Here is a 230,686-nt window from a genome sequence, read left to right as displayed (position 1 = left end):
TTTCGATCCCAAGTTTTTTCGCCTCGGTGCGCGATACGATGACGCCTCGACACGCAACTCGAACACTTTCCGGCGAATGCCGACCCACCCGTAATGTACAGGCCCACAAAGGAAGTGTGCTGTGAACGGAAGCGAAGAGTCAATCGTTGCTTCAGATCGTGGGCATCGGGGAGCCGGTGGGTTCGGTGTCGCCGACCATGAGCGGCGCCTCACCGAACTCGTTCGCGAAGCAGCCGCCCGAGCACACGGAAACCTTCCGGCCGACGCCATCGCGATCGACCGGGCGTTCTGGGACTCGGGTCTCGGATCGATCGCCGGCGTACAGCTGGCCAACCTACTGTCCGACGCGCTCGATTTGCCCATCGAAGCGAGTGTCGTCTTCGAGTACCCGACCCCGCGGGCACTCACCGAATATCTCCGGGGGATCCTGACCGCCACCACGCTCCCGACGCGCCCGACCGCAGCCGCGCCCGATCGCGTCTCGTCCGAGGAACCACTCGCCATCGTCGGGATGAGTTGCCGCCTGCCCGGCGGGGTGGCGTCCGCCGACGATCTGTGGCGCTTGGTCGCCGAAGAGCGCTCGGCCCTGTCCCCGTTCCCCGGCGACCGGGGGTGGGACCTGGACAGCCTCTTCGACCAGGACCCGGATCGCCCGGGTACCTGCTACGTACGCCACGGCGGGTTCCTCGCCGATGCCGACCGGTTCGACGCGGCGTTCTTCGGCATCTCGCCCCGCGAGGCGCTGGCGATGGACCCACAGCAGCGCCTGGTGCTGGAAACGACGTGGGAAGCGATCGAGCACGCCCGGATCGATCCGACCAGCCTGCGTGCGACACAGACCGGCGTATACCTCGGGATGACCACCCACGGGTACGAGAGTCTGTCCCATGAGCCCGGCCAGGACGGCGCGTACCTGGGCGCCGCCGACTCGTTCGCGGTCACCTCGGGACGCGTGGCGTATGCCCTCGGGTTCGAGGGGCCCGCGTTGACGGTGGACACCGCCTGTTCGTCATCCCTGGTGGCACTGCACTTGGCGGGTCAGGCGCTGCGCGCGGGTGACTGTTCGTTGGCCGTGGCGGGCGGTGTGTCGGTGATCTGCACTCCGAAGCCCTTCGTGCAGTTCAGCAAACAACGTGCCCTAGCGCCCGACGCCCGGTGCAAGGCGTTCGCCGCGGCGGCCGACGGAACCGCCTGGGGCGAAGGGGTAGCGGTACTGCTGGTGGAACGACTGGCCGATGCCCGCAGGAATGGCCATCGGGTGCTCGCCGTCATCCGCGGATCGGCGATCAACCAGGACGGCCGCAGCAATGGCCTTACCGCACCGCACGGCCCCGCGCAGCGCCGGGTGATTCGGCAGGCACTGGCCGACGCCGGCCTGGGGCCGCACGATGTCGACACGGTCGAGGCCCACGGCACGGGTACCCAACTGGGCGACCCGATCGAAGCTCGGGCGCTGATGGCGACCTACGGTCACGAGCGGCCGCCCGAGCGACCGCTGTGGCTGGGCTCGGTGAAATCGAACCTCACCCACACCCTTGCCGCTGCCGGGATCGCCGGTGTCATCAAGACCGTGCAGGCCATGCGCCACGGCGTGCTGCCCAGCACGCTGCACGTCGACCGGCCGGCGGAGTTGGACTGGTCGGCCGGTGGGGTATCGCTACTGACCGAGTCACGGCCGTGGCCACGCGTCGAACGCCCACGCCGCGCCGGGGTGTCCTCGTTCGGGATCAGCGGGACGAACGCACACGTGATTCTGGAAGAGGAATCCACGCCCGACGGCCCGGTCCGCTCCGGACCGAGCCCGACCCCCGAGCCCGGAACCGTGCCTTGGGTCGTATCCGGCCGCGGCGGGCCCGCACTGCGCGCGCAGGCAGCCCGGCTCGCCGATCACCTGCGCTCCCACCCGGACCTCCCGATGGTCGATATCGCGTATGCACTGGCCACCACCCGCACGGCGTTCTCGCACCGCGCCGTCGTGCTCGCGGACGACCGGGACGGTTACCTCGGTGGCCTCGAAACGATCGCGGCTGGTCACGGGCAGCCGGGGGTGGTTCAGGGAACGGCGACACCGGACCCCGAGATCGCGTTCATGTTCACCGGCCAAGGGGCCCAGCGTGTGGGCATGGGCCGCGAACTGTACGACCACTCCCCCGTATTCGCGGACGCACTGGACACGACCTGCGCCCATCTGGACCCGCTGTTGGACCGGCCGCTGCTGGAGATCCTCTTCGCCGAACCGGGATCCGCGGACGCCGAACTCCTCGATCGGACCGAGTTCACCCAACCGGCGCTGTTCGCCTGCGAACTGGCACTCGTGCGCCTCCTAGAGGTGGCCGGGGTACGACCGGACGTGCTGTTCGGCCACTCGGTCGGCGAACTCGTCGCCGCACATGTCGCGGGCGTGTTGTCGTTGACGGATGCGTGCACCCTGGTCGCCGCGCGGGGCCGGCTGATGCAGGAGATGCCTCCCGGCGGAGCGATGCTGGCGGTCGCGGCCGGTGAGCGCGAAGCCACCGAGGCACTGGCCGTCCAGCACCTCGACCTAGCCATCGCGGCGGTCAACGGGCCACAGTCCGTCGTGCTCTCGGGCGATGCCACAGCCATAGCCGACCAGGCCGCCTATTGGGAGTCGTCGGGGCGCCGAACCCGGCGACTGCGGATCGGCCATGCCTTCCACTCACCGCGCATGGATGGCATGCTCGAACCGTTTCGGCAGGTGGCCGAGAGTCTCACATTCACCGCACCCCAGATCCCGATCATCTCGGGTGTTACCGGCGCTCCCTTGACGGCCGCGCAGGCATGCTCCCCGGAGTACTGGGTCCGGCAGGCCCGAGACACAGTCCGCTGCTACGACGCACTGCTCGGGATGAACGCCGACGGCGTCACCGGATACCTGGAAATCGGCCCGGACGGAGTGCTCACCGCGCTGGCCCGCGATTGCCTGCCCGAGGCTCAGCAACTCGGCCCGGTCCTGCGTCCCGGCCGGCCCGAGGCCCGCACCACGGCGACAGCTCTGGCCAGAGCCCACGTCCACGGCGTGCCCCTGCACTGGGACACTCTCTTCGCCGCACTTCGACCGAAAAAGGTCGACCTGCCGACCTACGCTTTCCAACGGCAACGCTACTGGCCTGCAGGCCGGGCCAGCACACGGACCGGCACCGACAACCACCCGTGGCTTTCCGCACCCGTCGAGCTTGCCGGCACCGCCAGGCACGTCTTCGACGGCCGGCTTTCCCACCGCAGCGCCGCATGGCTCGACGACCACACCATCCGCGGCAATCGGGTACTCCCCGGAACGGCTCTGATGGAGTTGGCGTTGCACGCCGGTGGCCACCTCGGCTGCGATCGGCTCGACGAGCTGATCCTGCAGGAACCGCTGCTGCTGCCCGACGACACCGACATTCGGCTCCAGGTCGAGGTCGGTGCGTCGGGTCACGACGGTGACCGGCCGGTGACCATCTACGCCCGGCCGGAAACAGGAGTGGATGCCGGCGAGCCCCAACCGTGGACTCGGCATGCGACCGGAGTCCTGCGTTCGGACGCCGGGCCACCGGCCGGCGATGTGCAGTGGCTCCCGCCCGACGCGGTCCCGCTTCCCGTGGACGACCTATATCAGCAACTCGCCGCGCGGGGAATGGTCTATGGTCCCGCATTCCGTGGCCTGCGAGCCGCTTGGCGCTCGGATGCCGACGTATACGTGGAAGCGAGTCTGCCCGAGGGGGTGTCCGTCGGTGGGTTCGGCATCCATCCCGCTCTCCTCGACACCCTTATGCACGCCACGCAATCGCAATTCGCGGTACCGACCGGATTGTGGCTGCCGTTCTCGTGGAGTGGCGTCACTCGGTGCGCCCTGCGGCCCGGCACGCTTCGGGCCCGGATCCGGGTCGATGGGCCCGACGCGAACGATTCGGTGAAGTTGTCGCTCAACGTGACCGACGAGACCGGCCGGCCGGTTCTCGACGTCGCCTCGCTCATGTTGCGGCCCGTGCGGGTGTCCGAGGCCGCGTTTTGCCCCTCGCCGGAGGTCGGCGCCGGTGTGAAGTACCGGCTCTCGGCTGCGCAGTCCACGGCGGAGGCCCTGTTCCGGCTCGACTGGGTCCCTGCCCCGGAACCGGAGGCATCACTGCGTTCCGCGCAACGCAGCATCGCTGTGCTGGGCACCGACCGGATCGGCGTGACCGCCGCTCTCGCAACAAGCGGGCACTCGGTCCTGACCGTGCCCGACTGGAACACACTCGCTCTAGCGGTGTGCGCCGGTGCACCGGCACCAGAGGTGGTGCTTGTCCCCTGCGCCGGCCCGGACGAGCACGGCACAACCGTGATCCAGGCGGGACATGCCGAGACAGCCCGCGTCCTGGATCTGCTTCGTTCCTGGCTCGCCGATGACAGTTTCGCCGACTCGCGTCTGGCGGTGGTAACCCGCGAAGCGGTAGCGGTCACCGTGGGCGATCACGTCGTGGATCTCGCCCGCGCACCGATCTGGGGGCTGGTCCGTGTCGCACAGACCGAAAACCCCGACCGGATCCTGTTGCTGGACGTGGACCGGGGCGCCGACCTGACGGCGGCGCTGAGCGCAGCGCTGGCGTCCGGACAGACGCAGTCGGCGGCGCGGTCCGGCATCCTATACGTGCCACGACTGGTACGCGCGAACACCGGGACCACGGAACTCAGGCCCCCCGCCGACAGCTCATCGTGGCACCTGCACCTCGAGGAGCCTGGCGACCTCGACCGGCTGACTCTCGTATCCCGCCCTCTCGCACCGCTGCCGCCAGGGCACGTGCGGATCGCCGTGCGCGCCGCGGGTATCAACTTCCGCGATGTGCTGGTCGCCTTGGACATCTATCCGGGCGTGTCGAGCATGGGGCGGGAGGCTGCCGGAGTGGTGACAGAGGTGGGCTCGGACGTCACCACCTTCGCCGTCGGCGATCGGGTAATGGGCGTGTTCGACGACGCCTTCGCGACCCAGGCCGACGCCGATCACCGCTGCCTGGTCCACATCCCGACCGGTTGGTCGTTCGCCCAGGCGGCCGGATTCCCCATCGCGTTCCTCACCGCACATCACGCCCTGGTCGATCTGGCGCATCTCACACCGGGCGAGTCGATCCTCATCCATTCGGCCGCGGGAGGTGTCGGCACGGCGGCCGTGCGGTTGGCCCGTCATCTCGGAGCCGAAGCGTTCGCCACCGCGAGCCCAGGCAAATGGGAGGCCCTGCGCCGCCAGGGCCTCGACGATCGGCATATCGCGTCCTCGCGAACGCTCGACTTCGAAGAACTCGTCCGGCAGGCCACGGACGGACGCGGAGTCGACGTGGTGCTCAACGCCTTGTCCCGGGAGTTCACCGACGCATCACTGCGCCTGCTGCCACGGGGCGGACGATTCCTGGAAATGGGCAAGACCGACGTCCGTGACCCTGACACCGTCACCGTCGAGCATCCCGGCGTCACCTACCGGCCGTTCGACCTCGCCGATCTCGAGCTCGACCGAGTCGCCGACCTGTTCCAGGCGCTGCAGGCACTGATCGATAACGGGGCCATCGGCCCACTGCCGGTCCGCGCCTGGGACATCCGGCAGGCCGGAGACGCACTCCGCTACGTCAGCAATGCGCGACACACCGGCAAAGTCGTACTTACCGTGCCGTTCCGGCCGGATCCGGAACGTGCTGTGCTCATCACCGGGGGCACCGGCACTCTCGGCGCCCAGATCGCACGACACCTGGTAACCCGACACGGTGCGCGGCGCCTGGTGCTGGCCGGCCGCAACGCACCGACAGCCGAGTCGGTCTCGGAACTCACGACCGAACTGGCCGCGCGGGGAGCCGATGTTCGCATCGTGTCCTGCGACGTCTCGGTGCGCGAAGAGGTAGCCGCACTGCTGGCCTCGATTCCCTCCCTGGGATCGGTCGTGCACGCGGCAGGCATCGTGGCCGACGGCACCCTCGAATCTCTCGACACCGACCGGCTGGACCGTGTCCTGCGTCCGAAACTGGACGCCGCGGTTCACCTGCACGAACTGACCCGCGATCTCGATCTGGCCGAGTTCGTGCTGTTCTCCTCGGCCGCAGGTGTCTTCGGCCATGCCGGCCAGGCGAATTACGCCGCAGCCAACACATTTCTGGACGCCCTGGCCTACCACCGCCGGGGCGCGGGACTGCCCGCCTGCGCAGTCGCGTGGGGCCTGTGGGCTGCACCGTCGCCGATCAGCCGCGGACTGGACCCGATCGACCACCGACGCGTCACCCGTGGCGGAATGGTCCCGCTGTCCACCGCCGATGGCATCGAGATGTTCGACGTGGCCCGCCGCGGCACCAGAGCGCTGACGATCGCGGCACGGTGGGATCTGCCGATCCTGCGCTCTTCCCGAGCCGAACAGCCGCCGATACTCCGCGACCTCGTTCCCGGGCACGAGAGCAGGACCGGCGCCACCACCGAACCGGCCCGACACGACAAGGGCTCGTGGACCGACAAGCTCGTCGGGGCCACCGAACCGGAGCGGGACCGTCTCGTACTCGAACTGGTTCTCACGCAGGCAGCCGACGTCCTCGGCTACCCCGCCGACCACTCGATCGCCGCAGACGAGACTTTCCGGGACCTCGGATTCGACTCACTCACCACCGTGGAGCTCCGTAACCGGCTGAATCGGCTGACCGGCCTGCATCTGCGCACCGATGCACTCTTCGATAATCCCGATCCCACCGCCCTCGCACGCCGAGTGAGCAAGGAACTCCTGCGAAGCCCGGCTGCCGATTCCCCGCCGTCCGCGGACCGGTGACCGGCCGACTGCGAGCAGCCGACGACGAACACATTTCAGACTCCGCCATCAATTGTCGAAGGGAGTTCAACAGCATGCCGAGCTGGTTGAGCGACAAGCTATGCAATGTCCTCCGAAAAGATCTCGCCCTCGACGTGGAGAACATCGGTCCCGACGATCGCTTGATCGAAGATCTCGGAATGGATTCGGTGGCATTCGCAATCGCGCTGGTCGCCATCGAGGACCATACGGGAGTGCAGCTGTCCGGACAACGACTGATGGAGTGCCACACGATAGGCGAAGTCGACGCTTTGTTTCGGGTCGCGCTTGCGGGCGGTCCGGGCGTGTCGGCGGATGCATAACAGTCTGAGCTTGGACGAGAGAGGAGTGCGATTGTCATGCCCGCCGAGATCGAACTGAGCAGCCTCGACAGTCACCACTTGCGCCTGGATGTTCCCGCGCATCCGATGAATTGGGTTCTTGTGCTCGAATTGTCCCCCGACGGCGAGCCCGTCCGGATCGACGATGTGCGGGCGCGAATCGCACAGCGGGTCAACGAGGTTGATCTGTACCGGTTGGTGCTGCCGACACGTCCTCGACGCAAACCCCGTTTCACCCTCGCAACCTCGATAGACCCGACCAAGCATGCGAAGGAGCATCATGTCGCGGACCGATTCGGGATGCTCCGGCAGGTGGAAGAACTCATGGGTAGTCGGATGCGGCGTGATGCTCCGCCGTGGGACTTCACTCTGGTCCACCAGCAGGACATCGAAGCTCAGACCTTGCTGTTGCGTGTGCATCATGCGCTGTCGGACGGGCTCGGCGCAGCCGGCTTCGTCGCAATGCTCATCGATACCGTCTCCGGAAGCACCGCCGAGTACCGGCGCTTTGTCAGCACGCCGCGATTCAATGTCGGTCCGGTCGATGCGGTCGCGGCCCTGGCGGCCGGGACGCGGAGTTCTCGACTGGTCAGGCGTAAAGGTCGGCGCCGGGGACATGTGCGCCCCGTGGGGGACCGGGCCGTGCGTCGTGTAGCCGAGGTCGCGGTCCCCACCGACACGGTGCGGCAGAACCGGCTGAAGCTGGGCGCCTCGACACAAGAGTACGTGTATGCGGTGGCCGGGCTCGCCTTCGCACGGGCTTTCCCGGAACACGCCGATCGTCCGCTACGCATAATGTTCCCGGTAACGCTGGACCATACGCTGGCGCACACGGGGAATGCCGCGTCGCTGGCGATCCTCGAACTATCTGACGCGGCGGATTCACTGTCGAAGCGAGTCCACGACGTCCAGGCCGCACTGCGCAGATCGGATCCGTTGCGCCAAGCCATGGACGCCCCCAAGACCTCACACGGATTGAGCTACCTGCCATGGCGCGCCCAGGTGTTGATGACCCAGCTGATGGCAGCCGACAGCTGGGACCTGGCGGTAGGCGTCAATCCTGCTTTCAGTCCGGACGACCGGCTGCTGGGTCGAGAGGTGACGAATGTCGTCGGCTTCCACCCGATGCTGGGTCGTGAGCTCGCGGTGACCGCCCTGATACTGCGCGATCAGGTCACGATCGGGATGATGGCGGACCCCACCGCGTTGCCCGATGTCGGTCTGTTCGCCAAGCACCTGCGCGAACTCATGGCGGGACAGGTGTGACGTGGGTGCGGCGCTGACCAGAGATCCAGATCTCGATCTGGTCGAGACGATCGATCGGGCCATGCGATCGGGGCGAGGGCCACTGATGGTGTTGGACCCCGAATCCCAGCAATGGCAGCAGATGCCCTGGACGGATGTACGAGACCTGGGTCTCAGGATCGCCACCCGAGTGCTCGACGCCGGTTCTGGTCCGCGACAACCGATCGGCATCGTGGGCGAAACGACCGTGGAGGTAGTTGCCGCGGTCTTCGGTTGCTGGGCAGCGGGCAGACCGATATCGATCATGCCGATGCCGGTGCGGGGCAGTGATCGAGGGCTATGGTCGGAATCGACGATGCGGCGGTTGCGCGCTCTCGACTGCGGTATGGTCCTCGCCCACGGACCGGTGCTCGAATTGCTCCGCGGTACCGCAGGTCATGTGCCGGTGCACGATCTCGCCCAGGTCGCAGGCTGGCGGTGGGACTCCGAGGCATCCCTGGTTCGGGTCCCGTCGGACAGTCCAGCGGTGTTACAGGGTACGGCCGGCTCCACGGGCGCTCCCAGAACGGCGGTCCTCTCGCATAACGCCGTGCTCAACCACTTCTGGGGCCTGTGTGACCGGACCCGGGGCGGCAGCGATGACGTGTTGTGTTCCTGGCTTCCGATGTCTCACGACATGGGACTGATGCTTGCTGTCTGTGGCATGGCCGCGGGCCTCGCGACGTGGCTCGCACCGACCAGTGCGTTCGCCAGGATCCCCTTCGAGTGGTTGAGCTGGCTCAGTGCGAGCTCGGCGACCGTGACCGCTGCCCCGAACTTCGCGTACAACCTCATCGGAAGATACGCCCGGCGAGTGGACAACGTCGAACTCGGAGCACTGCGCTATGTGATCAACGGTGGTGAGCCGGTCGATTGCGACGGCATGACGCGCTTCGCCGACCGGCTGCAGCGATTCGGGCTGACACCGGATGCGCTGGCTCCCTCCTACGGGTTGGCCGAAGCAACGTGCGCAGTGACGGCACCGGACCCGTGGCTCGGCATCCGCATCGATGAAGCTGTGACGGCCGAGAACGGCGTAACCACGACGATCCGCCGACATGCACTGCTTGGGAGGCCGCTCAACGGCATGGAGGTACGCATTGCCGATCCGCCGATGAAAGTGCCCGTAGTCACCGGTCGCGATATCGGCTTGGTGGAGATACGTGGCCATTCGATGTTCAGTGGGTATGCGGATGATGTTGCTACGGCCGGCGCCGCAGAATGGACCCCGACCGGGGATATCGGCTACTTGTCGGGCGAGGAGCTGGTGGTGTGCGGGCGGTCCAAAGAAGTCATCACCGTCGCGGGGCGAAATGTCTTTCCCCACGACGTCGAGCGGGTCGCTGCGCTGGTCCCGGGCGTCCGACCTGGTGGCGTGGTCGCGACAATGGCCGCACAACGCACCGCGATACGTACCGAACGCCTATTGGTGGTTGCCGAGTGCAGTGGAAAGCGGGCCACCGGCATTGAAGACCGGATCATAGCTGCGGTAACGGCCGAATGCGGTGTTGTTCCTGGGAAAGTCGTGCTGGTAAAACCCGGCGAACTACCTCGCACGACCTCCGGGAAATTGCGGAGGCTGGAGGTGGCGACATGGTTCTCGTGATGTCGACACGAAATACATTGGATTGCACCGGACAAGCACAGGAGGCCTCGTCGTGCCGGATAACGTGGTGCCGAACGGTACTTCGGTCGAAAATTTCTGCGCCGCAGTCGAGGCCGTGCTCGATGACAGATTTCACGAGACGGTGGCGGAGGCAGAGCGGCAGGGCGTTTTTCCACGAGAAGTTCTTGCCCGACTCGGTGCTGCCGGGATCTTCACCGACAAATGGGCGGGAGGGTATCGGTTCCAACTCGCCAAACTCGTCGGGTTGCACACCGCACTCGGCGCGGCATGCTCGGGTGGCGTCGGCGTAGGGGTGACTCTGCACGATTCCGCACTCGCCATGCTTTACCGATTCGCCAGCTCGGATCATCTCCGCTCGCTCTGCGCCGACGCGACGGCAGGCACTGCGGTGCTCTGTATCGGCGCGTCGGAGGAGGCGGGCGGCTCGGACCTGCAAGCTATACGGACAACCGCCGTCCGCGACGGTAGCGGTTATGTCCTGACCGGGGCGAAAGCGTTCGTATCGTTGTCCAGCGTAGCCGACTTCGTGTTGGTGCTCGCGCGATGCGTAGAGAACGGAGTCGACCATCGGCTGGGGAACCTCGGTTTGTTCGCGCTGCCTCTGACGTCGGCGTCGGTGGGTAAACCGTACGACAAGTTGGGGGTGAACTCATTGGACACGGCCCCGATCGAGTTCGACACCTGGTTGCCCGACGAGGCGCTGTTGGGCCGTCCCGGCATCGGGTTGGCCGCGATAACCTGGGGACTGACGCATGAGCGCCTGTCGGTCGCGGCTCAAGTTTCGGGCGCATGCGGCCGAGTTCTCGGCCTCACTGTTGCGCGGATGATGCGGCGTGAGCAGTTCGGCAAACCCCTGTTCGGTCACCAGGCATTGCGCCTGCGAGTGGCCGAACTGCACGCCAGGGTCGACATGCTCCGACTCGCATTGCAGGGAATGGCGGCGACGGAGCAGATCGACGCACGAACGGCTGCGGGCTTGAAAGTCACCGCTGCGCGGCTGGGCCAAGAAGTTGTCGATGAATGCCTGCACATCTTCGGTGGTCTTGGATATCTGACGGAAGAAACCCCGCTCGCCAGATGGTGGCAGGACATGCGGTTGTCCCGAATCGGCAGCGGTACCGACGAAGTGCTATGGGAACTCGTCGCCGCGGGAATGAAGCCAGACTTCAACGCATACGATGCGTTGTTCGGACGAGCCCAGCCCACGAAGGAGTAGCCACCCACGGCTCTCTCCCACCGGCCACACGACCGGCCGAACGCGAACTCGTCGGATCTGGTCGTGCCGGGACGGTTGGGTTGTGGGTCAGATCTATAGCACACCGCGGAGTAGGCGGCGTCGTAGTGAGTGCGGTACGGCCAGCACCCCCCGTGCCTTCGACCGTGGTGTAAGGGCCGAGGCTTTCCAGGGCGCATCCACCTCCGGCAACCCGTCCAGCGCCGCGCACCGCTCGGAGGTGAACTCGTGCGCCAGCCGGTCATAGGTCTCGCACCGAGCCATGCGCAACCCGCTCAACCACCGTCTTGGCGTCCATGGCGCGCTTGTGGGGCACGACGTGCTTGGTGAGCAGATCGAACGCTCTGGACTGCCGGACCGCCGCTCGCCGCTGGACCCGGCCCACGCGGAAAATCCCGCGAGACTGTGACTTTGTCCCCTGTCGTCGCGGTGAACGATCATCGAATGATGGTCGTGCGGTAACCGGTCTTCTCGACGGAGGGAGACTCGCCATGACCACCGCGGAAATCATCATGCGCCCAGGTGTCGAATGCATCGGCGTGCGTGACACTATGGACTTCGCCGCCCAGCGCATGCGCCAGCTCGGTGTAGGCGCACTTCCCGTCTGCGATGGTGAGGGGCATCCAGTCGGTATCGTGACCGACCGCGATATCGCCGTCAAGGTTGTCGGCGTCGGGCTGAATCCTGAAACGACCACCGCGGGTGAACTCACCCAGGGTGCCGAGCAACTGCATACTGTCGACGTCAACGCTGACATCGGCGGCATTCTGGCCACCATGACAGCGTTCCGGGTCCGCCGGCTCCCGGTGACTGCTGAGGGGCTGCTCGTCGGCATCATCACCGAGGCCGACCTTGCGCGCCACCTGCCTGAGCAGCAGGTCGGTGCGTTCGTGGAAGCCGTTTGCGCCTCCCATCTTCCGACGACCGCCGCTGGCTCCGCGTCCTGACCAACCGACCGAGTCCGGCTCGTCGGAGTCCGGTGTAACACCAATCACGGCACAGTCACACCAGCGTGCGGCGCCGCGGGTGCCGTGCTTACCAGTAGGTCGGCCTCTGAGCCGCCTGGATCGGGCACAGCCTGCCTTCATCCGGCGGCGGGATCACACCGGTCATCGACTCGATGCCGAGTTCGCCAAGGTTGGTCACGGTGATGCCGGCGGGGACGGTATCGCAGGACAGTAAGCCCGCCGAGCGGCCTCGGCCGACCGCGCCGCGCAACCGCGCCATCAGCTTGCGCAACCTGGTAGCTGATCGCGACTGACATCCGTCATCATCTGGCGTGTTTGCGCACTGCTTGCTGTGAGCGGACGATGATCATCGGGGCTTCTACTGAGTGCAGCAGGGCATTGCTGGTGGAGCCGAGCAGCATGCTGGCGAAGCCGCCGCGTCCGTGGCTGCCGACGATGACGAGCTGGGTGTTCGCCGATTCATCGAGGAGTGAGCGAACCGGTCGGTCGGCGACTACGATTCGGTGTATCGGAACATCTGGGTAGCGTTCACTCGAGCCCGCGAGGTTCTCGGCGAGGACTGCTTCGGCGGACTGCTGGGCGGCGTCCCAGCCCGCGATTGGTACGTCGAGACCAGTGGTGTCGCTCCAGGCGTGCAGGGCGACCAACCCGACCTTGCGGCGGGAGGCTTCTTCGAACGCGAGCTCGACAGCGGGGACGCTGTTGCTGGTTCCGTCGACACCGACCAGGACCGGTTGTGTGGCCGACACCGCGTCGATCGCGGAGCTGCCGTGGATTACCGCGACCGGGCAGTGCGCGTGATGGGTGGTCGCGGTGCTGACCGAGCCGAGCAGGCCACGCTGGAGCGCACCCATGCCCCGGCTGCCGACCACCAGCATCCGCACCTGTGTCGAGCGTTCGATCAGTGTCGGAATGACCAGCTCGAACGTCACTTCGGTGGTTGTTTCCGGGTCTTCTCCCGGCGCCGCCGTGCGTGCCACGCGAGTGGCTTCGGTGAGAATCCGCTGTCCGTCCCTGCGCATCCACTCGATGTCGGCCTCCCCGAGCATCATTCCTGGTCCGAAACTGGTCTGGACCGCCATCGAGGTGAGGATGTGCAGTGGGCAGCCGTGTAGCGCCGCCTCGACCGCGGCCCAGGCGGCCGCGTGGTAGGAGCTGGCCGAGCCGTCGACGGCAACGAGGATCGGGGAATCGAGTTGCGCTGAGTGCGAAGCACTTTCACCTACCATCGTTTTCTCCTTCGACACGAGTCTTACTGTCGAGCCCACAGCGTCTACCCGATCTCGCCTTCACGATTCCGGAATCGGGACTGGATCGAGCATCTCGCCTCGGGTCTTGTTCGGGCAGAGCAGAAGGTCATCCGCTGATGGGGCCGAGCGGCCTCACGATGCGATCCTCAATGTTGTTGGGCATCAAAACGGTGTGCCGAACACGGTGCCTCACCCCACCAGCCGCCGTTCTGCAGGGCCACACCCACGCAGGTTGAATCGCCGCGGTGGAAAGCTCACCGTTTGGATCAGGGCCCCGCGATGCTCGGCCGGGCTTCGCGAGGCGGTCGTGTTCTACATCGAGGGTGAGGCACCGGCAGGTCCGCGATGACATGTGGGCTTTTCGGCCCGCAAGGCCGGGACCAACGCCAGCAGTCGCCCCGGTATGCGGATTCCTACCGTAGAGATGGCAGTCGATATTCGTGGAGCGACCGGGACTTCGGCGAATTCGCCGGCAAACCCGACCGCGGTATCGACGCCACCGAGTTGGAGAGCGCCGAGTACGCCATCCTCGCCGAGCGTCTGGCCGGTTGGCAGGAGAAGTATCCCGACGTCCACGTCGCCCGCAAGGTGTATCTGGCCGGGCCGACCGGGCTGCTGATGCAGTGGTCGAAGGGGTCCCGGTAGTAACCGCCGAGAAAACAACGGATATGGCTTAGGACCTGGTCAGGGATGATGTTGAGACGGGAACTCAGGCTGGCTACTGGTTCTCTGGACGCTGGAAGACCTGGGCCTGGAGGCGATTGCGCAGGTTGGTTTCCTCGGGTGTGAGGGGGTCGCCAGGACGGCGGATGCGGGCGGGGGTGGGCCGCATCGGCAAGCCGTCGTCTGCGGCGGTGGTCTCGGCTTCTGCGAGCGCCCGGTAGAGGGAGGCGACGGACGGGTGCTTGCCCGCGTTCTTTCCGTTCTTGATGGTGAGCTTCTTCGCGATGTCCGGGACGGGGACGCCATTGTTCTTCAGTGCGAGGGCGAAGGTGAGCATGTCGTCGTCGATGACTTTGGGTCGGCCGCCGTGGTTGCCTTTGGAGGCGGCGATGACCTGGCCCTCGAGGGTTTTTTCCCGGATGTAGTTGCGTTCGATCTGCCCGGCGACGGCCAGGACCGCGAAGAACATCGCGCCCATGCCGTTGGGGTCGTAAATGCCGGTGAGCGGGCCGGTGAGGAGTTCGAGCTGAATGCCGCCGGTCTGGAGCTCGGCGGACAGCGCCATCAGCTCGGCGGCGTTGCGGGCCAGGCGTTTGAGCTCGTGGACGGTGAAGACGACCGGTGTCTCGGGCGCGGCTTCTTTGAATTGGTGGGCCAGCGCGAGCGCCTTCTCCAGTTCGGGCCGGACCCTAACTCGGGTGCTGATCTGCTCGTGAAAGATCTTGTGGCACTGTGCCTGGCGGAGGGCTTCGAGTTGGCTGGCCAGCTCTTGGCGGGCGGTTGATGTCCTGGCGTAGCCGATCCGCACCGGCCGCTGGGTCGCCGGTGCCGGGACCACGGTGAGCGTGGGGCCTTGGGTCCAGGTTCGGCCGGGCCGACGATCGGCGGGGGTCGGTACGCCGAGTTCCTCGCGCAGTGCGGGCACGAGTACGAAGCGTGGGGTGTGGTACTTCGCGGCGGTCTTGCCGCTGCGGGTGCGGCACGCGCTGCCAGCGGGTGCGTCGCAGTTTGGGCAGCGGTGATGTTCTACCGCTGCGGCGGCCTGATCGGGGGTCAGCTCCATGGACGAAGTCTCTCAGAAGTGTCTCGCACAAAGGGCGGGTTTCGAGAGGGGTTTTGCGAATGGTGGCCTGCGGGTTCGGTGATCGATCCGGGGCTGTCGCAGAACTCTCGTATCTGATCATTTGTGAGAATGCGTGTGGCCGCCCTGGCTACGCTGGTGGATCCTGACGTCGACTATCGGTGAATTTTGGCACCAGCCGCATGGGTGCTGACCGAACCGGCCAGCGCGCTGGCGCTGGAAGATCAACGCGCAGAGATCATCTGAGCTCGCCGGTCGCCGCCCCGTGGGCAAACGCCCTGAAATGCCGAGTTCGGGGCGATTGCGGGAGTGTGGACACGATCTCGGTTACACCGATGACTTTCGGGTGAATCTGTCGTCGATACCTCTGGGTATACCGACAGACAGGAGTACAGGCATGACGAGACAGTTTCGATTGGGCATGACCTCGGTGCGGGCGAACGGTGTGGGTCTCGGCATCGAGCGCTTCGGCCGCGAGGACGATCCGCTGGTCCTGCTGGTCGGCGGCACAACGATGTTGTCCTGGCCCGACGCGCTGTGCGAGCGGCTCGCGTCGGGCGGGCGGCGCGTCGTCCGCTACGACCTGCGTGACTCCGGCGCGTCGACGACCCTCGACCCGGAGAACCCGGCGTACGACCTGCGGGATCTCGTCGCCGACGCGGCCACTCTGGTCGAGGCACTCGGTGCCGGGACCGCCCATCTCGGTGGAGTCGGCGTCGGGGGGATGGTCGCTCAGGTCGCCGCGCTGGACCACCCGGACGTGTTCTCCGCACTGACCCTCGTCGGCACTCGGCCGGTGGCGCCGGGCCCGGTCGACGAGGACCTGCCGGACCACGACCCTGCGGTCATGGGCGCGCTGTTCTCCCGCCCGCGTCCGGACTGGACCGACCGGGACGCTGTCGCGGCATTCGCCGCCTCGGGGGCCGAGCCGATGGGCAACGATCCGGAGGACGCGCGGGCGACGGCAGCCCGAATCTGGGACCGGACGCGGTCGAGCGATCCCGCGGTGCACCAGGCGAACCAGCTCGGGATGGTGTTCTCCCGGATCGACTGCGCCCCGCGCTGGCGGGGCCGGCTCGGTGAGCTCGACGTGCCCACACTCGTCGTGCACGGTCGCGCCGACCCGTTCTTCCCCCTCGGCAACGGCGAGGTCCTCGCCGCCGAAATCCCTGGGGCGCGACTGCTCGTCCTCGACGACATGGGTACTGCTCTGCGCCACGCCGTGGCCGACCAGGTCGCTGCCGCCATGCTCACCCTGTAACCGCCCGGGGCTGGGAGGCATCCTGAGCCGGCGGAACGCACCATAATGGCTCCCCTCTCGTGTCAAGGCGCGGGTTGCAGGTCGTGGCTATTCTGGTTGTTGGTAAGTCCGGGTTGTGGCTTGTCCGAAGTGCCGGTATGCGGGGTCAGGCCGGTCGCGCTGGAGTCAGTAGTCGCCCCCGATTGCCCTCCCGGGCTTGCCGTTTCCCGCCGTTGTTGGTCGGCGAGCATGCGTGTATAGACGACATTCGACAGGCGCCGTTTCAATGCCCGCATCGCCTCCATCGACGTCTTGCCCTCGGCTTTGCGGCGGTCGAAGTAGGTGCGACCCGGGCTGGGACGTCGTAGTTGAACGATGGCCATAGTGTGCAAGACCCGGTTGATCTTGCGGTTCCCGGCGCGGGAAAGTCGGTGGCGTTGCTGCTGGCCGGAGGAAGCGTCCAAGGGTGCGGTGCCGTTCCAGGACGCGAACCGGTGCCGATCCCGAAATCGGTGGATGTCACCGACGTCGGCCAGTAGCCGGGCCGCCCCAGCTGGACCGATGCCGTTGAGATCGGTCAAGGTGGACCCGCGCTCGGCAACGAGCTCGCGTAGTTCTTTGTCCGCGGCCTTGGTCTTGCGGTCGATGGTTTCCAGCTCACCGATCAACTCGACGGCCAAACGGCGACGGACCTTGCCCGCGGGGTCGCGGGGTTTGACGGTGGCGACCAGCTTGCGCGCCTGCATTGCTGAGAGGAACTTCTTCGCCCCGCCGGGCAGCAGTTCCAGCAGCAGCCGGTGCAGCCGGTTGACGGTGTCGGTGCGGGCGCGGCCGAGCTCGTCGCGGCGATCGGCGAGCATGCCCAACGCGATCAGCTCCGAATCCGCTTGGACGCGACGCAGATCCGGTGACCGCAACGCCGCCAATGCCACCGAATGCGCATCGACGGGATCAGTTTTGCGGCCGTTGCCGGTCGCGAACACTCGCACCTGCGCTGAGAGTTTCGCCGGCACGTCGATCACGGTTTCACCGTCGTGGACCAGGCGATGCGCGATATGTCGGCCGATGCCGTTGCAGCCCTCGATCGCCCACACCCGATCCGTGTATCGCTGTGCGGTGGTGAGCATTTCGCTGTAGCCGGTGTTGTCGGTGCCGTATCGGCCCGTGACCAGCGCTGTGCCGGTGGAGTCGATGATCTCGATCGTGGCTGAGCGTTTATGCGGATCCATTCCGATGATGACCGCCACCAGTGGTGTCCTTCCCGTGTCGGCGTGTGAGGTCCGTGCGGGAAGGCACCGCTACTTCGAGCTTTGGGCAAACCCCTCTTCAGCCATTCCCGGCACGGTGACCGGTGAGAGGCAAGCCATTATTGAGCCACACCAATGACGCAGGCGGGCAGCCGATTAGGGAGCTTCTCACCGGGCACCTGGACCCGATCCTGGCCGGGATCAAGTCCTACCGCCAGTGTTAAGTAGCCGCATAGCGCGTGGTTCGAAACGGCTACAGCTGGATGTCAAGCAGGACCGTGACGTCAGATATCAGAACAGTGTGTCGCGCATTCGCAGGGGCCGATAGCCGGTCGGCCCGAGCTGGGCCAGCTCGGCGTCGATGTCGACCTCGATCGCGCCGAAGAAGTTGATGTTCTCCGAGTGGGCCGGAGACACGTGGGCCAGCACCTCGCCGTCCACCCGGCGGCCCTCACGCCGCATCTGCTCGACAGTGAGTCCGAAATACTCTGTCGTCCAAGCGATTACCGCATTGGTGGCCAAGGTCAAGCACCACATTTGTTCGGCCTGATCCTCCAGATGCCGCGCCCGGATCATGCTCTCGTGGGCGTAGAGCAGATCGCGTTTGAGCGCGTGGACCGGCTCGCCCCTGTTCAGCTGGCGAGCGATCTTGCGCCGATAATCCGGATCCGACAAATAGCGTGCGGCGTAGATCGTACGACGAAGCGCTCCATACTCTTTCAACGCCGCAGCGAGGGCGTTCTGCCGCCCCGACGCCGACAGCTTCCCGACCAGCAGGGACGCGGTCGCGTGCCCGAACTTCAGCGATCCGGTCAGACGAAGTAGATCGTCGTAGTGCTCGGCGATGAGGTCGAGATTCAGTTTGCGGGTCAACAGCGGTCTGGCGCACGGGAACTGCGACTCGATCTGCGAGCGCGACCCTGGCCGGTACGGGGTGATCTTGCCCAGATCCCGGATTCGGGGCGAGAGTTGCATGCCGAGTAGGTCGAACAATGCGAAGTCGACCAGGTCACCCCGTGGGTGTCGGTCGCGTGCTCGGTGATCGGCAGATCCTTGGCGTTGCCCAGGATCTTGTCCAGCACGTAGTGCGCCTCGCGGCGGGTCGTGACGATCACCTTGGTGCCATAGGTGTTGTGCTGATCGGTGAGCCACGCGTAGGTAGACAAGCCTTGGTCGGCGAAGAAGCGCGGGACCGTGCGGGCAGTGGTCGACTTGCCGCGGGTCGGGAACCGCTGCCCGTCGCTGGACGATAGTGTGCTGCCGCCGAAAGTCGCGGTGAGCGGCAGCCTTTGGTGGTAGTCGATGATCGTCAGGTTCGCCGCACGCAGCGTCTCCTCCCGCACATACCATTCCTCGGTCCACCGCAGAATGTCGTAGGAGATGCCGCACGCGTCGGCCATGCTGCGCAGCCCGAGGTTGGTCGCATTGGCCAGCAGGACCGCGATCAAATTGCGTTTCAGGTCGGAGCTGCGGGCCTGCTTGCCGGTGGCGTGGGTGAAACAGTCCAGGTAACCGGTGCGTTTGTCCAGCTCTATCAGCAGTGACACGATCGGCGCGAACGGCAGCATCTCGGTCAGCTCCGCCTTGGGTTCGGCCGCCTCGGCCGGCACATCCTCGGCGGTCAGCGGTGAGATCACCAGGTCACCGTCGTCATCGAGACGGACCGGGCCATCACCGTCGGCGAGTACCTTCTCCAGCTCACCGACCGAGGCGTGCAGTTTATCGACCGCGTCCGCCAGCGCGCGGGCCGGATCAGCGGATTTGCCGACCAGGCGGCAGAATTCGGCGCGCTGGGGCGCCCACTGCTCCAGGGTGAGCAGATACGCCGCCGGATCGGCGTAGCGGCGCGAACCGGGCACGAACACGTCCCCGGTGCGTAGCCCGTCACGCAAGCCGAGCAGCACGCACAGCTCCCAATAGTGCCGGTAGGCGGTGGGATTGCCGGACTTGCGGGCCTCCTCGAGGTAGCCGCGCCACTTGGTCGGGACGAACCCGGTCGGAGCCTCGTCGAACACCTTGCGGCGGTCGGTGGCGTTCAGGGGTGCCGGTAGCACCGACGAAGTTTCGGTCGGATATAGCCGTGACTTGCGGTGATGTTGATGTGGTTGGTTGAAGGGTTCGCGGCGCCCTGCCGACGAACAGCGCTGGTATAGGGCTGAGACCATGCTTGAAATGCCGCAATGCACTGCGCCTTTGAGCTCGCGGGCGGGTAGTAGGTGTCCGGCTGCGGGGACGGCGGTCATTCGGCAGCGAGTTCGGCCAGTACGGCGCTCAGGCGAGCGTGTTCGGCAGGGTCCGGACCCGGGGCGGTGTGCGCGAGGGCTCCGGGGCCGGTGTACAACACCTCGTTGCCCTCGGAGCGCAGCTCGTCGACCCTGGCGCGCAGGTACGCGGCCGGGTTGTCGTGCGGGTGCTCCTGCACGGCCGCGTGCAGCCACGCGTAGCCGCGGCGAAGGTCCGACTCCGGGAAGATGAGAGCGCCGCGGGCGGCACGAGCCTGCTCCCAGAAGCGGTCCTCCCAGGAGGTCCAGGTCCAGCCGGGCCAGCGGGCGGTGATCTCCTCTGTACTCGGGTGCCAGATCGGCAGCGTCCAGCCCGAGATCCGTCGCTGCACCGTGTCGATGTGTAGGCCGCCCTCGGGAACGACGGGCAGGTGCTGCTCCTCGAGTCTCCGGAAGAGCCGTCCGGTCAGGGCGGGGCCTAGGTCGAGCAGGTGGCAGAGGAAGCCGTGCCGGACGGCGTACGCGGCTACCCCGTTGTCGTCCTCGACAGTGATGATCTTCACGTCCGCGTAGAGATCCTCCAGCGAGTCTATGGGCATGTACTCATCGATGGGTTTGCCGGGGTCAGGGAACACGGACGCGACATGATCGTCGTTGGTGTCCGCTGGCTCCATCGCGGGATCGCCGACATACGCGCGCACCTCGCGCAGCCCACTATCCCACCGCACCTGCCAACCCGGCCACGTCCGCAGCAGCACGCGGAAGAAGCAAGCGCGCTGCACGAAGTCCTGCTCGTACATCGAAGCCTGGAAGAGCAACACCCGCTTGTCGTGGTCGACCAGGGCGACGCCCTCACACCAGACGTCGTCCATCCATCTGTCGCGCCGGACCTGCTCCTCGATGAAGTGCGTCGCGCTCACCGGCCCAGGCGCCAGATCGAGGGCGAGGCCCTCCGCACCCCACTGCGAGTAATACAGCTCCCAGGAGCCGTTACGTACGAGTACGTAGTGTGCTCGAGACCCCATGCACCGCCCCTACCCGTTCACTGACACCCGCCATGCGCACCGGATGAGCGACCCGATATGACGGCTCGGCCGCCATAGTACAATCAGCCAGGTTTCCGCACGTCTTCCAGCAGACGAGAGTGCCGTTGCCAGGTGGTGCCGCCCAGAGCTGCCATGTACTCATGGCGAATGTCTCTGTCGAATCGCCGACCAAGGACTCCTCGACATCCGTACTTCGGCCACCCCGCCCCTCGCAAACACCGCCATTGACGACTTTCGTCACCAGTGCGATACGCGCCTTCCTTCGGATCGACCAACCCGTCTGACGACGCTATTCCGCCGGCATCGGCACCGCTCCGGCTGCGATCTACCGGATAACAGCCCATTATCCCGGGCAAAGAGATCCGCTCGGGCCAAGCTGCCGAACGCGCGATATGCGGTATAAGCGGGTATTCGCCTGGTGCTGAGTTGGTGCGTGTCAGCGCCGTCCCCGGAAGGTTCGGCGTAGGTCACCGGTCCATTGGTCGGGGATTTCCCAGGGAATGAAGTGGCCGCCGTGGTCGTGGACGGTCAGATTGACGTGGTTGTACCACTGGGCGCGGTCGCTGGCGCGAAAGTGTTCGACGCGTTGGGCGGTGCTGATGCCGGGTGGGTTCTCGTAGCCAACGAAGGTGATGCCGGTGGGGGCCTGCACGACCGGGAGACGGTCGTGGGAAGGCGTCCAGGGGTAGCGGTTGTGGTTTGCGTAGAGGCGTATCGAGGTGCCGATGGTGTTGGTGGCCCAGTAGATCGTGGCGTGCGTGAGGAGATCGTCTCTGCTGAACACGGTTTCGATGTCGCCGCCGTTGTCGCTCCATTTGAACCAACGTTCCAGGATCCATGCCAGCATGCCCGCCGGGGAATCGGACAGGGCGTGGGCGAGGGTGCTGGGGGCGAGGAGGTGTGCGGCCAGGTGGACGGCGAAACGCTTGTCCAGCTCCACGATTCGTGCGCGTACCTCGGCGGGCAGGCTGTCGGGAATCGGCAGTCCGCCGCTGAAGTCCCAGGCACGATCGCCGTTGAACAGGGTGAGTTTCAGTCCGGATCCGATGTGGATGGCATACAACTCGTCGGCGTACTTGTGGCCGAGCTGCGCGGTGACCAGCGCGCCCACGTCGCAGCCGGCGGCACCGTATTTCTCGTAGCCCAGAACATCGGTCATGAGCGTGTGCCACAGGTCGGCGACCTTCCAGAAGTTCACATCCGGGCGGTTCGCCAGCGGGCTGGAGAACCCGAAGCCGGGAAACGAAGGCACGATCACATCGAACGCCTCGGCCGGATCACCGCCGTGCGCCCCCGGATCCGCCAGCAAGTCGGCGACCTTGGACCAGTGCCAGAACGTCCAGGGCCAGCCATGTGTCAGAATCAGCGGCGTCGGATCCGGCCCGACGCCGGGCCTGCGCATGAAATGCACTGGCACACGGTCGATTTCGACCTTAAAATGATGATAGGTGTTGATCTCGGCTTCGGCTGCGCGCCAGTCGTATCCGCTGCGCCAGTAGTCCACGAGCTCCTGGAGATAGCCGCGAGGCACGCCGTAATACCAGTCTTCATTGCCGACATCGTCGGGCAGGCGGGTCAGATCCAGACGCTGCCGCAGGTCGGTGAGCACGCTGTCGGGGACGTGAATCTTCTTCGGCGTCAAGGGGAACGGTCGGGCATTGTGGGTTCTGTCGCTCATCTGGCCTCCTGCGCCGTTTGGTGTCCGACTATACATAAGTAGCTTATTTAAGCAATTTTTATAAGTTCCGGATATAGTTGCTCGCGTGGACGACATCGACGATTTCGACGTGGACGCCTTCGCCGCGGCGATAGAGGACTTCAACCGCGTCTACATCCGCATCCCGGTACAGGAGAAGCTGCCGTTCACCACGCTGTCGGTGCTCGACACCCTGGCTCACCGGGGCCCCGCGCGGCTGACCGATCTGACCGAGACCGAGCAGCTGACCCAGCCGGGCATCACTCAACTCATCGCGCGCTTGGAGCGCGACGGGCTGGTGCTGCGCCGCCGCGACCCTGGCGATGGACGGGCCGTGATCGTGCACCTCACCGAGGCAGCCCGGCAGGTGCGGCAAACCCGCCACGAGGACCGGGTCCGGTACCTGGTTCCGATGGTCGCCGAGTTGAGCCCCGCCCACCGTCGGGCACTCGCCGCCGCGCTGCCCGCCCTCACCCGGCTCGCCCAGCTGGAGCGAGAGCGCTGACACGCAGGATCTACCCGGCGACCTACCGCTCGCTCATCGGCTACTTACAGGACGTAGATGAGACGCGGCCGGAGCACTGGGGTCAGGGTCAGAAGAGGGTGTCGCGGACGCGGAGCGGCCGGTACCCGAGCAGGGCGAGCTCGGCGTCGATGTCGACCTCGATCGCGCCGAAGAGGTTGATGTTTTCGCTCTGCGCCGGGGAGATATGTGCCAGCACGTCGTCATCGATGCGGCGGCCCTCGCGGCGCATCTGCTCCACCGGATGTGCGTGCGCGACCCGGCGCACCAGCGTGTCAGGACTGGGCCGGATCACCCGCGCCGAGATCAGGTACTCGCGCGCGAGCCGGAACAGCAGCGTCGGCGAGTCGTGCTCCATCTCCCGCGCCAGCAGGAACTCGTCCAGTTCCTTCAGCTCCCGCAGACACTCCAACTCCTCATCCGCGAACACCAGCGTCGCCACGAACCCCAACCTCCAGCCGTGCCGGTCAACATCATCGGCAGTCAAGCCGAACACTCACCACCCAGATCCGCAGCCCCGACCTCAACAATTAGGGGTTCCGGTAGTAACCGCGTGGAAACAACGACAATGGCTTGACCAGCAGTGATGACGGGTTGCCGGTTCCGAATTGATGGGGGCTACACGCGCGGCGGGGGGCCGCTGATGATGCGGTGGATGGTGGAGCGTCCGACGCTGTACTCGTCGTAGATCTGGTTGCCGAGACCGAACAGCACATCCCGCTCGCGTAGCCCGGTCAGGATCTCCCCGGCTTCGGCCATGTTGCGTGCGAACCGGTCGAACTTCGTCGTGGTCAGCACCACTTGCCGGTCGGTGACAGCGGTGGCCGCGGAGGGGACCGCGGTGAGGGCGTTGTCAAGGCCGGTGCGGTTCATGCGGGTGGTGCCGGAGAATCCTTTGTCGACGAAGATCCGCTCGCGAGGGACGCCGAGGACGATCAGTTGGTCGATTTGGATCTCGACGTCTTGTTCGTCCGTGGAGCAGCGCACGTATCCGACGCGGAAGGGTTCGATCACCCGTTCGATTGTTCCTTATAGCGGGGGTTCACCGGGACGGTGCCCGGAACAGTCTTACGGAACACCCGTGATCAGGGCGGGAGCTGGTCGGGTGGGATGTTCCGTTGGCCGATCGGCTTACGGAACACCTGCTACGACCTATCCGGAGACTTTCTTTCGGTCTCCGTCTGATCCGAGGTGTGGGCGTTCCAGCTGGCGAGCAGGCGGATCGCGTCGTGTTCGGGTGAGCCCGGCTGCGGGGTGAACACGGTCATAACCTGATCCGCCGCGGTGTCGATGGTGAGGTTCTCGAACGGCAGGGTGAGCCTTCCGATCAGGGGATGCTGAAAGGCCTTGGTGCCTGCGCGGTGTGTTTTCACGTCGTTGGCGGCCCAGCGGGTGCGGAATGCGTGGCTGCGGGTGGACAGCTGACCGATGAGGGCGACCAGCTCCGGGTCGTCGGGGTGCCGACCGGCCTCGATGCGCAGGATCGACACTGTGTCAGCGGCGATACGCTCCCACTCGGGAAACAGGCCTCGGGCCGCGTGCTCGTCGAGGAACATGAAGCGCGCTGTGTTCACCGGGCCGTCGGTGTCGAGCAGCGGTGCGTAGAGGGCCCGTCCGAGATCGTTGGCGGCGAGGAGGTCGAGGCGGCTGTTGAACACGACAGCGGGCAGGTGGTTGATCGAGTCCAGCAGTACCCGGATTCCGGGGCTGATCGTGGCGGTGATCGCTGGTTTGCGACGCTTGCGGGCTTCGGGGGTCAGTGCGGTGAGCAGCCGGTCGAGGTGGGCGCGTTCGTCGTCGTCGAGTTGCAGCACCGCGGCGATGGATTCCACGACGCCCGGCGAGGGGCCTGTGGCCCGGCCTCGTTCGAGGCGGATGTAGTACTCGGGGCTGATCCCGGCCAGCAGGGCTACCTCTTCGCGCCGCAGGCCCTTCACACGGCGCCGGGTCCCGGTCGAGGGCAGGCCCGCGTCGCCAGGTGAGACCCGGTCACGGCGGCTGCTGAGGAATTCGCGGACCGCTGTGCGCGCTTCCTCGTTCTCGTCCATGGTGTCGAGCGTAGATGCAGGTAGGCCGGGTAAGAGGGACACCGTGAGCACCCCTCTCGCCAGACCCTGTCTTGTTCCCGGGACACGGTGTTGTCTGAAGTCAGGGAAGCACCGCGGCAGTGATGCCGCGCCCGGCGGGCCGTCCCGGCCATCCCTGTGATCACCATCGACGAACCGACGAAGGAGTTATTCGATGAAGCCTGCTTTTCTCGGTACTCTGGAGGTGTCCCGTATCGGCCTGGGTGCCATGACCATGGCTGGCACCTACACCTCTGGCGGAGGGTTGGACGACGACGAGTCGATCCGCACCATCCACCGTGCGCTGGAGCTGGGTGTCACCCACATCGACACCGCCGAGATCTACGGCCCCTTCCACAGCGAGGAGATCGTCGGCCGCGCGATCGCCGGGCGGCGCGACGAGGTTGTCGTCGCCACGAAGTTCGGCCTGCTCTCGCATCCGGTGGCGGGCACCGGGCCCCGCAGTATCGATAGCAGCGCCGCGAATGTGAAGGCCGCGGTCGAAGGGTCGCTGCGGCGGCTGGGCACGGACCGGATCGACCTCTATTACCAGCATAGAGTCGACCCCGGCACACCGATCGAGGAGACCGTGGGCGCGCTGGCCGAACTGGTCGCCGAAGGCAAGGTCCTGCACATCGGGCTCTCGGAAGCCTCGCCGGAGACCATCCGGCGCGCCCACGCGGTGCACCCGCTGGCGGCGTTGCAGACCGAGTACTCGCTGTGGACCCGAGACCCCGAGGACGAGCTGCTGCCGCTGTTGCGCGGCCTCGGTATCGGGTTCGTGCCCTACTCCCCGCTGGGCCACGGCTTCCTCACCGGTCAGCTCCGCTCGCCTGCCGACATCCCTGACGACGACTGGCGTAAGACCAATCCCCGGTTCATCGGGGAGGCATTCGACGAGAATCTGCGCCTGGTCGACGAGGTTCGGGCAGTCGGAGACGAGGTCGGCGCCACCTCCGCGCAGGTCGCACTCGCCTGGCTGCTGGCCCAGGGCAGCGACATCGCGCCCATCCCCGGCACCCGCCGCGTCGCTCGCGTCGAGGAGAACACCGCCGCCGACGCCGTCGTGCTCACCACCGACCAACTCGCGCGCCTGGACCGGCTCACACCAGCGATCGGGGCCCGCCACGACGAAGCGAACATGGCGAGTATCGACCACTGACCGATCCGGACCTCACCTCGCTGTGATCCCCGGTCGAGAGCCGACCGGGGATCACAGCGACGGGGATGGACTCAGGCCGAACCGGCATGCGTGCGGTCAGAACAAGGTGTCGCGGACGCGCAACGGCCGGTATCCGGTCGGGCCGAGTTGGGCGAGTTCGGCGTCGATGTCGACCTCGATCGCGCTGAAGAAGATGCTCTCGCGGTGCGCGGGCGAGATGTGCGCGAGTACCTCGTCGTCGATTCGCCGCCCGGCCCGGCGCATCTGCTCTACGGCCAGGCCGTAATACTCTGTGGCCCCGGCGATGACCGCGTTGGTGGCCAACGTCAGGCACCAGGCTTGTTCGGTCTGGGCTTTCAGATGGCGGGCCCGGAGGGCTCCCTCGTGGGCGTAGATGAGATCGCGTTTGAGTGCGTGGATGGATTCGCCCTCGTTGAGCTGGCGTGAGATCTTGCGCCGATAGTCCGGGTCGGACAGATAGCGGGCGGCGTAGATGCTTCGGCGCAGCGCCCCGTATTCCTTGAGCGCGGCCGCGAGCGCGTTCTGCCGCCCGGACGCGCACAGCTTGCCGACCAGCAGCGACGCTGTCGCGTGCCCGAACTTCAGCGACCCGGCCAACCTGAGCAGGTTGTCGTAGTGCTCGCGGATCAGATCCAGATTCAGCTTGCGCGTGAACAGTGGCCCAGCATAGCCAGCCTCGTGGTCAGAGGCCACCCGATCCGCAACCTTGCCGAAAATGACGGATAGCTTCCCTTGCAAAAACTAGGAGTACTAGGATAAATACGATCTGCCCTAGTTTAGAGGAGGTCGCGCGGATGATGGTACGAGCCGGGCTGACCGCTGAGCGGATCACGCTGGCCGCGGCAGATCTCGCCGACGAGGTCGGTATCGACAACATCACCATGTCGGCGCTGGCCAGACAGTTCGGCGTCAAGGACGCGAGCCTCTACTCGCACATCAAGAACCTCCAGGAACTGCGGGCCAGAGTGGCCATGACGGCCGCCGCCGAGAAGGCCGACCTGATCGCGGCGGCGGTCGCGGGCCGGGCGGGACGCGACGCGCTCGGCGCGTTCGCGCACGCCTGGCGTGAGTACGCGCTGCGCTATCCCGGCCGATACGCCGCAACGCAGCTGCCGGTCAGCGCCGAAGTGGCCAAGGCTTCGCCCGGCGCGCTGCGCGGCATCGAACTCACCTATGGCATGCTGCGCGCCTACAGCTTGGCCGAACCCGACCTCACCGACGCGGTCCGGTTGCTGCGCAGCACCTTTCACGGCTACGCCACCCTGGAGGCGACCGGCGGCTTCAGCCATTCCCGCGATACCGCCGCCTCCTGGGAACGCATCATCGACGCCCTGCACATCGCACTCGAGCAGTGGCCATCCCGGCACCAGGAGCAGTCATCATGAGATCCGACACCTTGAAAGTCCCCGGGGCCACCCTCTACTTCGAGGTGCGCGGCAGCGGGCCGGTTCTGCTGCTGCTTCCTGGCAGCGGGGGCGACGCGGCCGTTTTCGATCCCATCACCGACCCGCTCGCCGAGCATTTCACCGTCGTCACCCTCGACCCGCGCGGCTACTCCCGTAGCGTGCTCGACCAGGACGCACCAGCCGACATGCAGGTCGAGGTACAAAGCGACGACGCCTTCCGCCTACTCGAACACCTCACGCCCGCAGGCGAAGACGCTTACGTCTTCGGTGGAAGCGGCGGCGCGGTGGTCGCGCTGGATTTGCTCGCACGGCACCCACACCGGTTGCGGTCGGTCGTCGCGCATGAGCCGCCCTGCTTTGCGGTGCTGCCCGACGCCGCCACACACAAAGCGTTCGTCGACGAGGTATACGAACTCTTCATGGCCGAAGGCCTCGCCGCCGCGGGCGCACGCTTCCTCGAGGGCATCGGTGGAGGGATGAACGCCATGCCTGATCCCGCCGAGCTCCCGCAGCGCGCGGCGGAGATGATCGGACGTCTGCACGCCAACGCGCCGCGCACCATGGCACACGAATTGCGCACAGTCACCTCACACCAGCCCGACCTGGCGGCTTTGGCGCCGCTCTCCGACCGCCTTGCCCTCGGAGCGGGCCGGGAAAGCAAAGGCAGACTCCCCTACCGTCCGGCCGAGACGATCGCCGCGCACTTGAACATCCCGCTGACCGAGTTCCCCGGCGGGCACAGTGGATTCACTGACGCACCCACCGAATTCGCCCGCCTCCTGCTCGATTTGCTGCTGGATGTCCGCGTGCGCTGATCACAATGTCGACCGACCAAGCCTTCCGTTTCGTTTGCCGAGCCACATTCGATTCCGCCAGCCGACGGTTGCCAGAGAAGGGGTCGCGGAGTAGATTCGCCCGCTCAGCGCTGAACATCCAGCGGTTTTGAGCTGTAGGTGATTTCATGTCGGCGTGAGTCCCACGTGTCGCGAATGGGAAACCCCGACACGAAACGATTCGTGCCGGGGTCGGAGCGAGCCCAGGCCTGGACTGACAGGTCCCCCTGATGACGGCTGGCAGCGCGAGTTGCTAGCCGCCTGCGTATGGGGCGCGGGCAGCGGAGGATCCTTCGCGGAGGATCTCTCCGGTGAGGTTCCTGTTGGCGTCCGATCCCAGGAACACGATCAGGTTGGCGACGTCATCGGAGTCGGACAGGCGCCGCGTGGGGGTGCCGGCAGCCAACTTGTCGATGACGGCGTCAGGGAAGGTGGCCCTGCTTTCGGTGAGGGTGAATCCGGGTGCGACGACGTTGACGAGGATCCCGTCGCGGCCGCCTTCCCAGGCGAGGCTGCGCGACAGGCCGGACAGGGCGGATTTGGCAGTGCCGTAGGGGCCCGGTCCGGGGATTCCCTCCTCGGCCACGCTGGAGGAGATCAGCACGATCCGCCCCCATCCGTTCCTGCGCATGCCGGGCAGTACCGACCGGATGACCGCCACGGTACCGATCAGGTTGGCGCCGACCATTCTGTTCCAGTGGTCGAGCGGGACGTCTTCGAAGCGAACGCTGGGGTCGGGCGGAGCGTCACCGCCCCAGTCGACCGCGTTGGCGACGAGCACGTCGATATCCCCCCAGCGCTCGGTGACTGCCCTTACCGCTTCGGCCGCGGTGGAGGGATCGCCGAGCCGGAACGGGACGGCGATGGCTTCCCCGCCAACTGCCTCGACTGACGAGGCCACGTTCTCGGCGCCAGCGCGGTCGGTGTGGTAGATGATCGCCACCCGGGCCCGCTCGGCCGCGAACGCGCGGGCGGCGGCAGCACCGATGCCCTTGGAAGCTCCGGTCACCAGGACCACACGGCCCTTCATCCCTGTATCCATGTTTCTCCGATTTCCGTTCTTTTGACTTCCTGCGACGCACCCGCTCGAGAATCGTTGCGGGAGTTGATTCAGGTGGGCTGCTCAACCCGTTGCCCGATCGCCCCGGCGAGCGTTGCGGCAGCTTTGAGCGCGGCCGCGCGCGACGCTTTGTGAGCATCGGTGAACTCGGCAAGAAGCGGGACGTGCGGCGCGTTGGTCAGTTCGGTGTGGATGAAATGCAGATCCGTGAGACCGAGTGTCTCGAAGTAGGCCCGCAGATAGGGCTCCTGGTGGTCGTACGCTTCCCGCGGTTCTCCCGGCGCGTACGAGCCACCTCTGGCGGTGACCACCACCGCGGTCCGTCCGGCCAGCGGCAGCCAGGGGAAGGAGATCTGGTCGATCCACGCTTTGAGCGTCGAGGGGAGCGAGAAGTTGTACATCGGGCTCGCGATCAACAGCACGTCGGCCGCGAGCAGTTCTTCGATGAGCGGCTTGCTCACCGCCCAACTTCTTTCCTGCGCCGATGTGTGCACCACGCTCGACATTCCGGCCAGCTCTCGGATCCCCGCTACTGAGGCCTGGATCGCGATCTCGGTGCGGGCCTCGTCGACCGGCGGTACGGGATCGGCGCCCAAGTCACGGTAGGTGTAGTCCCCGCTGGCGCGCCGGGTGCGCCACTCCGTGGCGAACACCCCGGCGACTTCGCGGGAAAAGGAGTCTCTCCTGGCACTGGAGTCGATATGCAGGAGATGGGCCATGATGCCTCCAGTCAGTCGATTCCATAGCCGACTATACAATAGCCGACTATACAATAGCCGACTATACAATAGCCGACTGTACAATAGTCGGCTATGGAACATTCCGGGCCTCGATCGGGCCGTGAGATCGCTCGCAATGCCGGTCCCGTCGGTTACTCCCTCGCGCACGCCGTACGCGCGCACCGGGCCGATCTGACGCATCGACTCGCACTGCTCGGGCTTCATCCCGGCCAAGAGCTGATCGTTGTCGACCTCCGTGAGAATCCAGGGTCGACGCAGGCCGAGCTGGTAGCGCGTATGGGTATCGAGCAGCCCACGATCGCCAAGGCCGTCAGCCGTATGGAGCGTTCCGGCTTTGTCGAGCGGACCCACGACGATTCCGACCGGCGGGTGATTCGACTGCGCCTGTCCGCGCGGGGAGAAGAAGCGGTCGAGTCGGTGCTGGCCGCGTGGCGCGACGCCGAAGCGGCGGCCACCAGGCGGCTCAGCGCGGTCGAACGCCGCCAACTCGTGAATCTGCTGCAAAGAATCGGCGAAGCGTGATTCCGGTCCCGGGACGCGGGATCTTCCAGCACGGTTTGCAGCAGCAACGTGTTCATGTGGACCAACGAATGCAGCGGATGCATAGACGCCGCGGCGTGCTCGCGATCGGGCCCGCCAGGTCGGAGTCCTTGCCGTAGAAGACGATCCCGTTGTCGGAGTTCCAGTTCTCCACCGCTTGCAACCCTGAGTGGATCCCGCGACACAGTTCCTCCGATGCCAGGAACGCAGACAAAGAGCGTGCGGACCGCCCGCCCCAAAGCCTCGAGAGCCTGGTGGGTGGCGTGTTTCGGGCCGCCTGGAGTAAACGGGGGTCGATACTGGTAGGCACCTGTATTCAAGCGGTCGGAATTCCCTCCCCGATGAACTGTTCAGCGGGTGTGGTCGCCGGGTGCGTAGGTGTTCCAACTCCCTCCGGCGGCCGTCCAGATCCGGTTCATGTGATGGGCCGAGAAGCCGAGGGCGTCGGCGATCACCGGCGCAGGGGCTTGGCGGACGAGCTGGCGCAGCGTCGATGCCCTGGTGGCTCGAGAGGGAAGGTCCAGATCGGCGCGCAGATGTCCCAGCAGGGCGCTGAAGTGCAGGGGTTGCCCTGCCCGGCGGCCGGGGTGCATTCGAAGATGTCGCAGAGCGCGGCCAGGACCGGTAGCGACAGCCATTCCGGCCTTTGGGTCACCGTCCGCCAAACCTGTACCGTGGACAGGTTTGATCCCGCGGCGGTCGTCTTCTCGGCGACCAACTGCCGGGGAACATCCCGAACTCGTCGTCGCCGACGGATCTTCTGCTATTCGTCGGGTGCATCGGGATCGCGCAAGGGCCGCCTACAGTGGCGTCCATGACCCAGATGCACCCGGAACTGGCAGCATGGCTCACCCGCCAGGAGGCGGACTTCCCGTCCTGGGCGGAGGCGACCGGCACGCCGGAGACCTGGGATTTCTCCCCCGCCTCACTCAACGCCCTCGAGGCACTGATCCGTGAACGGTACGCCGACACACGTGCCATCGACGCCGCCCGGCACAGCACGTTCGTCCAGGTCGCCAGCTGGTACGTCGGCGAGATCGCCCGGCGCGTCAACGGGGCCGCCTGGCACTACCTCCCCGCGGATCCCGCGGCTCTCCCCGGGGCCCCCGGGTCGCGGCAGAGTGTCTGGACCAGAACCCCGCGCGTCGCACAGGGCCCCGCGGTCGAGACCCCCCGGGTGTTCCCCCTCAACGCACTCGTCGCCATCCTCGTCGAACCGGACGAGAACGACGACGAGGAGACGGCGTCCGAGTGGGGCGGACCGCTGCGCGATGCGCTGATCCTGGAAGCGTAGGGGCGTGTGGGGTGGGTTTGCCCGCGCGTGCGGCGGGGTCGTCAACCGTTCTTGGGCTGCCAAGCACCCCGGATCTCGGCTCGAGGATTACTCGTTAACGGGCGCGTCAGGGTCGCGCAGCGGCCGGCGCCGCCCGCGCAGGTCGGGCAGCAGGAAGCTGTAGTGCCCCTCGAGACCGAGGTGGGCGCGGATGAATGCCAACAGCCGCGCCACATCAGCGTCGCACAGCGGGTAGCCCGGCTCACGCAGCACGCTCAAGGCGTGGTCGAGGTAGACGGTGTTCCACAACACGACGCAGTTCAAGACAAGTCCGAGCGCCGACAGTTGGTCTTCCATGCCTTCGTAGTAGGCCTGGTACATCTCCCCTTTCCGTGGTAGACGGTGCGGGCCACATTGTGGCGGCCGTCGGTGAGGTTCGACTGGCGCTTGCCTTCGCGCCGGTAGGGCTCGTCGTCGGCCAGCCGCAGGATGGTTGGGTCGGACCGGGACACGGTACTGGCCTTGCAGCCAGCCCGTTTTCCCGGGCCGCCCGCCGCACCCGCCGTGCGCGTCTCCGCGCAACGGGCGCTCCACGCGCCTTTCCCGCTGGTCAGGCACCGATAGCAGTGACTGCCGGTTTCGGGGTCCACGGGGTCGGGATGGTGTTGCCGCGGTAGCGGTAACGAGTCACTTTGACGCTGGATGCGCCGGTGAATACAACCCCGTTGTGGTCGATGATCCAGGTACCCGGTCGGCAGAACCGGCGACGCAACTCGCTCCACTTGAGCCGAGAGTTCTTGTTATGCAGCCACTTTGCGATGCGACGCCACGTTATGTGGTCGATCGCGTGGAACACCTGCTTGGACACCCCGTACCTGAAATGGTTCGCCCAGCCCCGCAACGTCCTGTTCAAACTGTTGACCAGTTCGTCCAGAGTGTGATGTAGGGTCGATCTGTTCGCTTTCTCCCGAACCTTGCCCTTGATCGACTGAACAGCCTCGGCATGATGCCGGTCGCCCGACACCATCAGGACGAAGTCGTCCGCGAAGCGGACAATCCTCCAGTTGCCCAGGCCCTTTCGCTTCCGCGTGGCGCGCCGTCTATTGGTGCCCATCAACTCTCGCCATTGCTGGTCGAAGTGCTCGTCCAGCGCAGCGAGGGCAATGTTCGCCAGCAGCGGGGAGAATCCCACCTTATGAACAGCGCCGGGTTATGTGCACCGCTGGCCGGTATGGCCTGGTGGACAGCGATTTTGGGGTCGATCACTGCGCATAACGCGGATCCTCTGATCAGGAGGCCCGGTATGGTGCCGGGCCGCATGGTCGGAGGTCAGTTGTTATGGCGACTTTGTCTGCGTTGGTGTCGGGCCTGGAGTCGGAGCTACAGCGTCTGGGCTACAAGGAATCGACGCTCGTCTGGTACCGGGGCTGCTGGCGGCGGATGCAGAAGTACTTCGCTGCACGGGGTGTCGAGGAGTTCTGTCTGGATGCGGCGATGGCGTGGGTCGACGACGCGTGTGGCTTCTTCGGCAAGGAGCAGGCCGGAACCCTGAAGCAAACCGATGTGTACTTGTTCAGGGTCGCTCAGATGCTGGAAGATTACGCGGTCCACGGGGCGGTGCTGCGCCGCTACAGCCGGTCGGTGAGCAAGCTGGACGAGGCTGGCGCCGAGACAGTCGCCCGGTTCCAGGATCACCTACGTTCGGCTGGGCGGTCGGTATCGACGGTGCGGACCTACGGGACGCTGGCCGGGGAGTTCGTTGCGTTCACCGGCACCCGTGGAGGGTTGGGCTGCTGCGACGCGGCCGTGATCGGGGCGTTCGTCGCCACGCTGACCGGATACCAGGTCAAGACTGTCGAGCAGAAATTGTGCGCGGTGCGGTCGTTCCTGCGGTTCGCCTGCGCGGCCGGCTTGGTCGGCGGGGCGTGTCTGGAGGCGGTGCCGGCGGCACGCTCGGCTCGCCACGCCAGGATCCCGTCGGTGTGGGGTCCGGGCGAGGTGGCCAGGATCGTGGAAGCGATCGATCGGAACAACCCGTGCGGGAAAAGGGATTACGCGATCATCCTGCTGATCTCCAGGCTCGGGCTGCGCGGGGTCGACATCAAGCGGCTGGAGTTCGCCGACTTCGAATGGCCGGGCGACCGGCTGTTCGTGGTGCAGGCCAAGACCGGTCACCGGGTGGCGCTGCCGCTGCTGAAAGATGTTGGCTGGGCGGTGATCGATTACATCCGCCGTGGCCGGCCGGACTGCGACTGTCCGCAGGTGTTCGTGCGGCACACCGCCCCGATCGGCCCGTTTTCCGACCAGGACCATCTGCATCAGATCTTGGTCAAACATGCTCGGGCGGCGCACGTTCCGGTGAGTGAGAAACGCCGTCATGGCATGCATTCGTTGCGGCATTCGCTGGCGACCCGGCTGATGGAAAGCGGCACGCCGGTCGAGCAGATCGCCGACATCCTCGGCCACCAGGACGTCCGGTCGACCGGTGTCTACCTGAAATCCTCCCTGGGCCTGCTGGCCAAGTGCGCGCTGGACCCGGACTCGCCGACGAACGGAGTGTCGCGATGAGCGCCGCGGTCGCGATGACCGAGGCGATCACCGCCCTGGTCACCGAAAACGCGCCACGGGTTACAAATACCACGCCGAGCAGCGGGTGCTGACCCGGTTCGCCGCGTTCACCGCCAGTGAGTTTCCTGGGCAGCAGGCACCCACCCAGGCTTCGGTCGAGGCATGGATCGCGGCCGCCCGCCGGCGCGGAGTCACCCCGGCGACCCTGCACGGCTTGGCCGCGCCGGTGCGGGAGCTGGCCCGCTGGCTGGGCCGCCGGGGCGTGGCGGCCTACGTCTTGCCCCCCGGGGTATTGCCCCGCCCCGCCCGATACGTCCCGCACATCTACACCGACCAGGAACTGGCGGCCCTGTTCACCCAGACCGACCGCTGCCACTACGACTCGCAGGTCCCGTTCCGGCACCTGGTCATGCCGGTGTTGTTCCGCACGATCTACGCCTGCGGACTACGTGCTTCCGAAGCCCGGCTGCTGCTTTTCGGCGATGTCGACCTCGAGGTCGGGGTCCTGACAATCCGCGACGGCAAGGGCGGCAAAGACCGGCAGGGCCCGGTCAGCGCCGCGCGCGCGACAGGCTGGCCGACTACCACACCCGCGTCGCCGGGCGCACCGGCGGGGACTGGTTGTTCCCCGGCACCACCGGGCGCCCGCTGACGATCGGCAACATCGACAAGAACTTCCGCCGGTTCCTCTGGCAGGCCCGCATCCCCCACGGCGGCCGGGGCCACGGCCCCCGGGTCCACGATCTGCGGCACACCATGGCAGTCAACAATCTTCGGTCGTGGTTCGCCCGCGGCGAGGACGTCGCCGCGTTGCTGCCGGTCCTGCAGGCCTATATGGGGCACGCGTCCATCGGCGACACCGACTACTACCTGAGGCTGACCGCCGAGTCCTACCCGCACATCACCGCCCGCATCCAGCGCGCCTACGGCGACAACGTCCCACCCGTCACCGAAAGCCCCTGCGATGGCAACTGATTTCGCGGTGTTGCTGCACCTCTTCCTCACCTCGCACCTGGCCGGGCTGCGCGGCTGCTCACCCAACACGATCGCCTCCTACCGCGACACCTTCAAGCTGCTGATCGCCTGGTTCCGCGACAGCAGATCCATCCCGCCCGACAAACTCACCCTCGATCGCATCGACGCCGACGCGATCACCGGATTCTTGGACTGGCTGGAAACCGAACGGCACAACAGCATCTCGACCCGCAACCAGCGCCTGGCCGCAGTCAGCTCGTTCTTCCGGTGGCTGCAATCCCAGGAGCCGGCCAGGATGGCCGGCTGCCAGAACATCCTCGCCGTCCCCGCCAAACGCAAGGCCCAACCGAGCATCAATCACCTCACCGTCGCCCAGGCCCGCCGCCTGCTCGCCGGGCCCGACCGGTCCACCCGGCGAGGCCGCCGTGACGCGACCCTGCTGGCCACCCTCTACGACACCGCCGCCAGGGTTTCCGAATTCGCCGACCTGACCGTCCGCGACACCCGCCTGCAACCCCCTGCCCTGGCCGCGCTGACCGGCAAGGGCCGCAAAACCCGCCACGTCCCGCTCGGCGACAACACAGCGGCCCTGCTGAACGCCTACCTGGCCGAACACGGCCTCGACAAGCCCGGCCACGACGACCACCCACTGTTCACCAACCAGCATCACGGCAAACTCAGCCGCGGCGGAATCGCCTGGATCATCAGCAAATACCAGGCCCGCGCCGGCGACCCGGAACTGACGGGAGCAAACCTCAGCCCGCACATCCTGCGCCACAGCAAGGCCATGCACCTCTACGAGGCAGGCGTCCCGCTGCCCTACATCCGCGACATCCTCGGACACGTCGACCTGACCACCACCGAGATCTACGCACGCGCCTCCACCGAGGCCAAACGCAAAGCCCTCGAAGCGGCCTACACCGAAATCGTCACCGACGAGCTACCCGAATGGAACCACGACACCGGACTACTCAACTGGCTCGCCAGCCTCTGAACCCAGCACAGAACACGAAGGTTATGCGCAGTGATCGACCCCAAAATCGCTGTCCACCAGGCCATACCGGCCAGCGCTGCACATAACCCGGCGCTGTTCATAAGGTTCGTTATGCGCAGCTGCGCATAACCCACCCTGGGGCACCCCGGTCCAGGCGTCTTCCGTTTCTCCGAAGGTCGTCATGACTCCGGATTTCAGGAACGCCTTCACCAACGCACACACCCGCTTGTCCTTGACCCGTCACCGCACGCGGCTCATCAGCATCGGCGACTCCTGTGTCATGGGGGCAATTGATCAGCAACATACTTCGACGGGAATCCATCCCAGCCCTGCCTGTCGGGAATCCGACTCACCGCGCTGATCAGAGGGGCCTCCGAAGGCGCAGAGTCCACGTCCCGCCTTGGGGGTTCAGGGGTAGGAAACCCGGAGTATCCGCGACCGCATTCCGGGAGAACGTTCTCTCTGGCTGATCGGCTTGCCCCCGGCAACGTCGACCGGGGAGGTACTCGCCTCCAACGGCACTCACCAACCGATATCACCCAAGTTACCGAGGCATCAAAATCAGCCAATACCAACATCTTCCGCGCCAGTGTGGTGTCAAATTGCCATTGATCGGCCTTGTTCGATGTGCCCAGTCAGGAGTGCCCGCGTGCCACGTGAAATCGATTCGGCTGTCTTCCCCGCATCTGGATGCCGATCTGGCCCGTGTCCGTGACGTTCTCAGCCCCGTGCAGGCCAGAGCTGACCGCACTCACAGACGAAGGACCCGACACCTCCCGCCGCCCGAAAAACGGCAAAGGCTATGGCCAACGCACCGGATAACCGGCGCCTTGGAGGCGTTGGCGGATCGCCACTACATCGACCGCTCTGCATCCAAGTGCCCAGCTGGCCTCCATGACCCTGGCTGGCGGATATGGGCGCGAATCGGATTACCCGCTGTCCGCCTGAAGTCCCGGGACTTGCCGGACAGTCGTAGGGGGTAGGGGTAGGGGCTCATCTGCCAGAAATCCCGGCGGTAGCGCGCTATGGCAGATAGCCGCGCACTATCTGCCATAGGTCGCGGGTCGTTCTGGTCCGACGGAGCCGTCAGTCGAGGTGACTCGGGAAACTAGCTGCCGTACAATGCAATCGGATCACATCCGAAGCGGTACGAACTGCCAGTTGGACGGCGCTCCATGCCGCTACCGCCGGATGGTCAAGTCCAAACGGGTGGTGTATCGGGGTGATTGCCGCGTGACCCTGTTCGGTCAGGCGGTCAGCGCTGGGGTGGGGTCCTCCTGTTCGGTGGGGTCGGCGAGGCCGCGGGAGCGGGCGAGGACGTCGAGTCCGAGGTAGCGGCGGCCCTCGATCCATTCGTCATGTTGCTCGGCCAAGACGGCGCCGACGAGGCGGATGATGGCTTGACGGTCGGGGAAGATGCCGACGACGTCTGTGCGCCTGCGGATTTCCTTGTTCAACCGTTCCTGGGGGTTATTGCTCCAGATCTGGCGCCAGATCTGTTTGGGGAACGCGGTGAACGACAGCAGGTCAGCGCGGGCGGCGTCGAGGTGGGCGGCCACCTTCGGCAGCTTCTCGGTCAGTGCATCGAGCATGCGATCATATTGTGCGGCAACCGATTCGGTGTCTGCCTGGTCGAATACCGAGTGCAGCAGGGTCCGCACCCACGGCCACGACGATTTCGGGGTGACCGACATCAGGTTCACCGTGTAATGCGTACGACACCGCTGCCAGGCAGCTCCGGGCAATGTCGCGCCGATCGCGGCGACCAACCCGGCGTGGGCGTCGGAAGTGACCAGGCTGACTCCGGACAGGCCGCGGGCGACCAGGTCGCGGAAGAACGCCAGCCAGCCCGCACCGTCCTCGCCGCTGGTGACCTGGATGCCGAGGATCTCCCGGTAGCCGTCGGCGTTGACACCGGTCGCGACCAGGGCGTGCACGTTGACCACGCGGCCGCTCTCGCGGACCTTGAGCACCAGCGCGTCCGCGGCGACGAACGTGTACGGGCCTTGGTCGAGTGGGCGGGTACGGAACGCTTCGACCTGGGCGTCGAGCTCGGCGGCCATAATCGACACCTGGGACTTGGAAAGCTTTGTCACACCGAGTGATTCGACGAGTTTCTCCATGCGTCGGGTGGACACGCCGAGCAGGTAGCAGGTCGCCACCACCGAGGTGAGGGCGCGTTCGGCGCGTTTGCGGCGCTCGAGCAGCCAGTCCGGGAAATAGGAGCCCGAGCGCAGCTTCGGGATCGCGATGTCGATCGTGCCGACACGAGTGTCGAAGTCGCGGTGGCGGTACCCGTTTCGTGAATTGACCCGATCGTCGGAGCGTTCGCCGTAGCCGGCGCCGCACATCGTGTCGGCTTCAGCGCTCATCAGTGCCTGGATGAACGTGGACATCATGTCGCGCAGCAGATCCGGGCTCGCGACGGCGAGTTGGTCCGACAGCATCTTGGACGGGTCGATAGGCTGGACAGAGGTCATCGCGTGAAACTTTCTTCCTTCAGTGACTTGGTAGGTCTGTTGAAGGATCACGCGGTGACCACCCTTCACTCGGCTACGACACGCCCAGACTTTGCTGGCGTCCGGCCGTACACCATCCTGCTGGACTCAACCCGCCGGATTTCCGGCAGATGCTCCCTATCCCCCCTGGACCGCCCGTAAATTCTGCCTACGGCATGAGCCGGTAGTCCGCGATCTCGACTCGGCGGGTGCGTCGGTCGTATTCACTGACCAGTCCGGGCCAGTTCGTCGAGATCCGGCCGGTTTCGGAGCGGTACCAGCTCGGACAGGAAGCCCATACCGTCGAGGCGAGCCTGCGCTGCACTTCGGTATCGTAGTGTCGCTCGACGTCGGCGCGAACGTCCAGTGCGGTTCCCGGATGAGTGTCGAGATGCTCGATGAGTTGGCGGATGTAGCGCGCTTGGCGTTCGAGCATGTAGATGATCGACCCGGAGCCGAGATTGGTGTTCGGGCCATACATGATGAACAGATTCGGAAAACCGGGTACCGCGATGCCTAGGTAGGCCCGCGCGCCTGCGGCCCACACATCGTGCAGGTCGCGACCGTTGTGATCTCGGATCTTCATCGGCGCCAACAGTTCCTGCGGCCGGAAGCCCGTTCCGTAGATGATGGCGTCGACGTCGTGCTCGACACCGTCGGCAGTCAGGATTCCTCGGGGGGTGATCTCGGTGATGGCCTCGGTCACCACGTGCACATTGGTTTCGGTGAGCGCGGCATAGAAGTTGTTGCCGAATAGCACACACTTGCACCCGATCGGATAGTCCGGCGTCAGCGCCGCCCGTAGTTTCTCGTCCGGAATTTGTATGCGCAGATTCCATTTCGCGATCCAGCCGACAAAGCGTGCGATGCTTCGATTCCCCCCAAGGCCCAAGGCGGCAAGTTCCCCGCCCGACCAGCACAGCAGCCGCTCCGCGCTTTGCAGCAGTGGCCTCCGCCGAAACGTCAACCGGTGCAGACGACCGTACGCGGTGTCCGGCTTCGGCAGGATGTAAGGAGCCGATCGCTGAAAGACCGTCAGATCGGCCACCACCGGCTGGATCCGCGGCACGAACTGGACGGCGCTCGCACCGGTTCCGATGACCGCCACCCGCTTGCCGGCGAGTTCGTAGTCGTGATTCCACTCCGCGGAATGGAAGCTGACGCCCGCAAATGACTCCCGGCCCGAGATCGCCGGGATTGCCGGTCGGGACAGCTGGCCGGTGGCGGGCACGAACACGTCAGCATCCAAAGTCTCGCCAGTGTTCGTCTCGATTCGCCACCGTCGCGTTGCCGCATCGAAGTCCGCGCCGGTCACCTCTGTGTTGAACCGGATGTGCGGGCGCAGACCGTAGTTGTCCATCAGCCGGTTCAGGTAGGCCTTGATATCGCGCTGCTCCGAATACCGTCTCGGCCAACTGGGATTCGGGGCGAATGAGAACGAGTAGTACGGCGACGGAACGTCGCATGCCGCACCCGGATAGGTGTTCTCCCGCCAGACTCCCCCTGCCTCGGATGCCTTCTCCAGGATGACGAAATCATGGTGACCGGAGCGCACGAGCTCCAACGCCATCGCCACCCCACCGAATCCTGCACCGACGATGACTACAGCCACAGACTCAGCCTAGCGCCGCATCCTCTGAAGAAGCTCCGAACCCACGGCCGGTCGTGCTGAAACCTCGACACGTCGCCCGATGGATCATGGCCGACCCGGCCCGAAACTGCGTGAGGGAGCAATGGATTCCGCTAGTCTCAGGGCGCGTTTTCCCAGCCCCGCGCGGTAGGGCGGGCTGATCGCAGTCTCACCCCAGCTCATCTACGGGCTGGGGCTTTGTTCTCTGGACGTCGGTCGATGTTGGTTGGAGGGCACATGCGCAGTTCATCAGTAGGGGTCACCACCGCGATGTATCGCGGTGGGCGCCATGGTTCGTTGTCGCGGACCGGGCGGTACCGACGATGATCGGGACCGGTATCAAGCTGATTGTCCGCACGGGTGTGGGGCCTGTTCGTCCTGGCCGGATTCGCAAAGTTCTCGACCTCGGTGTCGTGGCGGGTGGAGTGGCTGGACTCCTACCAGCTGCTTCCGCATCCGGTTCTACGTCCGGGCGCGTGACTGCTCCCGGCGACCGAGCTGGTGGTGGGCAGGATGTACGCCCTCGGCGCCTTCGGCAGCGGCGCGGACGCTGCCGCAGTGCTGGCGATGGTGACCGCCGCGGTGGTGATCGCGCTGCTGCGCGGGCAACAGGTCTCGTGTGGATGTCTGGGCAAGGTGTGGGAACGCTGATCTCCTGGCCGGTCGCGGTGCGAAACCTGGTGCTCATCGCCGCAGTGGCCTGGACCGCCGCACGCGGGATGTCCGGCCCAGCCATCACCAGATTCTCCCCGGCGGTCCAGATCACCGTGATCGGTGCTGTCGCGGCCGCGCTGAGCTTGCTGGCCTACCGACGCCGCGCGCCCGAACCGGTGCACGATCCGTCGGCGCACCCGCGGCTCCAGGACCCAGCCGAACCGGCCGATCTGACCTTCCCGCACCCGCCCTCGGCCCAGGAGGCCCACTCGTGACCACGCGCCGCGATCTGCTCCGCCGCCTCGGAGTCACCGCCGTCCTGGCCACCGCCATGTCGCCCTGACCGCGATCTTCCCCGAGATCGCCAACGCCTCCTGCGACTCCAACGGCTGCAAATGCGCAGCAGGGACGAAGGGGGGAGTGTATTGCGGCTGGTGTGGTGCCGTGACAGCTACCGATACCGGCGGCAAATGGTCCGACGTCTACGAGTGCAACGGGTCGAAGTGCTGCCGTTACGGTCCTTACGCCAGCTGCGCCGACTCTTCGAATTATTGGCCGTGCGGCTGATGCCGGGTAGTCCCGCTGATCGCGCTACCGCGTCGGCACTGGGAACCGCATTCCTAGTGTGGAAAGAGGCACGACCGTCACGCCCCCGCATGGCGCCCCAGGCGGCTGCGGGGCTCACCCACACTGCCTGGCGGACATCGCTCGGCCCACACAGGGCCCCGCCACGCGGCGTTGCAGGGGATGTGCCGGTGTCGTAAATCGTTCGGTTCTCGTACACCGATCTGGCCGCCTGGAACCGCACGATGTGACTCGCGGCGGAAAGTGGCGGTGTTTTCGCGGTGCCAAGTGGCGCCGATTACGAGCTGCTGCGGGCGTCCGTGCGGCAGGGGATGGCTCCGGCTACCGAAGCCACGCCGAGTGCGGCATCGCAATCGGCGGCGATATTCGGCGATCCGGTTACCTACCGAAACGTTGCCTGATGCGGCAATCTGCGCGTGCTGGTTCGGCTCAGGTGTGTTGAATCCCCCACTGCACGAGCTTTTCAACGGGTATGTCCCATGCCCGCACCGCGGAGTTGGGAACGAACGTCGTGATTTCGGGAATTCCCTCTAGTTCCGGGACCGTGGCGAGAAAGTGGAGATAGTTGCCGTCTTCGAGCCGGATCGAGAAGGGCTGATCGGGATAGTCGGGTTCGGCGTCGAACGACAACTTGGGCTCGTCGGCGAGCCACGGCTCCAGCCGATCCTCGACTTGCGTGAAAGTGACTCGGGTGAGCCAGTCTCGTTGCGGCTGCGCTGTGGAGTAACCGTCGATCGCGGAGAAGCAGAGATCCGACCAGTCTTCGATGTCGCTTGCCCGGCACTGGTCTGCCAGTCCGACGATGTCGAAATCATGCACTTCGGGATCCGGATCGCCCGCAGCCAAGCTGACATAGCCGGCGTCGATATCCTGGCCTTCGGCACCGAAGCAACTCAAGGCGGAGTCCACCTCGCTGGCGAACCTGTTGTACTCATCAGGCGTGAAGAATGCACACCAGTCGGGGACCGTGCCGCCTGCGCCACCCGTGCCGGGCAGTTCTGCGCGCCCGGCTTCCTCGCAGGCATCCAGCAGCCGGACGGCGGCTTTGCGCAGGATTCCGCGTTCTCGATCCCGGACCAGAAGCTGCAGGCGGAATTCCGGGGCCATAACTACCATGAACCTCGCCGGGGTGTTGGAACGGATGACCGCAGTGCGGTTGTAGGGGTTGCCGTCGTTATCTCCACGATCCTGGTAGCCCCATCGCGCCGGTGCGACACGCAACAGGACTTCACCGATGTATCGCCCCGTGCCGGTGGTGAACTCCGCATTATCCTCGACGTCGATGGCGGCCTGGTCCGGATAGCGCGCGAGCACGATCGGTTCCAGCGCGTCCAGGGAGTCGAGCGTGAAGTCGAAAGGAAAGTCTGCGGGCAGGTAGGAACGGCGCCACTGCTCCAGCGCACTTCCCATGCTGGCCAGCCATCTGTCCAGAAAAACACGCGCCGGCTCGGTCATGTTCTTGCGGTCCTCGGCCATGTACGCCTCGGTTCGGTCACTCTCGTGCACGATGTACATCCTCGCAGTGCTGTCGATGGGTTTCCCAATGTTGAGTAGCACGCCCGACTATCCCGCAGGACTTACGTTGGGCGGCGCAGGAGTGTCCTCGATCTCTCCTCCCGGGTGTCGGTCGATGCGCCGACCGTGCCTGGCGACCGCTCGGGTATCCGGTTCAGCGGTGAAGCGGATCTATCTCATGAGCATCACCGGAACCACCTGCTCGCCTCATGCTCCTGTCTGCAGTAGCCCGCATACCCGCGGGCATCGTGAGTCGGCAACGAAGGTTGGTGAGACACATTGGGGCGCTGCGGATTCTCGTAGGTCGCCTCTCGTTGTTTCTGTAAAGGTTGCCGTGTACGCGGCAATGTCAATGTCGGGGGTTGGCGATACGCTTCGGGCTCATGCGAATCGGCTACGGGCGCGTCTCGACGCGCGATCAGCACCCCGAAGCACAACACGACGCGTTGACCGCGGCCGGGTGCGAGAAGATCTTTGTCGACATGGCTTCAGGCAAGCTCGCGACCCGGCCCGAACTGGACAAGGCGCTGCTGTCGGCCAACCGTGCCGGTGATCAGCTGGTGGTCACCAAGCTGGACCGGCTCGGCCGCTCGCTCGAGCACCTCATCGACCTGTCGAAGACCCTCGAGAGTCGTGGGGTGGATTTGGTGGTGCTCGATCAGAAGATCGACACCTCCACCGCGCTCGGGCGGATGTTCTTCCAGATCCTCGGCGCCATCGCCGAATTCGAGCACGCCCTCACGTCCGAACGCACCCGTGACGGCCTGGCTGCCGCCCGCGCCCGGGGCCGCACCGGCGGCCAGAAACCCAAGCTCGGCCCGCGACAGGTGCAGCTGGCGCGGCAGATGTACGACGAACTCGACGAGGCCGGCAAACGCCGCTACACCGTCGCGCCGATCGCCGCCGAGTTCGGCGTCACCCGTCCGACGATCTACCGGCATCTGTCCCCCGCGGACGCGACAATGTGACCCAGCGCACGCGACGGCGTGTGCGCGTGGAAGCGGCGTGAGCCGTGACGGGTCGCGGGCTGACCGAGGGAATGGCGCTGCGCCGGCCGCGTCCGTCGCTGGCGACGATCACCCGCCGCGCCGCCCGCGCCGCCGCCGAACGGGGATGGGTTCCGTTGTCCTACACCACTGTTCGCGCGATCGTCACTGCTCTCGACCCGGCCATGCTCACCCTCGCCCACGACGGCGCCGTAGCCTTCCGCGACACCTACGAGCTGGTGTATCGCCGCCGCGCCGAGCGCCCGTACGTGATGTGGCAGGCCGATCACACCCAGCTCGACATCCTCATCGTCGAGGCCGGCAAGCACAGGCGCCCCTCGCTGACCGTGGTACTCGACGACCGCTCCCGCGCGGTGCTCGGCAACACCGTGAACCTCGGCGCGCCGTCGGCGCTGAACACGTCACTGGCGTTGCGGCAGGCGATCTGGACCAAACCCGATCCGGCATGGCCGATGTGCGGGATCCCCGAGATCCTCTATGTCGACCACGGCAGCGACTTCATCAGCGACCACCTCGCCCAGGTCGCGGCCGATCTGAAGTTCGCGATCGTGCACTCGACCATCGCCCGGCCCCAGGGCCGCGGGAAAGTGGAAAGGTTGTTCGGCAGTATCAACACCGAACTGCTCACCGAGCTGCCCGGCCACCTCGTCCACGGCAAACCCGTCACCACGCCGGCACTGTCGCTGCGCCAGTTCGACGAGGCGATCGGCCGGTACATCACCACCGTCTACCACCCGCGGGTTCACTCCGAGATCGGCGTCTCGCCCCAGCAGGCATGGGTTGCCGATGGCTGGCTGCCACGCATGCCCGAGAATCTGGAACAGCTCGATCTGCTGCTGGTCACGGTCGCCACACCCCGCGTCGTGCACCGCGACGGAATCCATTTCCAGGGCCTGCGCTACCTGCATCCCACCCTGGCCGCCTACGTCCGCGAACCCGTCACCGTCCACTACGACCCGCGCGACATCACCGAGGTCCACGTCTTCCACAAGAACCGGTTTCTGTGCAAGGCCGTCAGTCCCGACCACATCGGCGAGACCATCGGGCTCGAGGACATCCAGGCCGCCCGCCGCGCCTACTGGCACCGGCTGCGCGAGCAGATCAACGAACGCATCCCCGTGGTGACCGACTACCGCCCCGCACCGGAACCCGCGCCGCCACAACCGGCCCCGGCACCCCCACCAGGGCCGCGGCTGCGCGCCTATCAGGAGGACTGACCATGCCGCCGCCACCGAACTGGCCGTTCATCGCCACCAAGGAACACCGCCGGTTCGTCTAGTTCGCCGACACCGTCGAACGCGCCCGCACCATCGGAATCTGCTACGGCGCAGCCGGAATCGGGAAACCGTGTCTGCGTCGCGCTACGCCCGCTGGGACAAAGCAGGACACCTGCTGCGCACCTGGGGTCCCCGCGAAGACTCCGACAAAGAGGTCTACGCCGCGCTGTCCCGGTCACGCACGGTGTTCTACACACCCACCGTCGCCTCGACCCTGCGGGAACTGCGCGACGATCTCAAGCTGCTCTACGACCGGGTCAACATCTGCATCGACCAGCACGTCCAGGCAGGCACACATCTCCACCGGATGCCCGACTACATCGAACTGCTCGTCATCGACGAATCCGAACGCCTGACCGCCACCGCCATCGAACACCTGCGCGACCAGTACGACCGCGGAGACCACGGCCTGCTGTTCATCGGGATGCCCGGGATCGAGAAAACGTTCTCCCGCTATCCGCAGCTCTACAGCCGCGTCGGCTTCGCCCACCACTACCGGCCGCTGACCGGCGAGGAACTCACCTTTGTCCTGACCCGGCACTGGCACAAACTCGGCCTCGACCTAGACCCCGACGACTTCACCGACACCCAAGCCGTCGCCGCGGTCGCCCGTATCACCGGCGGCAACTCCCGGCTCCTGCAACGCCTGTTCGCCCAGATTCACCGCATCATGAAAATCAACGAACTCCACACCATCACCGCCGACGTCGTCGAAACCGCCCGCAGCACCCTCGTCATCGGCACCACCTGACCGCAGTCACTGATGCGCCACTTGACGACGCGAGAACACCGCCACTTTCCGCCGCGAGTCACATCTCGGCAGCAGAACCATTCATCGGCCAACGGCGCCGGGCCCGCGGACAGACCCATCCAGGTCGAGAAGTCCAGCGGCATGCCGGGCAGCATCAGCGTGAATCGTTGTTGGCGGTAGAAGTCGGCCAGTCCGCGGTTCTTGCTGAGGAACTGGCCGTAGAGGATCTGCGCGCCGCCGAGGTAGGCGGTCGAGAGCGCGGTGCGGATCAGTGCCTGGCGGCGCGCGGTGGATGACGTGCCATTCGGCGAAGGGCCGGATGATTCGCTGCTGGTGAGCAGGCAGCGTCGTGAGGGTGCGTTCGGCCCAAAGTTGGATCTGGGCAAGATTCTCGTCACAAAGCGGAAGGATTCCCGTGGAGACCGGGAGTTTGCGGATGTAGTGGGTGGTGGCGTCCTGCGCTAGTTGATCGAGGCGGTCGTGGGTGATCCGTTGGGAACGAGGCCCCACCGTCGGCGCCAGCAGAACCGACAAGGCCGAAATTGGCAGGTTACGCGCCTGATGGAGCTTGTCCGGTGAGGGTGCGGTACAGCCAGGCCGCTGCATCTGGCTCGGTGTTGAACCGTTCGCGCACCTCGTATTTCCCGCGCTCGCAAGCGCCGACCTCCCAGTCGCCGCGCGCACCTTTCCGGAGGAACCAGAAGTCGGTCGGGAGCGGATCGTGGGTATGGGTGCCGGGGATCTGGAATGATTCCGGGGGTAGTCCGGCCGCGAGCAACGCGGCGTTGAGTTGCTCACGATCCATGTCAGGCAGCCCTTTCTTCGACGAGGTATCCATTCTGCAGTAGCCACGTGACGCTCAGTGCCGATCCGGCCTCGGGGAGGTGCGTGGCCTGTAGGAGGAATTGGGTTCCACCACCGGGTTGCTCGAACCATGCGGCGATCGGACCCGCCTCGACCGTGAACGGTTTGAGTACACAGTAGAGGTGGTAGTTGCTCGGTGGAGTTCCCGTGGGCGTGTTGAGGTTCTGTGGCGGCAGCGCCCGCGCTTCGAAATGGTCATTTGCTGGTGCGAGGAAACGTCCACCCGGGTAACCGAACCGGTCGATCCGCGTGCCGGTCGGCAATTCCTGCGGGTGCCGCACGGCCTGCCCGTCGATCACCTGGAATCCGTCCTCGGGAGGGTAGATCCAGCCGGAGTCGTTGCGGTACTTGGCCACGAAGTCATCCGCGGTGAGTGTGCCAAGCCGCTGGTACCCGATCAGCAGCGGCTGTACCGGCAGTCCCTGTGGGAGCGGATCGGGGCCGAGATACTGCCGATTCGGGTCGTAGAAGCTCGTCGTCGGTGGTGCGTTATCCGGAATTGCTGGGGTGCAAGTCGACTGTGCTGGCCCTGGTTGGGCATGTGCCGTCCACGGTTGGCCGACCAGAAGCAGCAGTGAGGTGAGGATCACGGTGATGAAAGACCGGTAGCGCACGATACCCCCCAAGCAATTGAAAGTAGTTGCGGCTCAGAGGATAAGGCCGATCCGTACCCGCCACATGTGGTTCGAGAGCATCTGGGGTCTTGGACCGGCGCGCCGCTGATGTGTCGACACGGGCCGTGCGAATCGGCCTTCCGGCGACGAGGGCGCGCACACGTCGGTGTAGCGACGCGGGAGCGGTGCGCAAGGATGCTGTAGTGCGATATCGGCGAGCGGTGGCGAAGCCGCGGGGATGGCGCAGGAGTCCGAGTCGATGGAGAACTCGTCGGGTTCGACGTGAAGATGTTACGGCCTTGGCAGAGCGGCGATTCGATGAGTTACCCGCCCTGAACTCGACTGCCGGGGTACCGCGGGAGGTCGCCCAACCGCGCGAGTAGTTCCGGGGTTCCTACGTACTCGTCCGGTCTGAGTTCGTGACACTCGCGGTATCGGCGTGTCCGGTGTTGCCTGCCCTCTTGTGACCGGTGGCGATCGAGATGAAATGGGACGGAAACGGGCGGGTTCGCGGATTCTCGTAACGTCGAATCGAGTAACCCATCCGGTGCTCGTGCGCTGGATCGATGTTGTCGACACGGGTTCTGTGTCGTTCACTGCGAACGTACCCCGACTCAGCGCGCACCGCGAATGGCGCAGGGAAGCAGCGGCATGTGCGGTGTTCTTCGTTCCTCCCGTCACAGTGCCGTCGTGCCGGTGGTCATTGGAGATTCCCTGCCTACAGCCAGTTGCGGTATCTGGCACACCGCCTAACCACACGCTCATGCCGATGTGCGTGTACTCGCTGGTCGGCTGTCGAGGTAGCCGATGCCCCCGCGGAGACGGTGAATCGTGAACATCACGACACCCCTCGTCAGCGGCTCAGAACTGTCGCACGGTGGCGATGATGGCCTGCGTCGCTGCGCGGGCCTCGGGTACGGGCGCCAGGGCATAGACGTGGAAGGCGCCGTCGACCTCGGTGAGACGGATGGCGACGCTGGCTTGTTCGGCCATTTCGCGAAGTCGCCTGGCGTCGGGGTCGAAGACATCGGCGGTACCGATGTACACGTCCAGGGGCGGCAGACCCGCGATCGGTCCGTTGATCGGGCTCAATCGCGGGTCGTGCGGGTCATCGCCGCCTGCCCACGCCCGTCCGGCTTCGATGAGGCCGGCACTGGACAGCCACGGATCGTGTTGTTCGACTTGCCGGATCTGAGGATTCGACATGGTGATGTCCAGCCAGGGGGACAGCAGAATGAGCCGGGCAGGCATGGGCAAACCGGATTCGGGCAGGGTCTGTGTCACCGCGAGCGCGAGTCCCGCGCCGGCCGAATCGCCGGCCCAGATGACCGACTCGGGTGGGTAGTGATCGAGCAGATTCCGGTGGACAGCGGTGACGAGGGGGAACGCCTCGCCGTAGACGTGTTGGGGCGCCAGCCCATAGAGGGGAACCTCGACTCGGCAACCGGCGTCGACCAGGCGGGAGATGAAGCGCCAATGCTGGTGGGTGATCTGGTGGATGTACGCGCCGCCATGTACATAGATCAGCGCTTTGGCCGACTCGGCGGCGGCGGACCGGGAGGCGACGGTGTAGCAGGGAAAGCCCTCGACCGTGCGAACGGTCACCAGGTGCCGCCGTCGCAGCCCCGCGGGCGGGATAGGATCGGGCTTCTGCTTGTTCATGTCGGCACGGGCCCGTTCTGCGGTGGCCATGGCCGGTTTCTCATATTTTGACGCAATGACTACGTCATATTATTATTGTGTGATGTTGTTGCCCACGCCCGCGCTGACCGCCGCCGATAGCCGCGTCCTCGCCGATGTGGACCGGATGCGCGACGAACTACGCCATGAGCTTCAGGCCAAACCCGGCAAATGGGCAGGCGGCCTTCGTAAGTTCCTCACCGCCGACGCCGTCGCCGCATCGAACTCCATCGAGGGGTTCAAAGTCTCCACCGTCGACGTGGAAGATCTAATCGCAGGCGAACGGGACGTCGAGGTCTCCGAGGAGAACAAGGCCGAGACGCTCGCCTACGAGCGGATGATGACCTACATCCAAACGCTGCACGACGTCGACGATTTCACCTACAGCAAGGGATTTCTCAACGCACTGCACTGGATGCTGCAGGGGCATCGGCACACTGAACGTCGCCCGGCTGGACAATGGCGACCCGGTCCCGTGTACGTGACCGACGCCCGTGATCCGAGCATCGCCGCTTACACCGCCCCCGACGCCGATCAAGTGCCGGAGTTGACGAGAGAACTCATCGATTGGCTCAACACCGATGACGGCACGCATCCGCTGGTGCGCGCGGCGATGGCACATCTGCATCTGGTATCCATCCACCCCTGGGCCGACGGCAACGGACGCATATCCCGATCACTACAGACCCTGATGATCGCCCGGGAAGGCGTTCTCGCACCGGAGTTCTCGTCCATCGAAGCGTGGCTCGGCAGGCCCGGTAACACGTGGGAGTACTACCAGGTCCTCGGCCGGCGGGGCAGCACCTACCGGCCGGATCAGGATGTGTCCGAATGGATTCGGTTCAACCTGACCGCCTACCACCAACAGGCCCAAACAGTGCATGCCCGTTGGGTTCGGTCCGGCACGGTGTGGGCGAAGCTCGAGGGCTACGTCGCAGGTATCCGCCTGGACGAACGCGTCATCAGCGCACTGCATGATGTCGCGATGTCCGGCAGGGTCCGGCGAACTCGTTACGAACAATCCGAAGGGCTGAGTCTGCAACAAGCGCAACGCGATCTGCGCGACCTCGTTGCACTCCGGGTGCTCGAACCGGTCGGAAAGACCCGAGCCCGCTTCTACACCGCCGGACCGGCCTACCCGGCAACAGCATTGGAAATCGCTGGCACCCCAACTACCCTCGAAAGCCCCTATGGCCGCAGTTCGGTCGAAGCACGTTGGAGACGCAGCAACGGCCAGGCACTCGTGCCCCAGGATTGGATCACCGAAGAGATCGATGACGACTGACTGTTCCACCGCCCGCCGCAACGAAGTGAGCGCTTGTGCCAGTGGGGCGATCGGTCGCGGTCCGGGTCGGGAGAATCTTGGCTTGGCCGAATCGGGCGCTTGTCGGCTCTGCGCCGGCCTGTCGGCTACGAAGCAGCTGGCCGACGACGATCGCGACGGCCAAGCTCGCCATGAACGCGCGGCTTGCGGGAGTACGTGGTCGACCGATTGGCCGGGGTGATCCGGAATTTGGGCGGGAGGCCGGTATCCGGCCCGCAGACTCGCTGGATTGGCAGTAACTAAGCCCGCCGAGCGGACCGGCGCTGAACCCATGCGTGGAGTCGGAGCAGACATCGCACCGGTTGCGCCTCGATTACCCGGATGATGAGTCGATGCGCATCTCCCATGAGGCGATCGGCGCATCCGGCAATCATCACGGTAGAATCCTTCGCCCATGCCCAACCGCAGGGCAGCCTGGCTGGGGCAGTTCGGGCTTTCCAAGCGTTCGCACAATGTCCGCCGATCACAGGTCGTCGCGCCAGGAGCCGTCGCGTCGTAGCAGTACTGTCCCAGTGGCCTCCTGTGGCAGCCGACTCGTGGCGACGAGAATTTCTGCCGCTGGGCGTAGGCGTAGCGGATGGGATGTACTCAGTTGACCCGGAATCAGCCGGTTTGTCGAGTGTGGTCCGAAATGGTCGATTGGTCGGTATGTGAACCTGGTGAATTACCTTCTCAACCAACGTATTTCCCCGATACTGTGACGATGGAACAGTCGAGTGATTTTTCGTCGAGTAGTGGCTCGGAGCCCGTCTTCGCGGGGCAGACAACGATCGGCGACGCAACGTTCGAAAGGAGGCCGTCGAGCATACTCGTAGTGGGTGCGGGAATCGCGGGATTGACTGCCGCACAAGCACTTCGAAAGCTGGGACATGCCGTGACCGTGCTGGAGGCGCGCAACAGGATCGGCGGCCGGATCTGGACCGACAGCGACGGCGTCGACCTGGGCGCGCACTGGATACACGGTACGGAGGGCAATCCGCTCACCGAATTGGTCGAACAACTCGAAATCCCGCACAGTTATGTCGGCGGCGACAGTTCCTATACCGGCGGATTCGACAGTCTGGCGCTGATCGGACCCGATCGGCAGATCAGCACCGCGACGGTAAAGAACCGAACCCTCGAACTTGCCGACGAGGTACTTCACGAACTCGAGCAGCGCGCCGAAATCGCCCGCCGCCGCGGACATCCGGATGTGCCGCTGGCCGCGGTCGTGGACCAGATCCTCGCTGAAGCGGGCCACAGTCACGACGATGAACAGGCCATCCGCTATCACCTCAATGTGATCCTGCGCGAAGACGTCGGTGAGGATCCCGGTGGACTATCGTTCAAGTTCTGGGAGGACGGCTACCGCGTCTACGGATATGGCGACAGCGTCCTGCACGGCGGCTACCAGGCGGTGGTCGATGCACTCGCCGAGGATCTGACCATCGAACTGGAAACCGTTGTGCGCCGGATCGACACCGGTGACGGCTCGACGCCGGTACGGGTGACGACCGACCTCGGCGTCCACGAAGCCGACAAGGTGCTCGTCACCGTGCCACTCGGCGTTCTCAAATCGAACGAAATCGAGTTCAGCCCGTTGCTGCCGGAAACCAAACGCCGAGCCATCGACCGCGTCGGGTTCGGCACGCTGAACAAGATCGCCCTGCATTACGACCGAATCTTCTGGCCCGCGGAGCAATACGTCTTCGGCTATCTGTGCCGTGAGACCGACAGTTACCCGACCGTGGTCATCAGCATGTGGAAGTCGCACGGCAAGCCGATTCTGGTCCTGCTGCTCGGCGCATCGCTCGGACGCGCCATGGAAACCTGGGCCGATGTCGAGGTCCAGGACTACTCGACCGGCGTCGTGCGGGACATCTTCGGCACGAACACTCCCGCGCCCAAGCATGTTTCCAGAACGGCGTGGTCGACGGACCCCTACGCGCTCGGTTCCTACGCCTGCATCGGTGTCGATGCTTCCCTGCGCGACCTCGACACACTCGCCGAACCCGTCGGCACGCGCCTGTTCTTCGCGGGCGAGGCGACCAACAGTTACCACTGGGGCTGCGTCCACAGTGCCTACGAGTCGGGTCTGCGCGAAGCGGCCCGCATCGCCGGCGACCCGTCGATCTACAGCCCGCCGAGCACCGAGACCTCGCGCCGACAGCGCCGCGATATCGACCGCATGAAACGCTTCGCGCGAATGCGTATGCGGCACCTCAGCTTCGACTGTCTACGAACTCGCGTAGCGTGCCTCACCGATGGCGTCGACCCCTTCGGCGTGCCGTTGTTCGCACCCCTTGTCGACACCGACCTGGAAACCCTTGCCTCCATGTTCGATGAACTCACCTACGCCCCCGGCGACCCCATCTGCCGCGAAGACGACACCGCCCACGGCGTCTACGTCGTCGCCGAGGGTGACGTGGAGGTCGATTTCGGCGGTGTCTACGACCGCGCCGTGCTGACCACAGGCAGTATCCTCGGCGGCCACGACCTGTTCTTCGACGCCAGAACCATTACCGTCACCGCCGTGACAGCGGTCCGCCTCTACTACCTCGACCACTACCGCTACAAGACGTTCCTCTACGCCTTCCCCGACGTCATGATGATGATGCTCGCCGACCTGGTCACCCGCTGGGAGCAACTGGAAGAGGTCCTCGGCGCCGCGGCACTCACGGGAGCACGCCGAATTTTGCAGGCCAGGCACAGCGGCGACATCGCGTCCTGACACACGCACCGCCCGTAGAAGAAACTCTCCGACTCCGCCAGGAACGCCAGACGGCCGCGCAGGACAGCGTGCCGCTCAGCCGTGTCGAGGCAGGTAGAAGAATGGCTCCGGCCACGCAACTTTGCTAAATAATAGCTAAGCGGTAGAACCCCCGGCGTGTCGTCTCGCAGACACGCCGATGGCGCTCAGCTGCTGCGTGCTTGCGTCTCAGGTTCGAAGCAAGATGTAAATCGACCGAGCGCCAGAACTCCGATCACGGCGACTTTCGCCCGGGTTACTGATTCCGGAGCCAATTCGATCCATCTCACCAAAATCTCACACTTTCGATGGGAAATGTCCGAATCCGATGGGACGCCCTGCCAGCGACCCCCTGTGTATGACCACCTCCACGTCTTCCGAATATCTGCTGACAAGGCCAGGATCGCCGACATGGAACGGCTGCGCTTGTCCGTCGGCGACAATTGCGGGTGCGCCGCTTGTCCGGTTTCTCCACTCGCATCCCTCGGGCCCGTTGTAAACAGCACACCAGCGGCAACAGCAGGTGGATGGCGGTCGAGTCGGGGTGCGCGGACCGCAATAACCCGGCGTCTGTGTGACAACCCGAGCTGCGACCAAATGCGCCAATACCCCGGCGCGTCTTGTTCAGTGGCCACAACCTGTCCACGTTCGGCGCCGTGGGCCTGAATCCATCGATGTGCGCTGCGCCGCTCACGTCGAAGGCCGGATTCAACTGTTGTGGATGCTGGGTCAGTGCACAGGTGCGGCCGCAGCGGCCGGTGTGGTTGCGATGGACGCGGTGCGGATGCCGGGCACTGTGCGGGTTAGGGCAATGGCGATGCGCCGTTCGGATTCGTCGGCGAACCGGCCGGAGAGGGTGGCGTCACCTTCGTGGACGGTGACATGCCAGCGCCGTGCACCGGTGTATTGATCAAGGAGGTTCTGCACATCGGCGGCGAGTGCGTCGTCGGGGGTGAGCATGATTCGCAACGCGTCGCCACGGCTGAACATGCCGATCACGCGGCCGTCGGCATCGACGACTGGCAGACTGCGCAGTCCGCGTGTTACCAGCCTGCTCATTACCTCGGCCAGTGCCGCGTTGTCGGGCACCGACACCGCAGGTGTGGTCATCACTTCACTGACCGTGTCGTCGAGTTCGCCGGCCCGCAAGAGATCACCGCTGGTGAGTACCCCGATGAGGCGATCGTCCTGGTCGAGAACAGGCAACGCCGCGTAGCCCAGTTCGGCGAGCATCAGCGCCGCCTCGCGCGCCGTATTGTCGTGCCGCACAGCGGTGATCGGTCTTTGCATGACCTCGTATACCTGCATGTTCCTCACTTCCGTTCAACTCCGTTCAACTTGTTACCGGCTCGGCACGAGAGGGCAGATCTTGCGCCGGCCTGCCCTCGTGTTCTCCGGATGCTGGGTCCGTCCGCCCGTAGGGGACCGCGTGGAGCAGCGTCACTGCCACGGTGGCGACGCTGGGGGCGCGGTAGGTACGGCGTCGCCCGTCGCGCTCCGGCGATTGCGCTGCCTAATGGCGATTGCACGGAATAGACCTCCATCTCGCTGTCTTCGGCCTCGCGTACTGCAAGCAGGAACGTCTCGACCTGTCTGGTGTCGTCGTAGCGGACGGTCACGACCATGCCGGGCTCGGCGATCCCGTCGTCGGGTGGGTTCCGACCGATGAGTGCGTTGCTGAGCAGGTGGTAGATCCGGCGGATGCGTGCTTGGCGCGCGGAATGCAGAGCCTGGTTGCGTGCGTAGTCGCCACTGTCCTCCTCGGGAGATTCGATGTGGCGTCGCGTGAGCAGCTCGTGCAATTCGGTCCGAAGCCGATCGTGGGCGTGTGATGTCATCCAGACGCCTCTGGTGCTGGCCATGTTGTTTGTGTCCTTCCTGGCTGGGCTGGGGAGTGTCGTCAGGGGCGGGCCAAGGCCGCGGTGCCGCCCCTGACAACGCGCAGGCCCTGGTGTCGGGCCGAGTCTGAGTCGCTCGGACCCACGGGTATCGCCGGTCGAATCAGCGCAGCGGATCCGATTCGCGCGGAGCGTCAGGTCCATAGCTGCGTCTTCGGCGATAATGTCGGCTACGGTCGGTTGCCCGTCCCCTCGATACTCAACATTTCGCTCCTCCTGACTGCGGCTTCTGGTCAACCCCATGATGGCGTGAACGTTGAGGCAATCAGTTGCGCTGATCCGACAATCGAGGAGTCGAGATTTGTGGCGATGGCACAGCGCGGGTGTGTCAGGCGTTGTCGGTGACGGCGAGTTCGATCATCATGGCAAGTCGTTTGCGGGGGTTGTCCAAGTCGAGGTTGGTTACCTCTGCCATCTTGCGCAGCCGGTTACGTACAGTGTTCTCGTGCACGCCGAGCTGCGCGCCCGCCCGGGCGGGGTCGCCTTGGGCCTGCAACCAGGCGCGCAGCGTCGCCACATACTCGGTGGAGCTCATGCGGTCGTGGCGTCGCAACTCCGATACCGGCCCCCGTGTGGGGGTGCGTCCGGAAAGCCCTGCGGTGCGCAGCCGTTGTAGCAGGATTTCGTCCCACGACTCGTCATAGGCGGGGGGCGCAGCACCCGCGGAGCGGGCCTCGTGCAGCGCGAGGCATTCCTCGGCCTCTTGGCGCGCCAACGCCAATTCCGTAGAGCGGGCAACACCGCTGATACCGGCCGACACCGTCGTCTCCCGGGGCAGTGCCGCCTGTAGCTCACCTATCCAGCGGCGTGTCGTCGCCGCCTGATCAGCGGGCAGCACCGTGTAGATGGTGTCGCCGACCAAGGCGCTGCGACCCGAACGCGACCAGCCGAATCCGGTTGTTGCTCGCTCGAAGATCAACAGCAGCGCGGCGTGCTGCTCGTCCGCGATCCGAGCCCGCAACGCGATCACCCGCAAACTCTCCGGCGCCAACCCCAGCCTGCTGGCCACCGTCGCCGCGTCCGCGGCGCCCTCCAGCAAACGGATCACCAGTTCGGATTCCACCTGACGTTCCAGGTCCGCGCTGGCCCGCGACCGCAACAGGTGCAGGGCCACCGTGCGCGAACCGTCGGCCAAGGCCATGCGACGAGCCCCATGCAACGGTGCCGGGCACGACACCCATACCGAGCCCAGCAATTGCCGGCCCACGCGTACGGCCACGACCATCCGACCCGTCACACCACGTTCTGCCTGCGCGGGAACGAACAACGGTTCATCCGAGACCGCCAAATGTGCGAAGACACCGCGCGCATCGAACACCGTCCGCAACCACGGCGGCATCTGTCGGCCCAGAATCGTCTCGACCCGTGCAGGGTCGAGGTGGGGCTGCGGCCTGGAATACGCCAGCACCCGAGACCGGCGGTCCTCGATAGTCACCGCACCCCCGACCGCGTCGGCCAGACTGTCGGCCAAGGCGAACAAATCGGTCGGGCCGCGACCGGCCTCGGTCTCGCGTCCTTCCAGCACCAACCCGTAGACAACCGCGGCCACCTCACTCCAGGCCACGGCAGGGTCGACCACCATCACCGCCATACCCTCGATCTCCGGCCCGTCCCCGGTCCCCTGATCCCCACGGATGAGCGCGACAACAGCCCGCGCTGACACCGCCCACTCCACCACCTCCAACATCGAGCGTGCCCCGATCCCCAGCAGCACATCGCCGACTTCCGTGGGGTCCTGCTCGGCCCCATGGATCACCACACTGCGCAATGGGGTGGACCGGGGAACCGAACCCAACCGCAAGCGGATCCCATAGCCACCCAGTACGTTCGCCAACCGGTCCAATGTCACCATGAGCCGCTCCTGTGTATCGACGGTGCAGCGCAATCAGGCGCCCGACGCGACCGGCAGCAGTTCGTGGACGAGGACGTCACCCGGCTCGTGCATCAGGATGAACACCATCAATACCCCGCCCCTCATCAACCAGGTGAGATCCTCAGCGCCGCGCCTCATACAACATGGCCTCGAGCTGTAGACGCGGGCGATGTGCATAACGCGGCTCCGTTTCCGCGGTCCGCGGCCAGCCTGTGTCGCGTCGCGGCTCGTCACTTTCTGGGGGATCTGCTCGTTTGTGCGACGAGATCGGCGAGTACGGCTGCTTCGCTGATGTCGGTGCTCTTGGTGCCGGTGAGCAGTGTGAGTTTGTTTTGGCCTGCCAGTTCGCGCAGGTGTGTGAGCGCTTCGGCGCGGTCGGGCTCGGTCAGTTCGGCGCGGTAGCGGCGGGCGAATTCGTCGAAGAGTTCCGGGTCGTGGCCGTACCATGTGCGCAGTTCTGTGGATGGGGCGATCTGTTTGCACCATTCGTCGAGGTGGGCTCTGATTTTGCTGACGCCGCGGGGCCAGAGCCGATCCACGAGGACACGGGTGCCGTCTTGCGGGGTTGGATCGTCGTAGATTCTGCGGATTTGCACAGTGCGTCGAGTCTTCATCATCGACCTCCGTTTTATCGCCGCTCGAGTTGGCGGGTTTTGGTGTGTAGCGCGGTCAGCACGTCGGCGAAGGAGGTGTGGAAGCTGGCGACTCCTTCGGCTTCGAGGGTGTGGCCGACGTCGTCCATGTCGACTCCGACGGCGGCCAGCTCACGCATGAGGGTGGCGGCAGCGGCGGCGGTGTCGAGGTTGCGGGTAAGCGTGCCGTGGTCCTGGAACGCCGCGATGGTCGTTTCGGTCAGTGTGTTGATGGTGTCGGGGCCGATGAGGCCGTCGACGTATTTCGTGTCGGGGTAGGCGGGATTCTTGGTGGATGTCGAGGCCCACAGCGGCTTCTGCGGGTGCGCGCCGTGGGCGGCGAGGTTGTCCCAGCGTGGGCCGGTGAAACTGTCGCGGAAGATCTGGTAGGCGAGCTGGGCTTGCGCGATCGCCGCACGACCCCGCAGCGCGAGCGGGTCGGCGGTGCCGAGGTGTTCGAGGCGGTGGTCGACTTCGGTGTCTACGCGGCTGACGAAGAACGACGCGACGCTGTGGACGTGGGCGGGGGCGCCGCCGTGTGCGGTGAACGTCTCCAAGCCTTGCAGGTAGGCCTCGATCACCTGCTGGTAGCGGGGCAGGGAGAAGATCAGGGTGATGTTGATGCCGACGCCTTCGGCGATCATCGCCGTGATCGCCGGTATCCCTTCGGTCGTGGCCGGGATTTTCACGAACACGTTCGGGCGGGCGATCCGCTCGTGCAGCCTGCGCGCCGCGGCGATCGTGGCGTCGGTGTCGTAAGCCAGTTCCGGTGCGACCTCGATAGAGACGTTACCGTCGGTGCCGCCGGAGTCGTCGTAGATCGGTCGCAGGACCGTCGCCGCGTGAAGGACGTCGCACACAACGAGATCCCAGTAGGCGTCTTCGACGGTGGAGCCAGCGGAGGTGAGGGTGGCGAACTGGTCGTCGTAGGCGTTGGAGGCTTCGATGGCGCGAGCGAATATCGTCGGGTTGGCCGTCACCCCGCGGATACCGTCGGCCACCATCGCCTCGAGGACACCGTCACGGAGGTAGGGGCGGGTATCCAGCCACGGGCTTTGTCCCTGCTCGGTGCACAGCCGAGCCAACCTGTTCATCGCTGCTGCTCCTGGCCGGGAAACACATCGAGTCCGCGTGGGGGCCGGTCGGGCTGATCGCTGGCGGTGTGGGCGTGGAACCCGCAGCTGAGCACCAACGCTATATGGTAGCGGCTCGATCCCTCGAGTCCGCTGCCGGGCATGGTCCATGGCGGTCGAACGGAGAACCTTCTCATCGCGATCACCTTCCCGCGGTCGATTTCTCACTCACGATGTCTGCGACTGCGGTGACGGGCCGGGGCTGGGTGGGCGACGTCGGTGGCCGCAGTGTTTACGATCTGCCCCGCCTTGCGGTCGGATCCGGTGTGGGCCTCGGCGCGTATGCGCTCGACCATATGGGGGTAGTGCAGTTCGAATGCGGGGCGTTCGGAGCGGATGCGTGGCAGCTCGTAGAAGTTGTGCCGCGGCGGCGGGCAGGAGGTCGCCCATTCGAGGGAGTTGCCGTACCCCCAGGGGTCGTCGACGGTCACAACCTCCCCGTAGCGGTAGCTTATGAACACGTTCCAGACGAACGGCAGCATCGAAGAACCCAGGATGAACGACCCGATCGTGGAAACGGTGTTGAGGGTCGTGAACCCGTCGCCGGGCAGGTAGTCGGCGTAGCGGCGCGGCATTCCTTCGTTGCCGAGCCAATGCTGCACCAGGAAGGTGGTGTGGAATCCGACAAGGGTGGTCCAGAAGTGCCACTTGCCCAGACGCTCGTCCATCATGCGGCCGGTCATCTTCGGGAACCAGAAATAGATACCGGCGAAGGTGGCGAACACGATGGTCCCGAACAGGACGTAGTGGAAATGCGCCACCACGAAATAGGTGTCGGTGACATGGAAATCGATCGGCGGGCTGGCCAACATCACCCCGGTGAGGCCACCGAAAAGAAACGTCACGATGAACCCGACGGCGAACAGCATCGGCGTCTCGAACGTGAGCTGACCGCGCCACATGGTGCCGATCCAGTTGAAGAACTTCACTCCGGTCGGCACGGCGATCAGGTAGCTGGTCAACGCGAAGAACGGCAGCAAAACCGCCCCGGTAGCGAACATGTGATGTGCCCACACCACCGCCGACAAAGCGCCGATACCGATCGAGGCGTAGACCAGCCCGACGTAGCCGAAGCACGGCTTACGGGAAAACACCGGAAGCACTTCGGTGACGATGCCGAAGAACGGAAGCGCCACGATGTACACCTCGGGGTGACCGAAAAACCAGAACAGGTGCTGCCACAGAACTGAACCGCCGGTAGCGGGATCGAAGATGTGCGCACCGAGGTGACGGTCGAGTTCCAACCCCATCAAGGCGGCGGTCAGGATCGGAAACGCCAGCAGCACGAGAACGCTGGTCACCAGAATGTTCCAGGTGAAGATCGGCATCCGGAACATCGTTATACCGGGGGCTCGCAGGCACACCACGGTGGTGATCATATTGACCGCACCCAGGATGGTGCCGACACCGCCAACGGCCAAACCTATCGCCCACAGGTCCGCACCGACACCCGGGGAATGCACAATACTGCTGAGCGGCGTGTAGCCGGTCCAACCGAAATCGGCGGCACCACCCGGAGTGAAAAACCCCGACATTACGATTAGCCCACCGAACAGATACAACCAGTAGGCCAGCGCGTTCAGCCGCGGGAACGCCACATCGGGCGCGCCGACCTGCAAAGGCAGCACATAGTTCGCGAAACCGAACACGATCGGAGTCGCGAACAACAACAGCATGACCGTTCCATGCATGGTGAACAACTGGTTGTACTGCTCGTTGGACAGCAACTGCAACCCGGGGCGCCCAAGTTCCGCACGTAGCAGCAGCGCCATCAACCCGCCGACGAAGAAGAACGAAAACGACGTGAACAGATACATGACTCCCAACTGCTTGGGATCGGTCGTCGTGACGAGCTTGACGATGTAGGAGCCCTTGGGGCCGACCCTGCGCGGATACGGCTTCGTCGCAACCAGATCATCAGGCTCGACGAACGTCATAAGACCTCCAACGGTTGTTCATCTCATCGATTACGCCTGCGGAGTCTCAGCGGGGACAGCCCCGCGACCGGGCCACGCACCTGCTGCCGACAGTCGGCCACTCGGCCGGTCCGGGCCCTTGCCACATACCGGACGGTACGCCTACTACCGACCAACTTTCGCCGTTTGTGTCCGGCCTTCACATGACACCAGATCCGTAATCGCCGTCATTCGCCGTCCACTATCGGGCGTGGTTCTCGGCGCGGGGCAAGCATGGTCAACGAGACGAGAGCTGACCGCCACTGGCAAACGGTCGTATTGCAACCCTGCGGTATTCCGAACGCACCTGACGATGCCCGAGGAGCCTGAGAGCCGGATACGCTCACACGGGTGACCGCAGGATGGACCGGCCGCGCGGCGATCGAGCGTTGGAGCCAGATCCCGCACGATGTGCTCGATGAGATGGAGCCCGCCGGCGACTTCGACAAGCGGCATCTGCTCAACCCCGTTCTGCTCGAGATGCTCGGAGACGTCGCGGGCCGCCGAATCCTCGATGCTGGTTGTGGGCATGGATATTCCAGCCGCATGTTGGCTGCACGTGGCGCCGACGTCACCGCCGTCGAACCGGCAGCCGGATTATTCGCATACGCGCTGCACAAAGAACAGGAACTCCGGCAAGGGATCACCTACGTCGAGGCTGACCTGACTCAGACCCTCGACTTCGGTGCGCCGTTCGACGCCGTCGTGTGCAGCATGGTTCTATCGGCGATTCCCGATTGGCGGTCTACGATGCGGACCTGCGTCCGCTCCGCCCAGCTCGGCGGCATCATCGTCATCGCCATCAATCACCCAGCCTTCGAGCAGCTCCGGGGAACGTGGCGTGAGCACGGCGAGTATCGGGTCCGGCGATACCTCGATGAATACGAGATCGCAGGCCGCTACGCCCCTGACTTCCACCGGCCACTGTCGGCCTACCTCAACGAACTCGCGGCCCCGGGATGCCGACTGCGTGAAGTCGCCGAGCCCGGCCTGAACGTGGCCGTCGCAAGCAAGGCGGCGCTTGCCGCGCCTGGCATCGACGGCTACGTCCATCTGCCGAACTTCTTGGTCATCTCCGCCGAATCACCCGCCATCGCACCTGGCCGGCCAAGTTCCTCGGACAAGGGGGGCCGATAAGGATCGTGTGCCAGCATCTCCTGGAGATGTCGAGGGAATGGATGTCCGTGATCGCGCTCCCTCCGGCTCCGGCTCCGACCTGGCCACCATCTCCCCCTGCATCACCCGCACCATCCGCCGTTTCGGCGATTGGGTGCTCAACTTCACCCACCCGAGACCGTCCCGGTCACCCGGCTCGACCTCGAATCCCGCTCTGTTCCCCACCGGCCCGGCCTGATCAGGGGTCGCAGCGCGGGGCATCCGGATGTTAGGTGTCGTATCCGGTTCGAACGAGGCCGCAAGGAAGACGCGTCCCGAGCCGACCTGTCGGTGTCCTTGACGGTCACGGTCTATCACACCGTTGACCGTGCCGGGCCCGAGGCGAAACCGCGGAACCTGGCGCGTTATCGGCGGAGGTTCAGGCCCGCGCCGAACTCTCGGCTGCCACCTGTTCCGGTATACGGCGGTCGCTGATGGTTTCACTGGATCGGCTTGCACTGGTCTCGGTTTCGGTATGTCCCCCCCACCGGGCGGCGATCCAGCAGTGCAAGGTCAAGACCATCGCACTCCCTGGGCGGCCATCGGCCTGTCGGTGTGCGGCCGGAGTTGGCAGATTGATCGCGGGATCTGTCGATATCAACGAAGATGATAGTTATCATCGGATAATGGCGATGAATCATGGTGATGGGTGTCCGGCCGGGGCGGAGGGCTTGGATCCGGCGGTGGCGTTGTTCCACAGCCTGTCGGATGCGACGCGGTTGGCGATCGTGCACCGGTTGGCGTGTGGGGAGGCGCGGGTGGTGGATCTGATGGCCGGGTTGGGGTTGGCGCAGTCAACGGTGTCGGCGCATGTGGCGTGCCTGCGGGATTGCGGGCTGGTAATGGGGCGTCCGCAGGGGCGTCAGGTGTTCTACAGTCTGGCCCGCCCGGAGTTGATGGACCTGCTGGCTTCGGCGGAAACGCTGCTGGCCGCGACGGGCAACGCGGTGGCGTTGTGCCCGAACTACGGCACCGACTCCACCACGGCCAACGAGGTGTCGACCGAGGTGCGGGCATGAGTGACGCGTGCGGCTGCGGCCACGACGAACCCGCCAGCGGCAACGGTGAGGTCGAGGAGCGGGAGCCGGAGAAGCTGTGGGAGCTCAGTGAGCTGCGAGCGGCCGCGGTGGCGGGTGTGCTGTTGCTCGCGGCGCTGATAACCGGCTGGGCTGGTGGCCCACGGGCGGTGGAGTTGAGCTTGGAAGCCGCTGCTCTGCTGGTCGGCGCCTACACCTTCGTGCCGTCGACCCTGAAGCGGCTGGTCAAGGGCAAGATCGGTGTCGGCACACTGATGACAGTCGCCGCGGTCGGTGCGGTGATCCTCGGCGAGGTCGGCGAAGCCGCGATGCTGGCGTTCCTCTTCTCCATCAGTGAAGGACTCGAAGAGTACGCCGTCGCCCGCACCCGCCGCGGTCTGCGCGTGTTGTTGTCGTTGGTGCCCGAGCAGGCCACAGTGCTGCGCGACGGCGCCGCAACCGTTGTCGCTCCGGCGGAGTTGCGGGTCGGGGATCGGATGCTGGTGCGCCCTGGGGAGCGGGTTGCCACCGACGGTGTGATCGCGCGGGGCCGCAGCAGCATGGATGTTTCGGCGATCACCGGGGAATCGGTGCCGGTGGAAGCCGGTCTCGGTGCGGAGGTGTTCGCCGGGTCGATCAACGGCACCGGCGTCCTCGAGGTCGAGGTCACCACGACCGCCGAAGACAACTCCCTGTCGCGGATCGTGCGGATCGTGGAGGCAGAACAGGCCCGCAAGGGCGAGGCCCAGCGGCTGGCAGACACGATCGCCAAACCCCTCGTTCCGGGAATCATGGTCACGGCAGCGGCGATCGCGGTCATCGGTGCGATCTTCGGGGATCCGGCGACCTGGATCGAACGCGCGTTGGTGGTGCTGGTGGCGGCGTCGCCGTGCGCGCTGGCGATCTCGGTGCCGGTGACCGTGGTCGCCGCGATCGGCGCGGCGAGCAAGCTGGGTGTGCTGGTCAAGGGCGGCGCGGCCCTGGAGGCGTTGGGCAAGGTGCGTGAGGTCGCGCTCGACAAGACCGGCACCCTGACCGCGAATAAACCCGCCGTGGTCGACGTCGCCGCCACCGACGGCGTCGAGCCCAGCCGGGTGCTGGAGGTCGCGGCGGCGCTGGAGTCCCGCAGCGAACACCCTCTCGCCCGCGCCATCCTCGCCGCTACCGGAAGCGTCTCCCCGGCCACCGAGGTCGAAGCCGTCATCGGTGCCGGGTTGACCGGCAGGGTCGACGGCCGCCCGGCCCGTCTGGGTCGTCCGGGCTGGATCGAGGCCGGCGCGCTGGCCGCGGATGTGGAACGTATGCAGCACGCAGGTGCGACGGCGGTGCTGATCGAGGACGACGGCCGCGTGATCGGCGCGGTCGCCGTGCGTGACGAACTGCGTCCCGAGGCCGGTGAGGTCATCGACCGCCTGCACGCGGCTGGGTGCCGGGTTTCGATACTCACCGGCGACAACGCCCGCACCGCCGCCGCACTGGCCGCCGAGGCGGGGATCGACACCGTGCACGCCGACCTGCGTCCGGAGGACAAGGCCCGCATCATCGCCGAACTCCGTAAGGGTCGGTTCACCGCGATGGTCGGCGACGGCGTCAACGACGCTCCCGCGCTCGCGACCGCCGATCTGGGTATCGCGATGGGCGCCATGGGCACCGATGTCGCGATCGAGACTGCCGACGTCGCCCTGATGGGTGAAGACCTGTGGCATTTGCCGCAGGCCCTCGACCACGCCCGCCGCGCCCGAGCGATCATGCTGCAGAACGTCGGGCTGTCCCTCGCTCTGATCACCGTGCTGATCCCGCTGGCGTTGGTTGGGGTGCTGGGGTTGGCGGCGGTGGTGGCCGTGCACGAACTCGCCGAGATCGTCGTCATCGCCAACGGTGTCCGCGCGGGCCGCACCACCCCCCTCGCCCCGGCGCCCGCCACGAACGCGAAGCCCTCGCCCGCGCTGGCGGCCTCGCGATCATGACGACCACACTGCCGCGGCCATCGACCACCGCACCGGATAACGAGGCGGGGTCTCGATGGCGCGGTGGCGTGGTGTTCAGCCCTGGGTTGATGGCGTTCACCGGCCGTATCGGCGACGCGAACGCGCATGCGCATGCCGCCGTGCAGGTCCTGTTCGTCGCCCGCGGCCGGCTCACGCTCACCGACAGCGGCGGTCGCACCACGATCGCCGACACAGCGATCATCCCGCCCGGGGTCGGTCACGAGGTCCACGCCGACGCCGACACGAGCGGATTCGTCGCCTTCCCCGATCCGGACAGCACGACCGCGCACGCCGCGCTCAGCCGACTGGCCGGAATGCCCGCCGATCAGGCCACCAGCTGGGTCACCGCCGCCACCCCACGCCGACCGACACATCCCCTTGGTCCGCTGCCGCCGGGCCAGCACCGTCGCTCCCATCCGGTGGTGGCCGACGCGCTGCGGATCGCGGGCAGCTATCTGGGTGGGCCGCCGACGCTGGTGGAACTCGCTGCCCGCGTGGGGATCTCGGCGAGCCGCCGGTCTCACGTGTTCACTGCGGAGGTCGGATTGCCGTATGCGGGGTGGCGGCGCTGGACTGGTGAAGAAGAGGAACTGCTTCGGGTCCTGCAACGTGAGCAGCCCTCGGATCGTGTCGAGATGCGAAATCCTGGTCACATTCTTGATGCCCTCGCCGCCGGCGGGTCCCGTGCCCGCGATGATCAGCTTGCGAACGAGTTGCGGTTCGTCCTGAGCAATCGCCTGGGCGATCATGCCGCCCATGGAGAAGCCGAGGAGGTCGATCTCGGTAAGACCCAGCGCGCGGATGAAGGTGACGGCATCCTTCGCCATCGCCTGAATGGTGTTCGGCGTCGAGCCGGTGGACGCGCCGACGCCGCGGAGTCTACGCATTCTTCGGCGTCGCCGACTGCTGGCGTGCATCGCCACGCCGACCGCCACCGATGGCTGCGACACACGACAGGTTGCGCGCGCGTCCCGGCGCAACCTCACCGAATAAGCGCTGATCGCAATAGGGGTTGAAGCCGACCGACCGCGTCGATCTTTCCTGTGCTGGCGCCAACTATGAAACGCTGAATTCCATGACACGTACGGCTCCAAAGAACATGGAGTGGATCACCGGCGGGACTTTCTGGATGGGATCCCAAAACTTCTATCCGGAAGAAAGTCCTGTTCATCAGGCCACCGTGGATGGCTTCTGGATGGATACCCATCCGGTAACAGTGGCCGAGTTCCGGCGGTTCATGAAGGACACCGGATATGTCACCACCGCCGAAACACCGCCAGATCCGGCGCAACACCCGGGAGCAGACCCGTCGTTGTTGGTGCCCGGTTCCTTGGTGTTCACCCCCACCCCAGGACCTGTGCCGCTCGATGACTACCGGCGCTGGTGGTCGTTTACTCCGGGTGCGGATTGGCGCCATCCGCAGGGCCCCGGCAGCAATCTCGATGGACGGCAACGCCATCCGGTCACCCAAGTGTCCTGGTTCGACGCCTCGGCCTACGTCCAGTGGGCCGGCAAGGAACTGCCGACCGAAGCAGAGTGGGAATTTGCCGCCCGAGGTGGCCTGGACCGGCAACCGTTCGTGTGGGGCGCAACGCGCGAACCTGGCGGCAGGCGCGCCGCCAACGTCTGGCAGGGCCGGTTTCCCTGGGAGAACCTCGATGGGGACGGCGTCCCGGGCACGTCGCCGGTAGGCCGGTTCCCGCCGAACGGCTACCGACTCAGCGATATGGCGGGCAATGTGTGGGAGTGGACGGTGGACTACTACACCGCCGACCACTCCGAGACGGGGAAAACCATGGCACCGGCAGCTATCTGCTGCATGCCCGCCAACCTACGCAAGGCCGTCGTGCTTACGCCCGAGCCCGGCGAGCCCTACGCACGCCGTGTGATCAAAGGCGGCTCGTACCTGTGTGCGCCGAACTACTGCCTGCGATATCGACCTGCGGCGCGTCAGGGTCAGACCGAGGAGACCTCCACATGTCACATCGGCTTCCGATGCATCATCAGACCGTGATGACCGAAACCTTTCTACACAGGTTCACGCTGGCAGCGGTCATTCGCGGGAGAGCATGGCGACGGCTTCGCGTTCGAGGTCGACGTAGGGTTCGCCGCTGACATCCACGACACCCGCTTCAAAGTGCCACCGGTGAACGCCCAGGGAGCGGATCCGGGGTAGTCGTCGGTGACCGATTCCCCGCTGTCGCGGCCGGCGTGCAGGCCCTCGCCAGCGATACTGAACTTGCCGGCCTGGGTTTTGATCCGTCCCTGACCGACCTTGCGGTCACCGTAGTACGGGCTCATGACGCCGTGCGCGGTGCCGGGCGGATCCTCACCATCCTTCCCGAACGAGGCCGCCAAGATCATGTTCTCCCGGTCGGCAGGTCCTCGGATGCGCTGATCTTCTGCTCCTCGCTGCCGAGGAAGTTGTATACGTAGTGCAGCCGATTGTCCTTGACATAGAGGGCGTGCCCGCCGAACCGGCCGCCATGGGAGAACAGCACCCCGGTCGCGCCCGGTTCGGGGATGTCGACAAGTGCGCCGATCGAGTACGAGCGGTTGCGGATGTTGACCGCGACAGACTCGGGCACCTGGGCTCCACCGGGACGGTAGACGTACCGGTTTCGGGGCGGCGCGAGCTGCGGACGCGGGGTGGTGACGATCTCGAGGGCGGCGCGATCGTCGAGCGGCAACGCCTGGTTCGCACCTGCCTCGTGGAACCATTACCCGACGAGCTCGGCGAGCCGCACGGGCTCCTCGGCGGCGAGATCGCGAAGCTCCGATCGGTCCTCCTGGCAGTGGTAGACCTCCCAGGTGTCCTCCGGGAAGTGGCCCCAACCGCTGATCGCGGGATGGGTGGTGACGGCCTTCCAGCCGTCGTGCCAGATACCGCGGGTGCCGAGCATCGAATAGAACTGGGTGCGCTTGGCGGTGGGGATCGTGGCGGCGTCGAAGCTGTAGCGCATGCTCACACCCTGCAGGGGCACTGGGTGTACCCCTTCACCGTGTCCGGAAGTTCGATGCCGATGCAGTCCAACAATGTCGGGACCACGTCGATAGCGTGGTGGTACTGGTCCCGGGTCGCGCCGCGTGCTTCGATCCCTGCGGGCCATGAGAAGATGCACGCGTCGGAGGCACCACCGTTGAACGAGTAGCGTTTCCACATCTTGAATGGGGTGTTGAAGGCCATCGCCCACCCGTTCGGGTAGTGGTTGTAGGTCTTGGTGCCACCCAGCTCGTCCAGTTTGGTGAGATTTTCGGCCAGATCGTCCGGAACACCGTTGGCGAACTTGTTCTCGTTGACCGACCCGGTGGGACCGCCTTCGCCGCTGGCGCCATTGAGTCCAATGCCGGGAAGGGTTTCCCATCGGGGCCGGTGCGGGTCTCGGGGGTGCCGATCGGGTTCAGCGGCGGCAACTCGGTGTCGGCGGGGATTAGATCCATCTCCTTCTGCCGGGCCAGGATCTGCTCCCGCATCGCCTCGTAGCCGGCGTCGAACCGGCCGCGGTAGCGGTCTGCCCATTCGCGGGGCACCTGGTGCGGGGCGTGAGCGCAGCCCGGCGCGTAGTACAGGAACACCGGCCGATCCGGGGCGATCGCCTTGACGTCTCCGATCTAGTCGAGGGCCTTATCGGTGATGTCGACACTGAAGTGATAGCCCTGGTCCGGGGTGGCTGGCTGCTCCACGGGATGGTTGTCGTGGACCAGGTCGGGGTACCACTGGTTGGTCTCGGCGCCGAGGAAGCCGTAGAAGCGCTCGAATCCGCGGCCGATCGGCCAATTCCTTTTGGTGGACGCCAAGTTCATCTCGTCCTCGGCACAGAGATGCCATTTGCCGACCATCGCGGTGGAAGAGCCTTGCTCGACCAGGACCTCGGCGAGGGTGGCGCATTCCGGCGGGATGTGCCCGTTCGCGCCGGGGAAGCCGATCGCCGCCTCACTGATGCACGCCATGCCGTTGGTGGTGTGGTTGCGGCCGGTCAGCAAGCAGGATCGGGTCGGGGAACACAGCGCCGTGGTGTGCCACTTGCCGTAGCGCAGACCGTTGGCCGCGATCCGGTCGATCGCTGCGGCCGTCGACGAGTTCCACGACGCGGTCGGCGAGCTGGAGGCGGTGTTCGCCCAGGGCGACGGCCCGGTCCGACTGGACGACGACGGAGATCTGGTGATCTCCCCTCTGACCGCAGAGGACGTGTCGGCCGAGGCGACGGCGCTCGAGGCGGAGCTGACGGAGATGCTGCCGTGAGCGCCGATTATGTCGCTGTTGATCGAGCTGGACAAACGCACTGGCTTTCTGGACTGCTTCCCCCACGCATCCGGCAAGCAGACCCGCTCACCGGAGTTGAAACGGAACCTCACCTGCTGGGCCTGCAACTCTCGCCGCGGATCCGGGATCTGGGACGCATCACGCTGTATCGGCCGGGCCCAGAGCGGACGTGGAATCCGGGCCCCGCATGCGGGGCCCGCCGCTGACCCGCAAGCTGAATCTGGGCCTCATCGCGGATCATTACGACGACCTGCTCCGGTTGGCCGGATCGCTGAAGTTCGGGCACGCCACCGCGTCACTGCCGGTCGGCAAGCTTCCGCCTCCAGCCGACAGAACGCCCTCTCCGCCGCGCTGAAGGAATATGGGCTCTCCGCGGAACGATCTACGCCACGAAATATTTGTCCGACCCCGACTATCGCCGTCGCATCGCCCGCCAGCTCAACAAGGGCGAATCCCTGCACGCACTGCGGCGTGACCTGCTCTACGCTCACGAGGGCATGATCCGCGCCCGCCACCTGGAAACCCAGACCGAACAAGCCTGGTGCCTGACATCGGCCGCGAACTCGGTGATCGCCTGGACGACAGAGTATTACGGGCTCGCTGTCGAGCAGATGCGCCGGTCCGGGCGCCGGATCGACGAGGTGCTGGCGCACATCTCTCGGGCGCATCCGATTTGTCGAGAAAGCCGCCACTGCCGCGGAATAGTGGCTTCGGGCCGCTAGAGGTCGCGTCGTCTCAACGCGTCAGCGCCGAGCTGGTGCCGCGGGCGGCGCTCGTCTGGTCCCTCGGGCCGCGCGTCAGATCGAGATGCGGGCTTGGATGCCATCGAGGAGGAATTCGAGGCCAGTCCGGAAGGTTTGGTTGGCGTCCAGGTGGGCGCCATCGCGTATGACCGTGGCCAGCGCGGGGAATCGGCCGGTTGCGAAGGTTCGCTCCAGATAAGGCCCGAAGGCGGCCTGCCACTGCTGCTTGTCCATCCCGGTGGCTCGCTCGGCGCGCTGCTCGGTGATCTCCCGGCGCACCGCGCCGATCACGTACGCATTGACCGCGTCGACCACCGGCATGATGGTGTCCACGTCGACGCCGGCCATTGCGGCCACCACAGCCTCTCCCCTGGCCAGCGCGTGCGGCCCGAGCTGGGGCCGCCCACCGATCAGGTCGGCGAGCCATTCGTGCTGGTGAGCGGCCTTCCGGGTGGTTTCGGCAAGGGACCGTAGTACCTCTCGCCAACCGTCTCCAGCGGGCCGAATCTCGGCGTAGACCGCGTCGACCATCAGGTCGAGCAACTCCTCCTTGGTGGCGATGTAGCCATACAGCCGCATCGGCCCGACGTCCAGGGCGGCGGCGACCTTGCGTAGCGACACCGCCGCTAGGCCGTCCGCGTCGGCCAACCGGATCGCCACTCGTACGATCCGCTCCCGGCTCAGCGGGGCCGGCACCGGTCGATTCGGTGGCTCCGGCCGCTCCCACACCAACATGCCGCTGACGATACATCGGATGGTGCAATACAGTGTATTGGAAGATACTGTGTATCGAAAGGGAACAATGACAATCGCCATTGTCGGAGCCGGATTGGGCGGCCTGGCGCTCGCCCGGGTGCTGCGCGTGAACGGCATCGACGCCATCGTGTACGAACGTGAACCCTCGCGCGGCGCGCGCGGCCAGGGCGGCATGCTCGACATACATTCCGGGCAGCGAGCGCTGCGTGAGGCCGGCCTGATCGACCAGTTCCACGCCATCGCCCGCGGCGAAGGGCAGGACATGCGCCTTCTGGAGCCGGACGGCACCCTGCTGCTCCAGGAGGACACCCCTGAGGACGCCCCGCTCGAGCGACCCGAGGTCGACCGTGCCGATCTGCGCAATCTGCTGCTGGATTCTCTCCCTGAACACGCGGTGCGCTGGGGGCACGCGTTCGAACACGCCGATGACGGTCTGTTGCACTTCGCCGACGGCAGCAGCGCGACGTATGACCTGCTGGTCGGCGCCGACGGTGCGAACTCCCGGGTCCGTGCCCTGCTCACTGACGCCCGCCCGGCGCACACCGGCCAACACGTCGTCGAACTCGGCATTCCCGACATCGACCGCACCTATCCCGACCTCGCGGCGATGGTTGGGCGCGGCAACTACTGGGTGCTCGGCAACGGGCAATCCCTGACGGCGCAGCGCAACGGCGACGGCCGCGTACGCGTCTACACCAGCTTCTACAACACCGCCGAGGACTGGTTCGCGACCAGCGGAATCCCGTTCGGCGACCCAACCGCCGCCAGGGCGCGGCTGATCGAGGAGTTCACCGGCTGGGACTCACGGTTCACCGCGCTGATCGCAGCCTGCGACGACACGATCCTGACATGGTCGATCACCACTCTCCCGGTCGGCCTGACCTGGCCGTCGACACCAGGCGTAACGCTGCTCGGCGACGCCGCGCACCTGATGCCGCCGGTGGGCCAGGGCGCCAACATGGCACTGCTCGACGGCGCTGTGCTCGGCCTCGCACTGGGCACACACCCGAACGACTTTCCGACCGCCGTCAAAGAATACGAACGCGAGATGTTCGAACGCACCAGTGCTGCCGCCCGAATGTCCGCACGCATCTGGGAAATCCTGACGTCGCCGGGCGCCAGCCGGAGAATGCTCGCATTCTTCCAACCTGGCTGAAATGTCACCGAATACGGCTAACTCCCGAAGCGTTCTGAAGTGCGAAGCACGAACGACGTTGCTGGCGTCGTGGTGTTCCGCGAACTGTTCCGATGGGCCCCCGCCATACGGAACGATCGGACGCTGATCGAGCCGTTCCGCGTCGAGTACTGCCGCTGCTCTACCGACGAGCAGGACGTCGAGATCCAGACCGAGCAACTACTGGCGCTCGGCGTGCCGACCGAGCGGATCTTCATCGACCGGGGATCTTCGGCACCACGCGCAAGAAACGGGCCGGACTGGACAACGCGCTCGCCGCGGTCACCTCGGCGGCCGCCGCCGTAGCCGATCGGCAGGTGGTGCTGAGCACGACGAAGTTCGACCGGTTCGCCCGCAACATGGCCGAGGCCGGTGACATCCTCACCGGCCTGCGCAACCGCGATGTGCTGTTCGGGCCCGAAGGCCGGCAACAGGCCCAGCGAGCACGTCCGGTGCTGCTCGCGGCTGCGGGTGTGATCATTTGCCGTGATCCTCATCGTGGATCACGAACTCGGGCGAGGTGCCGCTGAAGGGGACACGGTCATCGCCGAGCTGCACGGCATCGCCGAAGTACCGGATCCGGTAGCTGCCGGGTGTTGAGTCGGCGGGGATGTGCCAGACGATGGTGACTCGCGAGCTCTGGGCGGGGCCACGCGACCAGCTGAAGGTGGTCGTCCAGTCGCCGTCGTCGGCGATCGTTCGCCAGCGTTCCCCGTCGCGCCGCTGCACCATGAGATAAGTCTTGCCGCGATGCAGGTCGTGGTTGGGGTGCGCACCGGCGAACTCGACGCTCACCCGCTCCCCGGCGCGATACGCCGGCGCCGGCTCGGTGAGCACGTCGCCGAAGTGCCGTCCCACCGTCGGAAAGTCCGGCGGCGGTGTTGTTTTCGACGGTCGCTGCAGCTCCGACAGATCGGGCGCCGCGGTACCGGACGCTACCGCGTTGCCGTCGTGCATCGCGGTAGCGAGCTGCGCCGCGACCTGCTGCAGGGCCGGCAGCTCCCATCGACCGAACAAGGTGCTCGCGCCCTCATAGTGCTGTGCGACGTACTCCTCAGGAGTCGTGACGTAATGGATATAGGCGTTGGCGTATCCGGCGACCAGGACGTTGGCCAGCTCGGCGCCGAGGATGGCCGCCACCGTACGCCGCAACCGCAGGCCGGCGGTGATCGTCACCTCGCCCGGAATACCGAGCAGATACAGCTCGCCGATCTGGATGAGTTGCACTGGAACGATCTCTTGCACGTACGGCCTGAACCGATTGAGCAGCCTGCCCGGAGCGACGATTGCCTTGGGCGCCTGTACATCCCGCAGTGCGGGCGCGAACCGATACGCCAACCGCGACAGCAGATCCCAGCCCGGATTACGGCCTTCGTGAAAGGTCTTCCAGTGGGTGGGTCCGTCGAACCCCGCGCCGGCGAAGGCGGCCGCACCTCCGGCAGGTCTGCCGGTGCGGTGCTCGCGCTCGTCTCCGGTGAACTCTGCGGACACGGTCACCGCGGACAGATCGACATACACGAAGCGGCAATCGACGCTGCCGGCCATTCGAGGCATGTACCCTGCGGCGAGTTTCGCCGCGGCCTCGTATTGGCGCAGGCCGAGAATCCGGGTGTTCTCGAACTCGTCATCGGTGGGGCCGTGACCGGGCCTGCCGTCCAGGTTGGGCGACATATCACCGGCGTTGGTCTGTGCGAAGGCCGCGACGAAGTCGGGATCCGGGTCCGCCAGATAGTCCACGCCCTCGACCACGCGCTCCCAGTGATAGGCCGCGTATCCCTTGTTGTCGCCGCTGATCAGCGTGTTTCGGTTGGTCATCGACGTGCCGTGCGAGGCGAACCAGTTGATGGCGCCGACCGGTTCGCCCTCGCGATCGATGCGCAGCAGGGTCGTCTGCGGATCGATGGCGTCGGGGAAGAATTCCTTGTCCTCCTGCGGATTTCGGTCGAATGCCGTACGCGAGCGATTGACGCTGGCCTCGCGAAGCTCGCCGTGTATCAGGCGCAGGGTGGCCGGTGCGAGATCCTCGTGTGCCCGCTCGGCCGCCTCGACGATGCCGTCGACGATCGCCGCGAAGGTCTTGGGGCGGAACCCGATCGAGCTGTTGTACAACCTGTGGTGCGAATAGCCGCCGGGGCCGCAGTGGGTGTGGGTTGCGGTGAGCATCACGTTGGACTCGGTGTAGGTGTCGCCGAAGCGCTGAGCCAGGCGGCGCAGCACCTCCTGGGTGATGCTGGAGAAGATCAGGGGCAGGTCGTTCACGATCAGCAGGACACGCCGATCGAGGATCGGGTCCGCGAAGACGAAAGCGCGGGCGCGCAACCGGATGTGTATTCCGGTGGTCTTCTGATCGGCCTTGCCGTAGCCGAGCATGCCGACCTCGGCCGGTTCTCCGGTGATGTCGGCAATGGCGCGCCCGACCAGATGGCGGTCGGTCGAATAGTTCGTTTCCGGCATCGACCTCTGTCTTCCGTCCTGTTGGAACCGGCCCGCGGCAGCGGCCCGGATTCGTTCTACCGACAAGCTAGCGAGGGCAAAGTCGGGATTGTGTGACCTGCGATTCGCTGGTTCCATACGCCGATGGAGGGTGGTTTCGGGGCAAGCGCGGCGGGACCGTCGACCATGAAGGTTTCTACACGATCTTCGGAGCCTCACCGTGCCTGCTGTGTCATCGTCTCCTATCGCCATGCTTTCGCGCCACCTCGACGCGATCGGCGCAGTTGTGGCGCACTACTTCACAGCGGTCCACAGTTTCGCGAAGTCGGGACAGACCGCCACCGGAACACAACTGACTCTGGCCGCGCATCGGTCTTCCCGACGCGGACAAGCTAGTCGAGCAGCAGCTGACAGCGATGAGGGGGTCGCGACCACTTCGGAGGTGTCATTGCCTGTAGAGGTCTACGGTGGAGTTGTGACCGCCTTGGCGAATCGGCGTGTGCTGGTCGCGCGGGACGGCGACACGGTGCGCATCACCATGAACCGGCCGGAGCGGCGCAATGCTCTGTCGGGCGACCATCTGGCCGAACTGCTCGCCGCATTCCGGGCCGCCGGCGAGACCGACGCCACCGGGATAGTTCTTGGGGCGCATGGTCCGGTGTTCTCCGCAGGACATGATTTCGCCGACGTCGCCGCGCGCGACCTGCTCGGCGTACGAGAACTGCTCACACTGTGCACCGAGCTCATGTCGACCATCGAGTCGGTGCCGCAGGTGGTGATCGCCCGGGTACACGGTCTGGCCACGGCCGCCGGCTGCCAGCTGGTGGCCTCATGCGATCTGGCCGTCGCCGCCGAATCGGCCGGCTTCGCGCTTCCCGGCGGCAAGGGTGGCTGGTTCTGCCACACCCCCGCGGTGCCGGTGGCCCGCGCCGTCGGCCGTAAACGCCTGATGGAACTGGCCCTCACCGGCGACCCGATCGATGCCCACACCGCCGAACAGTGGGGCCTGATCAACCGAGCGGTACCAGACGCCGAGCTGGACACCGCCGTGGGCGAGTTACTCGCCCGCGCTACCCGGGGCAGTCGGGCCAGCAAAGCACTCGGCAAACGCACTCTCTACGGCCAACTCGACCGCCCTGAAGCAGATGCCTACGCTCTCGCCCTGGAAGTCATGGCCGCCGCCGCTCAACTTCCCGGCGCCCGCGAAGGGATGGCGGCCTTCCTAGCAAAGCGCCCACCCATCTGGCGCGATTAGCGCCACCATCCTCACGTACACCCATTGCCCGAACCCCACAACCGGTCCAGGTTTTGTTGGCGCGCGGCATTGCGGTGATCTGCGGCGCCACTTTCAGCTGGACACCCGGCGTCCTTGGTGCCCAAGTGTAGTTGGCGCAAGCGGGCGCGGCTGTGGCGTCGTGCCGGACAGCAGGCCGAGCTCTACCTCGGTTGAGGGGTGAGGATCTTGTCGCCGTAGGGCAGCCACTACTCGAAGGGCGATTTCCAGTTGGAGTTTGCGGTCGCCGATGGGGTGGCCCAGCAGGCCTTCGATTTGTTGCAGGCGGTAGAGGACGGTGTTCTTGTGGATGTCGAGGGCTCCCGCCCGGCCATGCCGACGCCGATTCCGATCAATGCGGTAATGAGCGGAAGCCCTGTCCCGTCGGCTCGCGGTCCACCGTGTGTAGCCGTCCGGTACTGGAAGTCACGGACACTCGATGCGTGGTCAGCCGAAAGATCACAGCAATGAGTACGCCCTGCAGCCAATTTCACCGCTTCCGCAGGTCGATTTCTGTGGTTAGCGCATGTGTCCCCCTCCGGACACAAAAACAGGGCTAATTTACCCAATCCGCGTGTCAGGGCAATGCCCTGACACCACCTCTTCCCATCCTCGCTGACCTGATGTTTTACGGCCTGTCAGCTTCAATGTCGACGGAACCCCGCTGGTCGATGGAGCTGAGTCTGCTTCTCCCACAACTGATTTAGACTGATACCTGGCGGACGGTAGTTATTCGAATGCTGCACTATTCCCCCTCCAGCGTCAGCGCCTGGCTGAGGATACGAGACCCATCCGATGGGGGAAGAGTCCCCAGGATTCCTTCGAAGGGGTCGGCGTTTCGGCGCATCCAGTCGGCAGTACCGCGGCCGGTCCGAACAGCGCGCAACGCGGAGTTACAGGACGTTCGCCGAACGGTCGAGGCGGATCAACGGTAAAGGGTGCCAGCGACTGGCGGAACTTGAGTGTTCGTGAGGCGCAGCAATGGCCGTTACTGATAGAAGTTCGGCTACGACCGGTCGGGGGTAGCCGGACAGATGATCGGCCAGCTACCTATCCACCGATGTGCACGACCAAGGAGTCCGCCGGTGTGCGCCCGAAGTCCGCGGCCAGCTGGGCGACGATGCGGTCGGCGGCGTGGCCGTCCCCGAAAGGGTTGCCCGCAGTCGCCATTCGCGTATAAGCCTCACGATCATCCAGCAGGGCTGCCGCCGCGTCCACAATGGCGGCGGGTGTGGTGCCCACCAACTTCGCCGCGCCCACCTCCACCGCCTCGGGTCGCTCGGTAGTTGTCCGCAAGACCAAAGTTGGCTTGCCGAGGGCCGGTGCCTCTTCCTGAATGCCACCCGAGTCGGTCAACACAAGATCGCAGGCGGCGAGGGTGGCAGCGAAGTCGAGATAGCCCAATGGCTCGACCACCCGAATGTTGGGGTGACCGGTCAGCTCGGGCAGCAATGCCTCCCGGACGGCTGGACTTTTGTGCAGCGGCAGCAGGATCTCGACATCGCCCCGATCGGCGAGCCTCCGCACCGCGCTGCCCATGCTACGCATTGTGTCGCCTTGGTTCTCCCGGCGGTGCAGGGTGAGTAAGACGTGCCGCAGGCCGCTGCTGAATTGGCTGCGCCCCTCACCCCGGGACAAGACCCACAACAGATTGTCGATGACGGTGTTACCGGTGGTGAATACCGTCGACTCCGGTACACCCTCGGCCTTCAGATAGCCGGCGGCGCGGGAGGTGGGGGCGAAGTGCCATCGAGCCATCCGTCCGATGAGTCTGCGGTTGATTTCCTCGGGAAATGGGTTGTCCGCCAAGCCGGTTCGTAGGCCTGCCTCCACATGGGCGACCGGAACGCGCTCGTAGAAGGCGGCCAGGGCGCCGGACAGCGCGGTCGTCGTATCGCCTTGGACGACAACGAAATCGGGCTGCTGCTCCCGGATCACCGCACCGAGACCGTCGACCAACCGGGCGGTCAGGGTGGCCAACTGTTGGCGCTCGCGCATCACATCGAGCTCGATACGGTCGCATACCTGGAACAGGTCCAGCATCTGGTGCAGCATCTCGCGGTGCTGACCGGTGGTCACCACGAGCGGTTCGAAGAGCGCGGAGGCGGTCATGGCGCGGACCACGGGAGCCAGCTTGATCGCTTCGGGCCGTGTGCCGAGAACGAGCATCGCGCGCACCGGGGCATCGATCATGTCGGCGGTCATAGGTCTGCCGCGCTTTCGGCCTTGGCCGAACTGGCATACTCGCCAGCGGTCGAGCTTATGAATGGCGATATGGCCGCATTACGGGAGGTTGCGGCGACGGGGTTTTCTTCGACACGTTCGGTTTTGTTCCAGCCCCTGCGTCGGCTGAGTATGCGCCACACTGCTCGCCAGGCCGCAATGAAGGCGATGTACATCCATATCGGTTGGGCGTGGAGATAGGCGACTGATTTCCCTAACGGCTGATCGCCTGTGCGCCGCCAGTACATCAGAGCCCAGACCAGGAAACACCCAAAAGTCAACGCATACAACCCCATACCACTCAGAACCTGCACCCACACCGGGCCGGTCGCCAGATCGAACAGTCCCGAGTTGGGCCCGCACACCAAGCGAATAAGCAGATACTGCTGGATAACCGACCAGGGCAAGGTGATCAGGTAGGGCATGAATAGATATCCGGTGAGCTCCGCCCGGACCGTGAGCCTGATCCCCGACGCTGACCACAGTTCGGGCAGGCGCACCATGGCACTCATATGGCCCTGAAACCAGCGGGTGCGCTGCCGCAGCAGCCGACGAGCGTCGCTCAGGCCCTGCTGAGATACGAAGGCGCCCATTGTCGAGGTGACCGTCCAGCCCTCGACCGCCAGACTGATGCCCAGATCCAGATCCTCGGTCAGCGAGTCCGACCACGGCCGCTCCCCGACGTCGTCCAATGCGGACAAGCGGGTGAACTGGCCGTTGCCGCCCATACTCACGGCCCCCATTGCGACACGGCCGAACTGGCTGAGCGCACTTAGTGCCCAGAACTCGATGTCCTGGAACCGCAGCGCCACGTTGTCGCGGCCACGAATTCGCACCGCCAACTGAGCACCGCCGACCTCGGCCTGTTCGAACAGCTCGGTAACACAGGCGACCGCACCCGGCGTCATCCGACCGTCGGCGTCTAGTACGCACACCAGCACCCGCCCCGGTTCCAGGCCCTCGTTCTCGACGCGGCTGCGTATATAGCGCAGACCCGCGTTGAGAGCGGCTCCCTTCCCGCGTCGCGCCTCTGGCAGCGTCCGCTGCACAACGGCGATTCGGCCCGCACCTGTGGCTTCGGCGAGGTCAGCTGTGTCGTCATCACTGCCGTCATCGACAACGATGACCCGAACTCCAGGCTGGGAGTTGAGCAGGCAATGCACCGTGTTCGCGATGACCTTCGCTTCATTCAAACACGGGACCAGGACGAACACACTCCATCCCGCAGGCACCACGACAGGCGGCCCGTCTTCCAACGCGAGCTGTTTCCCCAGCGATCCATCGGCGCGGCGCGCGAACAGGACTCCCATGACGACGAGCGGCCCATTATAGGCCATCGTGATCACGAATATGATGAGGGCGACGCTTCGCACAATGGCATCTAACGAGGTCACAACGGAAACCTTTCGTCGCGCATCCAGGTAAATCAACCCGCGCGGGAGAACCGCGCGGTGAAGAACTCCGATCTCGAGTCCGCCCCGAGAGACGGTTGCAGCAGGGCTTCCGGCCCGTGGGCGCCTGCGCTCTTTGGGTCAATTACCGATGAACCATTAGAGCCGTGGAGCACCAGTAGAACGAGAGTGACTCGATAGATGTCATTTGCGGGGGGTGAACAACTACCGCGAGCTCATATTCGCGTACTCGCTGTACCTGCGCAAACATCTTCCACGCGAGTCGTCGAAACGATTCGAAACACCGCTGTGCAGGCAAACGTGCGAATAGCGAGCTTTGGTCAACCATCGAAGCCGGAAGAGATTCAGGTGTGATAGGCCACGTGTGCTCCGGGAGTGACAATTACGAGCACCGTCGAGTGAACGTTCTGCCGATGTCAGTACGTCTTTCCGAAGTGCGATGACATCGACATGACTGAGGTCACCGCCGGTGGCAGAATTCGAGATCCGTTTCCGACCCGGTGTCGAGGGTCTTCCCAGGCAGCCGCTTTTGGTCACTTACAGTTGGTCAAGAGTCAGAGATGTAGAGGCCCTGCCGGGGGCGGTGACATCGGTCATCGCAATGCCACCGCCCCCGGAAAGACGTACCGAAGTCGGCACAGACGATGCTGCGGTCTCGCGGCAGACGAAGCGCGAACCGCCGCAGGGTCTTTGATCATGGTGCCTGGCATTCTGATGTTGGACCGTCGACTGTCCTCTTCTTCCGTATGGCCGCACTGAGGGGGCCAGATAAGTCTGCACGCGGTTCGGGCGGAGCTGGCTCGGCGAGAGCGGCGCGCGCGGCAAGGTAGTCCGACCAGCTGCTTTGAGCGAATTTCGCCCATCTCTCGGCGGTGGCGGGGTGGATCGCGAGCAGGTCGGCGACCACCGTGGGCGGTAGGTCAGCCCCGATGGTGATCATCGCGGTGTTCCGTGCGCTCAGGTTGGGGAGCCCGTTCGCGGTGAGTAGTTGGCGCAGCGAGTGGGGTTGGCGTTGCCGGTTGGCTGGTCTACCGGGGAATAGGTAGATGGACTCGCCGGCGACGGGGATCAGGGGCTTATGTACACGTTGTTCGATCAGTTGCTCGACGAGCCGAGCCAGGCTGGGCGGCAACAGAACTGGATGTTTGTCGATGGTCAGATAAGCGTGGTGGTTGTCGCGGTGGAATCGGTCGACGGTGAGTTCGACGAGGTGGTTGAGCGCAGTGGCGTAGAGCCGGATCAGCGCGCCTGCGAGGCGGACCTCCATTGCCAGGCTGTCATCGGTCAGGCAACGCCGCAGCTGACGTTGGTGTTCTTCGAGCTCCAGGAACGTGTTGGCTCGACCCGAGCGGAAGGCCACGATTTCGATCTCGCCGCCGATTCGGCCGCGTCACGGCCGAACCGCAGATGCCGCAGAAACTGCTCTGCGACACCGACAATCCGCAACTCCTCGTCCAGCACCGTCCAATACCGCTGCCCGGACGGCAAACTCACCGGGGTTGAGCAGTTCGCCCTGTTCATGACGTGGCTGGCTCACGCCCCGGCATCGGCTGATGGCGCCGCGGGCGTGGTGGTCGCGGGTCCGGGTGCGTCGGTGCGGTGCCCGTCGCGGATCAACGGATAAGGGACACGGAGCAATTCATCGCATTGGTCGTGCGCGAGACATGTCTACAGCAAGAGTCCGACACGATCCACGCGGGGCATGGCAAGTGCCGCGACTTCGTCCGGTGTGCTGATGGACGTGTACCCCGACGCGCCGGTGGACGCGCTGATCGACTCGCTGCGCGAGCCGATCACGCAGGTCGCTGGCCGTGGCGCCGTGGACTACGACACCCGCCCCGCGCATCTGACCGTCGGCTATGCGCGCGAGCGTGCCGACAGCGGCGCGGCCACCTCCGCACTGCGTCGCCAGGTCCGCCCCAGCCACGCCCGGCTGACGGTCCGCCCACTGACGCTGGTCGAGGTGTGACAGGACCTGACGCGCTGCCAATACCGATGGCGCACAATACATCGATGGCGCTGGCCTGGCCGATGCCGGTGCCGCCTCCCGTGATGAAGGCGCGGGTCCCTTCGAGCTCCCCGCTCACTTGCTGACCCCGGTCAACTCGATGGAGAGGTCCCACAGCCGACGAGCATTGCCCGGGTCGAGGGCGTAGTCCGCCACGCCTCGGCGGACTCCGGGGATGAACGGTTCGGCCTCCTGACAGTCCTCGAAATAGGTGCCCGTCACGTCCTCGACAAGCGGGGACGCAGCGAGCAAGACCGACGTCGCGGCTCCCTGTGCGATGTTCTTCTCCACCACACCGGTCTTGCCCGAGGGGTCGAAAGTCGGCGGCGGGGCGTCGATGTGGCGGCCCAGGTTGGTCTCCCAGATGCGGCCCGGGTTGAGCGCGTTGACCACAATGCCGTCCGCGGCCCACCTCTTCGACGCCTCAACCGCGAAGAGGATGTGGGCCGTCTTCGACTGTGCGTAAGCGAGCCACGGGTTATAGGGCTCCTTGACGAAGTCGAAGTCGTCGAAGCGAACGGGACCGTTGACGTGCCCGACCGAGCTCAGCACCACCACGCGGGCGTGCCCAGCGGCCTCGAGCGCGTCGTGGAGGCCTACGGTGAGCGCGAAGTGGCCGAGGTGGTTCGTCGCGAACTGGAGTTCACGGCCCTCGGGCGTGTGCTGCTCGGGATTCGCCATGATGCCCGCGTTGTTGACCAAGATGTCCAGCGGACCCGTCCAGCCCTTCACGAACTCGGCAACCGACGAGAGGTCGGCGAGGTCCAGACGCGCCGCGTGAACATTCGGTTTGGAGGTCGTCGCACTGATCTCGTGCGCGGCCTGCGCGGCCGCGTCGAGGTCGCGTGCCGCGATCGTGACATCCGCCCCGGCTGACGCCAGCGCTCGCGTGGTCTCCCGGCCCAGGCCGCCGGCGCCTCCCGTCACGATCGCGCGACGTCCGGTGAGGTCGACGCCCGCGATCACCTCATCGGCGGTCGACTGTGCGCCGAACGGCGTCGTGATGCGTTCTGTCATTGTCCTGCCCTTCTCTCGTCCACCCTGGGAACTTCGCTGTCGGTCTCATGGGGTGCTGAACTAGGATGCAAGTGGAGTCGCATCCGGTTATCGGACCAGCGTAAGCGGATGCGCATCCGCTTGCAAGGAGGAACATGGCACGCTCGCTTCGCGCCGATGCCCAGGCCAACTACGACCGCCTGCTGGAGGTTGCCGCCCACGTGTTCGCACGCGAGGGCGCGGACACCTCACTGAAGGCGATCGCCGCCGAGGCGGGGGTCGGTATCGCCACGCTCTACCGCCGGTTCCCCACTCGGGAGGATCTGATCGAGGCCACCTATCGGAGCACGACCGACCTTCTGTGCGACTCCGCGTCGAGCCTCCTCCATGAACTTGCCCCGGTTGACGCCATGCGCACATGGATGGAGCGGTTCGTCGACTACATGCTCACCAAGCAGGGCATGGCCGACGCGCTGCCGGCGATCCTCGCGACCCGCGAGGGACTTCGCCTGCACAGTCGGGAGGCGCTCGCGGGTGCTGTCACCGAACTACTGGACGCCGGCATTTCCGCAGGGCAATTCCGCGCAGACGTCTCGTCGTCCGATGCGCTGATGGCGCTCGGCGGAGTCACACTCATTAGCGGACACGAGCACCAGCGAGAGCTGGCCACTCGATTGCTTGGCTTACTGCTGGACGGGCTTGCGGCTCGTCCTGGTGCCGTGCCGATGGAGTAGAACCAAACGCTGATGTTCACTGATATGCCAGAGGCCGACGTTCAGCAGTTACCTCGGCCGCGCCAGTGGGCCCGACGATTTCGACGAATACCGGCGCCACACACCGAATGAGGCGCGGTGCCACTCGATTGGGCCCGACATGGCACCGGTCAAGCGCAGCTTTCCGGCTATTGGGCGGTGTAACCGCCTTCGACAGGCAGTGCGACCCCGGTGACGAAGCTGGACTTGTCCGAGCACAGCCACACCACCACGTCGGCGATCTCGGATGGTTCGGCGATGCGGCCGATTGGGTGGGCGGCGTCCAACGTCGTACGCCATTGCGGGTTCTCATCGGCCATGTCGGCGATCAGCGGAGTGTTGACCAGCGCCGGGCAGACCGCGTTCACGCGGATGTTCTGCTTGGCGTAGTCCAGTGCCGCGCTCTTGGTCAGACCGATCTCAGCGAACTTCGACGCGTTGTATCCAATGTATCCAGGTGTGCCGATAAGGCCCGCGCTGGAGGCGATGTTTACGAGTGAGCCGTGCCCGTGGGCGAGCATTTCGGTAACTGTCAAACCGGATGAGACGGTTCAGGCTACGAATTCTGTGGCGATGTTCTCCTTCGCTGGTTCGTTGATCCAGGCTGCTTTCGGCAGCTTGGGTGGTGTCGGTGGATGCCGGAATCGGGCCGGGTTGGCGGTGTAGGCGGCGGTGAGTACCTCTGCTCGCCGGGTGCGGATGGGACCGGCGGTGCCGTCGCGAACCGTTGCGGGAGTGTGTAATCCGATCCCAGAGTGGCGGTGCTGGGTGTTGTAGTAGGTAAAGAACGCCTCGCAGAACCGCCGTGCCTCGCTGATCGAGGCGAACCGTTGCGGGAACGCCGGGCAGTACTTCAGGGTCTTGAAATTCGCTTCGCTGTAGGTTGTCGTTCGATGTCCGCGGCCTCGAGTGCGAACGGGTGCTGCCCAGATCGATCAGCAGCTCCGAGACCGGTTGGCTGGTCATCGGGCCGCCGTTGTCGGCGTGGATGTAGCCGGGCATGATCCCGTCGTTCGCGGCGATCGAGTCGAGTTGGAATTGCTTTGCGATCCACCGGGATTCGCTGGGCACGACCGTCCAGTGCACGGCCTTGCGGGAGAAGATGTCCAGCATCACCAGCAGCGTGTAGTAGATACCCTTGAACGGGCCGGTCAGCTTGGTCGCGTCCCACGACCACACCTGGTTCGGGCCGCGCGCCACCAGTTCGGGTTTCGTCCGTGCCGGATGGGTGGCCTGGCGGCGACGCTCGCGCACCTCATTGTGGGTGCGCAGCAGCCGGTACATCGTCGAGATCGAGCACAGATAGGTGCCCTCGTCGAGCAGGATCGCCCACACCTGCGCCGGTGACTTCTCGACGAAGCGGTCGCTGCGCAACTGCGCCAGCACCGCGGCCTCCTCGGCGGTGGTCAGGGCGGCCGGATGCAGTACCGGCCGCCGCGGACCGTGTTTCGGCGGTGTCGGGTTGCGGTGCCGGTACAGCGTCGCCCGGGATTTGCCGGTCAACCGGCACGCCGCCGTGACCCCGACCAGCGGGTCGAGCTCGTCGACGGCTGCGTCGATCACTTCTCGTGCTTGTTCTCGAAATCCGCGCTGCTGGACAGCATTTCCAGCAGCTCGTGTGCTTTTCCCAGCACGGCGAGGGCCTTGTCCTTGCACGCCAACTCTTCCCGAGTGCGCGCGAGCTCGGCTTCCAACTTCTCCGCCCGTTTATCGGATTCGGTTTTCGTCGGCTTCGGCCCGGTCGGCCTGGCGGACAACGCATTCAACGCGCCCGCGTCCCGGGCACGGCGCCACTCGATCACATGCGAGTGATACAGCCCCTCCCGGCGCAGCAACGCACCCCGAGCTCCCGGCTCGGTCAACAGCTCGTATTCGGCCACGACCGCCAGCTTGTACTCCGGCGTAAACGACCGCCGCTTCGGCCGGCCACCACCACCAGCCCGTCGCCCCTTCTTGCCTGCCACCACACCATCCTCGGCGGGCAGATCAGCCGCACTCAACGTCACCTGCTCGATATCCCTGATCTCGCCCTACTCAACCTCAGCAAACTAACAGACCAACTGGTCTCAACTCAGTCTCACAGGGAGGGTTTGGGCGAGCTCGTGCTTCATCGAATAGAACATGCCGTTCACGTTGGTGGCGATCATGGCGTCGAAGGTGGCGTTGGGGTACTCGACGGTGGGCCACTGCAGGTTCCCGCCGTCGATCCCGGCGCTGTTCACCGCGAAGTCGAGCCGGCCGGTGTCTGCGACGGCAGCGGCCACCGCCGCCCGCACCGCGTCCTCGTCGGCGACATCGCAGATGACGTAGCTGCCCGATCCGCCAGCGGCCGCAATCTGTTCAACAGTCTCCGCCAATGTGGCCTCGGTGCGGCCGGCGACGGTCACGACCGCGCCCTCCGCGGCGAGGGCCAACGCCGTGGCTCGGCCGATACCGGTGCCTCCGCCGGTGACCAGGGCTGTCTTGCCTTCGAACTGTCCAGGCATACGTCTTTCCTCCTGCTCAGGTGTGGCGCGAAGTCAGTCGCGCCCTGATGTGGGTGAGTGATGTGGGTCAGGGGCGGCGGCGCAGTCGTTTGTCGGCGATCGCCGGGATGGCGGAGTCGTAGTTGTCGGCAGGGTTGATGTCGCTGCCGGGCTCGACGATCTCGTCGATGCGGTCCAAGACGTTGCCGTCAAGGGTGATGTCGGCGCTGGCGAGCAGGTCGTCGAGCTGTTCGTGCGTGCGCGGTCCGATCAACACCGCGTTGACCGCCGGGTGAGAGCGGGCGAAGCCCAGGGCCAGGTGGGTCATCGGCAGGCCCGCGCTGTCCGCGAGTTCACGCAGTTGCTGCGCTGCGCGCGCCTTGGCCTGGTTGGCGGGGCTGTCGCGGTCGAAGACGTGCGTCTCCATCTTGGCGCGCTGCCCGCTTGTGGGGTCGGTGCGGCCGGACAGCCAGCCGCTGGCGAGCGGTGCGTAGGTGAGCGCGCCCATCCCGAACTCCTGCAGCGCGGGGAACACGTGCGTCTCCGGCCTGCGGTTGAAGATCGAGTAGCGGGGCTGTTCAGTGACGAAGCGTCGATGCCCGCCCTTCTCGGCAGCCCACTGCGCTGAGACGATCAGCTCGGCCGGGAAGGTCGAAGAGCCGATCGCTCGGATCTTTCCTTCGCGGATCAAGTCGCTTAGCGCGCTCAGTGTCTCGTCCAGACCGTGTACGCGATCTGTAGCCTTGCGTTCGAACACGCCAAACCACGGCAGATATCCGAGTGGTTGCGCGGACATTGGAAGATTGACAACGCGGTCCATTACATGCGCGATGTCACGTTCGACGAGGACCGGTCGACCGTCCGCACCCGCACCGCCCCACAGGTCATGGCGACACTACGGAACACCGCGATCGGGCTGCACCGGCTCCAAGGCGCCGACAACATCGCTGAAGCCTGCCGCGTCACCGCCTTCAGTCCCAACCGAGGAATCCACCTCCTGCATACGCCCCAAAACGGCAGTTCAGCAGCCTGATTCGGGACAACGCCGGAGCCATGTAACTCGGTGTTGCGGTGGCAACTGGCGGCGGTGTGGAACGGTGGCCGTGTTCGCCCTCGGTGCCCGTGTCGGTTACCTGACGGGGTGCCAACGCACCGAGTGGCGGTTGGGTGGCCGCGGTCGACTCCGAGCTGGACATCTTCCCGACCCGGAACCCGACGACACCGAGACGCCGGTCTCGAGAGCGGTGCCGATGGTTGCCCAGCCACCTACGGCACAGCCGTCAGCGCGGTTGGTGGTGGCGGGCGGGTCCGATGTGGCTGGGTTTCGACAAGAACGGTGACCGAGCCTTGCGTCATGCCTTCCTTACTTCGTTGTAGTCTGTTGGTCGAGGAGGGCGAGAAGCTCGTCGGGGTTGCTCGCCGCTTCTACGGCGACGCGGTCACCGCGGGTGTTGGATTCGAGTACTTTCAGAGCTTCGGCCAACGTCGCGCGGATTCGCTCGGCCAAGCGCTCCTTGTCGCCGGCAGACGACATGGTCGCCAATAGCGATCGGAGCGAGGCGATCTGGTCGTCGGCCGGGGAGGTGGTCGGAGGGACATCCAACCGTGAGCGCAAGAATTTCGCCACCGCGGCGGCGGTCGGGTAGTCGAACACCATCGTCGACGGCAGTTTCATGCCTGCTGCCTCGGCCAGGCGGTTGCGCAGCTCGACGCCGCCGAGCGAGTCGAATCCCAGTGCGCTGAAAGGGGTCTCGGGATCTATTGCCGCAGCCGACGGGTAACCCAGGACCGTCGCGGCATGTTCCCGCACGAATCCGAGCACCAGCGCTTCCCGTTGATCCTCCGGCGCGGCCGCGAGCCGCGCAGCCAACTGACCGCCGGTTGCGGCGCCGCTCGTCGTGCGCCGCGCCCGTGCGGGCACCAGGCCACTGAGCACGCCGGGCAACAGGCGGGCTCGAGCCTGCGCCGCCAGGGTCGGCTTGTCGAATTCGACGCAGGCGACCACGGCCTCTTCCGTGGCGACCGCGGCGTCGAGCAGCGCGGTCCCGGCGTCGTCGGCGAGCACCTTCATTCCCATTCTCTCCAGCCGTGCCACCACGGCCCGGTCCATATAGCCGGTCATGCCGGTGTCCTGGTTCCACGGTCCCCACGCCACTGACAACGCGGGCAGTCCCTGGGCGCGGCGGGCGCGCGCGAGCCCATCGAGAAACGAATTCGCTGCCGAGTAGTTGCCTTGCCCCGGCGAGCCGAGCGCTGCCGAAAGCGAGGAGAACACGATGAACGCCGATAGATCGTGAGCTCGGGTGAGTTCATCGAGGTTCAGCGCGCCATCGACTTTGGGTGCGAGCACGCGATCGATCTGCTGCGCGGTCAGCGTTTCGATCGTGGCGTCGTCGAGCACGCCCGCGGAGTGGATCACCGCCGTCAACGGGTGCTCGGTCCCGATCGAATCGAGCACGGCCGCCACCTCGGCCCGGTCACCGACATCACATGCGACGACACGTATTTCGGCTCCCAGGCCGGCCAGCTCCGCGACCAGCTCCGCGACTCCCTGCGCCGCCTCGCCCCGGCGTGACACCAGTAGCAGGTGTTCGACGCCGTGCGCGACGACCAGATGCCTAGCCGTCACCGCGCCCAGTCCACTGGTTCCGCCGGTGATCAACACCGTGCCGTCTCCGAACGCGGCACCCTGGTTGTCGGCCTCGGAAACACCGCTGGCGGTCAGCCGCGGCACGAACATCCTTGCGGCGTCGGCCGCACGGCCCGGAGGCGGTAGCGGAGCGTGACCACGAAGAGCCTGGCCGATACCGCCATCGAACACCACATCGCGTACCGCTACCTGAGCCTGATCGGACTCGATCACGCTCCGCAGGACATCGGCGCGCAGGTCGCCGTCATGGTCCAGCAGCACAAATCGGCCGGGGTGTTCCGATTGGGCGCTGCGGACGAGCCCGACCACCGCGGCCGCGGCCAAGTCCACCGACTCGCCCGGCAGTCCCGCCGCACGGCGGGTCACCACCACCAGCCGGGTTTCCGCCAGCCGCTCGACCAACAGCCAGGAGCGGAGCAGTTCCCAGGCCGTGTGGACGGACTGCCGAATCGCCGCAGCGCGCTCACCGGACGGAGCGTCGCTGCCAGGACCGCCGTCGACCACGGCGGGGTTGTCGGCGAGCGACCAGACGATCACGTCCGGAATATCCTCGGCCGCAACCAGTTCCACTACGTCGGTGTAGTGGCGGTCGATTCCGGGAGACCGCACCGAACCCAACGTCGCCGGCACCCAACCGGACGACAGAGACGATACGGCAGGCAGCGCAGACTCGGTCCATTGCAGGTGCAGCGGCACCGCACGGCGAGCGGTGCTCGCCGCGGCCAGAACATCGGCGTCGACAAGACGCGTGCCGACCGCATCGAGGCTCAATACGACCGAGCCAGCGTTGTCGACAGCGTCGATCCGGACCTGTCCACTCTCGTCCCGGACCACTCTCGCGCGCACCGCCACCGCGCTGGTACGCCACAGCCGCACTCCGGTGAACGAGAAGGGCAGCAGCACCCGCCCCGAAGGAAGATCGCGGATCTGCTCGTCGAGGGCCAGGTGCAGACAGGCGTCCAAGAGTGCGGGATGGATGCCGAATGCCGATGCCGAGTCGCGCACGGATTCGTCGAGGGAGACTTCGGCGAACGTCTGCTCGCCGCGGGTCCACATCGCGGTCACGCTCTGGAAGACCGGACCGTCGTCGAAACCTCGCTCCGCCAAGCGGTCATAGACCGATACGACGTCCGACGGCTGGGCGCCCGACGGCGGCCATGTCGGCTCGCTCCATTCCGGGGCGACCTCATCGAGGGCGGTCAAGATACCGCGTGCGTGCAGCACCCACGTGTCCCCGTCGGCCGAGTCCCCGTCAGCGGTTTCGGCGCGGGAGTAGATCGCGAACGTGCGCCGGGCATCGTCGTCGGGCGCCTCGACACTCAACTGCAAGTCCACCTCGGCGCCGCCGGCAAGCAGGAGCGGGGCTTCCAGCAGCAGCTCCTCGATCATCTCGACGTCGAGTCGCGCGCCTGCGGCCAACGCCAATTCCACGAAGGCTGTCCCGGGCAGCAACACCGAGCCGAACACCGCGTTGTCGGCAAGCCAAGGATGAACCCGCACCGAGCATCGTCCGGTGAACAACCACTCGTCTTTTCCGGCGACCTGCACCGCATTCGTCAACAGCGGATGCCCGAACGAGCCTGCCACGACTTCGGCGCTCGGTTGCGGCCAATACCGCTTGTGCTGGAAGGCATACGTCGGCAGATCCACCCGCGCGGCGGCCGGAGCCAACGCCTGCACCGCTACCTCGACACCGACGCAGTAAGCCTCCGCCAACGCGACAGTGACCTGCTCCCAACCTCCACGGTCACGCTTCAACGTACCCAATACAGCCACGCGATCAGCCGAACCGATCGACTCCGCCGTCCCCTCCACACCCATCGTCAACACCGGATGCGGACTCACCTCGATAAAAGCATTCACCCCCGCACGCTGCAACGTCTCCACCGACTCGGCGAACCGCACCTGCTCACGCAACCCCCGATACCAATACCCCGCATCCAACCCCTCGGTATCGACATAATCCGCCAACACAGTCGAGAAGAACGGCACCGACCCCGACATCGGCACAACCCCATCCAACTCCGCCAACACCCGATCCCGAACCGATTCCACCGCCTCCGAATGCGACGCATAATCCACCGGAATCCGTTTCGCCCACACACCATCGGCTGCGCACCCGGCCAAGAACTCCTCCAGGGCCGACGCCTCCCCCGACACCACCGTCTGACCCGGACCGTTCACCGCCGCCACCGACAGCCGGTCTCCGAAACCCGCCAACCGCTCCGCGAGCGCCTCACCGGCCGAACTCACCGACGCCATACCACCTCCACCGGCCAACTCCTCCGCCACAACCCGGGAACGCACGGCCACCACCCGCGCCCCATCCGACAACGACAAACCACCCGCCACCACAGCCGCCGCGATCTCCCCCTGTGAATGCCCCACCACCACAGCAGGTTCCACCCCACTCGCCCGCCACATCCGCGCCAACGACACCATCACCGCGAACAGCACAGGCTGAACCACATCCACCCGCTCCAACGACACCGCACCCGACTCCCCCCGCAACACAGCGGTCAACGACCAATCCACAAACGGCGCCAACGCCGCCTCGCACTCCCCGATCGACTCCGCGAACACCCCACCCCCAGCCAACAACTCCGTGCCCATCCCCACCCACTGACTCCCCTGCCCCGGAAACACGAACGCCACCCGACGCGACACAACACGACCCGATACAACACGACCCGATACCGGCCCCCCAACCGCCACACTGGCCAACCCCGCTCGAAAATCAGCCAACTCCCGACCCACAACCACCCCACGCCACTCCAACTGCGGACGATGACGCAACAACGAATACGCCACATCCCCCACACTCACATCCGCATGCGCCACCAACCACTCACCCAAACGCCCCGCCTGCGCACGCAAACCCGCTTCCGACTTCGCCGACACCACCAACGGCACCGCAACAGTGCCCGACTCCGCCGACGTGTGTTCGCCGCCTCCGTCAGGCACCGATACGGCTCGTCGAGGCTGCTGACCGGGCGATGGTGTCGGCGGCGCTTCCTCGAGAATCACATGCGCGTTCGTGCCGCCGATCCCGAACGACGACACCCCGGCACGCCGCGCCCGGTCGCCGACCGGCCACGGCTCCGCGTCGGTCAGCACCCGCACCGATCCCGCCGACCAATCCACATGCGGCGACAAGGCATCCACATGCAACGTCCGTGGCAACGTCTCGCGCCGCATCGCCTGCACCATCTTTATCACGCCCCCCACACCGGCGGCCGCCTGAGTGTGGCCGATATTGGATTTGAGCGCACCGATGCGCAGCGGCTCCTGTCGATCCTGTCCGTAGGCGGCGAGCAACGCCTGCGCCTCGATCGGGTCGCCCAAGGCGGTCCCGGTCCCGTGTGTCTCCACCACATCCACATCCACCGGGCGCAGGCCCGCGTCGGCCAACGCCGACGCGATCACCCGCTCCTGCGACGGACCGTTCGGCGCAGTCAGGCCGTTGCTCGCGCCGTCCTGGTTGACGGCGGTGCCGCGCACCACCGCCAACACGTTGTGACCCAAGCGCTGCGCGTCCGACAGCCGCTCCACCACCAGCACGGCCGCGCCCTCCGACCAGGCCACCCCGTCGGCCGCCGCCGAGAACGCCTTGCACCGACCGTCGGGAGCCAAACCGCGCTGCCGGGAGAACTCCACGAACACCAGCGGTGTCGTCATCACCGTCGCGCCGCCCACCAGCGCCAGTGAGCTCTCCCCTTGGCGCAGCGCCCGGCATGCCAGGTGCAATGCCACCAGCGACGACGAGCACGCCGTGTCCACCGTCATCGCGGGCCCCTCCAAGCCCAACGTATATGCCACTCGTCCGGACGCCACGCCTCCCGCGACGCCGGTTCCGACATACCCCTCGACCTCCGGGCCCGCCTTGCGCGTCAGGGCGTCGTAGTCCTGGTACATCATTCCGGTGTAGACGCCGGCGTCGCTGCCCCGCAGCGACACCGGGTCGATCCCCGCGTGCTCCAACGCCTCCCACGACACCTCCAGCAGCAGCCGCTGCTGCGGATCCATCGCCACCGCCTCGCGCGGCCCGATCCCGAAGAATCCCGCGTCGAAATCGGCCGCGCCCGTCAGGAATCCGCCCTCCCGGACGTAGGAGGTACCCGGGTGGTCGGGGTCCGAATGAATCAGGCGATCCAACGCCCAGCCGCGATCTGACGGAAACTCACTGATGGCGTCCGTTTCTGACGACACCAGATCCCAGAGTTCGTCCGCGGACGCGACACCACCGGGATACCGGCAGGCCATCCCGACGATGGCGATCGGCTCGTCGGCTTGCATTCGGCGCGCGGTTTTCTGCGTCCGTCGTGCGGCGTCGGGGATGTCCCCGACCCGGGACAGGATGAACGCCGCAACCGCCCGAGTGGTGGGGTGGTCGAAGACTAGGGTAGTGGGCAGCCGCAAACCTGTGGTTTTGCCGAGACGGTTGCGGAACTCCACCGCACCCAGCGAATCGAAACCCATATCACTGAACGGCCTCTCGACATCGACCAGGTCACCGGAGGCATACCCCAATACCGCCGCAACCTGATCGCGCACGAAACCGAGCACAATCGCGCCGCGTTTGTCCGACCCCGATGCCGACGCCAACAGCCTCGCCAGATCCCCACCACCACTATCGGCGCGACGCGCAGACGGCGCCAACGACTGCAGCAACCCGGGCAACAGGCCCGCACGGGCCTGAACATACAATGCCGCCATATCGAGGTCGACCGCGGCGACGAACGGAGCGCCCGCACCGCCTGCGAGGTCGAGCAGCGCGAGCCCGTCGGCTTCGGATAGCGAGCGCAAGCCCAGGCGCGCCAGCCGATCCGCTGCGGCCGTGTCGAGTTCGGCGGTCATCCCGCTGTCTTGGCTCCACGGACCCCACGCCACAGACACAGCGGGCAGGCCCGCATGGACGCGGCGCCTCGCCAGCGCGTCCAGCACCGAGTTCGCCGCCGCGTAGTTGCCCTGACCCGCCGACCCGAAAACCGCCGCGACCGAGGAGAACAGGACGAACGCCGACAGATCGCGATCCAAGGTCAGTTCGTGCAGATTCAGCGCCGCATCGACTTTCGGCGCGAGCACCCGGTCGATCTGTTCAGGCGTGAGCGTCTCGACAGTGCCGTCGGCCAGCACACCGGCCGCGTGGAAGACGGCGGTCAGCGCGGGGCCGTCGGAGATGTCGTCGAGCATCGCCGCCACGGCAGCGCGATCGCTCACATCGCAGGCCAGCACTCGGGTTCGAGCCCCGAGCTCGGTCAGCTCGGCCACGAGTTCGGCGACGCCGTCGGCCCGCTCGCCGCGCCGGGACACCAACACCAGGTCATTTACCCCATGCGTCCCGGCCAGGTGCCGCGCCACCAGCGCGCCCAGCCCGCTGGTGCCGCCGGTGATCAGCACCGCACCCGGGCCGAGCACGATGCTCGACCCGTCCTCGGGCACACCACGACGGGTCAGCCGCGGCGCCAGCAGCACACCAGCACGCAACGCCAACTGCGCCTCCTCAGCGGCCACCGCCACCGAGATCAGTTCCGGAGTCACCGCGCCATCGCTGTCGCTGTCCAGCAAGATAATCCGACCTGGATGCTCCGATTGCGCGCTGCGCAGCAGACCCAAGGTGGCCGCGGCGGACAGATCGGGATCCTCCCCCGGCAGTCCCGCGCCATTGCGCGTCACCACCACCAGTTGAGCATCAACCGCGGGCAGGCGTAACCACGATCGCACCGTGGCCAGCACCGTGTGCACGCGTCCACACACCGCGTCCGCTGACTGTGACCTGCTACTTTCCTCGAGGAGATCATCAGCGAACCACACCAGCACATCCGGGCCGTCGTCCCCGGTAGTCTCGGCCAGCGCGGCCATATCTGGGTAGCTCTCGTCGAACCTGGACGAGCCTACGACGGCTATCCGCCGGCTATCCGCACTGGAGGATTCGACTGGGCTCCACTGCACATCGTAAAGCCCATGACGAGCAGCCGATCGACCGTCGTGCAGTGCCTGGCTGTTCACTGGACGCGCCCGCAGTGACTCGACGGTCAACACGAGAGCGCCGGTGTCGTCGCCGAGCTCGAGCATGACGCTGTCGGCTCCGTTACGCCGGATTCGCACCTGCACGGCCGTCGCCCCGGGCCGGTACAACCGCACGCCGGTGAACGAGAACGGCAGCGGCACCTGGCCGGGCGACAGGTCGACGGCCAACTCCTCCACGACGGCATGCAGCGCGGCATCCAGCAGCGCGGGATGGATGCCGAACTGGGCGCCTGCCGTCCCTGCCTCGGCAGGTAACCGCACGTCGGCCAGAACATCACCGCCGCCGTCTCGCCACAGCCGACGCACACCCTGAAAAGCGGGCCCGTAACCGAGCCCGCGCGCGGCCAACCCGTCGTATATCGCTTCGCCGGGCGTCGCATCGTCCGGCGGCATGTCGATGTCATACACCGGAGCATCCGTCGCCGAGCCGGAAGCGAGAATTCCGTGCGCATGCGTGATCCCGATCGCGTCCGCAGACTGTTCGTCGACGGTCCGGGACGCCACCACGAACCGCCGCCGCCCCTCGACATCGGGCGCTTCCACCGCGATCTGGACGTCGACCTCGGTCTCGCCGTCCACCCGCAGCGGCACTTCCAGAACCAGTTCCTCGACGCTCTCGACGCCCAATCGAGCACCGACCACCAACGCCAGTTCCACGAAACCCGTTCCTGGAAACAGCACCGCGCCGAATACCGTGTGATCGGCCACCCACGGATGCACTGCCGCCGAGAGTCGGCCGGTCAACAACCACTCGTCCTTACCCGCCAGCGAGATCGCCGCACCCAGCAGGGGGTGGTCGACCGGCATCAGACCGGCACGACTCACATCGCCGACGCCGACGCCTGCCGACACCCAGTATCGTGCGCGTTGGAATGCGTAGGTCGGCAAGTCGATTCGATGCGGCGACCGTCCCGCGTACATGCGGCGCCAGTCGACCTCGAGTCCCGCGGTGTGCGCGGCGGCCAGGAGCGTGGTGAACTGCACGACCTCGTCGGTGCCGCGCCGACCGCCGGCGGCCACCACGGATCGCGTCTCGGCCTCGGGCTCCTCGGCCAGACACTGGCGCGTCATCGCGGCCAGGACCGCATCCGGGCCCACCTCCAGGAACCGCCGAGTTCCGGTCGCGGCCAACGCCCGCACCCCCGGAGCGAACCGCACGGCCGACCGCACCTGACGCACCCAGTACTCCGGATCGGTCAGCTCACCATCCACCACCTCGCCGGTCACGCTCGACACGATCGGAACCGTTGACGCTCGATAGGTCAAACCCACTGCCACCGCAAAGAACTCGTCGAGCATCGGCTCCACCAACTCCGAATGGAACGCATGACCGACCCGCAACCGGTTCGTCTTCACTCCCGTGGCAGCAAGTTGCCGCTCAACCTCCTCGACGGCGTCCGTGTCGCCGGACAGCACCACCGATGACGGACCGTTCACCGCGGCCACCGACAGCCGGCCCAGGAACTCGGCCGCCACCGCGGCCGCTCGGTCCTCGGACACCGCCACCGCCATCATCGCCCCGCCCTCGGGCAGCGCCCCCATCAACCGGCCCCGCGCCGCCACGAGCTCACACGCATCCGCAAGCGGCCACACCCCTGCCACATACGCGGCGACAAGCTCTCCGATCGAATGCCCGATCAACACATCCGGGGTGATCCCGAACGACTCCAGCAACCGGAACATCGCCACCTCGAACGCGAACAACGCCGGCTGCGTCCACTCCGTCCGATCCAACACCCCGTCGACATCGGTGAACATCACCTCCCGCAATGCCCCACCGAGGTGCCGATCGAACTCGGCGCACACCTCGTCCAACGCCGCCGCGAACACCGGAAACGCCTCGTACAGGCCCGCACCCATCCCCACCCGCTGCGCACCCTGACCAGTGAACAGATATGCCGTCTTTCCCGACCCCGCAACGCCGTCGACCACGCCCGGCAGCACCGAGCCCGACGCCAGAGCGGCCAGACCGGCCAGCAACTCCTCCCGATCACGCCCGACAACGACCCCGCGCCGATCCAACAACGACCGCGAGTCCAGCAACGACCGCGCCACCGCCCAGAAATCCACATCCGGACGGTCGACCAACCACGCCCGCAACCGGTCCGCCTGCCCCCGCAATCCCTCCTCCGACTTCGCCGACACCACCAACGGCACCACCGCGATATCAGCGATGTCAGCGATGTCAGCGATGTCAGCGTCCGACCCGGCAGACGCAGGTCCGACACGGGACACCGGCATCCTCGGCGGTTCCTCGAGAATCACGTGCGCGTTCGTGCCGCTGATCCCGAACGACGACACCCCCGCACGCCGCACCCGACCACCCACCGGCCACGGCTCCGCCTCGGTCAACAACCGCACCGACCCCGCCGACCAATCCACATGCGGCGACGGCGCATCCACGTGCAACGTCCGCGGCAACGTCTCATGCCGCAACGCCTGCACCATCTTGATCACCCCACCCACACCCGAAGCCGCCTGCGAATGCCCGATATTCGACTTCAACGCACCAACACGCAGCGGCTCCGAGCGATCCTGGCCATACGCGGCGAGCAACGCCTGCGCCTCGATCGGATCACCCAACGCCGTCCCCGTCCCGTGCGCCTCCACCACATCCACATCCACCGGGCGCAGGCCCGCGTCGGCCAACGCCGACGCGATCACCCGCTCCTGCGACGGACCGTTCGGCGCTGTCAAACCATTGCTCGCACCATCCTGATTGACCGCACTGCCACGCACCACCGCCAACACGTTGTGGCCCAGCCGCTGCGCGTCCGACAGCCGCTCCACCACCAGCACCGCCGCGCCCTCCGACCAAGCCACCCCGTCGGCCGCCGCCGAGAACGCCTTGCACCGACCGTCGGGAGCCAAACCGCGCTGCCGGGAGAACTCCACGAACACCGTCGGCGTCGCCATCACCGTGGCACCGCCCACCAACGCGAGTGAACTCTCCCCCTGACGCAGCGCCCGGCATGCCAGGTGCAATGCCACCAGCGACGACGAGCACGCGGTATCCACCGTCATCGCGGGCCCCTCCAAACCCAACGCATAGGCCACTCGTCCGGACACCACGCTGCCCGCCGCGCCCGTGGCGACGTACCCCTCGACCTCGGGCCCAGCCTTGCGCGTCAGCGCGTCGTAATCCTGGTACATCACCCCCGTGTAGACACCGGTGTCGCTGCCCCGCAACAACGTCGGAGCGATCCCCGCCTGCTCCAACGCCTCCCACGACACCTCCAACAGCAATCGCTGCTGCGGGTCCATCGCCATCGCCTCACGCGGTCCGATCCCGAAAAAGCCCGCGTCGAAATCGGCCGCATTCGTCAGGAACCCGCCCTCGCGGGTGTAGGACGTGCCCGAGTGGTCAGGGTCCGAATGAATCAGGCGATCCAGATCCCAACCGCGATCGGACGGAAATTCACTGATGGCATCGGTTCCCGAGAACACCAGATCCCACAGTTCGTCCGCAGACTCGACACCACCGGGATACCGGCAGGCCATGCCGACGATGGCGATCGGCTCATCGGCTCGCACTCGGCGCACGGTTTTTGTCGTCCGCCGTTCGGCGTGGGGTACGGCCCCGACCCGGGACACGATGAACGCCGCCACCGCCCGGACGGTGGGGTGGTCGAAGACCAGCGTGGAAGGCAGCCGCAAACCGGTGGTCCCGGCGATCCGGTTGCGGAACTCCATCGCGCCCAGCGAATCGAAACCCATGTCATTGAACGGCTTCTCGACATCGATCTGCTCGCCGGAGGCATGACCCAGTACGGCGGCAACCTGGCCCCGCACGAAATCGAGCACGATTGCGTCGTGTTTGTCCGACCCCGCTGCCGATGCCAGCAGCGTCGCCAGATCCCCACCACCGCTGTCGACGCGGCCCGGCGCGGGCACCAACGACTGCAGCAGCCCAGGCCCGAGGCCCGCACGAGCCTGCACCGACAACACTGCCATGTCGAAATCGACCGCAGCCACACACGGCGCCTCCGCGGCGACAGCGAGGTCGAACAGCGCAAGCCCATCGGCCTGGGCCAGCGGTCGAAAACCCATCCGCGCCAACCGCTCCAGGCCTGCCGCTCCCAATTCGGCCGTCATCCCACCATCGGAGTTCCACGGACCCCACGCCACCGACACCGCGGGCAAACCCGCGTCGGCGCGGCGGCGCGCCAACGCATCCAATACCGAGTTCGCCGCCGCGTAGTTGCCCTGCCCCGCCGACCCGAGCACCGCCGCAACCGAGGAGAACAGGACGAACGCCGACAATGTGCGATCCAGAGTGAGCTCATGCAGATTCAATGCCGCATCGACCTTCGGCGCGAGCACCCGGTCGATCTGCTCGGGCGTCAGCGACTCGACAGTACCGTCGGCCAACACACCCGCCGCGTGAATGACAGCCGTCAACGCGGGACCACCGGAAATATCGTCGAGCATTCTCGCCACAGCAGCGCGATCGCTCACATCACAGGCCAGCACCCGCGTCCGCGCCCCGAGTTCGGTCAGCTCGGCGACGAGTTCCGCGACGCCGTCGGCTCGTTCGCCGCGCCGGGACACCAACACCAGATCACGCGCACCATGCGCCACGGCGAGGTGCCGGGCGACCAGCGCGCCCAACCCGCCAGTGCCGCCGGTAATCAGCACCGCACCCGAGCCGATCGCCATACCCGACCCGGTGGCGGGTGCGTCGCGACGGGTCAGCCGCGGCGCGAGCAACGCACCCGCGCGCACCGCCAACTGCGCCTCCTCGGCGTGCAGTGCCGCCGTGATCAGTTCGTGGGTAGCCGCACCGTCGGCGTCGATGTCCAGCAATACAATCCGGCCGGTATGCTCCGATTGGGCGCTGCGCAGCACACCCCAGGTGGCCGCGGCGGCCAGATCGGGATTCTCGCCAGGCAGACCCGCGCCGTTGCGCGTCACCACAACCAGTCGCGCGTCGAGGCGCAACCACGATCGAACCGTCACAGGCACCGTGTACACGCATCGGCGCACAACGTCTGCCGAGTCCGTCACATCAGAATCCGCGAACCACACCACCACATCCGGGCCGGCATCCCCGGCGGCCCCGACCAGCGCGGCCATGTCCGAGTAGGTTTCTTCGAACCCGGACGCAGTCGTCGAGCCGACCACGGCGATCCGCCGGACGTCCGCACCGACCCGCGGACGGTCGACCGCGATCCAGCTCACGTCGTACAGGCCATGGCGGCCGACGGATCGACCCGCGTTCAAAGCCTGACTGTCCACCGGACGCGCCTGCAGCGATTCGACAGTCAAAACGAGAGCGCCCGCTTCGTCAACGAGTTCGAGCCGCACACCGTCGGCTCCGGCGCGCCGGATTCGCGCCTGCACGGCCGCCGCCCCAGGGCGGAACAGCCGCACCCCGTTGAACGAGAACGGCAGCGGCACGTGATCGTCCGGAATGTCGGCCGCCAACTCCTCCACAGCAGCATGCAAAGCAGCGTCCAAGAGCGCCGGATGCACACCGAACCGAGAAGCTTCCACACCGCCTTCAGCGGCCAACCGCACCTCAGCTACGACGTCACCGCCGTCACGCCACATCCGACGCACACCCTGAAACGCAGGTCCGTAACCGAGGCCGCGCGCGGCCAACCGGTCGTACAGCGTGTCCGCGGGCATCACATCGTCGTCCGACGACGGCCCGCCGGCAGCGCCGGACATCGGAGCGTCGCCTGCCGCGGAATGATCCCGGCCGAAAGCACGCGGGGACAGACTCTGTCCGGAAATCACCGCCCCAGGCACGAGGATGCCACGCGCATGTGTGATTCCGGATCCGCCGTCCGCCAGCTCGCCCATTGTCCCGGACGCCACGACGAACCGTCGCCGCCCGTCGGCATCCGACGCTTCGACAGCGATCTGGATATCGATCTCGAGGCTGTCATCCAACCGCAGCGGTGCTTCCAGCACCAGCTCGTCCACGATCTCGGCGCCCACCCGAGCACCGACCGCCAAAGCCAGCTCGACGAAACCGGTCCCCGGTAACAGCACCCCGCCGAATACCGTGTGATCGGCAATCCACGGATGCGACGCCACCGAAAGCCGGCCGGTGAACAGCCACTCGTCCTTACCAGCCACCGCGATCGAAGCACCCAGCATGGGGTGATCGACCGGCATCAGACCGGCACGACTCACATCGCCGACGCCGCCCCTTGCCGGCAGCCAATACCGTGTGTGCTGGAACGCATAGGTCGGCACAGCGATTCGACGCAGCGGCCGTCCCGCGAACAGCGGACGCCAATCCACCTCCAGACCCGCGGTGTGCGCAGCGGCCAGGAACGCGGTGAACTGCGCAACCTCATTCGCGGCAGCGGAAATAGCGGATCGCGCCGCGCCGCGCCGCGCGGTAGCAGCCACCACGGACCGCGCCTCCACATCGGGTTCCTTGGCCAGACACTGGCCTGTCATCGCCGCCAGCACGGCATCCGGGCCCACCTCCAGAAACCGCCGAACCCCGCTCACCGCCAACGCCCGCACCCCCGGAGCGAACCGCACGGCCGACCGCACCTGACGCACCCAGTACTCCGGATCGGTCAGTTCACCGTCCACCAGCTCACCGGTCACATTCGACACAATCGGAATCGTCGGCGTTCGATAAGTCACACCCGCTGCCACCGCCCGGAATTCGTCGAGCATCGGTTCCATCCGCGCCGAATGGAACGCATGGCTCACCCGCAACCGGTTCGTCTTGCGACCCTGGTCGCCGAGCAAACGCTCGACCTCGTCGACAGCGTCCGCATCGCCGGACAGCACCACCGACGACGGACTGTTCACCGCAGCCACCGACAACCTGCCGGAATACCCGGCCACCAACGCGACCGCCTCATCTTCGGACACCGCCACCGCCACCATCGCCCCACCCTCGGGCAGCACCCCCATCAACCGGCCACGCGCAGCAACGAGACGACAGGCATCCGACAGAGACCACACCCCCGCCACATACGCCGCCACCAACTCACCGATCGAATGCCCGATCAGCATGTTCGCCGCAATGCCGAACGATTCCATCAAGCGGAACAACGCCACTTCGAACGCGAACAACGCCGGCTGCGTGAACTCCGTCCGATCCAGCAGCACCGCATCGTCATCCTGCGCGAACACCACATCCTTCAGCGACCGACCGAGGTGGGGATCGAACCCAGCGCAGACCTCGTCCAACGCCGCCGCAAACACCGGAAACGCCGCATACAGTCCCCGACCCATCCCGCCACGCTGCGCACCCTGCCCGGTGAACAGAAACGCCGTCTTACCCGACCCGACAACTCCCTCGATGACACCGGAAGACACTTGCCCTGCCACCAGATCCGCCAGACCGGACAGCAACTCCTCGCGGTCCGCGCCGACAATCACGCCCCGCCACTCCAGATGAGAGCGGAAATTGGCCAGCGAATACGCGATTTCCCACACGCCCGCGTCCGGATTGTCGATCACCCACTGACGCAAACGATCCGCCTGCGCCCGCAACCCCTCCTCGGATTTGGCCGACACCAGCAGCGGCGCGGGCAGCGCCACCGGTTCACCGGCCGGTGAACCCGGCCGCGCGGCCGGAACCCGCGGCGCGGGTGCTTCTTCGAGGATGGCGTGGGCATTGGTCCCGCTGACACCGAACGACGACACCCCGGCCCGGCGAACACGCCCGTCGGCCGGCCACGGTCGCGCCTCGGTGAGCACCTCGACATCGCCGGACGACCAGTCCACGTGCGGGCTCGGCTCGTCCGCGTGCAGGGTCGGCGGCAGGGTTTCGTGCCGCATCGCCTGCACCATCTTGATCACGCCGCCCACACCGGCCGCGGCCACGGTGTGCCCGATATTCGATTTGAGCGACCCGATCCGCAGCGGACGATCCGCACGATCCTGCCCATAGGCCGCGATCAACGCCTGCGCCTCGATCGGATCCCCCAGGGCGGTCCCGGTGCCGTGCGCTTCCACGGCATCGATATCGCCCGGTGCCAGTCCCGCGTTGGCCAGCGCCGCCGCGATCACCCGCTCCTGCGACGGACCGTTGGGCGCGGTGAGCCCGTTGCTCGCCCCGTCCTGATTGACCGCCGTACCCTTGACAAGGGCCAACACATTGTGACCGAGCCTGCGGGCATCCGACAGCCGCTCCAACACCAACACCCCCACACCCTCAGCGAAAGCGACACCATCGGCCGCAGCCGAGAACGGCTTGCACCGGCCGTCCGGCGACAGGCCGCGCTGCCGGGCGAAATCGACGTAAAGATAGGGGCTGCCAGCGACGGTGACGCCGCTGGCCATCACCAGCGAACTCTCTCCCTGGCGCAGCGCCTGGCAAGCAAGATGCAACGCGACGAGCGACGAGGAGCATGCGGTGTCCACCGTGACCGCGGGCCCCTCGAGGCCGAAGACATACGACACCCGCCCGGACACCACACTGCTGGTGGTGCCGGTGAGCCGATATCCCTCCAGATCACCCACGACGCGGTCGATATAGCCGGAGTAGCCGGCTCCGGCGAAGACCCCGGTATCGCTGCCGCGCAGTGCGGCCGGGTCGATCCCCGCGTCCTCCAACGCCTCCCACGACACCTCCAGCAACAACCGCTGCTGCGGATCCATCGCCGAAGCCTCCCGCGGACCGATCCCGAAAAACCCTGGATCAAAATCACCCGCGTCGTAGAGGAACCCGCCACGGCGCGTGTAGATGGTGCCCGGCTTGTCGGGATCGGAATCGAACAACCGATCCAGATCCCAGCCGCGATCCGCCGGGAAATCACCCGTCGCGTCCCGGCCCGACGACACCAGATCCCACAGGGCCTCCGCCGAATCCACCCCACCCGGGAAACGGCACGCCATACCCACGATCGCGATCGGCTCGTCGGCGCGCACCCGACGCACGACCTTTTTCACCGGTCCACCCGGTTCCGGAGCCACCCGCGCCTGCACCAGTTTCGCCACCGCCACCGGGGTCGGGTGATCGAACACCAATGTCGAGGGCAGGGTGAGGCCCGTCGCCTTGCTCAGCCGGTTGCGGAACTCCACCGCACCCAGCGAATCCAGACCGATCTCATCGAAAGGCTGACCGGGACGGATATCGCCGCCCGAATCGTGCCCGAGCACCGCGGCCACCTGGTCGCGGACCACCTCGAGAACCAGATCGGCCCGCTGCGCCTCGGGCACCTCGGCCAGCCGGGCGCCCAGCGACCCGGCGGCGAGCACGGCCGCGCCGGCGGCTTCGGCCCGGACCGGGCGCGCCACCCGCCGCACGTACCCGCGCAGTACAGCGGGCACCGCCGCCGGATCGGACTCCCGGCGCACACCGGCGGCATCGAACCGGATCGGCACCAGCCGCGCCCGGGATCCGGCCAGTGCTTCGTCGAACAGACGCAGCCCTTCGTCGTCCGCCAGCTGACTCAAGCCCAACCTGCCCCAGCGCGCCACAGCCACCCGGTCCAGGCCGCCGGTCATCCCAGAACCCTGATTCCACGGCCCCCACGCCAACGATGTCGCCACCAACCCCACCGCCCGACGCTGCTGCGCCAACGCGTCCAGGAAACCATTCGCCGCCGCGTAATTACCCTGCCCCGCAGACCCCAACACCCCCGCCACCGACGAGAACACCACAAACGCCGACACCCTCCGGTCCCGCGTCAACTCATCCAGATACCACGCCCCGTCCACCTTCGGCGCCAACACCCGATCCACCTGATCCACGGACAACGACTCGATCGTCCCGTCCGCCAACACACCCGCCGTATGCACCACAGCCAACGGCGAATCCGAATCGATACCCGCCAGCAGATCCCGCACGGCAGCACGGTCCGCGACATCACAGCGCTCGATCCGCACGTGGGCCCCGGCGGCCGCCAGTTCCGCGGCCAGTTCCGGCGCACCCGGCGCGTCGAGACCGCGCCGCGAGATGAGCACGAGCCGCCGCACCCCGCGGGCGACGACGAGATGCCGGGCGAACAGTGCGCCGAGACCGCCCGTACCTCCGGTGATCAAGACCGTCGAATCCGCCAGCCATGGGTCGCCGCCGTCGGAGGACGCGGCGGCGCGCACCAACCGGGGCACCAGAACATCCGCGCCGCGCACCGCGGCCTGCGGCTCACCGCTCCCCAGCACGGTCATGATCCGCTCGGCCTCCACCGGAGCCGCCGGATCCTCGTCCACGAGCACGAAACGCTCCGGGTTCTCCGCCTGCGCGCAGCCGACCAGACCCCACACCGCCGCCGCGACCGGGTCCGGCGTCTCTCCCGGCACACCGGCTCCGCCCGGGGTGACCACCACCACGCGGACCTGCGACAGGCGTTCCTCGGCGAGCAGCGATTTCATTGTGGTCAGCGCATGGTGCACCCCGGTCCGCACACCGTCCGGTACACCGGCGGCCTCGCCGCCCGGCCACGCATCAGCCCGCCACACCAGCACATCCGGAAGGTTCTCCGCGGCCGCGGCCGCGGCCGCGACCTCGGCGACGGACGCGTAGCGCGCCGCGATCCCGGACACTGCCGCATCCCCGAGAACCGCCGCCGAGAGGTCGGACCGGCCGACCACACCGGCAGGCTCCCACCACACCTGGTACAGGCCGGCCGCGGCGCCGCCGAGCGTGCTCCGGAATTCCTGGACGTCGTAGGGCCGCACCACCACCGCGTCCACGGACACGATCGGATTGCCCGCCGGGTCGAGGGTCGCGACCGAGATTGTCTCCGAACCGGTCGCCACCGCGACGACCCGCAGGGACGTGACCTCCGCGGGCCATCGCCCACCCTCGGCCGCCGGCTTGTGGAAACGCGCACCACCCCAACGAAACAGCAGTCGCCCGGTATCCGGGCCGGCGGCGGCGTCACCGCACAGCAGACGGGAGAACCCGGCGTGCATCACCAGATCCAGCAGAGCCGGATGCAGATCGTGGCGTCCTGGTTCCGGCGCCGCGGCGGTATCCAGCACGATCTCCGAGAACACCGTGTCACCGCGTTGCCAGGCACCGCGCACCCCGACGAAAGCCGGACCGTATTCCAGCCCCGTGTCTTGGGCGATCAGTGCCGCGAGCCCCGCGGCGTCCAGGGGTTCGGCGTCGACCGGCGGCCACTGCTCGTCGCGCAGCTGCGCCAGCAGGTCCGGTTCGCCCTCGGGCAGCGCCGCCAGCGCACCGGTCGCGTTGTGCACCCACTCGGCGTCACCGGGGGTCCGGAAGTAGAACTCGAACGGCCGCCGACCCGATTCGTCGGCCGCCTCCACCAGCACCTGCAGTTCGACCTCGTCGTCGCCGGTCGGCAGGATCGGCGCCTGCAATGTGAGCTCCTCGACCACACCGCACCCAATACGGGCGCCTGCGACCAGCAGCATTTCGATCAGCGTCGCGCCCGGCAGGACGACCACGCCGTAGGTCATATGGTCGGCGACCCACGGGTGGGTGCGCAGCGAGAAGCGACCGGTGAACAACCACTCGTCGGTTCCGGCCAGCCCGACCACACCGGTCAGTATCGGATGCTCCAGCGACGACGCCGAGACCTCGCCGGTGGCGGGCAACCAGAACCGCCGCCGCTGAAAGGCATAGGTCGGCAGGGTGATCCGGTGCGGGTCGCGACCGGCGAACCACCTCGCCCAATCCACCTGCGCCCCCGCGACATGGGCCTGCGCCACAGCGGTGACGAACTGCCGTACCTCGGTGTTGTCGGACACCGGCCCGTCCGCCCGGTCCGCGTCCCGGCTCGCGACCGGCCGCCGCGACGCCGCGGCCACCGTGGACACGGCTTCCACCTCCGGGTCCTCGGCCAGGCACTGCCGAGTCATCGCCGCCAACACCGCATCCGGACCCACCTCCACAAACCGCCGCACACCCACCGCGACCGCGGTCGTCACACCCGGCGCGAACCGCACACACCCCCGCACCTGCCGCACCCAATACTCCGGATCGATCACCGCATCACCAGCAAACTCACCGGTCTCGTTCGACACGATCGGAAGTTCCGGCGACCGGTACGCGATACCTTCGGCCACCGCCCGGAACTCCGCCAACATCGGCTCCATCCGCGCCGAATGGAACGCATGACCGACCCGCAACCGACTCGTCTCAACCCCATCCCCGGACAACGCCCGCTCGATCTCCTCGACAGCATCGGCATCCCCCGACAACACCGTCGACGACGGACCGTTCACCGCCGCGATCGACACCCGATCACCCACAGTGCCCGACGATAAAAACGCGGCAACCACATCCCCCGCCCGCTCCTCACCGATCGCCACGGCAAGCATCGCCCCACCAACAGGCAACCCACCCATCAACCGGCCACGCGCCGCCACCAACACACACGCATCCTCCAGCGACCACACACCCGCCACATACGCCGCAGCCAACTCACCGATCGAATGCCCGACCAACACATCCGGTGTCACACCGAACGACTCCAACAACCGGAACAACGCCACCTCGAACGCGAACAACGCAGGCTGGGTGAACTCCGTCCGATCCAACAACCCTTCGGCATCATCGAACATCAATTCCTTCAACCCTCGACCCAGCAGCGGATCGAACTGGGCGCACACCTCATCCAGCGCCGCAGCGAACACCGGAAACGCCCGGTACAAGCCCGCACCCATCCCCACCCGCTGAGCACCCTGACCGGTAAAAAGAAACGCCGTCCTATCAGAACCCGCGCAGCCCTCGATCGCTCTCGGCGACCCCCCTGAAGAATCTGCCACATCGGCCAGACCGGCAAGCAGTTCCTCCCGGTCACGCCCCACCACCACACCGCGCCAGTCCAACAGCGCCCGCGACGTCGCCGAAGAATGCGCCACGTCCCACACGTCCGCGTCTGGAGCGTCGATCAACCACTGCCGCAGTCGATCCGCCTGAGCGCGGAGGGCTTCGTCGGACTTGGCCGATATCAACAGCGGAACGAAATCCGACACGATGGGCTTCGCAGCCGCCACCTGCTCGGCCTCGCCTCCCGACTCGACGGCGACCGGATCGGCGGGCGCTTCCTCGATGATCACGTGGGCGTTGGTACCGCTGACGCCGAACGACGACACACCCGCACGACGCACCCGCTCACCCGCAGGCCACGGCTCAGCCTCGGTCAACAACCGCACCGTGCCCACCGACCAATCCACATGCGGGGTCGGCACATCCACATGCAACGTCTTCGGCAACACACCGTGCCGCATCGCCTGGACCATCTTGATCACACCCGCGACCCCCGCCGCAGCATTGGTGTGACCGATATTCGATTTGAGCGAACCCAAGCGCAGCGGCCCACTCTCACCCCGCGCGCCGTAGACCGCCATCAAGGCACGCGCCTCGATCGGATCCCCCAACGTCGTGCCCGTCCCGTGCGCCTCCACCGCATCCACATCCGACGGCGCCAAACCCGCATTCGCCAACGCCGCCGCGATCACCCGCTCCTGCGACGGACCATTCGGCGCGGTCAAACCCTTGCTCGCGCCGTCCTGGTTCACGGCCGACCCGCGCACCAGGGCGAGAACATTGTGGCCCAGACGCCGGGCATCCGACAGCCGTTCGACGACCAGCATCCCGAGCCCTTCGGAGAAGCCGGTCCCGTCCGCGGCCGCCGCGAACGCCTTGCACCGCGCATCCGGCGACAGCGCACGCTGGCGCGCGAACGCGATCAGGTGGGACGGATCCGACATCACGGTGACACCGCTCACCAGTGCGAGCGATGTTTCGCCCTGCCGCAACGCCTGACATGCCAGATGCAACGCCACCAGCGACGAGGAGCACGCGGTGTCCACCGACAGCGTGGGGCCCTTGAAACCGAATATGTAGGAGACCCGGCCGGACAGCACACAGTTCGCCCCGCCCAGGTAGGCATGGCCTTCCGACTCGGCCGTCAACATAGGGGAGCCGATGCGGGGGCCATAGTCCTGGTGAAAGACTCCAGAGAAGACGCCGGTGTCGCTGCCGCGCAATGTCACCGGGTCGATACCCGCGTCTTCCAGGGCTTCCCAGGACGCCTCGAGAATCAGGCGCTGCTGCGGCTCCAGCATTGCTGCCTCACGGGGGCTGATTCCGAAGAAACCCGCATCGAACTCGGGCGCCGAATGGATGAACCCACCCTCACGCGTATAGATCGTGCCGGGCGCATCCGGATCGGGGTCGTAGAGCTTTTCCAGGTCCCACCCTCGGTCGGTCGGAAAACCGCCGACGGCATCGGTGCCGGTGTCGACCAGATCCCACAGTTGCGCGGGGGAGTCGACGCCACCGGGAAAGCGGCAGCTCATCCCGACGATCGCGATCGGCTCCCGCGCACTCCCCTCCAACTCCTGGATATGCTTATTGGCGGTGCGCAGGTCTACAGCGAGTTTCTGCAGATACCGGGTGAGTTGTTCCTCAGTGCTCATGGTTGACCGAACTCCTCATCAATCAGGTTCAAAAGCTCGCGGCCGGAATGCGCGGCAAAGTCGTGGTATTCGTCGGTCTGCCGGCTGTCGCCGAGGTGGGACCGAAGACGGTCGCTGATGCCGAGCAATGCGGTGACCGTCGCATCGTCGTTACCCGCCACGGCCAGGATCTGTTCGACCATCGCCTCCAGGCGGGCGAGATCGTCGGTCGCGGGCGGTGCCGCGGCCACCGCAAGAGCCATTCGGTCGTGCAGGTACTTGGCCAGATCAACCACCGTCGGGTAGTCGAACACGAGCGTCGAGGTCAACTGGAGGCCGGTAACTTTCGAAAGCCGGTTCCGGAACTCCACTCCACCCAGCGAATCGAATCCGAGCTCGTCGAATCCCTTGTCGGGCCGGATATCCTTGATCGACGCATGGCCCAATGCGGCGGCGGCGTGCTCGCGAACCAGATCGAGTACGGCCTGCTCCCGCTTGGCCGCCGGTACCCGACCCAGCTCGAAGCCGCGCGATTGTCTCTCGCTCCCAGCGCTGCGCTGCGAAGGTCGAACCAGCCCGCGCAATACCGCGGGGATCGTGTCGGCGCGAGCCGCTCGTTGCAAGTCGTTCAGGTCCAGGCGAACCGGCACGAGCGCCGATACTCCTGCCGGGTCCGATCCGATGCCTGCGACGGTGTCGAACAGTCGAAGGCCGTCGGCCTGGCTCAGTGGACGCATACCCAGGCGGGCCAGTCGTGCGACTGCCGCTTGGTCCAGGGTGTCGGCCATGCCGCCCGATCCCGTTCCGGTCTGCTCCCACAGCCCCCAGTCGAGTGCCACAGCGGGCAGCCCGTCGGCGCGACGCCGGGCGGCCAATGCGTCCAGGAAGCTGTTGGCGGCGGCATAATTGGCCTGCCCCGCCGCCCCGAGGACACCGGCAATCGACGAGAACAACACGAATGCCGAGAGGTCCGCGTCCCGCGTCGCCTCGTGCAGATTCCACGCCGCGTCCACCTTCGACGTGAGGACACGATCCAGCTGTTCGGTCGTGAGTGTGCGAATTGTGGCGTCGTCGAGCGTGCCCGCCGCGTGGATCACCGCCGTCAACGGCTGGTCGGACGGGACCGAATCGAGCAGAGCCCGCAATGCGGTCCGGTCCGCGACATCGCAGGCAGCGATGCGCGCGTGCGCGCCGAGTTCACTCAGTTCCGCCGCCATTTTCGCAGCACCCGCGGCCTTTTCGCCGCTGCGGGACACCAGGAGCAACTGCCGGACACCGTGCTCGACGACCAGGTTCCGAGCCAGTATCGCGCCGAGCCCGCCGGTGCCTCCGGTGATCAGCACGACGCCGGAACCGAACGACGGTCTCGCCTCGGCGGTCGCCGCTGAGCGCTTCAGCCGCGGGGCCAGCACAGTACCCCCACGGACGGCCACGTGCGGCTCCTCGGCTGCCAGAACCAACAGTACGGCGTCGATCGAGAGCGGTTCCACGCCGGGCGCGGATTGCCAGTCGAGCAGGACAATCCGACCGGGATATTCGGTCTGCGCACTGCGAACCAACCCCGCCGCCGCGGCGGCGGCGAGATCCGGTGTCTCACCGGGCAGCCCGACCGCATTGTGGGTGACAACGACCAATCGCGACTGCTCCAGCGCATCCTTGTCGAGCCACGCCTGAAGCGTGCGCAACGTCGACCGCGCCTGCTCGTGTGTGGCGGCCGCGGCGTCACCGTTTCGGGGAATCGCGTCCGCGGCGACGGACCACACCACCGTCTCGGGCACCGCCGCCCCGCCGGTCGCCACCACGCTGTCGAGATCTGGATAGTGTTCCCGCACACCGACAACCGAGATCGAGCCCAGTGCGGCAATCCCACCGGAAACCAGGTCGGCGGACGAAGCGCCGACTTCCGTCCAATGCAGTTCGTACGCCCCGGCGTCGCCGCCGGACAGCGAACCACGGAGCTGGGCGACGTCGTAGGACCGCATGACAACCTCGTCGACGGAGAAGACCGGGTTGCCATCACCGTCCACCGCCGCCATGGCGAGGGCGTCCTCGCCCTTCGACACGGCGATGACCCGCAGCAGTCCGGGCCGGACGACGTCGTGGAATCGGGCGCCGCCCCAACGGAACAGCAGCTTGCCGCGGTTCGGGTCATTGCCGAGTTCCGGCCACATCAGACAGGCGAGCCCGGTATGCCCGATAGCGTCCATCAAGCCCGGATGCAGCGCGAAACCCTCCGGGTCCACGGCCGGATCCAAGACAACCTCGGAGAAAACGATGTCGCCGCGCTGCCACGCGCGTTCGGTGCCTCGGAAGGAACGACCGTACTCGAGTCCCGACGCGGCTTCGATGTGCGCGGGAATCCATTCCGGGTCGATCGGGTCGGCGCCGGGCGGTGGCCACGACTCAGCCCGGAGCTGTTCCAGCAGCGGCTCGGCGGCCGGTCGGTCGCCCGCCAGCACACCGCTGGCGTTGCGTACCCACTCGCCGTCGGTGGCGAGGCGGTAGTGGAAGGTGAAGTGCCGCCTCCCTGTGTCGTCCATCTCGTCGACAAGCACTTGCAGGTCGACGGCGCTGCCGTCTTCGGGCGGGAGGATCGGGGCCTCCATGATGAGCTCATCCACACCGACACAGCCGAACCGCTGTCCCGCCGTCAGCAGCATCTCCACCAGCGTCGTACTCGACACGACCATGACGCCGTAGCTTGCGTGGTCCGCAAGCCAGGGATGGGTCCGATGCGAGAGCTGTCCGCTGAGCATCCATTCGTCCTTGCCCGCGACCTGCACCACACCGGTCAACACCGGGTGACCCGACGCCGTCTGCGACGCCCGGACGACCGGCTGCAGCCAATACCGCTGGTGCTGGAATGCATAGGTGGGCAGCGGAACCCGCGACACCGCGCGGCCCTCGAACAGCGCCTTCCAGTCCACACCCACACCCGCCACCTGGGCCTGCGCCAAGGCGGACACGAACTGGGTCGGCTCGTCGATCGAGCGCCGGGCGGCCGCGACCACCGTCGATGTGGCCTCGAGGTCCGGAGTATCGGCAAGAAACTGCCGAGTCATCGCGGACAGCACGGCATCCGGTCCGATCTCCACGAACCGCCGCACTCCGGCTTTGACCAGGGTGTCTATCCCGGGCGCGAAGCGCACGCAACCGCGCACCTGCTCCACCCAGTAACCCGGGTCGGTCAACTCCGCGCCGACGACCGCGCCGCTGACGTTCGACACGATCGGAATGTTCGGCTGCTGGTATGTCACCCCGTCGGCCACCGAACGGAACTCGGCGAGCATCGGCTCCATCAACACCGAATGGAACGCGTGGCTGACCCGTAACCGGTTGGTCTTGTGACCTTCCGCGGCGGCCCTCAGTTCCACCTCGTCGACAGCGTCCGCATCGCCGGACAGCACCACCGACGACGGACTGTTCACCGCAGCCACCGACAACCTGCCGGAATACCCGGCCACCAACGCGACCGCCTCATCTTCGGACACCGCCACCGCCACCATCGCCCCACCCTCGGGCAGCACCCCCATCAACCGGCCACGCGCAGCAACGAGACGACAGGCATCCGACAGAGACCACACCCCCGCCACATACGCCGCCACCAACTCACCGATCGAATGCCCGATCAGCATGTTCGCCGCAATGCCGAACGATTCCATCAAGCGGAACAACGCCACTTCGAACGCGAACAACGCCGGCTGCGTGAACTCCGTCCGATCCAGCAGCACCGCATCGTCATCCTGCGCGAACACCACATCCTTCAGCGACCGACCGAGGTGGGGATCGAACCCAGCGCAGACCTCGTCCAACGCCGCCGCAAACACCGGAAACGCCGCATACAGTCCCCGACCCATCCCGCCACGCTGCGCACCCTGCCCGGTGAACAGAAACGCCGTCTTACCCGACCCGACAACTCCCTCGATGACACCGGAAGACACTTGCCCTGCCACCAGATCCGCCAGACCGGACAGCAACTCCTCGCGGTCCGCGCCGACAATCACGCCCCGCCACTCCAGATGAGAGCGGAAATTGGCCAGCGAATACGCGATTTCCCACACGCCCGCGTCCGGATTGTCGATCACCCACTGACGCAAACGATCCGCCTGCGCCCGCAACCCCTCCTCGGATTTGGCCGACACCAGCAGCGGCGCGGGCAGCGCCACCGGTTCACCGGCCGGTGAACCCGGCCGCGCGGCCGGAACCCGCGGCGCGGGTGCTTCTTCGAGGATGGCGTGGGCATTGGTCCCGCTGACACCGAACGACGACACCCCGGCCCGGCGAACACGCCCGTCGGCCGGCCACGGCTGGGCCTCGGTCAACAGCTGCACATCCCCGGCCGACCACTCCACGTGCGGGCTCGGCGCATCGACATGCAACGTCATCGGCAGGGTTTCGTGCCGCATCGCCTGCACCATCTTGATCACTCCGGCCACGCCCGCCGCGGCCGAGGTGTGGCCGATATTCGACTTAAGCGACCCGATCCGCAAGGGCCGATCCGGTCGACCCTGCCCATAGGCGGCGATCAACGCCTGCGCCTCGATCGGATCACCCAATAGTGTCCCGGTACCGTGTGCCTCGACCGCATCCACATCCGACGGCTGCAACCCGGCATCGGCCAGCGCCGCCGCGATCACCCGCTCCTGCGACGGACCGTTCGGCGCCGTCAAACCATTCGACGCACCATCCTGATTGATCGCCGTCCCCCGCACCACCGCCAACACGTCGTGGCCCAGACGCCGGGCATCTGACAACCGCTCGAGCACCAGCATGCCGACACCCTCGGAGAAAGCGACACCATCGGCCGCGGCGGAAAACGACTTACACCGCCCATCCGGCGACAGACCACGCTGCCGCGCGAACTCGACAGAAAGATAAGGATCGGCAAAAATCGCCACACCGCCCGCCAACGCCAGCGAGCTCTCCCCCTGACGCAGCGCTTGGCACGCCAGATGCAGCGCGACCAGCGACGACGAGCACGCGGTGTCCACGGTGATGGAAGGCCCTTCCACACCGAAGACATACGACAGCCTGCCTGACGTCAGACTGCCCTGGGTTCCGGTGAGCCGATAACCCTCCAACTCGCTGGGCACCCGATCGAAATAACCCGAATAGCACGCTCCGACGAACACCCCGGAATCACTGCCGCGCAACGACACCGGATCGATGCCCGCGTCCTCCAGAGCCTCCCAGGACGCTTCCAGCAGCTGACGCTGCTGTGGATCCATCGCCGACGCCTCCCGCGGACTGATACCGAAGAAGCCGGCATCGAAATCACCGGCATCGTCGAGGAATCCGGCGCGGCGGGCATAAACAGTCCCGGGCTTGTCCGGATCCTCATCGAACAACCGCTCCAGATCCCAACCCCGATCCGACGGGTACTCACCGGTCGCGTCGATTCCGGAGACGAGTAGATCCCACAACTCATCGGGCGACATCACACCCCCGGGGAAGCGGCAGCTCATCCCCACGATCGCGATCGGCTCGCCCGCCCGAACCCGGCGCACCACCTTCTCGACCGGTCGCCCCACCGCCTTCGGCTCGACACGGGACTGCACCAGCTTCGCCACCGCAGCCGCGGTCGTATAATCGAACACCAGAGTCGACGGCAACTGCACACCGGTGGCCTTGACCAGCCTGTTACGGAACTCCACACCACCCAAAGAATCGAAACCGATCTCGTCGAACCGCTGATCGGGCCGGATGTCGGCGGCCGAATCATGCCCCAACACCGCCGCCGCCTGCGCCAACACCACTTCCAACACCACCTCACCGCGCTGAGCCTCCGACACCTGCCCCAACCGGTCGCCCAACGACCCCGCCGCGAAGCCCGCCGCGAACTTTCTCAAAGCCTTCGCCGGACGCGCCGAATGCCGCACGAACCCACGCAACACCGCAGGAACAGCATCGGCGTCGGACTCTCGCCGCAGCACGCTCGCGTCGAACCGGAGTGGAGCCAGGCACCCATCGGCACCGGCGAGGGCATCGTCGAAAAGACGCACACCGTCGACATTCTCGAGCTGACCCAACCCCAACCGACCCAACCGCGCCATCGCCGTACTCCCCAGACCACTGGTCATCCCACTACCGGAGTTCCACGGCCCCCACGCCAGCGACGTCGCAGGCAACCCCGCAGCCCGCCGCCGCTGCGCCAACGCGTCTAGGAATCCGTTCGCTGCGGCGTAGTTGGCTTGCCCGGCCGACCCCAGCACCCCCGCGATCGACGAGAACATCACGAACGCCGACAGATCGCGGTCACGGGTCAGTTCGTCCAGGTACCACGCCCCGTCCACCTTCGGCGCCAACACCCGATCCACCTGCTCACCGGTCAACGACTCGATGGTGCCGTCGTCGAGAACCCCCGCGGAATGCACCACGGCAGTCAACCCACCATCGGAATCAATCGTGTCCAACAGCGCCCGCACCGCGTCACGGTCCGCGATGTCGCAGGCGACCACCCGGGCGTCGGCGCCGGCCTGTGCTAGTTCCGCGACCAGCTCGTCCGCACCGGCCGCCTCGGGTCCCCGCCGCGACGCCAACACCAGCCTGCGCACACTGTGCTCGGCGACGAGATGCCGGGCGAACAACGCCCCGAGTCCACCCGTGCCGCCGGTGATCAGCACCGTCCCGTCACCCAACGACGGCGGTACGGTGTCCTCCGACATGGGTGCGCGCGTCAACCGGGGCACCAGAATCTCCGCACCGCGTACTGCGACCTGCGGCTCATCCGCCCGCAGTACGGCCGCGATCCGATCGACATCCAGCGGCTCGGCCGGATCTTCGTCAAGGAGCACGAACCGCTCCGGATTCTCCGACTGGGCACTGCGGACCAACCCCCACACCGCGGCCGCGGCCAAATCCGGAACCTCCCCGGGCAGCCCGGCGCCACCCGTGGTGACCACCACCATCCGGGCATCGGACAGGCATTCTTCGGCAAGGAAGGATTTCAGCGTGGCCAGCGTGCTGTACACGCTCGCCGGCACCACTCCCGGATCATCAACGGCCTGCTCCGAAATTCGCCATACCACTGCCCCCGGAATCCATTCGGCGGCAACAACATCGGCGACCGACGCGAAGGACGCCTCGATCCCCGACACCGTCGTGTCCCCGAGTATGGCCATCGCAGGCGAGGGCGGGGCGACCGACCTGCCCTCGAGTGCTTTTATCGGGGGCCCTACCACGGTGGACTCCCAATGAATCCGATACAATCCGGTCTCGTCATCGGACAGGCTGCGCCGGAATTCCTCGACGTCATACGAACGCATCAGCACCGCGTCGATAGACACGATCGGATTGCCGTCCGGATCGACGGCCGCGACAGACATGGTATCCGCTCCGGTCTCGACCGCAATCACCCGAAGCGACGTCACCACCGCAGGCCACAGACGCTGCCCGCCGCCCGCCTCGGACTCCGGATTGTGGAAACGCGCACCACCCCACCGGAACAACAACCAGCCGGTCTCCGGATCGGGATCCACCCCACGGAAAATCAGCTGGGAAAGCCCGGCGTGCATCACCAGTTCCAGCAGCGCCGGATGCAGATCGTGGCGCCCCGGCTCGGGCGCCGCGTCGGTGTCCAACACGACCTCCGAGAAAACCGTGTCGCCACGTTGCCACACCGCATGCACACCGACGAACGCCGGACCGTACTCGAGCCCGGTGTCCTGCGTAATCTGCTCCGGAAGCTGTGTGCTGTCAACGAGTTCGGCATCGACCGGCGGCCATTCCTCGTCCCGCAGCCGCGACACCAACGCCGAGTCACCGTCCCACCGCGCCGCAAGCGCACCGGTCGCGTTGGGTGCCCATTCCGCGTCGGGCGACTTCCGGTAAAAGAACTCGAACTGACGCCGCCCGAGCTCATCCGCCGCCCGCACCAACACCTGCAACTCGACCTCGTCGTCACCAGGCCGGATCGGCGACTGCACAATGATTTCCTCGACCACCTCGCAACCGATCCGGCCGCCCGCGGCAAGAAGGAACTCGAGCAACAACACACCCGGCACAACCACCACACCATGGGCCATGTGATCGGCGATCCACGGATGCGTACGCAACGAGAACCGACCGGTGAACAACCACTCATCAGACCCCGCCAACCGGACCACACCCGTCAGAATCGGATGTTCCGTCGATGACTGCGGCACATCATTGTTCGGCGGCAACCAGAACCGCCGACGCTGGAACGCATACGTCGGCAACGGAACCCGACGCACCCCACGACCCGCAAACAACAGCCCCCACTCCACCCGCACACCCGCGACATGGACCTGTGTCAGTGACGTGACGAATTGAGTCACCTCATCCACCGTCCGCCGGGCCGCCGCGGCCACCCACGAGGCCGACTCGACCTCCGGATTCCGCGCCAGGCACTGCCGAGTCATCGCCGCCAACACCGCATCCGGACCCACCTCCACAAACCGCCGCACACCCACCGCGACCGCGGTCGTCACACCCGGCGCGAACCGCACGCACCCCCGCACCTGCCGCACCCAATACTCCGGATCGATCACCGCATCACCAGCAAACTCACCGGTCTCGTTCGACACGATCGGAAGTTCCGGCGACCGGTACGCGATACCTTCGGCCACCGCCAGGAACTCCGCCAACATCGGCTCCATCCGCGCCGAATGGAACGCATGACCGACCCGCAACCGACTCGTCTCAACCCCATCCCCGGACAACGCCCGCTCGATCTCCTCGACAGCATCGGCATCCCCCGACAACACCGTCGACGACGGACCGTTCACCGCCGCGATCGACACCCGATCACCCACAGTGCCCGACGATAAAAACGCGGCAACCACATCCCCCGCCCGCTCCTCACCGATCGCCACGGCAAGCATCGCCCCACCAACAGGCAACCCACCCATCAACCGGCCACGCGCCGCCACCAACACACACGCATCCTCCAGCGACCACACACCCGCCACATACGCCGCAGCCAACTCACCGATCGAATGCCCGACCAACACATCCGGTGTCACACCGAACGACTCCAACAACCGGAACAACGCCACCTCGAACGCGAACAACGCAGGCTGGGTGAACTCCGTCCGATCCAACAATTCTTCGGCATCATCGAACATCAATTCCTTCAACCCTCGACCGAGCAGCGGATCGAACTGAGCGCACACCTCATCCAGCGCCGCAGCGAACACCGGAAACGCCCGGTACAAGCCCGCACCCATCCCCACCCGCTGAGCACCCTGACCGGTAAAAAGAAACGCCGTGCGGCCCGAGCCGATGCTGCCGGTAACGGCACCGCCGCCGCCGGACGCATCATCGGCAAGGGCCGCCAATCCCGCCAGCAGCTCGTTCCGGTCGCGCCCGACGACCGCGCCGCGCCAGTCCAACGCAGCCCGGGACGTCACCAAAGAGTGCGCGATATCCCACACGTCCGCGTCTGGAGCGTCGATCACCCACTGCCGCAACCGATCCGCCTGCGCCCGCACACCCGACTCGGAACTCGCCGACACCAACCACGGCACGGCTGCCCCGATGTGGGGCTCCGCGGGCGCAGGCTGCGACGCCGGAACTCGTCGGTGTCCGATGCGGTCTGTGCGGAGCCCTCCATCGTCACGCTGCGCTACCTGCTCCGGGCTCGACCGCACATACCGGGCAGGCGCTTCTTCCAGGATGGTATGGGCATTGGTGCCGCTGATGCCGAACGACGACACCCCGGCACGACGGACGCGCCCGTTGCGTGGCCAGGGCTGGGCCTCGGTCAGCAGCTCGACGTTGCCCTCCGCCCACTCCACGTGCGGGCTCGGCTCATCCACATGGAGCGTCTTCGGCAGAGTTTCGTGCCGCAGCGCCTGCACCATCTTGATCACGCCACCGACGCCGGCCGCGGCGATCGGATGTCCGATGTTCGACTTGATCGACCCGATCCGCAGTGGTTGTCCCGGGCGGTCGTGCCCGTAGGCGTTGATCAGTGCCTGCGCCTCTATCGGATCGCCCAATGTCGTGCCGGTACCGTGCGCCTCCACCGCATCCACATCCGACGGCGCCAACCCGGCATCGGCCAATGCCGCCGCGATCACCCGCTCCTGCGAGGGACCATTCGGCGCCGACAAACCATTACTCGCACCATCCTGATTCACCGCCGACCCGCGCACGAGGGCCAGGACGTTGTGACCCAGGCGCTCGGCGTCGGAAAGCCGCTCGAGCACCAGCACGCCGACGCCCTCGGAGAAGGCGACGCCGTCGGCCGCGGCGGAGAACGACTTGCAGCGCCCATCGGGAGACAGACCACGCTGCCGCGCGAAATCAACGTAGATGGAGGGACCTGCCGCGACCGTCACGCCACTCGCCAACGCCAGCGAGGTCTCCCCCTGGCGCAGCGCTCGACACGCCTGGTGCAGCGCGACCAGTGAGGACGAGCATGCGGTGTCCATGGTGACGGCGGGCCCTTCGAGGCCTAGAACATATGACACGCGGCCCGAGATCACGCTGTTCGAGGTGCCGGTGAGCCGGTAGCCCTCCAGATCGCCGGTCACCCGATCGGAGTAGCCCGACTGGCACGCTCCAGCGAACACTCCGGTATCGCTGCCGCGCAACGAGATCGGGTCGATGCCCGCCTCCTCCAGCGCCGCCCAGGACGCTTCCAGCAACAGACGTTGCTGCGGGTCCATCGCGGAGGCCTCCCGCGGGCTGATGCCGAAGAAACCGGCATCGAAATCGCCTGCGTCATAGAGGAATCCGCCGCGGCGAGTGTAAGAGGTACCGGACTTGTCCGGATTCTCATCGAACAGCCGCTCCAGATCCCAACCACGATCTGTCGGGAACTCGCCGGTGGCGTCGGTTCCGGAAGCAAGAAGATCCCAGAGATCGTCCGGTGATGCGACACCGCCGGGATACCGGCAGCTCATCCCTACGATGGCGATCGGCTCGTCTGCCCGAACCCGGCGCGGAGCCTTCTTCTCAGCGGGTCCATCCGCGATCGTCGGCGCGACTCGGGAATGCACCAGCTTCGCCATCGCCTCCGCGGTCGGATAGTCGAATACCAGGGTTGACGGCAACTGGAGACCGGTGGCCTTGACCAGCTGGTTGCGGAACTCCATGACGCTGAGCGAATCGAACCCGATATCCTTGAACGGCATATCCGGGGCGATCGACTCGGCGCTCTCGTGACCCAGCACCGCCGCCGCCTGGGCACGGATCACCTCGAGGATGATGCGTTCTTGCTCGGCCACCGACCGGCCGGCCACCTGCGCCGCCAGCGTCGACGACTCGCTTGCCCTGCCACCCACGCGACGGCGGGACGGCCGCAGCAAACCGCGCATGATCGGGCGCAGATCATCCTCGGCCAGTGCGGACCGGTCGACCCGGACAGTCACGGACGCCGCCCGGCCGCCCGCCAGGGCAGCATCGAACAGCGCCATACCGTCCTGGTCGCCGATCGGCAGGAAGCCCTCCCGTCGCAACCGGGCGACGTCGGCCGCGCCGAGGGCACTGGTCATACCGGTGCGCTCGGACCACAGCCCCCACGCCATCGACGTCGCGGGCAGACCGTTCACATGCCGGTGTTGCGCCAACGCATCGAGGAAGACGTTGGCGGCGGCGTAGTTCGCCTGCCCCGGATTGCCGATCACACCCGTGACGGAGGAATACAGCACGAACGCCGACAGATCCAGATCCTTCGTCGCCTCGTGCAGATGCCACGCCGCATCCACCTTGGGCCGCAGCACATCCGCGATCTGCTCCTGCGTCATGGCGGCAAACAGGCCGTCGGCCAACACACCCGCGGCATGCACCACACCGGTCAACGGATGCTCCGACGGTATCCCCGCCAACACCGCATCCAACGCCACCCGATCGGCCGCATCACAGGCGACCACGTCCACATGCGCGCCCAGCTCGGTGAGCTCTGCGGCCAGTTCGGCCGCGCCGGGCGCGGCCGGGCCGCGCCTGCCCGCCAACAACAGCCTCCGGACGCCGTGGGCAGTGATCAGGTGCCGCGCGACCACCGCACCCAATCCCCCGGTACCACCGGTGATCAACACAGTGCCATCGGGCCGCAACGGGGTCGGCACAGTCAGCACGGTCTTGCCGATATGTCGAGCCTGACTGATATACCGGAACGCTTCCGGCGCCTGCCGCACATCCCACGCGGTGATCTGCGAAGGCGCCAACGCCCCGGCGTCGAAAAGCTCGACAACAATCGCCAGAATCTCCCCCAACCGATCCGGCCCCACCTCCATCAGCATGAAATGGTGGTAATCCACCCCATGATGTTCAGCGGCCACCTGCACCGGATCACGCTCGTCGAGGTGGCCCATCTCGATGAACTTGCCGCCGCGCGGCATCAGTCGCAGCGACGCGTCCACGAATTCGCCGGTCAGCGAATTCAATACGATGTCCACGCCGCCACCATCGGTGGCGTCGCGAAACTTCCGCTCGAAATCCAGCGTGCGCGAGTCGCCGATATACGAGTCGTCGAATCCCATGTCGCACAGCACATCCCATTTGGGCCGGCTGGCGGTCACCAACAGACGCAAACCCAGGTGCCGAGCCAACTGTATCGCTGCGATGCCGACACCACCGGTGGCCGCGTGCAGCAGCAGCGTCTCACCGGATTGCGCACCGGCCAAGTCGACGAGACCGTAGTAGGCGGTCGCGTACACCACCGGCACCGCCGCGGCCTGGGCGAAAGACCATCCCTGCGGGATCCGCGCGAGCACTCGCCGATCAGTCACCGACACCGATCCGGCACCGGCGATGAACCCGAAAACCCGGTCACCTGGCGCGAATTCGGTCACATCGGGTGCCACCTCGAGCACGATGCCCGCACCCTCGACACAGATCGCGGCATCCTCTTCCGTCACTATGCCCAAACCAAACCTTATCATGCCCAGAGTGATCAGCACATCACGGAAATTCACGCCTACCGCGCGCACCGCCACCCGGACCTGGCCGGGCTCGAGCGCCCGCAGCTCGGCCGGCGTCGCGGTCAGCGTGAGGTTGTCTCCGGTCAACGTGCCCTTGCCGAGGTAGGTCAAGCCCCACGCCGGCGTCTGCACCAGGTCACTCGCACCCACGTTGTCGCCGACGCCGAAGTTCAGCCGGGGTGCGTACGCCGTCCCGCGCCGTATCGCCAGCTGGCGTTCGTCACCCATCATCACAATCAGGGCCACACCGTGCCGATAATCGGCCCAATCACCGACGTCGACGACGAGAATCCGGTCCAGGTGCTCGCTCTGCGCCGTGCGCAGCAGACCCCACGCCGCCGCACCGGACAGATCCACGGACTCCCCCGGGTGCACCGCCATCGCCTGTCGAGTCACCACCACGATCAGCCCGTCCTGCACCAGCAGCCGCTGCACTCGCACCGCCAGCGCGGTCACCGCATCCCGCACCGCCGCCGGGAGATCGTGGTCGGAAGGAGCTGCGTCGAGCCGCACCACCGTCACGCTCTGTCCCGCGATCGTGACGACTTCCCCGTCGTCTGCGGGACTCCAGGCTTCGGCTTCGGTGAGTTCGTCCTCGGGGGAGGCCAGCGCGACCCAATCCACCCGGTAACCGATACCGTCGCTCCGACAACCGGCAGCACCGAGGAGCGCGTCGGTCGAGAGCGGGCGCATGGTCAGCGCCTCCACCTCGGCCACTGCCACACCCGCCTCGTCGGCGACCGTCACCGCGATCCGCTCACTCCCCGACACCACCGCTCGAACCCGCAGGGAAGTCGCCCCCGTCGCGTGCAGCGCAACGTGCTCCCACGAGAACGGGACGGCCACCTGACCGGCCTGCGGTGCGGCAACCAACTCACCCAGCAGGATCGCGTGCAGCGCAGCATCCAACAGGGCGGGATGCATACCGAACTCCGCAACCTGCGACCGGGCCTGCTCCGGAAGCGCGACCTCCGCGAACACCTCACCATTACGCCGCCACAACGCGGTCAGTCCCCGGAACACCGGCCCGTACTCATAGCCCAACTTCGCCAGATCCGCGTAAACGTCGTCGATCGGCATCGCCGTCACACCGGCCGGCGGCCAGCTCGCCATACTCGGGTCGACCAAGGGCTCGTCCGCCTGGGCAGTGACCGACCCGACCGCGTGGCGCACCCACTCTTCCGATAGGGAACCATCACCGATCTCGGACCGATCGGACTCTTCGTCACCGCGCGCGCGGGAGTACACCGACACCGGCCGTGCGCCCGTCTCATCCGGTCCGCCCGCCATGACTCGCAGCTCGACGGCTCCGGCGGCCGGAACCGGTAGGGGCGCCTCGATCACCAGCTCCGCCAAATGCGGGCACTTCACCATCGATCCCACGTGCAGGGCCAGCTCCACGAGAGCGGCGCCGGGCAACAACGCCACCCCGGCGACGGCATGGTCGGCCAGCCACGGGTGACCGGCTTGCGACAATCTGCCGGTGAACACCACATCCCGGGAGTCCGGCAGCCGCACCATCGCGCCCAACAGCGGATGCCCCGCTTCGTCCAGGCCCGACCGCCACACATTCGGCGCGTCGCCCGGCTGCAACCAATACCGCTTGTGCTGAAACGCATACGTCGGCAGGTCCACCATTGCGGCGGGGCGCGGAGCGAAGCTTGCCGAGCGACCATGGTGAGGTTTGCCGAGCGACCGCGCGGCGGCCGGAGCCAACGCCTGCACCGCTACCTCGACACCGACGCAGTAAGCCTCCGCCAACGCGACAGTGACCTGCTCCCAACCTCCACGGTCACGCTTCAACGTACCCAATACAGCCACGCGATCAGCCGAACCGATCGACTCCGCCGTCCCCTCCACACCCATCGTCAACACCGGATGCGGACTCACCTCGATAAAAGCATTCACCCCCGCACGCTGCAACGTCTCCACCGACTCGGCGAACCGCACCTGCTCACGCAACCCCCGATACCAATACCCCGCATCCAACCCCTCGGTATCGACATAATCCGCCAACACAGTCGAGAAGAACGGCACCGACCCCGACATCGGCACAACCCCATCCAACTCCGCCAACACCCGATCCCGAACCGATTCCACCGCCTCCGAATGCGACGCATAATCCACCGGAATCCGTTTCGCCCACACACCATCGGCTGCGCACCCGGCCAAGAACTCCTCCAGGGCCGACGCCTCCCCCGACACCACCGTCTGACCCGGACCGTTCACCGCCGCCACCGACAGCCGGTCTCCGAAACCCGCCAACCGCTCCGCGAGCGCCTCACCGGCCGAACTCACCGACGCCATACCACCTCCACCGGCCAACTCCTCCGCCACAACCCGGGAACGCACGGCCACCACCCGCGCCCCATCCGACAACGACAAACCACCCGCCACCACAGCCGCCGCGATCTCCCCCTGTGAATGCCCCACCACCACAGCAGGTTCCACCCCACTCGCCCGCCACATCCGCGCCAACGACACCATCACCGCGAACAGCACAGGCTGAACCACATCCACCCGCTCCAACGACACCGCACCCGACTCCCCCCGCAACACAGCGGTCAACGACCAATCCACAAACGGCGCCAACGCCGCCTCGCACTCCCCGATCGACTCCGCGAACACCCCACCCCCAGCCAACAACTCCGTGCCCATCCCCACCCACTGACTCCCCTGCCCCGGAAACACGAACGCCACCCGACGCGACACAACACGACCCGATACAACACGACCCGATACCGGCCCCCCAACCGCCACACTGGCCAACCCCGCTCGAAAATCAGCCAACTCCCGACCCACAACCACCCCACGCCACTCCAACTGCGGACGATGACGCAACAACGAATACGCCACATCCCCCACACTCACATCCGCATGCGCCACCAACCACTCACCCAAACGCCCCGCCTGCGCACGCAAACCCGCTTCCGACTTCGCCGACACCACCAACGGCACACTGTCGCGATGACCCATCGCCACAGTTGATTCACCGCGATGAGTCGTCGCGGCGACCGCGGGCGCCTCCTCCAGAATCAGGTGCGCGTTCGTGCCGCTGATGCCGAACGACGAGACGCCCGCACGCCGCACCCGCACGCCCGCGGACCACGCGTGCGCCTCGGTCAACAACTCGACATCGCCCGCCGACCAATCCACATGTGGGCTCGGCTCGGCCACATGCAATGTCTTCGGCAAGGTTTCATGCCGCAACGCCTGCACCATTTTGATCACACCACCGATGCCCGCAGCGGCGACCGCGTGGCCGATATTGGACTTCACGGACCCGATCCGCAGCGGCTCTTCGCGGTCCCTACCGTAGGCGGCGATCAACGCCTGGGCCTCGATCGGATCACCCAATGCCGTTCCGGTGCCGTGTGCCTCGACCGCATCTACATCCGACGGCCCCAGGCCGGCATTGGCCAACGCCTGCGCGATGACACGCTCCTGTGACGGCCCGTTCGGCGCGGCCAGGCCGTTGCTCGCACCGTCCTGATTGATCGCGCTGCCGCGCACCACCGCAAGAACGTTGTGGCCCAACCGCTGCGCGTCCGACAGGCGCTCGACCACCAGCACGCCGACGCCCTCGGCCCACGTCACACCGTCTGCGGCTGCGGAGAATGCCTTGCACCGTCCATCGGCGGCCAGTCCCCGTTGGCGGGCAAAGTCGACGTACAGCGCGGGGCTCGCCGCAATACTCACGCCGCCCGCGAGGACGAGCGATGCCTCGCCCTGACGCAGCGCCTGGCACGCGAGGTGCAGCGCGACCAGCGACGACGAGCACGCGGTGTCCACCGTGACCGCGGGCCCCTCCAGGCCGAAAACGTAAGAGACGCGGCCGGATATCACGCTATGCGACGTCCCGGTCAACCGGAAGGCTTCGTATTCGCCGGTCACGCCGCGCGAATAACCCGACGAGCAGGCGCCGACGTACACGCCGGTGTCGGTGCCGCGCAGCGAGGCCGGGTCGATCCCGGCCTGCTCCAAGGCTTCCCAGGAGACCTCCAACATCAGCCGCTGCTGCGGATCCATCGCGGCCGCCTCGCGCGGACCGATGCCGAAGAATCCCGCATCGAAACCACCCGCGTCGGACAGGAATCCACCTTCTCGGGTGTATACAGTGCCCGGCTTGTCCGGGTCCGGGTCGAACAGCCGCTCCAGGTCCCAACCCCGGTCGGACGGGAACGGCGTGATCGCATCCCGACCCGCCGCAACGAGATCCCACAGATCCTCGGCCGAGGCGACGCCACCGGGGAAACGGCAGCCGATGCCGATGATCGCGACCGGCTCGTCGGAGTGCGCGCGACGCACCACCCGCCGCACGTCGAGATCCACACCTTCGAGCCGCGAACGCACCAGGCGCGCCACTCCGGTCGGTGTCGGGTGGTCGAATATCAGCGTTGTCGGCAACTCCACACCGGTGGCCGCCACCAGCCGGTGTCGCAGCTGTTGTCCGCTCACCGAATCGAACCCGATCGCGGTAAACGGCAGCTCGGGATGGACGGCCTCGGGCGAATCGTGGCCGAGTACCACCGCGGCCTGCTCGCACACCACCGCAAGCACCAGCGTGTCCCGCTCGCGCTCGGGAACCGCGAACAATCGCGGCGCCAACGGACCCGCTACCACAGCACGCCGCTGTCCAGCCGGAGAAGCAGTACGCGACGCCTGCCCCGGAATGCTTTCATCCGGGGGCGACGGGAGCGAATCCACGCCCTCCAGCGTCCAGCACTGCCGCCGTTGGAACGCATAGGTCGGCAGGTCCACCCGCGCGGCCCGCCCGGACAACACCTCCGGCGGCACGTCGATACCCACGCAGTAGGCACGAGCCAACGCGGCGGCGAACTCTTCCGGACCGCCATGGCCGCGCCGCAATGTGCCGATAACGGCCACCTGATCGACTTTGCCGATCGAGTCCGCGGTCGATTCGATCGCCGTGGACACCACCGGGTGCGGGCTGGTCTCGACGAATGCGGTCGTATCCGACCGCAACAACGCCTCGATCGCCTCGGCGAACCGAACCGGTTCCCGCAGCCCTCGATACCAATATCCGGCATCCAACTCCGCGGTGTCCATGAATTCCGCGGTCACCGTCGAAAAGAATGGAACCGAACCGGATCTCGGCCGAATCGACGCCCACTCGGCCAACAACCGATCCCGAATCCGCTCCACCGCCGGCGAATGCGACGGGTAATCTATCGGAACCTGCTTCGCCCACACACCATCGGCCGCACACCCGGCAAGGAACTCGGCCAACGCGGCCGACTCCCCCGTCACCACCATCTGTCCCGGTGCGTTCACCGCCCCGATCGACAACCGATCGCCGAACACCGCCAAGCGATCGGTCACCGCATCCACCGCCGAACCGACCACCGCCATGCCCCCCGATCCCGCCAACGCCTCCGTGAGAACACGCGACCGCACCGCCACCACCCGCGCCCCATCCGCCAACGACAGACCGCCCGCCACCACCGCCGCCGCGATCTCCCCCTGTGAATGCCCCACCACCGCGGCAGGCTCCACCCCACCAGCCCGCCACAACCACGCCAGCGACACCGAGACCGCGAATATCGCCGGTTGCAGCACATCTTCCCGCTCCAGTGACGGAGCCCCTGGCGTCCCCCGCAACACCTCCGTCAACGACCAGTCCACGAACGGCGCCAACGCCGCCTCGCAGTCTGCGATCGACTCCGCGAACACCCCACCCGCAGCCAACAACTCCGCGCCCATCCCCACCCACTGACTCCCGTGCCCCGGAAACACGAAAACCGCTCGCCGGGACGCGGCTCGACCCGAGACCGCAAGGGCCGCACCCGCAACCGGTTCCGACACCGGATCGACCAACGCGGCCAACCCCGCGCTCATCGCATCGACATCACGCCCGACCACCGCACCCCGCCACTCCAACGGCGTACGCGAACGCAACAGCGAATACGCCACATCGGCGACACCGGCCTCCGGATGACCCGCCAACCACTCGTGCAGCCGAACAGCTTGCCCCCGCAATGCCTCCGGACTCTGCCCGGACAACGCCCACGCCAACGGCAGCGCGGTGTCCGCCGGCGTGGTCGCCTCGCCGACAGGCGCTTGCTCCAGAATCACATGCGCGTTCGTGCCACCCATGCCGAACGACGACACCCCCGCCCGACCGACAGGTGCGGCGGACCAGGTCTCCGCCGCGGTCTGCACCCGCAATCCCAGCTCATCGAGTGGGATCCGCGGATTCGGGGTGCGGAAGTTCAGACTCGGGACCACTTCCCGATACCACAGGCACAACGCGGTCTTGATCAGCCCCGCGATCCCCGCGGCGCCCTCGAGATGTCCGATGTTGGTCTTGACCGAACCGACGGCCAACGGCGCACCCTCGGGGCGGCCCACGCCATAGGTCTCGCCGAGGGCCGTCGCCTCCACCGGATCGCCCGCGGGTGTGCCGGTGCCGTGCAGCTCCACATAGTGCACCGATTCCGGTTCCACGTCCGCGGCCGCGAGCGCGGCCCGGATAACCGCCGTCTGTGCAGCCACGCTGGGCGCGCTCAACACCTGACGCTCATTGCCGTTGTTGACCGCACTACCACGAATTACCGCATAGACCCGGTCGCCGTTAGCGACCGCCCGCGCCAATGGCTCGAGCACCACTATGCCGCCGCCCTCACCACGGACCGTGCCATCCGCACTTTCATCGAAGGTATGGCACTTTCCCGATGGCGAGTGCGCGCCGAACTGTTCGTAGCGTTCGCCACCCAACGGCGACAGAATCAGATTCAGCCCACCCGCCAGCGCCACATCGCATTCACCGCGGCGCAGCGATTCACACGCCAGATGCACCGCGACCAGCGACGAGGACTGGCCGCTGTCGACGACAAGGCTCGGTCCGGTGAACCCGTAGTAATTGGAGATCCGGTTGGCAGCGACTCCCCTACCCACGGCCGACAACGAATACCTGCCGACACTGGTTTTCCCTTGCGACGCCAGCATTTCGGCGAAATCGGTTCCGCTGCTGCCCAGGAACACCCCGGCCCGGGCCCCGTGTCGGTCGCGGTGCCCCGCGTCTTCCAACGCCTCCCAGCTCAGCTCGAGACCGAGCAGCTGCTGCGGATCGATCGAACGCGCCTCATTCGGCGGCACGCCGAAGAAATCGGCGTCGAATTCCGACGCCGAATCCAGGAACCCGGCCGTCTCGTCGATTCCCGGACGGTCGGCGGGCGCAGAGCCGATGGCGTCACGACCGTCGCGCAACAACCGCCAGAAGCTCTCCAGGTCGGCAGCCCCCGGCATCCGGCACGACATTCCGACAATTGCGATCTCATTCGCCGAATCGACCATGGGGTTCCTCTATCTCGCCTTATCGGACACCAAGCATTTGCTATTTCGCGCTCGTGTGCTTCAGCACCGACATCAGCGACCGCCACACCAGGGCGGGCTTGCCGAGCTGGTCATAAAGAATCGCCATCGGCCCTCACCTCTGCCGCGAGCCAGCGCCGTATCTCGTTCGCCGCAACGGCGCTGGCAGCTCCGATGATCGAGAAATGGTCGGCGTCGATCTCGACCGTCTCGCCGGTGTGCAGCCATGCGGGCGCCCGCTCAACCAGATCCATCCCGGGCAACGGCGCCGAGGCCTGCAAGCTCAACATCGGCGCGGCGATGGACGCGGGCTGTCGTTCATCGAATATCTGCATGTACTTCCCCATGGCGACTAAGCCGTGATCATCGATCTCGGTCATTTCGTGTCCGAGGTCGAGCAGCGAGCCCATCGCACTCACGAACACGCGCCTACGTTGCTCTGCATCGTCGGGTGAATACGGGTCGAGCAAAATCACCGCTGCGGGACTCCGTCCGCCCTTCTCGAGGCGATGCGCCAACGCTTGCGCGACCGCGCAACCTGCCGAATAGCCGACAAGAACGATCGGCTGTCGGCTGTCGGTGCCCTCCACAGTCGTCGCCAGGCAATCCAGCAACACATCCCACGACCGGGGCAGGAGTTCCCCGGGCCGGGTTCCCGGCAAGCGCAGTGCAGTGATCGGGTAGTCGGCGCCGAGCTCGCGCGCCAGCCGACCGAACATGTGCGGTCCGGCACCGACCATGAAGGTCGGTACGCAGATCAGCGCGGGGCCGGCTAGCACACGCTCGCTGCGCTCCGTGCCCCTGCTCAGCGGTATCGGCGTCGGCGTGACCAGCTCGGTGCTGATGGCGAAGGTCTCGGCAATCTTGGCGATCTCCACCAACATCGGTATCGCGGTGTCGACCTGGCCCCGCCGGTGCGCGGCCAGGAACAGATCGGTGAGCCGGCCCCGAATCCCGGTTTCCACCATGGTGTGCGCGGTTTCCGTCGCAATCGGCTCGTCGGTACGGATCCGACGAGCCGGCCGGATGGTGGCAGCTTCGCCACTGCCCAGGACACCGACCCGAGACAGCACGAACGCCGCCAATGCGGACGCAGTCGGGTAGTCGAACACCAGCGTCGACGGCAGTTGCACGCCACTGGCTTTGGCAAGCCGATTGCGAAACTCCACCCCGGCCAAGGAATCGAAGCCGAGCTCGGTGAATGGCGCGACGGGATCGATGGCGTCACCGGAGGTGTGCCCCAGCACTACGGCGACATGCTCGCGAACGACCTCGAGCACCAGAGCCTCGTGTTCCTGCGCCGGGGCGGCGATCAGCCGCCGCACCAGCGTCTCGCTGGTATCCGCGGCACGGCGCACGGGCGCCGTGACGATCGAATGCAGCATCCGTGGCAGGGTTCCGCCGCGCGCCTGAACCGACAGTGCCCCGGTGTCGAACTCGGTCCCGACCACCATCGGCGCCGTCGCGACGATCGCACGATCGAACAACGCCAAGCCATCCGCCGTCTCCAGCAGACGTACTCCCAGCCGGCCCATCCGCGCCATCGCCCCGCTCCCCAGACCGCTGGTCATGCCGCTGCCCTGGTTCCACGATCCCCACGCGATCGACACCGCGGGCAGCCCCGCCGCACGGCGACTCGACGCCAGCGCGTCCAGGAACGCATTCGCCGCGGCATAGTTGCCCTGTCCCGGCGAGCCCATCACCCCCGCGACCGATGAAAACAGCACGAACGCCGAGAGATCCCGATCGCCGGTCAACTCGTGCAGATGCCAAGCGGCAGCCGCCTTCGCAGCCAACACCTGGTCAACTTGCTCGGCGGTCAATGTTTCGATGGTGCCGTCGTCGAGCACACCGGCCGAATGGATCACCGCGCTCGGCGCGAACTCGTCGGGCAACCCCGCCAGCAAGGCCGATAATGCCGCACGATCGCTCACGTCACAGGCCGCTACCCGCACCTGCGCACCCGAGGCCGTCAACCCGCCCACCAATTCGGCCACGCCGTCTGCACGCTCTCCCCGCCGTGACACCAGCACCAACCGTCGCACGCCGTGTGCATCGACGAGGTGCCGAGCCACCAGAGCTCCCAAACCGGCGGTGGCGCCGGTGATCAACACTGCACCCGCACCGAACGCCGAACCGTCCGCCACTGCCGAACCGGCCTGCCGCCGCAACCGCGGCGCAAGGAACCCACCATCGCGCACGGCCAGCTGCGGCTCGTCCGAATCCAATGCCGCGGCAATCACATCGACCGGCACGTTCTCCGCTACGCCGGCGTCGAGGAGAACGAACCGACCCGGATGCTCGAATTGCGCACTGCGCACCAGGCCCCACACCGCCGCGCCCGCCGGATCCGGCGCCCGGCCCGACACGCTCACAGCGCCCCGCGTCAGCACCACCAGCCGCGAGCCGCTCAACCGCTCCGCGGCCTGCCACGTCTGCAACAGTTCCAACGTCGACTGCACCCAGGTGCGCGTCCGCGCCACCACATCACCCTCGGCTGCGCCGTCAGGTGACCACACCACGACCTCTGCGAGCGCCTCGTCCTCGAGCAACTCGGCGAGTCCGGCGCCGAGTACCGCCATCGAACCGTGGTTCCTCTCCGAGGGGGCCGGCGTCGACACCCATTCGAGAGCCAACAGCGACGCGCGACGACCGGGCGCAGTGTTCAACGCCTGTGCATCAACGGGCCGGGCGGCGAGCGAATCGAGGCTCAGCACCGGCGCCCCAGCGGCATCGACGGCGACCACCTGCATCTGCCCGACGCCCGACCGAACCAATCGAACCCGGACGGCGTTCGCTCCGGCACGGTACAACCGCACCCCGGCGAAGGAGAACGGCAACGGCAGCCGACCCGACGGCATGTCGTGCGCCTGTTCGGCGACCGCCGCGTGGAAGGCGGCGTCCAACAGCGCGGGATGAATCCCGAACGCCGCTGCCTGATCACCGTATTCGTCCGCGAGAGACACTTCGGCGAGCAGATCGTCGCCGTCGCGCAAGACCGACGTGACCCCCTGGAAGGCGGGGCCGTAGCCGAATCCCAGGTCTGCCAACTGGTCGTACAGCCCGTCGTTCGACACCGGCTCGGCGCCGGCGGGTGGCCAATCCCCGGATAAGGCTTGTCTCAGAGTGTTTTTATCCGGGAGCGCCCCAAGGCAGGCTCCGGTCGCCTGTCCCGACTCGACCCACCAGGGAACGGTGTCACCGATCGGAGCCAACACACCATTTGCATGCGAAATCCACTCGCCCACATCAGAATTCCCGGTGACAATGGCACGAGAGTGGATCATGAATCGGCGTCGACCCACACTGTCGGCAGGTTCGACACCGAGCTGAATGTCGACCGCGGTGTCTGCCTCGAGCAACAGCGGTACTTCGAACAGCAACTCCTCGACGATCTCGGCATCCGTCCGTGCGCCCGCGGTCAGCGCCAGTTCCAGAAAACCAGTCCCGGGAAACAACACCGAGCCGAAAACCGCGTGATCGGCGAGCCACGGATGAGTACGCAACGACACCCGTCCGGTGAACAGCCATTCATCCTTGTCTGCCAACGGCACGACGCCGGTCAGAATCGGATGATCCGATGACCCCGTCGAAGAATTACTGCCGGACTGCTCCAACCAGTATCGTTGACGCTGGAACGCATAGGTGGGCAAGGACACCCGGCGCAGCGACCGGCCCGTAAACAATGGCCGCCAGTCCACCTCGATACCGGCGGTGTGTGCGTGCGCCAGCATCGTCACACACTGCGTCACCTCGTCAACCGAGCGTCGAGACGCGGAGGCCACCACAGAGCCCGCCTCGATGTCCGGGCTTTCGGCCAGGCACTGGCGAGTCATCGACGATAACACCGCATCCGGCCCCACCTCCACGAATCGCCGTATTCCGGCTGTCACGAGAGCGTCCACACCTGGCGCGAATCGCACACATTCGCGCACCTGCTCAACCCAATAGCCAGGCTCACACACCTCATCGCCTGCCTGCGCACCTGACACGTTCGAGAAGATCGGAACAGTCGGCGCTCGATAGGTCAACTTTTCGGCCACAGCACGGAATTCGGCCAGCATGGGGTCCATCTGCGCCGAATGGAACGCGTGGCTCACCCGCAATCGTGACGTCTTGACACCCTCGTCGGACAACCGGTGCTCCGCCTCATCGACGGCGTCCGTGTCACCGGACAGCACCACCGACGACGGACCGTTCACCGCCGCGACCGATAGTCGATCCCCGTTGGCCGCCACGATCTCGACGGCCCGCTCCTCTGTCATGGCGACCGCCAGCATCGCGCCGCCCGCGGGCAGTGCCCCCATCAACCGACCACGCGCCGCCACCAACACACACACATCTGCAAGCGACCACACCCCCGACACATACGCGGCCGCCAACTCCCCGATCGAATGCCCCGCAACCACATCAGGCGTCACACCGAACGACTCCACCAACCGGAACAACGCCACCTCGAACGCGAACAACGCCGGCTGGGTCCACTCCGTCCGATCCAACACCCCCTCCGGATCCGCGAACATCACCTCCTTCAACACCCCACCGAGCAACGGATCGAAACCCGCACACACCTCGTCCAACGCAGCCGCAAACACCGGAAACGCTTCGTACAACTCCGCCCCCATCCCCACCCGCTGCGCACCCTGACCCGTGAACAGAAACGCCGTCCGACCCTCGACCACCGATCCCGACGCCACATCCGCCAACCCCGCCAGCAACTGCGCCCGATCGCGGCCCACCACCACCGCTCGCCGATGCCACTGTGTCCTGGTGTCGATCAACGACGACGCCACGCTCCACACATCCGCATCCGGATGGGCGACCAGCCACTGCCGCACCCGATTCGCCTGGGCGCGCAGCGCAGCACCGGACTTCGCCGACACCAGCAACGGCACCGCGTCCACCATGGCTGTGGGAACCGCGGCAGCCTCAACCGAGGAAACAACGGACGCGGGTGCTTCCTCGAGAATGAGGTGCGCGTTGGTACCACTGATCCCGAACGACGACACCCCCGCCCGACGCACCCGCTCACCCGCAGGCCACGCCTGGGCCTCCGTCAACAACCTTGCCGACCCCGCCGACCAATCCACATGCGGCGACGGCGCATCCACGTGCAACGTCCGCGGCAACGTCTCATGCCGCAACGCCTGCACCATCTTGATCACCCCACCCACACCCGCGGCCGCCTGCGAATGCCCGATATTCGACTTCAACGACCCCACCCGCAACGGCTCGACACGGCCCTGCCCATACGCCGCGATCAACGCCTGCGCCTCGATCGGATCCCCCAACGGCGTACCTGTCCCATGCGCCTCCACCACATCCACATCAGCGGGCTCCAACCCCGCAGCCGCCAACGCCGCCGCGATCACCCGCTCCTGCGACGGACCATTCGGCGCAGTCAAACCATTCGACGCACCATCTTGATTCACCGCCGAACCCCGAACCACGGCAAGAATGTCGTGCCCCAACCGCTGTGCGTCCGACAATCGCTCCAACACCAACACACCGACACCCTCACCCCACCCCACCCCATCCGCCGATGCCGAAAACGCCTTGCACCGCCCATCGGTCGCCAAACCCCGCTGCCGCGAAAACTCCACAAACAAAAACGGCGTCGACATCACTGTCACACCACCCGCCAACACCATTGACGCCTCGCCGCGCCGTAGTGCCTGACAGCCCAGATGGATCGCCACCAGCGACGACGAACACGCCGTGTCCACCGTCAGCGCCGGGCCCTCCAAGCCCAACGTGTACGCCACTCGCCCCGACACAACGCTGCCCGCCGACCCGGTGAGCGCATACCCCTCCGCTGCCCTTGCCGTGTTCTCGTAGCCTGTGTACGCCAACCCGGTGATCACGCCCGTGTCGCTGCCCCGCAACGACGACGGATCAACACCCGCATCCTCCAACGCCTCCCACGACGCTTCCAACAACAACCGCTGCTGCGGATCCATCGCCGCAGCCTCACGCGGACCGATCCCGAAAAACCCCGCATCGAAATCACCGACACCGCGCAGAAAGCCGCCTTCCCGCGTGTACACCTTCCCGAACCGGTCCGGATCGGGATCGAACAACCCCTCCACATCCCAACCCCGATCCACCGGGAACTCGCTCACGGCATCCGAACCGGACGCAACCAGATCCCACAACTGTTCCGGCGACTCGACACCACCCGGATACCGACAACTCATACCGACGATCGCGATCGGCTCGTTGATCCGTTCCCGCAGCTGGGTCAGCTCGTCGCGAGTCTCCATGAGCTCGACCGTGAACTTTTTCAGGTACTCAAACATGCGTTTGGACGAATCATCAGTGCTTGTGTCCACGTGTCACATCCAGGTCCAGCGCATTTCAGAGTCGTCGAAGAAGCCCGATGGCGCGAGCGGGGCCATCGGGCTACCGATATCGTTCGGTCAGGTGTCGATTACGAGGCGACGCCGCTACGAGTCAGCCATCGATCGCCATTCGACCAATAACGTCCTTGGTGAACAGCTACTCGCCCGCGCACTTCGACAGGAACGGGTGGCTCGACAGCTACCCAGATGTACTCCATGCGAACGTTCAGTTCACTGCGGTGAAAGGTGCCGGAAACGTCCTAGCCTTTACGCGACGTGACACCCGCGACCGGTGTCCTTCTTCCCGGAAGACGAAATCAGCGCTCATTCGATCTCTCTCTTCGCCAAGCAAGCAGCAACAGATTCGCCCGAGTTGCCTGCTGGTAAGCCTGCCAGCGGTATCGGGTTCTCGCAACTCGTGCACACGCTCCGGAGCAGACCACGGCGGGTCTGTGAGAACAACGGTGTAACTCTGAACGGAGATGCACCATGACTGATGTGATCGAACACGGGGCCGACAACGACTCGGCGGCAGCAGGTTTGGACGAGCGGCAGCTACGGGCACTGGTGGCGCAGGCACGAGCAGAAGGGCTGCAGCTGACCGGTGAAGGCGGGCTGCTGGGCAAGCTGACCAAGCTGGTGGTCGAGTCGGCACTCGAGGGCGAGATGGACGACCATCTCGACTACGCCAAGTGCACCGAGCAGTCCTTCGACGCTTCCTTCGCGGTACATGCGGATCGCCAGCAGCCCGCCGACCCACACCGCGCGGGTGATGCACAGCAGCAGCACGAACCACATCAGGTAGCCCAGCAATTGAGTGAACGGCGAAAGCACGTGCGCGGGAATTGGTTTGGCGATCACAGCGGACCACCGTGCTGTTGTTGGGTGCGGTAGGCGACCTCGAGCGCGGCCAGGATCGGCCCGCAGGCTTTGGCGGGCTCGGCGTAGGGCAAGGAGTGTCCGGCGTCGGGGAAGCTGTCGTAGTCGCCCCAGATTCGTTCGGCCATATGCTGGGATCTGCTCGGTGCGACGACGGGATCGAGCGGCCCGGTCAGTACCCAGGTGGGCACGCCCCGCAGGATGCTGGCCGCCTCGCCGGTCAGGGCAGCGCCGCTGTAGGCAGCGAGGTCTGCGAGCATCGCGTCGAAGTTCTCGCTCCGTGTCCCGCTGCCGACGGTGTCGAACAGGCGGCGGCGTGGCAATCGGCAACGGACTGGCGGCTCGAACAGGTAGGTGGTCAGTTCCTCGAGGAGCTGACGCCCTGCGCGTCGGGAGCGTCTCCCATCGGCGTGAATGGCGTCAGGGGTTGGGCGCCAGGGGAATTCGGGGCAGCCGTTGAACAGTACGATGCCGGTCAAGGTGCGGGCACGGTGTGGGTACTGCTCGGCCCATGCCTGTACCAGCAGCGATGCCACCGAGTGTGCGACCAGGATGACCGCACCGTGGGCGTGCGTGAGGACCGCGTCCAGGTCATCGACCAGCATCGGCAATGTAGTTCGGACCCCAGGACCTGGGTGCCGGGATGCGCCGTGCGTGCGCTGGTCGTAGACGAGTTGGGCGATGCCGCTATCGAGGCGTTGGTGCAAGTGCTCGGTCAGTGGCCTCCAGTAGGTGGAGTCGGTGAGGATGGTGTGGACGTAGACCACGCTCGCCGGAGGGCGCTTCGGGCCAAGGCGTGCGGCCGAGAGCCGCAGCCCGTCGGGGGCGGTCACGGTGAACGGGCTCGCGTCACGGCGATGGGCCGTGCGGCGTTCGCCGCGGACAGAAATCCGCTGTCGGCACCCCAGGTATCGGGCGTGACGGTGGAGCGTTGGGGATGAATCAAGGAAGTGGCGCATGGGCCGCGGCTTCTGGCATCGCACCACCTTCAGCGCGGGCCCAACAAGGAGTGCCGTCGGCGCAGGGCGCTGCTCGACGGCCGCGCGCAAACCGGCGGAGAGGAAACCGTGCTTGTTCTTGATCGTCTTGGGCCTATTGCCCTTGTCCTGTTCGAGGTAGACGATCCAGGCGGCGTCGGTGTCCTGGGTGCCGGCATCGATCGGCGCGCGCTCACCGAAGAACGGGGTGATCTCGTTGCGAATGTAGGAGTGGTATTTGCGGCGGCCGTCTTCCTGCACACCGGTGAGCCGGTTCGCGTAGCGGGTCAGCCAGTCGGTCAGCAGCACCGCACCGGATCCGGTGTCGCGCTTGGCCTCGATCACCTTGAGCGCCTCGTCGATGCCGACGCGGTCGATCAGGTTGGCCCACCATTGGGCCTCGTCGTACTCGTCGAAGGTCTCCGAGGACTGCCGGCAAATCGACATCTCACGACATTTCAGGTCATTCCGAGACGCTGAGCCGCAGTTCCTGGAGACCGCGACAAGTAGCGATTCCGGTGAGGGTGATCAACGACGTCGACGTGTGGCGGCGGGTACGCACCCGCCGGGCTGACGGCGTCACAGAAGCGCGCAGCAACTGTAGAACCTGGTCGGGTATGCGCTGCAGCTGTGCCGCACAATCAACCGGCGATGGCGCTCTACGACCGCGCCGGCTTCGAGGTCGAAGGCGTGTTGCGGGACGCCGCAACGGCGAGTTGTGGGACGCGGTGGTCATGAGCTGCCACTGGACACCGCAACCTGACCGATGTCGGCCGCGCGCCACCACTTCCGCCAGCAGGGCGGCGGCTGCGGTGTGGCCGAGGCACCGACAGCGATGGACCGCGGCGCATCATTGTGGCCGTTCGTCATGGCAGTCTGAGGTCGTCGGCATCGGCATCGGCATCGGCGCCTGCGTCGAGGAGGGCTTGGCGTTCTATTTCACACAGCATCGGATTATTCGATATTCCAAGATTCTCTGGCGCATCAGCTCATAAAGTTCCGAACCCGGAACCGCAAGGAAGCTATTCATGGCTTCACTCTCCGATCCGAAAGCTTTCACACTCTGGGGTGCCGCCTCATCGCGAGAGGCGATAACGTTGGCTGTGATGTCACGATCCGCTTTTACTAAGAAACCGAGCCTAGCGAGCTCCGAACGAATATAAGCCCACTTCTCAGAGGGCTGTAGATCAGTATAAAGAAACCTACCACCCGGCTTCAACACCCTCTTGACTTCACTCAGAAATTTACCCAGATCTGGATATCCGTGAGACGATTCAATATTGACCACAACATCGTGCACCCCGTCTTCAAATGGCAAATGTTCAGCATCGCCAACGTCAAAGCGCGCCGACGGTGCGTCACAGTTGCTGCGGCAGAACATGACCGCCTCAGGAGATAAATCTATCCCAGCAATCTCCACATCAAACATTTTCGCAATAAGCCCAACTGCCCCCCCACGTCCGCAACCTACGTCCAGGATCCTTCGCCCATCCAGCGCCGTATTTCCGATCAACTCCAAAACTAGCCGTACAGAGTTTCCGTTCAGCGAATGGGCGGGAACATCGACTTGCGATTCGTCGCCATCACCAACGGACACGTAACCATAATTCAAGAAAGTTGCCGCATCTCCTACTCCTGATGCAGCCAAACGTCTCGAGATATCGTCGTACATTCTACGCAAGCTTATCTTATCGACAGGAAACATCACCATATGAACAACCTTTGCACTCGTCGATTAAACATCATCAAGCCAATCTTCTATTATTCGGACTACCGATGGCGCATCGTCCGAGATTACCGAATAGTGATCCGCTTCTACGCTTCTCACTATTTGAGAGGCAGACCATGGCTCAGCAATCATGTACTCTCTTTCTCCAGCCGCCGAGGTTGTATAGAAAAATGGGTTGACACATTTAATAAAGAGAACACTATTTTGCAGAGGAGACCACGCATAGTCGCGAAGAAGGTCGAGCCATCTAATCGATGCCGTAATGTTTGCGCCATTGAAGGTTCCGAACTCGGACTCACGCTCCAACATCGATCCAACCAGCTGATCAATAGGTATGTTCGCCGCCTGCTCCCTCTCGAAGCTATCGATAAGAATTACGCCGGTGAAGCGCGATTCTCCTATCTCTTCCATTCTATTCGCAACTGCGTGCGCGAGGACACCTCCAGAGGAATAGCCGGCCAATACAAACGGTTCGTCACCGGCAGCATCCCTGACAGCTACGACTAGATCGTCTATAGCCGCGGGGAGAGACTCCGGGAGCGGCTCGCCAGATCTGAAACCGGGCAGCGCCATGCTCAGTATGCTTCTCCGGTTTCTGAATGCATTTGCTATCCGTGCGTGCTGATGCACGCCGCCCGTAAAGATGGGCGAAGCGAGGAATACAATTCCTGGCGTCTCGGTTCCCCCGCCGAGTTCGACCCGAGTCCTTACCTGCGAAATGCCAGAAGAGCCGTATGTCGGACGCAACCCGCCTGCCACACGAAGTAGAGCTGTGCCTTCGTTCCATTTTCCGCCGTGGATTGCTTTTTTATACAGCGATACGAGAGATTCTTCGCCCTCGTGCTCTATATCAGCTTCGGACACGCGATCGTTCTCCCGGGAAGCAATTTCTCGAGGACGTTCTCGAAGTTCATGTAGTACGTGATTCGCCAGCTCAGATATCGTCTCATATTCGAAGACCAGCGTCGCCGGTAGCCGTAGACCGGTCGCGGTGTTGAGACGGTTACGTACCTCGACCGCGGTCAACGAATCGAACCCCAGGTCTCGGAAGTTGCGGTCGGCTTCGATGGCGGTGGCGCCGTCGTGACCGAGGACGGCCGCGACCTGACCACGGACCACTTCCAGCACTACCGACAACTGCTCGGACTCCGATAAACCCACCACCCGCTGCCGGAGGTCCGGGGCGATCGTTGTCGCCATTCGGCGGGCGCTGGGCACCAAGCCCAGCAACAGCGGAGAAACAGCGCCGGTGCGGGTTCGCGTCGCCGACGTAGCCATATCCAGTCTCGCGGCAACCACTCCAGCCCGATCTTGCCGCAGCGCCGCGTCGAACAAAGCCAACCCCTGCTCGGCCGACAGACCCAACACACCACCGTGGCTCATACGGGCGGCGTCGACATCTCCGAGCTGCCCGGTCATCCCGGTCTCAGCGGTCCACAGTCCCCACGCGATCGCGGTGGCAGTGTGCCCGGCAACGCGGCGCTGCTCGGCGAGCATGTCGAGGAAGCTGTTGGCGGCGGCGTAGTTTCCCTGTCCGGGCGAGCCGAGCACTCCGGCCGCCGAGGAGTACAGCACAAACATCGCCAAATCCATCTCGCGAGTCAATTCATGCAGATACCAAGCGGCATCGGCCTTAGCCGCCAACACGGTGTCGATTCGCTCGGGTGTCAGTGACGTCACCACACCGTCGTCGAGCACCCCCGCGGTGTGCACCACACCGGTCAACGGCCACTGGGTGGGCACGGTAGTCAGCAATTCGGTCACCGCCGCACGGTCGGACACATCACAAGCGACGATCTGCACGTGCGCGCCCAGTTCGGTCAGTTCAGCGGCCAACAGGTCCGCGCCGGGCGCGGCCGGTCCTCGACGGCTGGTCAGGAGCAGCGACGGCACCCGGTAAGCGGCGACCAGATGCCGGGCCAGCATCGCGCCCAACCCGCCGGTACCGCCGGTGATCAGGACCGTGCCTTCGGCGACGGCCGCCGCGACCGCGGAACCACCGACATCCATTCCATCGGGCACGGACAAGACGACCTTGCCTGTATGACGTGCTTGGCTGATGTATCGGAAGGCTTCCGGAGCGTGGCGGATATCCCATACCTTGATCGGTAGCGGGGTGAGGGCTCCGCTGTCGAACATGGCTCGGAGATCGACCAGCATCTCCTGGATCCGGTCTCCCCCGGCGTCGCGCAGGTCGAAGGCTTGATAAGCGACCGCGGGATAGGTGGTCGAGATCTGCGCTCCGTCGCGTATGTCGGTCTTTCCCATTTCGAGGAATCGCCCGCCGTGCGACATCAACCGCAGCGAGGCGTCCACGAATTCTTCGGCCAGCGAATTCAAGACCACATCGACGCCACGACCAGCTGTGGCAGCAAGGAATTTCTCCTCGAAATGCAGTGTCCGGGAGTCTCCGATGTGATCTTCGTCGAACCCCAGGGTGCGTAAGGTGTCCCATTTGCGGTTGCTCGCGGTGCCGTACACCTCGATGCCCCACAGACGGGCCAGTTGTGTTGCCGCCATTCCCACGCCACCTGCCGCGCTGTGGATCAGCAGCTTCTCACCCGGTTGCATTCGCGCTAGGTCCCGCAGTCCGTAGTAAGCCGTCAGGAATACGGTGGGCACCGCTGCGGCCTGGGTGAACGACCAGCCTTCGGGCATGTGGGTGATGGTCTTGTGGTCTGCCACGGAAAGGGGACCGATACCGCTTTCGACCAACCCCATCACTCTGTCGCCGGGTAGAAACCCTTCGACACCGGGTCCGACTTCGGTGATCACACCGGCCGCTTCGCTGCCGATGAAGGTGTGTTCGGACGGCACCATGCCCAGACAGAGCAGAACGTCGCGGAAGTTGACTCCGCCTGCTCGTACCGAAATTCGGACCTGCCCCGCGGCGAGTGGTTCCTCCCCAGCGTGCGATCGTCGCAGGGCCAAGTCGTCGAGGGTCCGGCCAATACCCGCTTCCAATCGCCACGACTCCGTGTCCGGAACGGCCAGGCTCTGTGGTTCGGGTAGTCGGGTCAGTCGGGCGGCGTGTACGACGCCGGCGCGGAGCAGGATCTGTGGTTCCCCGCTGGCCAGGGCCGTTCCCAACCCGGGCACCAGCACACTATCGGTGTCGGGTGAAGTCTCAGGTCGGGTGTCTGTGTCGATGAGCACGACGCGGCCGGGGTGTTCCGACTGAGCCGAACGCACCAGACCCCCCACCGTCGCAGCGGTCAGGTCGGTGGCGGTCGCGCCGGTGGACGTGACCGCTCCGCGGGTCAGGACCACCAGAGTGCTGGCGTCGAAGCGGGACTGACCCAACCAACGTTGCAGGACCGCCAACACCTGATGGGTCGCGGTGTGAACCCGACCCAACACATCCGACTCATCGGTGTGTTCGAGTTGTCGGAGGTCGTAGACCACGACCGGGGGTATCGGTGAGCCATCCTCGCTCGCCCAGCTCATAAGGCGTTCCGCAGTGGAGAACACCCGTGATTCGGGTTCGGTGGCCGAGATCGGGGACTGCCAGGGAATCCACTGCACCCCACACAACCGGTCACGGGTTCCCGCCCCGGTCAGCGACTCGGTCGACAGTGCCCGGGTGGTGAGAGACCCCGCTGTCAGCACCGGGTGCCCGGCGGTGTCGGTGACGTGAACCGAGACCCCACCATCACCGGTCGGGGAGATTCGTGCCCGCACCGCCGACGCACCACTGGCGTGCAAGGTCACGTTCTGCCACGCGAACGGCAGCACCACACCGGTATCGGCACCGGCGCCGACAACCATGGCGTGCAGGACCGCGTCGAGCAGGGCCGGGTGTAGCCCGAACCGTTCGGCGTCGATGACGGTGTCGGGTAGTTCAGCCTGCACGAACAGGTCCTCGCTGCGACGCCACACCGAACGCAACCCCTGGAACACCGGCCCGTACCCGTAGCCGGTGTCGTTCAATACTTTGTAGAGGTCCTCGACCGCGACCGACGAGGTGTTCTGCGGCGGCCACACCGCCAACGACTCCCCCACCGGCTCGGCAGGATCGGAATGCTCGACCAACACACCCTGGGCGTGCAACATCCATTCGGTGTCGGCGTGCTCGACGCAGGAATACACCGATACCGCGCGGTGCCCGTGTTCGTCGGCCTCGTCGACTACGACCTGAAGCTGCACCCCCGCCTCGTTCGACAACACCAACGCTGCCACCAATGTCAGCTCTTGCAGCGCCGTGCAGCCCACCTCTTCGGCCGCACGCATAGCCAACTCCACGAACCCGGTTCCCGGCAGCAGCACCACACCGTTCACGGCGTGGTCGGCCAGCCACGGCTGGGTGGCCAACGACAACCGGCCCGTCATCACCACACCACCGGTGCGTGGCGACACCACCACCGCGGCCAGCAACGGATGCGCGGCCGTGGCCTGGCCCAACGAGGCCGCGTCGGTGTTTTTGCCGGCCTGCAGCCAGTAGTGACCGCGTTGGAAGGCGTAGGTCGGCAATTCGACGAACCGGCCACCGACACCGAGCAACCTATCCCACACCACACCCACACCCGCCACATCCAACTGCGCGGCGGTGCGGAACGCGGTGTCGGTCTCGCCTCGGTCCTTGCCGAGTACCGGCACCGTGACCAGCGGACCCGATTCGGATCGCTGGTCCTCGACGATCTGGGTGATCAGCGCGGTCAATCCACCGTCGGGGCCGGCCACGACGAACCGGGTCGCCCCGGCCCGCCGCAGAGTGCGCACACCCTCGGCGAACCGGACCGTGGCCCGCACATGATCGACCCAGTAGCGGGCAGAGGCCAGATCGGCGGCGACGAACTCACCGTCGATGTTGGACATGACCGGGATCGTGGGCTCGGCGAACGACAACGCGGCGAGCGCCGCAGCGAACTCGTCGAGCATCGGCTCCATCAACGGGGAGTGGAATGCGTGCGACACCGGCAGCCAACTCACCCGCCGACCCTCGGCCTGCAAACGCTCGACCACCACAGTGATGTCGTCGCGGACTCCGGAGATCACCACCGCCTGCGCGCCGTTGACCGCAGCGATCGCGGTCTGCGCGGTCAGCAGGGGAACGACCTCGGCCTCGGATGCCTGCACCGCGGCCATGGCCCCGCCCTCGGGCAATGCCTGCATCAACCGTCCCCGCGCGGCCACCAACACCACCGCGTCCGCGAGGGACAAGACACCTGCGGCGTGTGCGGCGTTCACCTCTCCGATGGAATGCCCAGCCACGAAATCGGGGCGAACACCCCAGTCCTGCAGCAGTCGGGTCACCCCGACTCCCACTACGAACAACGCCGCCTGCGCGAACTGCGTCTGGTTGAGAACGTGTTGGTCCTCACCCCACATCAGCTCTCGCAATGAGACACCCAACTGGGTGTCCATCGCCTCGAACGCTTCGTCGACAGCCTGCGCGAACACCGGGAACCGGGCATACAGTTGCCGGCCCATGCCCACCCACTGTGCTCCCTGTCCGGGGAACACCAACACCGTCTTGCCGTGGGTGTGGACTGTTCCCGACAGCACACCACTGCCCGATGCTCCCTCGGCCAGCGCGGTCAACCCGGTCATCAGTTCCCGCCGGTCGGCACCCACGATCACCGCGCGGTGATCGAACCGTGACCGCCCCACCAACGTCCGTGCCACATCCCGCGCCGACAGGTCCTGCTGTCGCTGTAGGTGGTCGAGCAGTCGTCGAGCCTGTCCGGTCAGTCCGGACTCGGTCCGCGCCGACACCACCCACGCCGCCGCGGCGGGGGTGTCGGCCTGCTCCTCGATCACCGTGTCGTCGCGTTCGATCATCGTGTCGTCGGGTTCGGTGGACGGCACCGGTTCGACAACACTGTCGGGTGCTTGTTCGAGGATGAGGTGGGCGTTGGTGCCGCTGATCCCGAATGCCGATACCGCCGCGCGGCGGGGGTGGTCGCTGGCGGGCCAGTCGCGGGCCTCGGTGAGCAGTTCCACCCGGCCCGCGGTCCAGTCCACATGGGTCGTCGGGGCGTCCACGTGCAGGGTCTTGGGCAGGATTCCTCGGCGCAGGGCCTGCACCATCTTGATGACACCGGCCACACCGGCCGCGGCTTGGGTGTGTCCGATGTTGGATTTGATCGAGCCCAGCCACAGGGGCCGGTCCTCGGGTCGGTCCTGGCCGTAGGTGGCCAGCAGGGCTTGGGCCTCGATCGGGTCGCCGAGGCGTGTGCCGGTGCCGTGGGCTTCGACCACGTCGACCTCGGTGGGCGCGACTCCCGCGGCGGCGAGCGCGCGTCGGATCACTCGTTGTTGGGAGGGACCGTTGGGGGCGGTCAACCCGTTGGAGGCACCATCCTGGTTGATCGCGCTGCCGCGTATCACCGCCAGCACCTGATGTCCGTTGCGTTGGGCGGCGGACAACCGTTCCAGCACCAGCACACCCGAACCTTCACCCCACCCGGTGCCGTCGGCAGCGTCGGCGAACGGTTTGCAGCGGCCATCGGTGGCCAATCCCCGCTGCCGGGAGAACTCCACGAACCCTGTCGGCGTGGCCATCACCGTCACGCCGCCAGCCAACGCCAGCGAGCATTCCCCCGACCGCAGAGCCGCCACCGCCTGATGCAACGCCACCAGACTCGACGAACACGCCGTATCCACCGACACCGCCGGCCCCTCCAACCCCAACACATACGACACCCGACCCGACACCACACTCGCCGCCGACCCGATCACCCGGTACCCCTCGACCCCGGAATCGTCGCTGCCGTACCCACTGCCCCCCGAACCAACCCCGTAGGACTGATCGATGACGCCGATGAAGACTCCGGTATCAGTGCCGCGCAACGATCCCGGATCGATGCCGGCGTGTTCGAGCGATTCCCACGCGGTTCCCAGCATCAGGCGTTGTTGGGGGTCCATCGCCACCGCTTCCCGCGGGCTGATCCCGAAGAACCCGGCATCGAACTCGCCCGCGTCCTGGACGAACCCACCCTCCCGGGTATAGGACTTGCCTGCCACTCCGGGTTCGGGGTGGTAGAGGGTTTCCACATCCCAACCTCGGTCGGTCGGGAATCCCGACACCCCGTCACGGCCGTCGAAAACCAGACGCCACAGCTCCTCCGGGGAGGACACTCCGCCGGGGAATCGGCATCCGATACCCACGATCGCCACCGGCTCCGACACCGCTACCGGCGCCGGCGGTGCTGCTACCGGGCTTCGTTCTGCCACATCTGACAGTTCTTGGAGGATGTGGGTGGTGACGGCTTCGGGTGTCGGGTAGTCGAAGACCAGGGTTGCTGGTAGCCGTAGACCGGTGGCGGTGTTGAGACGGTTACGTGCTTCGACCGCGGTCAACGAATCGAATCCCAGATCCCGGAAGTTGCGGTCGGCCTCGATGGCGGTGGCGCCGTCGTGACCGAGGACGGCCGCGACCTGACCTCGGACCACGTCGAGCACCACCGTCAACTGTTCGGGCTCGGGCAAGCCCGCCACCCGCTGCCGCAGACCGGCCGAGGTGGTCGCTTCGGCTTGTTCCTGTTCTGCCTGGAGCGCTACTTGTGCTTCGGGTATCTCCTGGATCAGCGGCCGGTGTTTGGACATCGTGTAGAGGGGAGCGAATCGCCTCCAGTCCAGGTCCGCGATCGTCATGGTTGTTTTGTCGCGGCTCACGGCATGACTCAAAGCCTGCAAGGCCAGACTCGGGTCCATCAGCCGTACACCGTTTCGGAGCAGATACTCGGCACTATCGACTGTTGCGAGCATCCCTCCGGCCGACCATCCACCCCACGCCAGCGAGGTAGCGGTTAAGCCGCGTGAGCGACGGTCTTCGGCCAGGCTGTCCAGGTAGGCGTTTCCAGCCGCGTATGCCGCCCCACCTGCGTTGCCCCAGGTGGCAGCACCGGAGGAGAACAAGACGAACGCATCCAGACGACGATCACCGAGCAGTTCGTCCAGGTGCCGTGCGCCTGCAACCTTGGGTTCGACGACCGCCGCCAACGACGACGCAACGATCTCGGTGATCGGGCTCTGCGATCCGATACCCTCAGCGTGGACCACAGCAGTCAAAGGAGCAGCATCGTCGTCGATGGCGGCCAACACCGCCGCCACGTCGTCACGCCGAGTCACATCACAAGTCGCGAAAGTGACCCGGCACCCGAGAGAACGTAGTTCCGTCTCCAGCTCGTCGACGCCCTGCGCCTTGTCCCCGCGGCGGCTGGCCAGCACCACATGATCCGCACCGTTCTCGGCAACCCACCGTGCCAGGTGTCGGCCGATTCCTCCGGTACCGCCGGTGATCAGTACCGTTCTGTGAGGCTTCCACCCTCCATCCATCGAAGATCCGGTCAGCGAGGTCCGCACCATCCGACGGCCGTAGACACCGGATGAACGGACCGCAAGCTGGTCCTCCCCGTCGTCCCGGGACAACGCAACGAGCAGACGCCGCAGGGCTGCTTGGTCTCGTACTTCGGGAAGGTCGATCGAACCACCCCACCATGTGGGGAACTCCAGACCGGCGACCTGGCCCAAGCCCCACATCTGAGCCTGCATCGTGCTGGTGATCCGATCCGGGGGAGTTGCGTTGACCGCCCCGCTCGTCACACACCACAAGCGCGCTTCAGCGCCGATATCACTGAGCGCCTGAAGCAGCAACAGGTTTGCCAGCAATCCTCTTGTCACCGAGGAAGCCTCACTGCTCGGCCGGTCATCGAGAGCAGCAACGGACAGTATCCCGGATACTTCGTTCATCTCGGCCGATGCTCGAAGCAGGGCGACGACGTCTGATCGCGACATGCGCTCGGCATCTATGGCGGCGTAGCGGACTCCCACGCCCGCACCACGGAAAACATCGATCACATCGTCGACGACAACACCACCGCTCGACCCGACAACAAGCCAATCCCCCACCAACCGCACCGGCTGCTCAGCGCCGCTCGACCCGACACCGACAACCCGCACCGGTTCATCGGACAACAGCCGCCACTCGATTCGATAGCACCACGAACCGATCAACGCCTGATCCTGATGACGCTGCCGCCACGACGAGAGCACCGATAATGCCTCACCGAAAGGCTGCTGCGGATCAATCCCCAGCGTCCTCAGGTCACCACGATCGACCGCCTGCCAGAACTCGACATCGGTCGCATCCGAGGTCGTGTCCCCCGTCTCGGTGGGTTCGAGCCAGTATCGGCGCCGCTGGAATGCGTAGGTCGGCAACTCGACACGCTGCCCGCGGCCCTGAAGTATCGCCTCCCAGTCCACACTCACACCCGCCACATCCAACTGTGCGGCGGTGTTCAACGCGGTTTCCGCTTCGTCACGGTCTTTGCCCAGCACGGCCGCCACCACCGGGCCGACTGTTGCGGGCCGCTTATCGAGGCTTTGCTCGTCGAGGCATTGGGTGATCAGCCCGGTCAATCCCCCGTCCGGACCCGCGATAACGAACCGGGTCGCCCCAGCTCGATGAAGAGTACGTACACCCTCGGCGTAACGCACCGTCGCCCGCACATGATCAACCCAGTAACGGGCAGAGGCCAGATCAGCGGCGACGAACTCGCCATCGATATTCGACACAACCGGGATCGTGGGCTCGGCGAACGACAACCCGGCGAGCACCGCAGCGAACTCGTCGAGCATCGGCTCCATCAACGGGGAATGGAACGCATGCGACACCGGCAACCAGTTCACCTTCCGGCCGTCGTTCTGCAGCCGCTCCACCACCACAGCGACTTCCTCCCGTGCACCAGAAACCACCACTGAATTCGGTCCGTTGACCGCCGCGAACGGTGTGCGGCTGATGGAGCGTCGTCGGCGATGCGACCTGCGCCGCTTCATGCTGCTGAGCACCGCCGGTGTGTTCCTGGCAGGCAACACCCTGTCCCTGGTCGGCCCCAGCTACGACTGGATCTTGGCAGGCCGGATCATCGCTGCCCTGGCACACGGCGCATTCTTCGGCATCGCGGCAGTCTTTGCCGCCGAGCTGGTTGCGGCGGCGATGAAAGGCCGTGCAATAGCCACCGTGTTCGCGGGATCAACGGCCGCAACGATTCTCGGTGCTCCCATCGGTGCCACCGTCGGAAAGGCGCTCGGTTGGCGTGCCACCTTCGGCACCCTCGTGGTGTTCGGCACGATCGCTGTAATCGGCCTCCTGCTGCTCCCCCGCGGCCTCGGCCGAGAAAGGGCGCGCGAGGCCGCCAGTGAAACGCACGGCCACACCCATGATCACAGAACCGCCGAGGCTGCTGGGCTGGATGGACACACCCACGATCACACCGCGGCTCATGGCACCACACCGAAAACTCACCGCCACAGCGACAATCACGACGGCTCCGACAACATCGTCACCGCCCACGGACGTGACAATGCCATCGCCGACACGGTCAGTGCTCACACCCACAATCACGATGCCGGAGCCGAGGTCGAACTCGATGCCCACGCGAAGATGCACATGGGCGGTAGCGGTAGCACACCACTTCGAGCACAACTGCGCGCACTGCGGAGGCCCGCGGTCCTGGTCGGATTGCTGACGACACTGCTCGGCTACGGCGGCGTGTTCACCAGCTACGTGTATCTCGCTCCGCAACTGAGCGAGGCAACCGGTCTCGGCTCCGGCTGGGTGACCCCGATGTTTCTACTCTTCGGGGTCGGACTGTTCGCGGGGAATCAGCTCGGCGGCAAGCTCGCCGACCGGAATCTGCCTCTGGCACTGGCTGGTTCGGTCGGGTCCCTTACGGTGATCCTGTTCGCGATGACCCTGCTCATCCACCACCCGATCACCGCCGCCGTCGGCATCCTGGCCTACGGCGTCGCCGCCTTCTCCGTTGTCGCCCCGCTACAGCTGCGAGTAATGCACAAGGCCGGTGACGCACCAGATATCGCGTCGGCGGCCAACATCTCCGCCTTCACCCTCGGCTCGGCCCTGGGCATCTGGCTCGGCGGCGCAGCCATCGACGGCGGATGGGGCATCACCTCGGTCAACTGGGTCGGCGGCCTCATCGCAGGCGCCGGATTCCTCCTGACCCCGGTCTCCCCGTGGCTCGACCGGGTCATCGCTGCTGAACCTTTCGAGAGCGCGCCGGTACAGCTCACCCACCACCACTAGCCGCGGTCGTGCGGACGGACGCCCGGGAAACCGGGCGTCCGTCTCCGTGTGCGCGGCGTGCGCCGCTCTCGAACGTCTCATGCAGCCTCGACGTGACGGTACTATCGCTGCCCCGTCCTGGTGGGCCACGGCTAGGGCGTGTATCGAAGTAGCTGATGGCTTGTTGTGAAAGACGTTGTCCGCGTTGGTGAATTGACGAGGTCTCCGGTAAGTGGGTTGAACGACCAAGCACAACCGGAAACCAACCGGAGACCTCGTGACCACAGCAGCGGTGGCGGGGCGGGCGGATCTGACCGACGCTCAATGGGCGAGGCTGGAACCGCTGCTGTCCCGCGGCAGAAAGACGGGCCGCCCGCCCGTATGGACGAAACGACAGCCCATAGACGGAGTCCGGTGGCGGACCCGCGTCGGCTGCCCGTGGCGTGATATCCCACCACAGTACGGGTCCTGGTCGGCGATCTACGGTCTGTCACGCGGCGGGTGGACAACAAAACTGCATCTGGCATGCGAGGCCGGGTGATGGGAATGCTGCTCACCGCCGGCCAGGCTGGGGGCAGTCCACAATTCTCGGCGGTCCTCGATCGGATCGAGGTGAGCGAACCCGGTGGCGGCAGGGCCCGCCGACGACCGGATCGAGTGCTCCAGTCGCGGCAACCGCACCTGGCTGCGTCGGCGCGGGATCAAGGTTACGATCCAGGTGCCGGCCGACCAAGCCGCCCACCGCAGGGCCCGCGGTTCGTCCGGCGGCCGACCACCAGCATTCGACAAGGTCATCTACCGCGACCGAAACACCGTCGAAGCGTGCGGTTCATGATGCACCTGTAGCCGGAACGGGCTGGAGGGGCTGATGATTGGACGTGAGGGCTTGCTGCGGATGGCTGCGGTGGCCGAGCGGTTGACGCGGCAGGTCGAGGCAACTGCGCGTGTGGAGGCCGACGGTGAGGCCGGAGCCGATCGAGTGGGCGGATCTGCCCTTGCCGAGCCGGGTCACGGCGGTCCGGGTGCTGACGGTGATGGTCCGCAGGCGTCTGACGTACTCGGGTGATGGGGACACCGACGATGAGTGCGCAGATTCCGCAGTGGCCGGGCAAGGTAAGGGCCGAGCACACCGATCGGCTGTTGTTGGGGTTGAAGGCACCATGAGCGAGGTCGAACTGCACCTGATCAAGCAGCGGATGGCGTCGGGTCGGCTGGGCAAGGCCAAACGCGGCGAGCTGTTCTTCGCGGTCCCGACTGGATACGTGCTGCGCCCGTCCGGGGAGGTCGTCAAGGACCCTGACGAGCAGGTCCGCACGGTCATCGAGCTGATCTTCGATTTGTTCGACGAGCTAACAACGGTCAACGCGGTACTGGCGTATCTGGTCGAGCACGGTATCCGGATCGGGGTGCGGTTGCGGGAGGGCGCGGACGCCGGTGAGCTGGAGTGGCGGCGCCCGAGCAGGATGACGGTCAACAACATCTTGCGCCACCCGATCTACGCCGGGATCTACGCGCACGGGCGCCGATCGGTCGATCCGCGGCGGCGGGTCGCCGGGCGGCCGTCGACGGGGAAGGTGAGCGTGCCAACCGAACTCGAACGCCTGCGCCAGCTATGCCGCCTGCCCCGCGGCTACCACGTCCGCCGACGCTGGCACAACGACCCCGCACCCACCGAACCCACCACTCACCCAGCCGAACCACAGTTATGAATGCATTGTGGTTGATACGCTGAACGGGGCATCAATCAGCTCAACAGCATCGGGCCGTCGCCACCAGATATGACAAGCTCGCTGCCCGCTACCTGGCCACCATCCACATTGCCGCCATCAACCAATGGCTACGGCATGAGTGAGGGCGGGCCGTTCGGGCCGCCCTCACCACACTTCGACCCAGACCCTAGGCGCGGTGGAGACCGTTCAGGAGGCAGTGCAGTCCCTGCTCGAATCGCTGCGACGAGTCGGTGTGCGCAAACCGGCCGAGAAACCGCACCGTGGGGGTGACGTCCCGGCCGTCGGCCGAGGTGAGTTGCGAAAGATCCTCGGGTGACCATGAATTCGCCGACTCGCCAACCCGTGCCCACGCCGACTCGGCCAGCGCCGCACCGAGCACATAGTAGTAGTAGCCCGCAGTAGCGGCACCGAGTTCGTCGTCGGAGAAGCCCGCATCGGTCAACACACGCAGGATCGTGGCGAAATGCGCCACTGCCGCAGGGCCCATCGGCGGGTTGTCGCCGACCAATGCGGCCGCCCAGGGATGGCGCATCAATGCCTGGAACGTCCGGCGGCCGATCGCAGTGAGGTCGGCGACCCACTCGCCGCTCGGCTCGGCGTCTTCGAGCGCCTCTGCGAATACCGCGTCCACGGCGAACTCCAGGAGATCGTCCTTGGTAGCGACGTATCCGTACAACGTCATCGGCGCGGCGTCGAGCCGGGCGGCGAGTTTGCGCATAGTCAGCCCGGCCACCGTCTCCTCGTCGAGCAGCGCGACGGCGGCGGCCACGATCTGGTCGCGGTCGAGCGCAGGCTGGCTGCGCGCGTTTTTCGTCGGCCGCAGCCAGACCGAGTTCCTTTCGGGCATTGCTCGATCCTACGCCTTTGGCGTACATTGAACGATTATCCGTACATTGTACGGATCATTCGTACCACGTACGCGCTCAATCGTAGATCGCAATCCGATTGCACTGGAGGCAGGCGATGTCACCGAGGAAGAACCCCAGGGTCGACGTGGTTGTGGTCGGCGCAGGGCTGTCCGGCCTGGCCGCAGCGCGGCGGCTGGTGGACGGCGGGCGGACCGTCGCCGTACTGGAAGCCAAGTCGCGGGTCGGCGGGCGGACCTGCAATAGGAACGCGGGCGGTGCACCTGTCGACGAGGGGGCGACTCTGATATATCCGCAGCACCGAAACGTGATTCGATTGGCCGAGGCGCACGACGTCGAACTGTTCGAGACCAGATTCGACGGTCGGTTCTTGTTCTATTCCGAGGGCACCGCCCACGCCTTCCGGTTCGGCAAGCTGCGCGGTATGAAACTGCTCGGAAACCCCGCGCTGCAACCGCTGTTGCAGGTGGCGCTCGCCCTCACGGCGCGGTTGCGGGAACTTCCGATGCCACCCGAGGCCCTGCTGGAGGTAATCGGAGCGATCAACCGGTTGGATGAGCTGGCCGCGACGGTGCCGGCGCACGCGCCGTGGACCGCCCCCCATGCCGCCGAACTGGACAACCGCACACTAGGTTGCTGGGTGGCCGACGAGGTGGCATCACGACAAGCGCGGCGACTGTTCGAATCGAGCCTCGCCGGATATCTGCCGCCCTCGACCTCGCTGCTGTATGCCCTGCACTTCCTCAATACCTGGGGCGGTGTCGGATCACTGCTGGCCGGGCAGGCGAGAATTTTCCGATTCACCGGCGGCGCCCAGGCGTTGGCTACCGCGCTGGCCGAATCGATCGTCGATCGGGTGATTCTCGCCTGCCCGGTCCGCGAGATCACCTGGCAGCCAGAGGGAGTCGTGGTGCGCGGCGGCGAAACCGAGTTCCAGGCCGAGCATGTGATCGTGGCGGTCACGCCGTCGGGTCTGCGGAACGTGCGCTTCGATCCGGAGTTGCCCGCCGACCGCACAGCGCTGCACGATTCCTGGCAGCCCGTGCACGGCCGCAAGATCAATGTCGTCTACGACGAACCATTCTGGCGGCAAGCAGGACTGTCCGGCTCAGCCCTGGCCGATCTCGGTGCGGTCCCGGGGGTGATCGACGTTTCGCCGCCGAGTGGCGAAGTAGGCATTCTGGCCACCTACGTCACAGTCGATGAGGCAGAGGAGGATCCGGCAGTCCGGCGCCGGGTGGTGTTGGCGGCGTTCGCCGATATGTTCGGCCCCCGAGCACTCGAACCCCGTGCGTACGTGGAGAAGAACTGGGCGGAGGAGCCTTTCACCTATGGATGCGAAGGTGGGCTCACCACCGGCGCCTTGACCACCGCACGGCGATTGATGAAAACACCGGTGGGCCGGGTGCATTGGGCGGGCGTCGAAACCGCCGACGCCTGGATGGGCTTCATGAACGGTGCGGTACAGGCCGGTGAGCGCGCGGCCGACGAAGTCCTCGCCGTCAGCGCCGTCAGCTGATCCGCACCGCTCGCCCGGCGCAATTCACCTACACCCTGCTGATTCTCATCTCCGATACCCATGTGTCCTGTGCGCAGCATCGCCAGTGGCTCGAGTCCCTGCCCGCAAGGCCAGGTGCACTTGGTCGTCCAGCCGCCCCTGGGCCGGCCCAGGGGCGTGATCGGCAGGCTCCTCGCTGCCCGCTGCGCTGGGTGGTTCGCACTGTTGGTCACCGGCACGGCGGGCTCCAGCGGCGTGCTGATGGGCCCGCATGATCGTGGAATCCACGCTCACCTGCCAGGCGATGCGGCCGGCCGCGTCGGCGAAGGCTTGCAACAGTTTCAGCATCAACGCCCACACTCCCGCGCGCTGCCAGCGCCGGAACAACCCGTAAACCGCCTGCCACGACCCGTACTGAGGTGGCACGTCCCGCCACAGCGAACCGACCCGGGTACGCCACCGGATCCCGTCGATGAGCTGCCGCTTCGTCCACATCGGCGGGCGGCCCGCCTTCTTCGGTCGGGCACCAGCGACTCCAACCGCGCCCACTGCGCGTCGGCCAGATCCGCTCGCCCCGACACCACTACACTGGTCACGAGGTCTCCGGTGGTCTCCGGTTTTTCTTTGGTCGTTAAACCAGGGCCCACTACACCGCTATGCGTCACACAGCGATCACCGAGACCGCCCCACCAGCGGATACGCCCCAGAAGGACTAGTCGACAGTGACCCGATCTGCCGACGCTGCAACGCGCAGGTCACCAGTCCGGCCCCCTACCAGAGGGGGGACGGTCCCGCGACGACCCAGCCGACGTCGGTAGGCTTGACGCAAAAGCCCAATGCCACCTCGATTATCTGGACCCGGTAGATGACCTCGACGTAGAAGTGGGTGCCGGTGTGGCCCCAGTTGAAGTCCCCGAGATCGAGTTCGCCGAGCCAGACAAGTCTTGTTCCCACTCGTCGGCAGCGAGGCGGCCACTCGCCTCGTCATCGGCGCTCGCACCGACCGAGCCGGACCACAGACTCTTGAGCACATGCCGGACCGGCGCATGGTCGACGAGTTGTTCGGCCTCAGGGATCTTCCCAGCTCGGAGCAGGCTGAAGGAGCGGCTAACGACCGCTTCGACGTCGGTCTCGGCAGGGCGCTCCGTCCAGATCTTCACGGCGAGATCGTACGGATCCCCAGTGCGTCCTCAGCGACCCGGTCTGCTGCGCAGGGATCGCCCCCAGGCGAGTCACAGCCGGTCGAAGAGGCGCTTGGCTTCTGATAGGCCGAGGCCGGTCCGGTCGCGCAGAAGTTTGACGCCGTGGGCGGGCTTGAGCTGGTCCTTCAGCGGCAGCACGCTCGACAGTGTCTCGTCATCGGGAGCCTCGCGCGGGGCAAGCATCCCGGCGGCTACCGACCGTGCGACATCGAGCCGCGCCCGGCTCATACGTGGAGAGGCGGAGTTTGACGTGCTCGCTGACTTACGGCCCGGACCGGCAAAACGAAACGCTACTGCCGATGCGATGATGACGATGACGGGCACCAGCATCAGGCAGAGTCCGAGAGTCGTATTCATCTGCGGAATCCTAGGCGAGGTGCGCTGTCGCCACTGTGGTCACAACTTGCCGCCCGGTGACAGCCCACTGCGGCGGAGTACAACCGCGGCGAGTGCGTTGTCCAGCCCGGCACGGTTCTTGCGGGTCGTCCCCGAGAATCCCTGTCGATGAAGATCCGTTCGCACGGTGCCGACGGATGGACCCCGCCGAGAACCCGACGGTTGAATACGCGACCTCACCAGCCCGGACCCCTACGTCGAACAGGCGGACCGGCCGTCTCGATCCCGAAACCGTGTAACTCGGTACGGACTGGCCTGGACCTGCACCAATCCTACGAGGAAATGGTCAACGCGAAGGTTCGAGACCCTCCGCAGCCGGGCCAATAGTCCAGGTCTCAATCCGGACCGGGGCAGATTCTGGTCGCCAACGAGTACCTCTCGGTCGACCCCTACATGCGCGGCCGGATGAGCGCCAAGAAGTCCTATATCGAGCCCTACGCGGTGGGCGAGCCGATGGACGGCCCCGCCGTCGCCCGCGTCCTGGCGTCCAACGCCGAGGGCTTCGCTCCCGGCGACCACGTGGTGCACGTTTCGGCTGGCGCGACTACGCGGTATTTGACGCGGCGACGGCCCAGAAGGTCGACCCTCAGGTGGGGCCGCTGTCCACCTACCGGCCTGCATCCCGGTCGCGGAGAGTTGCCAGGCCATGGTGCGCCGCACATCATCGAGGATCGCCTCGAACGAGGTGCCCGCTTCGGCGAGCCTGCGCTGGACCACCCCCGGATGCAGGGCCATCGCCCGTGCGACCGCGACCAGGCTGGCTTGGTTGACCGCCAACAGTCGATGGGTCATGCCCCGGACGTGATCGGCCAGCGCGATGTCGGGCCCGATCCGGGCGAGGTAGTTCTCCGCCAATGCCAGCGCCTCGGCGTCCCGTCCGCGAATCTGCTGGGCCAGTGCGTGATGGGGTAGATGCCCAGAGTTCAGATCGCATCCGAACTCGACAGGACAACCGAACAGGTCCCGATACTTAGTGGTCACGCCCGTAAGTCGTTCGGGGGTCGGTGTCCGAGGTAGAGATCGCAGGCGCAGTCGAGGGCTTCCTGGGGGCTGCCTGCGGTGAAGCCGGTGGGCAGGATCTGGTTTTCGTATTTGCCGCTGCTGGCGAGGTAGAGGCCGAATCCCCAGGTGGAGGCCGATCCGCCGTAGCGGAGCCGGATGAGGGGCAGTCGGTGGCCGTCGGCCAGTTCGCCCTCGATGTAGGCGAATTGGCCGTGGTATCGGACGTGCAGGCCGCTCAGCTGAGGCCAATGCTCGGCGGCGTGTTGGCGCAGCCGTTGGGCCAGGGAGGTCTTGGTCGAGTCCGGGATCGCGGGCATGAGGTCATCTTGCCGCTTCCGGCGTGTCGATCCGGCTCCGGTGACGGGATCGGGCACGGCCGTGGCGACTGATTCCTCGAAAGTTGTTGGAAATACACTGTTTTCGTGCCTGTTGCTCGTGCTCGCCAGATTGTGTTGACTGCCTCCGAGCGGCGCAGGCTCGAGAAACTGGCCTACTCCCGCACCGCTGGATTCGCGCTGGTCGTCCGTGTCCGGATCGTGCTGGACGCCGCCCATGGTTACTCCAACAAGATCGCTCTTCGGCGGCAGATCCATCTCGACACGGTGCGCACCTGGCGTGGCCGATACGCAGACCACGGGTTCGACGGGCTCAAAGACCGGCCCCGCTCGGGCCGGCCCCCGCGTTTCAGCCCGCTCCAACGCGCCGAGGTCACAGCGCTGGCCTGCCAGTTGCCGGCCCAGACGGGCGTGCCGTTGTCGCGGTGGAGCAGCAGCGAACTGGCCGCCGAGGCGGTCAAATCCGGTATCGCCGAGGCTATTTCGGCCTCTACCGTGCACCGGATCCTGTCGGGCGCCGCGCTCAAGCCCTGGCAGCACCGGTCGTGGATCTTCGTCCGCGACCCCGGCTTCGGGCTCAGAGTCGCCCGGGTGTTGGACCTCTACCAGCGGACCTGGGACGGGCAGCCGTTGGCCGATAACGAATACGTGATCTCCTCCGACGAGAAGACCTCGATCCAGGCCCGCTGCCGATGCCACCCCACCCTGGCGCCGGGGACCGCTCGCATGATGCGCGTCAACCACGAATACGACCGGGGTGGATCGTTGTCCTACCTGGCCGCCTACGACGTCGGCGGCGCCCGCGTGTTCGGCCACTGCGCGGCCAAGACCGGGATCGTGCCGTTCATGACCCTCGTGGAAAAAGTCATGACCAGCGAGCCGTACGCCTCGGCCAAACGCGTGTTCTGGGTGGTCGACAACGGCTCGTCACACCGCTGCAAAGCCGCCTGCGATCGGCTGGCCGCACGGTTCCCCAACGCGGTCATGGTCCACACCCCGGTGCACGCGTCCTGGTTGAACCAGATCGAGATCTACTTCTCCATCGTGCAGCGAAAAGTCGTCTCTCCCAACGACTTCACCAGCCTTGACCCGGTCGAAGACCGGCTCATCGCCTTCGAGCGTCGTTACAACGAGACCGCTCGGCCCTTCGAATGGAAGTTCACCCAGACCGACCTCGCCGACCTACTGGCCCGGATCGAGCGGCACACACAGAACGAGCACTCCCAGCAGCACACCGGCTACGACCACCAGCCTGCCGCACAACCAGCAGCCGCGTGAACCCCCGAAAACCTACGACCAGGACCACTTAGCCGGAGCTGCGATGCGGCGGTGCTGCATGGCGACCCGAAGCGGCACGAAGTCCTCACCCAGCATGAGCCGGAAGGCGTCCGCCGCGCCGTGGCTGAGGATGTTGAGCCCGATGGCGGCCACCCGGCCGTGCGCGCGGGCTCGAGGACAGTATCCGGTGTCGCCGCTTGGGCGGCGCCCGAGGCAAGGTGCCCAGCGGCCGACCAGCAGGCGTGTCACGGTTTGGTAATGCGGCGTCTCAGCACTGTGGCGTGGCGTCCAACACGGTCAGGGCGTTGCGGATGCCTTGCTCCAGGATGTCATCGGCGAGTTGCCGGTCGGCCATGGCGCGGGAGAGTTGCAGTGTCCCGATCATCAGGCCGTAGACGCTGAGGGTCTTCGTGCGCGCCGACTGCGGGTCGTGCGGCGCAAGTCGGGTGGCGATGTCGTCGACGAACGCGAGCACGCTGTCGGTGTATGCCTTCTTGGTCGGATCTGTGCACCGGCTGATCTCGTCGAGCAGGGCGGCGGACGGGCAGCCCTGCTCCGGGTTGTCGCGGTGCTGGGGCGACAGGTAGGTACGCACGATCTGCTCGAGTCCGGCGCGGCCGGGCGCGACGGCGGCGAGCCGCTCGCGCTGTTCGCGTAACTGGCCGGAGACCGCGGCGGCGACCAGATCCTCCTTGGAGGCGAAGTGGGCATAGAAGGCACCGTTGGTCAGCCCCGCGTCCGCCATGAGCGTGGCTAGCCCGGAGCCGTCGATGCCGTCACGCTTCAGCCGGCGGCCCGCCGTCTCGATGATCCGCCGGCGCGTCGCCAGCTTGTGTTCTTTCCCGTACCGCACCATGCGCTCCTTCACCGGCCGGGAGGGCCTGCGAACCCTATCCCGTACTACATGCTAGTACGATCATAATCCCAAGCTCGCCGAGCCCTCCCGACCCGCATCCTCTCCTGTGATATTATGATCATAATTCAAAAGACTGGGAGGTCATGATGACAGCAACTCCGCCGGTAGCGCTCGTGACGGGCGCGTCCTCCGGCATCGGCAAGGCAGCCACGCTTGCCCTCTCGGACGCGGGCTTCCGAGTGATCGGGACGAGCCGCAACACTTCGCGAGGCGCCTCCGGAAACGGCGTGACGTTCCTGGACCTCGACGTGACCAGCGACGAGTCGGTCACCAACGTGGTCGGGCGGGTCATCGCACGCTTCGGGCGCCTCGATGTTCTGGTCAACAACGCCGGCGTCGGCGCCAATGGCGCCGCCGAGGAAATCTCCGCCGCCCAGGCGCAGCGCGTCTTCGATGTCAACGTCTTCGGCCTCATGCGCATGACGAAGGCTGTCCTGCCGCATATGCGAGCCCGGAGCAGCGGACGCATCATCAACGTCTCATCGGTGGCCGGGTTCGTTCCCAACCCGTTCATGGCCATCTATGTCGCGTCCAAGCACGCGGTCGAGGGTTATTCCGAGTCCCTGGACCACGAGGTCCGCGAATACGGCGTCCGGGTCCTGCGCGTCCAGCCCGGCCCCGTCAACACTCCGTTCGACGCCAACATGGTGCAAGCGGACACCCCGCTGCCGGTCTACACGGGGCGCCGGCGCGTCTTCGACGAGGTCATGGCGGAGTCGATGCGGGGCGGCGACGATCCCGCCGTCGTCGCCAAGGTGATCGCCGCGGCGGCCACCGACCCGACGCCGAAGTTGCGGTACACCGCCGGCTCGACCGCTGGACGCGTCGCCGCGCTACGCCGCATCGTCCCCGCCCGGGCCTTCGACAAGAGCATCCGCAAACTCAACCGGATGACCGGCTGACAATCCGCAAGCAGACGGATCTCGGCACTAGCCGGGAGGAATTGGAGAGACGAGTTATGAAGGCATTCATCGTCGATCGCTACGGAAGCAGCGGCGACAATCTTCGGGCCGGCGACATGCCAGAGCCCGAGGTGCGTGAGCGCGACGTGCTGGTCCAGATCCACGCCGCCGGGGTCAACGCCCTGGATTCCAAGATCAGGGACGGAGAGTTCAAGCTCATCCTGCCCTATCGCCCGCCGTTCATCTTGGGCAACGACGCGGCCGGCGTCGTGGTCCGAGTCGGGACCCGCGTGCGGAAGTTCAAGCCCGGCGACGAGGTCTACGCGCGACCGGACAAAGACCGAATCGGCACCTTCGCGGAGTTCATTTCCATCAACGAAGACGACCTGGCACCGAAGCCGAAGCAACTCACGATGGAAGAAGCGGCCGCTATCCCGCTGGTCGGCCTGACCGCCTGGCAAGCGTTGATCGACATCGCCAACCTGCAAAGAGGGCAGAAAGCCTTCATCCACGCCGGCTCCGGCGGCGTGGGAACATTCGCGATCCAGCTGGCGAAACATGTCGGCGCGACCGTGGCCACGACAACCAGCGCGGCCAACATCGATCTGGTCAAGCGCCTCGGCGCGGATGTCGTGATCGACTATCGGACCGACGACTTCGAAAACGTCCTGCACGACTACGACGTGGTTTTGAACAGCCTGGACAACAAGACACTCGAGAAGTCTCTGCGCGTGCTGAAGCCCGGCGGAAAGCTCATCTCGATCTCCGGCCCACCGGATCCCGCCTTCGCACGGGAGATCGGAAAGCCGTGGATCTTGCGTCCGGTAATGCGCGTTTTGAGTCATCGGACCAGAAAAGCCGCCAAGCGTCGTCAGATCAGCTATTCGTTCCTCTTCATGCGGGCGAGCGGAGATCAGCTACGCGAGATCACCTCTCTCATCGACTCCGGGATCATCCAGCCGGTCATAGACCGGGTCTTTCCCTTCGAATCGACCAACGCGGCCATGGCCTACGTCGAAAATGGACGCGCGAAAGGCAAGGTCGTCGTCAAGGTGAAATAGACCTACGCGTGGTTCGGCAGCACCGGCTCGAACTGGGCCAGCACCCGCAGCAGGAACGGGCGCGGTAGCCCGGCTGCCGACGGTGCGTCAGCGAGTGTTTCGAGGACCGGCTGCAGTGGGCGGCCACTGTCCGCGACGAGCCGCACCAATCCAAGCTTCGCGCAATGAGACAGCACCGGGGCCAACAGTTCGGCGGCCCGCACCTTCTGTCCGGTTTCGGTGGCGGCCATACCGGCGAGGCAATCGCAGTACATCACCGCGAATGGACCTGAAGCTCGGTCTCGATACGGCGCCATCCAACGATGCCAGTGGTAGACCTCTTCGAAGTCGAACCGGTACAGCGCCGCCGCGGCCGCTGCGGCCGAAGGACGGTCAGCAACTGATGCTCGACTACATGGCGAGCACGGAATCCACCGGTGAGCTCCCCCTCTACAACCCGGACATCTACAAGCAAGCGCTCGAACTGGGCGCTGTGCCAGGGCGTCACTCGACGAGCGGGCGGTGAGTCCGGCCATGGCCGCGAAGAAGCCCTTCACCCGTCAGGATGTCTACTTCTCCTCCGGAGGCAACACTTGTGCTGCGTGGCTCTACCTCCCCACCGGCATCGCCGCGCCGCCCGTCGTCGTCCTCGGGCACGGCCTCGGTGCGACCCGCGAGATGCGATTGGACGCCTTCGCCGAGCGTTTCGCCAAGGCCGGCATCGCCTGTTTGGCCTTCACCTACCGGCACTTCGGCGACAGCGGCGGCGAACCCCGTCAGCTGCTGTCGATCAAAAAGCAGCTGGCCGACTGGGATGCGGCCATCGACTACGTGAAAGCCCGTCGCGACGTCGACGGCGCACGCGTCGCGGTATGGGGCAGCTCCTTCGGCGGAGGCCATGCCATCACCGTCGCTTCGCGCCATCCTGAACTGCGAGCGGCCGTGGCCCAGTGCCCCTTCACCGACGGCTTGGCCTCCGCGCTCGCGTTGGGCCCGATCGCCTCGCTCGAGCTGGCTCCGATACTCGCCCGAGATCTGGCGGCTAAGGTCCGCGGGAACGCACCGGTGACGATTCCCCTTGCCGCACCCCCCGGTTCGCTGGCCCTGATGAACGCACCGGATGCCCTTCCCGGCTACCAGGCGCTGGTTCCCGCGGGGACAACGTTCGTGAACGCGGCAGCGGCACGGGTCATTCCGACCATCGTCGGCTACCGGCCCGGACGTGCGGCGAAAAAGATCGCCATCCCCATCCTTTTCTGCGTCAGCAACACCGACACCGTCACGCCGCCGGCCCAGACCCTCCGATACGCACGGACCGCGCCGCGGGGGGAGATCAAGAGGTACGACGCGGGCCACTTCGATTTCTATCTCGGCGATGCCTTCGAAGCATTGGTCAGGGATCAGATCGAGTTCCTGACCCGCCATCTTGTCTCCACACCCACCCCCTCCGCTCTTGTACCCGATCGCGCCACATCAAGGTAGGTACGCTCGCGATGAATTTTGCTTCTCTGCCCGACCGCCGCGCCAAACTGGATCCGTATGGGCCCGCGGTCTCCGACGGGTCTCAATCGCTCAATAATGCCCAGCTGTTGAAAGTGGTCCGAGCGGCCTCTCAGCACCTTCGAGAGCTCGAGATCGGTTCCGGTGATGTCGTGGCGCTCCGACTGAAGAACCGTGTCGAGTTCGTGGTGCTGTTGTTCGCGGCTTGGCGGCTCGGCGCGACCATCACGCCGGTCAATCCGAGCCTGACCGACATCGAGATCGTTCGACAGCTCAGCGACTCCGGGGCCCGCCTGCTGGTGGCCGAGGACGACGGAACACCGGTGGACGGCGTCACCACGCTCGCCGTGGGCGATTTGTACACCGAGGCAGTGAGTCCGGCTCTCGAACCACAGCCGCAACCGTCCGCGTTGGACGTCCTTTATCAAGCGGCGGTCGAGTGGGTTCGACAGCCGCGGGCGGACTCGTCCACGGTCGCCCTGCTCATCTACACCAGCGGTACTACCGGCGTCCCGAAGGGCGTGATGCTCGACCACGCCAACATCGACGCCATGGTGGTCATGGGAGTCGAATCGCTGCAGATGACACCGGCTGACCGGTGCCTGCTGATCCTGCCGCTCTTCCACGTCAACGGCATCGTCGTCAGTATCCTCACACCGCTGCTCGCCGGTGCGAGTGTCGTCATCGCAGGCCGTTTCGATCCAAGATCCTTCTTCGACCTCGTCGAGGGCGAGCGCCCCACCTTCTTCAGCGCCGTGCCGACGATCTACAGCATGCTTGCCGCGCTCCCAGCGAACATTCGGCCCGACACATCATCGTTGCGTTTCGGAATCTGCGGCGCGGCACCGGCCTCGGCCGACCTGCTGGCCCGATTCGAGGGTCGATACGGATTCCCCCTCATCGAGGGCTACGGGCTGTCAGAAGGAACATGCGGCTCCACCATCAACCCCCTCGCAGGCCAACGACGCGCCGGCACAGTCGGACTTCCCTTCCCTGGACAAGAGATTCGGATCCTCGACGCAGCCGGTTCCGAGGCGGAAGCGGGGGTCGACGGTGAGGTGGTCGTGCGGGGCCCGAACGTCATGCGTGGCTACCTCGGCCGTCCGGAGGAAACGGCGCGCGTCATCGTTGATGGCTGGCTGCACACCGGTGACGTCGGCCATCTCGACGCGCAGGGCTATCTGACACTCGTCGGGCGATCGAAAGACATGATCATTCGTGGCGGCGAGAACATCTACCCCAAGGAGATCGAGGACGTCCTGGTCGGTGACCCGTCCGTCCTGGAGGCCGCCGTGATCGGCGTGCCCGACGAAAAATGGGGCGAGATCGTCGTCGCCTACGTGTAACCACGACCGGACGCGACCGTCGACCCCGCCTCGTTGAAAGCGGCGTGCGCTCGGCGTCTTACCCCCTACAAGCGCCCGACCTCGTACTTCATCGTGGGCGCCATCCCGAAGAACGCGGTCGGCAAGATCGACAAGGTCTCGCTACGGACGGCCCATGCGGCAGCCGCTGCTGGGCCGTGACCGGCCCGCCGCAGGCACTGCGGCGGGTCTATTTTCACTGCCCGATGTCCAATAACGCCAGGGCATTCCGGACGCCCTGGTCCAGAATGTCGTCGGCGAGCTGCCGGTCGGCGAGTGCTCGCGAGAGTTGCAGTGTCCCTACCATCATGGCGAAAACGCTGAGCACCTGCACGCGCGCCGATCCCGGATCATCCGGAGACAGCACGGCAGCGATGTCATCGATAACTGCCAACAACCCGGCGGTGTACACATGCCTCGTCGCATCCGCACACCGCCCGATCTCGTCGAGTAGAGCGGCCGAGGGACAGCCGTCCTCGCGACTGTCGCGATGCCCTACCGAGAGATACCAACGCACGAACTGCTCGAGCCCGGCACGATCTCGCACCTGCGCACTCACGCTGGCACGCTGCTCACGCAGCTGGTCGGCGACCGCGTTCGCGACCAGATCCTCCTTCGACGCGAAGTGAGCATAGAAGGCGCCGTTGGTCAGCCCCGCGTCCTTCATCAAGGTAGCGACCCCGGAGCCATCGATGCCGTCCTGTTTAAACCGGCGACCGGCCGCCTCGACAATCCGGCGCCTCGTTGCTTCCTTGTGCTCGCTCCCGTAACGCATCCCACACTCCTTCGGCGTCAGAGCAATCGTTGCACCTGGTCGCCCCGACTCAATTATATTATGCGCGTAATTCAATGCATGAGAATGTCTGGCCCAACGATAGCCAGGCCAGCGGCTCCCCAATCGGATCATGAAGGCTGCCTTGAGCGAAGCACTGGGCACCAAGAAGAACTCCCCCGACGGCCGCCTCGAGCAGCTCTACACGACTTGGAGCCGAGGGGGGACGGCCTGCTCATCACCGGCAACGTGATGGTCGATCGCAGGCAACTCGGCGAGCCGGGCAACATCGTCATTGAGGACGAACACGACCTCGACCCGCTGAGCCGTTGGGCCAAGACCACCAAGGACGCGGGCGTTCCGATCTGGGTACAGCTCAACCATCCGGGACGCCAGTCGAACCCGCTCGCACTTGGACACACCCCCCCTTGCCCCCAGCCCGATACCCCTCGGCTTTCCCGGCGCGGCCACGCCGCACGAGCTGACCTCCGACGAGATCGACGACATCATCGAGCGTTTCGCGACCGTGGCGGCCGTGTGCGAAACAGCCGGGTTCGACGGCGTGCAGGTGCATGGCGCGCACGGCTACCTCGTCGCGCAGTTCCTGTCGCCGTTGTCGAACCAGCGTGACGATGCTTGGGGCGGCGACGCCGAACGGCGGATGCGCTTCGCGCTCGAGGTGGTCCGTCGCATCCGTACGCGCGTGTCACCCGGCTTCGCGGTGGGCATCAAGCTCAATTCGGCCGACTTCCAGCGCAGCGGGTTCACCGAGGACGAGTCACGCGGCGTGGTGGCGGCGTTGGCGCAGGAAGGCCTCGATCTGATCGAGGTGAGTGGTGGAAGCTACGAGGCGCCGGCCATGATGGGCGCGGCGACGGCCAGCACGCAGGCTCGCGAGGCCTACTTCCTCTGAGATTGATCTTGTTCGGCCCTGTCTACCGCGCGGGCGCTTGCGCAGCCGACCTGGCCGGCGGCAACGACGTCTCGGCCACCTCGATCCGCCGCTGGACCGACGGGGTGATCGCGCTGCTCGCGGCCAAGGCCCCGCGCCTGGACCGCGCCCTGGCCAAGATCGCGAAACGCGGCGGCGAGGTCGTCCTGATCGACGGCACCCTCATCCCCACCCACCGCCGCACCGGAAAGGACAACAGACCGAACTCGGCCTCGGGGAGCAATGGAACAGTGGTTGGCGTTAAGCATTGACCGACGTCATGGACGCCGTTGACGGCGGGCGTTCCCGCCGGTTACCCGTGCTTGTCCGGTTCGGCGTCGGCGAAGGTGCGGTACCCGCCGAGATCTCGGGCTGGGCGAGGACGTCACCGCGGTGTACGACTCGGACCGGACCCGGGGCCATCATCGGATGCTGATCCGCCGGTGTAGCGAGGTCGTGTCGGACATTCAGCAAGACCGCCGTCGTCATCACCGCGAAGTCCGCCGGGCGCAAGGTCTTCGGCCTCGCCACCGCAGGCGTCCGTCTCGCTTGACCTCTTGCGCGTCAGTCCGGCAGCCAGTGCAGCTCGTGCGCCAGGGTTTTGGCGACGGCACGGATGCGGCGGTGTAGTGGCGACTGCTCGCGTGGGAGGACCAGGTGGAACGTCAGGCTGGGCGCGACCCGCAGCGGTCGCCAGGTGAGACCGGCCGGTTGTGCCGTGGCCGCGGTTTCTCCGGCCGGGGCGAGGGTGAGCCCGTCGCGCAGGTCGCGCTGAGACATGTCGAAAGAGACTGCGGGCGTGTGGAATCGGGGGTGTGGTCGGGTGTCGCGGAACAGTGCGGACAGCTGATCGTGGATCACGGGGTTGCCCGCACGGTCCGGGAGTCGCAGCGGATACGCGGCCGCGTCGGCGATCTCGATCTCCGGGTCTTCGGCCAGCGGATGGTGCTGCGCCAGCTGGACCCCGATGCGCTCACTCCGCAGCAGGAACCGGCGCACGCCACGGCCCGGCTGTTCACCGCGGGTGATCCCGGCATCGATGCGGCCGTCGGCGACCGCGGGGGAGATCTCCGGTGTCGCCATCGGGACCGCGCCGACCTCGAGTCCCGGGCTGCTGCGAATGAGCCTGTCCACCAGGGCCGGTGCCGTCTCGGCCCCCGCGCTGAGGCTGTATCCGATGCGCAGCGTGCCCAGTTCACCGGCCCCCGCATTCCGGGCGGTGTCCCATGCCCGGTCCAGCGCCGCCAGCGCGGGCGGCGCGGACTCCGCCAAAGCCGCACCGGCCGTGGTCAATACAACGCTACGCGTGTTGCGAACCAGCAGGGCCGTACCGAGCTCCGCCTCCAATCGGCGCATCCGGGCACTGAGTGCGGGCTGCGCGATACCGATCCGTGCGGCCGCGCGGGTGAAGTTCAACTCCTGCGCCAGCACCAGAAAGTACCGCAGGCTCACCGTATCCGGCGCCACATACCCTCCCTGTCGATTGATAACGATCCGTTCTGAGCCTATCCCGTACCGGTCTTTCCCTCGACCGCACATCAAGCCCTAACCTGCGCATATGACGATTCAACTGACCGCGGTACCGGTCGCCGGGATCGATCGATCTGAGTGTCAATTCGAAGTCGGACGTGTCCGGCCGAACACAGGAGGTTTCCATGGCTAAGGGCTACTGGGTCAGTGTCTACCCCGCCATTTCCGACCCTGAGAGGCTGACTGCCTACAACAAGCTGGCCGGTCCGGCTGTCCAGGCTGGGGGCGGGCGCCTCCTGTCCCATGTTGGTAGTCGAGTCGTCGCCCACGAGGCCGGAATCACGCAACGCGTCATTCTGATCGAGTTCGACAGCTTTGAACAGGCCGTCGCGGCATACGAGAGCGAGGCATACCAGAAGGCGCTGGTGGCCCTCCCCGACGGCGTCGAGCGCGACTTCCGCATCATCGAAGGCATCGACTGACCGGCGGGCCCAGCCATTGCTGAGCATCCGTCACCTGATACGCACACGGTGCTGAACGACGACTCACGAGACGAGTTCGAAGCCATGCCCCGCGTCCCAGTTCGTCGTCGACGTCCTCGACGGCCTGACCCTGTCGGGCGGATCGAAGAAGCGACGCGACGTCCGGGCCAGCTGGACTGTCGCGCTGACCTCGTCGACGAAACTCACCCTCGCCCGAAGCGAACCGCTTCTCACACGACAGATCGGTCCAGCGAACACAAGGCTTCGATGACCAGGGGCGCATCCTGCATCCATCTACCGTGTGCCCCGTCGGGGCTACTCAGAGTACTGATATAAAGTTTGAAGAACCTCAGGTCAAGACCTCTTTCGAGGGGTTTCGATCTGCGGTTCTTCTGTTGTTGAAGTAGCCCAGGCGCCGCCCACCACCGGGTCGCCAGCGACCCGACCCGGACGACATCTCCTACCTGGACCTTTCCCACAAGATCCAACGATAGCGCTGGTCAGAACAGGGTGTCGCGGACACGTAGCGGCCGGTACCCGGTCGGGCCGAGCTGTGCGAGCTCAGCGTCGATGTCAACCTCGATAGCGCCGAAGAAGTTGATGTTGGCGCTGTGCGCCGGGGAGATGTGGGCCAGGACCTCGTCGTCGATACGCTGCCCGGCCCGGCGCATCTGCTCGACCGCGAGCCCGTAATACTCCGTGGTCCAGGCGATCACAGCGTTGGTGGCCAGGGTCAAACACCATGCTTGCTCGGTCTGCTGCTCGAGGTGGCGGGCCCTGATCATGCCCTCGTGGGCGTAGAGCAGGTCCCGGCGCAGTGCGTGCATGGACTCGCCCTTGTTGAGCTGGCGGGCGATCTTGCGCCGGTAGTCCGGATTGGAGAGGTACCTCGCGGCGTAGATCGTGCGGCGCAGCGCACCGTACTCCTTCAGAGCTGCGGCCAGGGTGTTCTGGCGACCCGAGGCCGAGAGCTTGCCGACCAGTAGGGAGGCGGTGGCGTGCCCGAACTTCAGCGATCCGGCCAACCGCAGCAGGTCGTCCCAGTGCTCGGCGATCAGATCCAGGTTCGCCTTGCGGGTCATCAACGGTCCGGCATGCGGGGACCGCGCCTCGGCATCGGCACGGGAGCCCGTCCGGTAGAGGGTGATCCGGCCCAGGTCCCGGATCCGTGGGGACAGCTGCCTCCCGAGCAGATCGAACAGCGCGAAGTTCACCAGCGTGACCCCGTGGGTGTCGGTGGCGTGCTCGGTGATCGGCAGATCGGTGGCGTTGCCCAGGATCTCATCCAGGACGTAGTGGGCTTCGCGTTTGGTCGCGACGATGACCTTGGTGCCGTAGGTCGCGTGGGTATCGGTGACGTGGGTGTAGGTCGACAGGCCCTGGTCGGCGAAGTAGCGGCTCACCGGCCGCGCGGTCGTCGACTTACTTCGGGTCGGGAAGCGCTGCCCGTCGCTCGAGGACACGGTGCCGGTCCCGAACACCATGGTCAGGAGCAGCCGCTGGTGGTAGTCGATCAACACCAGGTTGGCCGCGCGCAGGGTCTCCTCGCGCACATACCATTCGTCGGTCCAGGACAGGATGTCGTAGCTGATGCCGCAGGCTTCGGCCATCCGGGTCAACCCGAGGTTCGTCGAGTGCGCCAGCAGCACCGCGATCAGGTTGCGTTTGAGCTCCGGTGTCCGGGTGGCTTGGCCTCCGGCGTGGGTGAAGCAGTCCAGGTAGCCGGTGCGTTTGTCTAGCTCGATCAGCAGTGACACGATCGGCGCGAAGGGTAGCAGTTCGGTCGGCTCGGCCTTGAGCGCGATCGCCTCGGCGGGAACATCTTCCGCGGTCAATGGTGAGATCACCAGTTCCCCGCCCTCGTCGACCCGGACCGGGCCCTCACCTTCGGCCAGCACCGTCTCGAGCTCGCCGAGCGCGGTGTGTAGTTCGTCGACAACGCCAGCCAGCGCGGCGCCGGGATCGGCGGGGCGCCCGACCAGGCGGCAGAACTCCTCGCGTTGCGGGGCCCACTGCTCGCCGGTGAGCAGGTAGGCGGCGGGGTCGGCGTAGCGGCGTGAGCCGGGCACGAACACGTCCCCGCTGCGCAACCCGTCGCGCAGCCCGAGCAGCACGCACAGCTCCCAGTAGTGCCGATACGCCGTCGCGCTGCCGGTCTTACGCGCCTGGTCGAGGTAGCCGCGCCATTTTCGTCGGCACGAACCCGGTTGGGGCGTCGTCGAAGACCTTGCGGCGCCCGGTGGCGTTGAGCTCGTGCAGCATCGCGACCGCGATCAGCAGCTCGGTCGCCGCGGTTCCGCCGGCGAACCCCACTGATTCGAGCACCGCCGGGGTGAACTGGCGCAGAACCGACATATCCAGGCGGTCCGCGCCCAGACCGCGCAGGAACGCCAGCTTGTCGACCTCGGCGCGCACCGCCGCCGCCGATGCCTCCACCGGCCCGGTCGACAGCCACCGCAACCGCGAGATCCCCAGCGAGGCATCGGTGGTCAGCAGCGCGTCCAGTTCCGCGCAGCGGGCCGGGGTGAACTCGTGGGCAAGGCAGTCGTAGGTCTCGCGCTGGGCCTGCTCGCGAGCGTGGGCGATGCGTTCGACCATGGTCACCGGACCGGGCCGGATCACCCGCGCCGAGATCAGATACTCACACCCCAGCCGAAACAACAGCGTCGGGGAATCGTGCTCCATCGCCCGCGCGAGCAGGAACTCGTCGAGTTCCTTGAACTCCATCGCCCCCGCTGAGCGCCAGCCCAGGTATCGCGCGACCAGCCGCAGGTGCTCGGTGCGGGTCTGGGCGCGGCGGCCGTAGGAACCGATCTCGGTTGGACCGACCTTCAGCTGTTCGGCCAGCCGCGCCACCGCCACCGGCGGGGCGGTCACCACTCGATCGGGCACGAACCCCAGCCACGGCAGCGTGCACAACGCGATCGCGATGCCGAGCCGGTCGGCCGGGCCGCGGCCGCGGCCGGGATCGATGAACGCGGCATCGGCCGGGGACAGCGTGAAGTACCGGAACAACTCCTCGCGGCTGATCTCCGGGAACTCCCGCGGCCGCGCCAACTCCCCATCCGCGAACACCCGCGTTGCCACGAACCTGACCTCCGGCACCAACCAATAACGTTGGGAGCCAAGCCAACCAGCAACCGGCGATCACCGCAGGCCGAACACGCGATTCAGCCTCGGCTCGCTGCGGCTACGCCATATCCGTTGTTTTTTCGGCGGCTACTACCGGAACCCCCAGTGGGCGGGCAGGTGCAGGACGGGGGCGGCGTTGCGGGCGCGCGAGCCGGGCGGGAATGTTCACGAGTTTGCGGCGTAGGGTGGCGCCGCGGGCCCGGGTGTGCGGGGCGCCGGCGAGTGTTCCGGCGGCGTGCAGCAGGTTGTGGGCGATCGCGGCGCAGAGCACCCAGGCGGTGTTGGCGGCGAAATGCCCGGAGGGGATGTGGGCCAGGGACCCGTCGATGAGGTCGGCGAACACGGTCTCGATGACGGCGTGGCGGCGGTGGGTGATGTCGGCGTCGGCGGTGGGTTCGGTGGAGTTGGTGAAGAACGGGTGGTATCTCCAGACCGGGAACAGGGCGTCGGGGTAGCGGGCGTCTTTGACGCGGCGCACGATCAGCCGGGCTGTGGTGCGGTCTTTGGTGGAAGCGAAAGCGGTGTAAGCGATTTCGGCGACCTCGGCATCGGAGATCCATTCACCGCTGTCCGGGTCGCGGACCGCGCCCGGGTATTTCACCGGGGCCCACGCGTGGTCGGGGATTGATGCGATGGCCTTGTTCACGGCGGTGTTCTTGGTCAGCACGAGTGAGAACCTGGCGCCGGCACGCAGCGCGGCGTGCACGACCTTGCGGGTGCCGTAGGCCGAGTCGCCGCGCACCAGGATCTCCCCGGTGGCCCCCGCTGTGCGGGCGGTGTCGATCGCGGCGGTGACCATCGAGGCGGCGCCTTTGCCGGAACCGGCTTTCCCGGCACGCAACCTGATCCCGGCGATCACCGGCGCAGCCAGATCGGTGCTGATCGTGGCAGCCAACGGTGAAAGCCCTTTGCGCAGAATCTGTTTCCCCGCGATCTTTGGTGTGCCCGTAGGAAGCGCCCTGCTTCTGCTTGCCATAGACCGGCCGCAGCAGCGAGTCGATGTCCACCAACGCCCTCGTCTCGCTACCGGGCAGCAGATCGGCACGCGCGATGAGCGCGAGCAGATGCCCGCGAAGCACCGACTCCAACTGCTTTCCATGTCCGAAGGTAAACTCCCGCAACAAGATTCCCACTGTTGATGGCGCATACATGTCATCGAACAGCTCGCCCATCCCGCCGCTGCGCAGCAGGCCGATATCGTCGATGCTGTCCGCGCCTGCACACGTCCCCGCGATCAACGTCGTCAGTTTCGGTGCCGGGTTGACCGACCCGGCCTTGATCCGGGACGCCTCGATCGTCACCTTGTCGGCCAACATACTGGTCAGGCCGGTTTGCTCGGCCAACGTCATCACCGGCACCAGCCCCGCCGCCGATACAAGGTTGTCATCGTCGAACCGCGCCGAGTCCCCGGCGAAGGTGTGGAACAATCGCACTGAAAGTGTCTTCCCGATCTGCTGTTGATTGTTGCGTGAGAACATCAATCATCGCAGCTCGGAAGGCACTTTTCCTATTTCAGCACACCCCTCCCCACCGACCACGCCCACGGATCGAGGCTAAGGATAGGCTAAGGATCGAATTCCGTTGCTGTACAAGACATCCAAGCAAATTCGTTCGATTCTCGGCGCACCCGCCACGCCGCGCCTCGTCACCGGCCGGTCAGTCGACGGCCCTCGCGGATCAACCCTGCCAGCCGCTCGGGTGTCAGCGGGGTGACGTGTAAGTGATGCGTGCGGGCCGCCTCCATTATGAAACGAAACTTTCAGCCCCGAACAGGGGCAGACCGCTAAGCGCGACTTTTCTCGTCACTGGACCCCACGTGCCGTCTCCCGCAAAACCATCTACCGCCAACTGACCACAACCTGAACCCCAGCCCCCAACCAAACGACTACGGCAAATCCGCCCGATTTTCGGCCAGTCGGGAACCTCGAACCGGAACTCGGCATCACTGCTGGTCAAGCCATTGTCGTTGTTTTTTCGCGCGATTACTACCGGGACCCCTACGTCATGGGATTGCGCGGCGGCGAGGACGGACCACAGTAGTCCGGAATTCCGCTGTCGGTCGAGATCCCCGCGCCGGTCAACGCTACGACGCGGCGCCCGTCGAGCAGCCGCACCAGCTGCTCGACCATGGCTCCGGGATGTGGCCGCGTGCTGTCCGACATGCGCTTCAGGGTACGACGCCACCACCTGGACCGCTGATGCGGCCGCGTTCAGACCCGCCGCATCACCGAAACGACCTTGCCCAGCACGACCGCCTCGTCGCCGTCGATCACCTCGTAGGCGGCGTTGCGCGGCTCCAGGAACACATGCCCGTTGCGCCGACGGTACACCTTCACCGTCGCCTCCCCGTCGATCATCACCGCCACGATCTCCCCCGAATGGGCCTCGTGCTGTTGGCGGATCACCACGATGTCCCCGTCGCAGATCGCCGCGTCGATCATCGAATCGCCGCGCACACGCAGCCCGAACACTGTGCCGCGCCCGACGAGATCACGCGGCAGCGTCATGGTGTCGTCGACATGCTCCTCGGCCAGGATCGGCGTGCCCGCCGCGATGTCACCGACCACCGGGACCGCGACCGAATCCTGGGCCGTCTCCTGCCTCACCGGGCCCTGCAGGAACATCCGCACATCGATCGGACGCGACACCGTCTGGCTGCGACGCAGAAAACCGCGCTCCTCCAAGCTCTTCAGATGCTTGGACACCGACGACGAGGACCGCAGCCCCACGGCGGCGCCGAGCTCGCGGGTATTCGGCGGATACCCGAACCTGACCACCCAATCCCGAATCGTGGCGAGAATCCGCTGTTGCCGCGGCGGCAGCGTCGAGGTGTCGAGGTGCTCGAACGCGTCGAGCTGGTGGTATCCAGTCACCCGGGAATGGTAGTGGTCCCGACGCACATGCGGCGCCAACGGGCGCGGCTCGTCGCGATGAGCAGCGCCAAGGCGTGCGCCGACCGGGCGTACGCTCGAAAAGGGTTGCCACGAGATGTGCTTCGAGTTCTTGGTCATGTACTGGACCGCCTACTTCGAGGCGAACCACCCGGCCGAGTTCATGGCCGCCCTACTCACCTCGGTCGGCGACGACAAGGACAAGCCCGCTTCTGCTACTCGGTCACGGGCGGCGGGCTGCTGACCGCCAAGTCCGGAACCGCATCCGCATACCGTTCGATCTCCACCAGCGCAAGCTGCCCTGTGCAGCCCTGACTGAGGGTGGAGGTGGGCCGGTCGGCGGTCAGCACGTTCGGGTTGCCGTGACGGCAGAACGTCGGATCGTCCGGGTCGGGGTCATACCACGCACCGGTGGACAACTGTGCGATACCTGCCCGCACCGCGTCGTCGACCACGAGCCCGGCCAGGCAGCTGCCGCGACCGTTGAAGATCCGAACGATCTCGCCCTCGTGCAGACCGCGGGCCGCGGCGTCCAACGGATGCAACCGAACCGGTTCGCGCCCAGCGACTTTCGTTGACTGGCTGTGCGCGCCGACATCCAACTGGCTGTGCAACTTGGTACGCGGCTGGTTGGCCACCAACTGCAGCGGGAACCACGCGGCGGCCGCACCACCGAGCCATTCCTCGGGCTCCAGCCATACCGGGTGCCCAGGGCAGTCGGCGTAGCCGAAGCCGTCGACCATCTCGGAAAAGATCTCGATCTTCCCGCTCGGCGTCGTGAGCGGAAACCGGTCCGGGTCGGCGCGGAACTGTGCGCCCAACACCTGATCCGGATCGGGCACCGGAAGCTCGAGGCTTTCACTAGCCCAGAACGCGTCGAATTCCGGCAGGTCGTGTCCCGCCACGGACTGGACCAGCCGCCATTCCCCGTACAGATGCCGCAACCACTCGCCCGCGGTACGTCCCTCGCTGAATTCCTTACCGACGCCCAATCTTTCGGCCGTCTCGGCGAACATCCAGTAGTCGTCGCGCGCGACGCCGTGCGGCCGGGTAAGGGCCCGCATCGGAAAGAACACTCGGTCGCCCTCCCCGACGCCGTAGTCGTCGCGCTCGATCGACATGGTCGACGGCAATACGATGTCAGCGTGCCGCGCGGTGGCCGTCCAGAACGCATCGTGTACCACCACCGTGTCCGGACGCGCGAACGCCGTACGTAGCCGGGCCAAATTCTGGTGGTGATGGAACGGATTTCCGCCGCACCAGTACACCAGTCGGATATCCGGATATACCAGATCATGGCCGTTGTACCGGTAGGGCAGACCGGGATTCAGCAGCATATCCGCGATCCGCGCGACCGGGATGAAGGTCTCGACACCGTTGCGCCCCTGCGGAAATCGCGGCACCGGAATGCGCGCCGGCTCGCCCAGGCTCGCCGCAGACCCGTAGCCGTGCCCGAAGCCACCCCCCGGAAGACCGATCTGGCCCAGCATCGCCGCAAGCACCACACCCAGCCACAGCGGCTGCTCGCCGTACTGCGCGCGTTGCAGCGACCAGCTCACCGTCACCAACGTCCGCACGGCGGCCATTTCACGCGCCAACGTTCGAATGCGGCCAGCAGGCACGCCGGTGATCGCAGCGGCCCATTGCGGATCCTTCACGGTTCCGTCCACCGTACCGCGCAGGTAATCAGCGAACCGGTCGTAGCCGACGGTGTATTTACGCAGAAACTCTCTGTCTGCCAAGCCCTCCTCGTCCAGAACCTGCGCCAGCGCCAACATCAGCGCCGCGTCGCTGCCCGGCAGCGGGGCGATCCATTCGGCCTCGCCCTCTTGCGGGGTGTCGTCGCGCAGCGGACTGATCGACACGAACCGGCAGCCCCGCGCGCGAGCCGCGGCGATCCAGGTCCGCGCGTTGTGCCGGGACACCCCGCCCGGCGACACGGCCGCGTTCTTCGGCGACAAGCCACCGAACGCGACGACCAGTTCGGAATGCTCGGCCAGCACGGTTTTCGCCGTCGCATGCTGCATCACCCAGCCGATATCGCCGATCACGTGCGGCAGCAACACCGTCGAGGCGCCCAAGCTGTAGCTGTTCGCATGCCGGACATAGCCGCCGAGACAATTGAGGAACCGGTGCAGCTGGCTCTGCGCGTGATGAAACCGCCCAGCACTGGCCCAGCCGTACGATCCGCCGTACACCGCCTCCGCCCCGTGCCCGCTGTACACCCGGCCGAGCTCACCGGCCAGCAGATCCAACGCCCTCTCCCACGACACCGGGACAAACGGGTCCGCACCCCGCGGCGCCGCGCCCGGCCCGTTCGCGAGCCACCCCCGGCGCACATACGGCTGGTCGATTCGTGTCGGATGATGTTGGGCTGAAGCGATGTTCTCGATCAGCGGCATCGGCTCCGGATCCCCGCGCCACGGCCGCACCGAGGTCAGCCGCTCCCCATCGCTGCTCGCCTCGAATGCGCCCCAGTGAGTCAGATGCGTGGTCACCGTTCAACCGTAGCTGCCCCCCACCGACACCGGGCCGCAGTTCATCCCACAGTGCTCCGAGGGAGGCGGCGCAGCTCGAAGATACGGAACAATCGGCCGCCAGAGAGTTCGTACTCCATCTCGTAACCGGGCCAGAACTCGACGGCCAGATCCCAGGCGTGCTTGCGATCGACCCCGGTGATTTCGCGGACCGCGACCCGGAACTGTTCGCCCTTGTGCCGGACCGTGGCGGCGCCGGCGGCGCGCAGATTCACCGACCACGCCGGATGATCGGGACCACCCCAGTTGGAACCGAGGATCAAGAAGTCCTCTCCGAGCGGGACGTATAGCAGCGAGGTTGTGCGCGGGATACCGGTCTTACGTCCCGCGACGGTGACCTCGATCGAGGGCAGACCAGCCACATCGAGCACACCTATCCGGCCACCGGTCGCGCGTCGAATCAGCCGCTCCAGTGGCAGCACCACCGGCGCGCAGCGCATCACCCAGCGCTGCTGGGCAAGCCGCCGGGCCAGCCGAGGCAATGGATTCGGAACCATGTTCGAATCCTGACACGCCATGGTCCCGAGATAAGTCGACAAGCGGGGAGCGAGGGGCATCTCACATCGGACCGTGCCGCTCGCCGAGCGGCGAGCGGACGGCGACGCGACACGACGTGGATCAGACGATGGCGATCGCCGCGCACAGACCCAGGAGCGCGACGGCCTGCAGCGCGACGCGGGCGTTGACCACGCTGTCCCATTTCTCCTGCAGCGCACGGGCGTTCGGCGGTGTCGTTCCCGCGTGCGTCGCAGCGGTCTGCACGGCGTTCACCGGCTTGGCGACCCGCACGTAGACGGCGAGCCAGATCACCAGCGCCCCCACCGCGACGCCCGCGGCAACCGCGGCCTGTCCGGCGACGACCACGACGACCACGGTGACCACACGTCGATGGCGACGTGAGCGACCTGGATGCCGGTGCCGTCCAGCTCCTTGTGCAGGTTGACCACCCAGTTCCGCAGCGCTGCGGCGGCGGCGTTGACGTTGCCGACCATCGGCAGCGGTTCGAGAGAGCCGGCGTGGCCAGCACGGTGGACTCCATGGCGAGCGGGGAGTACTCCAGGACGTCGATGCCGCCGAACCTGGCGGCGGCGTCCTTGAACGCCTGAGTGAGCGCGTCGTGGTCGAGTACATCCGCGGGGAATGCGGCCGCGGCGATAGTGACATCCACCCAGGTAGCCGCGTGCCAGCCGCAGCGACACGGAGTCGTGGCTGCGGTTGGTCGGCGGCGTCGTCACGGTTCGAGGGTAGGGGTTCCCGGTAGTCAACCCCGGAATCCTGAAGCAGTCAGGAAGTGCTTAGTAGCTTCGGAGGCAGCCGGTTTCGTCTAGCGTGACCGGGCGTGCGTCAGGAGTGGTCGACCGCCGTTCCGGCCCGACTTCTTCTTCACCTTCCTGACGAGTCTGAGCGCGATGGCGATCGTCGCGCTGAACGACCGCGACGCTGCCGAGGAGATCTACGCGGACCTGCTCCCCCACCGCGACGGTCCCCCGGCGGGTGCGGCGAGCCTGTCGCTGGCCCTGCGTCCGGTCGCCCACACGCTCGGCGAACTCGCCCACTTCGCCCAGGCCTCCGTCATCACAGCTTCAGGTACGTCGTGGACGGCGTCGTCACCGGCGCGCCACCCTTCCCTCCTCTATGCGAGGCGGGTTTGGTGGCGTGAGATTTGTACTGACTTGATTATTAGCATCATCTATGCATAAATGCGCATATCTACGTAGCTATATGTATTATGCTTGCCATAGTTCACTAGAACCCGCCGTAGATAAGCGCAGCACCCCCGGAACTGCCCCGTACGCAGGGTTACTCGCTCGAGGTCGTCCCACTCCCCTGCCCACTTCAGCAAAGACGGACAAGTGACCAGTTACCCTGTTCCCCGTGGTGCCCACCCCCAACCCGGTGCGCATCGGCGGTCCACGAGCGCCGGTCACCCCTCTCGGAACAGGAGTTCGATGCGATCACACCGTCGCCACGTCTTGGCCGCGCTCGCGGCTGCCGCTGCGGCACTTGTCATGGGTGGCACCGCGCCGGCGGCAGCGCGGCCCGCGCCCCCTGCCCAGGTCACGCCAATGGGGGCGGATTTCCTCTGGGGCGTCGCCGCGTCTGGCTACCAGTCGGAAGGGCACGCGCCCGACAGCAACTGGTCCCGCTATGCCGCGTCCGGAATGACGCAGGACCCGTACCTGAATTCGGTGGATTTCTTCACAAAGATTGGTACCGACGTTGCGCTCGCAGCCAGTCTCGGAGTGAAGGTCTACCGGATCGGCATCGAGTGGGCCAGGGTCCAACCCAGCGCTGGCGTCTGGGACGAGGCTGGTCTCAGATTTTATGACCACGTGATCAATTCGATCACCGCGGCGGGCATGCGGCCGATGCTGACCATCGACCACTGGGTCTACCCCGGCTGGGAAGTCGACCGCGGCGGCTGGGGCAGCCGGAACATCGTCGAGGACTGGCTGGCAAACGCACGCACCGTCGTCGACCGCTTCGCCGCCAGCAACCCACTCTGGGTCACCTTCAACGAGCCCACCTTCTACGCCGTCAACGAACTGCGCCACGGCGGCATCTCCCCCACCGCCACGCCCACCATGCTTGACCAGATCGCCCAAGCGCACAACGGCATCTACGACTACATCCACAGCGTGCAGCCCGGTGCCCAAGTCACCAGCAACGTCGCCTACATCCCCGGCGGTGAAGACATCGTGAATGGACCGTTGGTCAGCAAGATCAGCGCAAAACTGGACTACATCGGTATCGACTACTACTACGGGCTCTCCCCGGAAACCCTCCTCGCCGGCCCCCCGGACTTCCAGAAGCTATGGACACAGGCCCTACAGCCCGAAGGCATCTACTATGCACTGCAACACTACTCACGCGCCTTCCCCGGCAAACCGCTCTACATAGTCGAAAACGGCTTGCCCACAGAGAACGGCGCACCTCGCGCCGACGGCTATACCCGCGCCGACAACCTCCGCGACACCGTCTACTGGCTCCAACGCGCCAAGGCCGACGGCATCAACCTCATCGGCTACAACTACTGGAGCCTCACCGACAACTACGAATGGGGCTCCTACACCCCACGATTCGGCCTCTACACCGTCGACGTACTCACCGACCCCACCCTCACCCGCAAACCCACCGACGCCGTCCCCGCCTACACCGCCATCACCCACAACGGCGGCGTCCCCGCCGACTACCGCCCCACCCGCACCCCCAAACCCTGCTCCTTCGTCGACGCCACCGCCAGCTGCACCGACCCCGTCACAGTGCCCGAGTAGACAAGCAGAACAATCAGCAATTCTGAACACCGATGCCACTCGACGTCGATGAGGCCGCCGCAATTGAGGGTCGCGGCGACACTGAGGATCCAGACGTGGTGACCAGCAATGTCGCCTACATTCCGGGCGGTGAGGACGTCACGAACAAGCCGCTCATTGATAGATCGATGCCGAGCTCGACTACTACTACAGACTGTCCCCCGATACCCTCACCGGCATGACGAACTTCACGGAGCTGCGGAAGAATCCCCTGTAACGGGAAGGCATCTACTATGCGCTGCAGCATTATCGCCCCAGTTTCCGTGAAAGCCGCTCTACATCGTCGAGAACGGCATGCCGCGCGCGGACGGATACGGCCGTGCCGACTCACTCCGCGACACCGTCTACTGGCTCCAGCGCGCCAAGGCCGACGGAATGAATCTCATCGGCTACAACTACTGGAGCCTCACCGACAACTACGAGTGGGGTTCGTACACACCACGTTTCGTCCTCTACACGGTGGACATGCTGACCGATCCCACGCGGAATCGCAAGCCGACGGACGCGTTCGCGGCGTAGACGGCCATCACCGGGGCGGGCAGCGTCGCACCCGACTACCGACCCACCTGGGCGCCGAGGGACTGCTCGTTCGTCGATGCTCTGGCCAGCTGCGTCGACCCGGTCACCGTGCCACGGTGACGCCGCCACCGGCCGGACCAGGAGGCACCATCGACAGGAGGCAGATGATGGCCGACGACTCCGTCGCGATGCCGCACCGCTGGCATAATTCCGGCGGTGTTTGGCGTGTTTCGGCCGCCGATCCGGCGCGGTCACCGTCGCGCTCTATTCGTGTACCGGCGGCGAGGAAGTCGATCACTTCACCTCCGCCGATCCCGACCTGATCCCTTTCCTCCCCGATCGGCACAGCAGCGAGGTCTGGTCGCAGCCGCTCACTCCTCGGCAAAGCCGCTCGTGATGTGTGCGGTCGCGCCCGACCACAGCCGCTCGATCACTCGCGCAGCCGGTTCCACAACGGTGATGATGCCGACGCCTTGCCCGGCGTCCACGGGTGCGACGGCGGGATCGTCCGCGGCGATCCCGGCGGCCAGCGTCTCCTTCGCCGCCGGGTCGGCGGCGAGCCGGGCCTCCCGCCCGGTCCAGCGCTCCGCGAACCCGTTACGCAGCACTCGCGCGGGGAACCTTGCAGGCCAAGGCAATTCCATCCCGACGTCGAACGCGCGGGTGACTACCGTATCCTCGCCCCGCGCGGCTAGCAACGCTTGTCGGCCCGCCTCCGACAACAGTGATTCCGAGCAGGCCGCCAGGCAGGTGCCCAACCATGCGCCACTCGCTCCCGCCAGCAGCGCCGCCGCCAGGTCCGAGGGCGCACCGATCCCACCGGCGGCGAGCACGGGAACCGACGCGACATCCAGCACCTCGTCCAGGAGCGGCAGCAGCGGCTTCGTCACCGCGCCGTGTCCGCCGCCTTCCATACCGCGCGCCACGAGGAGACCCACACCCGCGTCCTGCGCCCGCCGCGCGTCCTGCGCGTTGTACACCTGCGTTGTCGGGACGATCCCCGCAGCAGTGACCCGGGCAACCCAGTCGAGGTCGGCGCCGAAGCTCACCGAGATCAGCGCTGGCTGGGCGGCGATCGCGACGTTCATCAGCTCCGGTTGCGCTGCGACCACCCAGTCCACCAGACCGATTCCGAGCGGCCCGGCGATTCCGCGGACATGCGGCAGTTCTCGTTCCAGCGCTGCGACCGACCCGGCACTGCCCATCCCGATCATGCCGAGCCCACCGGCCGCGATCACCGCCGCCGCCAGCCGCCCGCCCGCCACCCCACCCATTGGCGCGTTGACCAGTGGAATGCGCACACCCATGCGTCGCGACCATGCGGTCGCGGCACTCGGCTCGCCCGACAGAGGTAGCTGCATTCGAGACGCTGTCACGTGATTCATACCAACACACCGCGGCGACGGGGTTCGGATCGGCCGGAGCGTCAGCCGCGATAGCCGAGCATGTCCAGCAAGGCGTCGAGCTGGAGTTCGAACAGTTCGTCGCGGTCGGCGAAGGTGCCGGTGCCGTACATGTCGAAGACGTCGGCGCTCGTCGCGCCGATCAGGCTGACCCAGAACGTCACGCCGCGGGCGACCAGCCAGTCCGGCAGGTCGAGCTGGAATTCGTCTCGGATACCCGCGAAATCGCCTGCGAGCGGGGCGGATGCGCGTAGCTCACGATGGGGTGCGACAAGCAGGCCCGCCTGGTGGGCGCGAGCAACCAGGGTCAGCATCGTGACGATCACCCGCGTGCCCGACGCGACGGTCTCAGCCGCGGGAGCGTTGTAGCCGGGCACAGGTGTGCCGAACAGCAATCCGTAGCGGGCAGGTTCGGCCAGTGCCCAGCGCCGGATGGTGCGGCCGAGGACGCGCAGGTGCTCGATCGGATCGTCGGCGTTGTCCGCCAGCGCGGCGTCGACCTCGTCGCCGAGCGCGTTGTAGCCGTCGATCACGAGCAGCGTGAGCAGCTCATCACGGCTGCGGACGTACCGGTAGACGGCTGAAGAGACCACTCCGAGGTCGCGGGCCACGGCGCGCAGCGACAGCGCGGTGGCGCCGTCGGTCGCCAGGTGTTCCCGTCCGATGCGAACGATGTCGTTCATGGTCTGGACCCTGGCGCGGGCGCGAGGTGTCCTCGGCATACCAGACACCATGCGCGCTTGCGAGAGCGATGTCAACTATTGCGAGCGCCGCTCTTGAGAAGCCGAATGTTGCTCAGGTAGCACGAGAAGGGAGCACCTTCGCAGCGGCAGCCTCTAGTCCGGTCCGCAATCCACTCGCTGTCGTGACAAAAGATTCGAAGCCGAAGCCACGTTGTGACGCGAAACCTACCCGGTAGTAGTGTTAGCCGAGTCACCGGTGGCACGATCGAGGAGTTCCACATGGACCAGCGGACGACGGATTTCGATGTGCTGATCGTCGGTTCCGGGTTCGGCGGCAGCGTCACCGCACTCCGACTGGTGGAGAAGGGCTACAAGGTCGGCGTGCTGGAAGCAGGCCGACGCTTCGCCGACGACGAGCTGCCCAAGACCAGCTGGGAGCTGAAAAAGTTCCTCTGGGCGCCCGCGCTCGGCTGCTACGGAATCCAGCGAATCCACCCGCTGCGCAACGTCCTCATCCTCGGCGGCGCCGGTGTCGGCGGAGGCTCGCTGAACTATGCCAACACGCTGTACGTACCGCCGGAGCCGTTCTTCCAGGACGCGCAGTGGCGCGACATGACCGACTGGCGCGACGAGCTGACCCCGTACTACGCGCAGGCGCAGAAGATGCTCGGAGTGGTGCGCAACCCGCACATGACGCCCGCCGACAAGGTCTTCAAGGCAGTCGCCGACGATATGGGTGTCGGCGACACCTTCGTGCAGACGCCGGTCGGCGTGTTCTTCGGCGAACCGGGAAAGACCGTGGCGGACCCGTACTTCGGTGGCGTCGGCCCCGAGCGCACCGGCTGCGTCGAATGCGGCGACTGTATGGTGGGCTGCAAGTACGGCGCGAAGAACACCCTCGTGAAGAACTACCTATATCTCGCCGAACAGGCCGGTGCCGAGGTGATTCCGATGACGACCGTCACCGAACTGCGTCCGCATCCCGACGGCACCTGGGACGTGTCCACCGCCCGCACCGGTGCGTGGGTCCGCAAGCGGCCACAGGCACTGACCGCGGCACACGTCGTGCTCGCCGCGGGGACACGCGGCACCCAGAAGCTGCTGTTCGCCATGCGCGACAAGGGTGTGCTGCCGGACCTGTCCGATCGGCTCGGCGTGCTGACCCGCACCAACTCGGAGTCGATCGTCGGTGCGGCGACGAAGAAGGTCACCCCGGGTATCGACTTCACCAAGGGTGTCGCGATCACCTCTTCGATCCATCCCACCCCCGACACCCACATCGAGCCGGTTCGCTACGGCAAAGGCTCCAACTCGATGGGCCTGTTGCAGACGCTGATGGTCGACGGCGGCGGCCGCATCCCGCGCTGGCTGCGCTTCCTCGGCTTGGTGCTGCGGCATCCCATGGACCTGCTCAGCTTCCTGAGCACCACGAACTGGAGCGAGCGGACCATCATCTCGCTGGTCATGCAGCACTTGGACAATTCGATCACGACCTACACCAAGCGTGGGTTGTTCGGCCGCAAGCTCACCAGCAAGCAGGGGCACGGCGAGCCCAATCCCACCTGGATTCCGATGGGCAACGAGGTGACCCGCCGGGTCGCCGAGACAATCGGCGGCATCGCGGGCGGTAGCTGGGGCGAGATCTTCAATATCCCGCTCACGGCCCACTTCCTCGGCGGTGCGGTGATCGGGGCCGACGCGGAGCACGGCGTGATCGACGGGTATCACCGCGCATACGGCTATCCGACGCTCAGCGTCGTCGACGGCGCGGCAGTCTCGGCCAACCTCGGTGTGAACCCCTCGCTGACCATCGCCGCCCAAGCCGAGCGGGCGGCGGCGTACTGGCCGAACAAGGGTGAGGTGGATGCCCGGCCACCGATCGGCACCGGTTATCAGCGCATCGCCCCGATCGCCCCCGCCAAACCGGTGGTTCCGGCAAGTTCCCCTGCGGCGCTGACGCTTCCGATCGTCGAGATCCGGGAGACACCCGCCGCCGGATAACATGCAGGCAGCGTTCCTCGGTGCGACCGCCCCCGCTGTCCAACCTACGACGCACGCTCGGCAGCAGCCACGCACGGGCAACCTCGGAATCCCCGAGTTCGCATCGACGCCGAGCACGGCGAGGCTTGGAGCGTCCGCCGACGCTCCGATGCGCGACAGGGAGCCGGTGTCCGGGAAGTCGGCCCGTACCCGTCGCGGGTGTCACCCCTGCCGAGCGAGGCCCGGACGTCGCGCTGGGATCAGTCTGCGTCCGCGATCCGGTAAGCCGTCCTGCCGTGCCGAGAGATACCGGAAACATCCCGCAGCAATATCAGCTCCACTAGTCTGAACTGGTCTTTTGTCTCTACGACGGCCAGGAGGCGACCTGTGAGCACACTGCGGCGCGCACTGCTCGGTCCCGCGGTGATGGCGGCCGCCGCCATCCTCGCCGCTTCGGGCTGTAGCGGCGACCGGCGATCGGACTCCTCTTCCGGCGACGGCACGCCGACCAGTGCCGCGGTGATGCCCAACCAGATTGCCGGAGTACCGGTCCCGGACGGACGGATCGGTGATGCGGTGGCCCAACTGGACCAACTCGCCGACGGTTTGCTGGCATCCTCGGGGGTTCCGGGAATGGCTGTCGCCGTCATCCATGGCGGAAAGGTGGTGTACAGCAAGGGGTTCGGCGTCCGCGACGTCGTCACCAAAGAAAAGGTGGACTCGGACACGGTTTTCCAGCTTGCGTCGGTCTCGAAATCCGTCGGTGCGACGGTCGTCGCCCGCCGGATCGCCGCGGGGGGCGTCGCATGGGACACCCCGGTACGTCGACTTCTGCCGTCCTTCGCGCTCGCCGACCCCTACGTCGCCGATCATGTCACGATCGGCGACCTGTACTCGCACCGCTCCGGGCTTCCGGATCATGCGGGCGACCTACTGGAAGACTTGGGATACGACCGCCAGCAGGTGCTCGACCGGCTGCGACTGCTGCCGCTCGGCCCCTTCCGGGACTCCTACGCGTACACCAATTTCGGGGTGACCGCGGCCGCGGCCGCCGTGGCGGCGGCCGCGGGCACCGACTGGGAGACGCTGTCCCAGCAAACGATCTATGGTCCGCTCGGCATGGACTCGACCAGCTCGCGGTACACCGACTTCGCATCCCGCGCGAACCACGCTGACGGCCATGTCCTCGTCGACGGCAGGTACGAGGTGGCGAATCCGCAACGCCAACCCGATGCGCAGTCCGCGGCAGGCGGGGTCAGCTCGTCGGTCGCCGACATGGCCAAGTGGATGACTATGGTGCTCGCGAACGGCTCCGCGAACGGTCATGTGCTCGTGCCACCGGACGATCTACTGCCCGCCATCTCGCCGCAGGCGGTGTCGGTGCCGCCGAAAACGCCGGACGCGCGCGCCGGGTTCTACGGGTTCGGCTTCAACGTGAACGACTCCGCCGCGGGCCGCGTCGTGCTCGGCCACTCCGGGGCGTTCAGCCTCGGCGCGGGAACCGCGTTCATGCTGATTCCCTCTGCCGACCTCGGCATCGTGACGTTGACCAACGCGGCGCCGATCGGGGTGCCCGAAACACTGAACGCCGAGTTCGCCGACCTGGTCCAATTCGGGAAGATCCAGCAGGACTGGCGCACCCGGTATCGCGAGGCGTTCGAACCACTCGCCGCACCGACCGGCGCACTGGTCGGCAAGCCGCTGCCCGCAGATCCCGCTCCCGCGCGCCCCCTGCCGAGCTACGCGGGCACCTACGACAATGCCTACTACGGCCCGGCGATGGTCACCGCTACCGGCAACTCCTTGACCCTCGCCCTCGGCCCGAGGAACACGACCTTTCCACTGAAGCACTGGGACGGCAACACTTTCGTCTTCACCCCGCCGGGCGAGAACGCCAGCAAGGGCACGATCTCCCAGGCGATCTTCGACGGCGGCAGGCTCACGCTGGAGTACTACGACACCGAACACCTCGGCGTTTTCACCCAGCCGTGAGAGCACCTTTCAGCCCGCACGTCGACCTGCCGGCATTGCTCGAGCATCCTGGACCGGCTCCGCTACGACATGGAACCTCGGCACCAGTTCGATAACCACACCGCTGCAGGGATGCTCGACGACGCGCAGTCATCGAATACACCGTACGCGCACTCGATCCGGGAACCGGACCGTTGTACGAGGCGCAGATCGCGATGGGCACGCTGATCTTGCTGTCGCGTGGCTTCCCCCGCCGGACTGCGCAATTGCGTACGATGGCTGCGCCCTGGGGACGTGGCGGCGTCCGCTCGGCAACGGGGAAGTGACCCGCCCGGAGGGCACGACGTACCGGGCGGGTCACGGCCCGCGCCACTGCGAGCCCTGCGTTCGATGAGCGGGTCGACTGAAGGCGACAACCTACGACGAATATCCACAGCAGTAAGCCGCGCAGGATGATCCGACCCCATGGTGTCCGTCGCCGTTGCCGCGGCGAGCAGTAGACCGTTGTGAACTGCATGCCGTGATCGGACGGAATCAGATGGTGATGCCCGGCCCACTTCCGACCGGTATGCCGGACACAATTTCCTCGGGCAGGTCGAGGCTGGGATCGACGGAGATCGTCTTCTGCAGAAGATACTCCTGCACCGCCCCGACGCCGTGCTCGCGCCCGAGTCCGGACTCTTTGTAACCACCGAAAGGAGATCCGAGATCCGCGGCGAATGTATTCACGGAGAAAGTCCCCGTCCGCATTCTCTTTGCGATGTCGAAACCGCGGGCAGAGTCAGCAGTGAAGACGGACCCGGCCAGACCATAGCGGCTTTGATTGGCGATACGGATAGCGTCCTCCTCGCCTTTGTGCGCGATCAAAACGGCTACCGGCCCGAATATCTCGTTCTGCGCGATGTCCATGTCGTTGGTGACGTCCGTGACCAACGTCGGTTCGATGTACCAGCCTTCCGAGAGATGCGCCGGCCGCCGGCCGCCGGTGCGAATCGTTGCTCCTTGCTCAACCGCCCGGGCAAGGTGTGCTTCGATTCGCTCCAGGTGCGACTTACTGATCACTGGTCCCACCACCGTGTCAGCGTCGCGCGGATCGCCCACCTTCAGCGCTTCGAACGCACGCGTGAATGCATCGGCATAGAACTCGTACTGTTCCTCGGGAACAAGAAACCGGGTCTGAGCGACGCAGCTCTGACCGGAATTGGTGGCAACACTTGCTCCCACGAGAGTGGGAACGACGATCTCGGGATCGGCATCCGCCAGGACTATCGCCGCCGATTTTCCGCCGAGTTCCAAGACGACCGGTCGAATCAATTCGCCGCATGTCGCGCCGATCTTCTTGCCGACTTCGGTGGATCCGGTGAAGCTCACCATGTCCACGCCGGGATGTCCGACGAGATACTCGGACTCGCCCGCTCGCGCCGCCACGATATTGATGACTCCAGCGGGGAAATCGATCTTCTGCAACAGATTTCCGAGGTTGAAGATCGCCAGCGGGTTCGGCTCCGTCGCTTTGACAACGACCGTGCATCCAGCGATCAGTGCGGGACCGATCTTCTGCGCCACGGCCGGAAGAGCGAAGTTATAGGCAGGAAATGTCGCGACAACGCCCACCGGCTCCTTGACCACCAGGCTCTTGCCTGCCATCGGAATGATGCCGACCGCATCCCCCGATCCCGCAAACGGGGACAGGTCGCTGACGCGCAGCTCACTGGTCTCCAGCGACTTTGCAACTTCGGCAGCATAATTCAGGCTCATCACCGGCGCGACGGCCTGGTAGACCCGGGAGAGAAGATGGCCGCAGCCCAGCTCGTCGGTAATCAGCTCGGCGAATTCCTCGGCATGTGCGGCGATCGCCGCCGCAAGGCGGACGAGATGCTCACCACGCTGCGCTGGAGTGAGATTCGGCCAGTCGGAGTCGTCGAAACTCTGCCGGGCGGCGGCAACGGCCGCGTCGATATCCGCATCGGTCGCGGCCGGGACCGAACCGATCGGCTTGCCGCTTGCGGGCGAAATCACCTCGAATCTGTCGTGGGAGGATGCCTTTCGCCAAGATCCCCCAATAAAGAATCCAGTGAATTCGCGGTCGATCACCCGAAGCTCCTCTCACAGGGCACGATCCAAATCGGCACCTTGCGCCGACCCGAACCGACTTGAACTCGGTTCGATTTAACCTTACCTCCGCAGCGATCCGCTTCACAAGCGTTTTCGTTATTAAACCGACTTCAGTTATAGAGTTGTGGTGATCAGAACGGGGATATGACGCGGTGCATGAGGACCATCGAGTGCCAGGGTCCACACGGACGTACTTGTCATCGGTGGCGGGAGGCCGGGCTCACCACCGCCCGCGGGCCCGTCACACCGCTTCGCCGCCCCGGACTGGTCGGGATAGTCATGTCTGTGCCGTTTCCTGTCCCGAATGCTCGGTCCGGCCGGCGAACGTGCTCTTGATGAAGTCCGCACACCTTTCGGCGATCATCATCGTGGTGGTGTTGGTGGGCACACCGACGATCGTCGGCATGACCGACGCGTCGGCGACGTACAGCGCATCGAGCCCGTGAACCTTGCAGTCCTGTCCCACAACCGCCCACGGACTGCCCGCGTCGCCCATCGATGCCGTGCCCACCGCATGCGCGTATGTGTTCTTCGCTTCCAGGACGGCCTGCGTCAGTTGACCAGTGGTAACGACCGCCGGCCCCGGCCACAACTCGTCGCTGACGTACTTCGCGAGCGGCCCGGAGTTCATCACCTGCCGCGTGAGTTCGACGCCCTGCACCAAACGGCGCAGATCCTCTGGATGATGCAGGAGATTGAGCAGGATCCGCGGGTCTGTGCGGGGATCAGCAGATCTGATCTCGGTATGGCCGATCGAGTATGGGCGAACCAGTCCGACGGCGACAAGAATCGAACCAGGCTCCAGGGTGAAGGGGATCACGTGGAGGTCGATGTCTGTTGAACCGTCCGGCCCTGCCGCACTCGTCGTCAAGACGACCTCCAATGGCGGCAGGAGTTCGCCGATGGCCTCCGCATCACCGGCATAGGTCATATACACCAAGGGATGATCGCGGAGATTGCGCCCAACGCCTTCCAGCGGCACTTCAACCGGGATGTCGAGCTGCTCGAGCACCTCAGCCGGCCCGATTCCGGATCGCATCAGGATCGACGGCGTACCGATCGATCCCGCACACAGCACCACCAGATCCGCATCTATGCGCTCGCCGTCGGCGAGCAAGACCGCACGCGGTCGTCCGTCCACAATCGCGAGCCGGTCGACATCAGCGCCGCCACGTATCGTGAGATTCTTGCGGCCGCGGGCAGCCGCGAGGTAAGTCACTGCGCTGCTCTGCCTGATTCCGTCCTTCTGGTTCAACGGGATCGGGCCGACGCCGAGCTGGCTTTCACCGTTGAGATCGTCGACTACCTGGTAGCCGAGGCTGACCGCCGATTCGACAAAGGCCGCCATGAACGGCCTCAGTCCGTCCCCTTCGCTCCATCGCTTTATCGGGACAGGTCCGTCGATGCCATGCAGCGGACCGCCGACCGGATCGTTTTCGAGTCGCTTCAGATGCGGCAGGACCTCGTCCCAGGACCACTTGTCCAAGCCAAGGCCTACCCACTGTTCGAAATCGCGCCGGGTCGGGCGCAGCGCGTTCGTGGCGTTGACCGAGGATGATCCACCCATCACCTTGCCTCGCAGAACCGGAAGTACCCCCTGCTCGACGATGGCGAAGGTAGGCGCATCGGCGGAGCCTGGGATGTGGTCGTCCGATACGTAGCCCCAGTCGTGTGACGTGAACCCGAAAGTGAAGGCGTCCTTCACGTTCTCGTGGAGATCGGCGAGCGTGGGATAGTCGGGCCCCGCTTCGATGAGCACGACTTCGTTGTCTTCGTCCTCGGACAGCCGCGCGGCCATGACACAACCACCGGAGCCGCCTCCGACTACCACTATGCGTCTTTTCATTTTGTGTCTCCTCGATGGGCGTCTGTCGCTGATGTGGTCATTCGGTGGCGCAGGCTGACGTGGATTCGCGCGTCATAGCGCGGCGGCCGAGAGCATCGACTGCCCGGCCGTTTTCCACCCGCGGCCAGATCGGCGAGTCACCGAGCGCTCAAGGTGATGGCCCCCTCGGGGCAGGTCCCTTCCGCGTCGGCGGCCGCCCCGACCTGGCTGTCGGGCACCTCGATCGTCTGATCCCGTATCGTGACGTAGCCCTCCTCGTCACAGGCAAGCAGGTCCGGAGCCGCCGAATAACAGCGACCGTGCCCGGTGCAGCTCGTGCCGTCGACCGTGATTCTCACAACTTCACCTCCCAGGCCAGCGGAAGCCGAGTCAGGGTCATCATCGCGCCGCCGCCGCGCTCGGTCAGCACGTCGTCGCCCGCGATGTGGAAGTCCGGGATCACTCGCAACCACTCCTCGACCGCGAGCTGCAGCTCGCGCCGCGCGAGATGGGAGCCAAGGCAGCGGTGGGGGCCGTTGGCGAAGCCCATGTGTTGATTGCGCTGGCGATCGATGACGAACTCGCCCGCCCGGTCGTACGCCCGCGGATCTCGGTTCGCCCCGGAGACGAGCGCGTAGACCATATCGCCCCGCTTCAGCTGAACGCCGTGAAACTCGATGTCCCGCGTCACCTTTCGACCGTCGCCGAAGACGATGGTGTACAAGCGCAGGGCCTCCTCCACCGCGGACGGGATCAGCTCTGGCTCTTCGATCAACTGTCGGCGATGCTCGGGGTGCGTCGCCAGGTGCCGGAACAGATAGCCGAGCGTGCCGCGTGTCGTGTCGAGCCCGGCCAGCACGAGCACCGTGAGCATGTCGAGCATCTCGGCGTCGGCGAGCGGACGATCATCGAAGGTCGAGTGCAGCAGGTGCGTGGCAAGATCGCCCTGGCGAGGCACCGGATCGGCGCGTCGCTCGGCCAAGGCGGCGACCCAGTACTCGCGGATACCGTCGAGCGCCTTCCCCATCGGCTCCAGACCGGCGGGGTCGCCGCTGAATCCGCCGAAGAAGTCCTCGACCCACGGCACGAAGAGGTCCGCGTCGGAAGGATCGATGCCGATCACGCTGAGGAATGCCTCGGTGGGAAAGCGCAGGGCGAACTCGCCGACGAAGTTGGACTCACCGGTGGGGGCCACATCCTGGACGAGTCGGCGGCAAAGGCCGCGCATTGTCGCCTCCGCCTCGTCGATCGCGTGCGGCGAGAACCACGCGTTCACGATCCGGCGGTACTTGATGTGGTCAGGTGCGTCGATCTGGGTAGGGACGAAGCGATAGATCGGGTCCGGCTGCCAGGGCGTGATCGACTCGCTCGAGAACAGCTGCGGCGATTTGTAGATGTCGCGCACCGCGTCGTGGCGGGTGAACACCCAGTAGCCCTGTGCGAACGTATTGAAATAGACCGGGCTTGTCTCCCGCAGTTCGTCCGCCAGCTCCCAATGGCAGCCCGCCGTCTGCGAGGGAGCGAAGTCGCGATGCAACACCGGACATCCGCCCAGGTCTCGCTCGGGCGTCTCTGAATTACTTGCGGTTTGCGTCATGGCGTCGTCTCCTCGTCGGGATCGACGTCAGCATACTGAACTGATTTCAGTTTTACTAGCAAATCGCAAAGGTCAGGTGCCTATGTAGGCCGCCAGATGCTGGCCGGTGAGGGTGGAGCGGTCGGCGACGAGGTCGGCGGGGGTGCCCTCGAAGACGATCCGACCGCCGTCGTGGCCTGCGCCGGGGCCGAGGTCGATAATCCAATCGGCGTGCGCCATGACCGCCTGGTGGTGCTCGATGACGATGACCGACTTGCCTGAGTCGACGAGCCGGTCGAGCAGGCCGAGTAGCTGCTCGACGTCGGCGAGATGCAGGCCGGTGGTCGGCTCGTCGAGGATGTAGACGCCGCCCTTCTCGGCCATGTGGGTGGCCAGCTTGAGCCGCTGCCGCTCGCCGCCGGACAGCGTAGTGAGCGGCTGGCCGAGGCTGAGGTAGCCGAGCCCGACGTCGGCGAGCCGGTCGAGGATGGCGTGCGCGGCCGGAATGCGCGCCTCGCCGGCGCCGAAGAACTCCTCGGCCTCAGTCACCGACATCGCGAGCACCTCGCTGATGTCGCGCCCGCCGAGGTGATAGTCCAGCACCGATGCCTGGAATCGCTTCCCCTCGCACTCCTCGCAGGTGGTGGCGACGCCTGCCATCATCGCAAGGTCGGTGTAGACGACACCGGCGCCATTGCAGTTGGGGCATGCGCCCTCGGAGTTGGCGCTGAACAGCGCCGGCTTCACACCATTGGCCTTCGCGAACGCCTTCCGGATCGGGTCGAGCAGTCCGGTGTACGTCGCAGGGTTGCTCCGTCTCGAGCCGCGGATCGCTCCCTGGTCGATCGACACCACACCCGCGCCGGCGGGGATCGACCCGTGCACGAGCGAGCTCTTGCCGGAGCCCGCGACGCCGGTGATGACGACAAGCACCCCGAGCGGGACGTCGACATCGACATCGCGCAGGTTGTTCGCCGTTGCGCCGCGGATCTCCAGCGTGCTGGTGGGCTTCCGCACCGTCTCCGCGAGGGCGGCCCGGTCGTCGAAATGGCGGCCGGTGACGGTGCCGCTGGCCCGCAGTCCCTCGATGGTGCCCTCGAAGCAGATGGTGCCGCCCGCCGTACCGGCGCCGGGGCCGAGGTCGACGACGTGGTCGGCGATCGCGATCGCCTCCGGCTTGTGCTCCACGACGAGCACCGTGTTGCCCTTGTCACGCAGCCGCAGCAGCAGCTCGTTCATCCGCTGGATGTCATGCGGGTGCAGGCCGATGGTTGGCTCGTCGAAGACGTAGGTGACGTCGGTGAGCGAGGAGCCGAGGTGGCGAATCATCTTGACGCGCTGCGCCTCGCCGCCCGACAGCGTGCCCGACGGCCGGTCGAGCGAGAGGTAGCCCAGCCCGATCTCCACGAACGAGTCGAGGGTGTGCCGCAGCGCGGCGAGTAGCGGCGCCACCGACGGCTCATCGAGGCCGCTGACCCAGTCGGCCAGGTCGCTGATCTGCATCGCACAGGCTTCGGCGATGTCGATCCCCTTGATCTTCGACGACCGGGCGGCCTCGCTGAGCCGGGTGCCGGCGCACTCGGGGCAGGTGGTGAACGTGACCGCCCGGTCCACGAACGCCCGGATATGCGGCTGCATCGCCTCTTTGTCCTTGGCGAGCATCGACTTCTGAACCCGCGGGATCAGCCCCTCATAGGTCATGTTGATGCCCGCGATCTTCATCCTGGTCGGCTCGCGGTAGAGGAAGTCGTGGAGCTCCTTCTTGGTGTACTTGCGTATCGGCTTGTTCGGGTCGACGAAGCCCGACTCCTGGTAGAGCCGCATGTTCCAGCCGCCCGCGTTGTAGCCGGGGATGGTGATCGCACCCTCGGCGAGCGACTTGGAGTCGTCGAAGAGCTGGGCGAGGTCGATATCGGACACCGCGCCCCGGCCCTCGCAGCGCGGACACATGCCGCCGGTAATACTGAAGCTGCGACGCTCCTTCACTGTCCGTCCGGCGCGCTCCACGGTGACCGCACCCGCTCCACTGATCGAGGCGACATTGAAGGAGAACGCCTGGGGCGAGCCGATGTGCGGCTGCCCGAGTCGGCTGAAGAGGATGCGCAGCATCGCGTTGGCGTCGGTGGCGGTGCCGACCGTGGAGCGGGGGTCGGCACCCATCCGCTGCTGGTCGACGATGATCGCGGTCGTCAGCCCGTCGAGTACGTCGACTTCGGGCCGGGCCAGCGTCGGCATGAAGCCCTGCACAAAGGCGCTGTAGGTCTCGTTGATCAGCCGCTGCGACTCCGCGGCGATCGTGCCGAACACCAGGGAGCTCTTCCCCGAGCCGGAGACGCCGGTGAACACCGTCAGCCGGCGCTTCGGGATCTCGATGCTGACGTCCTGGAGGTTGTTCACGCGCGCGCCGTGCACGCGGATCAGGTCGTGGCTGTCGGCAACGTGCAGCGCGGGCGACTGCATGCCTTCTCTCCTGGCCGTGCTCATCGTGTCTCCATCTGTAACGCGGGACCGCCGTCGCGGTCTCCGTCGGCATCGCTCGGCTCGATCTAACCAGCATCGAGCAGTACGTCTGGTTCTCCTTCACTTCCGCCCGCCGAGCCTCTAGCCCCGGCCACACGGCGCGCCCGCCGAGGCGCCGGACCAACCAGCGGCCGTCGAGCATCAGCTCGCGGTCGGGCGGCTCGTTCACCTCGCGCCAGGCCTGGATGCGGCGCGGGGAGATACGGAGGTACGGGGTAGCCGGCGCAGGCGGGTCGAAGCCGGCGCGCGCGGTGAACCGGACCTGTGTCGTGCGCGGGCTACCGCGCGGCGCCGTCTGCGCAGGTCATGGTCGCGATCGCCGGACGCTCAGCGCAGCTCCTGGATGCGGATCAGGTTGCCCGCGGGATCGCGGACGGCGCAGTCGCGAACCCCATACGGCTGCTCGGTCGGCTCCTGGACGACGTCGGCGTCGCCGGCCTGCAGCCGCTCGAAGGTGCCGTCGAGGTCCTTGGTGGCCAGGAGGATGCCGGCGTAGGTGCCCTTGGCCATCATCTCGACGACGGTGCGGCGCTCGTCGTCCGTGATGCCGGGGTCGACGGCCGGCGGGTGCAGGACGATGGAGGTGCCGGGCTGGTCGGCGGGGCCGACCGTGAGCCAGCGCATCCCGTTGTATCCGACATCGTTGCGGACCTCGAAGCCGAGGGTGTCGCGGTAGAAGGCCAGGGCGGCGTCAGGGTCGTCGTGCGGGAGGAAGCTCGAGTGAATGGTGATGTCCATAGCGATCAGGCTAGTTGCGGCTCGGTAACCGACGCTTCTCGATTCCTGATCGGTCTGGTCACCTGTTTCGCGATGCAGGACGGCATCTCCGCAGGCGCGAGCGCCGCTTGGCGACGGTAAGTGCTGGGCGGCATACCGACCAGCTCGGTGAAGCGAGTGCTGAAGGTGCCCAGCGACGCGCAGCCGACCGCGAAGCAGACCTCGGTAACGCTCAGGTCGCCACGACGCAGCAGCGCCATCGCGCGCTCGATGCGCCGCGTCATCAGGTACCCGTACGGCGACTCGCCGTAGGCGCGCCGGAACTGGCGGCTGAGGTGCCCGGCCGACATGTGCGCGTCCCGGGCGAGCGCCTCGACGTCCAGCGGCTGCACGTACTCCCGGTCGATCCGGTCGCGGACGCGGCGCAACCGCGCGAGGTCGCGCAGGCGCTGCGCCGAGGCGGGTCTGCTGGTCACACGTAAGATCGTACGTCCCCCGGAGTCGCCTCAGCGCCTTCCACGCGTCGACTTCGGCGACCCGAATCCCGAAATGTTCGGGTCGCGCAGTGTTGGCAATTCAGCTTCGGCGCGCGCCGTGCCAGCTCAGAATGAAACTTGGCACCACCACAATGCAGTAGTTAACTTGTGGTAACCACCCAGGATGGCTACGGCGCGGTCAGGATGAAGGTCTTGTCATGCAACAGTCTTCCGCTCCACCGACCGACACCGGTATCGATTTGTCCGACGGCGCGTTCCCGCTGTCGGCAGCGCAACGCGGAATCTGGTTTGCCCAGCACATCGCGGGCGATATCCCGATCTCCATCGCCCAGTACGTCGACCTGGTCGGACCGATCGACCTCGACCAGCTGGCACCGGCAGTACGCCAGGCCGGACGAGAGTTCGGCACCGGCTATCTCCGCCTGATCGAAATCGATGGCCATCCATTCCAGTGTGTCGACACCACCCTGGACGACAGTGCGCGCATCGTCGACTTCCGGTGTGAGCCCGACCCGGTGGCCGCCGCGCACGCCTGGATGCGCGACGAATACTCGGCACCCCTTGATCCGATGAGCGATCGGCTGGTCTGCGTCGTGATGCTGCGGATCGCCAACGACCGCTGGTTCTTGTACTGGCGGATTCATCACATCGTGCTCGACGGCATGGGCGTGTCGACCATGGCGCGGCGCACCGGCGAGCTCTACACCGCGTCGGTCGAGGGAAGGCGGCCTCCCGCCGCGCAAGCCGAGGACCTCAGGAAGATCGTCGACGCCGATCTGGCGTACCGCAGCTCCGACCGCTTCGTGGCAGACCGGGAGTACTGGCTCCGGCACCTAGACGGGATGGCCGACCCAGTGAGCCTCGCAGGCCGCACCGCCGATGTCGACGCGCACCCGAGCCGCGTCGAGAGCGCGCTGGCTCAGGACGTGGCGCAGTTGCTGGAGACGGTCGCGAAAGCGGCCTCGTCCGGTGTGGCGCCCACGGTGGTCGCCGCGTTCGGCGCCTATCTCGCCGCGGCGACCGGTGCGCCAGAGGTGGTATTGAGCCTGCCGGTCTCTGCTCGCACGACGGCAACCATGCGGCGCTCCGGCGGCATGATCGCCAACGTCGTTCCGCTGCGACTCACCCTGGATCCGACCACGACCGTCTGCGAGGTGATCAGGGCCGCGCAGGGCGAGCTGACCGGTGCGCTGCGGCGGCAGCGCTACCGTCAGGAGGACATCTTCCGCGACCTCGGCTGGCCGATGGACGAGGTCGCGTCGTTCGGTCCTTCGGTGAACCTGATGATGGTGGACACCAGGGTCCAGCTCGGCGCGGTCACGGGACGAGCCCATGTGCTGACCGCCGGGCTGATCGACGACCTGTACGTCAATCTGTATCCCGGTGTGGGCGGGGAGAGCACCCACATCGATTTCCAGGGCAACGCAAACCTGTACGGCGACACCGAATTGGCCGCGCACCACAGCCGGTTCCTGCGATTTCTGCGCCGGTTCCTCGCTGCCGGACCGGACGCGGCGCTGTCGACGGTACCTATCGTGTCCGACGACGAGCTGGCCGAGCTGGCACCGGCACGTGGACCGGCGGGTGTCGTGCCCCGGACGCTGCCCGAAATCCTCACCGCCGGTGCTGAACTCGACCCTGATGCGATCGCTGTTCGCAGCGGCGCCACCTGTCTGACCTACCGCAGGGCCGACGAATACACCAACCGCCTCGCGCGCGTACTGATCGCCTCAGGTGCCGGGCCGGAACGCAGTGTGGCGATATCGATTCCACGCTCGGTCGAGTCCGAACTCGCGATGCTCGCGGTGGCCAAGACGGGCGCCGCCTTCGTCCCGATCGATCCAACCTATCCCGCCGACCGGATCCAGCACATGGTCCGCGACAGCGGGGTCGTCGGCGGCGTGACCGTGGCGGCCGCGCGAAAGTCACTGCCGGACCAGGTGAACTGGCTGATCCTCGATGAGGAGGCGACCGGCCGGAGCATCGCCGAACAGGACGCGGCACCGGTCGACGACACCGCGCGGCATGCCACGGTGCACCTGGATCAGGTCGCATACATCATCTACACCTCGGGATCGACCGGATTGCCCAAAGGCGTGCTGGTCTCGCACCGGGGATTGGCAAATCTGGTCGCAAGCTCCGGTCGCCGGTTCGGCATCTGTGCTGATTCCGTGATGGCACACGCCGTTTCGCCGAGTTTCGACATCTCGATCGAGGAGATCCTGGTCACCTTCGCCGCCGGTGCGACGCTCGCTGTCGTCCCGCCGTCGGCATACGCGGGCGAAGAGATGGCGGAAGTCCTACGCGCGCATCACGTCACCCACCTCAACGTCACGCCGGCCGTCGTGGAATCTCTCGACCCGGCGACACTACCCGACCTGCGCACCGTCATTGTCGGTGGCGACGTCTGCCCAACCGAGCTGGTGGCAAAGTGGTCCGGCCGTGTTCTTCTCAACGGATACGGGCCCACCGAAACCACCGTCACGGTGACGTTGAGCGACGCGTTGACACCAGCTGCGCCGGTCACCATCGGTGGCCTCGTCCGGGGCGCCTCCGCGGTTGTGCTCGATCCATGGTTGCGACCAGTGGCTCCGGGCACCATCGGTGAGCTGTACCTCGCCGGTGCCGGCGTGGCGCGCGGCTACCATCAGCGCAACGGCCTCACCGCAGGCCGATTCGTCGCGAACCCGTACGCGTACGGCGAGCGGATGTACCGCACCGGAGACCTGGTGCGCTGGACCAAGAGCTCCGGCACGTTGGAGCTGGACTACCAGGGACGCAGCGACTTCCAGGTGAAGGTGCGCGGCTTCCGCATCGAGCTCGGTGAGATCGACGCCGCGCTGCTACGGCACCCGGACATCGACTTCGCGGTCACCCTCGGCGCCCAGACCGATTCCGGTGCCACCGCGCTGGCGTCCTACGTGCTGCCCCGGCCGGGTGCGGAGGTGCATCCGGAAGCACTGAAAGCGGCTGCCGGTGAATCGCTTCCGTCCTACATGGTGCCCGCCGCGATCGTGGTGCTGGACAGCATTCCGCTGACACCCCTGGGCAAGGTGGATCGCAAGGCGCTGCCCGAACCGGATTTCGGTGCCAACGCGCTCATGAGCCGAACTCCCTCGACTCCGCGCGAGGAGGCGCTGGCCGCGTTGTTCGCCGAGGTTCTCGGGCTGGACTCGGTGGGCGTCGACGAGAGCTTCTTCGCACTCGGTGGCGACAGCATCGTGTCCATCCAACTGGTCTCGAGGGCGAAGATCGCCGGGATCGGCTTCAGCGCACGAGATGTGTTCGAGCGCAAGACCGTTGCTGCGCTGGCGGCGGTGGCCACCGAGGTGGGTGCCCCGGTGGTTCACGAGCTGCCCGGCGGCGGCGTCGGTCCCGTCGACCTCACGCCGATCGTGCACGCGATGCTGGACCAGGGACGTGCTTGGCGCCGGTTCAGCCAGGCCGTCTTGATCGGTCTCCCGGCGGGCGTCGACCGCGCCCGGCTCGTCGCGGCAGTGCAGGCACTCCTCGACCACCACGACCTGCTGCGCTGCTCTTTGCGGAACTCCGAACACGGCTGGGAATGGGTTGTCGCCGAATCCGGTTCGGTCGACGCAGACGCCTTGGTGCACATCGTGACGACGAGTCCCGACGTGCACCAGACCTGCGAAGACGAATTGCAGCGCGCCGCCGACCTGCTCGACCCCGAGACTGGAATCGTCGCGCGCTTCGTACTGATCGAACGAGCGGACGCCGCTCCCCTGTGCTGGCTCGTGCTGCATCACCTCGTGACCGACGGCGTCTCATGGCGCAACCTGCTGCCGGATCTGGCGACCGCAGCCATGGGCGGCGCCCTCGCTCCGGTCGGCACCTCGTTCCGACGTTGGGCACACGGACAGCTCGAGCACGCGGCCGGACGCGGCGCGGAACTGCCGGTCTGGCAACACATCCTCACCACGCCCGATCCGCCGATCGGCACGGGAGCCCTGAATCCGGCCGTCGACGTCGTCGCCACGATGGCGACCTGGCAGACCACCATCGCGTCGGACGTCGCGGACACCGTACTCACCACAGTGCCGGACCGATTCCACTGCCACGCCGACGATGTGCTGCTAGCCGCGCTCGCGATGGCGGTGAGCCGCTGGCGCGGCCGAAGATCATCGCTGTTCACGCTGGAGGGCCACGGGCGCGCGGAGGCCATCCTGCCCGGCGCCGACGTCGCGCGCACGGTGGGCTGGTTCACCAGCGTGTATCCGGTCGCCGTCGATCTGACAGGCATCGACCTCGTCGACGCGTTCGCCGGCGGCCCCGCGGCGGGCGCCGCGATCAAGACCACAAAGGAACAGCTGCGGGCGGTGCCGGACAAGGGCATCGGCTTCGGCATGCTGCGCTACCTGAACGCCGACACCATCGATGCGCTCGTGGACGCGCCGACCCCACAGCTCAGCTTCAACTATCTGGGCCGGTCCGCAACCGGCGGCGAAACCGCAGCCTGGCTGCCGCAACGCTTCGCGGCAACGCAGGACGACCGAGCGCCGTTGGCCGCGGTCGTCGACATCGTCGCCGTGCTGACCGACACCGGCTTGGAAGTGACCTGGGCCTACGCTTCCCGTCTGCTCGATGCCGCCGACGTCGGAGACCTCGCCGAACTCTGGGCGGACGCGCTGCGGGCTCTGGCCGACCACGCCAGGACCACGGGCGCAGGCGGGCGCACACCGTCCGACTTCGACCTCGTCCCGGTGACCCAGCGGCAGATCGAAACGTGGGAGCGCACCTATCCGAATCTCGTTGACATATGGCCGCTCTCACCACTGCAGTACGGCCTGTTCTTCCACGCGCGGTACGACCCCGACACCGCCGACGGCTACACGGTGCAGTCGCTGCTCACCCTGGCCGGCACCGTCGACGCCGCGCGATTACGCACCGCCGCAGAGGTAGTGGTGGCACGGCACGACAACCTGCGGGGCGCCTTCGTGGAGACCGACGACGGGCCCCGCCAACTCGTCCTGACCGACGCCGACATCCGCTGGCAGGAGATCGACCTGACCGGAGTCGCCGATGCCGAGGAACGGCAGCGGGAGCTCGACCGGGTGATCGCCCTAGACGCGAGTACCCGATTCGAGCTGACCCGTCCACCGCTGGTGCGCTGCACACTCGTCCGTACCGCCCCGGACCGGTTCCGGTTCGTGCTGACCAATCATCACCTTGTGCTGGACGGCTGGTCGACCCCGCTGTTGGTGCGCGAGTTGCTGACACTGTATGTCACCTCGGGCGACGCCTCCGCGCTGCCGCCCACGCACTCCTACCGCGAGTTTTTGTCCTGGCTACGCGAGCAAGACCATGCCGCGTCGGCCACCGCATGGGCGCAATCCCTCGCCGGCGTCGACACCCCGACACGGGCGGTCCCGTCACTCGGCGGGATGGGGCCGATCGAGACCGGGGTGGTGTCCGCCGACCTGCCCCGCGACACGGCCGACCGATTGGAAACGGTCGCGCGCGATTCCGGCACCACGACCAACACGATCGTGCAGGCCGGCTGGGCGATGCTGCTGGCCATGCTCACCGGCCGAACCGATGTGGTGTTCGGCGCAACGGTGTCCGGCAGGCCACCGGAACTGGCCGGTGTCGAAGAAATGATCGGGCTGTTCATCAATACGGTGCCGGTGCGCGTGCGGCTCGATCCCGCCGAGAAGGTGGTCGACCTGCTGGCCCGCCTGCAGGGCGAGCAGGCGCGGCTGATGGACCACCAGCATGTCGGGCTCGCCGCCATCCATCAGGTCGTTGGCCTCGCCGAATTGTTCGACACGCTCACCGTTTTCGAGTCCTACCCGATCGACCGGGAAGCGTTGTCGCAGCCGCTCGACATCGCGGGCATGCGGGTGCTCGACGTCGAAGGCTCCGATGCCACGCCCTATCCGTTGAACCTCATGGTTGTTCCACTCCGCGGCAGCGATGGGAACCACACACTCCGGATCACCCTGAAGTTCCTGGCCGCCCAGCTGGATCCCACGGCAGCCCGGCCTATGCTCGATCGCTTCATCCAGCTGCTGACGCAGCTCGCCGACAACCCGCGCGCCCTCGTGTCCCAGCTGCGGTACTGCGGCGACGCGGAACGCGCCGCCCTGCTGCCGGTTCGTGGACCGGAAGCCGTGCCGCCCCGAACCCTGCCCGAGATCCTCTGCGCAGGAGCGCAGATCGACCGCGACGCCATCGCGGTGAGCGCGGGCGAGCTGACGATGTCCTACGGCGAACTCGACGCCTGGTCCAACCGCCTCGCCCGGGTCCTGCTGCGCCGGGGTGTCCGGCGGGAGGTGTCCGTCGTGCTTGCCCTCACTCGATCGCTGGAATCGGTGGTGGCGGTGTGGGCACTGGCCAAGACGGGCGCGGCCTTCGCCCCACTGGATCCCCGGTATCCGGTCGAGCGGATCGAGTACATGCTCACCGACTCCGAGGCGCCGATCGGGGTGACGGTCACGGTGATCGGCGAGACGCTGCCGGACACCATCGACTGGCTGCTGCTGGATGACCCCGACACGATCCGCCGGGTTATGACGGTCTCCGATGCGCCCATCACCGACGAGGAGCGCGGCGGCCCTATCCATATCGACCAGACGGCCTACCTGATCTACACCTCGGGCTCCACCGGCAAGCCGAAGGCTGTGCTGCTCAGCCATCGCGGTGTGGCGAATCTGGTCGCGGCCCAACAGGAGTCACTCGCGCTGGATCCGACGGCGAGCGCGCTGCATGTCGCCTCACCGAGCTTCGATGCGTCGGTCTTCGAGCTGCTGACCGCGCACGGGGCGGGCGGCAGGCTCGTGGTCGCGCCACCGGATGTCTACGGTGGCGCCGACCTGGATCGGCTTCTGCGTACCGAACGGGTGACACACGCGGCGGTCACGCCGTCGGCGCTGGCCACGATGGAACCGACCGGCCTCGACCACCTGCGCGTGCTCGCTGTCGAGGGCGAGGCCGCGACACCGGAACTGATCGAGCGGTGGTCGACCGGGCGGCGAATCGTGAACCTGTACGGTCCGACCGAGTTCAGCATCTGGGCGACCGGGCCCGCGGAACTCGCTGCGGACGAACCGATCACCATCGGCGGGCCGATCCGCGGTGCCGCCGGTATGGTGCTCGACACCTGGCTGCGCCCGGTGCCGGTCGACGTCGCCGGTGAACTGTACCTGGCCGGTCCCGCGCTCGCACGCGGCTACTTCAACCGATTCGAGATGACCGCGGGACGATTCGTCGCCGACCCCTACGGCGAGCCGGGTGAGCGGATGTACCGCACCGGCGACATGGTGCGCTGGGTCACCGGGCACGACGGCGCGTACGAGCTGGAGTACCTGGGCCGCAGCGACTCCCAGGTCAAGATCCGCGGCCTGCGGATCGAACTCGGCGAGATAGATACCGTGCTGTCCCGCGATGAACAGGTCGAATATGCGGTGACGATCGGCCGCACCGGACCGGCGGGAGCGACCGTGCCGGTGTCATATGTACTGCCCGCCGAGGGCGTCCAGCTCGATGTCGCACACGTGCGCGCCGTCGCGGCCGACACCCTGCCCGCGTACATGGTCCCGTCCGCCTTCGTCGTGCTGGATGCGATCCCGCTCAACGCGGTCGGCAAGCTCGACCGGGCAGCGTTGCCGACACCGGAATTCACGGCCGAGCAGACCGAGTACAGAGCACCCTCGACACCGACCGAGGAAACTCTCGCCGCCATCTACGCGGAGCTGCTTGGTCTCGACAAGGTCGGCGCCGACGATTCCTTCTTCGCCCTCGGCGGCGACAGCATCATCGCCATCCAGCTCGTGTCCAGAGCAAGGCAGCAGGGCATCAACTGCACCCCGCTACAGGTGTTCGAGCACCGCGCCGTGGCCGCACTGGCCGCGGCCGCCGACGCCGGGAGCGCTGTGACAGTGCTCGACGAGCTGCCCGGTGGCGGCGTCGGCGAGCTACCCCTTCCGCCGATCGTGCGCTACCTGCTGGAGCGCGGTGGCAATTTCGACCGCTGCGCGCAAACCGTTGTGCTGGAGCTTCCGATCGGCATCGAACGGCCACAGATCATCGCCACGCTGGCGGCCATCATCGACCGCCATGACATGCTGCGCGCGCGGCTGTCCGAGTCCGAGGACCGCGAACCTCGCCTGTGGGTGGACGCACCGGGCTCGGTCGACGTGGACGCGCTGGTGCACCGCACCGAGTTCGACATCGCCGCTGACACCACCGAGCTCCGTGAGCTCGCCGTGACCGAGCTGGATTCCGCAACGAATCGGCTGGATCCCGCGAACGGCGTTGTACTGCAATTTGTCTGGCTCGACCCGGTAGGCGACGGTGATGCCGGGACCGAGACGGGCCGACTGATCGTAGTGGCGCACCACCTCGTGATCGACGGCGTCTCATGGCGCATCGTGGTACCCGACCTCGTCGCCGCCTGGGCACAGGTGTCCGTCGGTGACACGCCGGTCCTCGCCGAGACGGGCACGTCGATGCGACGATGGTCGCACTTCCTCACCGATGAATCACGTTCGCAGCAACGGGTTTCCGAACTCGAATACTGGCAGAACGTCATCGCGGGCCCGGACCCGCTGATCGGTCCCCGGGAGCTGGACCCGGCGATCGATCAGGCGCGTATCTTGCGCACTGTCGAACGGGAGGTGTCCGAAAAGGCCACTACCGCACTGCTCACCACGCTCCCCCACCTCTTACATGGCGTCGTCGACGACGCCATACTCGCCACACTGGCGCTGGCCCTGCTGCGCTGGCGGGCCAGGCGTGACGTTGCCGAGGACACGGTGCTGGTGCGACTGGAAGGCCATGGCAGACACGAGGAAGTGATCCCCGGCGCCCTGTCTCGGACCGTCGGCTGGTTCACCAGCGTCTATCCGGTGCGGCTCGACCTCAGCGGCATCGATGTCGATGATGCACTCGCCGGCGGTCCGGACATGGGTGCGGCGATCCGCGCGGTGAAGCATCAACTGCTCGCGGTGCCGGACCAGGGTATCGGGTTCGGCCTCTTGCGTTACCTGAATCCCGCGACCGCAGCGGCACTTCCGAAACGCCCACCCGGCCGGATCAGCTTCACCTACCTCGGGCGGTCCTCGATCGGCGACATCTCGACCGAGCTCGAAGGCCTCGACTGGCTGCCCACCGACGAGTTCGGCGACCTACACCCCGCCGAACATCCTGACGTGCCAGTGCAATCGGCGATCGACGTCAACGCCATGCTCGTCGGCGACCGGTTGCGGGCGAGTTTCGGCTTCCCCGAAACACTGCTGCACCACGACGAGGTGGCCGAACTGGCCGAACTGTGGGTCGACGCGCTCGACGCGGCGGCCCGCTTCGCCCGGACTCCGGCCGCGCAGACCGCCGCGGCCGACGAGGCCGCAACCCTCGCCGCGGCATCGTCGCCCGATGCCGTACCCGGCGGACTCGGGCTCGACGTAGTGTTGCCGATCCGGCTCGGCGGCACCGAGCCGGCGCTGTTCTGCATCCACCCGTCGTCCGGATTATCGTGGACCTACCTGGGATTGGCGGATGCGTTGGCACCGGACAGGCCGATCTATGGACTGCAGGCCCCGGATCTGGGCGGCTACGAAGCACCGGCACGCTCGATCGAGGAGTTCGCCGATCGGTACGTCCGCGAGATTCGCGTGATACAGCCCACCGGGCCGTACCACCTGCTCGGGTGGTCGTTCGGCGGACTCATCGCGCACGCGATCGCGGCGAAGCTGAAGGATGCCGGCGACACCGTCGGCGTCCTCGCGCTGCTCGACGCCGACACCGCTGACGTCGACGGTGACAGCATCGAGTGGCTCAGCGCGGGCGCCTTCGTCCATACCTTCGGCCCGCTCTTCGGGATCCACGATGTGCCTGCCGAGGCGTCCGCACAGGAGGCCGCCGATCTGATCCGTGCACGGCTGGGCGGTGTTTCGCTGATCGATGCAGGCATCATCGAGCGAATGGCCCGGTCGTACAACGCGGGGGCGCAGACCAGAACGGGATACCGGCGTCCCGTATTCGACGGTGACATCGTGTATTTCAGCGCGACCGTCGACACCTCCGACATCTTCGGTCCGGCCGGCTGGCGGCGCTATGTGACCGGCGAAATCGTCACCCACGACGTCGACGTCACCCACGACGAACTGACCGCACCACACGTGCTGCCGATCATCGCGCGCGTACTCGACGAACATTTGGGAGGTCGAGCATGAGTTCCCTCTCAGCTCGGCGTGCCCGGACCAGATGAGAGCGGGTGGCGAACGGTGGTGGGAAGCGTATGAGCTGTGCGGTGAGTTGCTTCCGACGTGAACAACCCCACCTCACCCGTCGGGAACAGCTCGACCCATCCAACCTGGCAGACGGGATCGTCGGTACCCCGCCGCGGTATACCTTCACTCACCCCACCGACACCTGCCGGAACCCATGGTTGATCATTGCCTGATCGATCGTGAGACCGGACGGTATCGTGCATGGTGTGATGTCGGACCGGGGGATCGAATTCAAGCCGGATAAGGAAGATGAGATTCGTCGTAGGCGGGAGCCCGTTGACCTGACGTGTCCGTGGTGTGAACGGCGACGGACCTACATCGGTGTTCTCGGGTTCATCACCGGACATACCGGCCTTATGTCCGATCATCCGAGTGAGTGGGGCCAGCAGATTGTCAAGCAGCACGCCTACCGATGCGATCAGTGCGGCTCCATCATGTTCTTCGCCGACGGATTCCTGGCCCATCCCTTGCCTGGCCGGACAACCAACGAAGAGCGCACTCCGGATTGAGTCTGCGGCATGAGCTTTCGTAGCATCGGCCTCAGTGACCTCGTCCCCCTGATGACGAGACTTCGAGTCTGTACACCCGTCAGCACGACAGTTGGTGCATTCCTCAACGCGTGGCGCGCAAAGTGTCCTGCACACCTGCGCGGAAGTCTGTGAACATTCCCTCCACCATGTTTTTCGTCGCCTGCGGGGCGGTGTAGAGGGAGCCCGCATCGAATGGTGGCTGCGGTGCGTATTCGGCCATCAGTTGCACAGTCTCCGCGTAGCGCTGGTCGCGCAGCAGCGACAGGATGACGTAGCCGAGGTCCAATCCGGCGCTCACGCCGGCGCCGGTGACCCGATTGCGGTCGACGACGACGCGCGAATCGGTCGGTGTCGCGCATGACGGCCAGCGTTCCGTTCGTCCCGCCAGGTACGAACAGCACATCGACATCACGGGGGCATTGATCGAGGGTTGCCGTCGGCGTCAGAGTCACTCCGGTATCGGTGACTATCGGGTCCATGGTGACTGCGACGGTCTCGGCAACGGCCATCAGGCATTCGGGTGCTGATCTCGTATCCGCACGGAGAACGAGCGCAGGCCAACCGACCGGCAAGCCGCTGCGGGCTCCTGCGGAGCAGACCGACTCGCGGATCGACAGTACCGAGTCAACGCGCCCGCCGATAGCTCGATCAGCTCCGCTCAGACCAAGTGAAAATCGGGATCGCCTGCGGTCCAGTGCGACTGCGGACCTGGGAAACGCTAGCCAGTGGAGTCGGCAAGCAAGTCGAGGGCGATGTCGACGATGAGGTCTTCTTGTCCGCCGACCAGTCCTCGACGTCCCACCTCGAGCAGGATGGTGCGCACGTCGATGCCGTAGCGCTGCGATGCGGCTTCGGCGTGGCGCAGGAAGGACGAGTAAACCCCTGCGTATCCGAGGGTGAGGGTTTCGCGGTCCACGCGCACGGGGCGGTCCTGCAGTGGTCGCACCAAGTCATCGGCGGCGTCTTGCAGGGCGAACAGATCGCAATTGTGCTTCCAGCCGTACAAGTCGGCGACGGCGACAAACGGTTCGATCGGGCAGTTGCCCGCGCCGGCACCGTGACCGGCGAGCGAGGCGTCGACCCGGGTGACACCTTCTTCGACAGCGATAACGGAATTGGCCACCGACAGCGAGAGATTCTCGTGCGCGTGGATGCCGATCTCGGTGCCAGGATCGAGGACCTGACGGTAGGCGCGGACCCGGTCGCGGACACCGTCCAGGGTCAACCGCCCACCGGAGTCGGTGACGTAGACGCATTGCGCCCCATACGATTCCATCAGCTTGGCCTGTTCGGCGAGGCGGGCCGGTTCGACCATGTGCGACATCATCAGAAATCCCGAGACATCCATGCCGAGTTCCCGTGCGGTGGCGATGTGCTGGGCGGACACATCGGCCTCGGTGCAGTGGGTGGCCACGCGCACCGACCGGACTCCCAGCCGGTAGGCATGCTCGAGTTCTTTGATGGTGCCGATGCCGGGCAACAACAGTGTGGTCAGCCGAGCGTGCGTGAGATTCGCGGCAGCGGCTTCGATCCATTCCCAGTCTGTGTTGCTACCGGGTCCGTAGTTCAAGCTACCTCCGGCGAGACCGTCACCGTGGGCGACTTCGATGCCGTCGACACCGGCGGCATCGAGTGCCGCGACGATCCGGCCGACGTCGTCAGGAGTGATGCGGTGGCGCACCGCGTGCATGCCATCACGGAGTGTGACGTCTTGGATGAACAGTTGCGTACTCATCGAAGTGCTTCCTGTCCTGCCGGTGCGGCGGCGATCGTGTCTGCGACGGATTCGGCGTAGCGCAGGGCCGCCGAGGTCATGATGTCGAGGTTGCCTGCGTAGGCCGGGAGGTAGTGGGCAGCGCCTTCGACTTCGAGGAACACCGTCACCTGGTGGGTGGGAACATCCGCCGCGTCCGTGGTGAGCAGGGTATGCACCGGCTGGTCCTGCGGCACGGCGGTGATCTGGACTTGTTGCTTGAGGCGGTAGCCGGGCACATAGGCGGCCACATGCGCGATCATCTGCTCGACCGATTCCCGAATCGCCTGGTGGGTGGTGGAGTCCGGTGCGGTAATCAGGCACAGCACCGTATCGCGCATGATCAGCGGCGGGTCCGCCGGATTGAGGATGATGATGGCCTTGCCACGTTGGGCGCCGCCTACCGTTTCGATCGCGTGCGCGGTGGTCTCGGTGAACTCGTCGATGTTGGCGCGGGTACCAGGCCCTGCGGATTTCGACGCGATGGATGCGACGATCTCGGCGTAGGCGACCGGCACGACGCGGGAGATCGCGGCGACGATCGGGATGGTGGCTTGCCCACCGCAGGTGACCATGTTGACGTTGGGGGCGTGGCGATGTTCGTCGAGGTTCACCGCCGGTACTACGAAAGGACCGAGAGCGGCGGGCGTCAGATCGACCAGGCGTTTGCCCAGCGGTTCGAGTAGCGCGGCATGGGCGGCGTGGGCCTTGGCGGAGGTTGCGTCGAAGACCAAGCCGATCTCGCCGAAGTTCGGCAGCTCCAGAAGGCCCTGGACACCGTCGGCCGTGGTGGGGACGCCGAGCCGGCGGGCGCGGGCGAGCCCGTCGGATTCGGGGTCGATGCCTACCATCGCTCCCATCTCCAGGACGGTCGAGTGTCGGATCACCTTGATCATCAGGTCGGTGCCGATGTTGCCGGATCCGATCACCGCGACTTTGAGCTTGGCGGGGCCGTCGTAGTGCATAGGTTTCACTCCTGAATGAAGACTGCGGTCACTGAGCCGAGACCGGTGATATCCGCGGTGACGGTGCCGGAGGTCTCGATCGCGGCCATCGGTCCGAGCGCTCCGGAGAGCACTACCTGACCGGCGCGCAGTGGCTGACCGAACTCCCGTGTGGTGCTCGCCAACCAGGCCAGCGCCCGCAGTGGATCGCCGAGGCAGGCTGCGCCGGTTCCAGTGGACACACCGAGGCCGTCGATCGACATCTGCATCTGCGCCGAAACGGGGTCGAAGGCATCGAGGGTGCGGCGCTGGGTGCCGAGCACGAACAGGCCGCTGGAGGCGTTGTCGGCGACGGTGTCGCCGAAGGTGATGTCCCATCCGGCGATGCGGCTGTCGACAATCTCGAGTGCGGCCACGGCATAGTCGACTGCGCTGCGAATTCGCTCGTCGTCGAGCGGGCCATCGGCCAGGTCCTGGGCGAGCACGAACGCGATCTCGGCTTCGACCTTCGGTTGCAGCAGCCGGCTCAGCGGCACGGGCGTGTCCTGGTTGTAGTGCATGTCGTCGAACAACACTCCGAAATCCGGTTGGTCGACGCCGAGCTGCCGCTGCACTGCCTGGGAGGTCAGGCCGATCTTGCGTCCGACGATCGTGGCGCCCGCCGCGATGCGCTCAGCGGTCAGCCGCTCCTGCACGGCGTAAGCAGCGGCCACGTCGTCGGTGCCGATCAGATCCCGTACGGGAGCGCACGGGGTGCCCGAGCGGGCGGCCGCGCCGAGCCGGTTCGCGGCGGCGATCGTGGCGGTGTCTGCGGAGGGTCGGTCAAGGCCTGGAGGTATTGGCATCTGTGGTCCCGGAATTCGTGAGGGAGGTGAGGCGGCGGCTCTCACTGTCGCGCCGGAGTGCCGGACCCGCCAGCATTGCGTTCCACTGAGCCGAACGCCCCGGTAGAGTGAGCGAGGCCCGAATGGTTGGAGGTCGGCGGTGTCATCTGCGGTTCCCGGTCGTGCGGTGGACCGTTCGACCGTGTTGGGCAAGATCATGGCGGTGCTCGAGTCGTTCTCGATCGATGACACCGCGTTGAGTCTGGCCGAGATCGGGCGACGTACCCACATTCCGAAGGGAACTTTGCATCGGGTCCTCTCCGACATGGTGGCGGTGCGGTTGCTGGACCGGGCCGATGCCGGATATCGGCTCGGTGGGTACCTGTTCGAGCTGGGTATGCGCGCGTCGATCGAGCGGAGTTTGCTCGAGGTGGCCATCCCGTTCCTGGAAGAGCTGAACGTGCGCATTCACGAGACAGTGCATCTAGGAGTGCTGGACGGCACGGATGTGGTGTATCTGACGAAGATCGGCGGACGTCGACAGGCGCGCGCGCCGTCGCGGATCGGGGGCCGTATGCCGGTGCACTGCACGGCCATCGGCAAGGTGCTGCTGGCCCACGCCGATACGGCGCTCCGTGACCAGGTACTGACCGGACCGCTCCGCCGCTACACCCCGCGCACGATGATCCTGCCGGGCCCGCTGCGCAAGCAGCTCGATCGGATCGCGGCCGAAGGCGTGGGGTACGAATTCGAAGAATCGACTCCCGGCCTCGTGTGTGCAGCCGCCCCGGTCCGCGACGCGGACAAGGTGGTAGCCGCGATCAGTGTCGCGGGCCCGTCCCACCGGTTCCACCCCGACGCTCACGCAACATCGGTCCGCGCGGCGGCCGACGGAATCGGACTCACCTTGACCCGGCGGGCACGGCTGTTCACCACGCCTACCTTGCCCCGTCGGTCGAAGGACTGCTCCTGACCGCGGTCTCGTGGTAGGGGGTGTTCCTTGTTCTGGCCGGGCTCGGCATGGCGATGATGCTGCTGGGCGCTCGAGGACACCCCACTCGACCAGACCGTTCGCCAGCCGATGCGTCGTGGCCTTGGCGACTCCGCTTCGCCTGGTCAGCTCGGTGAGCGACAGTGCCCCAGAATCCGCATCGAACGCTTCGAGCAGCAACCGTGCCTTGCCCAGTACCGATCGCATTGTCGAGCGCCTCCAAAGACCCTGGCGGTCCACTCACCGGACCAGGTCTGCTCACCGCACCTTCGCCCTTTCGTGCCCGGACCTGCGCCTGCTGATAGACCGCGTGCGGACGAAAAGCATGCACAGGCGGGGCCAGGCGCCAGCCTCCACCGACTGGCAAACCATCGCGCCACAGCCGATCACCACCTCCCACCGTCGGGAAGCCGATGCCGGATGGGCGCACCGCATCGCTTGCTACTTTCTGCGCGGAAGTCGGCCTCGGCGCGACTCGTCGGACCCACGGAGCAGGTGGTATTCACAAGCACATGTCGATAGCGATCGTCAATGGAATACGGTTGAGCTACCACATGGTCGGCGAAGGGCCGTTGGTTCTGCTGATCATGGGAAGCGGCAGTCCGGGCCGAGCGTGGCGGACCTACCAGGTGCCCGCCCTGGTACAGGCCGGATTCCGGGTCGCGACGCTCGACAACCGAGGGATCGCCCCGTCCGAGGAGAGTGCCGACGGCATCACCATCGACGATCTGGTGGCCGATTCGGCTGCATTGATCGAATATTTGGGCACCCCCGCGCATGTCGTGGGCACCTCACTCGGCGCACTGGTGGCTCAGGAACTGGCGCTCGGGCGTCCCGAACTGATAGATCACGCGGTGATGATGGCGACAGCGGGTCGCCCGCATCCGATGCTGCTCGCGCTCAATGCCGGCGAGCGCGCACTCCATGACCAGAATGTCCGACTACCGCCCGAGTACGGTGCGGCCATCAAGGCAACGCTCCATCTGTCACCTCACACCCTCGAAGATCCCGCGGCGGCCCAACACTGGCTCGACATGTTCGAGTTCTCGGCCTCGGCGGCGGCCGCGCCCGGCGTGCGAGCGCAGCTCGGGATCGACTACTCGCGCAATCGACTCTTCGAGTACACGCAAATCACCACACCCAGCTTGATCATCGCCTTCTCCGACGATCTACTCGCGCCGCCGATGTACTGCCGGGAAGTTGCCGCAGCGATACCTGGCGCCCGCTATGCCGAAATCGACCGATGCGGCCACCTCGGCTACCTCGAGCGGCCCGAGGAAGTCAATCGCGTGGTGATCGACTTCCTGCCCGGCCGGAGAAACCAGGATCACTGATCTTCCGTAACCCCTAGGCTATTCCCATTGTTGGTGGTGATGTAATGCGTCAGACCAGTCGCTCGCTTACAGTCACGACCGTGCAAACACCTGATGAGGTGCCGCTCCAACCACCGAATCGGACCTGGTTGCAACGGCTGGACGAACGAGCTTTCGGTGTGGCGCACGAGGTTGCGCTGACTAGTAGCCAGCTGACGCTGACATACCAAGATCTGGATCACTGGGTCGGTCGAATCTGCCGGGAATTGACTGAAGTCGGTGTCGCCGAATCGGATTCGGTTGCCGTGGTGGTCCCACACCGACGCGATCCCCACACGACCGCGGCGATGTTGGCGATCTGGCGACTCGGCGCGGTATATGTGCCGCTCGCCGCGGATCAGCCCCAGGAACGAACGCGATCGATGCTCGCGGTTTGCGCGGTTCGGGTGGCGCTGCTGGAGCCGGGACACCCGCCGCCGATTCTGCCGGAAGAGATTGTCACGGTACCGATCCCGCCACCCGAAGCCGCCGACACCGCAGCACAGGTTCTCCCGACGTACCCGGCCATCGACCCGGACGATCTCGCCTACGTGATCTTCACCTCCGGCTCCTCGGGCGCGCCGAAAGGTGTCGCCGTGCCGCATCGGGGCATAGCAGCGATGGCGGACGCCACCGCGGCGGCACTCGAACTCCGGCCCGGCGCACGCATGCTGCAATTCGCCCCGGCTTCCTTCGATGCCTCGATCGCGGAAATCACCTCGACGCTCGGCGCAGGGGCAACGGCGGTATTCGCTGCGCACGATCAGCTGACCGACGGGGTCGGTATCGCCGAAGTCATCGTTGCGCAACACATCAGCCACGCGATCATGGTGCCATCCGTGCTCGCGGCGATTCCGGAGCGCCGGATGCCACCTGGTCTGCGGCTCATCGTCGCAGGTGAGGCGGCGAACTCGGCCGTGGTCGAGGAGTGGACCGTACGGCACCATCTCATCAATTCCTATGGTCCGACCGAATCCACCGTGTGCGCCACAATCAGCGATCCGCTGGTCGGTTCGCGGCTGCCCATCCCGATCGGCCGCGCCATCGAGGGCACCACTTTGCGGATCGTCAGCGACGATGGCGCGGACTCGGAGCCCGGTGCCGCAGGCGAGCTGTGGATCGGAGGGCTCGGAGTGGCACGGGGATACGTGGGATTGCCACTGGAGACGGCTGCCGCTTTCGTCGACGACGCGGTGACCGGTCAAAGATTCTATCGCTCCGGCGATCTCGTCCGACAGCTGTCCGATGGGCAGCTCGAATTTCTCGGGCGGATGGACCGACGAATCAAGTTGCGTGGTCGTCGCATCGAGCCGGGCGAGATCGAAACCATCGCGCTGCGCTGCCCTGGTGTCCGCCAATCGGCCGTGGTAGCGACCGACACCCAACTGGTCTGCTGTGTCGTCGTCGACGATGCGATCAGTGCGAGCGAGATCCGCGGTTTCCTTGCCGAACACCTGCCCGGCTATCTGCTGCCCGATCGCGTCGAGACCCTTGTCCACATGCCACGCACGCCACACGGAAAGACCGATTACGCCGCCGTGACAGAATCGGTCCAACGGCCCGGCCCGAGTCGCACCGCGCCGGAGACGATGACACCGGCGGAGCGGATGCTGTGCGAACTGTTCGCGGAAGCCCTGAGCCTGCCCGAGTTTCACCCCGCAGACAGCTTCTTCGATCTCGGCGGCGAATCTATGGAAGCCGCCAAGCTCACCCGACGGATCCGCACCGTCCTCGGTGTGGAGATGACGATGCGCATGTTGCTCGACGCCCCATCGCCCACGAAATTGGCCCCCTTGCTGCCGATTTCGGAACCGGGTCGGTGACGAGAGGATGACCGCGACGATCCGGTCGACGAGCCAGGACGACGCGCAGGTGTGGGATCTCACCGAACCGACGACACACTTGCGAGCGGATATAGCCGAATTCTGGCGCGACCGACGCCGTCGGCAGCCGATCTTCTGGCACGACAGTGCGCCCGACCACCCCGGATTCTGGGTGGTCTGCGGCTACGACCCCGCGGTGACCGTTTACCGCGACAGCAAACGGTTCACCTCGCAACGGGGCAACGTCCTGCTCACCCTGCTGGCAGGCCGGGACAACGCGGCGGGCAAGATGCTCGCAGTCACGGACCCACCCCGGCACACCCGGTTGCGTCGGCTGATGACAACGGCGCTGACACGAACCGCGGTGCGCGCGTTGGCACCCCGCATTCGGGAACGCACCAGGCGATTGCTGGCCGAGCGGCCGGGTTCGGGCAGTTTCGATTTCGCGGAAGAGATCGCCTCCCGTATCCCGATCTGGACCATCTGCGATCTGCTCGGCATTCCGGACAGCGAACACGACGTGCTGGTCTCTTCGACCAAACAGGCCCTCAGCTCCGCAGACGCCGCGCAGTCGGCTGTGGCGGCTTCGGCAGCGCGCCAGGAGATACTGCTCTGCCTGCTCGACCAGGTGGAAGCCCAGCGGCGGCACCCGGCGAACGGCCTGATCACCGCGTTGATCGGCGAGGAATTCGAGGATGCGCCGCTGTCGGACGACCAGATCGTCACCAATTGCTACAGCATCATTCTCGGTGGCGACGAGACCAGCCGGCTGACGATGATCAACGCGGTACACGCGTTCGCCGAAGACCCGCGACTGTGGGATCGCTTCAAGGAGGCCGACGACCTGGGCACCGCGGTCGAAGAGATCATCCGATGCTTCGCCCCCACAATGCATTTCGGACGTGTCGCGAACACCGACGTGGAGATACACGGCGCGCGGATCACGGCGGGAGAAGTCGTCACGATGTGGAATGTCTCCGCTAACCGGGACGAAACCCGCTTCTCCTGTCCCGATGCGGTGTTGTTCGATCGAAAGCCCAATCCCCATCTGGCATTCGGGTACGGGCCGCACTTTTGCGTCGGAGCGCACCTGGCCCGCTTGGAGATTGCCATCGTGCTGGACGAAATGCGGCGCTCGGCCCGAACCGTCGCCTCCAAGGGCAGACCACAACCGCTGCATTCGAACTTTCTGCACGGGTATGCCACTTTGCCGATCGAGTTCGGATAGCCACTTCATCCTCGTCGCTGCGCCCGTGTCGATAGTCCTCGAGCGCGATGGACCCGACCGCGAAGACGCTGACAAGATGAGGCCCGCAGACGGTGCGGGTGCGCCGCACGAGGTCTGCCAATGGACATCCCGTGCTATCCCGTCGCAGTGGCCCCTACCGCGCGAGAAAGTGCCAGCCGAGCCATGCCCACATGAGCACGGCGGCAATCCTCGCCGCCCGAGTGCGGGTGAGGTAGCCGATCGTTTCACCCACGGGCGCGACCAGATCCCTGCGCACATGCGTAACCGCGACCGCGCCGATCGTGGCCACCAGCACCAGCACGAACCCGACGACGACGATCTCCCGATCGCTCACCTCGACACCAGCCACCAGCCGACACTCAGCCACACCAGCCATCCCGCGAATCGCAGCGGCCACTGCTCGAGTGCCGGATCGAGCAGCGTCGACAATGTCGGGTGTTCGTCGCTCGGCCGTGTCCAATCCGGTTGCCGCGCAAATGCGTACACCTCCCACACCGTCGCCGCTACCAGCAGCGTCGACCAGACGGCCGCGCCGCGCCGCAGCCGGGCGGTGCGTGGAGTCTGCTCTGGCCTCGCGCGCCAAGCCAGCGCCGAAACCACGGCCGCCGACACCACTACCAGTGCAGTTGCCGACCAGCTGAACGGTCGGGTGGCGGCCCCACCCGCCGCCAGCACAGCACTGACGGCCAGCAGCGGCACGCGCCGCCGAAATGATGGTTTCGAGCTCGCCGGTTCCCTTGTCACATTCGCAGAATAGGGTCATGGGCGCCCGGATTCGGGCAGGTGCGGCCGTATGGCCCGGAGTCCCGAATACCGAGCGCAGTTATTCCCCGCATACCGGGCGGATACACGGAGCAGCCGCAGCCCGTTCGACCCGACCAGAACGGTGGGGCTTTCGTTACCGGTGGTCAACTAACCGGACTGTGCCGATGGTGGCGAGGAGGCTATGCCTCGGATCTCACTACTGTCCGACGACGTCATCGATCCTGTTGTCACCGTCGTAGCCTAGATCGGTCGAGGCCGCGGTAGCTGTGTCGAGTAGCTGCTGTGTCAGCTCCTCGAGGTGTTCACCTGTGCTCTCGATCGCGGGAAGCACCACCGAGACCGCAAGCGGCATCGGATCTCCTGCGGCGAACACCGGTGCGGCAACGGACACTATGCCGGGAATGACACCGCCGGAAGTGACGGCGTAACCCTGATCACGGATGGATGCCTGGGCGGCTAGAACGCGCCGATCGTCCCAGCCGGGCGTGGTGGCCGACTCGCGGTCGCACGACGCACGCGTGAGCGATGCCGGGAGGTAGGCGAGAAAAATCTGCCCTACCGAGGAGGACAGCAGCGGCAGCGTCGCGCCGACCCGGACGGTGAGCGGCAGTGGGCGGGTACCGTATGCCCAGCTCACGACTATCGGACCTTGATCTCCCCAGACCGCGACGTTGACCGAGTGCCCGGTGTTATTACGCAGGGCCTCGGCGTGGCTGCTCGTCACGGCCACTTCGTTCGTCCGCCGGAGGGACTCGGCTCCGAGCCGACGCATCGCCGGGCCGAAGTCATAGAGCCCTGAAGAGGATTCCTGAAATGTCAGACCCACACGGCCGAGGCTGACCAAATATCGGTGAACCTTACTGGGAGCCATTCCGCTCGCCTGCGCAAGCGTTGACAGACTCATCGGGCCCCCACCACTGAACAAGGCCTCGAGTACTCGCATCGCGAGCTCGACGGATTGGATGCCGCTTCGTCCGGCGCCCTGCCTCTGCTCGTCTCGATCCTCGACTGTCACAGGTGCAGCATAGGCGACTCCGCAGAGATTCACCATTGCGAACTTAGTTTCCCTATGTTTAACTCATCCCGTCACGATCTGTGATCCACGCCATAAATGTTGCTGAAGGTGACGTGCACCCGTACTCCGCCTGGACAGCGCGAAGACTGCCGCAAGCCAGACGTCAGCAACCACCGGTGGCCACCCCGACCACCATGAAGGAGTCGAGATGAAACTGATCGGGCTGGAAGAACACTTCGTGACACCCGAACTCGTGGGGTATGGCACTTCGACGGCCGCTATCGCTCAGCCCGGCGCCTGGGCCGAGGCATCTCGCCGGCTGCTCGACCTCACCGAGCAGCGGATCGTGGAGATGGACGCCGCCGGGCTCGACATGCAGGTGCTGTCCCTCAACTCCCCCGGCATCCAAGCCGAAGCCGAGACGGCGAACGCCGTCCGCCAGTCCATCATCGTCAACGACTTCCTGGCCGGCGTCATCGCCGAGCACCCGGACCGGTTCGCGGGTTTCGCCGCCCTGCCGCTACTGGATCCGGTGGCCGCGGCAGCGGAGCTCGAACGGGCCGTCACCCAACTCGGCCTCAAAGGAGCACTGGTCAACGCACATACTCAGGGCCGCTACCTCGACGACCCCACGATGCGCGTGGTGTGGGAACGCGCAGAGGCCCTTGATGTTCCGCTCTACCTGCACCCGGCCAACGGCGTCGACACCGCACACGTCTTCACCGGGCATCCCGCACTTGTCGGGCCGATGTGGAGCTGGGGCATCGACACCGCCACACACGTCCTGCGGTTGATCTTCGGCGGGGTCTTCGACGACTTTCCGAAGGCGAAGTTGCTGCTCGGTCACATGGGTGAGGGGCTGCCGTTCGTCCTGTGGCGGATGGATTCTCGTTGGGGCTTCCACGCTCACCACGGCATCGAACTGGCCAAGGGCGTGCCGTCGGCCTATCTGAAGGAAAACCTCTACATCACCACAAGTGGGGTGTGCTCGGCACCGCCCCTGTTGGCCGCTCTGCTCTCGCTCGGACCCGATCACATCCTTTTCGGCACGGACTACCCGTTCGAGTCCATGAAGACCGCGACCGACTTCCTCCGCGACGCCCCGATCAGCGACGCGGACCGCGCAAAGATCGGCCATCTCAACGCCGAACGACTGTTGCACTTCGATACTGCCGCGCTTGCGCCGGCCCTCGTCTGAAGGCATGAAAGGTATCAGCGATGACGACCAAGGCCGACTACGACGTCGCCGTGATCGGTTACGGGCCGGTGGGTATGGTCACCGCCGCGCTACTCGGACGGTCCGGGCGCCGGGTGGTGGTGCTCGAGCGCTACGCGACCCTCTACAACCGTCCGCGGGCCGCGATCTTCGACGATGAGACGATGCGCACGTTCGATCGCCTCGGGATCGCCCACACCCTCGAGCCGAAGATGCATCGGCAGAGCAGATACGAATGGCGCAGTGGCTCCGGTGAACTGCTGATCGAGCACTCCTTCGCCGCGATCGGCCGACAGGGGTGGGCCGAGTGGTACATGATGTACCAACCCGACCTCGAGGACGCCCTCGACGCGTGCGTCCGGTCGATGCCCAACGTTACCGTTCAGATGAACGCCCAGGTCACTGGTATCGATCAGTCTTCGGACCAGGTGCTGCTGTCGCTGGACGGTGCCACGCCGGTCACTGCGAGCTACGTCGTCGCCTGCGACGGAGGCAACAGCTTCACCCGCGAGTTCCTCGGCATCGGGCAGGAGGACTACGGCTTCTCCGAACCCTGGATGGTCTGCGACTTCCGTCTGACCAGTGACGTCGCCCTACCGAAGGCACGTCAGGTGTGCGACCCGGTCCAGCCGATCTCGGTGATCGCCCTCGGACACGAGCATCACCGCTTCAGCTTCATGCTCGACTCGGAGGAATCCTTCGCGACCGAGACGGACCCGACATCCGTGTGGCAGCGAGTCGCTGCCTACCTCGCACCCGATCAGGCTGAACTGATCCGCGCCGCCACATACACCTTTCGGTCGCTGGTGACCGGGCGTTGGCGTGTCGACCGGGTACTGCTTGCCGGCGACGCGGCCCACCAGATGCCTCCATTCCTCGGCCAGGGCATGTGCTCCGGAATCCGTGACGCCCAGAACATCGCGTTCAAGCTGGACGCGATCCTCTCCGGTGCGGACACTGCGCTGCTGGACTCCTACCAGAGTGAACGCGAGCCGCACGTGCGCGCGGTGATCGAGAAGGGTATCGAACTCGGACGAATCCAGACAGTTCGTGATCCGCGGCTCGCCGCCGAACGCGACGCCAGGTTGCTCGCTCAGCGCGCCGCGAAGCAGGATCCGGAAAAGATCCGGTTCCCCGGGCTCGGTCCCGGCCTCCGTACCGGCACCCCTCAGGCCGGCTATTTGATGCCGCAAGCGACAGTCACCGCCGGGGAACGGACCGGCCGATTCGACGAGATCGTCGGAACCGGCTTTGTCCTACTCGTCGACGGGCGACGCGGCGACCCGAGTTCGCTGAAGCCAGCCGAACAAACCGGATTGCGGGTCGTCACACTCGGCTTCGACATCCACGACACCGACGGCAGGTACGGCGCCTGGTTCGACGAGCACGATTGCACCGCGGTGCTCTGGCGCCCGGACTTCTACATCTACGGCACGGCACCGACGGCCGCGGATATCTCGCCGCTGGTGCAGACGCTGGAGTCAGCGCTGAGCCCGGCCGAATCGCTGGTACCGACCGGCGGAATGTGAGGAAATAACCATGAAACGACAGCCCTCTTCGACCGGCGGCATGCTGATTGTCGCTTGGATCGTGGCGATGCTCGAAGGATTCGACCTATCGGTGTACGGCGTCACCGTCCCGTCTTTGATCGGTACCGCCTCGCTGGGCATCGGACCGTCCGAGGCAGGTCATATCGGATCGCTGGTCGGACTCGGCATGCTGGTCGGAGCCGGTGTTGCCGGGGCGATCGTGCACCGTGTCGGCCCCCGTAGACTACTGATCTTCAGTACTGCCCTGTTCTCGGCAGGCATGCTCGTATCCACGGTCGCCGTCGACGCCACCTGGTTCAGTGCTGGTCGGCTCATCGTCGGCCTCGGCCTGGGTGTAGTTATGCCGACCCTCAACGCCTACGTCGCCGATCTCAGCGTGCCAGGGCGACGAAGCAGACACATCGCGTTGATGATGAGTGGATATGCCGCCGGCGCGATGCTCGCTCCGCTTTTGGGCGCAATGCTTTTGCCTGAATCGTCCTTCCGTTTGTTGTACGTCATCGGGGTAGTGCCCGCGCTGATCGCGGTTCCGCTGCTGGTTCGGCTGCCCGAAAGCCCATTCCATCTGCGCAGGAGCGGCCAGTTCGGGGTTGCCGCGATGATCGAACAGCGATTCGGGCTTAGCGCATCGGTGGCCGTCGTCGGCACGGCGGCTGGCAGCTCGGTCGCGGACCCGAGCCGCTGGTTCGGAGTGCGCGAACTACTCGTCGGCGGGCGGGCAATATCGACCGCGCTGTTCTGGGCGATGTCGTTCTGTGGCCTGCTGCTGGTGTTCGGGATCAGCGCCTGGCTGCCGTCGATCATGCGGGCCGCCGGTTACTCCCTCGGCTCGGCGTTGCTGCAAACTGCGGCGATGTGGTCCGGTGTCTTCGTCGGCGTGATCGTCGGGGGACGGGTCGCAGACGCCCTCGGCCCGAAACGGGTTGTGGTGTCGGCCTTCCTCGTCGGCACGGTCAGCTTGGTCTTGATGAGCCTGGGACCAGCGACTCCGCTGCTGTTCGCGCTGATGTTCATCAGTGGGTTCGGCTTCATCGGCTCTCAGATCCTCGGTAACGCCTTCATCCTCACGACGTATCCCGACGACTTGCGTAGTAGCGGGCTGGCCTGGGCGTTGTCGGTAGGACGGCTCGGGGCGATCGTAGGCCCGACGCTCGGCGCCTTCGTCTTGGCGCATGCCACCGTGGTGGAGTGGAATTTCTACACTTTCGCTGTTGTCGGCCTGATCGGCGCCACCGCGGCGGCCTCGGTCCCGCGCATCGTCGGGCATCGGGCCGCGGCAACCGGTCAGAGCGCGGTTCTCGACGCCGCCTCCAGTCGACCCGCGATCAACTGAAAGGCGACTACTGAGGTGAGCATGGTTTTCGATCACGTCACATTGGGTCAGCGGGTGCTGTTCGGGTCGGGGCGAGCTGCGGACAATCTGGCGGCGGAGGTGGATCGGCTCGGCGCCGAGCGGGTCATGGTGATAGCGGGACGCTCCGAACTCACTGTGGCACAGAAAATTACGCGGAAGATCGACGTCGCCATCTATCACGACGATGTGGCGCCCCACGTTCCGATCGCCAACGCCGACAGAGCCCGCGCGGTCACCACCGAACACCGGATAGATCTGCTGGTGTGCATCGGCGGGGGGTCGACGACGGGTCTGGCCAAAGCGGTCGCGCTGACCACCGGGCTGCCGATCGTCGCAATCCCCACCACCTACGCCGGGTCGGAGGCCACCAATGTGTGGGGCATCACCGAGTCGGCCCGCAAAACCACCGGCGTGGACAACTCGGTGTTACCGGAGACAGTCATCTACGACGCGACACTGACCCTGTCGCTGCCGGTGAACTTGTCGGCCGCCTCCGGGCTCAACGCCGTGGCGCACTGCATCGACTCGATGTGGGCGCCGCGCGCGGACCCGATCAACCGCGCACTCGCCGGCGAGGGCATTCGCTCGCTCGCCGCGGGGCTGCCGGTGGTGAAGAACGATCCGAACGACCTGGCAGGGCGGGAACAGGCACTTTATGGGGCGTACCTGTCGGCCGTGGCATTCGCGTCCGCCGGATCCGGCCTCCACCACAAGGTCTGCCACGTCCTCGGCGGGGCGTACAACCTCCCACACGCCGAAACCCACGCCACCGTCCTACCGTACGTACTCGCTTTCAATGCCCCCGCCGCACCGGAGGCCGAGTCCCGCATCGCCGTCGCCTTCGGGAGCACAACGGCCATCTCTGGTCTGAACACCCTCCGCGACACGCTGAACGCCCCCCGCGCCCTGAAGGACTACGACCTGCACGAGGACAGCATTCCCGAGGCGGTGGCGTTGATCCTGCCCGTCGTTCCAGACTCCAATCCGCGACCCGTCAACGCCGCCGACCTCGAAGAACTTCTACGCGCCGCCTACACCGGCGACACATCCGCCTGGTGAGAGGGAACACCACCATGACCACCGCTGGTACCCGTACCTCCCCGGAACAAGCAACCGTCGAAGACCAGCTCGTGGACGCAGTCGTCGCGTCGTTCGACGGCGCGCCCGACCCGCGGCTCAAGCAGGTCATGCAGTCACTGGTCCGCCATCTGCACGCGTTCATCCGTGACGTGCGACTGACCGAGGCCGAGTGGAACACCGCGATCGAATTCCTCACGACAGCCGGTCACATCACCGACGACAAACGGCAGGAGTTCGTGCTGTTGTCCGATGTGCTCGGCGCGTCCATGCAGACCATCGCGGTGAACAACCAGGCATATCAGGGCGCCACCGAGGCCACGGTCTTCGGGCCGTTCTTCGTCGCCGACGCCCCCGAGATCCCGCTCGGCGGTGACATCAGCGGCGGGGCCGCCGGACAGCCCTGCTGGGTCGAAGGCACTGTCACCGACACCGACGGCAACCCCGTCCCCCGCGCCCGCATCGAGGTGTGGGAGTGCGACGAAGACGGGTTCTATGACGTCCAATACCCCGACGAACGGATGGCCGGGCGCGCGCACCTCCACACCGATGCCGATGGCCGGTATCGATTCTGGGGCCTGACACCGGTCCCCTATCCGATTCCCGATGATGGTCCGGTCGGCATGATGCTCAATGCGGTGGGCCGCTCACCCCTGCGTGCCGCGCACCTGCACTTCATGGTCACCGCCGAAGGACTGCGCACCCTGGTCACCCACATCTTCGTCGACGATGACCCGCAACTCGCGATCGGTGACAGCGTCTTCGGAGTCAAAGACTCGCTGATCACCCCGTTCGTGCAGCAATCCTCCGGTACCCCCACGCCCGATGGCCGCGACCTCGGCGGCAGTTCCTGGGCGTCGGCCCGTTTCGATATCGTCCTCGCACCCGTCGACGTCTGAGCCGACTTCGATGCGCTCGCGGGGATTCGCGGCGATCTCGGCCAGCCGATCACGTGCGCGAAGGGCGGGTCGAACGCCCACGCCAGCTGACGGACGCGTCATCGACCGGGACGGTTGAGGTCGTTCAACTGCTGTTGGAGACGATCGAGGGCCGCACGGATAGCATCGACTTGCGCGTTGAGTTCGGCGATCTTCGCCTGATCCACGGTCGGCAGGGATTCCGCTGGTGGAGGTGCCGCTGGTGATACCGACTGCGGCCCGGGTGGCGGCGGTGCCGCGGGGCCACCGCCGGGTGCGGTGGCGAGCCGGCCGGTACCGACCCCGAACACTTGGTCGAGCGCCTCTGCGAGGGTCGGGGCGTAGCCCACGCGGACGCCGCCGGTGCCAGGTTCGCGGTAGCTGACCAGCACTCGCGCCAGCTGCGGGAAAGTCGATCCGTTGGGTGTTGTCGAGATCCGCTCGGTGAAGAGCGGTTCGACATAGAGGACACCGCCGTCGGCGATCGGCAGGGTGAGCAGGTTGCCGTACTGGATCCGATTCGAACGCTCGAGCAGAGTTCGCTCGGACGCCACTCTGGTGTCGGAGATCATCGAGTTCTGGATCTGCTGCGGACCTTGGGTGAGGGTGTCGGTGGGCAGCTGCAAGATGCTGATCTTGCCGTAGTTCTCGGGATCGGAGTGGGCAGAGACGTAGGCGGAGAGGAATTCCCTGTTGAATCCGACCATCGCGCTGGCCAGCCGGAACGACGGCTTGGCGTTGTCATGGTCACCGAGCAGGACGTAGAACGGGGGCTGGTGCGGGTTGGCGTCGACGGTCGGGTCGCTCGGCACCGACCAGAAAGCATTGGTGGTGAAGAATTCGCGCGGTTCATCCACATGGTATTTGGCGAGCATCTCGCGTTGGACCGCGAACAGGTCCTCCGGGTACCGGAAGTGGGCTCGCAGCTCTTCGGTGATCGACTCCTCGGGTTCGACCGTGCCGGGGAAGACGTTCATCCACGCCGCCAGGACCGGGTCCTGCCGGTCGACTTGATAGAGGGTGACTGTGCCGTCGTACGCGTCGACCGTGGCCTTGACCGAGTTCCGCACGTAGGAGACCTGCCGGGGAGACCGCGTGCGGCTGTCGCTGCCCGGTTCGGGGGCTTCGAGCGAACTGCGTTTGGCATAAGGGTAGCCATCGATTGTGGTGTACGCGTCGACGATCCAAACGACCCGTCCGTCCACGACCGCCGGATAGGGGTTGTTGTCGGTCGTCAACCACGGCGCGACGAGCTCGACGCGATGGCGCGGATCCCGATTGAAAATGATCTTCGATTCGGGACCGATCGCCTTGGAGAAGATGATATTGCGTTCGGTGTAAGTCGCGGCGAAGGCCAGGCGGTGGAACCAGCTCCCGATCGGAACGCCGCCGGCGCCGGTGTAGGTGTATTTAGTGGTGTCTGTGTCGTATTCGCGGGGTTCGCTGCCGCCGCCGACGATGGCATAGTCCGGGCTGGCGTGGGCGATGACTTCGCCGTAGTAGACGCGGGGCTGATCCACCGGGATCACTTGGTGCCCGGAGGCTTGGGAGGCGATGTCGCTCACCGCGTAGATGGGGTATCCGCTGTTGCTACTGGCAGCATCCCCTGCGGCCTCGCGGACCGCAGCGTTGACACGGTTGGCCGGTGCGGCGACGAACCCGTTTCCGTGGGTGTAGACGGTGTGCCGGTTGACCCAGTGCCGCTGGTTGCCGCTCAGTGCGCTCGGGGTCAGCTCGCGGGCTGCGACCACGTAGTCGCGCAGTTCCCCGCCGACGCGGTAACGATCCAGGTCCAGATGTGCTGGGAAGCTGTAGAAGTTCTTCAGCTGTTGCTGCTGGGTGAACGTTCGCGAGAGCACGTTCGGGTCGAGCAGGCGGGCGTCGGCGATCGTGGTCACGTCCGCCGGAACATTGGACGGCGGCTTGGTGCCGACCCCGGAGTATGCCTGGTACTCGACCCGATCGCTGCCGATCCCGTACGCCTGCCGGGTAGCTCTGATATTGCGTTCGATGTAGGCACGTTCCATGTCCGCGGCGTTCGGGCGGACCGAGAACTGCTCGACGGCCAGCGGCCATACGGCGCCTACCAGGATCGACGACAACAGTAGGAGCGCGGCGGCCATCGCCGGGATGCGCAGGTCCCGAACGACTACAGCGGCGAAGACCGCCACAGCGCAGATGACGGCGATCGCGAAGAGAATGAGGCGGGCAGGAAGCACCGCGTTGATGTCGGTGTAGCCGGCGCCGGCGAAGGTGGGCTCTTTGCTGTGGCTCGAGAGCAGTGAATATCGGTCGAGCCAGTAGGCGGCTGCCTTCAAGGCGATGAATACGCCGGCCAGCACCGCGAGCTGGACTCGGGCCGCGTGGGTTGGTCCGGCCCCGTTTCCGGACAGCCGCACTCCCCCGAGCAGGTAGTGCGTCGAGACGTTGGCCAGGAACGCGAGGACGATGGCGACGAACAGCCAGTTCACGACGAGTCGATAGAACGGCAGATCGAAGACGAAGAACCCGACATCGTGTCCGAACTCGGGATCCGACACACCGAATGACCCGCCGTGGATGAATAGTTGGACTGTCATCCAACTCGACTGCCCGACGAGGCCGCAGATGACGCCCAGTGCGGCGGCGATGCCCACTCCGAAACGGAGCGGCCGCCGTATCACCAGCTCGCGATACGGCCGGAGACTGTCTTCTTTCCCCGCGCCGGGAAAGAAGAGGGGGCGGAACCGGAACGCGAGCCACATTGCCGCGAAGAGGGCGCCACCGATGAACAGCGCAACCGCGACGAACAACCACAGACGGGTGACGAGCACGGTGCGCCAGACACCGCCGAATCCGACTTCACCGAACCACAGCCAGCTGACATAAACACCGATCAGGCGGGGAGCGATCAGCAACGACACAACGAACACCGTGACGGCGATCAACAGCACCCGAGTGCTGCGATGCAACCGCCGCAGGCCGGGACCGTCGCGTGCGCTCATCTCCCACTCCCAGAGCCGCGTCAGACCGAATGGTGTACGGCCGACGCAAGCCATCTGGCCTGATATTACCGTGACGACTGCCCGCCGGAAGGAACCAGGCAGGTCAACTGCCGGGCAGCACGATCGGCTTGATCGAGCTGCGGTCACGGCGACCGCTGGTCAGTGCCGCCGCCACCTGATCGAGACCGTACCGGCCGGTAACCAAGCGGTCGAGATCTACCCGCCCGGCCGCGGCGAGTTCGATCGCGGTCGGCCACGTGTTCGCGTAGCGGAACGTTCCGGTCAGCTCCAGCTCGCGTTCCTGCAGGTAGGGAAGTGGGAGGGGAACGTCGTCGCCGCCCATGCCGACGAGCACTACACGCCCGGCCCTGGCCACGGTGCGCACCGCCGCGCCGATCGCCGCCGGATGCCCGGAGCACTCCAGCAGGACATTCGGCTCGAATCCGATGTCGCCGAGCGGAATAGCGCCCACGTCCACCGCGTGCGTGCAGCCCAGTTCGGAGGCCAACGCCAGCCGCTCCTGGTTCACATCGGTGATCAGAACTTCGGACGCGCCGAAAGCCAGCGCCGTCTGTGCGGCCACAAGCCCGATCGGCCCCGCGCCGTTCACCAGCACCCGATCGCCCGCATCGACCCGGCCCTTCCGGCATGCCCACACTCCGACCGACAGCGGCTCGAGCAGGGCAGCCGCCTCGTCGGTCAATGAATCCGGCACCGGATGCGCGAATTCCTCGTGCAGCACTACGTATTCGCAGAACGCTCCGTCGATCGGGGGCGTGGCGAAGAACCGCATGTCCGGGCACAGGTTGTACCGGCCGGCCCGGCACTGGACGCAAGTGAAGTCCGGCACCCCCGGCTCGAGCGAGACTCGTTGCCCGACGTGATGGCGTCGCGCGCCGCTGCCGAGTCCCACCACCACACCGGAGGCTTCGTGGCCGAGCACCAACGGTTGGTCGACCACATAGTCGCCGATCCGCCCGTGCTCGAAGTAGTGCACGTCGGAGCCGCACACACCGACCGCGCTGACCTCGATGAGTACCTCGACCGGCCCCGGAGCGGGCACGGCACGTTCCACGATCGCGATCTTCCCGACCGTTTCCAAGACCGCCGCGCGCATCATCGTCACTGCCTTTCGGCGCGGGCGAAATCGGCCACCGTCGCCCGGACGCCATGAGCGTGCAGTGAATGCAGCGCCGCGACATAGGCGCGGACGAACCGGGGCTCGTCGATCAGGTCGCCGAATACCGCCCGGTCGCTCAGGAATGCGGTGGGGTCATCGCGCTGGCGGCGGGCGAGTGGCACCAACCGGTCGCGGAGCCGGTCGACGACCTCGATCGGCTCGCCCTGCTCGTCGATGCCTTCGACATAGCGCGCCCAACCGGCGACAACCGCTGCCGCGCAGTCGATCTCACCGCCTGCGGCGAGCTGCTGACGGATGACCGGTAACAGCCACTTCGGGATGCGGTCGGAGGATTCGGCGCACAGTCTGGCGATGGTGTCGCCGATCGCGGCGTTGGAGAACCGCTCGATGAGGGTGCGCTTGTACCAGCCCAGGTCGATGCCGGGGACGGGAGAAAGGGTGGGTGTCGCCTCGTCGTCCATGTACCGCGAAAGGAATCGTCGGAAGACCGGGTCCTGCGCCGCCTCATGCACCAGTCGGTAACCGCTCAGGTATCCCAGATAGGCGAGTGCCTGGTGGCTTGCGTTCAGCAACCGCAGCTTCATCAGCTCGTACGGCGCGACGTCCGCGACGAGTTGCACGCCGGCGTCGTCGAGGTCCGGCCGCCCGAGGGAGAACGAATCCTCCAGCACCCATTGGGTGAACGGCTCGGTCACCACCGGCCACCGATCTTCCATACCGTAGCGTCGCGAGATCTCGCCCGTCGTGTCGGGCGGTGTCACCGGCGTGATGCGGTCGACCATGGAGTTCGGGAAGCGCACCTCGCGCTCGACCCAGTCGCCGAGTTCGAGGTCGCGCATCCGCGCGAAGGCTCCGAAAGCGGCGCGCGCGACCTGCCCGTTGCCCTCGATGTTGTCGCACGACATGACGGTGAACGGTGCGATCCCCCGCACCCGGCGCCGCGCCAGTGCCTCGGTGACGAGCCCGAACACGGTGGCGGGTGCGGCATCCGGCTCGAGGTCGGCGCGGATCACCGGATCTTCGGCGTCGAATTCACCGGTCGCCGCGGAGGAGTTGTAGCCACCTTCGGTGATGGTGAGTGAGACGATCCGGGTTGCCGGATCGGCGAGCTTCTCGAGTACGGCCTCGGGATCTTCTGGCGCATAAAGGTATTCGACGATCGAGCCGATCACGCGAGTGGACCACGTGCCGTCGGGTTCGATCACCGCCAGCGTGTACAGACCGTCCTGCTCCGCCAGCGCATCACGCATCCGCCGGTCGGCTGGCAGCACACCCACGCCACAGATCCCCCACTCACGGGCGCCGCCGCGTTCCAGCAGCTGGTCGATGTACATCGCCTGATGTGCGCGATGGAATCCGCCTACTCCGAAATGGACGATGCCGGTCGAGATCCGGGACCGATCGTAGGTCGGTACGGAAACCTCCGAGATGAGGCCACCGATCGTCGCGGCACTCAGCGCAGTATTCGTGGTCCGAGTCATAACCACCCCTCGACTGTTGTGTTCATCACATCTCAATGCTAGCGTGTTGAGCAATTGTTCACGAGCTGAGCAAAAGGTCATAGTCGATGAGGAGCTCGTGTGGCCACCGAACCGTCCCGGCCAGGAACACCGGATGAGGTCCGGCTCGCCTTGCGAGCCGCGCAGCTCTACCACCTCGAGGGCGCCACCCAGGCGGATATCGCAGCTAAATTGGGTGTTTCCCGCCCGACCGCCGGCCGGCTCATCGCCCGCGCCCGGGCGCAGGGGCTGGTGCGCATCGAGATCAATGTCCCGGACGATCTGCGCTCGGCTGTGCACGCGGATATCGAGACCGAACTCGAGGCGATGTTCGGGCTCACCGAGGCCGTCGTACTCGGCGAGGTACCCGACCGGTCCGCGGCGAGCCTGTTGCCGTTGGGGCGCGCGGCGGTCGGCGTCCTGAATCGCCGACTGCAGCCGGACGACACCCTCGGATTCACCTGGGGCCCGGATACAATCGCGGTCGCGCGTGAACTGTGGACGAAGTCGGCCCGCTGCGCGACCGTTGTCCAGCTCGACGGATCGATGACTTCAGGCGACTACCAGACCGGTGTGGACTACACGCTCGGCCGCTGCGCTACCCAGCTGCAGGCCACCCCTGTTCGGTTGCACGCCCCGCTCTACGCGGATCCGGCGACCGTGACCGCCTTGGAACACGACTCGATGCTCGGCCGCGCCATCGCACTGGGCCGCGGCGCCGACATCATGATGTTCGGCGTCGGACCGGTCTCCACCGCCACCACCCTGTTCGAAGGCAGCTACCTCGACACCGCGATCCTCGACGAACTGCGCGGACTGGGGGCGGTCGGTGAGATCGGCGGTCGATTCTTCCACGCCGACGGCCGCGACGTCGCAGGATCCCTTGCCGCACGCACAGTCTCGGTCGGACTCGATGCCATCCGGGCCTGCCGAACCGCGCTGCTGATTTCCGGCGGAGAGACCAAGCACGAAGCGGTCCTCGGCGCACTGCGGGGCGGACTGGCCACCATCCTCGTCACCGATATCGAGTGCGCGCGGTGGCTGCTGGAACAGAAGGAGAGCCCTGCTCGATGAACAAACACCGCCCGATGAGAAAGCGTGCGAAAGCCGTGGCGACGCTGGCTGTTGCGGCCGTGATGGGGGTGGGCGGCTGTGCCGGCGCCGGATCGTTCACCTCCGGCAGCGACACCGTCACCATCGCGATGGTCTCGAACTCGCAGATGCAGGACGCCATCGCGCTGTCCGGCGAGTTCGAACGCGAAAACCCCGGCACGAAACTCAGATTCGTGTCGTTGTCGGAGAACGAGGCGCGCGCCAAGATCACCGCCTCGGTAGCTACCCACGGTGGCGAATTCGATGTGGTGATGATCAGCAACTATGAAACTCCACAGTGGGCGAAGAACGGCTGGCTCGTCGACCTGTCGAACTACCAGCGCGAGTCGCCCGACTACGACGAAGAGGATTTCATCCCGTCACTGCAGAAGTCCTTATCCCACCATGGCGACATGTATTCTGTGCCGTTCTACGGCGAATCCTCGTTCCTGATGTACCGCAAGGACCTGTTCGAACAGGCCGGAATCACCATGCCGGACAACCCGACCTGGGATCAGGTCGGGAAATACGCTGCCCAGCTCGATGATCCCACGCACGGCCGGTCCGGAATCTGCCTGCGCGGCAAGCCAGGCTGGGGCGAATCGCTGGCCCCCCTCAACACTGTCATCAACACCTTCGGTGGACGCTGGTTCGACGAGAACTGGCACGCCCAGCTCACAAGTCCAGAAGTGGTTCGTGCCGTCGATTTCTA

144 protein-coding genes and 18 pseudogenes (1 of these 162 running past the window's edge) are annotated in these 230,686 nt (G+C 66.1%); 74 read left to right on the top strand and 88 right to left on the bottom strand.

The features are described from left to right. The first annotated feature begins 121 nt into the window (after window positions 1–121). The 6 genes and pseudogenes from OHB12_RS03855 (at window position 122) to OHB12_RS03835 (ending at window position 11,255) form a co-directional block, all read left to right on the top strand. Window positions 122–6,769 (top strand): SDR family NAD(P)-dependent oxidoreductase, encoded by a 6,648-nt coding sequence (locus OHB12_RS03855; RefSeq protein ID WP_327116198.1) that lies wholly within the window; start codon window positions 122–124, stop codon window positions 6,767–6,769. A 74-nt stretch (window positions 6,770–6,843) separates the two neighbouring features. Then, window positions 6,844–7,110, top strand: a complete 267-nt coding sequence (locus OHB12_RS03850) for an acyl carrier protein (protein WP_327120879.1) — start codon at window positions 6,844–6,846, stop codon at window positions 7,108–7,110. A 36-nt stretch (window positions 7,111–7,146) separates the two neighbouring features. After that, window positions 7,147–7,734 (top strand): annotated as a pseudogene (locus OHB12_RS36075) (wax ester/triacylglycerol synthase domain-containing protein); the annotation flags it as partial. A 36-nt stretch (window positions 7,735–7,770) separates the two neighbouring features. Then, the gene (locus OHB12_RS36070) at window positions 7,771–8,394 is read left to right on the top strand and encodes a WS/DGAT domain-containing protein (protein WP_442800171.1); all 624 of its coding nucleotides are present in this window, start codon (window positions 7,771–7,773) and stop codon (window positions 8,392–8,394) included. A 1-nt stretch (window position 8,395) separates the two neighbouring features. Continuing rightward, window positions 8,396–10,018, top strand: a complete 1,623-nt coding sequence (gene mbtM, locus OHB12_RS03840; RefSeq protein WP_327116194.1) for a long-chain-fatty acid--ACP ligase MbtM — start codon at window positions 8,396–8,398, stop codon at window positions 10,016–10,018. A gap of 52 nt (window positions 10,019–10,070) precedes the next feature. Continuing rightward, window positions 10,071–11,255 carry an acyl-CoA dehydrogenase family protein gene (locus OHB12_RS03835; RefSeq protein WP_327116192.1) on the top strand — a complete coding sequence of 395 codons (1,185 nt, stop codon included), beginning with the start codon at window positions 10,071–10,073 and terminating at the stop codon, window positions 11,253–11,255. Window positions 11,256–11,514: 259 nt separating this feature from the next. Here OHB12_RS03835 and OHB12_RS03830 read toward each other — a convergent pair whose 3' ends face one another. Beyond that, complete coding sequence (locus OHB12_RS03830) at window positions 11,515–11,658, bottom strand: hypothetical protein (RefSeq protein WP_327116190.1); 144 nt, start codon at window positions 11,656–11,658, stop codon at window positions 11,515–11,517. Window positions 11,659–11,764: 106 nt separating this feature from the next. Here OHB12_RS03830 and OHB12_RS03825 point away from each other — a divergent pair, with 106 nt between their 5' ends. After that, window positions 11,765–12,220 (top strand): CBS domain-containing protein, encoded by a 456-nt coding sequence (locus tag OHB12_RS03825; RefSeq protein WP_327116188.1) that lies wholly within the window; start codon window positions 11,765–11,767, stop codon window positions 12,218–12,220. Window positions 12,221–12,308: 88 nt separating this feature from the next. Here OHB12_RS03825 and OHB12_RS03820 read toward each other — a convergent pair whose 3' ends face one another. Both OHB12_RS03820 and OHB12_RS03815 read right to left on the bottom strand, forming a co-directional pair. Next, complete coding sequence (locus OHB12_RS03820) at window positions 12,309–12,500, bottom strand: hypothetical protein (RefSeq protein ID WP_327116186.1); 192 nt, start codon at window positions 12,498–12,500, stop codon at window positions 12,309–12,311. A gap of 43 nt (window positions 12,501–12,543) precedes the next feature. Next, window positions 12,544–13,470: a universal stress protein gene (locus OHB12_RS03815; protein WP_327116184.1), complete on the bottom strand. Its 927-nt coding sequence runs from the start codon at window positions 13,468–13,470 to the stop codon at window positions 12,544–12,546. 366 nt (window positions 13,471–13,836) lie between these two features. Here OHB12_RS03815 and OHB12_RS03810 point away from each other — a divergent pair, with 366 nt between their 5' ends. After that, complete coding sequence (locus tag OHB12_RS03810) at window positions 13,837–14,136, top strand: hypothetical protein (RefSeq protein WP_327116182.1); 300 nt, start codon at window positions 13,837–13,839, stop codon at window positions 14,134–14,136. 73 nt (window positions 14,137–14,209) lie between these two features. Here OHB12_RS03810 and OHB12_RS03805 read toward each other — a convergent pair whose 3' ends face one another. Next, entirely contained in the window at window positions 14,210–15,217 is a 1,008-nt protein-coding gene (locus OHB12_RS03805; protein ID WP_327116180.1) for a recombinase family protein, read from the bottom strand. A gap of 439 nt (window positions 15,218–15,656) precedes the next feature. Here OHB12_RS03805 and OHB12_RS03800 point away from each other — a divergent pair, with 439 nt between their 5' ends. Then, window positions 15,657–16,496, top strand: coding sequence for an alpha/beta fold hydrolase (locus tag OHB12_RS03800; protein ID WP_327120877.1), 840 nt, complete (start codon window positions 15,657–15,659; stop codon window positions 16,494–16,496). 62 nt (window positions 16,497–16,558) lie between these two features. Here OHB12_RS03800 and OHB12_RS03795 read toward each other — a convergent pair whose 3' ends face one another. From OHB12_RS03795 to OHB12_RS03780, 4 genes and pseudogenes are all read right to left on the bottom strand, one after another. Next, window positions 16,559–17,722: an IS110 family transposase gene (locus OHB12_RS03795; protein WP_327116178.1), complete on the bottom strand. Its 1,164-nt coding sequence runs from the start codon at window positions 17,720–17,722 to the stop codon at window positions 16,559–16,561. 291 nt (window positions 17,723–18,013) lie between these two features. After that, window positions 18,014–19,761: pseudogene (locus OHB12_RS03790) on the bottom strand (Tn3 family transposase); the annotation flags it as partial. Between the two features lie 200 nt (window positions 19,762–19,961). Then, the gene (locus tag OHB12_RS03785; protein WP_327116176.1) at window positions 19,962–20,969 is read right to left on the bottom strand and encodes a hypothetical protein; all 1,008 of its coding nucleotides are present in this window, start codon (window positions 20,967–20,969) and stop codon (window positions 19,962–19,964) included. Between the two features lie 457 nt (window positions 20,970–21,426). Then, entirely contained in the window at window positions 21,427–22,668 is a 1,242-nt protein-coding gene (locus OHB12_RS03780; RefSeq protein WP_327116174.1) for an epoxide hydrolase family protein, read from the bottom strand. An 85-nt stretch (window positions 22,669–22,753) separates the two neighbouring features. On the opposite strand from OHB12_RS03780, the gene OHB12_RS03775 reads away from it, so the two are divergent. Beyond that, window positions 22,754–23,191, top strand: a complete 438-nt coding sequence (locus tag OHB12_RS03775; protein WP_327116172.1) for a MarR family winged helix-turn-helix transcriptional regulator — start codon at window positions 22,754–22,756, stop codon at window positions 23,189–23,191. Between the two features lie 205 nt (window positions 23,192–23,396). Here OHB12_RS03775 and OHB12_RS36065 read toward each other — a convergent pair. From OHB12_RS36065 to OHB12_RS03760, 3 genes and pseudogenes are all read right to left on the bottom strand, one after another. Further along, window positions 23,397–23,606, bottom strand: a pseudogene (locus OHB12_RS36065) (DUF4158 domain-containing protein); the annotation flags it as partial. Between the two features lie 221 nt (window positions 23,607–23,827). Further along, window positions 23,828–24,223, bottom strand: coding sequence for a recombinase family protein (locus OHB12_RS03765; RefSeq protein ID WP_327116168.1), 396 nt, complete (start codon window positions 24,221–24,223; stop codon window positions 23,828–23,830). Between the two features lie 131 nt (window positions 24,224–24,354). Continuing rightward, entirely contained in the window at window positions 24,355–25,257 is a 903-nt protein-coding gene (locus tag OHB12_RS03760) for a helix-turn-helix transcriptional regulator (protein WP_327116166.1), read from the bottom strand. Between the two features lie 193 nt (window positions 25,258–25,450). Between OHB12_RS03760 and OHB12_RS03755 the strand changes: the two genes are divergently transcribed. Then, window positions 25,451–26,437 carry an aldo/keto reductase gene (locus OHB12_RS03755; protein ID WP_327116164.1) on the top strand — a complete coding sequence of 329 codons (987 nt, stop codon included), beginning with the start codon at window positions 25,451–25,453 and terminating at the stop codon, window positions 26,435–26,437. A gap of 96 nt (window positions 26,438–26,533) precedes the next feature. On the opposite strand, the pseudogene OHB12_RS03750 reads toward OHB12_RS03755, so the two are convergent. After that, window positions 26,534–27,127: pseudogene (locus OHB12_RS03750) on the bottom strand (Tn3 family transposase); the annotation flags it as partial. Between the two features lie 125 nt (window positions 27,128–27,252). On the opposite strand from OHB12_RS03750, the gene OHB12_RS03745 reads away from it, so the two are divergent. After that, window positions 27,253–27,843 (top strand): TetR/AcrR family transcriptional regulator, encoded by a 591-nt coding sequence (locus tag OHB12_RS03745; RefSeq protein WP_327116162.1) that lies wholly within the window; start codon window positions 27,253–27,255, stop codon window positions 27,841–27,843. Then, window positions 27,840–28,679, top strand: a complete 840-nt coding sequence (locus OHB12_RS03740; protein ID WP_327116160.1) for an alpha/beta fold hydrolase — start codon at window positions 27,840–27,842, stop codon at window positions 28,677–28,679. Before OHB12_RS03745 ends, OHB12_RS03740 begins: the two co-directional genes overlap by 4 nt. A 271-nt stretch (window positions 28,680–28,950) precedes the next feature. Here OHB12_RS03740 and OHB12_RS03735 read toward each other — a convergent pair whose 3' ends face one another. Next, complete coding sequence (locus OHB12_RS03735; protein ID WP_327116158.1) at window positions 28,951–29,727, bottom strand: SDR family NAD(P)-dependent oxidoreductase; 777 nt, start codon at window positions 29,725–29,727, stop codon at window positions 28,951–28,953. Window positions 29,728–29,807: 80 nt separating this feature from the next. Then, window positions 29,808–30,476, bottom strand: coding sequence for an FMN-dependent NADH-azoreductase (locus OHB12_RS03730; RefSeq protein WP_327116156.1), 669 nt, complete (start codon window positions 30,474–30,476; stop codon window positions 29,808–29,810). Window positions 30,477–30,569: 93 nt separating this feature from the next. Between OHB12_RS03730 and OHB12_RS03725 the strand changes: the two genes are divergently transcribed. Further along, window positions 30,570–31,019, top strand: a complete 450-nt coding sequence (locus OHB12_RS03725) for a MarR family winged helix-turn-helix transcriptional regulator (protein ID WP_327116154.1) — start codon at window positions 30,570–30,572, stop codon at window positions 31,017–31,019. Window positions 31,020–31,488: 469 nt separating this feature from the next. Here OHB12_RS03725 and OHB12_RS36060 read toward each other — a convergent pair whose 3' ends face one another. Next, entirely contained in the window at window positions 31,489–31,692 is a 204-nt protein-coding gene (locus tag OHB12_RS36060) for a hypothetical protein (RefSeq protein WP_442799957.1), read from the bottom strand. Between the two features lie 159 nt (window positions 31,693–31,851). Between OHB12_RS36060 and OHB12_RS03710 the strand changes: the two genes are divergently transcribed. Next, window positions 31,852–32,331 carry a hypothetical protein gene (locus tag OHB12_RS03710; protein ID WP_327116150.1) on the top strand — a complete coding sequence of 160 codons (480 nt, stop codon included), beginning with the start codon at window positions 31,852–31,854 and terminating at the stop codon, window positions 32,329–32,331. An 87-nt stretch (window positions 32,332–32,418) separates the two neighbouring features. On the opposite strand, the gene OHB12_RS03705 is transcribed toward OHB12_RS03710, so the two are convergent. Both OHB12_RS03705 and OHB12_RS03700 read right to left on the bottom strand, forming a co-directional pair. Then, window positions 32,419–32,691: a Tn3 family transposase gene (locus OHB12_RS03705; RefSeq protein WP_327116148.1), complete on the bottom strand. Its 273-nt coding sequence runs from the start codon at window positions 32,689–32,691 to the stop codon at window positions 32,419–32,421. Between the two features lie 229 nt (window positions 32,692–32,920). Next, window positions 32,921–33,502, bottom strand: coding sequence for a group II intron maturase-specific domain-containing protein (locus OHB12_RS03700; protein WP_327116146.1), 582 nt, complete (start codon window positions 33,500–33,502; stop codon window positions 32,921–32,923). 146 nt (window positions 33,503–33,648) lie between these two features. Between OHB12_RS03700 and OHB12_RS03695 the strand changes: the two genes are divergently transcribed. From OHB12_RS03695 to OHB12_RS03680, 4 genes are all read left to right on the top strand, one after another. Continuing rightward, window positions 33,649–34,878 (top strand): site-specific integrase, encoded by a 1,230-nt coding sequence (locus OHB12_RS03695; protein ID WP_327116144.1) that lies wholly within the window; start codon window positions 33,649–33,651, stop codon window positions 34,876–34,878. 85 nt (window positions 34,879–34,963) lie between these two features. Further along, window positions 34,964–35,530, top strand: a complete 567-nt coding sequence (locus OHB12_RS03690) for a tyrosine-type recombinase/integrase (protein ID WP_327116142.1) — start codon at window positions 34,964–34,966, stop codon at window positions 35,528–35,530. Beyond that, a complete protein-coding gene (locus OHB12_RS03685) occupies window positions 35,500–35,853 on the top strand; it encodes a hypothetical protein (RefSeq protein ID WP_327116140.1) in 354 nt (117 codons plus the stop codon). Before OHB12_RS03690 ends, OHB12_RS03685 begins: the two co-directional genes overlap by 31 nt. Beyond that, window positions 35,843–36,847 carry a tyrosine-type recombinase/integrase gene (locus tag OHB12_RS03680; protein WP_327116138.1) on the top strand — a complete coding sequence of 335 codons (1,005 nt, stop codon included), beginning with the start codon at window positions 35,843–35,845 and terminating at the stop codon, window positions 36,845–36,847. The genes OHB12_RS03685 and OHB12_RS03680 overlap by 11 nt, the downstream gene beginning before the upstream one ends. Before the next feature lie 1,247 nt (window positions 36,848–38,094). Here OHB12_RS03680 and OHB12_RS03675 read toward each other — a convergent pair. Both OHB12_RS03675 and OHB12_RS03670 read right to left on the bottom strand, forming a co-directional pair. Beyond that, entirely contained in the window at window positions 38,095–39,327 is a 1,233-nt protein-coding gene (locus tag OHB12_RS03675) for an IS256 family transposase (RefSeq protein ID WP_327116137.1), read from the bottom strand. A 187-nt stretch (window positions 39,328–39,514) separates the two neighbouring features. Further along, on the bottom strand, window positions 39,515–40,957 hold the full coding sequence (locus OHB12_RS03670; protein ID WP_327116135.1) for a flavin-containing monooxygenase: 1,443 nt from the start codon (window positions 40,955–40,957) through the stop codon (window positions 39,515–39,517). 366 nt (window positions 40,958–41,323) lie between these two features. Between OHB12_RS03670 and OHB12_RS03665 the strand changes: the two genes are divergently transcribed. The 3 genes from OHB12_RS03665 to OHB12_RS03655 are packed head-to-tail and all read left to right on the top strand — an operon-like array spanning window position 41,324 to window position 41,904. After that, window positions 41,324–41,455 carry a hypothetical protein gene (locus tag OHB12_RS03665; RefSeq protein ID WP_327116132.1) on the top strand — a complete coding sequence of 44 codons (132 nt, stop codon included), beginning with the start codon at window positions 41,324–41,326 and terminating at the stop codon, window positions 41,453–41,455. Next, on the top strand, window positions 41,456–41,626 hold the full coding sequence (locus OHB12_RS03660; RefSeq protein ID WP_327120875.1) for a MauE/DoxX family redox-associated membrane protein: 171 nt from the start codon (window positions 41,456–41,458) through the stop codon (window positions 41,624–41,626). Further along, complete coding sequence (locus tag OHB12_RS03655; protein WP_327116130.1) at window positions 41,614–41,904, top strand: hypothetical protein; 291 nt, start codon at window positions 41,614–41,616, stop codon at window positions 41,902–41,904. Before OHB12_RS03660 ends, OHB12_RS03655 begins: the two co-directional genes overlap by 13 nt. A gap of 739 nt (window positions 41,905–42,643) precedes the next feature. On the opposite strand, the gene OHB12_RS03650 is transcribed toward OHB12_RS03655, so the two are convergent. Further along, window positions 42,644–43,720 (bottom strand): hypothetical protein, encoded by a 1,077-nt coding sequence (locus OHB12_RS03650; RefSeq protein WP_327116128.1) that lies wholly within the window; start codon window positions 43,718–43,720, stop codon window positions 42,644–42,646. Window positions 43,721–44,112: 392 nt separating this feature from the next. On the opposite strand from OHB12_RS03650, the gene OHB12_RS03645 reads away from it, so the two are divergent. The 3 genes from OHB12_RS03645 to OHB12_RS03635 all read left to right on the top strand — a co-directional run bounded on the left by OHB12_RS03645 (window position 44,113) and on the right by OHB12_RS03635 (window position 46,764). Next, the gene (locus OHB12_RS03645) at window positions 44,113–44,697 is read left to right on the top strand and encodes a recombinase family protein (protein ID WP_327116126.1); all 585 of its coding nucleotides are present in this window, start codon (window positions 44,113–44,115) and stop codon (window positions 44,695–44,697) included. 44 nt (window positions 44,698–44,741) lie between these two features. After that, the gene (locus OHB12_RS03640) at window positions 44,742–45,953 is read left to right on the top strand and encodes a transposase family protein (RefSeq protein ID WP_327116124.1); all 1,212 of its coding nucleotides are present in this window, start codon (window positions 44,742–44,744) and stop codon (window positions 45,951–45,953) included. Window positions 45,954–46,083: 130 nt separating this feature from the next. Further along, window positions 46,084–46,764 carry an AAA family ATPase gene (locus OHB12_RS03635; RefSeq protein WP_327116122.1) on the top strand — a complete coding sequence of 227 codons (681 nt, stop codon included), beginning with the start codon at window positions 46,084–46,086 and terminating at the stop codon, window positions 46,762–46,764. Here the strand turns inward: OHB12_RS03635 and OHB12_RS03630 are convergent. From OHB12_RS03630 to OHB12_RS03615, 4 genes are all read right to left on the bottom strand, one after another. After that, complete coding sequence (locus OHB12_RS03630; RefSeq protein ID WP_327116120.1) at window positions 46,674–47,150, bottom strand: hypothetical protein; 477 nt, start codon at window positions 47,148–47,150, stop codon at window positions 46,674–46,676. The genes OHB12_RS03635 and OHB12_RS03630 overlap by 91 nt on opposite strands. A gap of 164 nt (window positions 47,151–47,314) precedes the next feature. Continuing rightward, entirely contained in the window at window positions 47,315–47,569 is a 255-nt protein-coding gene (locus OHB12_RS03625; RefSeq protein WP_327116118.1) for a hypothetical protein, read from the bottom strand. A 1-nt stretch (window position 47,570) separates the two neighbouring features. Next, window positions 47,571–48,242: a TNT domain-containing protein gene (locus OHB12_RS03620; protein WP_327116116.1), complete on the bottom strand. Its 672-nt coding sequence runs from the start codon at window positions 48,240–48,242 to the stop codon at window positions 47,571–47,573. Window positions 48,243–49,103: 861 nt separating this feature from the next. Next, window positions 49,104–49,934, bottom strand: a complete 831-nt coding sequence (locus OHB12_RS03615) for an alpha/beta hydrolase (protein WP_327116114.1) — start codon at window positions 49,932–49,934, stop codon at window positions 49,104–49,106. 52 nt (window positions 49,935–49,986) lie between these two features. On the opposite strand from OHB12_RS03615, the gene OHB12_RS03610 reads away from it, so the two are divergent. From OHB12_RS03610 to OHB12_RS03600, 3 genes and pseudogenes are all read left to right on the top strand, one after another. Then, on the top strand, window positions 49,987–51,207 hold the full coding sequence (locus OHB12_RS03610; RefSeq protein ID WP_327116112.1) for a Fic family protein: 1,221 nt from the start codon (window positions 49,987–49,989) through the stop codon (window positions 51,205–51,207). 183 nt (window positions 51,208–51,390) lie between these two features. Further along, window positions 51,391–51,602 (top strand): annotated as a pseudogene (locus OHB12_RS03605) (IS30 family transposase); the annotation flags it as partial. A 221-nt stretch (window positions 51,603–51,823) separates the two neighbouring features. Further along, complete coding sequence (locus tag OHB12_RS03600; RefSeq protein ID WP_327116110.1) at window positions 51,824–53,956, top strand: FAD-dependent oxidoreductase; 2,133 nt, start codon at window positions 51,824–51,826, stop codon at window positions 53,954–53,956. Between the two features lie 747 nt (window positions 53,957–54,703). Here OHB12_RS03600 and OHB12_RS03595 read toward each other — a convergent pair. The 7 genes and pseudogenes from OHB12_RS03595 to ctaD all read right to left on the bottom strand — a co-directional run bounded on the left by OHB12_RS03595 (window position 54,704) and on the right by ctaD (window position 61,447). Continuing rightward, entirely contained in the window at window positions 54,704–55,282 is a 579-nt protein-coding gene (locus tag OHB12_RS03595; RefSeq protein WP_327116108.1) for a CBS domain-containing protein, read from the bottom strand. A gap of 25 nt (window positions 55,283–55,307) precedes the next feature. Beyond that, a pseudogene (locus OHB12_RS03590) lies at window positions 55,308–55,836 on the bottom strand (GreA/GreB family elongation factor). A 364-nt stretch (window positions 55,837–56,200) separates the two neighbouring features. Next, window positions 56,201–57,724 carry a PucR family transcriptional regulator gene (locus OHB12_RS03585; RefSeq protein ID WP_327116106.1) on the bottom strand — a complete coding sequence of 508 codons (1,524 nt, stop codon included), beginning with the start codon at window positions 57,722–57,724 and terminating at the stop codon, window positions 56,201–56,203. Window positions 57,725–57,975: 251 nt separating this feature from the next. Beyond that, entirely contained in the window at window positions 57,976–58,359 is a 384-nt protein-coding gene (locus OHB12_RS03580; protein ID WP_327120873.1) for a DUF488 domain-containing protein, read from the bottom strand. Between the two features lie 14 nt (window positions 58,360–58,373). Beyond that, the gene (gene tal / locus OHB12_RS03575) at window positions 58,374–59,471 is read right to left on the bottom strand and encodes a transaldolase (protein WP_327116104.1); all 1,098 of its coding nucleotides are present in this window, start codon (window positions 59,469–59,471) and stop codon (window positions 58,374–58,376) included. Next, on the bottom strand, window positions 59,468–59,647 hold the full coding sequence (locus tag OHB12_RS03570) for a hypothetical protein (protein WP_327116102.1): 180 nt from the start codon (window positions 59,645–59,647) through the stop codon (window positions 59,468–59,470). Before OHB12_RS03570 ends, tal begins: the two co-directional genes overlap by 4 nt. A 27-nt stretch (window positions 59,648–59,674) precedes the next feature. After that, window positions 59,675–61,447 carry an aa3-type cytochrome oxidase subunit I gene (ctaD, locus tag OHB12_RS03565; RefSeq protein ID WP_327116100.1) on the bottom strand — a complete coding sequence of 591 codons (1,773 nt, stop codon included), beginning with the start codon at window positions 61,445–61,447 and terminating at the stop codon, window positions 59,675–59,677. A 369-nt stretch (window positions 61,448–61,816) separates the two neighbouring features. Between ctaD and OHB12_RS03560 the strand changes: the two genes are divergently transcribed. The 4 genes from OHB12_RS03560 (at window position 61,817) to OHB12_RS03545 (ending at window position 65,603) form a co-directional block, all read left to right on the top strand. Continuing rightward, complete coding sequence (locus OHB12_RS03560) at window positions 61,817–62,602, top strand: class I SAM-dependent methyltransferase (RefSeq protein WP_327116098.1); 786 nt, start codon at window positions 61,817–61,819, stop codon at window positions 62,600–62,602. A 7-nt stretch (window positions 62,603–62,609) separates the two neighbouring features. Continuing rightward, window positions 62,610–62,819, top strand: a complete 210-nt coding sequence (locus tag OHB12_RS03555; protein ID WP_327116096.1) for a hypothetical protein — start codon at window positions 62,610–62,612, stop codon at window positions 62,817–62,819. Between the two features lie 427 nt (window positions 62,820–63,246). Then, a complete protein-coding gene (locus OHB12_RS03550) occupies window positions 63,247–63,639 on the top strand; it encodes an ArsR/SmtB family transcription factor (RefSeq protein WP_327116094.1) in 393 nt (130 codons plus the stop codon). Then, complete coding sequence (locus OHB12_RS03545; protein WP_327116092.1) at window positions 63,636–65,603, top strand: heavy metal translocating P-type ATPase; 1,968 nt, start codon at window positions 63,636–63,638, stop codon at window positions 65,601–65,603. Before OHB12_RS03550 ends, OHB12_RS03545 begins: the two co-directional genes overlap by 4 nt. Before the next feature lie 596 nt (window positions 65,604–66,199). Here the strand turns inward: OHB12_RS03545 and OHB12_RS03540 are convergent. Then, a pseudogene (locus OHB12_RS03540) lies at window positions 66,200–66,499 on the bottom strand (alpha/beta fold hydrolase); the annotation flags it as partial. Between the two features lie 200 nt (window positions 66,500–66,699). On the opposite strand from OHB12_RS03540, the gene OHB12_RS03535 reads away from it, so the two are divergent. Next, window positions 66,700–67,638, top strand: a complete 939-nt coding sequence (locus OHB12_RS03535; protein ID WP_327116090.1) for a formylglycine-generating enzyme family protein — start codon at window positions 66,700–66,702, stop codon at window positions 67,636–67,638. A 39-nt stretch (window positions 67,639–67,677) separates the two neighbouring features. Here the strand turns inward: OHB12_RS03535 and OHB12_RS03530 are convergent. After that, a pseudogene (locus tag OHB12_RS03530) lies at window positions 67,678–69,686 on the bottom strand (sulfatase-like hydrolase/transferase); the annotation flags it as partial. Between OHB12_RS03530 and OHB12_RS03525 the strand changes: the two are divergent. Beyond that, a pseudogene (locus OHB12_RS03525) lies at window positions 69,682–70,556 on the top strand (Tn3 family transposase); the annotation flags it as partial. The pseudogenes OHB12_RS03530 and OHB12_RS03525 sit on opposite strands and share 5 nt — an antisense overlap. 129 nt (window positions 70,557–70,685) lie before the next feature. Here OHB12_RS03525 and OHB12_RS03520 read toward each other — a convergent pair. After that, window positions 70,686–71,291 (bottom strand): TetR/AcrR family transcriptional regulator, encoded by a 606-nt coding sequence (locus OHB12_RS03520; RefSeq protein WP_327116088.1) that lies wholly within the window; start codon window positions 71,289–71,291, stop codon window positions 70,686–70,688. A gap of 142 nt (window positions 71,292–71,433) precedes the next feature. Here OHB12_RS03520 and OHB12_RS03515 point away from each other — a divergent pair, with 142 nt between their 5' ends. Both OHB12_RS03515 and OHB12_RS03510 read left to right on the top strand, forming a co-directional pair. After that, a complete protein-coding gene (locus OHB12_RS03515) occupies window positions 71,434–72,543 on the top strand; it encodes an FAD-dependent oxidoreductase (RefSeq protein ID WP_327116086.1) in 1,110 nt (369 codons plus the stop codon). Between the two features lie 39 nt (window positions 72,544–72,582). Further along, window positions 72,583–72,867 carry a recombinase family protein gene (locus OHB12_RS03510; RefSeq protein ID WP_327116084.1) on the top strand — a complete coding sequence of 95 codons (285 nt, stop codon included), beginning with the start codon at window positions 72,583–72,585 and terminating at the stop codon, window positions 72,865–72,867. A 171-nt stretch (window positions 72,868–73,038) separates the two neighbouring features. On the opposite strand, the gene OHB12_RS03505 is transcribed toward OHB12_RS03510, so the two are convergent. Further along, window positions 73,039–75,246, bottom strand: coding sequence for a neutral/alkaline ceramidase (locus tag OHB12_RS03505; protein WP_327116082.1), 2,208 nt, complete (start codon window positions 75,244–75,246; stop codon window positions 73,039–73,041). Window positions 75,247–75,469: 223 nt separating this feature from the next. On the opposite strand from OHB12_RS03505, the gene OHB12_RS03500 reads away from it, so the two are divergent. Beyond that, the gene (locus OHB12_RS03500) at window positions 75,470–76,249 is read left to right on the top strand and encodes an enoyl-CoA hydratase-related protein (RefSeq protein WP_327116080.1); all 780 of its coding nucleotides are present in this window, start codon (window positions 75,470–75,472) and stop codon (window positions 76,247–76,249) included. Between the two features lie 93 nt (window positions 76,250–76,342). Here OHB12_RS03500 and OHB12_RS03495 read toward each other — a convergent pair whose 3' ends face one another. The 4 genes from OHB12_RS03495 to OHB12_RS03480 all read right to left on the bottom strand — a co-directional run bounded on the left by OHB12_RS03495 (window position 76,343) and on the right by OHB12_RS03480 (window position 81,262). Next, the gene (locus OHB12_RS03495; RefSeq protein ID WP_327120871.1) at window positions 76,343–76,624 is read right to left on the bottom strand and encodes a helix-turn-helix domain-containing protein; all 282 of its coding nucleotides are present in this window, start codon (window positions 76,622–76,624) and stop codon (window positions 76,343–76,345) included. A 693-nt stretch (window positions 76,625–77,317) separates the two neighbouring features. Next, the gene (wecB, locus tag OHB12_RS03490) at window positions 77,318–78,460 is read right to left on the bottom strand and encodes a non-hydrolyzing UDP-N-acetylglucosamine 2-epimerase (RefSeq protein WP_327116078.1); all 1,143 of its coding nucleotides are present in this window, start codon (window positions 78,458–78,460) and stop codon (window positions 77,318–77,320) included. 8 nt (window positions 78,461–78,468) lie between these two features. Next, window positions 78,469–79,920, bottom strand: coding sequence for a glycosyltransferase family 2 protein (locus OHB12_RS03485; RefSeq protein WP_327116076.1), 1,452 nt, complete (start codon window positions 79,918–79,920; stop codon window positions 78,469–78,471). 676 nt (window positions 79,921–80,596) lie between these two features. Next, window positions 80,597–81,262, bottom strand: a complete 666-nt coding sequence (locus tag OHB12_RS03480) for a hypothetical protein (RefSeq protein WP_327116074.1) — start codon at window positions 81,260–81,262, stop codon at window positions 80,597–80,599. A gap of 342 nt (window positions 81,263–81,604) precedes the next feature. Between OHB12_RS03480 and OHB12_RS03475 the strand changes: the two genes are divergently transcribed. Beyond that, window positions 81,605–81,871, top strand: coding sequence for a hypothetical protein (locus tag OHB12_RS03475; protein WP_327116072.1), 267 nt, complete (start codon window positions 81,605–81,607; stop codon window positions 81,869–81,871). A gap of 114 nt (window positions 81,872–81,985) precedes the next feature. Here OHB12_RS03475 and OHB12_RS03470 read toward each other — a convergent pair whose 3' ends face one another. Then, window positions 81,986–82,927, bottom strand: coding sequence for an SDR family NAD(P)-dependent oxidoreductase (locus OHB12_RS03470; protein ID WP_327116070.1), 942 nt, complete (start codon window positions 82,925–82,927; stop codon window positions 81,986–81,988). 134 nt (window positions 82,928–83,061) lie between these two features. On the opposite strand from OHB12_RS03470, the gene OHB12_RS03465 reads away from it, so the two are divergent. Further along, window positions 83,062–83,640 carry a TetR/AcrR family transcriptional regulator gene (locus OHB12_RS03465; RefSeq protein WP_327116068.1) on the top strand — a complete coding sequence of 193 codons (579 nt, stop codon included), beginning with the start codon at window positions 83,062–83,064 and terminating at the stop codon, window positions 83,638–83,640. Window positions 83,641–83,807: 167 nt separating this feature from the next. Here the strand turns inward: OHB12_RS03465 and OHB12_RS03460 are convergent, their stop codons facing one another. The 5 genes from OHB12_RS03460 to OHB12_RS03435 form a co-directional block, all read right to left on the bottom strand. Continuing rightward, complete coding sequence (locus OHB12_RS03460) at window positions 83,808–84,179, bottom strand: SDR family oxidoreductase (protein ID WP_327116066.1); 372 nt, start codon at window positions 84,177–84,179, stop codon at window positions 83,808–83,810. After that, window positions 84,079–85,221: a DDE-type integrase/transposase/recombinase gene (locus tag OHB12_RS36055; protein ID WP_442799956.1), complete on the bottom strand. Its 1,143-nt coding sequence runs from the start codon at window positions 85,219–85,221 to the stop codon at window positions 84,079–84,081. The genes OHB12_RS03460 and OHB12_RS36055 overlap by 101 nt, the downstream gene beginning before the upstream one ends. Then, complete coding sequence (locus OHB12_RS03445; RefSeq protein ID WP_327116064.1) at window positions 85,218–85,658, bottom strand: transposase; 441 nt, start codon at window positions 85,656–85,658, stop codon at window positions 85,218–85,220. Before OHB12_RS03445 ends, OHB12_RS36055 begins: the two co-directional genes overlap by 4 nt. Window positions 85,659–85,724: 66 nt before the next feature. After that, window positions 85,725–86,144, bottom strand: a complete 420-nt coding sequence (locus tag OHB12_RS03440) for an SDR family NAD(P)-dependent oxidoreductase (protein WP_327116062.1) — start codon at window positions 86,142–86,144, stop codon at window positions 85,725–85,727. A 67-nt stretch (window positions 86,145–86,211) separates the two neighbouring features. Beyond that, window positions 86,212–86,919, bottom strand: coding sequence for an aldo/keto reductase (locus OHB12_RS03435; RefSeq protein ID WP_327116060.1), 708 nt, complete (start codon window positions 86,917–86,919; stop codon window positions 86,212–86,214). Between OHB12_RS03435 and OHB12_RS03430 the strand changes: the two are divergent. Continuing rightward, a pseudogene (locus OHB12_RS03430) lies at window positions 86,839–87,156 on the top strand (transposase); the annotation flags it as partial. The gene OHB12_RS03435 and the pseudogene OHB12_RS03430 overlap by 81 nt on opposite strands. Before the next feature lie 330 nt (window positions 87,157–87,486). Here OHB12_RS03430 and OHB12_RS03425 read toward each other — a convergent pair. The 4 genes and pseudogenes from OHB12_RS03425 to OHB12_RS03415 form a co-directional block, all read right to left on the bottom strand. Beyond that, window positions 87,487–109,128, bottom strand: a complete 21,642-nt coding sequence (locus OHB12_RS03425) for a type I polyketide synthase (RefSeq protein ID WP_327116058.1) — start codon at window positions 109,126–109,128, stop codon at window positions 87,487–87,489. Then, window positions 109,125–126,350 (bottom strand): SDR family NAD(P)-dependent oxidoreductase, encoded by a 17,226-nt coding sequence (locus tag OHB12_RS03420; protein WP_442800066.1) that lies wholly within the window; start codon window positions 126,348–126,350, stop codon window positions 109,125–109,127. Before OHB12_RS03420 ends, OHB12_RS03425 begins: the two co-directional genes overlap by 4 nt. A 9-nt stretch (window positions 126,351–126,359) precedes the next feature. Continuing rightward, window positions 126,360–129,314: pseudogene (locus OHB12_RS36050) on the bottom strand (type I polyketide synthase); the annotation flags it as partial. A 110-nt stretch (window positions 129,315–129,424) separates the two neighbouring features. Beyond that, window positions 129,425–135,631: a type I polyketide synthase gene (locus tag OHB12_RS03415; protein ID WP_327116054.1), complete on the bottom strand. Its 6,207-nt coding sequence runs from the start codon at window positions 135,629–135,631 to the stop codon at window positions 129,425–129,427. 582 nt (window positions 135,632–136,213) lie between these two features. Between OHB12_RS03415 and OHB12_RS36045 the strand changes: the two are divergent. After that, window positions 136,214–136,366: pseudogene (locus tag OHB12_RS36045) on the top strand (IS256 family transposase); the annotation flags it as partial. 164 nt (window positions 136,367–136,530) lie between these two features. Here OHB12_RS36045 and OHB12_RS03405 read toward each other — a convergent pair. From OHB12_RS03405 to OHB12_RS03395, 3 genes are all read right to left on the bottom strand, one after another. Next, the gene (locus OHB12_RS03405) at window positions 136,531–137,976 is read right to left on the bottom strand and encodes an alpha/beta fold hydrolase (RefSeq protein WP_327116050.1); all 1,446 of its coding nucleotides are present in this window, start codon (window positions 137,974–137,976) and stop codon (window positions 136,531–136,533) included. 487 nt (window positions 137,977–138,463) lie between these two features. Continuing rightward, the gene (locus OHB12_RS03400; RefSeq protein ID WP_327116048.1) at window positions 138,464–139,240 is read right to left on the bottom strand and encodes a class I SAM-dependent methyltransferase; all 777 of its coding nucleotides are present in this window, start codon (window positions 139,238–139,240) and stop codon (window positions 138,464–138,466) included. 24 nt (window positions 139,241–139,264) lie between these two features. Further along, window positions 139,265–149,038, bottom strand: a complete 9,774-nt coding sequence (locus OHB12_RS03395; RefSeq protein ID WP_327116046.1) for an SDR family NAD(P)-dependent oxidoreductase — start codon at window positions 149,036–149,038, stop codon at window positions 139,265–139,267. On the opposite strand from OHB12_RS03395, the gene OHB12_RS03390 reads away from it, so the two are divergent. From OHB12_RS03390 to OHB12_RS03375, 4 genes are all read left to right on the top strand, one after another. Then, complete coding sequence (locus OHB12_RS03390; RefSeq protein ID WP_327116044.1) at window positions 148,974–150,305, top strand: MFS transporter; 1,332 nt, start codon at window positions 148,974–148,976, stop codon at window positions 150,303–150,305. The two genes, OHB12_RS03395 and OHB12_RS03390, sit on opposite strands and share 65 nt — an antisense overlap. Window positions 150,306–150,561: 256 nt before the next feature. After that, the gene (locus OHB12_RS03385) at window positions 150,562–150,825 is read left to right on the top strand and encodes a transposase (RefSeq protein WP_327116042.1); all 264 of its coding nucleotides are present in this window, start codon (window positions 150,562–150,564) and stop codon (window positions 150,823–150,825) included. A gap of 327 nt (window positions 150,826–151,152) precedes the next feature. Beyond that, a complete protein-coding gene (locus OHB12_RS03380) occupies window positions 151,153–151,350 on the top strand; it encodes a hypothetical protein (protein WP_327116040.1) in 198 nt (65 codons plus the stop codon). 94 nt (window positions 151,351–151,444) lie between these two features. Next, on the top strand, window positions 151,445–151,993 hold the full coding sequence (locus OHB12_RS03375) for a recombinase family protein (protein ID WP_327116038.1): 549 nt from the start codon (window positions 151,445–151,447) through the stop codon (window positions 151,991–151,993). 187 nt (window positions 151,994–152,180) lie between these two features. On the opposite strand, the gene OHB12_RS03370 is transcribed toward OHB12_RS03375, so the two are convergent. Continuing rightward, on the bottom strand, window positions 152,181–152,861 hold the full coding sequence (locus tag OHB12_RS03370) for a TetR/AcrR family transcriptional regulator (RefSeq protein WP_327116036.1): 681 nt from the start codon (window positions 152,859–152,861) through the stop codon (window positions 152,181–152,183). Between the two features lie 116 nt (window positions 152,862–152,977). Here OHB12_RS03370 and OHB12_RS03365 point away from each other — a divergent pair, with 116 nt between their 5' ends. Further along, window positions 152,978–154,399: a flavin monoamine oxidase family protein gene (locus OHB12_RS03365; protein WP_327116034.1), complete on the top strand. Its 1,422-nt coding sequence runs from the start codon at window positions 152,978–152,980 to the stop codon at window positions 154,397–154,399. Window positions 154,400–154,444: 45 nt separating this feature from the next. On the opposite strand, the gene OHB12_RS03360 is transcribed toward OHB12_RS03365, so the two are convergent. The 3 genes from OHB12_RS03360 to OHB12_RS03350 form a co-directional block, all read right to left on the bottom strand. Then, window positions 154,445–154,873 carry a transposase gene (locus tag OHB12_RS03360; RefSeq protein WP_327116032.1) on the bottom strand — a complete coding sequence of 143 codons (429 nt, stop codon included), beginning with the start codon at window positions 154,871–154,873 and terminating at the stop codon, window positions 154,445–154,447. Window positions 154,874–155,149: 276 nt separating this feature from the next. Beyond that, window positions 155,150–155,332: a hypothetical protein gene (locus OHB12_RS03355; protein ID WP_327116030.1), complete on the bottom strand. Its 183-nt coding sequence runs from the start codon at window positions 155,330–155,332 to the stop codon at window positions 155,150–155,152. 278 nt (window positions 155,333–155,610) lie between these two features. Beyond that, window positions 155,611–155,937, bottom strand: a complete 327-nt coding sequence (locus OHB12_RS03350; RefSeq protein WP_327116028.1) for a hypothetical protein — start codon at window positions 155,935–155,937, stop codon at window positions 155,611–155,613. Window positions 155,938–156,369: 432 nt separating this feature from the next. Here OHB12_RS03350 and OHB12_RS36040 point away from each other — a divergent pair, with 432 nt between their 5' ends. Beyond that, window positions 156,370–156,888, top strand: coding sequence for a hypothetical protein (locus OHB12_RS36040; protein ID WP_442799955.1), 519 nt, complete (start codon window positions 156,370–156,372; stop codon window positions 156,886–156,888). 65 nt (window positions 156,889–156,953) lie between these two features. On the opposite strand, the gene OHB12_RS03340 is transcribed toward OHB12_RS36040, so the two are convergent. Continuing rightward, entirely contained in the window at window positions 156,954–157,295 is a 342-nt protein-coding gene (locus tag OHB12_RS03340; RefSeq protein WP_327116024.1) for a hypothetical protein, read from the bottom strand. 105 nt (window positions 157,296–157,400) lie between these two features. On the opposite strand from OHB12_RS03340, the gene OHB12_RS03335 reads away from it, so the two are divergent. Beyond that, the gene (locus OHB12_RS03335) at window positions 157,401–158,591 is read left to right on the top strand and encodes an IS630 family transposase (RefSeq protein ID WP_327116022.1); all 1,191 of its coding nucleotides are present in this window, start codon (window positions 157,401–157,403) and stop codon (window positions 158,589–158,591) included. A gap of 268 nt (window positions 158,592–158,859) precedes the next feature. On the opposite strand, the gene OHB12_RS03330 is transcribed toward OHB12_RS03335, so the two are convergent. Further along, a complete protein-coding gene (locus OHB12_RS03330) occupies window positions 158,860–159,447 on the bottom strand; it encodes a TetR/AcrR family transcriptional regulator (protein ID WP_327116020.1) in 588 nt (195 codons plus the stop codon). A 146-nt stretch (window positions 159,448–159,593) separates the two neighbouring features. On the opposite strand from OHB12_RS03330, the gene OHB12_RS03325 reads away from it, so the two are divergent. Both OHB12_RS03325 and OHB12_RS03320 read left to right on the top strand, forming a co-directional pair. Continuing rightward, entirely contained in the window at window positions 159,594–160,409 is an 816-nt protein-coding gene (locus OHB12_RS03325; protein WP_442800065.1) for an oxidoreductase, read from the top strand. 56 nt (window positions 160,410–160,465) lie between these two features. Further along, on the top strand, window positions 160,466–161,470 hold the full coding sequence (locus tag OHB12_RS03320; RefSeq protein ID WP_327116016.1) for an NADP-dependent oxidoreductase: 1,005 nt from the start codon (window positions 160,466–160,468) through the stop codon (window positions 161,468–161,470). Window positions 161,471–161,472: 2 nt separating this feature from the next. On the opposite strand, the gene OHB12_RS03315 is transcribed toward OHB12_RS03320, so the two are convergent. Beyond that, window positions 161,473–161,700 (bottom strand): hypothetical protein, encoded by a 228-nt coding sequence (locus OHB12_RS03315; protein WP_327116014.1) that lies wholly within the window; start codon window positions 161,698–161,700, stop codon window positions 161,473–161,475. Window positions 161,701–161,983: 283 nt separating this feature from the next. Between OHB12_RS03315 and OHB12_RS03310 the strand changes: the two genes are divergently transcribed. Together OHB12_RS03310 and OHB12_RS03305 are read left to right on the top strand one after the other, a co-directional pair. Then, entirely contained in the window at window positions 161,984–162,931 is a 948-nt protein-coding gene (locus OHB12_RS03310) for an alpha/beta hydrolase (RefSeq protein ID WP_327120866.1), read from the top strand. Window positions 162,932–162,942: 11 nt separating this feature from the next. After that, a pseudogene (locus OHB12_RS03305) lies at window positions 162,943–164,475 on the top strand (class I adenylate-forming enzyme family protein). Between the two features lie 34 nt (window positions 164,476–164,509). Here OHB12_RS03305 and OHB12_RS03300 read toward each other — a convergent pair. Continuing rightward, window positions 164,510–165,088 (bottom strand): TetR/AcrR family transcriptional regulator, encoded by a 579-nt coding sequence (locus OHB12_RS03300; RefSeq protein ID WP_327116012.1) that lies wholly within the window; start codon window positions 165,086–165,088, stop codon window positions 164,510–164,512. A 130-nt stretch (window positions 165,089–165,218) separates the two neighbouring features. On the opposite strand from OHB12_RS03300, the pseudogene OHB12_RS03295 reads away from it, so the two are divergent. Next, window positions 165,219–165,995, top strand: a pseudogene (locus OHB12_RS03295) (oxidoreductase); the annotation flags it as partial. 11 nt (window positions 165,996–166,006) lie between these two features. Next, window positions 166,007–166,288 carry a hypothetical protein gene (locus OHB12_RS03290; RefSeq protein ID WP_327116010.1) on the top strand — a complete coding sequence of 94 codons (282 nt, stop codon included), beginning with the start codon at window positions 166,007–166,009 and terminating at the stop codon, window positions 166,286–166,288. Window positions 166,289–166,580: 292 nt separating this feature from the next. On the opposite strand, the gene OHB12_RS03285 is transcribed toward OHB12_RS03290, so the two are convergent. Next, window positions 166,581–167,483: a LysR family transcriptional regulator gene (locus OHB12_RS03285; RefSeq protein WP_327116008.1), complete on the bottom strand. Its 903-nt coding sequence runs from the start codon at window positions 167,481–167,483 to the stop codon at window positions 166,581–166,583. Window positions 167,484–167,671: 188 nt separating this feature from the next. Between OHB12_RS03285 and OHB12_RS03280 the strand changes: the two genes are divergently transcribed. Beyond that, the gene (locus OHB12_RS03280; protein ID WP_327116006.1) at window positions 167,672–167,968 is read left to right on the top strand and encodes a DUF1330 domain-containing protein; all 297 of its coding nucleotides are present in this window, start codon (window positions 167,672–167,674) and stop codon (window positions 167,966–167,968) included. Window positions 167,969–168,468: 500 nt separating this feature from the next. On the opposite strand, the pseudogene OHB12_RS03275 reads toward OHB12_RS03280, so the two are convergent. The 4 genes and pseudogenes from OHB12_RS03275 to lexA form a co-directional block, all read right to left on the bottom strand. Beyond that, window positions 168,469–171,055: pseudogene (locus OHB12_RS03275) on the bottom strand (Tn3 family transposase). 135 nt (window positions 171,056–171,190) lie between these two features. After that, a pseudogene (locus OHB12_RS03270) lies at window positions 171,191–172,533 on the bottom strand (IS1380 family transposase). 567 nt (window positions 172,534–173,100) lie between these two features. Then, window positions 173,101–173,229: pseudogene (locus OHB12_RS03265) on the bottom strand (NAD-dependent deacetylase); the annotation flags it as partial. An 81-nt stretch (window positions 173,230–173,310) separates the two neighbouring features. Beyond that, window positions 173,311–173,973: a transcriptional repressor LexA gene (lexA, locus tag OHB12_RS03260; RefSeq protein ID WP_327116004.1), complete on the bottom strand. Its 663-nt coding sequence runs from the start codon at window positions 173,971–173,973 to the stop codon at window positions 173,311–173,313. A gap of 115 nt (window positions 173,974–174,088) precedes the next feature. Here lexA and OHB12_RS03255 point away from each other — a divergent pair, with 115 nt between their 5' ends. Beyond that, window positions 174,089–174,235, top strand: coding sequence for a hypothetical protein (locus tag OHB12_RS03255; protein WP_327116002.1), 147 nt, complete (start codon window positions 174,089–174,091; stop codon window positions 174,233–174,235). Here OHB12_RS03255 and OHB12_RS03250 read toward each other — a convergent pair. The 3 genes from OHB12_RS03250 to OHB12_RS03240 all read right to left on the bottom strand — a co-directional run bounded on the left by OHB12_RS03250 (window position 174,207) and on the right by OHB12_RS03240 (window position 177,410). Next, on the bottom strand, window positions 174,207–176,489 hold the full coding sequence (locus OHB12_RS03250) for a molybdopterin-dependent oxidoreductase (protein WP_327116000.1): 2,283 nt from the start codon (window positions 176,487–176,489) through the stop codon (window positions 174,207–174,209). The two genes, OHB12_RS03255 and OHB12_RS03250, sit on opposite strands and share 29 nt — an antisense overlap. A gap of 41 nt (window positions 176,490–176,530) precedes the next feature. Beyond that, on the bottom strand, window positions 176,531–177,025 hold the full coding sequence (locus OHB12_RS03245) for a nitroreductase family deazaflavin-dependent oxidoreductase (RefSeq protein ID WP_327115998.1): 495 nt from the start codon (window positions 177,023–177,025) through the stop codon (window positions 176,531–176,533). A gap of 121 nt (window positions 177,026–177,146) precedes the next feature. Continuing rightward, window positions 177,147–177,410: a hypothetical protein gene (locus tag OHB12_RS03240; RefSeq protein WP_327115996.1), complete on the bottom strand. Its 264-nt coding sequence runs from the start codon at window positions 177,408–177,410 to the stop codon at window positions 177,147–177,149. 14 nt (window positions 177,411–177,424) lie between these two features. Here OHB12_RS03240 and OHB12_RS03235 point away from each other — a divergent pair, with 14 nt between their 5' ends. From OHB12_RS03235 to OHB12_RS36035, 4 genes are all read left to right on the top strand, one after another. After that, window positions 177,425–177,634, top strand: coding sequence for a hypothetical protein (locus OHB12_RS03235; protein WP_327115994.1), 210 nt, complete (start codon window positions 177,425–177,427; stop codon window positions 177,632–177,634). A gap of 303 nt (window positions 177,635–177,937) precedes the next feature. Beyond that, complete coding sequence (locus tag OHB12_RS03230) at window positions 177,938–178,228, top strand: hypothetical protein (RefSeq protein WP_327115992.1); 291 nt, start codon at window positions 177,938–177,940, stop codon at window positions 178,226–178,228. A gap of 249 nt (window positions 178,229–178,477) precedes the next feature. Continuing rightward, window positions 178,478–179,803, top strand: a complete 1,326-nt coding sequence (locus OHB12_RS03225; protein WP_327115990.1) for a family 1 glycosylhydrolase — start codon at window positions 178,478–178,480, stop codon at window positions 179,801–179,803. 333 nt (window positions 179,804–180,136) lie between these two features. Further along, window positions 180,137–180,361 carry a family 1 glycosylhydrolase gene (locus OHB12_RS36035; RefSeq protein WP_442799954.1) on the top strand — a complete coding sequence of 75 codons (225 nt, stop codon included), beginning with the start codon at window positions 180,137–180,139 and terminating at the stop codon, window positions 180,359–180,361. 371 nt (window positions 180,362–180,732) lie between these two features. On the opposite strand, the gene OHB12_RS03215 is transcribed toward OHB12_RS36035, so the two are convergent. Together OHB12_RS03215 and OHB12_RS03210 are read right to left on the bottom strand one after the other, a co-directional pair. Next, a complete protein-coding gene (locus tag OHB12_RS03215; RefSeq protein ID WP_327115988.1) occupies window positions 180,733–181,668 on the bottom strand; it encodes an NAD(P)H-dependent flavin oxidoreductase in 936 nt (311 codons plus the stop codon). A 119-nt stretch (window positions 181,669–181,787) separates the two neighbouring features. Then, on the bottom strand, window positions 181,788–182,486 hold the full coding sequence (locus OHB12_RS03210) for a TetR/AcrR family transcriptional regulator (protein WP_327115986.1): 699 nt from the start codon (window positions 182,484–182,486) through the stop codon (window positions 181,788–181,790). Window positions 182,487–182,726: 240 nt separating this feature from the next. Between OHB12_RS03210 and OHB12_RS03205 the strand changes: the two genes are divergently transcribed. After that, a complete protein-coding gene (locus OHB12_RS03205; RefSeq protein WP_327115984.1) occupies window positions 182,727–184,448 on the top strand; it encodes a GMC family oxidoreductase in 1,722 nt (573 codons plus the stop codon). Between the two features lie 405 nt (window positions 184,449–184,853). Then, window positions 184,854–186,419 (top strand): serine hydrolase, encoded by a 1,566-nt coding sequence (locus OHB12_RS03200; RefSeq protein WP_327120864.1) that lies wholly within the window; start codon window positions 184,854–184,856, stop codon window positions 186,417–186,419. A gap of 513 nt (window positions 186,420–186,932) precedes the next feature. Here OHB12_RS03200 and OHB12_RS03195 read toward each other — a convergent pair. The 7 genes from OHB12_RS03195 to OHB12_RS03165 all read right to left on the bottom strand — a co-directional run bounded on the left by OHB12_RS03195 (window position 186,933) and on the right by OHB12_RS03165 (window position 195,627). Continuing rightward, window positions 186,933–188,492, bottom strand: a complete 1,560-nt coding sequence (locus tag OHB12_RS03195) for an aldehyde dehydrogenase family protein (protein ID WP_327115982.1) — start codon at window positions 188,490–188,492, stop codon at window positions 186,933–186,935. Between the two features lie 298 nt (window positions 188,493–188,790). Beyond that, on the bottom strand, window positions 188,791–190,359 hold the full coding sequence (locus OHB12_RS03190) for a GMC family oxidoreductase (RefSeq protein ID WP_327115980.1): 1,569 nt from the start codon (window positions 190,357–190,359) through the stop codon (window positions 188,791–188,793). Between the two features lie 137 nt (window positions 190,360–190,496). Continuing rightward, the gene (locus tag OHB12_RS03185) at window positions 190,497–190,697 is read right to left on the bottom strand and encodes a ferredoxin (RefSeq protein WP_327115978.1); all 201 of its coding nucleotides are present in this window, start codon (window positions 190,695–190,697) and stop codon (window positions 190,497–190,499) included. After that, entirely contained in the window at window positions 190,694–191,935 is a 1,242-nt protein-coding gene (locus OHB12_RS03180) for a cytochrome P450 (protein WP_327115976.1), read from the bottom strand. Before OHB12_RS03180 ends, OHB12_RS03185 begins: the two co-directional genes overlap by 4 nt. Window positions 191,936–192,007: 72 nt before the next feature. Beyond that, a complete protein-coding gene (locus OHB12_RS03175; protein ID WP_327115974.1) occupies window positions 192,008–194,374 on the bottom strand; it encodes an excinuclease ABC subunit UvrA in 2,367 nt (788 codons plus the stop codon). A 387-nt stretch (window positions 194,375–194,761) separates the two neighbouring features. Then, window positions 194,762–195,172: a VOC family protein gene (locus OHB12_RS03170; protein WP_327115972.1), complete on the bottom strand. Its 411-nt coding sequence runs from the start codon at window positions 195,170–195,172 to the stop codon at window positions 194,762–194,764. Window positions 195,173–195,177: 5 nt separating this feature from the next. Beyond that, entirely contained in the window at window positions 195,178–195,627 is a 450-nt protein-coding gene (locus OHB12_RS03165; protein WP_327115970.1) for a helix-turn-helix transcriptional regulator, read from the bottom strand. Window positions 195,628–195,845: 218 nt separating this feature from the next. Here OHB12_RS03165 and OHB12_RS03160 point away from each other — a divergent pair, with 218 nt between their 5' ends. Further along, a complete protein-coding gene (locus tag OHB12_RS03160) occupies window positions 195,846–205,841 on the top strand; it encodes a non-ribosomal peptide synthetase (RefSeq protein ID WP_327115968.1) in 9,996 nt (3,331 codons plus the stop codon). Window positions 205,842–206,510: 669 nt separating this feature from the next. On the opposite strand, the gene OHB12_RS03155 is transcribed toward OHB12_RS03160, so the two are convergent. The 4 genes from OHB12_RS03155 to OHB12_RS03140 form a co-directional block, all read right to left on the bottom strand. Then, a complete protein-coding gene (locus OHB12_RS03155; protein WP_327115965.1) occupies window positions 206,511–206,726 on the bottom strand; it encodes a hypothetical protein in 216 nt (71 codons plus the stop codon). Between the two features lie 420 nt (window positions 206,727–207,146). Beyond that, a complete protein-coding gene (gene dmpG / locus OHB12_RS03150) occupies window positions 207,147–208,163 on the bottom strand; it encodes a 4-hydroxy-2-oxovalerate aldolase (RefSeq protein ID WP_327115963.1) in 1,017 nt (338 codons plus the stop codon). Beyond that, entirely contained in the window at window positions 208,160–209,146 is a 987-nt protein-coding gene (locus OHB12_RS03145) for an acetaldehyde dehydrogenase (acetylating) (RefSeq protein ID WP_327115961.1), read from the bottom strand. The genes dmpG and OHB12_RS03145 overlap by 4 nt, the downstream gene beginning before the upstream one ends. 5 nt (window positions 209,147–209,151) lie before the next feature. Beyond that, entirely contained in the window at window positions 209,152–209,970 is an 819-nt protein-coding gene (locus OHB12_RS03140) for a 2-keto-4-pentenoate hydratase (RefSeq protein WP_327115959.1), read from the bottom strand. Window positions 209,971–210,166: 196 nt separating this feature from the next. Between OHB12_RS03140 and OHB12_RS03135 the strand changes: the two genes are divergently transcribed. Next, on the top strand, window positions 210,167–210,922 hold the full coding sequence (locus OHB12_RS03135; RefSeq protein WP_327120862.1) for an IclR family transcriptional regulator: 756 nt from the start codon (window positions 210,167–210,169) through the stop codon (window positions 210,920–210,922). 66 nt (window positions 210,923–210,988) lie between these two features. On the opposite strand, the pseudogene OHB12_RS03130 reads toward OHB12_RS03135, so the two are convergent. Continuing rightward, window positions 210,989–211,147: pseudogene (locus tag OHB12_RS03130) on the bottom strand (helix-turn-helix domain-containing protein); the annotation flags it as partial. Between the two features lie 305 nt (window positions 211,148–211,452). Between OHB12_RS03130 and OHB12_RS03125 the strand changes: the two are divergent. From OHB12_RS03125 to OHB12_RS03115, 3 genes are all read left to right on the top strand, one after another. After that, a complete protein-coding gene (locus OHB12_RS03125) occupies window positions 211,453–212,274 on the top strand; it encodes an alpha/beta fold hydrolase (RefSeq protein ID WP_327115957.1) in 822 nt (273 codons plus the stop codon). 80 nt (window positions 212,275–212,354) lie between these two features. Next, window positions 212,355–214,115, top strand: a complete 1,761-nt coding sequence (locus OHB12_RS03120) for a non-ribosomal peptide synthetase (RefSeq protein WP_327115955.1) — start codon at window positions 212,355–212,357, stop codon at window positions 214,113–214,115. Window positions 214,116–214,122: 7 nt separating this feature from the next. Then, on the top strand, window positions 214,123–215,343 hold the full coding sequence (locus OHB12_RS03115; RefSeq protein ID WP_327115953.1) for a cytochrome P450: 1,221 nt from the start codon (window positions 214,123–214,125) through the stop codon (window positions 215,341–215,343). A gap of 154 nt (window positions 215,344–215,497) precedes the next feature. Here OHB12_RS03115 and OHB12_RS03110 read toward each other — a convergent pair whose 3' ends face one another. The 3 genes from OHB12_RS03110 to OHB12_RS03100 form a co-directional block, all read right to left on the bottom strand. Then, window positions 215,498–215,713 carry a DUF6186 family protein gene (locus OHB12_RS03110; protein WP_327115950.1) on the bottom strand — a complete coding sequence of 72 codons (216 nt, stop codon included), beginning with the start codon at window positions 215,711–215,713 and terminating at the stop codon, window positions 215,498–215,500. After that, the gene (locus OHB12_RS03105; protein WP_327115948.1) at window positions 215,695–216,063 is read right to left on the bottom strand and encodes a hypothetical protein; all 369 of its coding nucleotides are present in this window, start codon (window positions 216,061–216,063) and stop codon (window positions 215,695–215,697) included. Before OHB12_RS03105 ends, OHB12_RS03110 begins: the two co-directional genes overlap by 19 nt. Before the next feature lie 262 nt (window positions 216,064–216,325). Beyond that, window positions 216,326–217,072, bottom strand: a complete 747-nt coding sequence (locus OHB12_RS03100) for an IclR family transcriptional regulator (protein WP_442800064.1) — start codon at window positions 217,070–217,072, stop codon at window positions 216,326–216,328. Between the two features lie 280 nt (window positions 217,073–217,352). On the opposite strand from OHB12_RS03100, the gene OHB12_RS03090 reads away from it, so the two are divergent. The 5 genes from OHB12_RS03090 to OHB12_RS03070 are packed head-to-tail and all read left to right on the top strand — an operon-like array spanning window position 217,353 to window position 223,240. Next, on the top strand, window positions 217,353–218,342 hold the full coding sequence (locus OHB12_RS03090) for an amidohydrolase family protein (RefSeq protein WP_327115946.1): 990 nt from the start codon (window positions 217,353–217,355) through the stop codon (window positions 218,340–218,342). 20 nt (window positions 218,343–218,362) lie between these two features. Further along, window positions 218,363–219,889, top strand: a complete 1,527-nt coding sequence (locus OHB12_RS03085; protein ID WP_327115944.1) for a bifunctional 3-(3-hydroxy-phenyl)propionate/3-hydroxycinnamic acid hydroxylase — start codon at window positions 218,363–218,365, stop codon at window positions 219,887–219,889. A 10-nt stretch (window positions 219,890–219,899) separates the two neighbouring features. Continuing rightward, window positions 219,900–221,243: an MFS transporter gene (locus OHB12_RS03080; RefSeq protein WP_327115942.1), complete on the top strand. Its 1,344-nt coding sequence runs from the start codon at window positions 219,900–219,902 to the stop codon at window positions 221,241–221,243. Between the two features lie 15 nt (window positions 221,244–221,258). Continuing rightward, window positions 221,259–222,323, top strand: a complete 1,065-nt coding sequence (locus tag OHB12_RS03075) for a maleylacetate reductase (protein WP_327115940.1) — start codon at window positions 221,259–221,261, stop codon at window positions 222,321–222,323. Window positions 222,324–222,337: 14 nt separating this feature from the next. Then, entirely contained in the window at window positions 222,338–223,240 is a 903-nt protein-coding gene (locus OHB12_RS03070) for a dioxygenase family protein (RefSeq protein WP_327115937.1), read from the top strand. Window positions 223,241–223,338: 98 nt separating this feature from the next. Here the strand turns inward: OHB12_RS03070 and OHB12_RS03065 are convergent, their stop codons facing one another. The 3 genes from OHB12_RS03065 to OHB12_RS03055 all read right to left on the bottom strand — a co-directional run bounded on the left by OHB12_RS03065 (window position 223,339) and on the right by OHB12_RS03055 (window position 228,864). Further along, the gene (locus OHB12_RS03065; RefSeq protein WP_327115935.1) at window positions 223,339–226,242 is read right to left on the bottom strand and encodes a UPF0182 family protein; all 2,904 of its coding nucleotides are present in this window, start codon (window positions 226,240–226,242) and stop codon (window positions 223,339–223,341) included. Between the two features lie 103 nt (window positions 226,243–226,345). Then, the gene (locus OHB12_RS03060; RefSeq protein WP_327120858.1) at window positions 226,346–227,359 is read right to left on the bottom strand and encodes an NAD(P)-dependent alcohol dehydrogenase; all 1,014 of its coding nucleotides are present in this window, start codon (window positions 227,357–227,359) and stop codon (window positions 226,346–226,348) included. 5 nt (window positions 227,360–227,364) lie between these two features. Beyond that, the gene (locus OHB12_RS03055) at window positions 227,365–228,864 is read right to left on the bottom strand and encodes a mannitol dehydrogenase family protein (protein ID WP_327115933.1); all 1,500 of its coding nucleotides are present in this window, start codon (window positions 228,862–228,864) and stop codon (window positions 227,365–227,367) included. A gap of 99 nt (window positions 228,865–228,963) precedes the next feature. Between OHB12_RS03055 and OHB12_RS03050 the strand changes: the two genes are divergently transcribed. Both OHB12_RS03050 and OHB12_RS03045 read left to right on the top strand, forming a co-directional pair. Then, window positions 228,964–229,956: a sugar-binding transcriptional regulator gene (locus tag OHB12_RS03050; protein WP_327115931.1), complete on the top strand. Its 993-nt coding sequence runs from the start codon at window positions 228,964–228,966 to the stop codon at window positions 229,954–229,956. Window positions 229,957–229,970: 14 nt separating this feature from the next. Beyond that, window positions 229,971–230,686, top strand: the 5' portion of a protein-coding gene (locus OHB12_RS03045) for an ABC transporter substrate-binding protein (protein ID WP_327115929.1). It continues 634 nt past the right edge of the window; only the first 716 of its 1,350 coding nucleotides appear in the window; it begins with the start codon at window positions 229,971–229,973; its stop codon lies beyond the right edge, outside the window.

Source organism: Nocardia sp. NBC_01730 (assembly GCF_035920445.1).
GTDB lineage: Bacteria > Actinomycetota > Actinomycetes > Mycobacteriales > Mycobacteriaceae > Nocardia.
The sequence above is the reverse complement of the archived record's forward strand: the minus strand, read 5'-3'. Positions and strand labels throughout refer to the sequence as shown.

What these genes read in the sequence shown, in the direction of transcription:
- OHB12_RS03535 (WP_327116090.1), top strand. Translation starts at nt 66,700, where the DNA reads ATGACACGTACGGCTCCAAAGAACATGGAGTGGATCACCGGCGGGACT.
- OHB12_RS03440 (WP_327116062.1), bottom strand. Translation starts at nt 86,144, where the DNA reads ATGCCTGGACAGTTCGAAGGCAAGACAGCCCTGGTCACCGGCGGAGGC.
- OHB12_RS03090 (WP_327115946.1), top strand. Translation starts at nt 217,353, where the DNA reads ATGAAACTGATCGGGCTGGAAGAACACTTCGTGACACCCGAACTCGTG.
- OHB12_RS03145 (WP_327115961.1), bottom strand. Translation starts at nt 209,146, where the DNA reads ATGCACTACGACGGCCCCGCCAAGCTCAAAGTCGCGGTGATCGGATCC.
- OHB12_RS03180 (WP_327115976.1), bottom strand. Translation starts at nt 191,935, where the DNA reads ATGACGCAAACCGCAAGTAATTCAGAGACGCCCGAGCGAGACCTGGGC.
- OHB12_RS03160 (WP_327115968.1), top strand. Translation starts at nt 195,846, where the DNA reads ATGCAACAGTCTTCCGCTCCACCGACCGACACCGGTATCGATTTGTCC.
- OHB12_RS03140 (WP_327115959.1), bottom strand. Translation starts at nt 209,970, where the DNA reads ATGCCAATACCTCCAGGCCTTGACCGACCCTCCGCAGACACCGCCACG.
- OHB12_RS03675 (WP_327116137.1), bottom strand. Translation starts at nt 39,327, where the DNA reads ATGACCTCTGTCCAGCCTATCGACCCGTCCAAGATGCTGTCGGACCAA.
- OHB12_RS03070 (WP_327115937.1), top strand. Translation starts at nt 222,338, where the DNA reads ATGACCACCGCTGGTACCCGTACCTCCCCGGAACAAGCAACCGTCGAA.
- OHB12_RS03135 (WP_327120862.1), top strand. Translation starts at nt 210,167, where the DNA reads ATGGCGGTGCTCGAGTCGTTCTCGATCGATGACACCGCGTTGAGTCTG.
- OHB12_RS03330 (WP_327116020.1), bottom strand. Translation starts at nt 159,447, where the DNA reads ATGGTGCGGTACGGGAAAGAACACAAGCTGGCGACGCGCCGGCGGATC.
- OHB12_RS03595 (WP_327116108.1), bottom strand. Translation starts at nt 55,282, where the DNA reads ATGCAGGTATACGAGGTCATGCAAAGACCGATCACCGCTGTGCGGCAC.
- OHB12_RS03210 (WP_327115986.1), bottom strand. Translation starts at nt 182,486, where the DNA reads ATGCCGAGGACACCTCGCGCCCGCGCCAGGGTCCAGACCATGAACGAC.
- OHB12_RS03415 (WP_327116054.1), bottom strand. Translation starts at nt 135,631, where the DNA reads ATGTTTGAGTACCTGAAAAAGTTCACGGTCGAGCTCATGGAGACTCGC.
- OHB12_RS03515 (WP_327116086.1), top strand. Translation starts at nt 71,434, where the DNA reads ATGACAATCGCCATTGTCGGAGCCGGATTGGGCGGCCTGGCGCTCGCC.
- OHB12_RS03570 (WP_327116102.1), bottom strand. Translation starts at nt 59,647, where the DNA reads ATGAGAAGGTTCTCCGTTCGACCGCCATGGACCATGCCCGGCAGCGGA.
- OHB12_RS03625 (WP_327116118.1), bottom strand. Translation starts at nt 47,569, where the DNA reads ATGGATCGTGAGCAACTCAACGCCGCGTTGCTCGCGGCCGGACTACCC.
- OHB12_RS03280 (WP_327116006.1), top strand. Translation starts at nt 167,672, where the DNA reads ATGGCTAAGGGCTACTGGGTCAGTGTCTACCCCGCCATTTCCGACCCT.
- OHB12_RS03215 (WP_327115988.1), bottom strand. Translation starts at nt 181,668, where the DNA reads ATGGGTGTGCGCATTCCACTGGTCAACGCGCCAATGGGTGGGGTGGCG.
- OHB12_RS03245 (WP_327115998.1), bottom strand. Translation starts at nt 177,025, where the DNA reads ATGGTTCCGAATCCATTGCCTCGGCTGGCCCGGCGGCTTGCCCAGCAG.
- OHB12_RS03085 (WP_327115944.1), top strand. Translation starts at nt 218,363, where the DNA reads ATGACGACCAAGGCCGACTACGACGTCGCCGTGATCGGTTACGGGCCG.
- OHB12_RS03740 (WP_327116160.1), top strand. Translation starts at nt 27,840, where the DNA reads ATGAGATCCGACACCTTGAAAGTCCCCGGGGCCACCCTCTACTTCGAG.
- wecB (WP_327116078.1), bottom strand. Translation starts at nt 78,460, where the DNA reads ATGATCGATGCCCCGGTGCGCGCGATGCTCGTTCTCGGCACACGGCCC.
- OHB12_RS03125 (WP_327115957.1), top strand. Translation starts at nt 211,453, where the DNA reads ATGTCGATAGCGATCGTCAATGGAATACGGTTGAGCTACCACATGGTC.
- OHB12_RS03695 (WP_327116144.1), top strand. Translation starts at nt 33,649, where the DNA reads ATGGCGACTTTGTCTGCGTTGGTGTCGGGCCTGGAGTCGGAGCTACAG.
- OHB12_RS03055 (WP_327115933.1), bottom strand. Translation starts at nt 228,864, where the DNA reads ATGACTCGGACCACGAATACTGCGCTGAGTGCCGCGACGATCGGTGGC.
- OHB12_RS03300 (WP_327116012.1), bottom strand. Translation starts at nt 165,088, where the DNA reads ATGCGTTACGGGAGCGAGCACAAGGAAGCAACGAGGCGCCGGATTGTC.
- OHB12_RS03785 (WP_327116176.1), bottom strand. Translation starts at nt 20,969, where the DNA reads ATGGGGTCTCGAGCACACTACGTACTCGTACGTAACGGCTCCTGGGAG.
- OHB12_RS03065 (WP_327115935.1), bottom strand. Translation starts at nt 226,242, where the DNA reads ATGAGCGCACGCGACGGTCCCGGCCTGCGGCGGTTGCATCGCAGCACT.
- OHB12_RS03545 (WP_327116092.1), top strand. Translation starts at nt 63,636, where the DNA reads ATGAGTGACGCGTGCGGCTGCGGCCACGACGAACCCGCCAGCGGCAAC.
- OHB12_RS03815 (WP_327116184.1), bottom strand. Translation starts at nt 13,470, where the DNA reads ATGGTAGGTGAAAGTGCTTCGCACTCAGCGCAACTCGATTCCCCGATC.
- OHB12_RS03730 (WP_327116156.1), bottom strand. Translation starts at nt 30,476, where the DNA reads ATGGCCCATCTCCTGCATATCGACTCCAGTGCCAGGAGAGACTCCTTT.
- OHB12_RS03340 (WP_327116024.1), bottom strand. Translation starts at nt 157,295, where the DNA reads ATGCCCGCGATCCCGGACTCGACCAAGACCTCCCTGGCCCAACGGCTG.
- OHB12_RS03755 (WP_327116164.1), top strand. Translation starts at nt 25,451, where the DNA reads ATGAAGCCTGCTTTTCTCGGTACTCTGGAGGTGTCCCGTATCGGCCTG.
- OHB12_RS03315 (WP_327116014.1), bottom strand. Translation starts at nt 161,700, where the DNA reads ATGGCCGCCACCGAAACCGGACAGAAGGTGCGGGCCGCCGAACTGTTG.
- OHB12_RS03820 (WP_327116186.1), bottom strand. Translation starts at nt 12,500, where the DNA reads ATGGCGCGGTTGCGCGGCGCGGTCGGCCGAGGCCGCTCGGCGGGCTTA.
- OHB12_RS03745 (WP_327116162.1), top strand. Translation starts at nt 27,253, where the DNA reads ATGATGGTACGAGCCGGGCTGACCGCTGAGCGGATCACGCTGGCCGCG.
- OHB12_RS03600 (WP_327116110.1), top strand. Translation starts at nt 51,824, where the DNA reads ATGGGATGTACTCAGTTGACCCGGAATCAGCCGGTTTGTCGAGTGTGG.
- OHB12_RS03205 (WP_327115984.1), top strand. Translation starts at nt 182,727, where the DNA reads ATGGACCAGCGGACGACGGATTTCGATGTGCTGATCGTCGGTTCCGGG.
- OHB12_RS03615 (WP_327116114.1), bottom strand. Translation starts at nt 49,934, where the DNA reads ATGGCCACCGCAGAACGGGCCCGTGCCGACATGAACAAGCAGAAGCCC.
- OHB12_RS03550 (WP_327116094.1), top strand. Translation starts at nt 63,247, where the DNA reads ATGGCGATGAATCATGGTGATGGGTGTCCGGCCGGGGCGGAGGGCTTG.
- OHB12_RS03395 (WP_327116046.1), bottom strand. Translation starts at nt 149,038, where the DNA reads ATGAAGCGGCGCAGGTCGCATCGCCGACGACGCTCCATCAGCCGCACA.
- OHB12_RS03080 (WP_327115942.1), top strand. Translation starts at nt 219,900, where the DNA reads ATGAAACGACAGCCCTCTTCGACCGGCGGCATGCTGATTGTCGCTTGG.
- OHB12_RS03230 (WP_327115992.1), top strand. Translation starts at nt 177,938, where the DNA reads ATGGCGATCGTCGCGCTGAACGACCGCGACGCTGCCGAGGAGATCTAC.
- OHB12_RS03360 (WP_327116032.1), bottom strand. Translation starts at nt 154,873, where the DNA reads ATGTGGACGAAGCGGCAGCTCATCGACGGGATCCGGTGGCGTACCCGG.
- OHB12_RS03190 (WP_327115980.1), bottom strand. Translation starts at nt 190,359, where the DNA reads ATGAAAAGACGCATAGTGGTAGTCGGAGGCGGCTCCGGTGGTTGTGTC.
- OHB12_RS03200 (WP_327120864.1), top strand. Translation starts at nt 184,854, where the DNA reads ATGGCGGCCGCCGCCATCCTCGCCGCTTCGGGCTGTAGCGGCGACCGG.
- OHB12_RS03805 (WP_327116180.1), bottom strand. Translation starts at nt 15,217, where the DNA reads ATGGAGCTGACCCCCGATCAGGCCGCCGCAGCGGTAGAACATCACCGC.
- OHB12_RS03375 (WP_327116038.1), top strand. Translation starts at nt 151,445, where the DNA reads ATGAGCGAGGTCGAACTGCACCTGATCAAGCAGCGGATGGCGTCGGGT.
- OHB12_RS03735 (WP_327116158.1), bottom strand. Translation starts at nt 29,727, where the DNA reads ATGAAGGGCCGTGTGGTCCTGGTGACCGGAGCTTCCAAGGGCATCGGT.
- OHB12_RS03705 (WP_327116148.1), bottom strand. Translation starts at nt 32,691, where the DNA reads ATGTACCAGGCCTACTACGAAGGCATGGAAGACCAACTGTCGGCGCTC.
- OHB12_RS03400 (WP_327116048.1), bottom strand. Translation starts at nt 139,240, where the DNA reads ATGGTGATGTTTCCTGTCGATAAGATAAGCTTGCGTAGAATGTACGAC.
- OHB12_RS03310 (WP_327120866.1), top strand. Translation starts at nt 161,984, where the DNA reads ATGGCCGCGAAGAAGCCCTTCACCCGTCAGGATGTCTACTTCTCCTCC.
- OHB12_RS03465 (WP_327116068.1), top strand. Translation starts at nt 83,062, where the DNA reads ATGGCACGCTCGCTTCGCGCCGATGCCCAGGCCAACTACGACCGCCTG.
- OHB12_RS36040 (WP_442799955.1), top strand. Translation starts at nt 156,370, where the DNA reads ATGCGCGGCCGGATGAGCGCCAAGAAGTCCTATATCGAGCCCTACGCG.
- OHB12_RS03175 (WP_327115974.1), bottom strand. Translation starts at nt 194,374, where the DNA reads ATGCAGTCGCCCGCGCTGCACGTTGCCGACAGCCACGACCTGATCCGC.
- OHB12_RS03425 (WP_327116058.1), bottom strand. Translation starts at nt 109,128, where the DNA reads ATGAGCACTGAGGAACAACTCACCCGGTATCTGCAGAAACTCGCTGTA.
- tal (WP_327116104.1), bottom strand. Translation starts at nt 59,471, where the DNA reads ATGAACAGGTTGGCTCGGCTGTGCACCGAGCAGGGACAAAGCCCGTGG.
- OHB12_RS03225 (WP_327115990.1), top strand. Translation starts at nt 178,478, where the DNA reads ATGCGATCACACCGTCGCCACGTCTTGGCCGCGCTCGCGGCTGCCGCT.
- ctaD (WP_327116100.1), bottom strand. Translation starts at nt 61,447, where the DNA reads ATGACGTTCGTCGAGCCTGATGATCTGGTTGCGACGAAGCCGTATCCG.
- OHB12_RS03780 (WP_327116174.1), bottom strand. Translation starts at nt 22,668, where the DNA reads ATGAGCGACAGAACCCACAATGCCCGACCGTTCCCCTTGACGCCGAAG.
- OHB12_RS03100 (WP_442800064.1), bottom strand. Translation starts at nt 217,072, where the DNA reads ATGCGAGTACTCGAGGCCTTGTTCAGTGGTGGGGGCCCGATGAGTCTG.
- OHB12_RS03460 (WP_327116066.1), bottom strand. Translation starts at nt 84,179, where the DNA reads ATGCTCGCCCACGGGCACGGCTCACTCGTAAACATCGCCTCCAGCGCG.
- OHB12_RS03255 (WP_327116002.1), top strand. Translation starts at nt 174,089, where the DNA reads ATGTGCTTCGAGTTCTTGGTCATGTACTGGACCGCCTACTTCGAGGCG.
- OHB12_RS03365 (WP_327116034.1), top strand. Translation starts at nt 152,978, where the DNA reads ATGTCACCGAGGAAGAACCCCAGGGTCGACGTGGTTGTGGTCGGCGCA.
- OHB12_RS03320 (WP_327116016.1), top strand. Translation starts at nt 160,466, where the DNA reads ATGAAGGCATTCATCGTCGATCGCTACGGAAGCAGCGGCGACAATCTT.
- OHB12_RS03585 (WP_327116106.1), bottom strand. Translation starts at nt 57,724, where the DNA reads ATGGTGACATTGGACCGGTTGGCGAACGTACTGGGTGGCTATGGGATC.
- OHB12_RS03645 (WP_327116126.1), top strand. Translation starts at nt 44,113, where the DNA reads ATGCGAATCGGCTACGGGCGCGTCTCGACGCGCGATCAGCACCCCGAA.
- OHB12_RS03610 (WP_327116112.1), top strand. Translation starts at nt 49,987, where the DNA reads ATGTTGTTGCCCACGCCCGCGCTGACCGCCGCCGATAGCCGCGTCCTC.
- OHB12_RS03405 (WP_327116050.1), bottom strand. Translation starts at nt 137,976, where the DNA reads ATGTCGATTTGCCGGCAGTCCTCGGAGACCTTCGACGAGTACGACGAG.
- OHB12_RS03325 (WP_442800065.1), top strand. Translation starts at nt 159,594, where the DNA reads ATGACAGCAACTCCGCCGGTAGCGCTCGTGACGGGCGCGTCCTCCGGC.
- OHB12_RS03760 (WP_327116166.1), bottom strand. Translation starts at nt 25,257, where the DNA reads ATGGACGAGAACGAGGAAGCGCGCACAGCGGTCCGCGAATTCCTCAGC.
- OHB12_RS03505 (WP_327116082.1), bottom strand. Translation starts at nt 75,246, where the DNA reads ATGGCGATAGGAGACGATGACACAGCAGGCACGGTGAGGCTCCGAAGA.
- OHB12_RS03380 (WP_327116040.1), top strand. Translation starts at nt 151,153, where the DNA reads ATGATTGGACGTGAGGGCTTGCTGCGGATGGCTGCGGTGGCCGAGCGG.
- OHB12_RS03810 (WP_327116182.1), top strand. Translation starts at nt 13,837, where the DNA reads ATGACATGTGGGCTTTTCGGCCCGCAAGGCCGGGACCAACGCCAGCAG.
- OHB12_RS03475 (WP_327116072.1), top strand. Translation starts at nt 81,605, where the DNA reads ATGGCAAGTGCCGCGACTTCGTCCGGTGTGCTGATGGACGTGTACCCC.
- OHB12_RS36035 (WP_442799954.1), top strand. Translation starts at nt 180,137, where the DNA reads ATGCCGCGCGCGGACGGATACGGCCGTGCCGACTCACTCCGCGACACC.
- OHB12_RS03850 (WP_327120879.1), top strand. Translation starts at nt 6,844, where the DNA reads ATGCCGAGCTGGTTGAGCGACAAGCTATGCAATGTCCTCCGAAAAGAT.
- OHB12_RS03350 (WP_327116028.1), bottom strand. Translation starts at nt 155,937, where the DNA reads ATGAATACGACTCTCGGACTCTGCCTGATGCTGGTGCCCGTCATCGTC.
- OHB12_RS03680 (WP_327116138.1), top strand. Translation starts at nt 35,843, where the DNA reads ATGGCAACTGATTTCGCGGTGTTGCTGCACCTCTTCCTCACCTCGCAC.
- OHB12_RS03370 (WP_327116036.1), bottom strand. Translation starts at nt 152,861, where the DNA reads ATGCCCGAAAGGAACTCGGTCTGGCTGCGGCCGACGAAAAACGCGCGC.
- OHB12_RS03580 (WP_327120873.1), bottom strand. Translation starts at nt 58,359, where the DNA reads ATGAAGACTCGACGCACTGTGCAAATCCGCAGAATCTACGACGATCCA.
- OHB12_RS03060 (WP_327120858.1), bottom strand. Translation starts at nt 227,359, where the DNA reads ATGCGCGCGGCGGTCTTGGAAACGGTCGGGAAGATCGCGATCGTGGAA.
- OHB12_RS03470 (WP_327116070.1), bottom strand. Translation starts at nt 82,927, where the DNA reads ATGACAGAACGCATCACGACGCCGTTCGGCGCACAGTCGACCGCCGAT.
- OHB12_RS03710 (WP_327116150.1), top strand. Translation starts at nt 31,852, where the DNA reads ATGACCCAGATGCACCCGGAACTGGCAGCATGGCTCACCCGCCAGGAG.
- OHB12_RS03435 (WP_327116060.1), bottom strand. Translation starts at nt 86,919, where the DNA reads ATGTCCGCGCAACCACTCGGATATCTGCCGTGGTTTGGCGTGTTCGAA.
- OHB12_RS03725 (WP_327116154.1), top strand. Translation starts at nt 30,570, where the DNA reads ATGGAACATTCCGGGCCTCGATCGGGCCGTGAGATCGCTCGCAATGCC.
- OHB12_RS03825 (WP_327116188.1), top strand. Translation starts at nt 11,765, where the DNA reads ATGACCACCGCGGAAATCATCATGCGCCCAGGTGTCGAATGCATCGGC.
- OHB12_RS03115 (WP_327115953.1), top strand. Translation starts at nt 214,123, where the DNA reads ATGACCGCGACGATCCGGTCGACGAGCCAGGACGACGCGCAGGTGTGG.
- OHB12_RS03170 (WP_327115972.1), bottom strand. Translation starts at nt 195,172, where the DNA reads ATGGACATCACCATTCACTCGAGCTTCCTCCCGCACGACGACCCTGAC.
- OHB12_RS03800 (WP_327120877.1), top strand. Translation starts at nt 15,657, where the DNA reads ATGACCTCGGTGCGGGCGAACGGTGTGGGTCTCGGCATCGAGCGCTTC.
- dmpG (WP_327115963.1), bottom strand. Translation starts at nt 208,163, where the DNA reads ATGAGTACGCAACTGTTCATCCAAGACGTCACACTCCGTGATGGCATG.